This window comes from Chryseobacillus diguaensis (genome assembly GCF_049220665.1).
Lineage (GTDB): Bacteria > Bacillota > Bacilli > Bacillales > Bacillaceae > Metabacillus_B.
Genome location: NZ_JBMKNV010000001.1, coordinates 1 through 230,686, shown reverse-complemented (window position 1 = coordinate 230,686; position 230,686 = coordinate 1). Strand labels below are relative to the sequence as shown.

Annotated in this window: 225 protein-coding genes, 6 pseudogenes and 2 riboswitches (1 of these 233 cut by a window edge); of the genes and pseudogenes, 60 read left to right on the top strand and 171 right to left on the bottom strand. The window is 39.2% G+C overall.

What is annotated here, in order from left to right; all coding sequences use genetic code 11:
* Positions 1-41, bottom strand: the 5' end (the start) of a protein-coding gene (locus ACOT8F_RS01145; RefSeq protein ID WP_421649717.1) for an Fpa/YlaN family protein. The gene continues 241 nt to the left of window position 1, outside the view; the window shows 41 of its 282 coding nt (coding positions 1-41); its start codon is at positions 39-41; its stop codon lies beyond the left edge, outside the window.
* Positions 42-315: 274 nt separating this feature from the next.
* Between ACOT8F_RS01145 and ACOT8F_RS01140 the strand changes: the two genes are divergently transcribed.
* The gene (locus ACOT8F_RS01140; protein ID WP_421649716.1) at positions 316-813 is read left to right on the top strand and encodes a peptidyl-prolyl cis-trans isomerase; all 498 of its coding nucleotides are present in this window, start codon (positions 316-318) and stop codon (positions 811-813) included.
* Between the two features lie 146 nt (positions 814-959).
* On the opposite strand, the gene ACOT8F_RS01135 is transcribed toward ACOT8F_RS01140, so the two are convergent.
* Positions 960-2,288, bottom strand: coding sequence for a PhoH family protein (locus ACOT8F_RS01135; protein ID WP_421649715.1), 1,329 nt, complete (start codon positions 2,286-2,288; stop codon positions 960-962).
* A gap of 174 nt (positions 2,289-2,462) precedes the next feature.
* Here ACOT8F_RS01135 and ACOT8F_RS01130 point away from each other — a divergent pair, with 174 nt between their 5' ends.
* Entirely contained in the window at positions 2,463-3,077 is a 615-nt protein-coding gene (locus ACOT8F_RS01130; protein ID WP_421649714.1) for a YhcN/YlaJ family sporulation lipoprotein, read from the top strand.
* Between the two features lie 202 nt (positions 3,078-3,279).
* Here ACOT8F_RS01130 and ACOT8F_RS01125 read toward each other — a convergent pair whose 3' ends face one another.
* The gene (locus tag ACOT8F_RS01125) at positions 3,280-3,735 is read right to left on the bottom strand and encodes a pyridoxamine 5'-phosphate oxidase family protein (RefSeq protein ID WP_421649713.1); all 456 of its coding nucleotides are present in this window, start codon (positions 3,733-3,735) and stop codon (positions 3,280-3,282) included.
* A 102-nt stretch (positions 3,736-3,837) separates the two neighbouring features.
* On the opposite strand from ACOT8F_RS01125, the gene ACOT8F_RS01120 reads away from it, so the two are divergent.
* Positions 3,838-4,038 (top strand): YlaI family protein, encoded by a 201-nt coding sequence (locus ACOT8F_RS01120; protein ID WP_421649712.1) that lies wholly within the window; start codon positions 3,838-3,840, stop codon positions 4,036-4,038.
* Positions 4,039-4,446: 408 nt separating this feature from the next.
* On the opposite strand, the gene ACOT8F_RS01115 is transcribed toward ACOT8F_RS01120, so the two are convergent.
* The 4 genes and pseudogenes from ACOT8F_RS01115 to ACOT8F_RS01105 all read right to left on the bottom strand — a co-directional run bounded on the left by ACOT8F_RS01115 (position 4,447) and on the right by ACOT8F_RS01105 (position 5,850).
* Positions 4,447-4,731 carry a hypothetical protein gene (locus ACOT8F_RS01115; protein WP_421649711.1) on the bottom strand — a complete coding sequence of 95 codons (285 nt, stop codon included), beginning with the start codon at positions 4,729-4,731 and terminating at the stop codon, positions 4,447-4,449.
* Complete coding sequence (locus tag ACOT8F_RS01110) at positions 4,728-5,048, bottom strand: YlaH-like family protein (RefSeq protein WP_421649710.1); 321 nt, start codon at positions 5,046-5,048, stop codon at positions 4,728-4,730. The genes ACOT8F_RS01115 and ACOT8F_RS01110 overlap by 4 nt, the downstream gene beginning before the upstream one ends.
* A gap of 231 nt (positions 5,049-5,279) precedes the next feature.
* Positions 5,280-5,375 (bottom strand): annotated as a pseudogene (locus ACOT8F_RS20925) (aldo/keto reductase); the annotation flags it as partial.
* 259 nt (positions 5,376-5,634) lie between these two features.
* Entirely contained in the window at positions 5,635-5,850 is a 216-nt protein-coding gene (locus ACOT8F_RS01105) for a DUF2188 domain-containing protein (RefSeq protein ID WP_421649709.1), read from the bottom strand.
* A 550-nt stretch (positions 5,851-6,400) separates the two neighbouring features.
* Here ACOT8F_RS01105 and ACOT8F_RS01100 point away from each other — a divergent pair.
* Positions 6,401-7,159 (top strand): alpha/beta fold hydrolase, encoded by a 759-nt coding sequence (locus ACOT8F_RS01100; RefSeq protein ID WP_421649708.1) that lies wholly within the window; start codon positions 6,401-6,403, stop codon positions 7,157-7,159.
* 825 nt (positions 7,160-7,984) lie between these two features.
* Positions 7,985-8,434, top strand: a complete 450-nt coding sequence (locus ACOT8F_RS01095; protein ID WP_421649707.1) for a S1 domain-containing RNA-binding protein — start codon at positions 7,985-7,987, stop codon at positions 8,432-8,434.
* Between the two features lie 640 nt (positions 8,435-9,074).
* Here the strand turns inward: ACOT8F_RS01095 and ACOT8F_RS01090 are convergent.
* Positions 9,075-9,218: a helix-turn-helix domain-containing protein gene (locus tag ACOT8F_RS01090; RefSeq protein WP_421650018.1), complete on the bottom strand. Its 144-nt coding sequence runs from the start codon at positions 9,216-9,218 to the stop codon at positions 9,075-9,077.
* A 305-nt stretch (positions 9,219-9,523) separates the two neighbouring features.
* On the opposite strand from ACOT8F_RS01090, the gene ACOT8F_RS01085 reads away from it, so the two are divergent.
* Positions 9,524-9,913: a DUF3224 domain-containing protein gene (locus ACOT8F_RS01085; RefSeq protein WP_421649706.1), complete on the top strand. Its 390-nt coding sequence runs from the start codon at positions 9,524-9,526 to the stop codon at positions 9,911-9,913.
* 957 nt (positions 9,914-10,870) lie between these two features.
* Here the strand turns inward: ACOT8F_RS01085 and ACOT8F_RS01080 are convergent.
* The 4 genes from ACOT8F_RS01080 to ACOT8F_RS01070 all read right to left on the bottom strand — a co-directional run bounded on the left by ACOT8F_RS01080 (position 10,871) and on the right by ACOT8F_RS01070 (position 13,032).
* Entirely contained in the window at positions 10,871-11,113 is a 243-nt protein-coding gene (locus tag ACOT8F_RS01080; RefSeq protein WP_421649705.1) for a hypothetical protein, read from the bottom strand.
* Positions 11,114-11,202: 89 nt separating this feature from the next.
* Entirely contained in the window at positions 11,203-11,823 is a 621-nt protein-coding gene (locus ACOT8F_RS01075) for an HNH endonuclease family protein (protein WP_421649704.1), read from the bottom strand.
* A gap of 673 nt (positions 11,824-12,496) precedes the next feature.
* Positions 12,497-12,724 (bottom strand): hypothetical protein, encoded by a 228-nt coding sequence (locus tag ACOT8F_RS20920; protein WP_489672219.1) that lies wholly within the window; start codon positions 12,722-12,724, stop codon positions 12,497-12,499.
* 107 nt (positions 12,725-12,831) lie between these two features.
* Positions 12,832-13,032 carry a cold-shock protein gene (locus ACOT8F_RS01070; RefSeq protein WP_421649703.1) on the bottom strand — a complete coding sequence of 67 codons (201 nt, stop codon included), beginning with the start codon at positions 13,030-13,032 and terminating at the stop codon, positions 12,832-12,834.
* A 571-nt stretch (positions 13,033-13,603) separates the two neighbouring features.
* Here ACOT8F_RS01070 and ACOT8F_RS01065 point away from each other — a divergent pair.
* Complete coding sequence (locus ACOT8F_RS01065) at positions 13,604-14,197, top strand: hypothetical protein (protein ID WP_421649702.1); 594 nt, start codon at positions 13,604-13,606, stop codon at positions 14,195-14,197.
* Positions 14,198-14,529: 332 nt separating this feature from the next.
* Here the strand turns inward: ACOT8F_RS01065 and ACOT8F_RS01060 are convergent, their stop codons facing one another.
* The 15 genes and pseudogenes from ACOT8F_RS01060 to typA all read right to left on the bottom strand — a co-directional run bounded on the left by ACOT8F_RS01060 (position 14,530) and on the right by typA (position 32,008).
* Positions 14,530-14,871: a hypothetical protein gene (locus tag ACOT8F_RS01060; RefSeq protein ID WP_421649701.1), complete on the bottom strand. Its 342-nt coding sequence runs from the start codon at positions 14,869-14,871 to the stop codon at positions 14,530-14,532.
* 127 nt (positions 14,872-14,998) lie between these two features.
* Positions 14,999-15,220, bottom strand: coding sequence for a glycoside hydrolase family 38 N-terminal domain-containing protein (locus ACOT8F_RS01055; RefSeq protein ID WP_421650017.1), 222 nt, complete (start codon positions 15,218-15,220; stop codon positions 14,999-15,001).
* Positions 15,221-15,284: 64 nt separating this feature from the next.
* Complete coding sequence (locus tag ACOT8F_RS01050) at positions 15,285-15,518, bottom strand: glycoside hydrolase family 38 N-terminal domain-containing protein (RefSeq protein ID WP_421649700.1); 234 nt, start codon at positions 15,516-15,518, stop codon at positions 15,285-15,287.
* A gap of 394 nt (positions 15,519-15,912) precedes the next feature.
* Entirely contained in the window at positions 15,913-16,062 is a 150-nt protein-coding gene (locus tag ACOT8F_RS01045) for a hypothetical protein (protein ID WP_421650016.1), read from the bottom strand.
* A complete protein-coding gene (locus ACOT8F_RS01040; RefSeq protein ID WP_421649699.1) occupies positions 16,052-16,837 on the bottom strand; it encodes an AraC family transcriptional regulator in 786 nt (261 codons plus the stop codon). Before ACOT8F_RS01040 ends, ACOT8F_RS01045 begins: the two co-directional genes overlap by 11 nt.
* 389 nt (positions 16,838-17,226) lie before the next feature.
* Entirely contained in the window at positions 17,227-18,081 is an 855-nt protein-coding gene (locus ACOT8F_RS01035) for an SDR family oxidoreductase (RefSeq protein ID WP_421649698.1), read from the bottom strand.
* A gap of 26 nt (positions 18,082-18,107) precedes the next feature.
* Positions 18,108-19,157, bottom strand: a pseudogene (uxuA, locus tag ACOT8F_RS01030) (mannonate dehydratase).
* 556 nt (positions 19,158-19,713) lie between these two features.
* Positions 19,714-21,117 (bottom strand): glucuronate isomerase, encoded by a 1,404-nt coding sequence (gene uxaC / locus ACOT8F_RS01025; RefSeq protein WP_421649697.1) that lies wholly within the window; start codon positions 21,115-21,117, stop codon positions 19,714-19,716.
* Positions 21,118-21,145: 28 nt separating this feature from the next.
* The gene (locus tag ACOT8F_RS01020) at positions 21,146-22,003 is read right to left on the bottom strand and encodes a sugar phosphate isomerase/epimerase family protein (protein WP_421649696.1); all 858 of its coding nucleotides are present in this window, start codon (positions 22,001-22,003) and stop codon (positions 21,146-21,148) included.
* Positions 21,990-23,012, bottom strand: coding sequence for a Gfo/Idh/MocA family protein (locus ACOT8F_RS01015; RefSeq protein ID WP_421649695.1), 1,023 nt, complete (start codon positions 23,010-23,012; stop codon positions 21,990-21,992). The genes ACOT8F_RS01020 and ACOT8F_RS01015 overlap by 14 nt, the downstream gene beginning before the upstream one ends.
* Before the next feature lie 69 nt (positions 23,013-23,081).
* Positions 23,082-25,130, bottom strand: coding sequence for a Gfo/Idh/MocA family protein (locus ACOT8F_RS01010; protein WP_421649694.1), 2,049 nt, complete (start codon positions 25,128-25,130; stop codon positions 23,082-23,084).
* A gap of 1,032 nt (positions 25,131-26,162) precedes the next feature.
* Positions 26,163-27,518, bottom strand: a complete 1,356-nt coding sequence (locus ACOT8F_RS01005) for a glycoside-pentoside-hexuronide (GPH):cation symporter (protein ID WP_421649693.1) — start codon at positions 27,516-27,518, stop codon at positions 26,163-26,165.
* Positions 27,519-28,329: 811 nt separating this feature from the next.
* The gene (locus ACOT8F_RS01000; RefSeq protein ID WP_421649692.1) at positions 28,330-28,659 is read right to left on the bottom strand and encodes a sugar phosphate isomerase family; all 330 of its coding nucleotides are present in this window, start codon (positions 28,657-28,659) and stop codon (positions 28,330-28,332) included.
* 281 nt (positions 28,660-28,940) lie between these two features.
* A complete protein-coding gene (locus tag ACOT8F_RS00995; protein ID WP_421649691.1) occupies positions 28,941-29,510 on the bottom strand; it encodes a 1-phosphofructokinase family hexose kinase in 570 nt (189 codons plus the stop codon).
* Between the two features lie 662 nt (positions 29,511-30,172).
* Positions 30,173-32,008: a translational GTPase TypA gene (gene typA, locus ACOT8F_RS00990; protein ID WP_421649690.1), complete on the bottom strand. Its 1,836-nt coding sequence runs from the start codon at positions 32,006-32,008 to the stop codon at positions 30,173-30,175.
* A gap of 119 nt (positions 32,009-32,127) precedes the next feature.
* Between typA and ACOT8F_RS00985 the strand changes: the two genes are divergently transcribed.
* Positions 32,128-32,313, top strand: a complete 186-nt coding sequence (locus ACOT8F_RS00985) for a YlaF family protein (protein WP_421649689.1) — start codon at positions 32,128-32,130, stop codon at positions 32,311-32,313.
* A gap of 90 nt (positions 32,314-32,403) precedes the next feature.
* Here the strand turns inward: ACOT8F_RS00985 and ACOT8F_RS00980 are convergent, their stop codons facing one another.
* The 4 genes from ACOT8F_RS00980 to ACOT8F_RS00965 all read right to left on the bottom strand — a co-directional run bounded on the left by ACOT8F_RS00980 (position 32,404) and on the right by ACOT8F_RS00965 (position 34,608).
* Positions 32,404-32,856, bottom strand: coding sequence for a DUF4064 domain-containing protein (locus ACOT8F_RS00980; protein ID WP_421649688.1), 453 nt, complete (start codon positions 32,854-32,856; stop codon positions 32,404-32,406).
* Between the two features lie 163 nt (positions 32,857-33,019).
* Complete coding sequence (locus ACOT8F_RS00975; protein WP_421649687.1) at positions 33,020-33,433, bottom strand: GNAT family N-acetyltransferase; 414 nt, start codon at positions 33,431-33,433, stop codon at positions 33,020-33,022.
* Positions 33,434-33,482: 49 nt separating this feature from the next.
* The gene (locus tag ACOT8F_RS00970) at positions 33,483-34,274 is read right to left on the bottom strand and encodes an inositol monophosphatase family protein (protein WP_421649686.1); all 792 of its coding nucleotides are present in this window, start codon (positions 34,272-34,274) and stop codon (positions 33,483-33,485) included.
* A gap of 145 nt (positions 34,275-34,419) precedes the next feature.
* Positions 34,420-34,608, bottom strand: coding sequence for a hypothetical protein (locus tag ACOT8F_RS00965; RefSeq protein ID WP_421649685.1), 189 nt, complete (start codon positions 34,606-34,608; stop codon positions 34,420-34,422).
* A gap of 258 nt (positions 34,609-34,866) precedes the next feature.
* Between ACOT8F_RS00965 and ACOT8F_RS00960 the strand changes: the two genes are divergently transcribed.
* Complete coding sequence (locus ACOT8F_RS00960; protein ID WP_421649684.1) at positions 34,867-35,493, top strand: YktB family protein; 627 nt, start codon at positions 34,867-34,869, stop codon at positions 35,491-35,493.
* Positions 35,494-35,708: 215 nt separating this feature from the next.
* On the opposite strand, the gene ACOT8F_RS00955 is transcribed toward ACOT8F_RS00960, so the two are convergent.
* Together ACOT8F_RS00955 and ACOT8F_RS00950 are read right to left on the bottom strand one after the other, a co-directional pair.
* Entirely contained in the window at positions 35,709-35,981 is a 273-nt protein-coding gene (locus ACOT8F_RS00955) for a UPF0223 family protein (RefSeq protein WP_421649683.1), read from the bottom strand.
* Entirely contained in the window at positions 35,978-36,955 is a 978-nt protein-coding gene (locus tag ACOT8F_RS00950; protein WP_421649682.1) for an NAD(P)H-dependent flavin oxidoreductase, read from the bottom strand. The genes ACOT8F_RS00955 and ACOT8F_RS00950 overlap by 4 nt, the downstream gene beginning before the upstream one ends.
* A 370-nt stretch (positions 36,956-37,325) precedes the next feature.
* Between ACOT8F_RS00950 and ACOT8F_RS00945 the strand changes: the two genes are divergently transcribed.
* On the top strand, positions 37,326-38,798 hold the full coding sequence (locus ACOT8F_RS00945; protein WP_421649681.1) for an aminotransferase class I/II-fold pyridoxal phosphate-dependent enzyme: 1,473 nt from the start codon (positions 37,326-37,328) through the stop codon (positions 38,796-38,798).
* Positions 38,799-38,893: 95 nt separating this feature from the next.
* Here the strand turns inward: ACOT8F_RS00945 and ACOT8F_RS00940 are convergent, their stop codons facing one another.
* Positions 38,894-39,013, bottom strand: coding sequence for a GapA-binding peptide SR1P (locus ACOT8F_RS00940; RefSeq protein ID WP_421649680.1), 120 nt, complete (start codon positions 39,011-39,013; stop codon positions 38,894-38,896).
* A 225-nt stretch (positions 39,014-39,238) separates the two neighbouring features.
* Here ACOT8F_RS00940 and ACOT8F_RS00935 point away from each other — a divergent pair, with 225 nt between their 5' ends.
* Positions 39,239-39,634, top strand: a complete 396-nt coding sequence (locus ACOT8F_RS00935; protein ID WP_421649679.1) for a DUF1885 family protein — start codon at positions 39,239-39,241, stop codon at positions 39,632-39,634.
* A 73-nt stretch (positions 39,635-39,707) separates the two neighbouring features.
* Here ACOT8F_RS00935 and ACOT8F_RS00930 read toward each other — a convergent pair whose 3' ends face one another.
* Positions 39,708-40,325, bottom strand: coding sequence for an NUDIX hydrolase (locus ACOT8F_RS00930; protein ID WP_421649678.1), 618 nt, complete (start codon positions 40,323-40,325; stop codon positions 39,708-39,710).
* Positions 40,326-40,594: 269 nt separating this feature from the next.
* Positions 40,595-41,440: a polysaccharide deacetylase family protein gene (locus ACOT8F_RS00925; protein WP_421649677.1), complete on the bottom strand. Its 846-nt coding sequence runs from the start codon at positions 41,438-41,440 to the stop codon at positions 40,595-40,597.
* 466 nt (positions 41,441-41,906) lie between these two features.
* Between ACOT8F_RS00925 and ACOT8F_RS00920 the strand changes: the two genes are divergently transcribed.
* Positions 41,907-42,278 (top strand): hypothetical protein, encoded by a 372-nt coding sequence (locus ACOT8F_RS00920; protein ID WP_421649676.1) that lies wholly within the window; start codon positions 41,907-41,909, stop codon positions 42,276-42,278.
* 42 nt (positions 42,279-42,320) lie between these two features.
* Here ACOT8F_RS00920 and lpdA read toward each other — a convergent pair whose 3' ends face one another.
* The 5 genes from lpdA to ACOT8F_RS00895 form a co-directional block, all read right to left on the bottom strand.
* A complete protein-coding gene (gene lpdA / locus ACOT8F_RS00915; RefSeq protein WP_421649675.1) occupies positions 42,321-43,733 on the bottom strand; it encodes a dihydrolipoyl dehydrogenase in 1,413 nt (470 codons plus the stop codon).
* Between the two features lie 3 nt (positions 43,734-43,736).
* On the bottom strand, positions 43,737-45,083 hold the full coding sequence (locus ACOT8F_RS00910) for a dihydrolipoamide acetyltransferase family protein (RefSeq protein ID WP_421649674.1): 1,347 nt from the start codon (positions 45,081-45,083) through the stop codon (positions 43,737-43,739).
* An 89-nt stretch (positions 45,084-45,172) separates the two neighbouring features.
* Entirely contained in the window at positions 45,173-46,150 is a 978-nt protein-coding gene (locus ACOT8F_RS00905; protein WP_421649673.1) for an alpha-ketoacid dehydrogenase subunit beta, read from the bottom strand.
* Between the two features lie 3 nt (positions 46,151-46,153).
* Complete coding sequence (gene pdhA, locus ACOT8F_RS00900) at positions 46,154-47,269, bottom strand: pyruvate dehydrogenase (acetyl-transferring) E1 component subunit alpha (protein WP_421649672.1); 1,116 nt, start codon at positions 47,267-47,269, stop codon at positions 46,154-46,156.
* Positions 47,270-47,756: 487 nt separating this feature from the next.
* Positions 47,757-48,416, bottom strand: coding sequence for a YkyA family protein (locus ACOT8F_RS00895; protein WP_421649671.1), 660 nt, complete (start codon positions 48,414-48,416; stop codon positions 47,757-47,759).
* 310 nt (positions 48,417-48,726) lie between these two features.
* On the opposite strand from ACOT8F_RS00895, the pseudogene ACOT8F_RS00890 reads away from it, so the two are divergent.
* A pseudogene (locus ACOT8F_RS00890) lies at positions 48,727-48,822 on the top strand (YjcZ family sporulation protein); the annotation flags it as partial.
* 204 nt (positions 48,823-49,026) lie between these two features.
* Entirely contained in the window at positions 49,027-49,578 is a 552-nt protein-coding gene (gene def / locus ACOT8F_RS00885; protein ID WP_421649670.1) for a peptide deformylase, read from the top strand.
* Positions 49,579-49,815: 237 nt separating this feature from the next.
* Here def and ACOT8F_RS00880 read toward each other — a convergent pair whose 3' ends face one another.
* Entirely contained in the window at positions 49,816-50,607 is a 792-nt protein-coding gene (locus tag ACOT8F_RS00880; RefSeq protein WP_421649669.1) for a Cof-type HAD-IIB family hydrolase, read from the bottom strand.
* A 22-nt stretch (positions 50,608-50,629) separates the two neighbouring features.
* Positions 50,630-51,535 (bottom strand): DMT family transporter, encoded by a 906-nt coding sequence (locus ACOT8F_RS00875; RefSeq protein WP_421649668.1) that lies wholly within the window; start codon positions 51,533-51,535, stop codon positions 50,630-50,632.
* Positions 51,536-51,987: 452 nt separating this feature from the next.
* Between ACOT8F_RS00875 and ACOT8F_RS00870 the strand changes: the two genes are divergently transcribed.
* The gene (locus tag ACOT8F_RS00870) at positions 51,988-52,197 is read left to right on the top strand and encodes a DNA-dependent RNA polymerase subunit epsilon (protein ID WP_421649667.1); all 210 of its coding nucleotides are present in this window, start codon (positions 51,988-51,990) and stop codon (positions 52,195-52,197) included.
* Between the two features lie 3 nt (positions 52,198-52,200).
* The gene (gene rnjA / locus ACOT8F_RS00865) at positions 52,201-53,868 is read left to right on the top strand and encodes a ribonuclease J1 (protein ID WP_421649666.1); all 1,668 of its coding nucleotides are present in this window, start codon (positions 52,201-52,203) and stop codon (positions 53,866-53,868) included.
* Between the two features lie 55 nt (positions 53,869-53,923).
* Here rnjA and ACOT8F_RS00860 read toward each other — a convergent pair whose 3' ends face one another.
* The 8 genes from ACOT8F_RS00860 to ACOT8F_RS00825 form a co-directional block, all read right to left on the bottom strand.
* Complete coding sequence (locus tag ACOT8F_RS00860; protein ID WP_421649665.1) at positions 53,924-55,051, bottom strand: AbrB family transcriptional regulator; 1,128 nt, start codon at positions 55,049-55,051, stop codon at positions 53,924-53,926.
* Between the two features lie 323 nt (positions 55,052-55,374).
* Positions 55,375-57,105, bottom strand: coding sequence for an adenine deaminase (gene ade, locus ACOT8F_RS00855; RefSeq protein ID WP_421649664.1), 1,731 nt, complete (start codon positions 57,103-57,105; stop codon positions 55,375-55,377).
* Between the two features lie 300 nt (positions 57,106-57,405).
* The gene (locus tag ACOT8F_RS00850) at positions 57,406-57,489 is read right to left on the bottom strand and encodes a putative holin-like toxin (RefSeq protein ID WP_421650015.1); all 84 of its coding nucleotides are present in this window, start codon (positions 57,487-57,489) and stop codon (positions 57,406-57,408) included.
* Positions 57,490-57,998: 509 nt separating this feature from the next.
* On the bottom strand, positions 57,999-58,451 hold the full coding sequence (locus ACOT8F_RS00845; RefSeq protein ID WP_421649663.1) for a DUF6884 domain-containing protein: 453 nt from the start codon (positions 58,449-58,451) through the stop codon (positions 57,999-58,001).
* A gap of 203 nt (positions 58,452-58,654) precedes the next feature.
* The gene (locus ACOT8F_RS00840) at positions 58,655-59,119 is read right to left on the bottom strand and encodes a GNAT family N-acetyltransferase (RefSeq protein ID WP_421649662.1); all 465 of its coding nucleotides are present in this window, start codon (positions 59,117-59,119) and stop codon (positions 58,655-58,657) included.
* Positions 59,120-59,205: 86 nt separating this feature from the next.
* Positions 59,206-59,625, bottom strand: coding sequence for a hypothetical protein (locus tag ACOT8F_RS00835; protein WP_421649661.1), 420 nt, complete (start codon positions 59,623-59,625; stop codon positions 59,206-59,208).
* A gap of 384 nt (positions 59,626-60,009) precedes the next feature.
* Complete coding sequence (locus tag ACOT8F_RS00830) at positions 60,010-60,531, bottom strand: acyl-CoA thioesterase (protein WP_421649660.1); 522 nt, start codon at positions 60,529-60,531, stop codon at positions 60,010-60,012.
* A gap of 662 nt (positions 60,532-61,193) precedes the next feature.
* A complete protein-coding gene (locus ACOT8F_RS00825; protein ID WP_421649659.1) occupies positions 61,194-61,613 on the bottom strand; it encodes an Hsp20/alpha crystallin family protein in 420 nt (139 codons plus the stop codon).
* 166 nt (positions 61,614-61,779) lie between these two features.
* Here ACOT8F_RS00825 and ACOT8F_RS00820 point away from each other — a divergent pair, with 166 nt between their 5' ends.
* Positions 61,780-62,055 (top strand): YppG family protein, encoded by a 276-nt coding sequence (locus tag ACOT8F_RS00820; protein WP_421649658.1) that lies wholly within the window; start codon positions 61,780-61,782, stop codon positions 62,053-62,055.
* Here the strand turns inward: ACOT8F_RS00820 and shc are convergent.
* A complete protein-coding gene (gene shc, locus ACOT8F_RS00815; RefSeq protein WP_421649657.1) occupies positions 62,044-63,942 on the bottom strand; it encodes a squalene--hopene cyclase in 1,899 nt (632 codons plus the stop codon). The two genes, ACOT8F_RS00820 and shc, sit on opposite strands and share 12 nt — an antisense overlap.
* A 477-nt stretch (positions 63,943-64,419) precedes the next feature.
* The gene (locus ACOT8F_RS00810; RefSeq protein ID WP_421649656.1) at positions 64,420-64,950 is read right to left on the bottom strand and encodes a YtxH domain-containing protein; all 531 of its coding nucleotides are present in this window, start codon (positions 64,948-64,950) and stop codon (positions 64,420-64,422) included.
* 232 nt (positions 64,951-65,182) lie between these two features.
* Here ACOT8F_RS00810 and ACOT8F_RS00805 point away from each other — a divergent pair, with 232 nt between their 5' ends.
* The gene (locus ACOT8F_RS00805; RefSeq protein WP_421649655.1) at positions 65,183-66,142 is read left to right on the top strand and encodes an acetylxylan esterase; all 960 of its coding nucleotides are present in this window, start codon (positions 65,183-65,185) and stop codon (positions 66,140-66,142) included.
* Between the two features lie 54 nt (positions 66,143-66,196).
* On the opposite strand, the gene ACOT8F_RS00800 is transcribed toward ACOT8F_RS00805, so the two are convergent.
* The 14 genes from ACOT8F_RS00800 to ACOT8F_RS00735 all read right to left on the bottom strand — a co-directional run bounded on the left by ACOT8F_RS00800 (position 66,197) and on the right by ACOT8F_RS00735 (position 85,243).
* On the bottom strand, positions 66,197-66,649 hold the full coding sequence (locus ACOT8F_RS00800; protein WP_421649654.1) for a type VII secretion EssA family protein: 453 nt from the start codon (positions 66,647-66,649) through the stop codon (positions 66,197-66,199).
* Entirely contained in the window at positions 66,639-69,548 is a 2,910-nt protein-coding gene (gene esaA, locus ACOT8F_RS00795; RefSeq protein ID WP_421649653.1) for a type VII secretion protein EsaA, read from the bottom strand. The genes ACOT8F_RS00800 and esaA overlap by 11 nt, the downstream gene beginning before the upstream one ends.
* Complete coding sequence (gene essC, locus ACOT8F_RS00790) at positions 69,545-74,044, bottom strand: type VII secretion protein EssC (RefSeq protein ID WP_421649652.1); 4,500 nt, start codon at positions 74,042-74,044, stop codon at positions 69,545-69,547. The genes esaA and essC overlap by 4 nt, the downstream gene beginning before the upstream one ends.
* A gap of 22 nt (positions 74,045-74,066) precedes the next feature.
* Positions 74,067-75,413 (bottom strand): type VII secretion protein EssB, encoded by a 1,347-nt coding sequence (gene essB / locus ACOT8F_RS00785; protein ID WP_421649651.1) that lies wholly within the window; start codon positions 75,411-75,413, stop codon positions 74,067-74,069.
* Between the two features lie 13 nt (positions 75,414-75,426).
* Positions 75,427-75,666, bottom strand: coding sequence for an ESX secretion system protein YukD (gene yukD, locus ACOT8F_RS00780; protein WP_421649649.1), 240 nt, complete (start codon positions 75,664-75,666; stop codon positions 75,427-75,429).
* 83 nt (positions 75,667-75,749) lie between these two features.
* On the bottom strand, positions 75,750-76,043 hold the full coding sequence (locus ACOT8F_RS00775; RefSeq protein WP_421649648.1) for a WXG100 family type VII secretion target: 294 nt from the start codon (positions 76,041-76,043) through the stop codon (positions 75,750-75,752).
* Between the two features lie 653 nt (positions 76,044-76,696).
* On the bottom strand, positions 76,697-77,185 hold the full coding sequence (locus tag ACOT8F_RS00770) for a cupin domain-containing protein (protein ID WP_421649647.1): 489 nt from the start codon (positions 77,183-77,185) through the stop codon (positions 76,697-76,699).
* Positions 77,186-77,260: 75 nt separating this feature from the next.
* Positions 77,261-78,280 (bottom strand): AI-2E family transporter, encoded by a 1,020-nt coding sequence (locus ACOT8F_RS00765; RefSeq protein ID WP_421649646.1) that lies wholly within the window; start codon positions 78,278-78,280, stop codon positions 77,261-77,263.
* A 526-nt stretch (positions 78,281-78,806) separates the two neighbouring features.
* The gene (locus ACOT8F_RS00760) at positions 78,807-79,775 is read right to left on the bottom strand and encodes a sugar phosphate isomerase/epimerase family protein (RefSeq protein ID WP_421649645.1); all 969 of its coding nucleotides are present in this window, start codon (positions 79,773-79,775) and stop codon (positions 78,807-78,809) included.
* A gap of 181 nt (positions 79,776-79,956) precedes the next feature.
* Positions 79,957-80,991: a Gfo/Idh/MocA family protein gene (locus ACOT8F_RS00755; protein WP_421649644.1), complete on the bottom strand. Its 1,035-nt coding sequence runs from the start codon at positions 80,989-80,991 to the stop codon at positions 79,957-79,959.
* Positions 80,988-82,031 (bottom strand): Gfo/Idh/MocA family protein, encoded by a 1,044-nt coding sequence (locus ACOT8F_RS00750; RefSeq protein WP_421649643.1) that lies wholly within the window; start codon positions 82,029-82,031, stop codon positions 80,988-80,990. The genes ACOT8F_RS00755 and ACOT8F_RS00750 overlap by 4 nt, the downstream gene beginning before the upstream one ends.
* A 22-nt stretch (positions 82,032-82,053) precedes the next feature.
* Complete coding sequence (locus tag ACOT8F_RS00745) at positions 82,054-82,773, bottom strand: ThuA domain-containing protein (RefSeq protein ID WP_421650014.1); 720 nt, start codon at positions 82,771-82,773, stop codon at positions 82,054-82,056.
* A 54-nt stretch (positions 82,774-82,827) separates the two neighbouring features.
* Positions 82,828-83,865, bottom strand: coding sequence for a LacI family DNA-binding transcriptional regulator (locus ACOT8F_RS00740; protein ID WP_421649642.1), 1,038 nt, complete (start codon positions 83,863-83,865; stop codon positions 82,828-82,830).
* Positions 83,866-84,403: 538 nt separating this feature from the next.
* Complete coding sequence (locus ACOT8F_RS00735) at positions 84,404-85,243, bottom strand: STAS domain-containing protein (protein ID WP_421649641.1); 840 nt, start codon at positions 85,241-85,243, stop codon at positions 84,404-84,406.
* A gap of 311 nt (positions 85,244-85,554) precedes the next feature.
* On the opposite strand from ACOT8F_RS00735, the gene ACOT8F_RS00730 reads away from it, so the two are divergent.
* From ACOT8F_RS00730 to ACOT8F_RS00720, 3 genes are read left to right on the top strand one after another with little or no spacing between them, the layout of a single operon-like run.
* Positions 85,555-86,745, top strand: a complete 1,191-nt coding sequence (locus ACOT8F_RS00730; protein ID WP_421649640.1) for a M20 family metallopeptidase — start codon at positions 85,555-85,557, stop codon at positions 86,743-86,745.
* Positions 86,742-86,939, top strand: coding sequence for a DUF3311 domain-containing protein (locus tag ACOT8F_RS00725; RefSeq protein ID WP_421649639.1), 198 nt, complete (start codon positions 86,742-86,744; stop codon positions 86,937-86,939). The genes ACOT8F_RS00730 and ACOT8F_RS00725 overlap by 4 nt, the downstream gene beginning before the upstream one ends.
* Positions 86,936-88,417, top strand: a complete 1,482-nt coding sequence (locus tag ACOT8F_RS00720) for a sodium:solute symporter family protein (RefSeq protein WP_421649638.1) — start codon at positions 86,936-86,938, stop codon at positions 88,415-88,417. Before ACOT8F_RS00725 ends, ACOT8F_RS00720 begins: the two co-directional genes overlap by 4 nt.
* A 200-nt stretch (positions 88,418-88,617) precedes the next feature.
* Here ACOT8F_RS00720 and ACOT8F_RS00715 read toward each other — a convergent pair whose 3' ends face one another.
* The 5 genes from ACOT8F_RS00715 to ACOT8F_RS00695 form a co-directional block, all read right to left on the bottom strand.
* Positions 88,618-89,475 carry a gamma-glutamylcyclotransferase family protein gene (locus tag ACOT8F_RS00715; protein ID WP_421649637.1) on the bottom strand — a complete coding sequence of 286 codons (858 nt, stop codon included), beginning with the start codon at positions 89,473-89,475 and terminating at the stop codon, positions 88,618-88,620.
* 116 nt (positions 89,476-89,591) lie between these two features.
* Positions 89,592-90,476: an MFS transporter gene (locus ACOT8F_RS00710; RefSeq protein WP_421649636.1), complete on the bottom strand. Its 885-nt coding sequence runs from the start codon at positions 90,474-90,476 to the stop codon at positions 89,592-89,594.
* Positions 90,409-90,816, bottom strand: a complete 408-nt coding sequence (locus tag ACOT8F_RS00705) for an MFS transporter (RefSeq protein ID WP_421649635.1) — start codon at positions 90,814-90,816, stop codon at positions 90,409-90,411. Before ACOT8F_RS00705 ends, ACOT8F_RS00710 begins: the two co-directional genes overlap by 68 nt.
* Before the next feature lie 114 nt (positions 90,817-90,930).
* Positions 90,931-91,509, bottom strand: a complete 579-nt coding sequence (locus ACOT8F_RS00700; protein ID WP_421649634.1) for a DUF2087 domain-containing protein — start codon at positions 91,507-91,509, stop codon at positions 90,931-90,933.
* Between the two features lie 274 nt (positions 91,510-91,783).
* Complete coding sequence (locus tag ACOT8F_RS00695) at positions 91,784-93,208, bottom strand: NAD-dependent succinate-semialdehyde dehydrogenase (RefSeq protein ID WP_421649633.1); 1,425 nt, start codon at positions 93,206-93,208, stop codon at positions 91,784-91,786.
* Positions 93,209-93,375: 167 nt separating this feature from the next.
* On the opposite strand from ACOT8F_RS00695, the gene ACOT8F_RS00690 reads away from it, so the two are divergent.
* A complete protein-coding gene (locus ACOT8F_RS00690) occupies positions 93,376-93,504 on the top strand; it encodes a hypothetical protein (RefSeq protein ID WP_421649632.1) in 129 nt (42 codons plus the stop codon).
* Positions 93,505-93,612: 108 nt separating this feature from the next.
* On the opposite strand, the gene ACOT8F_RS00685 is transcribed toward ACOT8F_RS00690, so the two are convergent.
* The 4 genes from ACOT8F_RS00685 to ACOT8F_RS00670 all read right to left on the bottom strand — a co-directional run bounded on the left by ACOT8F_RS00685 (position 93,613) and on the right by ACOT8F_RS00670 (position 95,815).
* Positions 93,613-94,032, bottom strand: a complete 420-nt coding sequence (locus tag ACOT8F_RS00685; RefSeq protein WP_421649631.1) for a DUF4395 domain-containing protein — start codon at positions 94,030-94,032, stop codon at positions 93,613-93,615.
* Positions 94,033-94,112: 80 nt separating this feature from the next.
* Positions 94,113-94,955: an STAS domain-containing protein gene (locus ACOT8F_RS00680; protein WP_421649630.1), complete on the bottom strand. Its 843-nt coding sequence runs from the start codon at positions 94,953-94,955 to the stop codon at positions 94,113-94,115.
* Positions 94,956-95,371: 416 nt separating this feature from the next.
* Complete coding sequence (locus ACOT8F_RS00675; protein WP_421649629.1) at positions 95,372-95,542, bottom strand: hypothetical protein; 171 nt, start codon at positions 95,540-95,542, stop codon at positions 95,372-95,374.
* A gap of 156 nt (positions 95,543-95,698) precedes the next feature.
* On the bottom strand, positions 95,699-95,815 hold the full coding sequence (locus ACOT8F_RS00670; RefSeq protein ID WP_421649628.1) for a hypothetical protein: 117 nt from the start codon (positions 95,813-95,815) through the stop codon (positions 95,699-95,701).
* Between the two features lie 403 nt (positions 95,816-96,218).
* Here ACOT8F_RS00670 and ACOT8F_RS00665 point away from each other — a divergent pair, with 403 nt between their 5' ends.
* Together ACOT8F_RS00665 and ACOT8F_RS00660 are read left to right on the top strand one after the other, a co-directional pair.
* A complete protein-coding gene (locus ACOT8F_RS00665; RefSeq protein WP_421649627.1) occupies positions 96,219-97,169 on the top strand; it encodes an LCP family protein in 951 nt (316 codons plus the stop codon).
* A gap of 111 nt (positions 97,170-97,280) precedes the next feature.
* Positions 97,281-97,430, top strand: a complete 150-nt coding sequence (locus ACOT8F_RS00660; protein ID WP_421649626.1) for a hypothetical protein — start codon at positions 97,281-97,283, stop codon at positions 97,428-97,430.
* Between the two features lie 73 nt (positions 97,431-97,503).
* Here the strand turns inward: ACOT8F_RS00660 and sigH are convergent, their stop codons facing one another.
* Positions 97,504-98,133 carry an RNA polymerase sporulation sigma factor SigH gene (gene sigH, locus ACOT8F_RS00655; RefSeq protein ID WP_421650013.1) on the bottom strand — a complete coding sequence of 210 codons (630 nt, stop codon included), beginning with the start codon at positions 98,131-98,133 and terminating at the stop codon, positions 97,504-97,506.
* Positions 98,134-98,441: 308 nt separating this feature from the next.
* On the opposite strand from sigH, the gene ACOT8F_RS00650 reads away from it, so the two are divergent.
* Positions 98,442-99,419, top strand: coding sequence for an aldo/keto reductase (locus ACOT8F_RS00650; RefSeq protein WP_421649625.1), 978 nt, complete (start codon positions 98,442-98,444; stop codon positions 99,417-99,419).
* A gap of 380 nt (positions 99,420-99,799) precedes the next feature.
* Here the strand turns inward: ACOT8F_RS00650 and ACOT8F_RS00645 are convergent, their stop codons facing one another.
* Complete coding sequence (locus ACOT8F_RS00645) at positions 99,800-101,215, bottom strand: sigma-54 interaction domain-containing protein (RefSeq protein WP_421649624.1); 1,416 nt, start codon at positions 101,213-101,215, stop codon at positions 99,800-99,802.
* A 201-nt stretch (positions 101,216-101,416) separates the two neighbouring features.
* On the opposite strand from ACOT8F_RS00645, the gene ACOT8F_RS00640 reads away from it, so the two are divergent.
* Positions 101,417-103,309, top strand: coding sequence for a hypothetical protein (locus ACOT8F_RS00640; RefSeq protein ID WP_421649623.1), 1,893 nt, complete (start codon positions 101,417-101,419; stop codon positions 103,307-103,309).
* A gap of 179 nt (positions 103,310-103,488) precedes the next feature.
* Here the strand turns inward: ACOT8F_RS00640 and ACOT8F_RS00635 are convergent, their stop codons facing one another.
* The 5 genes from ACOT8F_RS00635 to ACOT8F_RS00615 form a co-directional block, all read right to left on the bottom strand.
* Positions 103,489-104,274, bottom strand: coding sequence for a 3-hydroxybutyrate dehydrogenase (locus tag ACOT8F_RS00635; RefSeq protein ID WP_421649622.1), 786 nt, complete (start codon positions 104,272-104,274; stop codon positions 103,489-103,491).
* A gap of 27 nt (positions 104,275-104,301) precedes the next feature.
* Positions 104,302-104,955 carry a 3-oxoacid CoA-transferase subunit B gene (locus ACOT8F_RS00630; protein WP_421649621.1) on the bottom strand — a complete coding sequence of 218 codons (654 nt, stop codon included), beginning with the start codon at positions 104,953-104,955 and terminating at the stop codon, positions 104,302-104,304.
* A gap of 13 nt (positions 104,956-104,968) precedes the next feature.
* On the bottom strand, positions 104,969-105,673 hold the full coding sequence (locus ACOT8F_RS00625) for a CoA transferase subunit A (RefSeq protein WP_421649620.1): 705 nt from the start codon (positions 105,671-105,673) through the stop codon (positions 104,969-104,971).
* Positions 105,674-105,758: 85 nt separating this feature from the next.
* Entirely contained in the window at positions 105,759-107,198 is a 1,440-nt protein-coding gene (locus ACOT8F_RS00620) for a GntP family permease (RefSeq protein ID WP_421649619.1), read from the bottom strand.
* Between the two features lie 335 nt (positions 107,199-107,533).
* The gene (locus ACOT8F_RS00615) at positions 107,534-107,827 is read right to left on the bottom strand and encodes a YueH family protein (protein WP_421649618.1); all 294 of its coding nucleotides are present in this window, start codon (positions 107,825-107,827) and stop codon (positions 107,534-107,536) included.
* A 192-nt stretch (positions 107,828-108,019) separates the two neighbouring features.
* Here ACOT8F_RS00615 and ACOT8F_RS00610 point away from each other — a divergent pair, with 192 nt between their 5' ends.
* Positions 108,020-108,385, top strand: coding sequence for a YidH family protein (locus tag ACOT8F_RS00610; protein WP_421649617.1), 366 nt, complete (start codon positions 108,020-108,022; stop codon positions 108,383-108,385).
* 215 nt (positions 108,386-108,600) lie between these two features.
* Here the strand turns inward: ACOT8F_RS00610 and ACOT8F_RS00605 are convergent, their stop codons facing one another.
* The 4 genes from ACOT8F_RS00605 to ACOT8F_RS00590 all read right to left on the bottom strand — a co-directional run bounded on the left by ACOT8F_RS00605 (position 108,601) and on the right by ACOT8F_RS00590 (position 111,229).
* The gene (locus ACOT8F_RS00605; protein WP_421649616.1) at positions 108,601-109,875 is read right to left on the bottom strand and encodes an ammonium transporter; all 1,275 of its coding nucleotides are present in this window, start codon (positions 109,873-109,875) and stop codon (positions 108,601-108,603) included.
* Complete coding sequence (locus ACOT8F_RS00600; protein WP_421649615.1) at positions 109,872-110,282, bottom strand: hypothetical protein; 411 nt, start codon at positions 110,280-110,282, stop codon at positions 109,872-109,874. Before ACOT8F_RS00600 ends, ACOT8F_RS00605 begins: the two co-directional genes overlap by 4 nt.
* A gap of 192 nt (positions 110,283-110,474) precedes the next feature.
* Positions 110,475-110,741, bottom strand: coding sequence for a YwqI/YxiC family protein (locus tag ACOT8F_RS00595; protein ID WP_421649614.1), 267 nt, complete (start codon positions 110,739-110,741; stop codon positions 110,475-110,477).
* The gene (locus tag ACOT8F_RS00590; protein ID WP_421649613.1) at positions 110,741-111,229 is read right to left on the bottom strand and encodes a DUF5082 domain-containing protein; all 489 of its coding nucleotides are present in this window, start codon (positions 111,227-111,229) and stop codon (positions 110,741-110,743) included. Before ACOT8F_RS00590 ends, ACOT8F_RS00595 begins: the two co-directional genes overlap by 1 nt.
* Positions 111,230-111,868: 639 nt before the next feature.
* Here ACOT8F_RS00590 and ACOT8F_RS00585 point away from each other — a divergent pair.
* Positions 111,869-113,914 (top strand): molybdopterin-dependent oxidoreductase, encoded by a 2,046-nt coding sequence (locus tag ACOT8F_RS00585; protein WP_421649612.1) that lies wholly within the window; start codon positions 111,869-111,871, stop codon positions 113,912-113,914.
* 345 nt (positions 113,915-114,259) lie between these two features.
* Here the strand turns inward: ACOT8F_RS00585 and ACOT8F_RS00580 are convergent, their stop codons facing one another.
* From ACOT8F_RS00580 to ACOT8F_RS00560, 5 genes are all read right to left on the bottom strand, one after another.
* Positions 114,260-115,468 (bottom strand): S1C family serine protease, encoded by a 1,209-nt coding sequence (locus tag ACOT8F_RS00580; protein WP_421649611.1) that lies wholly within the window; start codon positions 115,466-115,468, stop codon positions 114,260-114,262.
* Positions 115,469-115,981: 513 nt separating this feature from the next.
* Positions 115,982-116,698: a polysaccharide deacetylase family protein gene (locus ACOT8F_RS00575; protein ID WP_421650012.1), complete on the bottom strand. Its 717-nt coding sequence runs from the start codon at positions 116,696-116,698 to the stop codon at positions 115,982-115,984.
* Between the two features lie 164 nt (positions 116,699-116,862).
* Positions 116,863-118,035, bottom strand: a complete 1,173-nt coding sequence (gene chrA, locus ACOT8F_RS00570) for a chromate efflux transporter (protein WP_421649610.1) — start codon at positions 118,033-118,035, stop codon at positions 116,863-116,865.
* A 15-nt stretch (positions 118,036-118,050) separates the two neighbouring features.
* Positions 118,051-118,359, bottom strand: a complete 309-nt coding sequence (locus tag ACOT8F_RS00565; protein WP_421650011.1) for a PadR family transcriptional regulator — start codon at positions 118,357-118,359, stop codon at positions 118,051-118,053.
* 284 nt (positions 118,360-118,643) lie between these two features.
* On the bottom strand, positions 118,644-119,705 hold the full coding sequence (locus ACOT8F_RS00560; RefSeq protein WP_421649609.1) for an aldose epimerase family protein: 1,062 nt from the start codon (positions 119,703-119,705) through the stop codon (positions 118,644-118,646).
* 172 nt (positions 119,706-119,877) lie between these two features.
* Here ACOT8F_RS00560 and ACOT8F_RS00555 point away from each other — a divergent pair, with 172 nt between their 5' ends.
* Complete coding sequence (locus tag ACOT8F_RS00555) at positions 119,878-120,804, top strand: NAD(P)/FAD-dependent oxidoreductase (protein WP_421649608.1); 927 nt, start codon at positions 119,878-119,880, stop codon at positions 120,802-120,804.
* Between the two features lie 56 nt (positions 120,805-120,860).
* On the opposite strand, the gene ACOT8F_RS00550 is transcribed toward ACOT8F_RS00555, so the two are convergent.
* The 5 genes from ACOT8F_RS00550 to ACOT8F_RS00530 form a co-directional block, all read right to left on the bottom strand.
* Positions 120,861-121,886 (bottom strand): Gfo/Idh/MocA family protein, encoded by a 1,026-nt coding sequence (locus tag ACOT8F_RS00550; RefSeq protein WP_421649607.1) that lies wholly within the window; start codon positions 121,884-121,886, stop codon positions 120,861-120,863.
* Positions 121,887-122,030: 144 nt separating this feature from the next.
* Positions 122,031-122,804 (bottom strand): SDR family NAD(P)-dependent oxidoreductase, encoded by a 774-nt coding sequence (locus tag ACOT8F_RS00545; protein WP_421649606.1) that lies wholly within the window; start codon positions 122,802-122,804, stop codon positions 122,031-122,033.
* A 77-nt stretch (positions 122,805-122,881) separates the two neighbouring features.
* Entirely contained in the window at positions 122,882-123,184 is a 303-nt protein-coding gene (locus ACOT8F_RS00540) for a hypothetical protein (RefSeq protein WP_421649605.1), read from the bottom strand.
* Positions 123,185-123,464: 280 nt separating this feature from the next.
* Complete coding sequence (locus ACOT8F_RS00535) at positions 123,465-124,397, bottom strand: DUF3298 and DUF4163 domain-containing protein (protein ID WP_421649604.1); 933 nt, start codon at positions 124,395-124,397, stop codon at positions 123,465-123,467.
* A gap of 112 nt (positions 124,398-124,509) precedes the next feature.
* Complete coding sequence (locus ACOT8F_RS00530) at positions 124,510-125,706, bottom strand: macrolide family glycosyltransferase (RefSeq protein WP_421649603.1); 1,197 nt, start codon at positions 125,704-125,706, stop codon at positions 124,510-124,512.
* 374 nt (positions 125,707-126,080) lie between these two features.
* On the opposite strand from ACOT8F_RS00530, the gene mreBH reads away from it, so the two are divergent.
* Together mreBH and ACOT8F_RS00520 are read left to right on the top strand one after the other, a co-directional pair.
* Positions 126,081-127,088, top strand: a complete 1,008-nt coding sequence (gene mreBH / locus ACOT8F_RS00525) for a rod-share determining protein MreBH (RefSeq protein WP_421650010.1) — start codon at positions 126,081-126,083, stop codon at positions 127,086-127,088.
* A gap of 194 nt (positions 127,089-127,282) precedes the next feature.
* On the top strand, positions 127,283-127,537 hold the full coding sequence (locus ACOT8F_RS00520; protein ID WP_421649602.1) for an STAS domain-containing protein: 255 nt from the start codon (positions 127,283-127,285) through the stop codon (positions 127,535-127,537).
* Positions 127,538-127,558: 21 nt separating this feature from the next.
* Here the strand turns inward: ACOT8F_RS00520 and ACOT8F_RS00515 are convergent, their stop codons facing one another.
* From ACOT8F_RS00515 to kduD, 10 genes are all read right to left on the bottom strand, one after another.
* Positions 127,559-131,113 (bottom strand): heparinase II/III domain-containing protein, encoded by a 3,555-nt coding sequence (locus ACOT8F_RS00515; protein ID WP_421649601.1) that lies wholly within the window; start codon positions 131,111-131,113, stop codon positions 127,559-127,561.
* 27 nt (positions 131,114-131,140) lie between these two features.
* Positions 131,141-131,935 (bottom strand): sugar phosphate isomerase/epimerase family protein, encoded by a 795-nt coding sequence (locus ACOT8F_RS00510; protein ID WP_421649600.1) that lies wholly within the window; start codon positions 131,933-131,935, stop codon positions 131,141-131,143.
* Positions 131,936-132,895, bottom strand: coding sequence for a Gfo/Idh/MocA family protein (locus ACOT8F_RS00505; RefSeq protein ID WP_421649599.1), 960 nt, complete (start codon positions 132,893-132,895; stop codon positions 131,936-131,938).
* Positions 132,896-133,031: 136 nt separating this feature from the next.
* Entirely contained in the window at positions 133,032-133,853 is an 822-nt protein-coding gene (locus tag ACOT8F_RS00500; protein WP_421649598.1) for a carbohydrate ABC transporter permease, read from the bottom strand.
* A gap of 66 nt (positions 133,854-133,919) precedes the next feature.
* Positions 133,920-134,879: a carbohydrate ABC transporter permease gene (locus tag ACOT8F_RS00495; protein ID WP_421649597.1), complete on the bottom strand. Its 960-nt coding sequence runs from the start codon at positions 134,877-134,879 to the stop codon at positions 133,920-133,922.
* A gap of 124 nt (positions 134,880-135,003) precedes the next feature.
* Positions 135,004-136,335, bottom strand: coding sequence for an ABC transporter substrate-binding protein (locus tag ACOT8F_RS00490; RefSeq protein ID WP_421649596.1), 1,332 nt, complete (start codon positions 136,333-136,335; stop codon positions 135,004-135,006).
* Positions 136,336-136,362: 27 nt separating this feature from the next.
* On the bottom strand, positions 136,363-137,034 hold the full coding sequence (locus tag ACOT8F_RS00485; RefSeq protein WP_421649595.1) for a bifunctional 4-hydroxy-2-oxoglutarate aldolase/2-dehydro-3-deoxy-phosphogluconate aldolase: 672 nt from the start codon (positions 137,032-137,034) through the stop codon (positions 136,363-136,365).
* A 41-nt stretch (positions 137,035-137,075) separates the two neighbouring features.
* Positions 137,076-138,287 (bottom strand): glycoside hydrolase family 88 protein, encoded by a 1,212-nt coding sequence (locus ACOT8F_RS00480; protein ID WP_421649594.1) that lies wholly within the window; start codon positions 138,285-138,287, stop codon positions 137,076-137,078.
* Positions 138,288-138,314: 27 nt separating this feature from the next.
* A complete protein-coding gene (kduI, locus tag ACOT8F_RS00475; RefSeq protein WP_421649592.1) occupies positions 138,315-139,142 on the bottom strand; it encodes a 5-dehydro-4-deoxy-D-glucuronate isomerase in 828 nt (275 codons plus the stop codon).
* Between the two features lie 29 nt (positions 139,143-139,171).
* A complete protein-coding gene (kduD, locus tag ACOT8F_RS00470; protein WP_421649590.1) occupies positions 139,172-139,918 on the bottom strand; it encodes a 2-dehydro-3-deoxy-D-gluconate 5-dehydrogenase KduD in 747 nt (248 codons plus the stop codon).
* Positions 139,919-140,352: 434 nt separating this feature from the next.
* Between kduD and ACOT8F_RS00465 the strand changes: the two genes are divergently transcribed.
* Positions 140,353-141,147 (top strand): SurA N-terminal domain-containing protein, encoded by a 795-nt coding sequence (locus ACOT8F_RS00465; RefSeq protein ID WP_421649589.1) that lies wholly within the window; start codon positions 140,353-140,355, stop codon positions 141,145-141,147.
* Between the two features lie 130 nt (positions 141,148-141,277).
* Here the strand turns inward: ACOT8F_RS00465 and ACOT8F_RS00460 are convergent, their stop codons facing one another.
* The gene (locus tag ACOT8F_RS00460; RefSeq protein WP_421649588.1) at positions 141,278-142,036 is read right to left on the bottom strand and encodes a DeoR/GlpR family DNA-binding transcription regulator; all 759 of its coding nucleotides are present in this window, start codon (positions 142,034-142,036) and stop codon (positions 141,278-141,280) included.
* 154 nt (positions 142,037-142,190) lie between these two features.
* Here ACOT8F_RS00460 and ACOT8F_RS00455 point away from each other — a divergent pair, with 154 nt between their 5' ends.
* Positions 142,191-142,979, top strand: a complete 789-nt coding sequence (locus ACOT8F_RS00455) for a type II toxin-antitoxin system SpoIISA family toxin (protein WP_421649587.1) — start codon at positions 142,191-142,193, stop codon at positions 142,977-142,979.
* Positions 142,980-143,185: 206 nt separating this feature from the next.
* Here the strand turns inward: ACOT8F_RS00455 and ACOT8F_RS00450 are convergent, their stop codons facing one another.
* From ACOT8F_RS00450 to ACOT8F_RS00400, 11 genes are all read right to left on the bottom strand, one after another.
* A complete protein-coding gene (locus ACOT8F_RS00450) occupies positions 143,186-143,896 on the bottom strand; it encodes a hypothetical protein (RefSeq protein ID WP_421649586.1) in 711 nt (236 codons plus the stop codon).
* A gap of 4 nt (positions 143,897-143,900) precedes the next feature.
* Positions 143,901-144,329, bottom strand: a complete 429-nt coding sequence (locus ACOT8F_RS00445; RefSeq protein WP_421649585.1) for a hypothetical protein — start codon at positions 144,327-144,329, stop codon at positions 143,901-143,903.
* A complete protein-coding gene (locus ACOT8F_RS00440; RefSeq protein ID WP_421649583.1) occupies positions 144,281-144,898 on the bottom strand; it encodes a histidine phosphatase family protein in 618 nt (205 codons plus the stop codon). Before ACOT8F_RS00440 ends, ACOT8F_RS00445 begins: the two co-directional genes overlap by 49 nt.
* Positions 144,856-145,638 (bottom strand): adenosylcobinamide-GDP ribazoletransferase, encoded by a 783-nt coding sequence (gene cobS / locus ACOT8F_RS00435; protein WP_421649582.1) that lies wholly within the window; start codon positions 145,636-145,638, stop codon positions 144,856-144,858. The genes ACOT8F_RS00440 and cobS overlap by 43 nt, the downstream gene beginning before the upstream one ends.
* Positions 145,635-146,198: a bifunctional adenosylcobinamide kinase/adenosylcobinamide-phosphate guanylyltransferase gene (locus tag ACOT8F_RS00430; protein ID WP_421649580.1), complete on the bottom strand. Its 564-nt coding sequence runs from the start codon at positions 146,196-146,198 to the stop codon at positions 145,635-145,637. Before ACOT8F_RS00430 ends, cobS begins: the two co-directional genes overlap by 4 nt.
* Positions 146,192-147,520 carry a heme ABC transporter ATP-binding protein gene (locus tag ACOT8F_RS00425; RefSeq protein WP_421649579.1) on the bottom strand — a complete coding sequence of 443 codons (1,329 nt, stop codon included), beginning with the start codon at positions 147,518-147,520 and terminating at the stop codon, positions 146,192-146,194. The genes ACOT8F_RS00430 and ACOT8F_RS00425 overlap by 7 nt, the downstream gene beginning before the upstream one ends.
* Positions 147,521-147,533: 13 nt before the next feature.
* A complete protein-coding gene (locus ACOT8F_RS00420; protein ID WP_421649578.1) occupies positions 147,534-148,568 on the bottom strand; it encodes a FecCD family ABC transporter permease in 1,035 nt (344 codons plus the stop codon).
* Positions 148,531-149,511 (bottom strand): ABC transporter substrate-binding protein, encoded by a 981-nt coding sequence (locus ACOT8F_RS00415; protein WP_421649577.1) that lies wholly within the window; start codon positions 149,509-149,511, stop codon positions 148,531-148,533. The genes ACOT8F_RS00420 and ACOT8F_RS00415 overlap by 38 nt, the downstream gene beginning before the upstream one ends.
* A gap of 12 nt (positions 149,512-149,523) precedes the next feature.
* Positions 149,524-149,712 (bottom strand): hypothetical protein, encoded by a 189-nt coding sequence (locus ACOT8F_RS00410; RefSeq protein WP_421649576.1) that lies wholly within the window; start codon positions 149,710-149,712, stop codon positions 149,524-149,526.
* A riboswitch (cobalamin riboswitch) is annotated at positions 149,677-149,862 on the bottom strand. Its footprint overlaps the gene before it by 36 nt.
* A 126-nt stretch (positions 149,863-149,988) precedes the next feature.
* Positions 149,989-150,369 carry a hypothetical protein gene (locus tag ACOT8F_RS00405; RefSeq protein WP_421649575.1) on the bottom strand — a complete coding sequence of 127 codons (381 nt, stop codon included), beginning with the start codon at positions 150,367-150,369 and terminating at the stop codon, positions 149,989-149,991.
* Between the two features lie 81 nt (positions 150,370-150,450).
* Positions 150,451-150,594, bottom strand: coding sequence for an FbpB family small basic protein (locus ACOT8F_RS00400; RefSeq protein ID WP_421650009.1), 144 nt, complete (start codon positions 150,592-150,594; stop codon positions 150,451-150,453).
* A gap of 146 nt (positions 150,595-150,740) precedes the next feature.
* A riboswitch (yybP-ykoY riboswitch) is annotated at positions 150,741-150,823 on the bottom strand.
* Positions 150,824-151,325: 502 nt separating this feature from the next.
* Between ACOT8F_RS00400 and ACOT8F_RS00395 the strand changes: the two genes are divergently transcribed.
* On the top strand, positions 151,326-152,066 hold the full coding sequence (locus ACOT8F_RS00395; protein WP_421649573.1) for an MBL fold metallo-hydrolase: 741 nt from the start codon (positions 151,326-151,328) through the stop codon (positions 152,064-152,066).
* A 293-nt stretch (positions 152,067-152,359) separates the two neighbouring features.
* Here the strand turns inward: ACOT8F_RS00395 and ACOT8F_RS00390 are convergent, their stop codons facing one another.
* Entirely contained in the window at positions 152,360-153,187 is an 828-nt protein-coding gene (locus tag ACOT8F_RS00390) for an STAS domain-containing protein (protein ID WP_421649572.1), read from the bottom strand.
* 370 nt (positions 153,188-153,557) lie between these two features.
* Between ACOT8F_RS00390 and ACOT8F_RS00385 the strand changes: the two genes are divergently transcribed.
* Entirely contained in the window at positions 153,558-153,677 is a 120-nt protein-coding gene (locus ACOT8F_RS00385; RefSeq protein ID WP_421649571.1) for a protein YkpC, read from the top strand.
* A 289-nt stretch (positions 153,678-153,966) separates the two neighbouring features.
* Here ACOT8F_RS00385 and abc-f read toward each other — a convergent pair whose 3' ends face one another.
* Positions 153,967-155,715 carry a ribosomal protection-like ABC-F family protein gene (abc-f, locus tag ACOT8F_RS00380; protein WP_421649570.1) on the bottom strand — a complete coding sequence of 583 codons (1,749 nt, stop codon included), beginning with the start codon at positions 155,713-155,715 and terminating at the stop codon, positions 153,967-153,969.
* A 435-nt stretch (positions 155,716-156,150) separates the two neighbouring features.
* Between abc-f and ACOT8F_RS00375 the strand changes: the two genes are divergently transcribed.
* Complete coding sequence (locus ACOT8F_RS00375; RefSeq protein WP_421649569.1) at positions 156,151-156,621, top strand: divergent PAP2 family protein; 471 nt, start codon at positions 156,151-156,153, stop codon at positions 156,619-156,621.
* A gap of 249 nt (positions 156,622-156,870) precedes the next feature.
* Positions 156,871-157,512, top strand: coding sequence for a YczE/YyaS/YitT family protein (locus ACOT8F_RS00370; RefSeq protein WP_421649568.1), 642 nt, complete (start codon positions 156,871-156,873; stop codon positions 157,510-157,512).
* A gap of 41 nt (positions 157,513-157,553) precedes the next feature.
* Here the strand turns inward: ACOT8F_RS00370 and ACOT8F_RS00365 are convergent, their stop codons facing one another.
* Positions 157,554-158,717: an acyl-CoA dehydrogenase family protein gene (locus ACOT8F_RS00365; protein ID WP_421649567.1), complete on the bottom strand. Its 1,164-nt coding sequence runs from the start codon at positions 158,715-158,717 to the stop codon at positions 157,554-157,556.
* Positions 158,718-159,031: 314 nt separating this feature from the next.
* On the opposite strand from ACOT8F_RS00365, the gene ACOT8F_RS00360 reads away from it, so the two are divergent.
* The gene (locus ACOT8F_RS00360; protein WP_421649566.1) at positions 159,032-160,264 is read left to right on the top strand and encodes an aminopeptidase; all 1,233 of its coding nucleotides are present in this window, start codon (positions 159,032-159,034) and stop codon (positions 160,262-160,264) included.
* A gap of 65 nt (positions 160,265-160,329) precedes the next feature.
* Here the strand turns inward: ACOT8F_RS00360 and ACOT8F_RS00355 are convergent, their stop codons facing one another.
* Both ACOT8F_RS00355 and ACOT8F_RS00350 read right to left on the bottom strand, forming a co-directional pair.
* Positions 160,330-161,169, bottom strand: coding sequence for an ABC transporter permease (locus ACOT8F_RS00355; protein ID WP_421649565.1), 840 nt, complete (start codon positions 161,167-161,169; stop codon positions 160,330-160,332).
* Complete coding sequence (locus tag ACOT8F_RS00350; protein WP_421649564.1) at positions 161,166-162,359, bottom strand: quaternary amine ABC transporter ATP-binding protein; 1,194 nt, start codon at positions 162,357-162,359, stop codon at positions 161,166-161,168. The genes ACOT8F_RS00355 and ACOT8F_RS00350 overlap by 4 nt, the downstream gene beginning before the upstream one ends.
* 225 nt (positions 162,360-162,584) lie before the next feature.
* Here ACOT8F_RS00350 and ACOT8F_RS00345 point away from each other — a divergent pair, with 225 nt between their 5' ends.
* Complete coding sequence (locus ACOT8F_RS00345; RefSeq protein WP_421649563.1) at positions 162,585-163,463, top strand: glycine betaine ABC transporter substrate-binding protein; 879 nt, start codon at positions 162,585-162,587, stop codon at positions 163,461-163,463.
* A gap of 32 nt (positions 163,464-163,495) precedes the next feature.
* Here the strand turns inward: ACOT8F_RS00345 and ACOT8F_RS00340 are convergent.
* The 4 genes and pseudogenes from ACOT8F_RS00340 to lepB all read right to left on the bottom strand — a co-directional run bounded on the left by ACOT8F_RS00340 (position 163,496) and on the right by lepB (position 167,918).
* Positions 163,496-164,513, bottom strand: a pseudogene (locus ACOT8F_RS00340) (zinc-binding alcohol dehydrogenase family protein).
* Positions 164,514-164,552: 39 nt separating this feature from the next.
* Entirely contained in the window at positions 164,553-166,172 is a 1,620-nt protein-coding gene (locus tag ACOT8F_RS00335) for an ABC-F family ATP-binding cassette domain-containing protein (protein WP_421649562.1), read from the bottom strand.
* 133 nt (positions 166,173-166,305) lie between these two features.
* Positions 166,306-167,229 (bottom strand): DUF4349 domain-containing protein, encoded by a 924-nt coding sequence (locus ACOT8F_RS00330; protein WP_421649561.1) that lies wholly within the window; start codon positions 167,227-167,229, stop codon positions 166,306-166,308.
* A gap of 128 nt (positions 167,230-167,357) precedes the next feature.
* A complete protein-coding gene (lepB, locus tag ACOT8F_RS00325; protein ID WP_421649560.1) occupies positions 167,358-167,918 on the bottom strand; it encodes a signal peptidase I in 561 nt (186 codons plus the stop codon).
* 300 nt (positions 167,919-168,218) lie between these two features.
* Here lepB and ACOT8F_RS00320 point away from each other — a divergent pair, with 300 nt between their 5' ends.
* From ACOT8F_RS00320 to ACOT8F_RS00310, 3 genes are all read left to right on the top strand, one after another.
* Positions 168,219-168,989, top strand: coding sequence for an alpha/beta fold hydrolase (locus ACOT8F_RS00320; protein WP_421649558.1), 771 nt, complete (start codon positions 168,219-168,221; stop codon positions 168,987-168,989).
* 588 nt (positions 168,990-169,577) lie between these two features.
* Positions 169,578-170,756 (top strand): FtsW/RodA/SpoVE family cell cycle protein, encoded by a 1,179-nt coding sequence (locus ACOT8F_RS00315; RefSeq protein WP_421649555.1) that lies wholly within the window; start codon positions 169,578-169,580, stop codon positions 170,754-170,756.
* Between the two features lie 150 nt (positions 170,757-170,906).
* Positions 170,907-171,890 (top strand): alpha/beta fold hydrolase, encoded by a 984-nt coding sequence (locus tag ACOT8F_RS00310; protein WP_421649554.1) that lies wholly within the window; start codon positions 170,907-170,909, stop codon positions 171,888-171,890.
* Between the two features lie 27 nt (positions 171,891-171,917).
* On the opposite strand, the gene ACOT8F_RS00305 is transcribed toward ACOT8F_RS00310, so the two are convergent.
* The 4 genes from ACOT8F_RS00305 to ACOT8F_RS00290 form a co-directional block, all read right to left on the bottom strand.
* Complete coding sequence (locus ACOT8F_RS00305) at positions 171,918-172,457, bottom strand: flavodoxin family protein (RefSeq protein ID WP_421649553.1); 540 nt, start codon at positions 172,455-172,457, stop codon at positions 171,918-171,920.
* 24 nt (positions 172,458-172,481) lie between these two features.
* Positions 172,482-173,963 carry a glycoside hydrolase family 32 protein gene (locus ACOT8F_RS00300; protein ID WP_421649552.1) on the bottom strand — a complete coding sequence of 494 codons (1,482 nt, stop codon included), beginning with the start codon at positions 173,961-173,963 and terminating at the stop codon, positions 172,482-172,484.
* 35 nt (positions 173,964-173,998) lie between these two features.
* Positions 173,999-174,520, bottom strand: coding sequence for a molybdenum cofactor biosynthesis protein MoaE (locus ACOT8F_RS00295; protein WP_421649551.1), 522 nt, complete (start codon positions 174,518-174,520; stop codon positions 173,999-174,001).
* A gap of 118 nt (positions 174,521-174,638) precedes the next feature.
* Entirely contained in the window at positions 174,639-174,839 is a 201-nt protein-coding gene (locus tag ACOT8F_RS00290) for a cold-shock protein (RefSeq protein ID WP_421649550.1), read from the bottom strand.
* A 387-nt stretch (positions 174,840-175,226) separates the two neighbouring features.
* Here ACOT8F_RS00290 and ACOT8F_RS00285 point away from each other — a divergent pair, with 387 nt between their 5' ends.
* Together ACOT8F_RS00285 and ACOT8F_RS00280 are read left to right on the top strand one after the other, a co-directional pair.
* Positions 175,227-176,480, top strand: a complete 1,254-nt coding sequence (locus ACOT8F_RS00285) for a DUF445 domain-containing protein (protein WP_421649549.1) — start codon at positions 175,227-175,229, stop codon at positions 176,478-176,480.
* Between the two features lie 101 nt (positions 176,481-176,581).
* Entirely contained in the window at positions 176,582-176,761 is a 180-nt protein-coding gene (locus ACOT8F_RS00280) for an H-type small acid-soluble spore protein (RefSeq protein ID WP_421649547.1), read from the top strand.
* A 30-nt stretch (positions 176,762-176,791) separates the two neighbouring features.
* Here the strand turns inward: ACOT8F_RS00280 and ACOT8F_RS00275 are convergent, their stop codons facing one another.
* Together ACOT8F_RS00275 and ahpA are read right to left on the bottom strand one after the other, a co-directional pair.
* Positions 176,792-177,247: a TlpA family protein disulfide reductase gene (locus ACOT8F_RS00275; protein ID WP_421650008.1), complete on the bottom strand. Its 456-nt coding sequence runs from the start codon at positions 177,245-177,247 to the stop codon at positions 176,792-176,794.
* A 121-nt stretch (positions 177,248-177,368) separates the two neighbouring features.
* Complete coding sequence (gene ahpA, locus ACOT8F_RS00270) at positions 177,369-177,911, bottom strand: biofilm-specific peroxidase AhpA (RefSeq protein WP_421649546.1); 543 nt, start codon at positions 177,909-177,911, stop codon at positions 177,369-177,371.
* A gap of 344 nt (positions 177,912-178,255) precedes the next feature.
* Here ahpA and ACOT8F_RS00265 point away from each other — a divergent pair, with 344 nt between their 5' ends.
* Positions 178,256-179,101, top strand: coding sequence for a mechanosensitive ion channel family protein (locus ACOT8F_RS00265; RefSeq protein WP_421649545.1), 846 nt, complete (start codon positions 178,256-178,258; stop codon positions 179,099-179,101).
* A gap of 298 nt (positions 179,102-179,399) precedes the next feature.
* Here the strand turns inward: ACOT8F_RS00265 and ACOT8F_RS00260 are convergent, their stop codons facing one another.
* The 4 genes from ACOT8F_RS00260 to ccpC form a co-directional block, all read right to left on the bottom strand.
* Positions 179,400-179,648: a YkuS family protein gene (locus ACOT8F_RS00260; protein ID WP_421649544.1), complete on the bottom strand. Its 249-nt coding sequence runs from the start codon at positions 179,646-179,648 to the stop codon at positions 179,400-179,402.
* Positions 179,649-179,704: 56 nt separating this feature from the next.
* The gene (locus ACOT8F_RS00255) at positions 179,705-180,835 is read right to left on the bottom strand and encodes an N-acetyldiaminopimelate deacetylase (protein ID WP_421649543.1); all 1,131 of its coding nucleotides are present in this window, start codon (positions 180,833-180,835) and stop codon (positions 179,705-179,707) included.
* Positions 180,836-181,066: 231 nt separating this feature from the next.
* Positions 181,067-181,777 (bottom strand): 2,3,4,5-tetrahydropyridine-2,6-dicarboxylate N-acetyltransferase, encoded by a 711-nt coding sequence (gene dapD, locus ACOT8F_RS00250; RefSeq protein ID WP_421649542.1) that lies wholly within the window; start codon positions 181,775-181,777, stop codon positions 181,067-181,069.
* Between the two features lie 84 nt (positions 181,778-181,861).
* The gene (gene ccpC / locus ACOT8F_RS00245) at positions 181,862-182,734 is read right to left on the bottom strand and encodes a transcriptional regulator CcpC (RefSeq protein WP_421649541.1); all 873 of its coding nucleotides are present in this window, start codon (positions 182,732-182,734) and stop codon (positions 181,862-181,864) included.
* 114 nt (positions 182,735-182,848) lie between these two features.
* On the opposite strand from ccpC, the gene ACOT8F_RS00240 reads away from it, so the two are divergent.
* Together ACOT8F_RS00240 and ACOT8F_RS00235 are read left to right on the top strand one after the other, a co-directional pair.
* Positions 182,849-183,586, top strand: coding sequence for a sulfite exporter TauE/SafE family protein (locus ACOT8F_RS00240; protein WP_421650007.1), 738 nt, complete (start codon positions 182,849-182,851; stop codon positions 183,584-183,586).
* Positions 183,587-183,647: 61 nt separating this feature from the next.
* On the top strand, positions 183,648-184,022 hold the full coding sequence (locus ACOT8F_RS00235) for a VOC family protein (RefSeq protein ID WP_421649540.1): 375 nt from the start codon (positions 183,648-183,650) through the stop codon (positions 184,020-184,022).
* 143 nt (positions 184,023-184,165) lie between these two features.
* On the opposite strand, the gene cbpB is transcribed toward ACOT8F_RS00235, so the two are convergent.
* From cbpB to ACOT8F_RS00210, 5 genes are all read right to left on the bottom strand, one after another.
* Positions 184,166-184,609, bottom strand: coding sequence for a cyclic-di-AMP-binding protein CbpB (gene cbpB / locus ACOT8F_RS00230; RefSeq protein ID WP_421649538.1), 444 nt, complete (start codon positions 184,607-184,609; stop codon positions 184,166-184,168).
* A 523-nt stretch (positions 184,610-185,132) separates the two neighbouring features.
* On the bottom strand, positions 185,133-185,324 hold the full coding sequence (abbA, locus tag ACOT8F_RS00225; RefSeq protein WP_421649537.1) for an antirepressor AbbA: 192 nt from the start codon (positions 185,322-185,324) through the stop codon (positions 185,133-185,135).
* Positions 185,325-185,410: 86 nt separating this feature from the next.
* Positions 185,411-185,929: a ribonuclease H-like YkuK family protein gene (locus ACOT8F_RS00220; protein WP_421649536.1), complete on the bottom strand. Its 519-nt coding sequence runs from the start codon at positions 185,927-185,929 to the stop codon at positions 185,411-185,413.
* Between the two features lie 73 nt (positions 185,930-186,002).
* On the bottom strand, positions 186,003-186,149 hold the full coding sequence (locus ACOT8F_RS00215) for a hypothetical protein (protein WP_421649535.1): 147 nt from the start codon (positions 186,147-186,149) through the stop codon (positions 186,003-186,005).
* 10 nt (positions 186,150-186,159) lie between these two features.
* Positions 186,160-186,399: a YkuJ family protein gene (locus ACOT8F_RS00210; RefSeq protein ID WP_421649534.1), complete on the bottom strand. Its 240-nt coding sequence runs from the start codon at positions 186,397-186,399 to the stop codon at positions 186,160-186,162.
* A gap of 253 nt (positions 186,400-186,652) precedes the next feature.
* Here ACOT8F_RS00210 and ACOT8F_RS00205 point away from each other — a divergent pair, with 253 nt between their 5' ends.
* Both ACOT8F_RS00205 and ACOT8F_RS00200 read left to right on the top strand, forming a co-directional pair.
* Positions 186,653-187,612: an MBL fold metallo-hydrolase gene (locus ACOT8F_RS00205; RefSeq protein ID WP_421649533.1), complete on the top strand. Its 960-nt coding sequence runs from the start codon at positions 186,653-186,655 to the stop codon at positions 187,610-187,612.
* Positions 187,608-187,847, top strand: a complete 240-nt coding sequence (locus ACOT8F_RS00200) for a glutaredoxin domain-containing protein (protein WP_421650006.1) — start codon at positions 187,608-187,610, stop codon at positions 187,845-187,847. Before ACOT8F_RS00205 ends, ACOT8F_RS00200 begins: the two co-directional genes overlap by 5 nt.
* A gap of 163 nt (positions 187,848-188,010) precedes the next feature.
* Here ACOT8F_RS00200 and ACOT8F_RS00195 read toward each other — a convergent pair whose 3' ends face one another.
* The 4 genes from ACOT8F_RS00195 to fadH form a co-directional block, all read right to left on the bottom strand.
* The gene (locus ACOT8F_RS00195; RefSeq protein ID WP_421649532.1) at positions 188,011-188,220 is read right to left on the bottom strand and encodes a hypothetical protein; all 210 of its coding nucleotides are present in this window, start codon (positions 188,218-188,220) and stop codon (positions 188,011-188,013) included.
* Between the two features lie 158 nt (positions 188,221-188,378).
* Positions 188,379-188,873: a DUF3993 domain-containing protein gene (locus ACOT8F_RS00190; protein WP_421649531.1), complete on the bottom strand. Its 495-nt coding sequence runs from the start codon at positions 188,871-188,873 to the stop codon at positions 188,379-188,381.
* Positions 188,874-189,027: 154 nt separating this feature from the next.
* Positions 189,028-190,245 carry an EAL-associated domain-containing protein gene (locus ACOT8F_RS00185; protein WP_421649530.1) on the bottom strand — a complete coding sequence of 406 codons (1,218 nt, stop codon included), beginning with the start codon at positions 190,243-190,245 and terminating at the stop codon, positions 189,028-189,030.
* 76 nt (positions 190,246-190,321) lie between these two features.
* The gene (fadH, locus tag ACOT8F_RS00180) at positions 190,322-191,086 is read right to left on the bottom strand and encodes a 2,4-dienoyl-CoA reductase (RefSeq protein WP_421649529.1); all 765 of its coding nucleotides are present in this window, start codon (positions 191,084-191,086) and stop codon (positions 190,322-190,324) included.
* Positions 191,087-191,206: 120 nt separating this feature from the next.
* Between fadH and ACOT8F_RS00175 the strand changes: the two genes are divergently transcribed.
* Positions 191,207-192,034, top strand: a complete 828-nt coding sequence (locus tag ACOT8F_RS00175) for a metallophosphoesterase (protein ID WP_421649528.1) — start codon at positions 191,207-191,209, stop codon at positions 192,032-192,034.
* Between the two features lie 112 nt (positions 192,035-192,146).
* Here the strand turns inward: ACOT8F_RS00175 and ACOT8F_RS00170 are convergent, their stop codons facing one another.
* Both ACOT8F_RS00170 and ppx read right to left on the bottom strand, forming a co-directional pair.
* The gene (locus ACOT8F_RS00170) at positions 192,147-194,267 is read right to left on the bottom strand and encodes an RNA degradosome polyphosphate kinase (RefSeq protein WP_421649526.1); all 2,121 of its coding nucleotides are present in this window, start codon (positions 194,265-194,267) and stop codon (positions 192,147-192,149) included.
* 321 nt (positions 194,268-194,588) lie between these two features.
* Positions 194,589-196,115 (bottom strand): exopolyphosphatase, encoded by a 1,527-nt coding sequence (gene ppx / locus ACOT8F_RS00165; protein WP_421649525.1) that lies wholly within the window; start codon positions 196,113-196,115, stop codon positions 194,589-194,591.
* Between the two features lie 246 nt (positions 196,116-196,361).
* On the opposite strand from ppx, the gene ACOT8F_RS00160 reads away from it, so the two are divergent.
* The 4 genes and pseudogenes from ACOT8F_RS00160 to ACOT8F_RS00145 all read left to right on the top strand — a co-directional run bounded on the left by ACOT8F_RS00160 (position 196,362) and on the right by ACOT8F_RS00145 (position 199,455).
* Positions 196,362-196,736, top strand: a complete 375-nt coding sequence (locus ACOT8F_RS00160; RefSeq protein WP_421650005.1) for a L,D-transpeptidase — start codon at positions 196,362-196,364, stop codon at positions 196,734-196,736.
* Positions 196,737-196,827: 91 nt separating this feature from the next.
* Positions 196,828-196,911: pseudogene (locus ACOT8F_RS00155) on the top strand (hypothetical protein); the annotation flags it as partial.
* Between the two features lie 358 nt (positions 196,912-197,269).
* Complete coding sequence (locus ACOT8F_RS00150; RefSeq protein WP_421649524.1) at positions 197,270-198,778, top strand: HD-GYP domain-containing protein; 1,509 nt, start codon at positions 197,270-197,272, stop codon at positions 198,776-198,778.
* A 197-nt stretch (positions 198,779-198,975) separates the two neighbouring features.
* Entirely contained in the window at positions 198,976-199,455 is a 480-nt protein-coding gene (locus ACOT8F_RS00145) for a YkyB family protein (RefSeq protein ID WP_421649523.1), read from the top strand.
* Between the two features lie 85 nt (positions 199,456-199,540).
* On the opposite strand, the gene ACOT8F_RS00140 is transcribed toward ACOT8F_RS00145, so the two are convergent.
* The 4 genes from ACOT8F_RS00140 to ACOT8F_RS00125 all read right to left on the bottom strand — a co-directional run bounded on the left by ACOT8F_RS00140 (position 199,541) and on the right by ACOT8F_RS00125 (position 203,204).
* Complete coding sequence (locus tag ACOT8F_RS00140) at positions 199,541-200,098, bottom strand: HD domain-containing protein (RefSeq protein ID WP_421650004.1); 558 nt, start codon at positions 200,096-200,098, stop codon at positions 199,541-199,543.
* 27 nt (positions 200,099-200,125) lie between these two features.
* Positions 200,126-201,031: a chemotaxis protein gene (locus ACOT8F_RS00135; RefSeq protein WP_421649522.1), complete on the bottom strand. Its 906-nt coding sequence runs from the start codon at positions 201,029-201,031 to the stop codon at positions 200,126-200,128.
* Between the two features lie 128 nt (positions 201,032-201,159).
* Entirely contained in the window at positions 201,160-201,810 is a 651-nt protein-coding gene (locus tag ACOT8F_RS00130; protein ID WP_421649521.1) for a glycoside hydrolase domain-containing protein, read from the bottom strand.
* A gap of 74 nt (positions 201,811-201,884) precedes the next feature.
* Positions 201,885-203,204, bottom strand: a complete 1,320-nt coding sequence (locus ACOT8F_RS00125; protein ID WP_421649520.1) for an MFS transporter — start codon at positions 203,202-203,204, stop codon at positions 201,885-201,887.
* Positions 203,205-203,492: 288 nt separating this feature from the next.
* Here ACOT8F_RS00125 and ACOT8F_RS00120 point away from each other — a divergent pair, with 288 nt between their 5' ends.
* From ACOT8F_RS00120 to ACOT8F_RS00105, 4 genes are all read left to right on the top strand, one after another.
* A complete protein-coding gene (locus ACOT8F_RS00120) occupies positions 203,493-204,779 on the top strand; it encodes an NCS2 family permease (protein WP_421649519.1) in 1,287 nt (428 codons plus the stop codon).
* A 297-nt stretch (positions 204,780-205,076) separates the two neighbouring features.
* Positions 205,077-206,615: an MDR family MFS transporter gene (locus ACOT8F_RS00115; RefSeq protein WP_421649518.1), complete on the top strand. Its 1,539-nt coding sequence runs from the start codon at positions 205,077-205,079 to the stop codon at positions 206,613-206,615.
* Between the two features lie 206 nt (positions 206,616-206,821).
* Positions 206,822-207,790, top strand: a complete 969-nt coding sequence (locus ACOT8F_RS00110; RefSeq protein WP_421649517.1) for a GGDEF domain-containing protein — start codon at positions 206,822-206,824, stop codon at positions 207,788-207,790.
* 115 nt (positions 207,791-207,905) lie between these two features.
* Positions 207,906-208,289: a transporter gene (locus tag ACOT8F_RS00105; protein WP_421649516.1), complete on the top strand. Its 384-nt coding sequence runs from the start codon at positions 207,906-207,908 to the stop codon at positions 208,287-208,289.
* Between the two features lie 420 nt (positions 208,290-208,709).
* Here the strand turns inward: ACOT8F_RS00105 and ACOT8F_RS00100 are convergent, their stop codons facing one another.
* The gene (locus tag ACOT8F_RS00100) at positions 208,710-208,922 is read right to left on the bottom strand and encodes a hypothetical protein (RefSeq protein ID WP_421649515.1); all 213 of its coding nucleotides are present in this window, start codon (positions 208,920-208,922) and stop codon (positions 208,710-208,712) included.
* Between the two features lie 72 nt (positions 208,923-208,994).
* Positions 208,995-209,963: a magnesium/cobalt transporter CorA gene (corA, locus tag ACOT8F_RS00095; protein WP_421649513.1), complete on the bottom strand. Its 969-nt coding sequence runs from the start codon at positions 209,961-209,963 to the stop codon at positions 208,995-208,997.
* A gap of 145 nt (positions 209,964-210,108) precedes the next feature.
* Here corA and ACOT8F_RS00090 point away from each other — a divergent pair, with 145 nt between their 5' ends.
* Positions 210,109-211,263 carry an aminotransferase A gene (locus tag ACOT8F_RS00090; protein WP_421649511.1) on the top strand — a complete coding sequence of 385 codons (1,155 nt, stop codon included), beginning with the start codon at positions 210,109-210,111 and terminating at the stop codon, positions 211,261-211,263.
* Between the two features lie 27 nt (positions 211,264-211,290).
* Here ACOT8F_RS00090 and ACOT8F_RS00085 read toward each other — a convergent pair whose 3' ends face one another.
* The 4 genes from ACOT8F_RS00085 to ACOT8F_RS00070 all read right to left on the bottom strand — a co-directional run bounded on the left by ACOT8F_RS00085 (position 211,291) and on the right by ACOT8F_RS00070 (position 216,320).
* Positions 211,291-213,123: a PAS domain S-box protein gene (locus ACOT8F_RS00085; RefSeq protein WP_421649510.1), complete on the bottom strand. Its 1,833-nt coding sequence runs from the start codon at positions 213,121-213,123 to the stop codon at positions 211,291-211,293.
* 176 nt (positions 213,124-213,299) lie between these two features.
* Positions 213,300-213,479 (bottom strand): hypothetical protein, encoded by a 180-nt coding sequence (locus ACOT8F_RS00080; RefSeq protein WP_421650046.1) that lies wholly within the window; start codon positions 213,477-213,479, stop codon positions 213,300-213,302.
* A 53-nt stretch (positions 213,480-213,532) separates the two neighbouring features.
* Entirely contained in the window at positions 213,533-214,183 is a 651-nt protein-coding gene (locus tag ACOT8F_RS00075; protein ID WP_421649509.1) for a carboxymuconolactone decarboxylase family protein, read from the bottom strand.
* 85 nt (positions 214,184-214,268) lie between these two features.
* Positions 214,269-216,320 carry a peptidoglycan D,D-transpeptidase FtsI family protein gene (locus tag ACOT8F_RS00070; RefSeq protein WP_421650003.1) on the bottom strand — a complete coding sequence of 684 codons (2,052 nt, stop codon included), beginning with the start codon at positions 216,318-216,320 and terminating at the stop codon, positions 214,269-214,271.
* A 424-nt stretch (positions 216,321-216,744) separates the two neighbouring features.
* Between ACOT8F_RS00070 and ACOT8F_RS00065 the strand changes: the two genes are divergently transcribed.
* A complete protein-coding gene (locus ACOT8F_RS00065) occupies positions 216,745-217,599 on the top strand; it encodes a CAP domain-containing protein (protein WP_421650002.1) in 855 nt (284 codons plus the stop codon).
* A gap of 223 nt (positions 217,600-217,822) precedes the next feature.
* Here the strand turns inward: ACOT8F_RS00065 and ACOT8F_RS00060 are convergent, their stop codons facing one another.
* From ACOT8F_RS00060 to ACOT8F_RS00005, 12 genes and pseudogenes are all read right to left on the bottom strand, one after another.
* Positions 217,823-218,686, bottom strand: a complete 864-nt coding sequence (locus ACOT8F_RS00060; protein ID WP_421649508.1) for an NAD(P)-dependent oxidoreductase — start codon at positions 218,684-218,686, stop codon at positions 217,823-217,825.
* Positions 218,687-218,875: 189 nt separating this feature from the next.
* Positions 218,876-219,661, bottom strand: a complete 786-nt coding sequence (locus tag ACOT8F_RS00055; RefSeq protein ID WP_421649507.1) for an SDR family oxidoreductase — start codon at positions 219,659-219,661, stop codon at positions 218,876-218,878.
* A 756-nt stretch (positions 219,662-220,417) separates the two neighbouring features.
* Positions 220,418-221,446 (bottom strand): spore photoproduct lyase, encoded by a 1,029-nt coding sequence (gene splB, locus ACOT8F_RS00050; protein ID WP_421649506.1) that lies wholly within the window; start codon positions 221,444-221,446, stop codon positions 220,418-220,420.
* Positions 221,447-221,580: 134 nt separating this feature from the next.
* Complete coding sequence (locus ACOT8F_RS00045) at positions 221,581-221,829, bottom strand: transcriptional regulator SplA domain-containing protein (protein WP_421649505.1); 249 nt, start codon at positions 221,827-221,829, stop codon at positions 221,581-221,583.
* 14 nt (positions 221,830-221,843) lie between these two features.
* Positions 221,844-222,080 carry an ATP-binding protein gene (locus tag ACOT8F_RS00040; protein ID WP_421649504.1) on the bottom strand — a complete coding sequence of 79 codons (237 nt, stop codon included), beginning with the start codon at positions 222,078-222,080 and terminating at the stop codon, positions 221,844-221,846.
* 273 nt (positions 222,081-222,353) lie between these two features.
* Positions 222,354-224,069 carry a phosphoenolpyruvate--protein phosphotransferase gene (gene ptsP, locus ACOT8F_RS00035; protein ID WP_421649503.1) on the bottom strand — a complete coding sequence of 572 codons (1,716 nt, stop codon included), beginning with the start codon at positions 224,067-224,069 and terminating at the stop codon, positions 222,354-222,356.
* On the bottom strand, positions 224,069-224,335 hold the full coding sequence (locus ACOT8F_RS00030; protein WP_421649502.1) for a phosphocarrier protein HPr: 267 nt from the start codon (positions 224,333-224,335) through the stop codon (positions 224,069-224,071). The genes ptsP and ACOT8F_RS00030 overlap by 1 nt, the downstream gene beginning before the upstream one ends.
* 95 nt (positions 224,336-224,430) lie before the next feature.
* Complete coding sequence (gene ptsG / locus ACOT8F_RS00025) at positions 224,431-226,533, bottom strand: glucose-specific PTS transporter subunit IIBC (protein WP_421649500.1); 2,103 nt, start codon at positions 226,531-226,533, stop codon at positions 224,431-224,433.
* A gap of 237 nt (positions 226,534-226,770) precedes the next feature.
* Positions 226,771-227,616 carry a glucose PTS transporter transcription antiterminator GlcT gene (gene glcT, locus ACOT8F_RS00020; RefSeq protein WP_421650001.1) on the bottom strand — a complete coding sequence of 282 codons (846 nt, stop codon included), beginning with the start codon at positions 227,614-227,616 and terminating at the stop codon, positions 226,771-226,773.
* A gap of 361 nt (positions 227,617-227,977) precedes the next feature.
* Positions 227,978-228,480 (bottom strand): annotated as a pseudogene (locus ACOT8F_RS00015) (DinB family protein).
* A 422-nt stretch (positions 228,481-228,902) separates the two neighbouring features.
* Positions 228,903-229,943: an oxidoreductase gene (locus ACOT8F_RS00010; RefSeq protein WP_421649499.1), complete on the bottom strand. Its 1,041-nt coding sequence runs from the start codon at positions 229,941-229,943 to the stop codon at positions 228,903-228,905.
* Positions 229,944-230,236: 293 nt separating this feature from the next.
* Positions 230,237-230,338 carry a putative holin-like toxin gene (locus ACOT8F_RS00005; protein WP_421649498.1) on the bottom strand — a complete coding sequence of 34 codons (102 nt, stop codon included), beginning with the start codon at positions 230,336-230,338 and terminating at the stop codon, positions 230,237-230,239.
* Positions 230,339-230,686: the final 348 nt, after the last annotated feature.

Genomic DNA, 230,686 nt, shown 5'->3' with positions numbered 1-230,686 from the left:
TGTGCTTTTTCCCGATGATCAATCGCAATCTCAGAAGCCAAATGAATCCCTCCGTTTCCGAGCGATTACCTTTATTCTATCTATTAATATTAAAGGTAAAAATCCAAAAAAGCAAGGATTATATGATTGCTTAAGCCTTGTTTTATCAGCCAAAAACTGGTGTTTTCAAACAGCTTACGACATTTTAAAAAGTGATTTCTCTTCCATTTGCTGGTTCTATTTTTTTCTGCTGCAGTTTATCTGATTGACTCAGGCGCCATCCCCCATGACAAACAGTCAAAAAGGCCTTATACTAGTCTTGTAAGGAGTGGTTGCATGAAAGATATTCTATTCATAAAAGGGAATGTGAAATATCCAATTACCCTTGACCCGGGAGTATGGATTTTTGATGACAGAAAAGTTGATTTAACAGCTTACTTTAAAAAAGAGCACAAAGAAGCTGATCATCTGGAAGCCTATAAAAAAGCCATTTCATCTCAATGGGACAGGGAAATAAGGGAAGGTGCTATTTTCCCGCCAACATTAAAGACAGAGAAGAAATTTGAGAAAGAAAAAATACTTAACGGAACCTTTGGTATACAGCTGAAACCTTTTCTGGAAAATGCAGAAATTGGTGATGATGCAACAAATGTTGCTTTTTTAACAGCAGATGGAGTAACGACACTAACACTGGAAGAAGCCAATGAAGCAATACTTGCTTTTAGCCACAATGGCAAACCTCTAAAGGAAGACGGCCCCGTTCATCTTTACTTTGGAAATGGAAGGAATCAAAGCAACCCCATAAAATATGTACTGGAAATTCACGTTATGTAAGAAAACCGCTGACAATCATCTGTCAGCGGTTTTTATTTGTTCATTTTCCTTATTACTTAGTTACACAGCCCATTATCACTAAAGAAAAGCTGCCTGAAAGCAAATCGTTCAGTGCGGCAAAAAGCCTTTGTGAATACAAGCTTACTTTAAAGCAGATCAGCAGCCAATTGAGCAAGTCCTGATCTTTCTCCTTTAACAAGTCTTACATGGCCTGCAATTTGCTGTTCTTTAAACTTTTCAACTACATAAGTCAGGCCGTTATTGTATTCATCCAGATAAGGATGATCGATTTGCTCCGGATCTCCCATTAAGACAATCTTGCTTCGGTCCCCGACCCTCGTTAAAATCGTTTTGACTTCATGCTTCGTTAAATTTTGTGCTTCATCTATGATAATAAACTGATCCGGGATGCTTCTTCCGCGAATATATGTGAGAGCCTCAACCTCAATGGACCCCATACCAGCCAAAATCGCATCCAGCTCTCCAGGCTTTTTCGTATTAAATAAGTATTCAAGATTATCGTATATAGGCTGCATCCAAGGTCTTAGCTTCTCTTCTTTTTCTCCAGGAAGGTAGCCGATGTCTTTCCCTACTGGAACGATTGGACGGGCTACAAGAAGCTTTTTATAAGAACCCAAATCTTCCGTTTGGTAAAGCCCTGAAGCGAGAGCAAGCAAAGTTTTCCCTGTGCCTGCCTTTCCAACCAGTGTGACAAGAGGGATATCTGATCTCAGCAAAATCTCCATGGCCATTGACTGCTGGACATTTCTTGGTTTAATGCCCCAAACATGATCCTGATTAAAAACCAGCCTTTTTACTTTTTTTCCGGTTTTATCGACAATTCCGATTGCCGAAGCAGAACCGCCTAATGCATCCTTCATGACAATAAACTGGTTCGGATAAAATGGATGGTTTGTTATTTCAGATAATAAAAGCTCACTCTTTTCATAAAAGCGGTTTAAATTGTCGCTATTTATGTATAAATCGAGAAAACCTGAATAAATGTGATCAATTTCCACTACTCTGTCGCTTAAAAAATCCTCTGCCTGCAGGCCAATCGCATCTGCTTTCACTCTTAACAGTGTATCCTTGCTGACAAGGATTACGGGCCGTCCGGCTTCTTTTGCAGCTTCTTCAATTGAAAGATTTTTAGCCACTGCCAATATTCTATTATCATTTGTTTTTTCTACAAATATATCCTGCAAATCATGGAAAGAACGATGATTAAGCTCTATCCTGATAGAACCGCCATTTTCAAGCGGAATTTTTTCATGAAGGCTGCCGATTTCCCTTAAGCTGTCTATTAGCTTTGATACTTGTCTCGCATTGCGGCCCACTTCATCCATATATCTTTTCTTTGAATCCACCTCTTCCAGTACAACAGCTGGAATTACAACTTCATTATCCTGAAAAGAGTAAATGGAATTCGGATCCTGCAACAGCACGTTTGTATCTAAGACATAAATCTTACTCAATATTCTGCCTCCTACTGTGAATGTATTGGGCGGAGCATTAGATTGGAATGAACGGACTTCATTCCCTGTCCCATGTTGCAAGTGAAGCGTTGCTAAAATATATGAAACCGTGAATAAAGATAGAAGGTTCTTAAGACAATAAAGTTAAAAGTCAGCCACTAAAGGAGTGATGAAATGTATCGTTATTTAGGTTTTCTTATATTGGCCGTTTCATGTGCACTTTCTGCGTGTTCAAATAACAATGATAAAAACCTGGGCGAATCGGCAAATGAAAGCAAAACGCAGCCGATTACTGTTAAAAATACTGCCAGCCTTCCTCCCGCAAGCAAACAGACAGGGCAATCAGCAGCCAAACGCCTGGCATCCCTTGCTGCACGTGTTCCTAATGTAAAAGATGCCACTGCTGTTGTGCTTGGAAGATATGCTGTTGTTGGAATAGATGTAAACAGCAAGCTTGAAAGAAGCAAAGTTCAATCCATTAAGTATGCTGTAGCTGAAAGTATAAAAAACGATCCTTATGGAGCTAATGCTGTTGTCGTGGCAGACCCTGATACAACCCAGCGTATCCGGGATATCGGCAAACAGATTCAGCAGGGACGTCCAGTTATAGGAATACTTGATGAACTGGCTGCCATAGTAGGCCGAGTTATGCCGGATGTTCCTTCTGACACATTGAATAATCCAAAAAAGCAGCCTACACAAAGTGATAAAGACCAGCTTCCAAGGAAAGATCAAAAAGATTTGGACAAACAGCAGGAAAAACAGTCCAATCAAGAACTAAAACGGTAAATCCATATTATTTTTTATGAAGCAGTCAATATGAAAGTGACACCACCTCCTCAAAGGTTCTGTATCATTCATTTTTTGAGAAAGGCTGTTTTTGAAATTTGCTTCTCAGCATTTTTTCTTAAAATATCCCAGTTCTGAAAATCATTCTACTTTTTCAGCCAGCTGCTGTCTGAAAAACAGCAAAAAGCTTAGTCAGGCATGACTAAGCTTTTTTCATTGCATCAAAAACCTGCTGATCGAGTTTCGCAGCAGCTTTTTCATCATAGGTTTTTTCGTAAGCGGGTTCCACTTTTATCCTTGAACCATAAAACATCACATCACGGACTTCAGATATTTTAAGCTCAATTAAAGAAAGTTTAAGCGGGATTCCATTAAGAGCTTCCATTTTTATGTATGTATGACCAATTACAGAGTAGGCTGATTCGTTGACAAAAACATTTATTACAGCCGCTGGATGTTTTTTTATATTTTCCACTATTCTTGAACGTGAGTCCAGCGCTGCATAAAGATGCTCATGGTCTGGTGCATATACCCATGAGATCACAGTTACATGAGGAGCCCCTGTTTCATGATCGATCGTTGAGATTGTAACGATCCGCTCCTTTTGAAAAGCATTGAATAATGGTTCAATAAGCTTTGTTTCCACTTTGTTCGCCATTCCAATACCTCCAGTGCCGTAGTATAATTCTATCATACCCGTTTTTGTATCAGGTTCCAACTATCTTAACAAGTATTTTTAGTGAATAAATGAGGTGTCAAAATGAGAGTTAAATGTGTCCTTTGTGATCAAATAGAAAATATCAATGATGAAACGCTAATTGCAAAAAGGCTTAGAAACAGACCCATTCATACATATATGTGCCCTAAGTGCCATGACCGGATTGATGCAAGAACGAAAGTCCGGCTTTCAACAGGCAACTTTCGATTGTACCGCGATAAAAAAACTGAGGATCAATGGTAGTTGCTGTAAAGGGCTTCCTTTCTGGACTTATTGGTGCTTATTCAAAACATTACCTTTTTAAAAGTGTATATTCTGCTGTTAAACATTGATTTTATTTACCCCTGCCCTTTGCCCGAATGGATTGAATTTGCCATCCATCTCTTCGTCGGCTGCGGAATTGGGATTCTGTTCAGTTTGGTATTGAAGTTCTTACAGGCAAAAAATTTTAAAAAGTATCTGCTTATTTCATTACTATTGACGATTCCTGGGGCACTGCTTTATTTTCCGCTGAGCATGCCCTCTATAAAAGAGGCTCCTTCAATAACAGACTTCAGCGCCTTCCTCTTCTGGCCAATCGGGCATCTTTTATTTGTGATAATAGTTCAATTTATTTTTAAAAATGACCGCCCTATATGAAGGCGGTCATTTTTATGGATAATTTTTAAATTTTTCGGGCTCCTCTTTTATTTGGTTGATCATCACCTCAATGAGCTCTTCTGGAAACTTGCATGTAAAAGGCTCCTCGTCTCTTCGGCCATTTATGATGTATTCGTACCCTTCCTTTGAATAAGATAGCTCTGATATTTGAAACTCTTCTCGTAATACCGCCTCAAATAAATCGGCTGTTTCTTTTGCAGCAGCATCATCAGGTCTATGATCAGAAACGACGATAATAGTCATCCAGTTGTACAATGCGTCCTGAAATGACTTCATGCCGCTTTGCTGCCTTTTTTCGCTTGGTGAAGCCTGATCTTATATATTCCAAGAACGATAACAGCTATAAAAAGGCCTTCTGCAATCGGGAGGAAATAACCTAAAAATGTTAAAACCGAACATCCAAGAAATAGGATGAAATAAATCAGCAATGATTTTAAAATTGGCAGCTTTTTTGCAAAACCAAGCTTATAAACAATAACAGCCAGTGCAAATATGACACAAAATAATATATTGGCTCCTGTTTGCAGATCTGTTGAAGAAAAAATAGCTCTCGCTATCCACCACATATGATCCCTTACGTCTCCTTCTCCCACATAGATCCCCCTTCTCGATTGTTCTCATGACCATGGCAGAACTTGATCACAATGGATAATTCCTTGTTAACATTTTCGATGCACAGGAGCAGCTTTCCTTCTTTTAAGGGGGACTTAAAAATAATCAATTTATAAGAAGGAGGTGGAGAACATGGCTGAATAACTCATAAAACAGGCGAAAAAGCACCAGAAAGTGATAAATACAAGGTGCGATTGATAAAGGAGAGCAATTCCCCCCTTCTCTTTCAATCGGTCAATTCGTTTTGTGCCGGGAATCGGCACAACCAAATCGGCCTGGGCGAGCAGCCACGCCAATGCCAACTGGGCCGTGGCTTATCTATTTCTTTATCATTAACTAAAATAACTTCTTCAATTTAATGGCCCTTTAATGGATTAACATGACTGCTGTTTTTAACAACTTTATTTGTAATGAAATATCTTAATTGTATTCAACAAAAAAACTGGATAGCCCTTTTGACTATCCAGCCTCGCTTATTTTTCTTCCGGAAAAATACTAAAGACAAATGGGAAGATACGACTGAATTGATAAGAACGCTTTAATAAACATCCCTCATTTCATTAGCCTTTAGGTGGATATGGATCCATTTCCATAGCTTTCTTTTTGACGGATTTTTCCATCTGCGCCATGAATGACAACTCCAGTTCCTTGATTCTTAGCAATTGTTTTAGCAGCTGTAATTGCATCATTTTGAGTATCGTGAATTGAAGAAGCTTTCTCGTTACCTTCACCTTTTACTTGCCAACCACCATTTTTATGCTTAGAAACGTGTTGATTACTCATATCACCATCTCCTTTTTAATACATAATTTAACAAAAACACTAAAATCTTTCTGTCCCTTTACTATATCCGTTTCTGCGTCAGCTGAAACGCAGTTTATGGGGGTTCAAAGCCCCCACCTAAGCTGAATATCTTTCCTTTATAGTGATGAAAAAAAGAGAAAGGAAGAGGCTTAATCTTCCTCTCCCTTATGGTTACTTACGCTTGCGACGGCGTGTTTGTTTTTGTTTTTTCTTGTTTTTTTCAGACTTGCTTTTTTTAATTTCAATTAGTGTCTGGAAGATGGTTAAGCTGGGCGAAGCATCCCTATGAACAAATGATTAAAATTAGGAGAACAAAGAAGGATCCCTCTTGCGTTCGGAGCTTCTTTTTCCGGTGCAAGAGGATTCAGCTAGGGATCGCACCGGATTGAAATTGTCCGGCTCGATGCCGGTTAATTTTAAAAGAAGCCCCTCTATTCGCTGCTGCAGCGCAGCAGACATATAGGGGCTTTCCAATTAATAATGTTTATAGGTCTTGATCAATGGGGGATATAATAGAGAGGTGTTGATCATGTTATCATATAACGATCTAGGTACAGGGAATCCCGTTGTTCTCATCCACGGACTTGGCAGTAAAAAGGAAGCTTGGCTGCCACAACATGATTTAGCAAATAGGTATAGGTTAATTATCCCAGACATGAGAGGTCATGGGGAAACAGTAATCAATGAAGATCTTACTGTTAAGAACTTCGCATTGGACATTATAAATCTATTGGAATACCTAAATATTCCATCAGCTTTCATTTGTGGATTGTCATTGGGTGGAATTGTAGCTCAGGAACTATACAAGCAGCGTCCTGATATGGTAAAAGGGTTAATTTTGTCTAACACAACCTCGTATATACCATCTATATTAGGCAATAGTATTATCAATAATATATATAGGCTTCTTCAGAAAGGCAACCAAGAGCTGATAGAACAAATTGTGACGACAGGTTTATATGATAAAGTTTATAAAGAGGAAGCAAGAAATGCATTTTATATTCGAGACACATACATTGAAGCAGCGAAAGCTCCAATTGGGCTCAATTATTTTTCTGTGCTTCCTGCTATAAGAAAACCTGTTCTTCTTATCGGAAGCACACATGACAAAGTAACGCCTTCCTCTAACATATATCTTATGAAATCTTTTATTAGGCACTCACAAACCGTCCTTTTGGAAAACACTGGACACTTAAGTAACATCGAGAAGAAGGATCTTTTCAACCAACATGTTTCGGATTTTATAGCGACCTGTGCATCTTCCTGTTATGAACAGACCGTGGGATAAAGAGATCATGAAAAGCAATTAAACGTCGGAAAATCAGCTTAGAGAAAAATAAAAGGAGGGGCAGATCCAGTTGCAACTGGTTGCGAAGGCTCGATACCTGAAGCTAACCGCCTAGATGTAAAAACCTCACTTTTTCTTGTCACAAACCTTTGATAGGTAAATGAAGGGACACGTAACAAAAAGGCAAATAAAAAAGCAGGATATTTCTCAGAAGATATCACTGCCTTTTTATTTTTCTTTTAAAGGGCTCGATAAAATTTGTTATTTATTTATGGTTCATGCATGGTGACCCATTTTTTGTCAAAACCGTAAAAGATCATCATATGCATGCCATGTGTATCGTACGGCCAATATGGAAATGAACGGGCCATATCCCCGGATTATTTGCGGTCAGCAATAGATCATACCCTTCACTTGAAAACTATGAATCTCAGAACCGGCATTAATTAACCTAATTAAATACGTTTCCACTTTTTTTACACAGATGGCAGGTATTTCAGGATCTATTTTTCCATTTATTGTATAGTATTTTGCCCCACCATCAAAGATATATTAGTTCTTGATCTACATATTTAAAGTTCTTATTAATGAAGAAAACGTGCCGCCTTAAGGCAGCCAGATTTTATAAACATGGAATTGGCTTGATGAACATTTTAAAAATTTTCTAGAAATGAAATGAACCAAGTAAAATTTTTAACCAAACATAGTCAATGACTGGCCATTTACCCAACATTCAAAAATGAATTTCGCCAGTTGATATTATTTTCATCGAAAATTTGTTATAATGAAGTGTTTTTAACATAATTGAGGGGGAACATTATTTTTATGTCAGTTGAAGTCGGCAGCAAGGTACAAGGTAAAGTAACAGGCATCACTAATTTTGGAGCATTCGTAGAATTACCGGATGGATCAACAGGTTTAGTGCATATCAGTGAAGTTGCGGATAGCTATGTAAAAGATGTAAATGACCATCTGAAGATAGGCGATCTGGTTGAAGTAAAAGTGATAAGTATGAAAGAAGGAAAAACTTCTTTGTCCATCAAAAAAGCGATAGATAGACCTGAAGGACAAACTTCTTCTTATTCACAACGCCCACCACGCCCGGGAAGATCAGATTACCGATCCAAAGAATTTCGTCCCAAAGGTAATTTCAAACCAAAGGAAAGTTTTGAAGATAAAATGGCCCGTTTTTTAAAGGCTAGTGAAGAGAATTTGTCCACCCTCAAACGTAACACTGTATCAAAACAGGGCGGCAGAGGCGGAAGACGAGCATAACTTGTAGCGTTTTTTAATGCTTCATTATAGATAAAGGCAAGCCTGTAATTAGCTTGCCTTCTTTAAGGTAACATAAACCAATTAACAAAGAACTTACAAAGTTATCAGGCGCTTACAAATGTAAAATAAATTAAGATGTTTAAGCTAAAATAAAATAGCGGGCAATGTCCCTCTTTTTTATTGGATCAAGGGAAGATTTCCCTTGCAAGTTTAGACAGAGTCTATAGTGCAAAATAACGTCTAAAGTGACAAACTAGCATTATACCAGTATTTCAAATTTGTTAGACTGAACGGTAAAAACCGATCAGCCCATAAATAATTAGCTTACTCCAGAAAACTTTGTGGAAGATTATATCTACATCAATATGTTAGAAATTACAGACTCCTCCTTGTATAAAAGCATCAGATAGTTCATATGGGTGAAACATTGTTCCCATTTTTCAAATGCCTTTGTTAGGAAGGATATAAAATAGTTTCACTTCAGGAACTCAATTTTGGTAACAATGTAAGTAAAAGAGTTGTAGAAAGTATTTTATCCTGCTTTATTTCGATCATTTTCTGTTATTTTAATGCGAACCATAGATTTGGAAATTTCAATTTGAGTATTTAATCCGGAATTCGAAAAAAATGCATGGCTTTATTACTGGTGAACACTTTTTGTACCAGAATCTTCGAGACAGCAACTTTTTTCGTTTAAAAGGTAACGAAGTTTTCTCATCGTAATTTGCAATCTTTTTGCTGCTTCTTTTCGATTTCCAAGCGTATCTTTTAATGTTTGTAAAATAAATGCTTTCCCAACTTGTAACTCTAATTGTTTAACTTGTGCAAGAACCTCTTCTAAATTGATTTCATCTTTTTGTTCGAAGGCTTTAAGAATTTCATTGATCGCGCCCTATTGTGGAAGATAAAGATAATTATTAGGGTTGCTACTTTAGCTTTTTGAACTATCGCGCGCGTTACATTAAGTGTAATATTTCACAAAAGTAGAAGGAAAATAAATAAAAACACTCCTATCTCATTATTGATAATGGTACTTTTTGGATATTATACTGGAGGTGAATTACTATTATAATGAAGGGAGATTTACGCATGGAGGTAACATTTACAGTAAGCAAATGGGATGAAAAACCAGTAGATGACACTAGAAAAAAATTCCCTATTAATATTGCCCATGTCGAATATGATATTGAGGGTGAATTAACAGGAAAAGCTTTTGTTGAATATTTATTATTTTATATAGACTCTACTATAGATGATGGTCACTTGGCCACTTCTAAAATTTCCGGATTTCTGCATTTCGAAGGAACTTACAAGGGAAAACGGGGAACATTTACAGCTATAGAGCAAGGAATATATGATAATGGAAATCTAGATTCTCCAGCAACAATCATCAAAGCTACCGGTGACTTAGAAAGCTTGAAAGGGTCTTATAATTATAAGTTTACAGTTGAAACAAGTAAGATGATTCTAAACTTTTAAATTCTAACTAAACAGTAATAAAGGACATCCCTGTACTACCGGGAATGTCCTTTTCTTCGAACGAACTTCCTCACTATCCTGCTATTAAACTGATTAAAGACCAAAATAATAGACTGTTGAAACAATCCATCGTTGTTCAATTCTTGAGCCCTTTTCTTGAATAAGCAAAAAATAAACTTCCTAATTTTAATAAATCCTATAGTATTATACATTAAACTTAATGATTCCCCTGAACACTTCCCTTGCATCAATAATCTGTTATATTACCTAACTTATCCACTAATGCAAACCAAACTTTCCCATTATTATCACAAGTGATACCATATGGCTCAGCTTGTGTGTAGGGATCATATATTCTGTAATCTGTTCATCAGCAATGGAAAAACGTCCTATCTTTATTTGCTCCCCACCCAGTAAACCATAATGTACCGTCTATCCCAGCCGTTATTGCATGAGGGCGAGGCATTTACAATGGATCACTTCGGATATATAAACATGTCCTTTCGGTTCGAATAGAGATCTCACGGGGCCGTCGCCCTTCCCTTCCAGACATACCCAGTACCATCACTTGATAAGCTGTCTTTATCCGGCTGATTCAATGGATAGAGACCCTCTTTTACCGAGAGGCTTCTTTCGCATGGTCGCCAACTTACCCTGCCGCTGTGCTTCACAATTATGCATTTGGGTCTGCCTGTCCGACTGCGGGTCTCTCGATTGTCCGCATCTCCATCAGACTTCGCCTCACGACACCGCCATAGATTAGTCTTCGTCAGTTGTATTAGCACTCTGACGGGAGGACTTTCACCTCCGTGGAAATGAGTCTTCCATGATTCGGGAGCCGTTTTTACCTCAGTAATGTACTCCTTTAACAACTTACTTTAGTACGGATGGTTTCCGTACCAGGCGCGACTGCCCGTCGCACAAAAAAGATGCCTTTTTAAGGCATCTGGTACAAGTTCATGAGCGCTCAAGCACGGTGGCGAGCATTCGGTGGATGACCTCATGGTCACGAGGATCGTGCAGGCGGTAGTCTTCACCCGGCAGCGTGTACCACTCTGCGGCGCCGACATACGTGATTGCTAGCGTGAGGGCGCCGTCGTCATCGCAAGTGGTGCGCAGTTCGAGCTCCCCGCTGATCACGCCGACCTCAGTAGTCATTACACCGTGGGTTGCTGTAAAGATTGACGACAACTTTTCCATACGATTGACTCCCTTCTGGGGTTGGATGGTAGCGCTGCAAGTGTACTGCCAACGGACGGTTGGCAGTACTTGCAGACTCTCTGACGGACTCAGTAGGAGCAGGTGTTGACCATGCTCTGCAATGCGGACTTCTCCGACGACTGCAGGCTTAGGCCCCAACGGTATTTGGTGTTGATCCACCACTTCGCGTACCCACAGCGGGCGCCGGAACGCGGTGGTTGCCACGTCGACGGATCCTGGTCGCCCTTAGACCGGTTGACGCTAGCGTTCACCGCGATCAGCTGCGTGCCACTGAGGTCGTTGGCAAAGTTCTGGCGCTTTTCCGTGGTCCAGCTGCTGGCACCTGAACGCCACGCCTCGGCCAATGGGACTATGTGATCGATGTCGATATCAGACGGCGAGTACAAGGTGACGCCGTCGTAGTAGCTGTACCACTTTCCGGAAGTGACGGGGCAGTTTCCGCTGTAGTAGTCGGCGTCACGCTGAAGTACCACCTGACGGGTGTCGCAGCCACCGCTTTGGGTAATCCAGTGAGGGAACAAGTCGCGCGAGTAGCCTGTCAGGGAGCCTTCAGACTTAACGGTAAGCGAGTTCAGCTGAGATTGGGCGGTTGACAAGGACGGTGTTCCGGGCGGAATTGCCAAGGCCGTCTGAAAAACAGTAAACGACAGAACCAACGTAAAAACAAAAAACATCGATTTCTTCAACATAGAAATACCTCCTATATGCAATTTTTTATATTAACATCTATCTTCATCGTTAGTGAATAAGATGTTAATTCTATACCAAGATAATATTGCAAACCCAAGTGAAAGGAGGCGCGACATCGAATAATTATTATTATGGCCTCTTTGCGAAAGGAGACATAGCATTAGAAATCTGTTCATTTTTAAGTAGTTTTTCCATGAGAAGAGGCATTAAATTGAACACGCCTCTACTTGCAATACTATTACATGAATTATTTTCCTTACAAGTTAAATATTTGTAAATAATCTTTCTATTGTAAAGAAAAACATAGTTTACTTCTTCCCTAGCACACCAAAAGGCCTATCTTGATATAATAATGATAAGGTCTGCCAATACTTTATTCTCATCAAGGGAAATTTACATGTATGTATTCCGCTCTACTGCCAAATAGTTTAATTGCATCTGTGAGTCTTTCAGGCTACAAGTCTATTTACCAGTTTATTAATAATAAGTGAGTACAAACCCTATAAAATCAAAAATCTGACAAAAGTTAGTATTGTCAGATTCGAAGATTATGAATTTGTTTTCCAAAAACGAAACAGAGCTTCACAATAGAAAATGCAATTCTACATGGTAGGGAAAAATCGATTAGCCCTAAAATATAAAAGGCATGAGAATTTCCCATGCCTTTCTGAGCTATTTCTTTAAATGATAAGGTACTGTTGTAGTCACCACATCTTTATGTCTATATAACCATAATCGAAGTAACAAAGCTGTTTGATTATGAAGTAAGTTATGCCACCACTTCTTAGGAATAAATTGAGGTATAACAATCTGGATTCGTGATTTAAATTCTTCTTTTTCTTCAATCATTTCAATTAACCTTGAAAATGGCTCTAAAACGGACCTATAGTGGCTCTTCAAAGTTACCAGCCTGTTATGGATTTCCCCATTCCTCCCATTTACTGTTTGTATGTCTCCAATAAAAAGGCAGACTCTAAAACAAGAGTCTGCCTTTTTTGTTTGTATAATTAAGCTTTACGAACGTTTGCAGCTTGTGGTCCACGGTTACCTTGCTCAACGTCAAAAGTCACTGCTTGACCTTCTTCTAAAGTTTTGTAACCTTCGCCTTGAATCGCTGAGAAATGAACGAATACGTCTTCTCCACCTTCACGCTCGATGAATCCGAATCCTTTTTCGCCGTTAAACCATTTTACTTTGCCGTTTTCCATTTTTGATGCCTCCTGGTGTGTTAATACACACATCTCGTATTACTATCCTTGCTCTCAGTGATTATCAAGACGAAAAGTTTGTACTTATACTATCCTTTGCACCGAACAAAAATAATTCTTTTTTAGGATAACATATTATGTAAGTATCTGCAAGGGTACAACCCGTTAGTCGAGTATCCATTATATTTCCAAAGTGAAAAGCTGCCATTAGTTTTTGGCAGCTTGATCCATAATTAGTGGAAGAGCCAAAACAAGCCGTTGAATTGTGGATATTAGGCGTGAAAACCGAAGTTCTATATTATAGGTCTTGGTTGTACCATAACCACTCCCTCTTTTCCGACTTTTAACTGTACCTCACTTTTTTACTCGTCTATCAAAGCAATCATGATGCTTTTCCCTAAAATTGTATATCATTATCAAGTTAGTTCCAATAAATGAAGACAAAAAAAGAGTGCAGCTCAGTTACAACAACAGCAACAAACTAAATGGAAATACACTACCCGCCGTGACGACTCCAATAAATGGAAATATATTGTAATATCTACTGGTAGAAGGCGAGGGGACGTCTGTCATGTGCCCGATGAATGAAGAAGAGACATACAGAAATCAAATTCAGGAAATCAGCCAGAAGCAGCAAAACGATCAAAGTACGATCTTAACGGCTGATCAAATTAGCTCCATTCACGCTTGGATTGCCCAAATGGGACAACATTGGCTTAATCATGAAAAGTATCAGGTTTCTAAACAAGTATTGCAGTTTGAATACCCTTCTTTGGATTATGGAACTAACCGCAATGTTTATGATTTAAATAATGGGACAGTCCTTAAAGTGGCGCTTTCAGAGTTGGGTTATAAAAGCAACGAAACAGAAGCGCAAATATATAGAAGCTGCAACGAGGATGTGAAAGCGCATCTTTGTCCAATTATTGAATCAGGCCATGGCTGGATTATCATGAAAAAAATGAGCCGACCAGTGCCGCAGTCTCTTTCGTATGTATGGAAACTGGTTGAGCTGCAAATGAAATTTCTAATGAAGGGAATTATCCCGATTGATTTGACGATCGATAATGCAGCTTTATCAGAAAACGATGATATTGTCGTTGTAGATTATGGTTTGTTTATTAGCGGACTGGACAGTCCACATTTTAAAGATCTTGCTCAATGAAAAATGCGAAACTTATCCGACTCCGTGACCTGGCCAATAACAATATTAATAATAATGAGGTTCTTACGGGAATCCTGGTTCTCATATGCCCTCGATATGATTAATATTGCAACAGATTTTGCTTCCACCTTGCAAGAGGGGGAATTTCTTCCCCCCGCTCACCATTCCTGTTTAAGAATATCCATTGAAAAATTTTCTCCGGTCCGTGTTTTAACTGCAAAGTATGTTTCCTTTGTAAAAAGAACCGCTTTTTGATTGCCCCATAAAAGGAATTGGGAAGCAAATGAAACAATACGAAAATATTATTTTTGCCCAGCTTCCTGCTTATGGCCTCAGTCATCTGCTTTTTCAATTGGTTCAGAGAGCCATCGGCCAGCCTTATCACTTTCATCAGCCTGTTGATAAATTTTCCTGATTGGTACATCCGAATTGCGCCCTCCGATGCTGTCGTGGGCGTGAACATCGAACAACATTTTCCACATTTCATCGAGCCAGGCTTGAGGGTAGCGAAAACCGAGAGTGCTTGCGATGGCAGCCAATGGTTTAAGCGAGCCAATCATCTTTTCTTCCGCTATTGCATGCAGCTTTTTAATGTCATATCTTTGGGAACGGATGGTATTATGAATCCTGGACTTTTGAGTGGCGATAAAGTTCTCTTTCAATTTCATTTGCAAACAGATCTGAATCAGCGACTCATTTCGGCCATTTTTTCTAATATCGGGAGCAGGTTCTCCTGCATATATTCATCATCAGCAGACAGGAATTTCCCCGGGCGGTATCCGAAATAGATATTATTGGCTTTTACGCTCTCGCCATCAGGAGATGAGATTTCCACGTAAAGTTTAAGTCTTCTTTCAGCTGGTCTGTGTAAATTCCGCATTGCAAGATACTAAAGTCGATTTCAAACCCTTTAAAGATGGAAGGCAAGTACGTTTTCTGGCCAAAGATATCGGGCAGATAGCCGACCTTCATGCTGTGCCCCATTTTTACTGCAATCCGTGTTCCATATAATAGGTTTCGGATGAGCGATTCTTTGTTTACTAGAAGCGAATCGGCCTGGGTATACCACGGGCCTGCATAAATACGCTTATTTTATTAAGGCTGCTAGCCGTTCTTTTTGCTCCGGACGGATTTTTAAATATTCATCCAGGATTGACGCCTGGGCATCAAAGACGTAGCCCTTGTACTCTGGATCGTGCTCCATCACTTCTATTAGGTGGTCCATATTTTCAACAAGAAGAAGATTGGAATCCTCAATCGTAAAATACCATTCTCTGTCCCAATGCGAATGCTGTACAACATATACTTTTTTCTTTTTCATGCTATTCCCTCCGATGCAGTTTGTCCCTTTAAATGAAAGAGGGGACATCCCTTTCAAAATGCACCTCTTATTTACCACTGCGCATACGCCTGCTCCTAACGTAATCAAAATAGCCGTACCAATTAATTCCCCCAAAATGCTGTCATAATTGACCTCCTAAAAAAATGGCGAAGGTAACAGTAAAAACGTAAAGGAGACCACAAAATATCCCTCTAAAGGGGGAATTTTATCAGTCTCCCTGTTATTCTTCACATATTATCAAATTATCTAAAGTATTAAGTATGTTTGTAGACGTTGCAATTGATTCATAGAATATTTTTTATCAACTAACTATTATAAAAATGGCTCTTTGAAAATTATTTATCCCAATACCAGCCTAGTTAAGATGACAGTTTTAGATATCTTCTAAATTATTATCATTTGTACCGCTGAAATCATAAAATAGATTTTCGGCAGTATTAAACTTTTTTCTGTACATTTGAGGAGAAATATTTACATATTGTTTAAATAATCTACTAAAATGAACCGCACTATTAAAGCCCAGCTCCTCCGAAAATCATTCCAATCGAATCATTTGAAGTTACTAAGAGGTTTTTCGCTTCTTCGATTCTCCGGTTGGCTAAATATTTATTAATCGTAAAACCCGTAACCTCTTTAAAGCAATGGCATATATAATGCTTGTTTACATGTAAAACATTAGCTATTTGATCGAGATTTAAATTTTCTCTGAAATGATTATTGATAAAATTAAGAATATGACGCACATGTCTTTCCTTCTGTGAGTATTGTATTTCTCGACTAGAATAAATGGCTTCTTTAGATTTTCTATAAATTTTTATAAGAAGCTGCATTAAATATGCTTCAGTCAATTGTAAATAACCAACAGCTTCCTTTTCATATTCACGAACCATTTCATTCATGAGCCTCTCAATTTCCTCCCGCTCTTTACCTTCCCAATGAATAAGTTGTCCACACGGCGAATTAAACATTCCAATAATCTTCTTTAAAATATCTTCAGGTAAAGAGTTGTCTAAAAGTGAAGGGAAAAAGTTAATAAAGGTCCTCACATAAGTTTCTTTATCAGAAGGATTCACTTGATGAAGGATTTTGCCATTAAAAATAAGCATATCACCAGGCGTTAACTGGTAAATTCCTTCTCCAATAATATAGTTGGCTACTCCCTTGAAAAAATAAAAGATTTCAAATCCATTATGCGAATGAAGTTTCCATTTATGCTGATGATCCCCTTCTCGATGACGCATATAAAAGCAATGCTTATCTAACTCTTGATTTGTATGAAAATCTATATAATCAGTCATTTCAAATCAGACCATATATAGCAAAAATAGTTAAACAAAGGAAAAAGCCCCTTTCTTTGAAATCTTAATAATGCTAAAAAATGGTTAAGATTTTTAAAAAAAACCTTATTTAGTAGACCCATTCTCAGTTATTATAAACAAATTTAACTATTTTAACTTTACTATTCTTGTTTGTTATTTAACGTATATTGCGTTTTCTATGTGCTGATAAAAAACCCATCTGGTTGGCTTAGGCAGTAAACAAATCCGAAGAGAAAGCTAATTTGTATAGAGCCGCTTGAGTGCTTACAAATTACCCATTTGCATTTGAATTATATTCATTACTTAAAATAGTTAATTAAAAAACTGCTAATTCTTTTAAAAGAACTAGCAGTACATTTTTTACTTATTTATACACCTGCATAAGAAGAGAATCCGCCGTCAATCGGAAGCACAACACCAGTTACAAAGCCTGATGCTTGTTCGCTGGCCAGGAATAATAAACCGCCAATTAGTTCTTCCGGCTCACCGAATCTTTCCATTGGTGTGCTGCCAAGAATTTTACCTGTCCTAGCGGTTGGTTTTCCATCTTCATTGAACAATAGTTTTTCATTTTGTTTTGTTACTAAAAATCCAGGTGCGATTGCATTTACACGAATGCCAGCTTTAGCAAAATAAACGGCAAGCCATTGCGTAAAGTTGCTGATTGCAGCTTTAGCTCCGCTGTACGCTGGAATTTTGGTTAATGGTGTGTAAGCATTCATTGATGATACATTGATAATGACGCTGCCTTTTTTCTTAGTCATACCCTTTGCAAATACTTTAGAAGGAAGTAAGGTTCCTAAGAAGTTTAAGTCAAATACATATCTAACACCTTCAGGGTCAAGGTCAAAGAACGTTTTAAGATCTGGATTGCTTTTTACTGCTCCTGCATCATAGAATTCATCATCGGTTGTACCGCGTGGGTTATTACCGCCAGCACCATTAAGAAGAATATCACATGTACCGAGCTCTTTTTCAACGATTTCTCTTGCTTGCTCAAGTGCTTCTGGATCGAGTACGTTTGCTGCCACACCGATTGCTTGTCCACCAGCTGCTTTAATTTCGTCTGCAACCTTATCAGCAGACTTTTTGTGACGATTAAGTATCGCAACTTTAGCTCCGCATTCTGCCAAAGCTTTAGCAAAATATGATCCTAATACACCGCCACCGCCAGTTACGACTGCAACTTTGTTTGTTAAATCCACTTTAAATGGAACCGTCATTTCATATTTCCCCTCTTGTGCGTTTGTTAACGCTTTCTGTTTTTTTGTTCTGCTTCCCATAATCCATTAAGATAAGTGGCACCTAATGCCCGGTCATATAAACCGTAGCCAGGTTTTCCCGTTTCGCCCCAAATCATCCGGCCATGGTCAGGACGGATTGGTCCAGTATAATCAAAATCTGCCATTGCCCGAATCACTTCATACATATCAATGGATCCCTCTGCTGATAAATGGCCGGATTCCTGGAAGGATCTAGGTCCTGTATGTTTTACATTGCGGGCATGGACAAAGTTTACGCGGCCTTTCTTTCCAAAATATCGAAGCATTTCAGGGAAATCGTTATTTGGATCTGAGCCAAGCGAACCGCTGCACATCGTTAATCCATTATATGGGCTGTCGTAAATGTTTATTAATCTTTCCAGATTTTCTTTATTGGTAATAATCCGTGGCAGACCAAAGATATCCCATGGTGGATCATCCGGATGGATCGCCATTTTGACATCAGCTTCCTCCGCAACAGGAATGATTTCTTTTAAGAAATATTCCAAGTTACCCCATAGTTTTTCATGATCTACATTTTTATAGTAATCAAATAACGTTTGAAGTTCTTCTATTTTATAGCTCGTATCCCACCCTGGTAGTGATAATTCCCCTGTTAACGGATCCATTTTGGCAACAACATCTTCTTCAAAAATTAACGCAGTTGAGCCATCAGGTAAACGGTAATCTAACTGAGAACGAGTTCAGTCAAAGATTGGCATAAAGTTATAGCAAATTACCGGAATGCCTGCTTTACCCAGATTGCGTATTGTTTCTTTGTAGTTTTCAATGTATTGATCACGGGTTGGAAGACCAATTTTGATATCCTCATGTACGGGTACACTTTCAATAACTGAGATGTTTAACCCAGCTTCTTCCACTGTATTTTTTAATTCATTAATTTTGTCTAATAGCCAAGGCTTACCAACAGCGATATCATAAATAGCTGTAACTATCCCTTTCTTCCCTGGAATTTGACCGATATATTCCAATGGGATGGAATCAGTTGGTCCGTACCAACGAAAACCCATTTCCATATCGTTATTCCTCCTTATTCATTAACGTCATTTTGTCGCTTGCTGGGCGAATGACCATAATGCACTTCTGTAGTTAAGGTCGCAGCTCGTTGTTAAGCCTTATTCTTTGCTGAGACTAGATGCTTTTTTGGTTTGAAGAAATAGTTCTTCATTTAAAGCAGGTTTAATACCAGTAATACCGCAAATATGGAATCAATCCGCATCAGAAAAGATTTTACTACTTTTGATAAAGCAAAGGGAGAGTATTTTCGATCATAGTAGACTTTTGGGTCTAATAGAATATAACCTTTTACTAAAAAATAAATTCCGAGCCCATCTCTGCCACGCTGAACATCATTAGTCATAACGCCAAACCGGTTTATTACTGGTATCAAGCGCGTTACCAGTTAATTTTGTTATGAAGGAGATTTGGAGACCAAATTGTGCTAAGGATACAGCTACATTTGCTTCTCCACTGCCTAGACTGCAATCAAATGATTGAGCTTGTACAATCTTTTATTGTATTTACATAATGTCTTCTCTAAAAATCTAATAATTTAATAATCTAAAAATCTCATTATCGTTCTAAGAAAAATTTTTCAGAATTTTTATAACTAATATTCCTTACCATTTGCTCAAGAAGATTCAGGTCATTAGGAGCTTTTCCCTCTTCAACCCAATTGCCGAGAATATTGCATAAAATGCGGCGAAAATATTCGTGACGCACATAAGATAGAAAGCTGCGCGAATCGGTCAGCATTCCAATAAAGTGACCTAGCAGTCCTACATTAGCAAGATCTTTCATTTGTTTTTCCATTCCATCAATATGGTCATTAAACCACCAGCCGGAACCAAATTGAATTTTCCCAGGTACACCTTCTTCATTGAAGTTTCCCATCATACCAGCTAAGACCGCATTATCTTTTGAATTTGAGTTATACAGAACCGTTCTTGGTAATACATTTTCTTGGTCCAGCGTATCAAGGAAACGTGATAATCCTTCCGCCAAATTGGTTTCTCCTACTGAATCAAATCCCGTATCTGTACCAAGACGTTCCTTCATCCTTGTGTTGTTGTTTCTCATTGCTCCCATATGAAGCTGCATAACCCACTTTTTTTCGGCATACATTTTTCCAAGTTCCTTTAACAAAAATGAATGGTAGGCATCTAATTCACACACTGAGAGCACTTTACCATTTATCCGTTTACGAAAAATCGAGTCTGCTTCTTGTTTTGATGTTTCCACATAGAACATCTTTTGAATATCATGATCTGATGCTCGCCCGCCCTTTTCATGAAAATAGTTGACCCGCTTCTTAAGAGCACTCATCAAACTGTCAATGGAGTCAACGTTTATACCGGATATTTCTCCCAATTTGTCAAGCCAGCTTTGAAACGAAGGACGTTCAATGAAGAGTGCTCCATTCGGGCGGAAGGTCGGAGCAATAATTGGTTTAAAAGATTCATCATCATTCAATAATTGATGGTATTCAAGTGTAGAAGCAGGGTCATCAGTGGTACCAATAAACAGTACATTCGATTTTTCTATAAATGATCTCGGTCTAAAATCAGGAGTTTTCAACTTTTCATTGCATTCATCATAAATTTCACGGGCCGTTTCCGGACTTAGTATTTTTTCAATACCAAAAAAAGTTTTCAATTCCATGTGTGTCCAGTGATACAAAGGGTTGCCGATTAAATGCGGCAGTGTTTCGGCCCAAGCCGCAAATTTCTCCCAATCACTCGCGTCACCTGTAATAAATCTCTCCCCAGTACCATGGATGCGTATCGCCCGCCATTTATAATGATCCCCACAAAGCATTAATTGAGTAATGCTTTCATACGGCTTATTTTCCCAAACCTCTTGCGGACTTAGGTGACAGTGAAAATCAAAAATAGGCAATTGTTCCGCTACATTTTCATAAAGCTTCACAGCAGTAGCTGTATCTAATAAAAAATCTTTATCTAAAAAGTTCTTCATAAAATTCCCTTCTTTTCATTCATTATTTTTAAAACCAATCTCCATAACCTAGCTTTCTTAAATAGTCGCTGGAATCTTTGAGGCATTCAAATGGGTCCCGTCCATATGTATCATCCTGTTCAATTAAGAAATGCCGGGCACCGCTTTTAAGACCTGCTTCAATAATCGCCTTTATATCCAGAGAACCTTGACCAAGTTCGGCAAATTGAATTAAATTTGCAAATTTCTGACTAAACTTAGAATGGTCTTGGAGATCCTCCTCCGTTAGGATCATCTGGCCAACTCGATAGTCTTTCAAGTGTAATAGTGAAACCCTGCCTTCGAAACGATTAATAACATTGACAGGATTTTCACCACCTCTATGAATCCAGTGTACGTCAAGCTCAAAACCTAGTTTAGAAGTATTTTTTCTCATGATATCCAGCAAAAATTCCCCATCATATTTTTCAAATTCAATATGATGATTATGATAATATAATTCGATTCCATGTTCAGCTAAGCGCTCCGCCATTACTTCGGCGTTTTTAATGTACTCCATTACTTTATCCTTTTGGCCCATTAAAGTAACCGGCATCATGCCAATTCTGATAAAGCTGCAATCTAGAGTTTTGCAGTCATTGACAATTTTTTTAAAATGAGTTGTCAATGATTCACCGCTTGAACCCGGCATTGTATCTAACGGAGCTGAAATGGCGGCAATTTTAATATTAAAGTCTTTACTTGCCCTTCTTAGTTCGGATACATTTTCTTCCGTCATAGGAATCTGGGTAACCTCAACACTGCTGAATCCAAGTTCATGAATGTTTTTTAGTGTCTCATAGGCACCCAGCTCTTCAACTTTGCTTTTAAGGTTAAACATCTGAACGCCAATTTTACCTTTTTGCATACTCTAATCTCCCCATTTTTATTTCTTTTTGCAGCTTTGACGACTGGCAAATAGCATCAATCATTTGAATCGATGTCAAAGCATCCCCAACATGAACATAATTGGTATCGTTATGGATGATACAAGAATAGAATTGGTTAATTAATTTAGCATGGCTTGCGCCATAATAGAATTTGGGACCGGGAAGCATTTCATCCTCGATGATTTCTTCCTTCTTGCCGGTTTCATTCAGTCTGGTTAAAATGCTGTCTTTGATCGTAAATTTTCCATTCTCGAAGAGAACCTGAAGCTCTACGCTCGAATTGCCGGAGTTGGCAACGGTTGCAAAAAATAACCCCGAAGCCCCGTTTTCAAACTGGATGTGGGCAGAAGCTGTATCTTCCACTTCAATGTCATAGTTTAATAAATTACTTATAGACCCTTTGATTGCCTTGATTTCACCGCCAAGAAGCTGCATTAAGTCAAGTGTATGAATCGACTGATTCATCATTACACCGCCGCCGGCATACTTCATTTGAGCCCGCCATGGCTTAGCTTCATAGTAATCGTTTGAACGAAACCACGTTACTAACCCTTTAATGCCAGTTACTTGGCCATATTCTCCACTCTTTACAATCTCTTGCAGCTTTTCAAAGGTTTCATTAAACCGATTTTGAAAACATACACAGATTTTCACATCCTTGTTGTCTGCCTCAAGCCTTGCCAAGGCCAATCCCTCTTCCGGGTTTAACGCTATAGGCTTTTCTTGAAAGACATGAACCTCTTTTTCAACACAATCCTTCGTAACAGGATAATGAAGATAGTGTGGCAAACAGATATGAACGCAATCTAATGCTTCTTTTTCCAGCATAACCAGATAATCGGTATAAAAATGAACATCAGGTATAGTATTCTTTAATGATTCGTTAACATCGCATACTGCCGTCAACTTGGCATTAGGGTTCGCCTGTATGGCTTGCAGATGAATTTTAGATATATCACCAAGCCCAATTATCGCTACTTTTAACATCAGCTCATCCTCTTTAAAAGCGAACTCATTGATGAAGCAGAAATGAGTTCGCTTTTTTTTTGATCTATATTATTTAGTAACAGGAATCTTTTTTTCTTCTTCAATTTTTTTGTTTAATTCTGCCACATATAATTCTTCATCAAATGGAATCTCTATTTCCCGGCCTAACCAGCTTGATAGATGCATAGCATTTGCCAATGTCACACCATTAATGCCATCGCTTCCAGGGGCTAATAAAGGTGTGCCGTCAACGATATTTGCTGCAAAGTTTTCCAAGACAGCGATGTGCTGTGCACCCCATACACTTTCAAACTCAACTACTTCTTCACTATAGACATCATCATGATTTGGTCCGCTGAAAAGATTTTGAGCTTCTGCCCAGCTGACAGTATCACTCATTTCGGACTCAGGCCGAACAAGACGTTTAATGGTCACTTTCCTGCTGTCATCAACAATGATTTTTCCCTTATCCCCTAAAATTTCGAAACGGTCTGTTCCCAAAACATCATGTGTACAAGTAATAAATACGCCTGTTGCACCATTACCGTAGTCAAGCAAAGCCGTTACTTCATCTTCAACAGTGATGTTTCTCTGATAGCCGTATTTTAAATTGGAATAAACTTTTTTAGGCATTCCGCAAATCCACTGGAGCAGGTCGATTTGATGCGGAGCTTGGTTAACAAGGACACCGCCGCCTTCACCACTCCAAGTTGCCCGCCAAGCACCTTGATCATAGTAACCTTGAGGACGCCACCAAGTAGTGATAATCCAATTTGTACGGCGGATTTTACCAATTTCGCCATTATCAATAACTTCTTTTACTTTTTGATAGAGTGGGTTTGTCCTTTGGTTAAACATAATTCCAAATGTTAATTCTGGTTTTGTAGCAGCGAATTCATTTAATTCACGAACCTGTTTCGTATAAACACCAGCTGGCTTTTCTCCTAATGTATGAATATTTCTCTTTAATGCATTTATGGCCATTTCAGGGTGCAGGTAATGGGGAACACACGTAACAATGGCGTCGACATTGTCGCTTTCAATCATCTCAATATAGTTATCGTAGAAAGGAACATCCGGATACTTTTCTTCAACCATTTCCTTTTTAGACGGATCAATATCACAGATTGCTCCTAAAACCATGTTTTTTACTTTTCCTTCTGTTATAAATCGTGCATAGGTACCGCCTTGTGCACCAATCCCAATAATACCTAATCTAACTTCTGCCATCCTATTTTCCCTGCTTTGTATTTTTCCAAGTATATTCAACAATGAATCATATTGATGTTTATAGGCGCTTGCACCATCAAGCGATTTGCTAGCTTTAACAAATTGTTCTGCTCCCTCTACCTCTAAATCTTTTAATGATTCAAATCGTACAAGGTGCGGCTCAAGTGTGAGGAATCCTTTAAAGCCATTGTGGATGGCCTGAGATAAAATCTCTCGGATTTTTCCGTCCCCAGTGCCGCATGGAACGTTTTGGCCATATGATAGAACAGCGTCTTTTATGTGTATATATTCAATTTCATCTTTTAAAAGATCGTAACATTCCTGCGGATCCTCACCACATTGAACAAAGTTAGCAAAATCAAAAATACCCTTAAAATGAGCAGAACCGACTTCTTTTAAAATCTCTTTGCATCGTCTGCCAATGTCTCCGTAGATGTCCTTCTCGTTTTCATGCAATAAGATAATATTGTAGTTTTTAGCAATCTCAGCAAATGCTATTAATTTACTAATCACTTCATTTCTATAATTATCTGAATTTTCACCTTTTGGAATAAAAAAGCTAAAAATGCGGATATATTTACAATTTAATAACTCAGCGATCTTACAAAGACGATCTAACATTCCCTTTTGGTTTTCAAAGCTTGCCTCATCGTTGATAAAAATCTTTCCAAGTGGTGATCCAATCGATGAAACACCAATACCAGCCTTTAGAAGTCGTGGTAAAATATTTTCTTTTGCTTCTTCTACGGTAAAGTCACCGATGTTTTTTCCGTCAATACCGCGCAAGCAAACATATTTCATACCAAGCTCTGAAACCACTCTAAGCTGAGTATTGAAATTGGACGAGATTTCATCTGAGAATCCTGAAATTAATAAGTCTTTATTCATTAATGGTTGTTCCTCCTTTTTAGTGAACGCTTACGTTCTCTCGTTAATTCTTGTAAGAAATCGTTAATAAAATGTAAACAATTTATGTATGAACGGATTTAAGCTCATGCCGTTTTAATAGCCTATCTTAAGGCAAGTGAGCTCCCTTCAAGCCTTTCTGCAAAGGTTTTTTTCAAAAAATACCTCCTCTATGATTTTTTTCTCTCTTTCTCGAGGTTGCAATATTCGGCAAATATAACATTACAACCACGATAACTTGTATTTGTATGCGTTTTCATGTGTTCATTATAACAACCTTTTATCCATTTTACTTTCCGTTTATTGTGGGGTTTTTAACATATATTGCCCATTTCTGAATTTGGGAGCTTTCGCTAGATAGTACATGGTAGTGGGAACAAATGAATTTATGCCCTTGTGACTCTACTTTCTTATGCAAGATTACGGATCACCTCTTAACCTTAAAATGAATGATTTTAAGGTTACTTCTCGTGAGTTTCTTGTGACGAATGGGCAATGCAACAAATCAAAACTTAGTAAAAGAAGCTCTCCAATCCTATTTAAAAGAACGAAATGGAAGGGATTAAAAACAGTTATGTCTTTGTAAATAATCGCAATAAACGGTTGAATAGAACAACAGTTAATAAGCTCTTTAAAGAATACGATGAAAAAGCATAAAAAAAGATTACCCTCATGATCTTCGGCATCTCTATTGTCCTCACGCATTAGTAAAGGAATGAGCGTACAGGAAGTGGCTAACCAAGCAAGGCATTCCAATATTCATACAACTTTGCTTTATACGAAACCAAGCAAAGACGATTTAATCAATAAAATGAATCTTTTATAGGAGGGACAAAGCTTGAAGTTTGAAACAATGAAAATAATCGCTTTTGATATTAAGGGGCCTTTTAAAGAATTAAGTGTAAAAAAAACAAGGCTGTCTCAAAAGGTCATTTGCTTTGACTTTTAAGACAGCTTTGCTTATTATTTATCAGGATTGATAAAAGTTGGCTTTTAATGATGTTAACTGCTGAATCAGGCTACAGTGGATTTGTTGCCTCTTTTATAATTCAGTTCACCAAGAATTTCATTGTAACGTTTATCAGAAAGATTATAAATAAATAGTAGTACAAGAATGGTGATACCTGTACCCATGGCTGGGTATAAGAACATTAGCTGTCTGATTCCTGCTAAAGTACCAGCGCTTTGAGTGGCATTTGGAACATAGCCGATTGCTGCTAAAACAATACCAGGAATGAACCCTGCTAAAGCTTGAGATACTTTTCGGGCAAAGCTACATGTTGAGTAAATAATTCCTTCAGTCCGTTCTCCGGTCTTCCATTCATTGTACTCAATACAATCGGAGATCATGGCCCAAGAAACTGCTCCGCCTAGAGAAAGCCCAAAGGTACCTATACACCAAAGAATATCAAAATTTATAATACTTGTCGGAAGAAAATAGTTTAATAAATCAGCTCCTGCTGAAATAAAAAGACCAAGGATATATACGTTTTTCTTACCCATTTTTTTAGTTAAACCTGGTGCACTTAAAATAGCGAGTAATTGGAAAATAAAGACGATAAATACCAATTGTGAAATCAATTTAATATCTCCAAGGTTATATTGTAGATAATAGATTTGTACTGCTTGTTTTAAGAATTGCGTTCCAATCGAAAAAATAAAGACTAATAATACCCCAATTAGCGGGCGATTGGTTAAAAGAGATTTGAATACCTTAGCAAAAGGTACTTTTTCTCCTGGTTTCCTTGGAACAACAATATGTTCTTTAACATTTTTATAACAGATGTAGTGGCAGATCATTCCGCATACGCCCATAATTCCGATCGCAACTGGATAACCAACACTAGGATTGGAAAACATTAAAACAATTGGAATTGTTGACATACCGGTAACTAAACCGCCAAGATAGGAACCAGCCATCCGGAAAGACGACAAAGAAGTTCTTTGTACCGAATCTTGTGTCATCGCAGCCGCTAACGATCCATATGGGATGTTCACAACAGAATAAGCTGCATTAAATATGATATAGGTTGCAAATGCCCAAACCACTTTGCCATTACCAGCAAGATGCGGGGATAAGAAGGTACATATTGTTAATAGAAAAAGGGGTACGGTACCAAATAGAATAAACGGTCTGAACTTTCCTCTTTTTCCTATTTTTGTTCTTGAATCCAAGTAGGTTCCTACAGAGGTGTCAACAAAAGCATCCGCTATTTTGGAAACTAAGAAGACAAGCCCTCCAATTGCCGGATTGATCCCCAAAACATCAGTATAAAATTTAAGTAGATATAATTGCCCTAAGTCAAACATAAAGTTATTTCCCAAATCTCCAAACCCATAGCCCATCTTTTCTCTAAAACTTAATTTCATAAAAAGCAGCCTCCTTAATTTTTTTGTCTAAATGAACTAATTAAAAAAGTTTAAATTGTAATCGCTTACTATTAATGTATAAAAGAGCAATTTACTACCTCCCAAACGACATTAAGAATCTGTTTAAATTTTTCGAATTGAGAGTACAGTTCAAATAACAGTAGAAAACGCTTACATTCTCTCGTAAATTCTTGTGGGAAATCGTAAATACAATGTAAACAATTTATGTATGGCCAGTTTTTAAGCTCATGCCGTTCAAATAGTTAACTTGATTCAAGAGAGCTCTCTTCAAGCCTTTCTGTAACGGTTTATTTCATAAAATACCCTCCTCCATGATTTTTTTCTCACTTCATCGAAGTTGCAATATTCGTCAATCATTACAACCATGATAGCTTTTAGTGTATACGCTTTCAAGAGTTCATTATAACAACCTTTTATCTATTTTACTTTCCGTTTATTGTGGGGTTTTTAACATATATTGTCCATTTAAATTCAGCTTCCTGCTGGCTTGGGTGGGCAATTAACAGTACCTTTTCGCCTTTTATTGGCAGGGCAAAAGGAAAAAATCACAAATAAAAAACAGCCGGCAGGCTGCTTTCCGCTTGATCTTTATTCTTTTGTTTAAACCTGCTTTGGATCTGAACAATGTAGCGGATTTGCCTCCTAGTCAATATAGACGTGGCAGTTCTGGTGTAGGTTTAAGGCTGTTACTGGATATTTCTCATCCACTTCCCCTTTTAAAAGAGCAGACATGGCATCCTTTTTTTCAGCCTTAGCAATAACAATCACTGTTTTTGCTTCAAGTATTTGTTTAATGCCAATCGTAATGCCTTTTTCCGGCTGGTTGAAATTTTTTGACCCACTCTCTTTGTTGTTTTATCAGTTCGATTACATGGGAATTTAAGTCAAAACTTACATACGGTTCATTTAATCCAAGATGTCCGTTGACGCCAACCCCATGAAGCAATACATCAATTTCCCCATGCTTTCTTATGAACTCGTCGGTTTTTTTATATTCATGCTTAAGGTCACTGCTGCTTGCATTAAAGAAATGAAAATGATCAAACGGGAGTGAAAAAGTTTTCATTGATATAGCGGCAACAGCTTCCCTCGTCCTCCCAAGACAGTCCGACAAATTCATCCAAACCTACAAAATAGCATTGAGAGAAATCTACCTTCTTTTTTTCAGCTGCCTCTACTAAGTACCTTAGTGTTCCTGTAGGAGTACTGCCTGAAGCCAAGCATACCAAGTGAATTCGGCTTTTTATTCACCTGCTTGATATCTTCTCGGCTGCTTTAAGAGACATTTCCTCATAATCTTTTAATACACTAAAATATATATTATGGATTTTTCTCAAAAGAAACTCTTCCTCTTTAGTTCAGCCTTGTGATAGCGATTTCATTTTCAAAAGTGGAAATTAGCTATGTATTGACATAGCCTGTCTGGGATTCAAGCGCGTTCAGCAATCCCATCACTATACTGTATTTAAACAGCTGCTCATCCTTCAGCCCTTGATACAATCCTGCAGCATACCCGGCTACTACTGCATCCCCTGAACCGACTGGATTCACAGCTTTCACTTTAGAAATCGAAACACGATATACCTTGCCATAATGCTTTACAATTGCTCCTTTTTCCCCAAGGCTGACCATAATGACAGGTATCGGGTACGGGAACTTTTCTAAAATACTTACAAGATCATGTTCTGTTTTCACTTCTGCACCCATCAATTTCTCAAACTCTATGAGATTGGGCTTGATAAACACCAGTCCAGCCTCCAAGGCCTTTTTGAGAGGTTCTCCGCTTGTATCTAACATAAAAGGTTTCTCATAACGACGTGCAAGCTCAATTAGCTCTTTATAAAAAGTATCAGGCAGACCCTTTGGCAAACTGCCGGATGCTACAATCATGCTTGCTTTCTGAAACGCTGTATCAATCTCCTTTAAGAAAAGGTAGTCGCTCTTTATCTGACACCACCGGTCCTTCTTCAAGGATTTCTGTCTGATAAAAATCATGAATAATAGCTATACAATTTCTGGTGTCTCCCTCAATTGATAAAAATTGATGGGGAATCCTTTTATTGCTTAGCTCTTTTTGTATGAACAACCCGTTTGTTTCGCCAAGGAAGCCTGTTGCTTTTACAGACACCCCAAGACTTTAATGTAATTATCTGAATGATACCAGCCTTTATAATCATAAAGCACTTAATATCTTGAGCTATTAATCTCTTTGCTTGGATTACTTTCTCGACGTTCAAAAAGAAAAGTCGTTATCTATTAGATTTAAACCTGTCAATCGAAAAATACAAGTAATAAAACTTCAAAATCCTACCCCTTTATTTAAAGATAAAGAAATACAGATAATATACAGCGCCTTGCATACCGCACAATATAACTAATACTGTAAAGACATGTTCTGGAAAGATTTCTGCCATATCTGCCAGAAAAACCTCCGCACGCAGGTCAAATTTTAAAAATGGAAAGGTTGAGATTGTGCATGAAAGTTATATTTTATAAATTGTTCCGCGATACCAGGAGCTCATTCTCCTGCATGCACTTATCTTGCCAATATCAACAAAACAGCTCAATGAAAAAAAGCCGCATGATTCCTTCTGTAGGGAATCATGCGGCTTTTACACTACATTGCCGATCGATTAAATGCCAGCCAATTTCTTTTTCTTAGCCGCTTTTTCACGTTCGTTTTTGTCTAGGATTTTCTTTCTTAGACGAATGGATTCAGGTGTTACTTCACAATACTCATCATCCCCCAAGTATTCCAAAGATTCTTCAAGAGAAAGAATACGGGGTTTCTTGATTGTTGCTGTTTGATCCTTTGTTGCAGAGCGCACATTTGTTTGCTGTTTCATTCTGCAAATGTTAACAACAAGGTCGTTTTCACGGTTGTGTTCTCCAACAACCATGCCTTCATAGACCTCTGTGCCCGGCTCTACAAACACAATACCACGGTCTTCAATTCCCATAATTCCGTAAGTAGTTGATTTACCGTTTTCCATAGAAACGAGTACACCTTGACGGCGTCCTCCTACATGTCCAGTTTGCATTGGCTGGTAGCTGTCATAAGTGTGGTTAATAATACCATATCCGCGAGTCAATGAAAGGAATTCTGTTGAATATCCGATTAAGCCTCTGGAAGGCACTGTAAAGATTAATCGTACTTGACCATTCCCATTGTTAATCATATCAAGCATTTCGCCTTTACGGGCACCGATTGATTCCATTACAGAACCAGTGTATTCTTCAGGAACATCAATTTGAACGCGTTCTACCGGCTCACAGCGGACGCCGTCAATTTCACGCACAATAACTTCAGGCTTGGAAACCTGCAGCTCGTATCCTTCACGGCGCATATTCTCAATCAAGATAGAAAGATGAAGTTCCCCGCGTCCTGAAACAATCCACGCATCAGGGGATTCCGTATTTTCTACACGCAGGCTTACATCTGTTTGGAGCTGCTGCATTAAACGTTCTTCAATTTTCCGAGAAGTAACAAATTTCCCTTCACGTCCTGCAAACGGACTGTTGTTAACAAGGAATGTCATTTGCAGAGTAGGTTCATCAATACGAAGTACAGGAAGAGCTTCCTGACTTTCTACCGGACATACTGTTTCACCTACGTTGATATCTTCCATACCTGAAACAGCTACAAGGTCTCCTGCTTTTGCCTCTTGTATTTCTAACCGTTTTAAGCCTTGGAAGCCAAGAATTTTGGTTACGCGGAAGTTTTTCACAGATCCATCAAGCTTCATAAGAGCTACTTGCTGGCCTACATTCATTGTTCCTCTGAAAACACGTCCAATTCCGATACGTCCTACATAATCGTTATAGTCAAGAAGGGCTACCTGGAATTGAAGAGCTTCATCGCTGTTATCAACTGGTGCTGGAATATGTTTGATAATAGACTCGTAAACACATTCCATGTTTTCATCCTGCTTGCTTGCATCCATGCTTGCCGTACCATTTACAGCTGAAGCATAGATAACAGGGAAGTCAAGCTGATCCTCTGTAGCATCAAGCTCGATGAACAAATCAACTACTTCATCAACAACTTCTTCAGGACGGGCAGAATCTTTGTCAATCTTGTTGACAACGACGATCGGTGTCAGCTTTTGTTCAAGTGCTTTTTTCAATACGAAGCGGGTTTGAGGCATACAGCCCTCATAGGCGTCTACAACCAAAAGAACGCCATCAACCATCTTCATGATCCTCTCAACCTCTCCGCCAAAATCGGCATGGCCTGGAGTATCCAAAATGTTGATGCGAGTGTCTTTATATTGAATGGCTGTATTCTTAGCCAGAATGGTAATTCCCCGCTCACGTTCTAAATCATTTGAGTCCATTGCACGCTCAGCTACATGTTCATTTGCGCGAAACGTACCCGCTTGGTGAAGCAGCTTGTCGACAAGCGTTGTTTTACCATGGTCAACGTGGGCAATAATCGCAATATTGCGAATGTCATTTCTTAAATTCACATTTTCATCTCCTATATTTTCAAATACCTTCGATATTATACCACACAAGCTGGAAAAGCCGAAGGAATTTAGATAAACTGTTTATATGGTACATTTTTAACAACAGGGGGATGTAGAAATTGAAGCTAGGAAAATGGATATTTGCCGTTCTTGCCATATTGGCAGTTGTATTTATGATGCTGATCGCAGTCTCTATTGGCATGCAAAACGCCCTAGGAGTAATTGGTTCTATCATAGGCCTATTTGCCGTAATGGGTTGTGGTTTCGCCTTGAAGAAAAGAATGCGTGAAAAAGGACTACTATAAGAAAAGCCTGGGAAGTTTCCCAGGCTTTTTTCACTTAAGCTCTATTTTAGTATGTAAAAATTTCAACAAACTTAATAATATTTTTACAAATTAAAACGTTTCTTTTCCTGCATATTCCTCTGTAAGGGAGACTTTCGGCTTTCTGACTAGAGCAATTATTCCAGCAATCAGATAAGCTACCCCGCCAAAAAATGAAAATCCAATCGAACCAACCGTTGTGACAACTCCACCGGCAATAAGAAGGATGCCTGCAGCTTTTGGTTTTTTGTTTCCTTTAAGGAAAATAATTGCAAGAATTCCTAAAACGAGTCCTATAAAGGCAGAAATGGCAACAAAAGTCGAGAAGGTTTGTACAATTTTGCTGATGCTTTCAAATGTAACATTAGCGTCTGACAAAGCCGGATCCTTTTTAATTGCCTCGTTAACCCCTTGCTCAAAGCTAGGAGAGTTTTTAAGGCCAAGCATGAGAATACTTAATACAAATGTAATTAGGTACAAAACAGCTCCGATAATTGCAAAGATAATTTCTGCCGTACGTTTCACAAACATTTCCCCTTTCCATTGCAGCTGCCAGCAAGATTGCTTTCAGCCAATTCGTTATAATTTTACATATTTCCATGTTAGCAAATAAACAATGGTAATGCCCAGTAATTTTACAATTCGGATGAAAAATAGCTAAAATTAAAAACTGCTCATAGAGCAGTTTTTAAACAGGCCTGATCAAAATGATATATTTCTTCCCATCCTGGCTATTTTCTATTTTTAGCTGTTCAAATCCTGAATGGCATATAAAGTGAACCCAATTCATCCGGTCTGCTGGACACGCTGCGAAAACCACTTTATGGCCTTTTGCTTTTAAAGAGTTAACAATAGAATCAATTATTTTTTTTCCGTATCCTTTTTTTCGGTAACCGGCTTCAACAAGAATGGTACCTAGCCAAGCTTTTTCATTGGAAGGGGCCCATTCCATATGATAGCTGATCCCAATAGGCTGATCTTCTTTATGCCAAACAAGCCATTCCCCATCATACATATCGTAAGCCTTCAAATAACTTTCAACTGATTTTGCGCCTATTTCTTCCTGCTCCCATTCTTGACTGGAAGAAATTAATTTATTCAAATATGTGAGTTCTTCTCTCATCAGAGGACGGGCCACTAGCCGGCTCATTTTATTTTAATATATAGCCATTCAAAATTTCTTCATGCAAACCTTCTTTTGCGATAAGGAAGCTGCTTTTTTCAATAATATTGATTGGCTCCCCTTTTAAAGTTGTCGCTACACCGCCTACTTCTTCAAGAAGAATCAGCCCCGCAGCGTAATCCCATGGAGCAAGACGCATCGTTATATAGGCATCCAGTCTTCCAGCAGCCACATAAGCAAGCTCAATAGCCGCGGTACCATAGGAACGCGTGCCTCTGGAATCTCTAACTAAAGGACCTAACACTTTAGGGTCTATCGCTCTGTTTTCTGCTACCCAGGTGGCATTTAACGCAATGATGGCTTCTTTAACGGATACTTTCTCAAGTTTTGGGAGAGGAATTTCGTTCATGAAAGCTCCTTCCCCTTTTACGGCATGGTAAAGCTCATTATGTACAACATCATAGATAAGGCCTATTTTGCCGATTCCATCTTCATATATCCCAATAGATATGGCAAAATTGCGCTGCTGATGGACAAAATTCATCGTACCGTCAATAGGGTCTATAATCCAGATAACCCCCTCCGGTGATTCAATTTTATGCCCGTACCCTTCTTCACCTAAAATTCGGTGCTCTGGATAGTGTTCTTTAATTTTCTGAATAAAAAACTGTTCTGTTTCCTTGTCCATATTAGTTACAAGGTCATTTGGATTGGATTTGGTCTGGATTGAGAGAGTAGTGTTGAAGGATTCACGAATTCGCTGCCCTCCTTCATTTACCCATTCTTTGGCTTTTTTATCTATCTCTTTCCAATTGGTCATATGTAAGCCCTCACTTTGTCTAAATAGGTACCTTGCTTTTATAAGGATACTTGAACAGATTTATCAAAACAAGTTTTGCTTTGGGGATTTTGCACAGATAAAAACGAACCTGCATAACGGTTCGTTTAACCTCATTAGCTTTAGGCTAAGCCTGAAGTTTTATCCATTCTTTTCTGAGTTTTTCCAGTCTGCGCTTACAATCGTTCTTTTTTTCTTCGTTATTTTCCTGCATCGCTTCAAATAAAGTGGACAGCTCATAATCCAGTTCCATTTTAATGACTCCAATACGATTAACAACTTCTCTGGGCTGACCTGTTTTGATCACTTGTTTCATATTTACCGCCCCTTTCAGCAAATAATATAGTTAGATCCAAACACCGTCCGCTGTAACAGCAATTTGATATATGATTTTTTATATATTATGTGAGTTTGAAACGACGGGAACATAGGAATAAAAATTGTGTTTTCACCTATTTCGTTCTTATATTTCTATATTTACCACAACTCAAATAACCTGAAACGTGCATCATCTTTTGATGGGAAGAACAGATGTGCTAAAATATGCTTACTGAAATGATAATGGAGGATGAACATGAAATTTGAAGGATTTAATGAAGCAGACTTCGCAGTATTTGATGTAGATGGACTAGAGAACAGAATGAATGCCATTATCAAAAAGGTTCGTCCAAAACTTGAAACGCTTGGTGAACATTTCTCCACTAGTCTCTCTGTTTGGACAGGAGAAGAGATGATTGCGCATGTGGCCAAACATGCCAGACGTTCTGTCAATCCGCCTGATGATACATGGGTTGCCTTTGCAAACAGCAAAAGAGGCTATAAAAAACTGCCTCATTTCCAAATCGGCCTTTGGAAAACGCATTTATTTATTTGGTTTGCCGTTATTTATGAATCACCTATTAAAGAAGAGTTCGGAAGGAAACTTGAAAAAAATTACTCAAAAATAGTGAAAAACATACCTGATACATATATGTGGTCAGATGATCATACCAAACCTGATTCAATGGAACAAAACAAGTTAAAGAAAAGGGATTTCACTCGAATGTTCACCCGACTGAAGGAAATCAAAAAAGCAGAAATTCTTTGCGGCGTTCATCTTTCCCGGGAAGAAGTTTTGTCTTTATCAGGGGATGATCAGCTTAAGAAAATGGAAGAAACGCTTCAAAACCTTCTTCCCCTTTATCAGCTTGCTCAAAAATAAATTTTAAAAAAGTCTGTTTTGCAAAGATTGCTGCTATTCGTTCGTATTTTCTTAGAACACGCAAGATAAGCTTTTTAGCATCATTTCTTAAAAATTGCAAGTGTATCCATACTCTATAATCCTTAAATGGATGAAAAAACACCAAAGTTTAAGAATAGAGTCTTAAAAAAGAGACTGGCTTTATATAACGCCAGTCTCTTTTTATAGGCTGCGATCTAGTGCATCTTGATTTTTTCGCCTTCGACCCCGTCTTTAGCTTTTTGAATTGTTCGGTAAGAAGAATACCCGCTTGATTCTTCAAATTCACCGCAGATCTTTTTTTCTTCCGATTTGCTTGGTACGACAAGTTTAAAGCTCTTATACGCATTCATTAGCTCACTTTTTTCGATTCCGCCTTCATAGGCTTTTTCAATGCATTCAAAGAACCTGACGATGTCAATTATTTCGTCTGTGCTCCATTCATATGATATTGGATATTGATAGCTCATGTTGTCACCTCTTTTTCTTTTCCCCATTTATTTCGAATTTCATCTGCTTCACTCATTATTCGTTGAATAAGCTCTTCTGCCGAAGGGATGTCCTTGATCAGTCCTGTAACCTGGCCTGCCCAGCCGAAACCATTCTCAGCTTGTCCTTCGTAAATGTATTTTTTGTTAGCTTCTCCGCTGATATAATCCTTTAACCCTTCATAACCGGCATTTTCTGATTCCAGCTTCAAAATTTTTTCCGTCCAAGCAGAAGCAAGTGCTCTTGCTGGAGCTCCAATACTTCTTTTAATAACAGCTGTGTCATTTTCAGTTCCGTTTAAGAGGGCTTTTTTATACAAAGGATGGGCATGGACACATTCCTTTACAGCGATGAATCTTGTCCCCATTTCAATTCCCTCAGCACCAAGGGATAATGCAGCCATCAGCCCTCTGCCGTCGCCAATGCCCCCTGATGCAATTACAGGGATATGTATAGAATCTGCGACCTGCGGTACAAGAACAAAGGTGCCGGTATCATTTCTTCCTAAATGCCCTCCGCCTTCCTGGCCAACAACCATGACAGCATCGGCACCAAGCTCCTCCGCTTTTTCTGCTTGTCTTCTTGCAGCTGTGAGGACCAGTTTTTTTACGTTAGCACCCGAAAGCCTGGCAAAAAAAGGAGCAGGATTCCCGCCAGTCATGGAGATAACGCTAACTTCTTCTTCAAGTGCTGCTTCGAGCATTTCCTCATATGGCCTTCCATGCTGGCCAATTGCAAAATTAACACCAAATGGCTTATCAGTCAAAGCTTTTACTTTTTGAATCTCCTTTTTTAACGCTTCAGGCCCATCAAGAGTCATGGCCGTTATTTGTCCAAGCCCGCCTGCATTGGAAACTGCCGCTGCCAGCTCTGCATAAGCCAGATATGCCAGTCCCCCTTGTACTATTGGGTATTTAATGCCAAGAAGCTCTGTTACACGTGTCTTCCATTTCATGATTATTCCCCCCTCTCTATAAACTTCTTCCCTTATCCTCTAATTCCTTTTCAAACTTCTTTTCACGATTTTCAGATTATCTTTTCAAAGAGTTCAGATAGTGTTATAATTCAGTTTGTTTTATCGGAATAACTCATAAATTTAAAACCGCTTTTTAAAAGAAGACTGATCTGTTCAATTAAGAATGATAAAGCAGCAAAACGATAAAAAGAGCCTTATGAAAGGCTGTTTTCTAGAAAGATAGCTGCTGTTCGTATGTGTTCAGAACACGTTTGAAGATTGTGCGTAATTCATTTATTAAGATGAAAATGCAGCAAAGTTTTAGAAAAAAGCCATATGAAAAAAGCATTAAAAGAAGGTGGATAAAAAATTGTCGCAATATGATACTCCCTTATACACAGGATTATTAAAGCATATTGAAAAAAACCCTATTCAATTTCACATTCCAGGCCATAAAAAAGGAGCAGGCATGGATCCTGAATTCAGGAATTTCATTGGTGAAAATGCTCTGAAAATGGACCTGATAAATATTGGACCTCTTGATGATCTTCATTCTCCAAGAGGGATTATAAAAGAAGCCCAGGAGCTTGCAGCTGAAGCTTTCAATGCAGATTATACCTTTTTTTCAGTTCAAGGCACAAGCGGCGCTATCATGACGATGGTTATGGCTGTTTGCGGACCTGGAGATAAAATTATCGTTCCTAGAAATGTGCATAAATCTGTTATGACAGCCATCGTTTTTTCAGGTGCTGTTCCTGTTTTTATTCACCCGGACATTGATAAAGAATTAGGAATCTCCCATGGAATTACGACAGAAGCTGTTCAAAGTGCACTCGAACAGCATCCTGATGCAAAAGGTCTGCTTGTCATTAACCCAACTTATTTTGGCATTTCTGCCGACCTTGAACAGATTGTTGAAATAGCCCATTCCTTCCATGTTCCGGTTCTTGTAGATGAGGCACATGGGGTTCACATTCATTTCCATGAGGATCTTCCTATGTCAGCCATGCAGGCTGGTGCTGATATGGCTGCTACAAGTGTTCATAAACTTGGCGGCTCCCTTACACAAAGCTCTATTTTAAATGTAAGAGAAGGTCTTGTATCTGCCCAAAGGGTTCAATCCATCCTGAGCATGATGACAACAACCTCCACCTCTTACCTGCTGCTTGCCTCTCTTGATGTAGCCAGAAAAAGGCTTGCAACAGAAGGAAGAGCATTAATTGATACGAGCATAAAGCTTGCAAATGAAACGAGAAGAAAAATTAACGAAATTGATCATCTGCATTGTGTCGGGGAAGAAATACTCGGAACGAAAGCAACGTTCAGTTATGATCCTACAAAACTGACTATATCTGTTAAGGAGCTCGGTGTAACAGGCTATGCAGTTGAAAAGTGGCTGAGAGAAAACGAGCAAATTGAGGTTGAGCTATCTGATTTGTACAACATTCTTTGCATCATAACTCCTGGAGATACAGAATACGAGACAGGCAGGCTTGTTCAAGCCTTAAAGAAAATTTCAGACCATTTTAAGCATTATAGCAAAGAATCTGTCGTACCTACTGTTCTTCTCCCAGATATTCCTGTTCTTGCATTAACACCAAGAGATGCGTTTTATGCAGATACCGAAATCGTTCCATTTGAAGAATCTGCCGGCCGGATCATTGCTGAATTTATTATGGTTTATCCGCCGGGAATTCCAATTTTTATACCAGGCGAAATCATTACAGCTGAAAATCTTGATTATATAGGTGAAAATCTTGATGCAGGACTCCCTGTCCAAGGTCCAGAAGATCCCACTTTGCGTTATTTAAGGGTAATTAAAGAACGGAAGGCCATTCGATAACAGCTCGTGATTGGTCATTCTGACATCAAAAAAGCATGCAGAAATACCTGCATGCTTTTTTGGATCCCTTTATTTATTTAACCCCTTAATTGTATTTATCTTCTATCCTTCTTTTCTTCATCGCAATCGCTGCATTTACCGTAAAGAGTTGATACTTTCTCATCATCGAAATGGCTGATTGTACTATTGCATTCTTTACATACGATCGTTCCCATCTTCCCATCCCCTTTTTAAAAGAATCACAAACTCTCAAACTGCAAACATTGAAAGCGTTTTAATTAATTGATTAATTACATATTAATATGGCACATTCTGTTCGTCAAGCCCAAATAGTATGTCATATTAAAAATTTAATGATTTTTTTCTACTTTTTTATTGCATTATTACTTGAACAGGTGAATAGTAAAGTTATCAGAACAATCAGAAATGGGGATGCTAAAGTGGATACAAGAGCAACCATTAAACTGCTTTCTTCGTCTGAGAAAAGCAGAATAACACTTAAGGAAACCATTGATTACCTTACTTACTATAAAGAAATTACTAGCAAGACGGGCGATCAGCTTGACTGGAATTATGGTGCAGCTGCCTTTCCCTATAGTATTGAAAGCCATGAGGGGTATGCTGAGCTGAAATCTTCTGAACGTGGCTACAACAGGTTTATTATCGCTGTTGGTGAAGATCAGGAAACTCAATGTTCTTTTATTCAGATTATCCTTCCCCAGAGCTCTACATATGCAGATAAATCGAAGGCGAATGAATTATGCAAATTCCTTGCCAGAAAATTAAAAGCTGAGCTTCATTTATTCAGCGGGAAAATCATTCATCAATATGCCTAGAAAATAAAACTCACCGTACTCCTTGAGAGAAATACGGTGAGTTTTATTCTTAATAGCTTTTCGAAAACAGGTGCTAATCAAAAACCGTTTCCTTCTCAGGATGATGATAAAATTGAAACATAAGTTTTATTTGTTCTTCCGTAATCCTGCCGGTCGACAATGGCGGCAGCTCATTCTCAGAGAAGAAGCGCACATCTTCTGTTTCAATTCCTGTAGCTGCTTGGCCTCCGGTAATGCTGCATAGTATAAACAGTTTATAAATATGATATGGGGACGGAGGGTGATTATAATTTTTTTTGTCCAAAACAGCAAGCAGCCTTACGGTTTCTGCCTCAAAGCCAGTTTCCTCCCTGACTTCTTTCACCGCTACTTCAGCAGGTGACAGTCCAATGTCCCCAAATCCTCCCGGCAGCGACCATAGACCGTCTGTTGCCTCCTTCACCATGAGAATCTGGCTATTTTTAAAAATGACACCTCTGACGTCTACTTTCGGTGTTTGATATCCTGTTTCATTTGCAAATAATTCTTTCACAGTTTCAAATGTTGTATCTGTGTATTCTGTCATAATTTCCATACTGATTCTTCTCAGGAGCTCAAACCTTTCTAAATCGTAAACATCCTTTGAATAAGCAAGACCAGCTTGTGACAACGACTGTATTTGTTTCGCCCATTCAAGCCATTTATGGCTCATACTCTGCGCCTCCTGCATATCTTTGAATATTGGTTGCTTTTTGATTTCTATAAAGGCTGTTTTCGCCAAAATTGCTGCAATTCCTATGCGTTTAGAACATGCATCAAGATAAGCTTTGTGTCATCTTTTTAAAATTATCAGGTGTATCGTTGTTCAAAATTCATTTATTTAGGGGAAAAGCAATAAAGTTTTAGAAAAGAGCCTCTATAAATATGTATGAAAAAAGAGGATAAGCGTTCTAGTGATTCACACTATATCCTCTTTTTTTATCAGTCCGTTTTAATTGTATGGGGATCAGCAATTTCAAAACCTTTTGCTTTTAGATTCAAAACAATATCTTTCAAAGCTTCACTTGTCCATTTTCTGTCATGCATCAATATAATAGAGCCATTTGCCAAATACGGTGTATCTTTCATAATTTTTGTCAATGCCTCTTTATTTTGATATTCTTTGTTCCAGTCATAGCCAAACGTCCAGTTCATTAATTTCATCTTTTCATCTGCAACGAGTTTTCTGCTGACATCTGTATTAATGCCAAACGGCGCTCTGAAAAATTTCGGCTTTTCCCCGATAATTTTTTCTACAGCTTCATTTAATTTTAAAATTTCCTCTTTTTGCTTTCCAGCAGGCAATCCTTTTAATTCCAAATGATGATAAGTATGGTTTCCAATGACAAAACCCATATCATGGATTTCCTTCAAAACCTGTTTTTCTTTTTCTTCATCAATAAAATGTCCGTTTACAAAAAAGATTGCTTTTACATTTAATGCTTTTAATGTTTTGGCCATTTCAAGAGCATGTTTGTCTGGGGCGTCATCAATCGTTAATAGCGCGACTTTTTTATTTGTTTTTTTATCTAGAGGTTTAATGGTCCAATTGACCGGTGACACTTCATATTTTGGAGGTTTTTGGGTAATAATTTTTTTAGGTGCTCTAGCTTCATTCTTGACGTCAGTTTTATGTGTGTCCTTTTTTTCTAATTGAGCTGGCTTATTGCTTTTTTCATCACTTTGCTTGTCTGCGGCCGTACCTAAAGATATGTGCGGCTGGCAGCCTGCTGCAAAAAAGCATAGCATTGCAGCTAAAGGTATAGCCATGTAATGAGTTTTCTTCATGATAATCCCCCAGAAAGTAATTTACCTCTATCTATATAATAAGCCTTCTCCATTCCAAATTGAAATAGGGCATGTTTCACTCGAAAAAATTTTTTTTTACTTAAGGCTGTTTTCGCAAAGATTATTTCTATTCGTATGGGCTTAAAACACGTATAAAGATTTATCCTCGTGGCATTTGTTCTTAAAATTCGCAGAGGTATACCGGATCAGAATTCATTAAATTAGATGAAAAAGCAACAAAGTTTAAGAAAAGAGCCTTCAAAAAAAGAAACAAATTACATTTCTAGTCAAATAGGTATTTTTCAATTTTGTAACAAATAGGTAACAGTAAATAGATTGCTGAAAAACTGTGATAAAATGGGACTAATTTAGAGGGATACCTATATTTCGAATGTTTTTTGAAATAAAATCCAAGATAACCGCGGAAGGTTATTAGTTAAATGGAAATATTAAAGAGGTGGGCTATTTGGCACGTTTTGCACTCATTACTATTATAATGCCGGTCCTTTTTCTAACATCTTGCTCTGCTTATGATTTCGCTTCCCCGTCAAATGGCAGAATTAAGGCAAAAGATAAACAGATTTTCTTTTTTTCAGATGAGGAAAATATTGATAAAGAAACAAAATATTATGATGCTCTTTTGGACATTAAACAAAAGTATCCGAAGGAAGTTCGTCAAATGAAGGTCTATCAGACAGAACAAAAGAATCCCCTCCAAAATCATACGTTTCCTTCACTTGTGGTCATTGACAACAATCAGGTCATTGTTAAAATTAATGGATTTGTTAAATCAAAGGAAGAAATCGTCAGGCCAATTACGAAAGCTCTCTCTAATTAAAAAAGGAAACCCCCGGCTATTAGGCCGGGGGTTTCTCTTTTATTACTTAATGATATGAATCGGGCTTCCAAGAGCTACTTCTGCAGCTTCCATTGTGATTTCTCCCAATGTTGGATGCGCGTGGATTGTCATAGCAATATCTTCAGCAGTCATACCTGCTTCGATAGCAAGACCAAGCTCAGAGATCATGTCAGATGCATTTGCACCTGCAATTTGAGCACCTACAACGATTCCTGTGTCTTTTTCTGTTATAAGCTTAAGGAAACCATCTGTTTCGTTAAGAGAGAGAGCACGTCCATTTGCAGCAAATGGGAATTTAGCTCCTTTAACTTCAAGACCTTCTTCTTTAGCGCTTGCTTCAGTATATCCTACAGAAGCGAGTTCCGGTTCTGAGAATACTACAGCGGGAATACCAAGGTAATCTATTTCAGACGGTTCTCCAGCAATAGCTTCAGCAGCAATTTTACCTTCGTAAGAAGCTTTATGTGCAAGAGGCGGTCCTTCAACGATATCACCAATTGCAAAGATGTTTGAGACATTTGTGCGTGCTTGTTTGTCGATTTTAATCAAGCCGCGTTCAGTTGTTTCAATTCCAACTTGCTCAAGTCCAAGCTCATCTGTGTTCGGACGGCGACCAACAGTTACAAGCAAGTAGTCAGCTTCAACAGTCTGCTCTTCACCATTCGCTTCATAAGTCACTTTAACGCCGTTTTCTGTTTCTTCAACAGATTTTGCTTTCGCTTTTGTGAAAATTTCAACGTTGCCTTTTTTCTTCAAGTTGCGTTTAACAAGAGAGCTCATTTGTTTTTCAAAGCCCATTAGCATGTCGTCCATAGCTTCAATGAAAACAACTTCTGTGCCAAAGTTAGCATAAGCTGTTCCTAGCTCAGTACCGATATAACCAGCACCGATAACGACGATTTTGTTAGGTACTTCCTGAAGGTTTAATGCTCCAGTAGAGTCAAGAACCCGTTTAGAGAACTTAAATCCAGGAATTTCGATCGGACGGGATCCCGTCGCAATAATTGCATTTTTAAATTTGTACGTTTGGGAAGAATTATCATCCATTACTTTAAGGGACTCATTATCAATGAAATAAGCTTCACCGCGGACGATGTCTACTTTATTGCCTTTTAGCAATCCTTCAACACCGCCGACTAATTTTTTTACAACACCTGATTTGAATTCTTGGACTTTAGAAAAGTCGACTGTAACATTCTCAGCTTTAATACCCATATCTTCTGAGTGCTTCGCATTTTCAAATCGATGCCCAGCAGAGATTAAAGCTTTAGACGGGATACATCCAACATTCAAGCATACACCGCCAAGATTGCCTTTTTCTACAATTGTTACTTTTTGTCCAAGCTGTGCAGCACGGATGGCAGCTACATAGCCGCCAGGACCTGCACCGATGACGAGAGTGTCTGTTTCAATAGGGAAATCTCCTACTACCATCGATTACGCCTCCATTAAAATTAGTTGTGGATCATTCAGTAAACGCTTGATGTGGTTAAGAGCATTCTGTGCTGTAGCACCGTCAATGATGCGGTGATCAAAGCTTAAAGATAATGCAAGTACCGGTGCAGCAACGATTTCTCCATCACGTACAATTGCTTTCTCAGCAATGCGTCCAATTCCAAGGATTGCAACTTCTGGATGATTGATAACTGGAGTAAACCATTGTCCGCCAGCTGAACCAATGTTTGTGATTGTGCAAGAAGCACCTTTCATTTCGTTAGAAGCCAATTTGCCTTCGCGTGCTTTAGAAGCAAGGCTGTTGATTTCATCAGAAATTTCAAATACAGATTTGCGTTCTGCATTTTTAACAACCGGTACAAGCAGACCTTTTTCAGTGTCAGCCGCGATTCCGATGTTGTAATAATGTTTTTGTACGATTTCTTCTGTTTTATCATCGATAGATGTATTAAGAACAGGGAATTTCTTAAGTGCAGAAGTAAGTGCTTTCACTACGTACGGTAAATATGTTAACTTAATTCCCTGCTCGGCTGCAACACCTTTGAATTGCTTTCTGTGAGAAACAAGGTTTGTCACATCTACTTCATCCATTAGAGTTACGTGAGGAGCAGTATGTTTGGAATTAACCATAGCTTTAGCAATCGCTTTTCGGATTCCAGACATTTTTTCTCTTGTTTCAGGCATTTCACCTTCTGGAATGCTCACTGCTGCTGGTTTGCTTGCAGTGTCTTCCTGTTTGCTTTCTTGCTGTACAGGAGCTTCTGCTTGTTTGCTGCCGCCTTCAAGGAAAGCATCAATATCTTCTTTTGATACTCGGCCATTTGTTCCAGAACCATTTACCTGACGGATATTTACGCCTTTTTCACGTGCATATTTACGCACTGAAGGCATTGCAACAACACGTTTGTTTGGATCAGCATCTGCCTGGTCCTGCGCACCTGCACCTGTTGGAGCATCTGTTTCCGCTTTAGGAGTTTCTTCTTTTTTCACATCCTGGCCTGCTTCACCAGTTGATTGAACTTGAGCTTCTGTCTTTTCTTCTTTTTTAGGCTCATCTCCATGATCACCTTTAAATTGCAGGTCCTCATATCCAGGAGCATCAAAAGAAATAAGAGTTTGTCCAACAGTCGCTACTGTACCCTCTTCAACTTTTACTTCTATGACTTTCCCTTTTACTGGAGATGGGATTTCAACTACGGCTTTATCGTTTTGCACTTCAGCCAGCACATCATCTTCATTTACTTCATCGCCAGCTTTAACAAACCACTTTACGATTTCACCCTCATGGATTCCTTCACCGATATCCGGCATTTTAAATTCGAATGACACGGGCAGTCAACCTCCTGTTTTATGTGAATAAGGATAGATAAGGAACCAGCCTGCTGATCCCTTATCTGTTTTTCTTTTATAAGTATCTATTAAAATTCAAGAACTTTTTTTGCTGTTTCCAAAACATCTTTGTAATTTGGAAGCCATACGCCTTCAGCTTGGGAGAAAGGGAATACTGTGTCAGGAGCAGCTACACGAAGCACTGGAGCTTCAAGGCTTAAAATCGCACGGTCGTTGATTTCTGCAACAACATTTGCAGCAATTCCCGCTTGCTTCTGTGCTTCCTGAACCACAATTGCTCTGCCTGTTTTTTCAACAGAAGCAATAATAGTTTCAATGTCTAAAGGCTGTATAGTTCTAAGGTCAATAACTTCAGCTGATACACCGTCTTTTTCAAGCTCTTCTGCAGCTTTAAGAGATTCGTGGACCATCGCACCATAAGTAATAATTGAAAGATCTGTTCCTTCTCTTTTCACTTCTGCTTTACCAAGCTCAATTGTGTACTCTTCTTCAGGAACTTCCTGGCGGAAAGAACGATAAAGCTTCATATGCTCAAGGAAAATAACAGGGTCATTATCGCGAATAGAAGCTATTAAAAGACCTTTTGCATCGTATGGTGTAGATGGAATAACAACCTTAACGCCTGGACTCTGCGCCATCAGACCTTCAAGGCTGTCAGCATGCATTTCAGGTGTATGTACACCGCCGCCAAATGGTGAACGGATTGTAACAGGTGAAGTCCATCTCCCGCCAGAACGGTAGCGCATGCGCGCCATTTGGCCGGCAATAGAATCCATTACTTCAAAAAGGAAACCAAAGAATTGAATCTCAGCAACCGGACGATAGCCTTGTAAACCCAGGCCAAGTGCAAGTCCGCCGATTCCGGATTCAGCAAGCGGTGTATCAAACACGCGATCTTCGCCAAATTCTTTTTGCAATCCTTCTGTTGCACGGAATACGCCGCCATTGACGCCAACGTCTTCTCCAAAAACGAGAACATTTTCGTCATTTTTTAACTCTGTGCGTAACGCATCAGTGATTGCCTGAATCATTGTCATTTGCGCCATGGCTTACTTCGACTCCTTCTCTTTATAAATTTCATATTGCTCTTTCAGATTTAGAGGCCATTCTTCATACATGATCTCCATCAAGTCAGTTACCTTCTGTTTAGGATAAGCATCTGCTTTTTTGATTGCTTCTTTAATTTCTTCTTTTGCTTGTTCGATCACTTTATTTTCTTCTTCTTCATTCCAAATTCCCTTATTTTCAAGGAATTTACGGAAACGGACAAGCGGATCTTTTTCTTCCCACTCGTTTTCGATATCTTTTGTGCGGTAACGGGTTGGATCATCGCCGGCCATTGTATGAGGTCCATAACGGAACGTAAGAGTTTCAATCAAAGTCGGGCCTTCACCGTTTACTGCGCGCTCGCGTGCTTCCGCTACAGCTGCGTAAACTGCAAGTGCATCCATGCCGTCAACCTGGATTCCTGCAATACCAGCTGCTACTGCTTTTTGTGCAATTGTGCCTGCAGCAGATTGTTTTTCAACAGGAGTTGAAATAGCGTAACGGTTATTTTGGACAATGAAAATCGCCGGAGCTTTAAAAGCACCTGCAAAGTTAATACCTTCGTAGAAATCACCTTGTGAAGCACCGCCATCACCTGTGTATGTAATAGCAACTGCTTTTTTGCCGCGTTTTTTCAGTCCAAGAGCTACACCGGCAGTCTGAATATACTGGGCACCGATAATGATTTGCGGTGATAGCGCATTCAGATCGTCCGGCATCTGATTACCATGGAAATGACCGCGGGAGAACAAGAATGCTTGATATAAAGGAAGGCCATGCCAGATAATTTGAGGGACATCACGGTATCCAGGCAGAATGAAATCCTCTTTTTCCAGAGCAAACTGGGATGCTAGCTGAGATGCTTCCTGTCCTGCAGTTGGTGCATAGAAACCAAGGCGTCCCTGGCGGTTCAAAGAAATGGAACGCTGATCAAGAATACGTGTATAAACCATGCGGCTCATTAATTCTTTTAATTGGTCGTCACTTAAATCAGGCATTGCAGCTTCATTAACGACCTCGCCCTTTTCGTTAAGAATTTGGAACGTTTCGAACTGCTTTGCAATTGCTTCGTACTGCTTTTTGCTGTCAATGACAGATTTTTTTGTTTTTTCAGCCATCTAATAAGTCACCTCTTCCTTTCTTTTAAACAGTGAATAACAAGATGATTTTGGCATATACAGTTTAGGTTACCCCGATTAACATTTGATGACACAACTTTTTATACTTTCCACAGCCTAATTGCCCCTGTGTCAAGAATGAACCATCTTCTATGTAAGGATCATCTGTCAATCTGCAAACTGTATTCATATAACAATAAGGTTAATTAATACAACTTGCTTACGCACAGTCATAGTTTACACCTCTCAAAACTTTTCGTCAATTGCTTTAAACATGTATAATATATGTATTTCAGATTAGATATGAATCATAAATAATAATCTGTATTAATACAATTCAGAGATCTGTACTACAATAATGTCACCCATTTTGTCATGGTTAAGTTCTCCTAAAAAACACAAAAAAAGAGCAGTTCTTTTGCTGCTCTTTTTTTCGTTTATTTCATTATTCAAAGGATGGTCGAAATTTGGTAAAACGAACATCCAGCTATTTAGCGTCGGTTTTAAGTCCTGCTGCTTTGTAAAATTCTTTCTTCTGCTCATTATATTGTTTTGTGTATTCATTAAATTGTTTATTTTCTTCAATGACTTTCTGATAGCTTTGGTTGATTTTGTTAATGTAATCCTCGAGTTCAGCTAATTTCAAATCTTTTTTCTGAAATAACGTATAGAGAGTTTTGTCCAAAGAGGCTGCCTCTTTATAGGAAGTATAAAGCTTTTCATAAGAATTGTAGCGCTCGTTCATCAGCTGCTTTATTTCTTCAGCTTTTTTCTTAGGGTCAGCTTTATCCAAATTCTTCATTTCAGCTTCAGCTTTTTTGAATTCAGCGTGGGAATTCTTCATGCTGTCATGTTCTTTCTCAATTCTCTTCTCTCTGTCATCGACTAATACAAGAGCTTGCTTCGACAAGGTAACAATTTGACTGTAATCCTTCATTCCAAGCGCAACAATTTTGTTATACAGCTGATTTTCCTTTTGCTCGCTATCCATAAGAGGCTTCTGCTGCTCTTTGAAAGGATTTTCAAGCGTTACAACCTTTTCCAGACTCTCATAAATTTTATCAGCAGGCGAGTTTCCTGAGCAAGCAGATAAAATTAAAGCCGTCAGTATGAATAAAGAGCATACCCCAAACAACTTTCTTTTCATAAACACCAACATTTCCCCCTAACTATTGACAATACTACTATAAAAGGTTAATTCCATTATGACAATACATGCAGGAAAACATTTTCGAAACAGACCATTTGTCCCACGTTCATAATTATGAGCCTGTCCCAGTGATTAGACCCCTGTCCCAGGATAAAGTTCGGAAATCTGGGCATATGACTATACACATTCAACCCGGAAACATATGTTATATCAGACGCTCGAAGCAAGAGCGTAATGACAAGGGAGGTCGAATTATATGTACGGTTACGGAGGATATGGCTGTTATCCTGCATGCGGCGGTTATGGTTCTGGTGGGTATGGTTATGGACGTACATTTGCCTTGATCGTTGTATTGTTTATCCTTTTAATCATTGTTGGAGCAGCATATCTAGGCGGCTGCTAACAAAAACTTCGGCAGTTTACAAGGTAAGCTGCCGTGTTTTTTGCTTTTTATGGCTTCCCATGTTCGTTGTAATTGGTCTCTTCGTTTGTGGTGTAAATTTTTTTGACCACTACATAAAAGCAGAAATTAGAGGATTCTTTTCGTTTTGAAAACAATCCATTATAATGATAAGTACTGTTAACGCCCTGAAAGGAAGTGGTCGTCTTGTTGACAATGGAAGACATCATAAGAGAAGGTCATCCAACTTTAAGAGAAAGAGCTGAAAAGGTCCCTCTCCCTCCTTCAAAAGAAGATATAGAGACTTTAAAAAAAATGCATGAATTTTTGGTGAACAGCCAGGATCCTGAAATGGCAGAGAAATACAATTTGCGTCCAGGTGTGGGACTTGCTGCCCCGCAAATAAATGTACCTAAGCGAATGATCGCCATTCATGCTGAAGATAACGGCAAATGGTATAGCTTTGGATTATTCAACCCTAAAATTGTCAGTCACTCTGTTCAAAAAAGCTATTTAACAAGCGGAGAAGGCTGCCTATCAGTGGATCGGCCAGTACCCGGTTATGTTCCAAGGTATGCAAAAATCAGAGTGAAAGCTACCACCCTTGAAGGTGAGGAAATTGATCTTCGTCTAAAAGGATTTCCTGCTATTGTATTTCAGCATGAAATCGACCATCTTAACGGAATCATGTTCTATGACCATATGAATGAAGAAGATCCCTTCATATCACCTGAAGGCAGCGTGCCGATAGAGCGTTGAAGGTATTTCATGCTAATGTTTTATTTAAAATGCTGTTTTCGCAAAGATTGTTGCAATTCATAGGTTTAAAACACACTTAAAGATTAGCTTCGTGGCATCTTTTCTTAAAATTTCTAATGTACTATTGCTCTAATTTCACTTAAATGAAAGAAATAACAACCAAGTTTAAGAAAAGAGCCTATTTAAAAAACCGCATTCCCTTACAAAAAGGAAATGCGGTTTTTTATGGAATCCATTTCATGATTGGGCAGGTTCCTGCTTTAGCAGACCAAGCTTTTCGACTGCATAAGCAATCCCGTCTTCATCAACTGGTTTAGTAATGAAATCAGCAAGTTCCTTCAGCTTTTCTTCAGCATTGCCCATCGCAACCCCAGTACCGACAAATTTGATCATTTCAAGGTCATTTAATCCATCGCCAAACGCATATACATCTTCTTTTTCAAATTTCAGGCGGCTAATGAGCTTTTTAATTCCTTCCGCTTTTGAACCTCCCATTGGAAGGATATCTGTTGCTAAATGATGCCAGCGGATAAAATTCAAATCTTCATATTTTTTGTATTTTTCTTCTTCACCAATATCACAGAACAGCAACGTTTGGTATATTTCATGGTTTTTGAAGAAATCAGGATCAAATTTCGGATGCCCAAACTTCAAAGTACCCATGCTTTCATGAATATAAGGATGATCTTCAACAGTAGCCATCATAGTTTCATTGTTCATAAATACGAGCGGATTCCCAGACTCACTGGAAAACTCGAGCACGTTTTCAAGCGTTTTGCTGCTTAGAGGATTTTTGTAAATTACATTCCCCTCAAAAACGACATACTGGCCGTTAAATGAAACGAAGGAATTAATCTGCAGTTCCTCAAGCAGATCAGCAAACATAAATGGCGCTCTTCCTGTTGCAATAGCTACATGATGTCCTGCATTTTTTAAATCCTGAACGGCTTTTTTTGTGGATTCAGGAATTTTTTTATCAAAATCAAGCAAGGTCCCGTCAATATCAAAGAATATCACTTTTTCTTTCATCAGCATCTTCTCCCTTTCCTTTTCATGCTGTCTTTTTTTCCTGTATCTTCTGTTGTCCCGATTTAAATGTGATAAGGTAAATGCCAGAGAATACGAGCAATAAACCTGCTATCATATTGGCAGTTATTTTTTCTCCGAGAAGGAAAAACCCCCAAATAATCGCTGAAACCGGGACAATATATGTAACTAGGGATGCAAATTCTGCTCCTCCCTCTTTCACCATATAATAATATAACAAATAGGCAATACCAGAGCCAAAAACACCGAGCCCAATGAGTGAAAAAAATATTTTCCATTCAAACAGCTGAGATAGGACGGATTGATCTGTGAAGAGGATGAAAACAAATGAAAAGATTGCTGAAACAAACAGTGTGCTGAACGATGTCATCATGACTGATATTCCATTCAGATACCGTTTTGCCATATGTGCTCCTATTCCATAGCAAAGTGTGGCACCAAGCATTGTACCTGCCCCCAGCAAGTTTTCTTTCAAAAATTGCTCTACATTTAAATTAAGAATAACCAAAATTCCTATAAAGCCGGTAAAAATTCCGCCCCACTGCCAGAATTTCAGACGGGAAGCAAAAAACAGGCTTCCAACAATAACTGTAAAGATTGGAGTGGAAGCATTAATGACAGAAGCAAGACTGCTAGTAATTTTGGTTTCACTGTAGGCTATTAGAAGCCAAGGGACAGCATTGTTAAAAAGCGAAACCAGCACAATGGGAAGCCAAGGCATTTTTTTCAGCTGCATAAGCTCTCTTGCCTTGAAAAGCACCATAATAAGCAATAAAGCAAAAGCTCCGAAAAGACATCTGCCAAATACAGTGCCAAGCGGCCCAAGGGTGGGCACTAAAAGTTTAATAAATAAAAAAGAAGTTCCCCAAATGAGACTTAAACCTAATAAAGAAGCATACAGTTTTTTCATTCATAACGCCCTCTCGAAACGAAGTCTATTTTAAACCTATAAGATCAAGAAATTTTTGTCAATCAGATGATTGGAGCTTTCTTGGTTAAAAATTTAGAAAACAGTTTTTTCAATCACAAAAGAAGTTCAAAATAATTCTGTAAAAGAATAAATTTCCACTAATACCCATGAAAGATGAAGGTTTTTTTTCATATAATAGAGATAAGAGAGATAAATTGAAACGGAAGCGATTCTTCTCGGGACAAGTCATGAAAAAGGAGTGATAACCCTTGCTGCGAAGGCTTCGGAAGAAAATTAGATATCAGTGGAAACATCTTTTAAAAAGAAAATCCATAGCCTAGGGGTCAGGTACTCACCTTCGGATGAGGCCGACCCCCTTTTCTTACGGATGAGAATCTAATATAATAGAACAAGTTAGTCTAACAAACGGTAGCTAAGGAGAGATTTGGCAAATGATTTACAAGGTTTATTACCAAGAAAGTGCATCGGAAGTTCCTGTTAGGGAAAAAACAAAAACACTTTATGTGAAAGCTGACTATGAACGCGAGGTTCGCTTCCACCTTAAAGACCGTCTTTATAATATTGAATATGTTGAAGCACTAAAAGGTGCCTATCTTCAATATGAAGAAAAAAGCGAAAACTATAAAGTATTGGAGCTATGATAGATGAAATTTGTAAAAAATGATCAAGTTGGCGTTTTCGCTCTCGGAGGATTGGGCGAAATCGGCAAAAATACGTACGGAGTACAATTTCAAGATGAAATTATCCTCATTGATGCCGGCATTAAATTCCCAGAAGAGGAATTGCTTGGAATTGACTATGTAATCCCGGATTATTCCTACCTCGTAAAAAATGAGGACAAAATCAAGGGATTGTTTGTAACACATGGTCACGAAGACCACATTGGCGGTATTCCTTATCTATTAAGACAAGTGAATATTCCAATCTACGGCGGAAAATTGGCTCTCGGCCTTATTAAAAACAAGCTTGAAGAACATGGTCTTCTTCGTTCAGCAAAGCTGATTGAAATTCAGGAAGAGGACATTATTAAATTCCGTAAAACAGCGGTTACATTTTTCCGTACGACTCATAGTATTCCGGATTCATATGGTATTGTTGTTAAGACACCTCCTGGAAACATTGTACATACGGGTGATTTCAAATTCGATTTTACACCAGTTGGAGAACCAGCCAACTTGACTAAAATGGCTGAAATCGGAAAAGAGGGAGTGCTTTGTCTTCTTTCTGACAGTACGAATAGTGAAATACCTAATTTCACTATGTCAGAACGAAAGGTTGGAGAAAGCATTCACGAAGTTTTCAGAAAAGTAGATGGCAGAATTATTTTTGCTACATTTGCTTCCAATATTCATCGTCTTCAGCAAGTTGTTGAGGCAGCTGTAACAATGAACAGGAAAATTGCCGTATTTGGGCGCAGCATGGAAGCAGCGATTGAAATAGGCCGTGAACTGGGCTACATCCGCTGTCCTAAGGACACATTCGTTGAACCGAATGAAATCAATAGAATGCCTGCAAACAAGGTAACGATTCTCTGTACAGGAAGCCAAGGAGAGCCGATGGCTGCCCTTTCCCGTATTGCAAACGGAACACACCGGCAAATTCAAATCATTCCTGGAGATACGGTTGTTTTCTCTTCTTCACCAATTCCAGGAAATACAATAAGTGTAAGCAGAACCATTAATCAGCTTTTCCGTGCCGGAGCGGAAGTCATTCATGGGCCTTTGAGCGATATTCATACATCAGGACATGGCGGACAAGAAGAGCAAAAGCTGATGCTTCGCCTTATCAAGCCTAAATACTTCATGCCAATCCACGGTGAGTACAGAATGCAGAAGATGCATACAAAGCTTGCTGTAGATTGCCAGGTACCAGAAGAAAACTGCTTTATCATGGACAATGGTGAAGTTTTAGCGCTTGGGGATAAAGAAGCTGGTGTAACAGGCAAAATTCCTTCCGGGTCCGTTTATATTGACGGAAGCGGTATTGGAGATATCGGAAATATTGTATTGCGCGACCGCCGCATACTTTCTGAAGAAGGATTGGTTATTGTTGTTGTCAGCATCAATATGAAAGAATTCCGAATTTCAGCTGGACCGGATTTGATCTCCCGCGGCTTCGTCTACATGCGTGAATCCGGTGATTTAATCAATGATGCTCAAGACCTTATTACAAAACATTTAAATAAGGTTATGGAGCGCAAAACGAGCCAATGGTCAGAAATTAAAAACGAGATTACTGACACTCTTGCACCATTCCTATATGAAAAGACAAAACGCCGTCCAATGATTTTACCGATCATTATGGAGGTTTAATAAATGTAAAAAGAGTCTTGAACGTTATCGTTCAAGACTCTTTCTTTCGTAATGCTTAATAATCTTGTTTAGGTGCGGATTTATTCTCTATTTTAATTAAAACCCGGAATAAAGGCGGCAGCAGCAGAAAGATAAGGACAAGTCTCAAGGTCTGAACTGCTACTACAAAGGCAGAGTCAGCTTTATAGGCTACAGAAGCCGTTGCCATCTCTGCTACACCTCCAGGAGCAAATGCAAGTATAGAAGTAACAAGTGAAAGATGAGTCAGGGCTGAAACGCCGAATGAGCAAACAGCCATCGCACCCACAAGGCAGATTGATGTAATCAACCCCACGATCACTACCTCCCTTGCACCTTTAAACATCTCTTTATGAAGCCTTGATCCAATGCTTGCTCCTATTAAAACCTGTGCAATTATTATTAGCCAATGAGGCCACCATACAGCCATGGATGGTCCAATGACAGAAGAGCATAAGATATGCATAGCCCCCGCACCAAGCATGCCCCCCACAAGCCATGGAGCGGGAAGCTTTATTTTCTTTCCGATCCTGTGGCCTGCAAACGAACCGATTATCAGCAAAAAAGCGATCAATACTGGCAAGGGTCCAGTACCAGGCACACCTGCTGCAGTATTCCCTGCATCGTTATGTGCAGGAGCTGAAGGCTCAAAGTAAAAAGCAACCAACGGCACAGCGCTAACTACAAGAAAAATACGAATTAATTGAACAATGCTTACAGTTATCGTATTAGCTCCTGCTTCTTCTGCAATAGTCGGCATGGCGGACACTCCGCCTGGAGTGGTGCCGAGAAGACTTGTCATTAAATCTGATTTTGTCAATCTCCATAGGAAGAAGCCTGATAATAAAGCAAATCCTATTGATAACAGCAGCATAATGGTTATGGTCATCCAATGGCTTGTAAATGTACTAGCAATCGACGGATTAATTTGCTGGCCCAGCTGAATTCCTATAATAGCCTGGCCGGCATACCTCCAGTTTGGGTTGATTCCTTTACTAAAATAATTTCCATTCATCCAGGCTGGTTTCCAAAATGAAATCAAACCTGAAACAATCAAAGTACCAATCATCCATCCAATTGCCATTCCGGTCAGTGAAAGAAGATAGCCTCCAATGCTTGAAATCAGGATAAATAAACTGTTTTGGCAAATCAATTTTGTGTCCATAGCTGTAACTTTTCCTGCTCCCTTCTCCAAATGCAAGATTGAATGTGGAATTGGACCATTCAAGAACTCATTATAGATACCGATTATAAAGACAGCATTAAAATAGACTAAGTTTTTATCTCATAATGATTACTCTTTCGTATCATGCATTAAATCTTAAACACCTTTATCAACTTATGGCAAATGAATTATTAGCTCATAAAAAACTCTTTTAAGATAACATGATTAGCTTATTATTTCCAGGCATTGTGAAAATAACATATATGAAAAACAGTTAAAGCCGGTCAAATATGATTGACCGGCTTTTATTATCATGAAAAGTATTAAATTGAAATATGTTTGAAAGCTAATACGTCAAATAATCCTTCAACTGTCAGCTTTATCTCCGGGATAACCGGCAGACCAAGAAAAGATAGGGTTAGAAACAGGTCAATTTCTTCCCCGGCGCCAAGCGTCAATAGCTCATTTTGAACAAGTTCAAGTTTCCTGCTTACGGTTTCTGCATTCTCATTTGAGATAAGACCTGCAATTGGAAGAGCAAGAGAAGCGAGAATTTTTCCATCAAGTGATACTGCTAGCCCTCCCTGCTGACACCGAAGATGATTCAAAGCTAAGGCAATATCCTCATCGTGACAGCCTGCAGCAATTAAATTGTGTGAATCATGAGAAACGGAAGCTGCAATGGCTCCCTTTTTCAGACCCAATCCCTTCACAATTCCTAGACCGATTATACCGGTGTTGTGATGTCTTTCAGCCAGCACCAGCTTTAGTTGATCTCTTATGGGATCTTGAATAAAATGGCCTTCTTTTATAAGTACATTCTCCACTATTTTCTTTGTTACAAGCTGGTTCGGCTCAATCTCAATTATGGTTGCGGAAGGCTTGTCAGGCAAAGGTATTTTTAACTCAGAGACGCTAATTTCATTGCAATGAATTGTACTTGTCAATTTCTTCTCGTTTATATCCCTTGTCTTTTTTTCCCGAACCAGATAAGTGCCATTTTTGGAAACACACACTCCTTTTTTGTAAACCTCCTGAATGGAAATGTTCTCAAGATCATTAAATAAAATGAAATCTGCATCGTATCCAGGAGCTATGCCGCCTTTATTTCTTAGACCATAACATTCGGCAGCATTAAGCGAAGCTATTTGAATAGCAATAATCGGATCAATTCCAAGCTCAATTGAAAGACGGACATTATGGTCCACACTGCCCTCTTGAATCAAGTCATTTAAATGCTTATCATCTGTGCAAAAAAGAAATCTTCTTGCATTATTCTTGTTTACAGCATGGATTATTTTGGGAAGATCTTTCGCAGCTGAACCATGACGGATCTGAACGTACATTCCTCTTCTAATCCGTTCATGCACTTCTTCGATACGAGATACTTCGTGATCTGTCCTGATTCCGGCAGATCCGTAAATATCAAGCATTTCAGGAGAAAACCCTGCCATATGTCCATCAACCATTGCTTTTTTCTTACGGGCTTGAACCAATTTCTCCATCATATCAGCCTTCTCATCCCTGACTGAAGGAAAATCCATCACTTCTGCAAGACCCAGCACTCTAGGGTGCTGATAAAAAGGCTCTAGATCAAAAGCCTTTAATTCGGCACCGTTATATTCAAAGCTGGCAGCAGGAACACTGGACGGAAGCATAACATATACTTCAAGCTCTAATCCTTCTGATTCATCCAGCATATATTGAATGCCCTCAGCCCCTGATACATTAGCAATCTCGTGAGGGTCTGTTACAACAGTGGTAACACCATGGGTTAAAACCACTTTGGCAAACTCACTTGGTTTAACCATAGAAGATTCGATGTGCACATGGGAATCAATAAAAGAGGGAGCTAAATAAGCGCCTTTTGCATCTACTATGTGCGATGCTTCAAATTCACCAAAACCTGCAAATGTTCCTTCAGCAACTGCTACATGGCCTTCAAAAATTTCTCTGTTAAAAACATCAATAATTTTAGCATTTTTTATGAGCAAATCTGCTTTTTGTCTTTTGGCAGATACGTAAATTTTGCTGCCTAAACTCCTATTATCCATAAAATCCTCCCTGCTGATGACACGCTCTATTTGTTTGTTGATTATCATACTTGATAGAAATTCTTGGGTCAATCTAAAAAACAGATAATGACCAGGAGGATTATATGAGTATTCGAAAACCAAAAAAACCATCCATTGATTGATGCACGGTCTTCATTCTAAAATATGTTATAGTAGTAGAAACTGATTCATTCGGAAGTACCGCAGGTGTGTGGGCACCTGCGGCTAGCAAATCTTCATTCAATGAATCAGCCATTACGTTCTAAATAGATCTCTTTTCCGTTTCTTCGGCAAGGGGATCTATTTTTTTGTATGAAATGTCAGTACTGCCACGATAAAACGCCCAAACGAGATAAGGACACTTAAAAGCTCGTAAACTGACATAGCAGCAACACCTCCCTTCCTTGGAAAAGTAAGGTTCGTTCTGCCAATTATATGAATGAAGTTTGCTTTTAAAAAGTATAGCATAATTCACAATAAGAACAAGCGTTCCTATTTAAAAACAGGAAAATTAGCATATTACCAGTTAGAATAAAATAAAAAAGCACCGCTAAGGTACTTTTAATAGGACAATAAAGGATGCTATACGTCAAGCACCTTTTTTTCAAATTGCTCAATATCTTTTTCAGATCCGATAACAGCCATTATATCTTTTATCTTTAATAGTTCATTTGCAAAGGAGAGATGATCACTCTTCCTCCACGTTTCATAGACTCTTGCTTCTCACTGAGAACACGGCAAATACTGCCTCCTAATCGTCCCAACCCAATAACTGCAAATTCCTTTTCATTCTCTTCTTCCACCTGAAAATAGTATAAATTTTTAGTGATCATCCTTGACATTACAAAAGAGGATGAATTATTTCCTTGGAAATATTTTCAGAATATTCAATTTTATATTTCGTTTCTTTGTTCTATAGCCTGCTTCAATCTTTTTTGCATATACCCTATTCCCTGTATTTCCTTTAAAGGATAATGGTAAACAGGTCCTTTTCCGAAGCTTTCTTCGACAATGGGTTTAAACTTTTTGCCGCCAAGAATAACGATTTCATCATAGCCAGATAAGTTTTTGTCCAAAATTTGCTTTTTTAGTCTGGCTAGTGAAATGATATCCTCCTTTTTCATGCTAAATGAAAGGTCATAATTCTCCGCCACCTCATCATCCGGAAGCAAAAAACCGTGCTTAGCGGACAAAATCGTCCAATCGGTAAAAAACAGATTTGCGTATTGCTGGCAGAGCCGATGAAATATCCCGGTATAAGCATTTTTTGCAAGAGCGGGACCTTCATAATCACCTTTGTCCCAAATTTTTCTTTTTCCGCAAGGGATTACACATAACCTGTTCAAATGGTTATCCCTCCTGCTTGAGTCTTAAGAAACCTTTCCGTTTCAGCTTTTGAAGGCATGGCCGAATTGGTGGCTGCGTGTTTTTTATTTTCAGGAATTATTTCTCAACCCCTACAAATATTATAGAGACTTTTTTTCTGCTCATTTATCTTCTCATTACCAGCTAAAGAAATACTGCTGATTTTCAGACTTCCAGAACCCTTCTAATTTTCAGTCTCAAAAGGCAAATTATAGGCATCATAAATTGCTTTCATATCACGCGGCCTTTCCATTTTCCTCGCTGGATCTTCAAGCTCCTTAAATCCGAATTGTTCATAAAGCGAATGGGCATCTTTAGTGGCTAAATTAAAAGATGTTCCTTTTAAATAAGGGTGAGAGACGATAATGGAAATCAGCCACTTTCCAAGCCCGACTTCTCTAAACTCCGGAAGGATAAAAACATCACCAAGATAGGAAAAACGGACAAAATCTGTTACTACTCTGGCAAATCCAACTTGATCTATTACCTCTTTCTCTGGATTCACCTTATGTAAGCCATAACAAAGCTGTGAATTTTCAATGGAGGCAATCACCAAATCCTTTGCCAGTCCATTTGCCCAATAAGTATGCTCTGAAAGAAAAGAATGAATAAGATCCGTGTTTAACAAGGTTTTATCAGTGGAGATCATGAAGCCATCTTTTCTTTTCCAGCTTTGCGGTTCTGATAACTGGTTATCATAATCACTTCCCCGGCCATTATCCTTTCATATTTTTATTATTCTGTTTTAACTTTTTCAAGACCAAATACTTCAAAATAAGTATGATATTTATTTTCTATTTCAATTAATCTCTCGAATCTTTGCTCAGGACTGTAGTTAGAAATATTTTCCTCTCTCATCAAGTCCCTTCTTGCAAGCAAAGCACACAGCTTATCCCAAAAAACCTCTTCTTCATAGTCTGCAATGACATCCTCAAGCTCTTCGTCCAGCTGACGGGAAGCATAGTATTCATCATCAAGGGAATCGTAATCTGCATATTGCTCCATTCCAAATTCTTTGGAAAAAGAGAGAATATAGTTTTCCAACTCAAAAAATTCTTCCGATTCTTCGTGTTCTTCTCTTGCCCCTACCCATGTTGACAAATAAATCATTTTTAATAGTGTATGGTATTGTTTCTTTGTAAAATTGATTTTCATGGATGGACATCCCCCTCTACCAAAATGCATCTCCTTCCATTAAATCATATTCACAAGTTAAAAAGAAGACAGTCGTGACTTAAAAAATAAAGACACTTTATGAAATCCAGTCATTGTTTCAAAAACCCTGTGTTTCTTTTAAACTTAGGCTCTGTTAAACTTGGCTGTTGATTGCAGCAAGCAGGCACTCAAGCTTTAGCGGGCTTACCTTAGAGCCTCCTCGTCGCTTTGCTCCTGGGGAGTCTCCCTTGACACGCTTTTCTAAGCAGGAGTCTAAAGCACCCGCTCCAATCAACAAGGTGTAAAAATCAACAATAAGCTTGCTTTGAGCACTTAAAATAAAAAAGCTCATGCTGCCTGTATAGGCGCATGAGCTATATTGCTTTATTTTCTTACCCAAGGAAGTTCAGTTCCGAAGATCTGGGCCATATTTTGAAATTCCTGTTTTCTTCTTTTTCTGGCATTGGAACGTTCCTTGCCTGTTTCATATAACTCCTTTTCCATCTCTGTTTCTGGAAGAACAGGCGGAACAGGAGTCGGTTTATTGTTTGCATCTACAGCAACCATCGTCAGAAAGGAAAGAGCACAAATATTTCTTTCTCCTGTCAGCATATTCTCTGAAATAACTTTAACAAAGACTTCCATAGAAGTTCGGCCTGTATAGGTTACGAAAGCCTCCAGGCAAACGGACCATCCGACGTGAATAGGATGAAGAAAATCAACAGAATCGGTTGAAGCGGTTACAATCTCACTTCTTGAATGCCTCATAGCGGAAATAGCAGCTACATCATCTATATAAGCCATTAGCTTTCCGCCGAACATTGTACCATGATTATTCGTATCAGGAGGCAGGACAATACTGGTTTTTACTACAAAGGATTCGCGGCAGGGTTTGGCATTTAACATGAATAATTCTCCTTTAAGGTCATCTTTTTTACTCTAATTTTATTATATCATGAGGAAAAAATTCAAACTCCTTTTTGAAAGTTCAGAATTACTAGCTTTTTTCTACTTACGAAGAAGATTTTATCTATACAATTTCTCTTTTAGCAGTTTTCAACAAAAGCTCTGTTTAGTAAGATAAAATCAATACAAATAAAATTTATTGACATTTATGCTTATCATTATTGAAAAAAAGAGGTATTCAATGAAAAAAGTTCCTATTATCATTTTTCTTAATCTAGTTATGTATGCATTGATCATCAGCTTTCTTTATTTTTTTATCAAATTGACTGCAGGGCATTATTCTAATACCCTTTTTTTTGCAGGTGTGCTCTTTGCCAGCACTGCTTATTTTCTAGTGCTCAAAAGGTTTCTGTTTCATTTAGATACCTTTAGAAAAATTTATTTAATGACTAGTTTATTTACTTTTATAGGACTGGGAATACTTTTTTTCTTTCTTTTTTAGCCTCGAAACTCAAAACACCCTTAACGAAAGCAGGCTATTTCAGATGAAATGGCCTGCTTTTATTAAGGGCTGTTTCCGCGGAAGATTGCTGCTATTTGTAAAGGTTTAGAATACGCATGAAGATTAGCTTCGCGGCATCAGCCTTAAGAAAAGAACCTTATTAATCAATTTCAATTTTCCGGCCTTTTTTCTTAGAAAAATAAACCTTTAATATACCATCTTGGTGGACAGCCTTCATATCTTTCAACTGCATTTCAAGAGGCAGCTCCACTGTTCTTTGGACACCGTCCCATTTCTCTGGATCTCCAACTATAACATCTGTTTTTTCTTTTCTTCTCTTCACCTTGATTCGAAGCACGTTTCCAAGCAAATCAACATGAATTTCTTCCTTCTGAATACCCGGCAATTCTGCCTTGACAATAAAATGTTTTTCACTCTCAATGGTTTCAACAAAAAAAGATTTTTTTGAAGGATGCTGAAACAAGTCATCCATTGTGTGAAGCAACGTTTTATCTGGTCTTTGCTGAAAAAAATCATTGATCAGCTTCATGGGGTTATTATCCCTATTATTTGCGGCCATCTCGCCTGCTCCCTTCTTTCCATACTCCATATCCCAATTTATGCATCGACCCATAAAAAGGTTATATGAAAAGGTTAAAAAACCCAGTAAAAATATAGGAGTTTACCTATCCATACAGCATTCAGGCAACATAGAATAAACTGAATAAATAAAGGAGATGATGCAGATGAGCATGTATTTTCATGGATACCAGCCGCCTATTTACCATGGACATTATTCTTATCCTATCCATCAACCTGGGCATCATGGATATCCTCATCACCCATTTATGCCGCCTTATTCAAATCAAGGCATGAAGCAAAAAACCTTTTTTGATGCTTATAAAACACCCCATGGAACCATTGATTATAATCAGGTTTCCTTAACAATGGGAAAGATGAATTATGCGGTGAATCAGTTTAATCCTATAGTTAAGCAATTAATGTCTTTCCTAAAGAAGTGACGAAAGAAATTTTTTTCTATAGTGGCTAAGTGCCAATAAGGGAAAGATGAGGTCATAGCTATGGTAATGGATATAAAAGTTTCCTGCCATTCCCTGGCCTTTTGGATAATTGCCAGTCCACCCCACCGGCCGTCCTGCATGCTGGATCAGGTACTGTATGCCCCTTTCAATTTCTGCTGACGATTTTTCAGAAATGCTGATTAAAGCGTCAACAGCCCATCCTGTCTGTGTTACCGTACTTCTCCCAAGCGGGACGTATTTTTTTTGCATATCGCTTTTGCAGGATTCTCCCCAGCCTCCGTCCTCATTTTGTATACTTTTCAGCCAGCGTGCCCCTTTTTGAACAGCTGCTTCCTCAATTCTTTGACATGAAGCAAGACCTGTTAATGCTGCCCAAGTTCCGTAAATATAGCATATACCCCACCTGCCATACCATGACCCATCCTTTTTCTGATCAGCGATCAGCCATCGAATCCCTTTTTTGATCACCTCGTCCTGTTTTGATAAGTTTGTGCCGCTCCCTAAAAACTCTAGCGTTCTGCCAGTTAAATCAGCAGAGGAAGCATCTGAGAGAATATACTCTGCTCCATCTATCGGCAATAGATGAACTAGCCCGGAATCAACATTTTTCTCAAACGCTGGCCATCCTCCATCATCATTTTGCATGGAAAGTGTCCATCGCGTCCCCCGCTTCCATGCTGATGCATATACAGGACTTCCTGCCAGCTGAACGGAAATGGCTCTTAAAGAGGCCGTTGTGTCATCAACATCAGGATTGATTGTGTTGATATTTGAAAAACCCCATCCGCCGGGTTCTGAATCCTGATTATGCACCCTCCAATCGCCGTATTTAACATGCTGCTTTGTAAGCAGAAAGTTATTGGCTCTTTGTATGACTTCTGAATTCTCTGTTAGTCCTGATTCCTGAAGGGCATAGCTGATGAGAGACGTATTCCAGACGTGAGCAGTCGTATACTGCATATGGATTTTCCCGTCTATGGAACAAGCCATTGATTTTAAACCCCTCACCGCATGATCAATGAACGGATGATCCTTTGAATATCCCATGGACAATAAAGCATATATCATAAGGAACGTAGCACTGAAATAGCTGTAAAACGTTCCATCTGGCTCAATTCTTTGCAGCATATATTGTTCTGCCTTATGGTAGGCTATAGCCTTGAGCTGAGATGGAATACCAATAAGCGATTTTACTCCATGAGAGATCGTGGAAAATATGCCTCTCCATTCTTCTGATCTGTAGAGTCCATCTGGGTCCCACAAGGTGGAACGATCACCCGCAAGCAGTTCAGATAAATTTGGAGCGTCTGCATTTTTCATTTGAAATTTCTTATTTCCAAGAATCAATATAGGAACCATATTGGCTCTTCCATAAATGGAAAAGTTATAGAAATTTACTGGAAAATGAGAAGGAAGCAAAATGGCTTCTATAGGCAAAGGAAATAGAGCAGGCCATTGATATTGTCCAGTAATTGCAAGAAGAATTTTAGTGAAGAGACCAGCTTTGTTTATTCCTCCCCTCTCTAAAATAAATATTCGTGCTGCTTCCATTCTCGGATGGTTTTTTTTATAAAACCCTGCATATAAAAGGGCATAATAGGCTTCAATCGTTGCAGAAAGATCTCCGTCATCCTGATCTTCAAAAAGCTTCCATGATCCATTTTGTGTTTGTTTAGAGACGATTCTTTCAGAAACGGAACGAATAAGCTTTTCATCTTTCATATTGAGGTTTGAAAGCAAAACAATCATAAAAGCATCCGTTTTAATCCCTGTTTCAAAAGCATAGTCCCATGAACCATCAGCACTCTGGTCCTTTTTAAAAATCGAAACAATTCGGCTGATTTCTTTTTCGGCTTCCTGCATCATTTTGTTTCCCCCGTTCAAAAGAAGCTTCCATTTATCATATTCAAAGAAATAAAAGAATAACCCTCTCTAAACCCCTTTCCCTTCCATCATCCTGATCTATCTCAACCTCAGCCTAATAGCCATCAGTCACAAAATAAGAAAATTTCTGTACTCATTTGGAAATTCTGTTTCTATATATTTATGCTATTTTTTACTATTTTGCAATATAAAGACTTTTGATTTAAAAAGGTGAAATTTATGAGATGAAAATTTCTCAAAATTTAAATATAATGAGGACTATATAGAAAGCGATGAAGGAATGGCTGCCAACATGGCTCCAGAAGTAAATATTCAGTTGTTTAAATCTTTTTTTGATTTTTCTTCAAAAGCATTATTTATTTTAGAACTAGCGCAAATGATTCGTAAGCGCTAGAAAGGGAACAAATCCTAATGGACCTGCTCCCTTTCAATAAACTTTTACATCACTTCAGCAAATCATTAATTATTTGCGCCCTGATTTTTTGTTTCATTGTTTTCAGATTCAGTATGATAGCCTTCATTATGGCCAATTGCCGAAGTACTCCCGCCTTTAACTTCTGATCCTGCATCTTTCACTTTAGAGCCGATTTTTCCCAATTCGCTTTTTGCACTTTTTGCGATGGATAAGGTTTGCGTAGAAATTTTAACAACATCGTTTACCTTGCCAACTACTTTGTTTACACGCTCATAAAGATGCTGCGCATCTTCGATTGCAGATTTCAGAGTAGAGGTAGCCCCTTTTACCTGATCGATAAGCTGATCTTTAACCTCAGAAGGATTTTCTCTTACTTGATTGTAGACATCAACTGAAGAGTCCTTAAGACCAACTGCTCCCTTTTTCACTTTATTTCTTGTGGTAGAATCAATCATTGCGATAACACCGCCTGCAATAGCTCCAATAAGAACCCCTGTCAGCAATTTGTTTTTCTTTTCTTTATCCGCACGAACGTCATTTTGAACTTCTGTCAGATTTTCATTTTCTTGTGTCAATTTTTCTTCCTCCTTTAGCGTAATATGGTTTGCTCGTTTACTAGTTAGGCTTTTTCCCCATAGAGAATAGAGATAAACTATGATCAAATAAACAGCTTTATAGACTTTTGTACAGCTTGCAGCAAAGAAAACCTTATGAGAGAAAGGATTACTCTTTCTATTTATCGAAGAAATAGGAAGAATCCTGCTTGAAAACATGTAAAAAAATATTTCTTTCCTTTGAGGTGAAGAGTTGAAAAATGTCATTTCCGAAAGAATAAAAGCACTTGAAAACTATTCCCCTGAAGACACAATAGATTCAAAGAATCTGGATGAATTTTGGACATTAAATATAAACCGATTTAAAAACAAACCGCTGAATCTTAAAATACTGGAAACAAACACCCCTTTTTCGCTGATTGAAGCTTTCCATTGCATGTTTGAAGGATTTGATGAAACACCTCTTTTCGGCTGGTTTCTTATTCCGAAATTCCCGGTTCAGGAAAGGTATCCATGCGCTGTGATCTTCCATGGCTATTCGGGGAGCAAAGGATTGCCTGAAAAACATGCTGCGCTCCTCATGATGGGCATAGCTGTTTTCGCGGTTGATATACGCGGACAAGGAGGCGAAACAGGAAACCATTTGAAAAGTCCTCATGGAATGACAGCTGGATGGGTGACCCAGGGAATTCTCGAAAAAGAATCTTCTTATTTTAATGCCATCTCTATTGATGCTTTGAAAGCGGTAGAAGCATCTGTTACAATGGCTAAGATTAACAAGGATGAAATATTTGTTATGGGAGACAGCCAAGGTGGCGGATTAGCTCTTTTAACGGCTGCCTTATGCGAAATTCCGAGATTCGCCATAGCTAATATCCCAAATATGTGCCATATGGATTACGGACTTATGGAGTCTAAGGGATCTCTTAAAGAAATTGCTTCCTTTCTTAACAAATTTCCAAATCAGACTGATAGGGTTGTGGAAACATTAAGTTATTTCGACGTTATGAATATGGCAGACAGAATTACTATCCCTATTTTATTATCAGCAGGATTAAAGGATGAGATCTGTTTACCTGAAACGGTTTATGCGGCTTATAACAAAATACATTCCGAGAAAAAAATAAACTGTTTTCCTTTTAGCGGACATGAAGTCAGTGATTATCAGAAAAGAGAAGGTCTATTATTTATTAAAAAAGAATTAGGTAAATGATAAAAAGCATACAAAGAGGGGACCATTCAACATGGTCCCCTTCTTTTATTCATACTATTTTCTTACCCTCAATCTTGAAACCAAAATAACAAAAAGCAGCAAAATGCTTATGACAATGAGGCCCCCGAATACAGCAGGCAAGAGGGAACGAGTACTTCCCTGAGCCTGTTTATCTGTATAATTGCCTGGCTGATTGGAAAAGAGTTTTAAGTCAGCAGCTACCTTACCAAACGATTCACTGTTTGAATTCGGACTGTGAAAAATATCTTTTAATACGGCATTTTTTGGCGGTATGCTATTTTTGCTAAAGTCTAGTCCTTTCAATTCTTCAGGCACTTCTTTTTTCATGGTTCCGTCAATTTGCATTTCCGTGCCAGAATCTAGTTTTTGATTCTGATAAACGTTTGGCTCTGGAATGGAAGGACCCGCCTTTACAGTGCTTGCTGGGATGCAGCTTAAAAGAATCAGCAGAAATATTGTTAAGCGGAAACTGCTTTTATGCTTCATGAGCCGTCTCATTTTGCTGCTTTAGGCTTCTTCTTTTAATGGCATTTGCTGCAAAAGGAATAGCTCCGAGGACAATAGTAATTGCCAGCAATATGAGTGTTGCTTCTGTAAATTGGTTTTCTGGATCAATCTGAATAGATAGGTATACAGCTGAAATCGGATCACTATAGTTAAAGTTTGGCAGGGCCATTCCAAGAAGCGGTGAAATAAAGAACAAGATGAGCCCCATGCTTGCAATCCACCCAGTAAAGGATCCTAAAATGAACGCGGTTCTGACTAGAGTTGAAGCTGCTAGGAGAAGTACAATTGTAAATACCGTCCATTGAATGGCTCTGTCATCTGACAGGGTATAAATATTCAGTCCGAACAGTCCAATCATTAATCCGACAATCAAGTTCAGCAGCCCGAAAAGTGAGCCTTTAATCAGCATTGGCGCGTTCATAAAATATTGGCTGAAATAACCGATCATTAAGCTGCTGATCAGTATGATGACTAAAATAACAACTGGAGGCACCGCTTTAGTCTTTTGAGCTGGAATATCTGCATTTGCAGTAAGCGGATCGGCAAGATAGCTGTATACATAATCATTTGGCTGACCATCTACCATTGTATTCCCTAGAAGAGATTGAGTGGCATTTTTCATTTTTTTCGTTGCTAATACGTTTGCGGCCCATTTGTTATTAAGGGTATCAGCTTCCTGCTGAACTGAACCTACTTTTTTCTGGAGTTCATCCGTGTGTCCTATTACATTAGACTGCCTGTCTGAAAGAGAGGCTACAAGCTGGTCCATGTTTTGAAGCTCCTGGCCGACCTGTTGATTCATTGATAGAACACTGACACCATCTGTTGAACCATCCGGTGTGCTGCCTATAGTAATTTCCTCAGGCTGCATCAGCTGATCTGATAGTTTGGAAGCATGGTCCTGAATCGCATTCAATTCCGTATTAATATATTGCTGCTGGTCTTGCACGTTCCCTTGGTAGTCATCCATAAACGTTTTCAAGGATCTATTAAAGGCTTTCATATCATTCGAAGTAGAATCCAGCTCTCCCTGAAGCTCATCCCACATTTGCTTTTCTTCAGTATTAACAGCAAGAACACTTGTTAACTGCTCACTCAGATACGGATTATTCAGGACAGATTCCTTTACCGGATCTTCACTCTTTTTCATCCCCTCAAGAATGGCTGTATAACGGGTGATGTAAGAGTAGTATTGAAGCAGATCATTCAGATTATTGCTTAGTATCTCTGAATGAAATGAAGGCTCCAAATTCTTTTTCCGTTCTTCTGATATCAAAGTTGATTCCAAAATCCCTTTTTCCTCAGCTTTAATTTTCTCAATCATTGAACTCAAATCCCCAGAGGGAAATTGGATCTTATTTTGCAGTTCCATGTTTTTCTTTATTAATTCCTTATTTTGTGTAATCAAATTTTTATTTTCAGCGAAAACTTTCTCGTATTCAGCAGCAAGCTTGTCATATTCCTCTTTCCAATTCTTATCATCTTCAGCATTTCCATCTAATGATTGGGCAGCAGACTGAACCTTTTTTGACAAATCTGTGAGACCTTCAATCAGATTTTGGGCCTCAGAAGAATTGGCTTCAGGAATGGTTCCTGCAAGATCTTTCAGCCCGTTTATCTGATCATTAATGGCAGAAAGATCCTTCTTTTGATTGTCAGTATCAGCAGCTGAATTTTTTGCTTCAGGCTTTAAGAAAGCCGGGTCCGCTGGAGCTCCAGAATCTGTATTATCTTCACCAGGCACTGTAATTACTGGCGGTTCAGATGGAGTTTTCAATTTTTCCCTTAACGGAATCAGCTGTTTTTCAAGGTCATCAATGGAAGCTTCTTCTGATTTAATTTTATATTCATCAATCACTGAACTTTGTATGGCCATGATGCTTTTTTGCTGGCGATCCACTTGGTCTTGCCGTACTGAGGTCAGATCCCCCATTGTCTGGCTGTTCTGCTTCAGCATTTCCTGCACTCCATTGATTCCAGTAAGCAAATCATTTGCCTTTCCATTTATTTGCGCTTGAGTTAAGTCCTGCACCTGGGATATTTTCAGCATACCGTCTTGAATTGCTGTTTGGCTTGCTTCCTGTATTTGCATTAATGTAGCTTTTTGCTCCTGCTGATAGGCTTTGTATTTTTCAACAGCACTTACAAAAGAAGCAAGGTTTTGTCCAATTTGCTTGATTTGTTTGCTTCTTTCCGGAGAATTGGCATTTGCTTCATTCATCGTGCTTTGCAGCTCAGCAAGCATTTTTTTCTGCTCGTTCAGCTCTCCGGCCAGATCCTTCGATCCTGGCTGATAAAATGTATACATTGTATCTTTAAATTTGATTTCTTTATCAAGGATTTGCTTAAAATTATTGCGTACTTTATCGACTTTTTGAGAAACAAAGCTCCAATACAGCGTGGAGACAGTATTGTTCATTTTCTTATTTGCTTCTTCTATTTTTCTTAATACCTTTTCGCGGTTTACAGCATTCAGATTGTCCTGAATATGATACTCAATTTCTGCCTGCTCAGGCTGTGTATCCTTATACGTAAACACTCTGCTTGAAAATTGGGATGGGATAACGATGTATGCATCATATTTATCGTTTTTCAGACCTCGGACAGCCTCTCCCCTGCCTACGGTATCCCAATTATAGTCATTATGATCCTCTTTAATGGCTTTTAGTGCTACTCCTCCCATATCTCCGTCGCCGGTAAAATCAACTTCCTTGTCCTTATAGCCATCATCTTCATTTACAAGAGCAATGGTTTTTGCTGTATTTCCTTTCACTTTTAACGGTTCATCTCCTATGTACTGAAAGAACATGGAGGGCAGTGCAAGGATGAGGATCACAGCTAGAATGATTTTAAGAATATGCAACCGCTGTTGTGTCATATTAAGATCTTCCTTTCAATTACGCATAACGGGATTTGAATTTTCGTTTCTCTTTCGTTTTCTATTTGATAGCCAAACCCAGGTATGATTTCTGGCTCTTTCCTGTCAAAAGCCAAATTTAATAGACTTTGATCCGATTTTTTCATTAGAACGATTGCCTGGCGAACCTGTTTTAATTCATTTGTAAAAGAATCGTACCCTTTTGTAAACTCAGTATGGTTTCCGGCTACAATTACGTTAAAGCCTAGGTGGGCATAATTTTTCATGAATTTTGAGAGTCTTTCCTCGATCATACTGTCACCTGTTTGCAAAAAGCGGCTCAGTCCATCGATGATCAAAAGTATTGGAGAAAACTGAAGATGGTTAAGAGCTCCCTGTCCTATCGCAGCAAGGTATGACCGTTCCCTTTCGAATAAGGCGTTTTCTGCTGAATCAAGCCACGCTGTGATGTCATCCTTACCGCTCATATAATGAATGTTTTCTTCACTGGCATATTGGGAAAGACCTCTGCTAATATCATCAAAGATACCAATATCTCTCGATTGCTGAAGGAGCACAGTGTTCAAAATAACCTTCAGGACGTTCGTTTTTCCCTTTTGAGTCTGTCCAAGAATTAAGCAATGCCTGCTGCTGGACAGATTAATATAAACCGGACTAACCGATTCTTCATCAAGTCCCACTGGGATGAAACCTTCTTCCCGCTTGACTCTTATATCTTGAGCAAAATTAACCATTGTCAGATTAGCAGGCAGCATAGGTACCGGTTCAGGTGAAGTGAAAACAGCATATTTTTCTTTCAATGCCTGAACATCAAGCTTTATTTGGTCAAGAATCGCAAAATCATCTTCTCCATCTGATGGAAGCAGCATTTGTGCAAAAAAGGCATCATCCTTTTTAATAATAGCCCTGCCGGGTATTGGCTCTAGCGCATAAGGAACCCTCCCCAGTACAGAATAAGATTCCGTACTATCCATCAGATAATGGACAATTTTTGTTTTAAGGTTATTAATTAATGACTGTCTCATAGCGTTAATCCTAGTTGCTGTATAAATCATATAAATGCCAAGCGACTGTCCATCCCTTACAAACTGGGTAAACTGTGCTTCCAAGTCCTGAAGCTCTTCTTTTACCAGATCATAATTATCGATGGTAATAAAAATGAGCGGCAGCTTCTGATCGCTTAAAGCATTGTACATTTTGACAGATGACACTTCTTTAGATTGAAGCATATTCTTTCTTCTGCTCATTTCTTCCTTCATGAGCCTCATGAACTTCTCAATCTTTCTCTCCTGATCAGCCATAAAATAGTCAGCTGTGTGCGGAAGCTGTCTAAGAGGAAGCAAGCTTCCATTCCCAAAATCAAAAATATAGTAATGAATTTCTTCAGGATTGTAAGACTTGGCAAATTGCAGAAGCAAGTTCATTACAGTATAAGATTTCCCATAACCAGAGGATCCAAATATTCCTATGTTTCCATCATCCATCAGCTGATAACGATAAGGTGTCTGGCTCTGTTTTTCCGGTTCATCGATCATGGCAATTTCGAACTCGGAAGCTTCAGCAACTTCAGCAGCTGCAGCAGATTGGATGAAAATTCTTTCTTCAAGCGGCGGCAGCCAAGGACTCGGCAGCTTGTTAATGTGAAGCTCTTTCTGCACTTGTTCAATTTTGTCCACAATGGCCTCAATCTGTGACTGCCCTTCCTTTTTAGCGTGTTTTTCAGATGAGCTGACATCGGTCAATGGGATTAGGCCAAGGTCTGATACAATCGCTATTTCATCCTCTAGTCCAAATGTATCGTTCTCATACGGGGCACCGCTCCAGGCTGACTGAAAGAGATCATAGACTTCATTGTTGCCGACCTGAAGGTATCCTCTTCCGGTCACAGTAATAGCAGCAGCGTCACTATTTTTCAGTATCTCTCTGCTGTCATTGGCATCCTGAACCTTCAGTGCCACTTTAAATCGGGAGTTACTCCATATTTGGTCATCGATTACACCGCCTGGTTTTTGTGTAGCCAGTATAAGATGCACTCCTAGACTTCGCCCGATACGCGCAGCACTCACAAGTTCCCTGATAAAATCAGGCTCTTCACTTTTCAGCTCTGCGAACTCATCTGCTATTAAAAACAGGTGAGGCAGAGGATCTTTTGCTTTTTTCTTTTTATAAAGTGTTGTGTAATCGTTAATATGATTGACCTGATATTGATCAAACAGCCTTTGCCTTCTTTTTAGCTCACTTCTAATCGAAGCGAGGGCACGTGCGCTGAAATTCTTGCTGCCCTCGATATTGGTTATTGTTCCTAGCAGATGAGGCATGTTTTTGAATGGCTGTGCCATCCCCCCGCCCTTGTAATCAATTAATAGAAAGGCTACTTCATGAGGATGAAAGTTAACAGCAAGAGATAAAATATACGTCTGAAGAAATTCACTCTTCCCCGACCCTGTTGTTCCGGCAAGAAGTCCATGCGGCCCATGGGCTTTTTCATGAAGGTTTAATTCAACCAGATCATCCTTTCCCTTCAGACCAATTGGAACAGCCAGAGATTTGGATGACTCTCTCGTCAGCCACTTTTGGTCAATTTGCAAACCATCCGCATCTTTTGCATGGAACATTTCTAAAAATGAAACACTGGATGGAATTGAATTTGTCATTCCAATCTGATGATCAAGCGTTTTTAATGTTCTGGCATACGTTTCATTGTTTTCGTGCTCGTGCTGATCAAGTCTGAATGTTATCTGTGCGGCTTTTTTATCCTTTATGAGGATATCGCCTTCCTCTTCGTTTATGTAACGAATCAATGTATGAATATTTTCGCTTAAGCTCTCTTTTGTTTCTGCAGCGAATAGAACTGAGAACCCAAGATCCGGATGTTCCCCTTCCAAATATTCCAATATGACATGCTCTGAAATAAGCTGCTGATTGGTAACGACGAAAACAAAATGAGGAGAAAATCGCAGCTTTTCTTTATCTTCTTCAAGATCCCTTTCCCGCAGAACCTCATATAACGATGAAAGGAGCTGATCTCTTGTTTGTTCGTTATAGATCATTCCTTTGGCAAACGTATTAGGCAGCTGAAAATGCGGAAGCCATTTCATCCATTCCCACTGCTTGTATTCCTTTTCATTAAAGATAAAAACAAATCTTAAATCATGATAACTATGAAAAAATGAAAGCTGACCTATCAGCTGATGGAGCTCATTTTTCACAACGGATTCTTTCCCGACTAGCCCCATTGCTCCATGAGAAAGATTAACAGGTATTGGCAGATGCCTTAGTTCCTTATATACCTTCTCCATAATCTGTGACTGTTCCATAAGGTCATCTACTTCTCTTGATGACATATCACCGCTGTTAACAGAAAGCTTAAATGAGGCGGGGACCGTACCTGTACCAATTCTGAAATCCATGAAATCCTTGCTCTCAGGAGTTCTTTCCCAAATCCTGTCTGAGATCTCTTCTGCCATATATTTCATGCGCTCAAAGGAAGGATAATGAAATGTTAAAACATGCTTTTGTTCTTCTGCTCTTTCATGAAGCTCTTCTCTTTTGCTTTCAAGGTATTGGGTGTATACTCTGCGCCTCTTCTCTTCTCTGGACTTAAAACGCTTTCTGTCTTTGAAATACTGTGCAGAAGATGTTATAAGAGTCATACCAAACATGGCTATAGAGACGAGCATAAAAAGCCCTCTCGGCTGGAACAAAGCTACCATACCCATTATGATCAGCATCACAAGCGGAGGCAGTATAATCAGCATCAGTCCCCTGTTTGTATCCTCAGATTCCTGGGAAGGAAACGCAAGCTGCACATCTTCCTTGGGCAATTCATATATCATTCGCGGCGTCCTTCTGTATAGAGGATATTTCTTTTTCATTTCAGAAACAGGTATGACCGTCCTTGGCAGGTTCGTCTCTACTTCATCAAAAGCTGCTATTTCTAATACATCCTCTTCTAAAAAGCGAAGAACCAGAAACGGCCAGAAGATTTCATCCCCAAGCTTCAATTCTGTTCTGCCATGGAACTTTTCCCCATTAATATATAAGTCATCTCTTTCTGTATCTAGTATCCATTTGTCCTTCAGCTTTCTGAATGAAAAATCCTGATTTTTTTGAAGAGATAAGACCTTTCCTTTTTTGAATACATCTGCATTTCCCTTTGCTTCAGAAGAAAAAATAAGTTCTGTTTTATCTCCGACATAAAAATTGGACCTTATAGGCTTATTGGCTGAATAGCATATAGAAAGAGTACGTCCTTTTTCTGAAAGATGGATAAAATCCTGACCTGACAGCTGTCCAATATGCTGTCCATTATGAAAAACTCCAAAATCTTCTGGGGCTGCTTTCCTTTCTACTGAAACGCCGCCGAATTCAAATGGAAATGTCTTAATTGTTACAGTGTCATCTATTTCATTTCCTGCTGTGATAACACCTGTAAATTCCTCTTTAACTTCTAATCTTTGGCAATACTGATCTTGAAAAAACCATAGAAAACCCATTTACTCACCTCCTATGATGTTTTTATTTATTCGTTCCGCCTTGATTTTGAGGAGCATTCCGCTGCTGTTTATCAGCAGGTTTGGTGTTTGGCGGTGCTGGTTTGCTATTAGCAGGTACAGGCGCTTTTTCAGCTGCAGCATTCCCTCCATTTTGTGGTGGAACTGCAGCAGAAGCAGCATCTTCATCAGCTTGCTGGCTGTTTTCAGCGGCCTTTTGATTTTGCTCATCTTTATCTTTTTTCAACTGTGCCAACCTTTGTTCAGTTTCATCAATTTTTTGTTTTTGATCACTTGCAGACATCGATTTGTCGGCTTTTAGCTGGGCGTCGTAATGTTTGTCTATATCCTCAGTATGCAGATTCGCATATTCTAACGCTTTTTCACCGTCACCTCTGCCGATGTTAATCCAGTAATCAAGCAATTCTGTATCTGTGTCAGGTGCAATGGACTGATGAATATTTTCTCTTTGCTCTCTTCCCAGATCCTTTAACGACTGTATCGAAGAATCTGCCAGCTCATATTTCACAACACCCGAATTGATATCTTCCACTTTATATTTTGCTAACACACTTTTCACACCGCTATAATCTTTACTGATGTAGTGTTCATTCGCTGCAAGGAAAGCCTGTTGCTTAGGAATATCAAAAAACATGGATTTACCAGTATAAATTAGTGCTGGAATCAGTAATAGAAGAAGTAATAGAGATGCATAAAGAAGGGTTTTCCACTTTTTTTGCGGAATATGTACCAGGTATTTGTCCTCTTTTGCCAACCGTTCCAAATGTGTTTGAATCAACTTTAACAGGCTATTGGAATTTTCTGCCTGCATGATTTCCTTCGCTTCTTGAGAAAGGGGCAGCGTTTCTGAGTGGTTCAGGTATTCACTGTAAGTATGTTTCCAGTCTATTGCCTGAGCGACTGTTGCTTTTAATTCTTTTAGCTCGATGTCCTTATCTCTTTCATAAGGAGGAAGGCTCTCTTTAACCCCGTAATGCATGAAATAAGGGGTGAAGGTTTGATCTATTAAAATATTTTCAGGGCAAATGACCAAATTCAGCCTTGTTAAATGATGTTCATCTCTTGCTTTAACAAGCTGATAGGCAAATAGCCACTTTGATCGTTCGTCATAATTTTTAAGAGAAAGAAAGGGTGAAAGAGCAGGATCTGCTTCTGTTCTTATGATAATTTCATCTTCATTTTGTTCTATTTCTCTCATTATTAGCGGGTTAAGGGATTTCAGCATTTCAATTTCAAGCTGGCTGTCCAGATTGATTTTTTCATTTTGAAATTGAAAGGTGCAGTCTTTATCATTTTTTGTTATATGGGCCTGAATCCTTTTTTCTAAGTATGTTTGCTTGTTTTCTGTCATCCCTCTTACTCCTTCAAAGAATTTCTACACAATCTCCTGAGGTAATTCCGCAATCATTAAGCGTATCATTTCCTGTTAGGACAACCTTTTTATTTGGAATGCGAATCCAATAGCCCTCTCTTGGAGGCTCCTGTAAATTCCTTGCCTGCCAAACCACATCAATGAGTTTTTTGACAGAATAGTAGTTGGATAGCCTGAGATCGAATCGTTCCCCATTGTAGTGCTTTAAATCAATAGTAATTTCCACATACATGCTGCTCACCTCAAAAATGAGAGAAGCGCCATTTCCTCTGAATCGAATTGGCGCTTCTCTTTCTCGTAAATTTTCAGATGGAATTAACCGTTAATTTGGTTTGCAATGTCTTGGTCAGCTTGCTCAAGAGAACTTGCCGTTTTGCTAAGCTGTACTTTGATTTCATCCAAAAGCTGCTGCATTTGTTTGAAAGAAGGCTTCAGTCTGTCGTATTGGGAAGCAAATGCTTGGCTTGATTGACCTTCCCAGCTTCCTTGCAGCTGCTGGATCATTTTATCAAGATCACCAATAATGTTTTCAACTTCACCTGATTTTTGGCCATAACGATTAGACATTTCCTGAAGTTCTGCAGGTGTAACGCGAATTCTACCTGACATTTTTCCCTCTCCTTTTACATGAATTTACTATTTAATTCTAAGAAACTTCTTGCCGGCAGGTCAATTGAATCTTGCGATAATTGCCAAAAATAAGAAATTCTATCTACATATACCTTATTTTAGGAAATGATAAACCTTTAAATTAAGGAATTTTTGCACATTTTTTTTGAAGCGTGTAATTATATAGTCCCGCATAATAAAACAGCCTGATATAAAAGGAAAATGTTCAGTTAAATTTGTTGAAAAAAGTATATATGGAAAGAAAAATTTATATTAATATAAAATTTTTTGTCATCGCAGTAATCTATTAATTGATAAACTAGCGATTTCTTCTTTCGACAAAGCCCCTTTTCTTAGACTTTGTTGTTATATCTTCAAGGCTGTTTTCTAAGAGATTGTTCCTATTTAATAAAAAGCTCTTTTCTAAAGGCTCTATTCTTAAACTTTGTTGCTCATGACCCTATATATAGTCCTCGAAACCTTTGGGACGGCAAAAACTTTAAGAAGAGATGCCCCAATGCTAGTCTAAATGCGTGATAAGAGCAAGTACGAAAAACAACAATCTATGCGAAAACAGCCTTTATTAAACAATTCTAAGCAGCTCAACACAATAGTAAGCTGGCATCATTTCATCCAGCCAGCAAGAGGTTTTTTCATTTCCAAAATTCGAATAAAGGACCGCTCTCTCCATAAACCGGATCCGTTTCCGGGAGAGGTACATTATTAATCTTTTCTATTTCCAGCTGCAGGTCATTTTCTAAGGATTTTTTCAAATCTGCTGACATGCCATTTGGGTAGGCACCTGCAACTTGAAAATCATAGCTTGCATCCAATCGTTTATGTCCTGTTCCAGCCGGGAGCAAGAGAACATCTCCGGCAGAAACCTCCGCTTCTTGGCCTTCTTCCCCTCCAAGCATCAAAAGTGCTTTCCCTCTCTGGACAGCAAGTACTTCATGTGTATTGCTGTGATAATGGTGAAAATCAAAAACGCCGTTTACCCAGCTGTTCAGCCACTTATTTCGATTAAAATTCGCTTCGGATTCCAAAGGATCCTCTTTCCATACTCCTTGATAGAGGATGACAGGGAGTTCCGGATTATTTGGAATACCTGCACCTGATTTTAAATAAATTGTTTTTATCAATGTAAATTCTCCTTCCATGCTTTTAAATGAAATTCCCATTTTTTCACTACAAAAAACCAAAAAGCCTGTTTTATGCTACAGGCTTTTTGGTTTCATATCAGTATTGGTTACATCTAACACATCGAGAAGGAAAACAAATACAGGTATTCCAATAATTAATCCCCATACGCCGAAAAAGTGCTCAGACACGATTAACACAATAAACGTATAAAAGACTGGAAGATCTGTTTTGGCAGACATCAGCTTTGGATTTAGTATATATGCTTCAATAACATGAATGACAATAATCAGTATCACGATATACACAATCCCAAGCAATCCATTAATTGTGTATGCAATGATACATAACGGCACAAGTGAAATAATGACGCCCGCAACTGGGATTAACCCAAGAAATAGCACCATCATGGAAATGCCAAAAAGCTGCGGGAATCCCATAATCCATAATGCAATCGTCGTTAGCACGCAGTTTATCAAAGCAATGACAAATTGAGCTTCAAGGACTTTTCCGAAAGTCCTGACAAATTTAGCTGAAAAGAATTCGATTTCTTTGTAGAAAGGTGCCACCTTACTCGTCTTGAATTTTCTTGTAAAGTCCACAAGCCTTGGCTTATCAAGCAGAAAAAACAAGCTGAGAATAAGAGAAAGAAACACCTGCAATCCTACTTTCCCTATATCCTGAAAGGATTTAAAGATAAAATCAAAGCCCTGGCCGGCATATTTGGCAATCTGATTTTTTTCAAGCGTATTTGCCAAATAATTAATAATTGGATTATTTTGCGGCTTTTGATAAAATTCGGTCAGTTGTCTAATGAGCTGAGTAATTTCCTTGGAGATAATCGGAAGATACGTGGTAACTGCAACTGCAAGCAGCCCGATTACCAAAGCATAAAGAACGATAACGGTTACCTTCCTATTGATGGGAAATTTACGGGAAACCGCTGTCTGCAGGCGGTCCATTAAAAAGCTGAAGATGAAAGTGAGAAGAATGAGATTGATCATACTTCTGAAGCTGTAAAGCAATAGTGCCAGCAACAGAAAAATGATAAAGCGCTTAAAGCCCGGCTTTTGAAAAATTTTTATTAATGCTTCCATGGACTACCATTTACCTTTCACATCTGGTTCAATATCATTAAAAGACAAACGCTAATTATAATGATATTTCATCCAAAAATACAGAAATTTTTATCTCTTTAATTATCTATCAAATTACTAGAAAATTTCAAGTAGATTGTGAAAAATTAGTGGACAATTTCCCTGCCTGCTTGTATCAATTTCCGACAAAGACAATAATTACATACAGATCAAAAAAGATCGGCCATTAAAAAAAGCGCAAGGCTCCCGGAGCTAGATTCAGTGCGCTAACTAGGTAAGAAATGAAATAAATTCTGAAATTATAAGAAAACGCAAGCGCCTTGAACAGCCCCGACAGGCATAAGACGGTCTGCCAGAGAAAGGCGGTCTTGCTTTCTTTGGCTGACCGGCTTATGACCTAAGATCGGGCTAGGCGCTGGAGCTGGACAAATCTACTTTATACAAGCTGGGATTTTTCAATAAAAATTTATACTTTCTTACCATTCAAAAAAAGCAAAACCCTGCTAAATAGCAGGGTTTGCCCTCTTTAAGCCCACCACATTTCTCCGGCAGACTGTTCAATTAAGACAGACTTAAGATTTGTGACAGCCCGCTGAAAACCTTCCTCAATGGACATAATCGGATCTTCATGTTCAATACTTACAACATAATCATAGCCATAGATTCTTAAATAGCTCATCATTTGGGACCATTCTTCAATACTGTGCCCGCAGCCTACAGAGCGGAAATTCCAAGCTCTTGATTGAATGTTTCCATATGGCTGCATATCTGTAAGGCCATACATGTTCACATTATCCTGATCAATAAATGTATCCTTGGCATGAAAATGATGAATAGCATTCGCCTTGCCCAAAATTTTTATGGCTGCGACAGGATCTATGCCCTGCCACCAAAGATGGCTCGGATCTAAATTCGCCCCGATTGCCTCGCAGGTTTCTTCGCGCAGCTTTAATAGAGTATAGGGTGTATGAACCAAGAATCCGCCGTGCAGCTCCAAGCCTATTTTAACCCCGTGATCTTCAGCAAACTTTCCTGCTTTTTTCCAATAAGGAATCAGCTTTTCTTCCCATTGCCACTTTAGAACATCACCGTATTCATTTGGCCATGGGGCAACTGGCCAGTTTGGATACTTTGCCCCTTCATGATCTCCTGCTGTACCTGAGAAGCAGTTCACAACAGGTACTTCGAGGAGTGAAGCGAGTTTGATTGTTTTCATTAAGGTATCATCTGATTCTTTTGCAAAAGCCTCACCTGGGGAAATCGGATTTCCGTGACAGCTGAAGGCACTAATTACGAGATTTCGTTCATGCACTTTTCCTATGTACTCTTTTCTTGCCTCTTCACTTTCAAGAAGCTCGTCCAGATTACAATGAGCACCGCCCGGATAACCCCCAGTTCCGATTTCCACTGCGTGCAGACCGGAATCCTTCACATAATCAAGCATTTCCTCAAAGCTTTTATCTGCAAACAGAACCGTAAATACACCTAGCTTCAATTTCTCCCATCTCCTTTATGAAAGGCTCTTTTCTTAAACTTTGTTGTTCTTTCACTCTTTTCAGTGCTGAACAGAATACATCTGAGAATTTTAAGAAAAGATGCCGCGATATTAACATTTTTGCATGTTCTAAGACCATTACGAATAGCAACAATCGTTGCGAAAACAGCCCTTTGTAAAATTATTCTCTCACCATTACCTTGTCACTGCTTTGATAAATGGCATCGATAATTTCTGAAACCTGCAGAGCACCTTCAGGCTGAACAATCAGTTCTTCTTCATTCAGACAGGCTGCTATGAAGTTTTTTGCCTGAAGAAGACCGGGGTCTTCCTCGCCGGGAATCCAATTCGGCTCTGAATTGAAAAGCATGTTAAATTTCGTGGTATACAGTTCAAACGGGAAAACATTTATGCCCCCATTTACCCCTGAAATGCTTAAATGCTCCTCATCATCTCTGATATTTGTTGCCCATGACGTTTCAAACAGCAGAGATGCCCCGTTCTCGAATTTAATATAAGCTGTTACATGATCATCCACATTAAAGGTTTGGTAATCATAATCCCCCCATAGATTGACCTGATTGGGAATTTTGCTTAGGGCATTGTAAGTGCTCCCTGACACATCGATGTGTTTAGGGTTACCAATCAGCCATAAGGCAAGGTCAAGCAAGTGGCAGCCATAATCAATCAAACTGCCGCCCCCCTGAAGTTCCTTGTTCGTAAATACTCCCCATCCCGGTACTTTCCTTCTCCTTAAGCCTTTAACACGGACTACAAGTGGAGTACCTATTTCGTCTGTCAGCATAACTTTTTTAGCTGCCTGGGACTCCTTCATAAATCGGTAATGATACCCGATCGCCAGTTTCCTCCCGCTTTCTTTTTGAGCCTCAAGCATTTTTTGGCATTCTAGCGAAGACAATGCCATTGGTTTTTCACATAATACATGAAGTCCCGCTTCAAGTGCTGCTATGGAAATTTCCGCATGGAATTTATTTGGTGTACAAATAATAACCGCATCAACTTGATCAAAAAGTTTTGTATAATCATCACAAAAAAACGGGATTTCAAATTGCTTGGCAACATCCTCAGCACGATGAATATTAATGTCGCTTACGGCTGTAATTTCGGCTTGATCTGAAAATTGAAGAAAAGCAGGGATATGTCTTCCTGTAGCGATACCTCCAACTCCGATTATGCCGATTCGGAGCTTTATCATACTTGAACACCCAAATTGGTTGTGACAAATTGCCGGGTTTCATTTGACCGGAGCGCAGCAAGAATAACTTCAAGAGATTTTAAGCCTTCTTCTCCCGTAATAAGCGGATCTTTATCACTTAAAATAGATTCAATGAAATGTTCTACCACAAAAGAATTGGCTTGGCCGCCTTCTTCATTGGACTGGATTTTGCCTAGAGAGTATTTAACAACTTCTCCATTTGCATATTGAGCCACTAGTGAATATTCAGGATCTTCTTCCAATCTTAAAATCCCTTTTTCTCCATATATAACTGTAGAGTTGTCTTCCTTACCAGTATAGGCCCAGCTTGCTGCAAGCGTGCCAATTATTCCGCTTTCTGTTTTCATGACACATACTGCATTATCATCCACATTTGCAAAATCTTTTGCACTTGTTTCAACAAAAGCCCCTACTTCAGCAATTTCCTCTCCAAGTACATAGCGAAGCAAATCTGTTTTATGTACTCCAAGGTCACCCATAGCGCCAATGAATGCTTTATCCTTTTGAAAGAACCAGCTGTCTTTGCCGTCAACGCTCCATCTTTCCGGTCCAGCGTGGCCGAAAGCTGTCCGAAAGCTGTATACTTTGCCAATATCTCCATTTTTGATCAGCTGTCTTGCTTTTTGATGGGATGGTACAAGCCTCTGATTATGGCCGATCATAAGCTTTTTATTTGCCTTTTTCGCAGCATCTATCATCTCTTTGGCTTCTTCCCTGCTTGTTGCCATTGGTTTTTCGCAAAGTACATGAAGGCCTGCATTTAGAGCAGCAATAGAAATTGGAGCATGCAAGTAGTTCGGCGTACATATACTGACTGCTTCTACTAGCCCGCTTTCAAATAGTTCCTCATAGTGTTTAAAAGCCTTGATTTCATATTTTCTGGCAATTTCGTTGGCTCTTTGTTCATTAATGTCACATACAGCAACAAGCTCAGCTTGTGCGTTCATTAAATACTCAGGAATATGGCGATGCTGGGCAATACTTCCGCAGCCAATTACAGCAACTTTTAATTTAGTCATTTTACTTCCCCCAGTTTATCGTTTAGTTAGATCCAATAGCTTCAAGCGGTTTTGCATTCCCATAAACCGGACGTGCACGGTTTACTGGAGCGGCCCATTGAACAGCATTCCTGATCACTTTTTGAATCTCCTTGTTATGGTATGTCGGATAGGTTTCGTGTCCAGGCCTGAAGTAAAATACTTTTCCATTTCCTCTTTTATATGTGCAGCCGCTGCGGAAGACTTCTCCCCCTTCGAACCAGCTCAAAAAGACCAATTCGTCTGGTGCAGGAATATCAAAATGCTCCCCATACATTTCTTCTTTCTCAAGCTCAATGTATTCTCCAATGTCTTTTGTAATCGGATGGCTTGGATCCACTACCCATAAGCGTTCCTTTTCATCTGCTTCCCTCCACTTAAGGTCGCAGCCCGTTCCCATTAGTGTTTTGAAGATTTTTGAAAAATGCCCGGAGTGAAGAACAATCAATCCCATTCCATCAAGAACCCGATTTTTAACCTTTTCTACGATATGGTCACTTACTTCCTCATGCGCGACATGACCCCACCAAATCAAAACATCAGTAGAATTCAGCAATTCATCAGACAGACCGTGATCTTCCTGATCAAGAGTAGCTGTTTGAACTGAGTGGTTTTCTTTCAAAAAATTTGAAAGAGCACCATGGATGCCTTCTGGATAAACAGCTTGTACCTCGGGATTCGTTTTTTCGTGTCTGTTTTCATTCCATACTGTCACATTCATTATTAGCACATCCTTTTATTTTCTATGTATCAATCTGTCTGCCCGTCTCCTAATCTATTACTTTGTTTGACGTGCGACAGAAGATTCTCTAATGATCAATTCTACAGGAAGAGTTTCTTTAAGCGGTTCTGAATTACCTTGTTCCATGGCTTTAAAAATCATAGTAGCGGTTAACTGCCCTTTTTTAAAAATATCCTGGCGGACAGTACTCAGGCTTGGTGTTAAATACTGGCTTACACTTAAGTCATCGAATCCAACGATTGAAAAATCTTCAGGTATTTTCATACCATTAGATGAGAGCGTTCTCATAATTCCCAAGCTGAGTGTATCAGATGTAGAAAACACTGCGGTAATGTTTTGCTTAGACCTCAATATATCGTTTCCTGCCTCTAAACTTGATTGAAAAAAATTGCTGACACTATCAAAAACAAGACTTTCGCGGAATGGAACTCCAAATTCTTTAAGAGCTCTTTTGTAGCCAAGAAACCTTTGATGATCAACAGGACTTTTGGAAATATTAGTGAGTGCCATGGCAATACAGGTATGCCCGAGCTCCAATAAATGCTTGGTAGCCAGGTACCCTCCCTCTTCATCCGCTATGTTCATCGTATGAAAATTACCTGAGACACCTTCATAATAATCTACTAAAACAATCGGTATATCAGCAGTTTCGGCAAGGTTTTGCACGACGGATGGAAACGAGCCCATCAGAACCAAACCATCCAGGTTCCTTTTATGCACCCATTCTTCACTTTCTTCAGCATTTTCAATTCCTGTCAAAAGAATATCATAGCCATGGGTACGGGTTACCGATTCAATACCGCTGATAAATTCGTTGTAGTAGGGATTGCTTTGAAGTACCGGCAATAAGGAATCTTCATTCCAAATTTTCATGATTCCAATAAGCTTAGATTTCTTACTGGATAAACTGACAGCAGTAAAGTCAGGCCGGTAATTCAACTCTTGTATTGCTTTTAAAATTTTTTGTTTTGTTTCAGCAGAAACCTTTTTCTTGCCATTCACAGCATAAGAAACAGAAGCTGGAGAAACGCCGGCATGTTTGGCAACATCTCTGATGGTTATTTTTCTCTTCATAACCCCTCCTGGTTAACCGGTTAACTTCACCTAAATTTTATTCTATTACATGAAAAAAAACAATAGCTTTTTTCCATGTTTTCAATTTATTCAGAAGACCGTTAAAATTTTAAATGTTGGCTCTGTTAAACTTGGCTGCTGATTGCAGCTAGCAGGCACTCAAGCTTTAGCAGGCTTACCTTAGAGACTCCTTGTCGCTTTGCTCCTGCGGGGTCTCCCTTGACACGCTTTTCTAAGCAGGAGTCTCAGCACCCCCTCCAATCAACAAGGTGTAAAAATCAGCCTTAAGCTTTTCTGAGCCTAAATGATAAAGCCCTTCCATGTGCCTGCTTGAACATTCCGTTTATTTATTTTCCAGGCTCTTTTCTTAAACCTTGTTGTTTTTTCATGCATTATAGTGAAATAGAGCAAGAATACACCTGCGAATTTTAAGAAAAGATGCCATAAAGCTAATCTTTATGCGTGTTCGTACGAATAGCAACAATCTTGGTGAAAACAGCCTTTCGTAAAAAGGCGCAAAAAAAGAAGACTGACATGATCAGTCTTCACTTCCTTTATTCTCTTCACGCTGAATGCTTTTTATCGCCTGGTGCAAACTTGAAAAAGAATCAGCCTGCTTAAAGTTCAAGCCTAACTGAGTCATTGTAATGGCGAGTTCAGGCCTTACACCGCTTATTTTGCTTGTAATACCGGTGATGCGAAGCCCTTCAAGAACTTCAAAGATCTGCTGCGCTACCATAGTGTCCATAACTGGAACTCCTGACAAGTCCAAAATCAAGTATTCTAATTCAAGTTCAACACTCTTATTCAATGCCGTATTCATTAACAGCTCCGCTCTTCTTGTATCAATATCTCCAACAATCGGAAGAATTCCAACTCCCTCTTCTATCTTAACAACAGGGATCGCCAGCTCATCAACGGCATCCTGAGCTGTTTGCATTTGGTTTTTATAGGCTCTCATATAGGAGATGCTTACAAGCTGGATAGCGAGATCAACTGTCCTATCAAAAGAAGAGATAAGTTTGTAAAAATCATCCATCGTCAAGGATTGTTGCTTGGCTTCTTGTTTAATCAGCTCACCAATGCTTTTTCTTGTAAATCGAACTTCATGTATAGCAGCATCAAGCGGAAGGTCCATTTCTACTAATCTGCCTGCAAACTCCTCTCCCCATTCCTTCATTTTATCAATTGAGGCTTCAGGCTTGAGGGTTAGCGTTTCAGCATAAATTTTGGTCAAAGTAAGCCGCCATGGCGTTAAATCTTCAGAATAGCGTTTCCCGGAAACATTATTATTAAAGGCTTCTTTTTCAAGAAGCTGCAATTCTTTTAAGATCACTTCCGTAAAGCGTTCGTAATTAATTTTAGTTGTATCATCCATGAAATGGCCTCCTTGCTACCAAATTCCTTTTTCTATTTTAACGCTTCTTAATAAAAGAACCAACATATCAAGCAAAAATTCCTGTTTTTACCAGAAAAGGAGGAAGGATATTGCACTATTAATTTCTTTAAACAGGAAATATGCTAGGATGCACTTGCGAATTTTAAGAAAAGATGCCACGAAGCTGTGTTCGGGATTATACGAATAGCAGCAATCTTTGCGAAAACAACCAAAAATAAATCAAAAAACTTTCCAAATAATCTAAATTTTAATATAATTGCAAACAAACCAAAAGGATGGGGGAAACTAAAGTGAGTTTAACATCTAATGTCAAGGTAAGAGAAAGTTTAAAAGATCAGGTGATTGATTGGCGGAGACATTTTCATCAGCATCCTGAATTATCCTTTCAAGAGGAAAAAACGTCTCTATATATTTATGAGACCCTTTTATCATTTGGAAATCTGGAAGTTTCCCGTCCAACTAAAACAAGTGTCATGGCTCGGCTGATTGGGAATAAAAAAGGAAAAGTACTGGCGATCCGTGCTGATATGGATGCTCTTCCAATTGAGGAGGAAAATGACTTTGAATTTGTCTCAGTGAATCCGGGAGTTATGCATGCATGCGGACATGATGGCCACACGGCAATGCTCCTTGGAGCTGCAAAACTGCTGTCCGAGCACAAAGGTGATATCAGCGGGGAAGTCCGCTTCCTCTTCCAGCATGCAGAAGAATTGTTTCCGGGAGGAGCAGAACAAATGATTGAGGCAGGTGTAATGGATGGGGTTGATGTCATCATCGGTACTCACCTTTGGTCACCTCTTGAAGTTGGAAAAATTGGCATCATTTATGGTCCAATGATGGCTTCTCCTGACACATTTTATATCACAATTAAAGGAAAAGGCGGACATGCAGGACTGCCTCATGATTCAACAGATAATATAGCCATTGCAGCTCAAGTTATTACCAATCTGCAGCATATTGTTTCGAGAAATACAGATGCGACTGAACAGCTGGTTGTATCCGTATCGCAAATTAACGGTGGAAGTGCTCATAATATTCTGCCTGAGGAAGTTAAAATGGTAGGAACTGTTCGAAGCTTTAATCAAAATTTAAGAGAAACGATACAAGATAGGATGGAAGGAATTGTAAAAGGGATCACCCTGGCTCATGGGGCTGATTATCGCTTTGAATATGAGTACGGTTATCGTCCAGTCATTAATGAAGAAAAAGTTACCCGCTTTCTGCATGAAACAGCTGAAGAACTTTACGGTAAAGAAGGTGTAGAACTAATGAAGCCAAGTATGGTAGGCGAAGATTTTTCTGCTTTTCTCCAAAAGGCGGACGGCTGCTTCTTTTTTACTGGAGCGGGCAACAAAGACAAAAACATTATCTATCCTCATCATCATGCCAAGTTTACAATTGATGAAGATGGACTGGAAATGGGTGTACAAATGTTTGTCACTGCTGCATTGAAAATGCTGAAGAGTGAAGTTAAGGTATGAAAAAAACCTGCTGGCTGGCCCTTCTCCCCTTTATCGGATTTTTTGGAGGAATGACATTTGCTAATAGAGTAGACCCTTATGTACTTGGCATGCCCTTTTTAATTTTCTGGATTATTCTTTGGGTCATCCTGACTTCTGCGATTATGGCTGTTATTTACAGTTTGGATCCATCAAATAAGGAGGAAACGGAATGATTGCATCTCTGGTTATCCTGCTCTTTTTCCTTCTTGTTTCCTTGTATTTAGGTGTCAGGGCAAAACGAGGGAAGGATATGGACCTTGAGCAATGGTCTGTGGGCGGAAGAGGATTCGGCACATTGTTTGTCTTTTTGTTAATGGCGGGTGAAATTTATACGACCTTTACATTTCTCGGAGGCAGCGGATGGGCATACGGGAAAGGCGGCCCTTCCCTTTACATCCTTGTTTATGGCACCCTAGCTTATGTGCTTTCTTACTGGCTGCTTCCTCCCATCTGGCGCTTTGCAAAGGAAAACAGGCTAATTTCTCAGCCGGATTTTTTCACAAAAAAATATAACAGTCCGGCTCTCGGTATTTTAGTTTCGGTAGTTGGAGTGGTTGCCTTAATTCCTTATTTGGTCCTTCAGCTGAAGGGGCTCGGAATCATTGTTTCAGAAGCATCCTATGGAGCTATATCCCCTGCAGTGGCTGTATGGATTGGCCTCTTTACCATTACATTGTACGTTATGATTTCAGGAATTCATGGTTCAGCATGGAATGCTGTGCTAAAAGATTTTCTCATTCTTTTTGTTGTCGTATTTTTGGGAATCTATCTCCCGATTCATTATTTTGGCGGAATTCAGCCTATGTTTGAAGCTGTTCAGGCTGCAAAACCGAATTTTTTAATTCTTCCTGATAAAGGAATGAGCATTAGCTGGTTTATTTCTACTATTGTGCTGACTGTATTTGGCTATTACATGTGGCCTCATACTTTTGCTTCTACCTATACAGCAAAAAATACAAAAGTGTTTCGTAAAAATGCCGTATTCATGCCTCTTTATTCCATCGTACTTGTGCTCGTCCTTTTTATTGGATTTACAGCAATTACAAAAGTACCTGAACTTAACGGAACAGATGCAGATCTCTCTCTTTTCAAGCTTTCAATTCAAACATTTGATCCATGGGCAGTTGGGTTAATTGGTGCCGCAGGGCTATTAACTGCACTCGTTCCAGGTTCAATGATGCTAATGGCTTCTGCAACGTTATTGGCTAAAAATGTTTATAATGTCATTGTTCCTGGGGCAACAGACAAACAAATTGCTTCTATTGCAAAATACATGGTGCCTGTCATTGCATTGATCGCTGTCTTTTTCACTTTTAATGGAGGAAATACGATTGCTGCCCTTTTATTGATGGGGTACAGCCTTGTTACTCAGCTCTTCCCTTCTTTATTGTTCAGCTTAGGGAAAAGACCGCTTGTCACAAAGCAAGGAGCTTTTGCAGGTATTGTTGCAGGAGTTGGTTTTGTGGCCTATACCACTTTTTCAGGAGCAACAATAGGAAAATTGTTTCCAGCACTTCCGCAGGCTTTAAAAGATTTAAACATCGGGATTATTGCTTTAGGTCTTAATGTTATCGTTTTGTTTGCTGTTAATACTTTCACAAAAACTCCAACAATAAATGAAAGCCATGAAAAAAGCGTTTTATCTAAATAAATACAACGGGACCTGATGGGAATACCATCAGGTTCTCTTATCATTTACTAATTTGAATCACCATTCTAAGGTATAAAAATTTAAAAATGAAAAAGATAAAGCTGCTCTGTATTAAAACTGCACCTCCTATTGTTGGTTGTTTTTAAACTATAAAGGTACAGTTCATATAAGCAAGCGGCAGCCTTCTTATGGCATCATCTTTATTGATCCGCTGGATGATAAGGCAGTTCCATCAGCCGGATTAAATATTCTTCACTCACACAGCCAGTGGCGCCGCATATAATTTCATCCAAATAACTTTGAGGAGGTGTAATTTCATTTTCTTTATGGATGACAAGGAAAGTAAGAACATCCTTCAATTCTTCCCCATTGATCTCAATGTCAACAAATGCAGGCCTGTAAACCCATCCAAAAACCCCTTCCCTTTTATAGAGGTACTTCAATGCGTCCTGGCTGATTTGATAAACCTTCCCTTCAACAAGTCCACCAGTTTCTACCATATCTGCTCGGCCTCCGTCTGGGGCACGGCGTGTAAATGCCAAGTCATATCCGTCTGCAGCTCCTCTTCCAAGGACATCTTTAAAAAAGTGATCGACACTGTGCTCAATGAATCGCTTTTCATCCATGCAGGAACCATAAGCAAAATAATAAAGGACCGGCTTTTCTAAATACAAGTGACATTTCCAGTCATTGTATGTAACAGGATCCATCCCTTGTGCTTTATCTTCATCAAAAACATAAGTTTGTGCTTCCTTTTCTCCAAGATCTGTATGAACCACAATGGACATGCGTTCGTAATCATTTGTTTTTCCTTTTCCAGCATAACCCTCCAGTTCATCGATGCGCTCAAGTTCCTCCTTTGAAACCTGAATCAGTTCACCATATGCTCTATTTCCCCCGCCAGGAACAAGTACTGGATAGCCATTACCGGTATCAAATAAATCACCTTCCACAAAGCATTGTCTTGAAAGTGTTTTTGCATTTTTTACAAAATTCTCATTCTCCATTTGGCTTCTTAATGTTCCATAAACAAAAAGGTTTTGTAACTCCTCATTCATTTAATTCAACTCCTAATTGAAAGAAAAATCTTTTAGATTTAGATAATATTTTATTATAGGAACGCACGTCTCCCGTTATTCCAAAGATTTTACTTGCAGCCTCTCGATAAGTACATTCAGCCCGTTTTCCTTATGCTACTTCCTCCATCAGTTCGGATTTTCCAATAATATACACCTATTAGTACGAATCCAATGAATACAAACGCCGCTCCACCTAAAAGGCCCACAAATCTATTCTCCATGATTTCAAGCAGGGCTCCTGTTCCGAACATCGAAAGTCCAAGTAAGGTATTGGAAATTGTTGCTAACAATCCGAATATTTTTCCTTGATGTTCGACTGGTGTTTCTTTCATGACAACAGTATCAAAACATGTATTGCCTATTCCTGACAAAAAAGCAATATTGATGTAGATCAAGAAGGCCGCCTGATAGAAGTAAACCTGACTAAGCAGCATTAACAGCAGACCTTCTATAGCAAGCGCCAGTAAACCGACTAACACAAGGTTTTTTTTCAATCTGTCTGAAAAAGCAAAACTAAGCACCAATCCTATCCCCAGCGAGCCATAAAAAAGCCCCACTCCTAAATCTCCTAGTTTAAATTCCTCGACTGCATAGATACTGATCAGCACATTATCTATTCCATTGAATAAGGGGATCAGGCATTCTAATAGAATAACAATCAGCAAAGAACTTGAAGCAAGGAGCATTTTTCTTAAGGGTAAAGAGGATTGCACCCGTTTCCCTCTAAAGCTCTCACCGTTTTCTTTACGTTCCTTTCTTGGAAGAAAATATAATATACTGGCTGCTATACCAAAAGAAAAGCCATTGATCACAAAAGTCAAATTAGGTCCAAAAAAATAAGTCAAGATGCCCCCTGAAAAGGATCCAGCGATGAGGACAATGCCGAGCTGTACTTGTTCCAAGCTATTGATTTTAACAAGATTTCTTTTCTTCGTCAGGGAGGGGATCAGTGATTTTCTCGAAGGAGCGTAGACATCCAAGTGCTAGCATAAATGAGCTTGCATAGATAATCCAAACATCTGAAGAGCTTTTTACAAATATAAATGAAATGGCAAAAAAGATTCTGATCATATCAGTCACGACCATAATGGTTCTTTTCGGCAGTCTGTCAGCTAAATAACCGCCAACAGGTCCAAAAAATAAAAATGGAACAAGTCTTATTGCCATCGCCAGGCCAACTGTCATACCTGATCCTGTTATTTTTAATAGAAGAGCAAGCATAGCCACCTGGCTGAACCGGTCTCCTATACCGTTGACAACCCCTGATAAAAAGAGCTTTCGATAATCTTTTTCCTCTTTTAATAATTGGATGATCCCCATATTACACCCCATTCAATTAGATGTTTATCTAATTAGTTAGTCAAAAAAATGCATGGTCTGCGGCTCTCTGCTGCTGAGAACAAACAGAAGAGAACCTTTCCTTAAAACAAACCATTAGTCAATCATCCAAAGCTCAGGAGGATTCATTTCATATTTGTTATTTTGACGATACATAAATTGATTCATGACAAGCTCTCTCCTAAGTGTTGCAAAATCTTCATGATAACCTTTAAGAAATTCATTGATTTCTTTTTCTTCATATACAACACCTTGCTTTAATCCTTTAACCATATGAGTCATCACAATAATTTTCTTTTTCCTCTGGGCAGGAATTTGTTTAAGTCTTCCATCAGGCGTAAAGAAATTTTTTATCACCTGGTGATGGTCTGTTTGTTTCATCGTTTCACTCTCCTTCTCCGAAATTTCAGAAACCATTCTGAGTATGGCTGTTGCACTGAATTCCAGTTTCTTTTGATTAAGAGAAAAATAAATGGTATTTTTCTCTCTCCGCTCAATGATTAATCCGATCTCTCTCAGCTTCGCCATGTGGTGTGTGATCGTAGGCGGTCTTAATCCAAGCTTTCCTGCAATGGCCTGCCCATGCAAAGGGCCGTTTTGAAGGAGCGCCAGAATTCTGATCCTTGTTGGATCGCCTAATGTTTTATGGAAATTAACCAATCGATCTAATTGCAAAAGTTACACTCCCTTTCATCTAATTAGATAATAATCTAATTAGATGAAATCATCAATCCCTTTTCTAAACTTTTACATTTTTTGCTCATTCAAGGAATTTCAAAAATAGTGACTTCTAAAAAAAACCCTCTTTTATATGCAAAAAAAAACGTTTGGAAAAAATCCAAACGTTTTTTTATTCAACTTTTTCTTACCCATTACTGCACATGAACAAACAGCCTTCTATTCAATCATTAAGCTATCTTCAAAAAACCTTCACCGCAAAAATTCAGATTTAGAGACCTAAAGAAACATATTTCACTTCGAGGTATTCCTCAATCCCCTGTTTTCCGCCTTCACGGCCCAGCCCGCTTTCTTTCATTCCTCCAAATGGTGCTTGTGCTGTAGATGGAAGTCCATCATTTAGTCCTACAATTCCATATTGAAGCCCTTCAACAATTTTGACACCCTTTGAAATGTTTTCAGTAAAAACATAGGCAGCAAGCCCGAACGGGGAATTGTTTGCCCTCTCAATAGCTTCTTCCGCAGACGAAACTTTTGTCAGCGGCGCGACAGGTCCAAACGTTTCCTCATTCATGCAAAGCATGTCATCATTTGCTTCACTAATGATAACGGGTTCAATAAAATACCCTTTTGAATCAGGAGCCATTTGTGGACCTTCTATAATCTTTCCGCCTTTTTCTTTTGCATCATCTATGTGCCTTTGCACCTTTTCCATTGTATCCTGATCAATCAACGGTCCAATCGTTGTTCCATCATCAAGCCCGTTGCCCACTTTCAGTTTGGCTACTGCTGATTGGAACTTGCCGACAAACTCATCGTATACCTTTTCATGTATGTAGGCTCTGTTCATGCAAATACATGTCTGCCCTGAATTACGGAACTTGGATGCTACCATTGCTTCAGCTGCTTTTTCTAAATTTGCGTCATCCATCACAATAAATGGAGCATGTCCTCCAAGCTCAAGGGAGATTTTTTTCATTGTATCTGCAGAACCTTTCATCAAGGTTTTGCCCACTTCTGTAGAGCCTGTGAAAGAAAGTTTTTTTACACGACCATCTTTCATCCATGCTTCACTGATCTCTTTTGAAGAACCAGTGACCACATTTAAAACTCCTTTTGGTATTCCTGCCTCATGTGCCAGTTCAGCTAGTTTAAGAGCTGTTAAAGGAGTAGCAGAAGCTGGTTTAACTACTGCTGTACATCCTGCTGCAAGGGCTGGCCCTACCTTTCTAGTAATCATCGCAGCAGGGAAATTCCATGGTGTAATAGCAGCTATAACTCCAACTGGCTGTTTGATAACAAAAAGGCGTTTGTTACCAGCCGAAGCTGGAATCGTTTCGCCATATACGCGTTTCCCTTCTTCTGCAAACCACTTTATAAAACTGCTTGCATAATCTACTTCACCAATTGCTTCTTTTACCGGCTTTCCTTGTTCCTGTGTCATTAAATGGCCAATTTTTTCTCTGTTTTCTTTAATTAAAGATACCCACTTTTCCAGGTACTCTGCCCTTTCATAGGCAGTAAGAGCAGACCAGCCTTCTAGTGCAGCATGCGCAGCGTCTACCGCAGCTTCAGCCTCTTTGCTCCCGCCTTTAGGAACAGTGGCAAAAATCTCCCGGGTAGCTGGATTTTCTACCTTAATTGTCTCATTTGAATTAACCCATTTACCATTCACATAATTTGACCACGATTTCATGAAAAGAACCTCCTTCAATTTAATCTCCCTTTAAAGAGTATGTTCCACTTTCCATGCTTTTGCTAAACATTTAGAAGAATACTAGCCAATAAACCTTGTCAAATGGTTTATAACTTTTCACATAGGGAAAATTATAATAGACTGTCTTCTAATAGGAGTTGTTTGATATGTACGGCAAAAAAACATTATGGTTCGTGGCTGGAATCGGCCTTTTTGGTGCTCTGGCTGCAGCTGAGTTCGTTAAATTCAAGAATGCTGTTAAGAAAACGCATGAAGAAGACGAAAAGTATTGGTAACTGCTCCATAAACATTCTGTTTTTGCTGCTAAAATTCCTTTTTTGGCAGCTTTTCTTCATTAAATATAATTGCATAAATAAAAGAAAGAACCCGAAAATTCGGGTTCTTTAAGCCTGCTTGGAACGTTTTCGATAACGGTATTGCTGCCATTGGAACCGAATGAAACAGCCAATGCAGAAGCCGAGGATCGCAATAAACGCTGCAAGCGCGACCAGTGCAGTAAAAATATAGGCAAGGATCATCCAGTTCATCATGTATCCTATTAAGCTGAGAATTAAACAGCTGACAGCGATCAATTGGTTGAATTGCTGCTGTTCAAAGTCTTCCTGTCTATATTCTGAAGGAGGCCTGCGCAAAAACCATTTAGCGGTTTTCATGACTGGATTGAATTTAAAAAGGAGCCCCATTAGCCCGGCAAGCAGCGGAATTAGGAGGAGCATTCCCCATCCAGTTACCCATACTGCTAAAACTGATAAGACAATGAACCATTGATTCGTTAATACAAGCGGTTTCGGGATGGTATTCACTATATCCCACCTATCTGATTGGAATATGTGTATTTTACTCTTTATTAAACGATTTGTGAAGCAAGCAGCTCTTTTGAAAACTATCTTGTTAAAGTGATGTGATTTAATGCTTGTTCGAGATTTGCTTTCACTTTAAATTGATCCATTTTTACACCAAGATTAACCATTGTTTGAGCTACCTCAGGACGAATGCCTGTTATAATTGTTTCAACACCTATAAGCAGAAGTGCGTCGATTACTTGAAATATTTGCTGGGCTACCATTGTGTCCACGATATAAACTCCGGAAAAATCGAATATTAAATGAGTAAAATTGTGTTTCGATGAATGCTTTAATGTCTCTTCCATTAGAAATTGTGCTCTAGCAGTATCTATATTACCAACTAAAGGCAATATTCCAACACCTCTTGTTAATGGAACCACAGGTACGGATAATTCTAAAAATGCGTTTCTCGCATTCTCCAGTGCTTTTTGGTGAAATTGGACATACGTCAAGCTAAACCAATAAACAGCTTTATCCAGAAGAGGATCAATAATAGAGATGATTTTAAAAATGATAGATGGAGAAAGCTTCAGTGCATCTGCTTCTTCTTCAATAGCTTTCCAGATATAATCCCTGTAATAACCAGTATCTTTTAAAGCTTCATCTAGTGGTACGCCCAAATGAAAAAAGTATTCACCTTGTTTTTTGCCCCACATAAAGACTTTCTCAGTCGATATTTTACGATCTGCATGTTCAATTAGAGCTTCTCCAAATAAATGAATGAAACTCGCTCTAATCTCCATAATGTGGGGTTCAAGCTGCATAAAATCCCTTTTTTGCTCTTCAGTTAATATGACTCCTGCCATTCTATCGTCATGGACATGTCTGGCAATGTTTTGTTTCTTTCGTAAAATCATTTCCCCGATACGCTGCAGTTCCATCGTTATTCCCTCTCCCAAAAAACAATTGTAGGATCACATTCAATATTTTTAGCAAAAAATACAGATGAAAATATCCTTACTTCCCAACAAGCATATACCAAAGCTTAATCTGCTATTATACATAATTCATTAAAAATAGGCTCTGTTATACTTGACTGTCGATTGCAGCTAGCAGGCACTCAAGCTTTAGCGGGCTTACCTTAGAGCCTCCTCGTCGCTTTGCTCCTGCGGGGTTCTCCCTTGACATGCTTTTCTAAGCAGGAGTCTCAGCACCCGCTCCAATCAACAAGGTGTAAAAATCAACATCATGCTTTAACTGAGCCAAAAAATAAATAATTATTTTCCTATTTATTTTACTAACTTGCACAATTTCTTTCAATCTATTGTTCAATGTGGTTTCAGCCGTATTTTTATACTTAAGCCATTTTAAATTTAGTAATTAAATTTTGAAGTTCTTCTGCCATTTTGGCCAGCATGATCGCAGAAGAGGATATTTCTTCTGTAATAGCAAGTTGTTCCTGGGAGCTTGCTGCAGTTGTGTGGGCACCAGATGATACAATTTTGGCTTCTTCTGAAATAATTTGCATGACTTAGTCACTTGATTAGTACTTTCGATTATATATTTCATGGCATTGATTGTGATGTCAATTTCTTTTGAGACAACGTTAGTTGAGTTAATTATATCATTAAACGAAGTTCCTGCATTTACAATAATGCTCCCTGACGCAACCTCGTTCGTTGCTTTATCCATTTTGAACTGCATTAACGGCGGACTGCTGAATAACAGAAACCAAAGAAGAAATTTGTTTAGCTGAATTAGCGGATTGTTCTGCCAGTTTACGAACTTCATCAGCAACCACTGAAAATCCTTTTCCCTGCTTGAGGCAAGCAGGTTGGAAGCCATATTAACCTCATGAATTTAAAGAGCTTATTTTCATTTTATTTTCCTCCACAATGGACTCTGTCGAATATAGCACATAGAATTTAGTTATAAAATACTATTAGAGGGAAAATATGAAATAAATGTCGAATCATTCAATATATTAAGCAAATAATGATTTCAGATTTTTGATTACGCTTCTTTATAATAGAAACTACTCCATTTATTTAATAAAAGGCTTTGTCAATTTCATTTAATAAATAGTTAACTCTCAAATTACAAATCTTCCCAAGTATGATTTTGTAAATATAGATTGAAAAACTTGCAGAAAAATGATATTTTGGAGTATGGCTAAGTAACCCACTTTTCAGGAGGTATTTTACTTGAATGCAAGGTCTGAAAGATATAAAAAGAAAAAGAAGGTAAGATGGGGAAGAGTTATTTTCACCCTATTCCTAATGATGCTCCTTGTTGGAGGAATATATGCTTACGCGCAATACAATAAAGGAATTGCAGAAGCGAAAAATGAAGCTCCAGTCAAAGACATTGCGGCTGCGAAAGCTTTTAAAGGCAAACAGCCTGAAAAAGGCAAGATAAATATTCTTTTGCTCGGAAGTGATTCAAGAGGCGAAAAACATGCGCGATCCGATTCAATTTTGATTGCCCAATATGATCAAAACACTCATGATTCAAAGCTAGTTTCCATTATGAGAGACAGTTATGTAAATGTACCAGGTCATGGAAAACAAAAAATTAATGCTGCTATAGCTTTTGGCGGACCAGAGCTGCTTCGCCAGACTATAAAAGAAAATTTTGATGTGGATATCAACTATTATGCAATCCTCGACTTTAAAGGTTTCCCTAAAATAGTCGATACAATTGCACCGGATGGAATTGAAGTAGATGTTCCGCATACAATGTCCAAAAATATTGGGGTAACAATACCGAAGGGAATTCAGAAGCTTCATGGCAAAGAGCTGCTTGGATATGTCCGTTATCGTCATGACAGCCAGAGTGACTTTGGGCGTGTAGGAAGACAGCAGGAAGTTATGACAAAGCTGAAGAATGAAGCAACAAGTTTAAACGGGTTTTTAAAAATACCTGAACTGCTTGGTCTTACGATTCCTTATATAGATACAAACCTTGACCAAAATATGATGGTTTCGTTAGGAACAGATGTTATAACCGGGCAGTCGAAGGATATACAAAAATTCCGCATACCTGAAGATGGCACCTTTGAAAACCGTCAATATGCCGGTAAGGGTGATGTTCTCCAAATAGATATTGATAAAAATAAAGAAGCTCTGAAAAATTTCCTGGATGGAAATTCCTAAATTGTACAAAAAGAATGCCTGATGGCATTCTTTTTTTATATCCATATCCATAAAATGGTTAATTATAGTAAAATAGAAGTGTTGTTAACTATGCCAATAGGAGGTATTTGAATGGAGCCCAATTTTCAATTTTACGACGGAAGTGTGCTGCCGCAATCTGTTGAGGATGCAAAAAATGAGCTTTCTTCTTTAACAATCACAGATGAAATGAGAAAACAGATTTCAGGCAATCCTTATTCAGGCTATCAAAAAGAAACATAAGCGTAAAAAGCCGACCCGTAAGTACAAGGAACTTACGGGCCGGCTCTTCTATCTTCAGCTTTTTTCTGAAGCGTCATCCTATTGTCGAAACTCTCTCCATCTTTCTCTTCACACGCTGAAGCGCATTATCAATGGTTTTTACAGGACTTTTCAAATCTTCTGATATTTCCACATAAGATTTCCCTTCCATGTAAAGAGCCAAAACACTTTTTTCCAGGTCACTCAGCAATTCTGCTATTTTTTGATCAAGGTCTGCGGTTTTTTCCTGATTAATCAGACATGCTTCAGGATCCATCATTTGTGCGCCGGATATTACATCAAGCAGCGTGTAATCTGATTCTTCCCCATAAATAGGCTTGTACAATGAGACATAGGAATTAAGAGGAGCATGCTTTTGGCGGGTCGCCGTTTTGATTGCAGTAATAATTTGCCTTGTTATGCAAAGCTCTGCAAATCCTTTAAAAGAAGTCAGTTTATCTGATTTGTAATCACGGATCGCTTTAAATAATCCGATCATCCCTTCCTGTACAATATCTTCCTGATCTCCGCCAATTAAGAAATATTTGCTCGATTTTGCACGGACAAAATTTCTATATTTATCAATTAAATATTCTAATGGATCTATTTCCCCTCGATGAACCAGTGCCACTAACCTATCGTCATCCATAAACATATAGCTTTCCTGCACATAAACTTCACTCATTTTTGTCAGCATTAATATCCCTCCGCATAACCCAGTTGAATAACAATCTCCCTACCCGAGTTGGCATTTGCCATCCTTCTACTAGTTTAATAGTAACCGAAGTGAGCCTTGAAAGATATTTGCAAATTCAGACTAATACCTTCAACATACACGAAAAATCGATAAAATTCTACCTATTCTAAAAAACCTCTTCACTATCCCTGTCCCAATCTCAAACAAGATGTCGATGAAAAAATTGCATGTAAAAGCTTTCACACCTACAATGAATAAGAGGAAGAGAAATTAAATCATGAAGTGAGGTTTTATTAGTGGGGACTATGCCAATTGAAAAAAGAAAGATTACAAGCAGCCGGCTTATATTGGGCTGCATGGGATTTGGCGGGAACTGGGATTACAGCCAGCTTACAGATGAAGACGTGGCAAAAACAGAAAAAGGCATTGATGCGGCGCTTTCTTCAGGAATAAGTATGTTCGACCATGCCGATATTTACAGAATGGGAAAAGCCGAGGAAGCTTTTGGGAGGGTTTTGAAAAAAAGTCCCGACCTTAGAAGCAAAATGATCATTCAAAGTAAATGCGGCATACGTTTTGAAGACGATCATGCCCCTGGAAGATATGATTTTTCAATAGAACATATCGAAAGCTCCGTTGATAAAACGCTAAAAAGGCTTTCCGTTGATTATCTTGATATCCTGCTTTTACATAGACCCGACCCTTTAATGGAGCCAGAGGAAGTTTCTGAAGTTCTTCTTCAGCTAAAACAGTCAGGAAAGGTTCGTTATTTTGGTGTGTCTAATATGAATAAAAGCCAAATGGAATTACTTGAAGATCATTTAGGAGAACCGTTAATCGTCAATCAGCTTGAAATGAGCCTTAATAAACTGGACTGGATTGATCATGGAGTTCATGTGAACCAAAAAGCCGGAGCACAAACCCAATTTTCAGATGGCTTGCTTGAATATTGCATGCTCAACCAAATTCAAATTCAGGCATGGGCATCTTTAGCAAATGGAATGTTCTCAGGAAATGAAAAAGAGAACTTAACTGAGGCTGAAAGAAATACAAAACAGCTAGTTGCTAAAATGGCTGCTGAAAAAGAAACTTCCAGAGAAGCGATTGTTCTTGGCTGGTTAATGCGCCATCCTGCGAAAATTCAGCCGGTTATTGGGACAACAAACCCTGAGAGAATTCGCAGCTGTGCAGATGCGATTCGCATTTCAAAACTAATGACACGTGAAGAATGGTATTCTCTTTATGTTGCTTCAAGAGGAATCTCTTTACCTTGATATTATGGTTTTTTACATTTAATCTAACTGAGTTCTTGTGAAATAGCTTAACCCCTCCTCTTTTGAAGGGGTTTTTCATTTGTCTAAAATAATGGATTCAAATCCTTTTTAATTCCCTGTTCAAATTCATTCCTGATCCAATTTGATAAAAGCCTGGTTTAATGGATAGAGCTATCAATTTCATGAAGCAGTTCAATGAAAATACATTTCTTTGTTTGTTATACTATTGAAGAAGCTACAATTCAGTATGTTCATTAACATTCATTAACATTAAGAATTATAGTTAAAATATTATAGGCTCCAATATATAACAATACAATTTATTTTTCTACTATTTTAATTTAAAAAATAATTTCGATAAAATTTTTGAAATATAGTATTTATATTTTGTGCAGCTTACATTTATCATATAAACTTGTTTTCCCAATGCCTAATAGCTTGGCAGCTTCTGCCTTATTGCCATCAGAAGAAAACAATGCTTGAAGAATAGCATTTTTTTCAGCCTCGGCTACTGTTTCTTTTAATGAGCGGAAAGGCTGATTGTGTAATGGAGCAGAATGATGAACAGAAATACTGTCAAAACTTCTATTTTCTGTTTCTTTATCTTGCTGAAGATACAGCGGAAGATGTTCAGGCAAAATGGCTGTTCCATCAAGAATATTCACTGCCCTTTCGAGAACATTCTCAAGTTCTCTAATATTACCGGGCCAAGAATGGCGCTGCAGATTGAAAATAACTTTTTCTGATAACTGCAGGTTTTTCCTATGAAATTTTTTTTCTAGTTTTCTAAGGAGCATGTTTGAAATGGGCACGATATCTTCTTTTCTGTTTTTTAGAGCAGGGATATCAATTTTTATTACGTTTAGTCGGTAGTATAGATCCTGTCTGAAAAGGCCTTCTTGCACCATATCCTCTAAATTTCTATGAGTAGCAGCAATCACTCTGACATCAATAGGAATAGGAGATCTTCCGCCCACTCGCTCAATTTCTTTTTCCTGCAGTACCCGAAGCAGCTTAATTTGCATTTGAAGCGGCAGGTCCCCAATTTCATCAAGGAAAATGGTTCCTCCATTAGCAAGTTCGAACTTTCCCTTTTTCCCACCTTTTTTAGCCCCTGTAAAACTTCCTTCCTCGTAGCCGAATATTTCAGATTCAAACAAGTGCTCAGGAATTGATCCGCAATTTACCCTCATAAAAGGGGCATATCTTCTGCTGCTCGTTTGATGAATAGAGTGGGCAAATAATTCTTTGCCTGTTCCAGAGTCACCCAATAAAAGAACTGCCGAATGGCTGTCTGACACTCTTTCAGCGAGCCTCTTTGCAGCGAGAAATCCAGGACTCTCCCCAATCAGATCACCAAAATGATACTTGCTGTATAGTTCTTTTTCAAATTTTGTCTTATAGTAGTTCAGCTCTTCCAAAATCGGCTGAATTTTTCTTGAATAGTCAACCCACTCCTGCGGGTTGCGGAACATAACAGTCCCAACTGCACCAACAGTCTCCCCATTAACAACAAGAGGATATCTGTTGGCGATCATTTCACTCCCGTTAATTGGATGAATCGAAGCCACTTCGGCCTTGCCCGTTTTGACCACAATATGCATCCTTGTATTTTCAATAACATCCTGTACAGGCTGTCCGATTGCATTTTCTGCAGTCACCCGTAAAAACTCACAATAAGCTGCATTAAGGTAAAGAATTTTCCCTTCACGATCGATCACTACCATGCACTCAGCAGCAAGGTTAATAATTTCCTCCAGCCATTCAGATGGAATATTATTTAGCTTTCCTTTCATAGGTCGCTTCACCCCTCTTTTGTTGCCGTTTACATTTATATGATTATCTTAAGATACTTCTCTTTGTTTTATCAATAGCTGCAAATTTTTCTTTTTTTCTATTATTTATATAACACACCTAAACATTTGGATGCTATACTTAATTGAATTTGGAACTTGTTCCATTCATTTACTTTTAAAGAAAAGGATGAAAATACGTCATTGAAAATGCTTAAGATTATTCTTGCTTCAGCGATTACAGCTGGCGGAACACTTACAACAATGCCCGCACTTGCATCAAGTCCACCAAAGTCAGTGTTGACTCAAGGCGAACAACTAAGAAAGCACACAACTCAATATAATCAAGTTATCCTTACTGGAAATTTGGTTAAACTGAATGATCTTTATGATGGTTTCACAGGTCTCCTTATAAAAACTGAAGCTATGATAGGAAAAACTCCTGGTAAAAGTAATCGTCAAAAATTGAATGAACAATATATAAGGGCAGCTAAAATAGCAAAAGAAAGAACGATTTACGAAGTTTCAGAATATCGGCTGATGAATTATATTGAAGGAAAATTGAATCAAGCAAATATAGAAACAGCTCAAAATGACTTCTCAAAACTTAAACGATTGCATCAAAGAAGTGTTAGTATTAAGAATTCAGGAAGATATACCTTACTTCCTCGAAGTATACAGCAATCTCTTGATAATAGAGAAATTTTGCTAAACATGAAATACAAACAGCTAATAGATTCTCTTGATCCAAATAACCCGGACTATCTATTTCCAAAATTGACAGAGTTGAAAAACCACTGGCACATTCTTAATGAAACTGAAAAAAAAGACATCGTTCAAAAAGACGCTTGGACTCTTGTCGGAGATACAAAATATCTTGGCTATTTACCTAAGCATCTGGCGTTTTTATATCATTTGTCTGGTGACTCCGATTATAAAGAAATGGTCAAAGACATCATTACGCTTTATTCAAAATTTTATCTGAAAAATAACCGCCTCCAATCTAAGGATTATCAAAAAACGGGCTGGTGGTACCGTGATCAGTTTGCAAGAGACAATAATGGATTATTCGAGGCCTATAAATATACTGGTCTTACGGAAGTATTGAATTTCGTAGATAACCAAGCGACTTTATGGGTAAATCAAGTTCAGCGCGGAGAGAATAACGGCTATATAGTGTTTCCTTACGGCATTTCAGATGAAGGAAAGATGGGGCCGCTCGAGATCAACCCAAATCAGAATCTTCAAGTAGCATCCCTTTTTTCCGAATTATACTGGGAGCCTAAGTCCAAGTTTTATCGCAGCCAAACAGCTATGGATATCGTTATGAACGAAACGGGAGCTGTTCTCTCTTTACAAAAGCCGAACGGTTCTCTTCCTCTAACTCAAAACTTGCCATTAGTTGAAGATACAAACTATGGAGGCTATTCAGGGAATATGCTATATCAGCTGGCACAAGTGTGGGGAAATCTCGCATGGGTCAAAGCTTCTGCGGATATTGGCCACTGGCTGTACAAAGAGTATACGATGGATCACCCATGGAATATGCCTGCTGATGCACCAAATTACGCCATTGATCGAGTCGGCAGCTTTAACCTGATCAGCAGAACACTTCAATTTTATGCAGCAGGCATTCCGGATCCTTACGTTAAAAATTGGATTAAATTTGCAGAAAAACGATTCCCTGATGAAAAGCTGTATCTATTGGATCGATGGTACTTTTTTCAATCTATTCCTCGAGACTATCTTGATGAGCGAATTATTCGAAAAAATCAGCTTCCTCCCCGAATTTTTAGTGATGCTACTGCAGCAGAGGCTTCTGTAAGAATCATTGCAGAAGAACTTAAAGAAACAAACATTAAAATTATTAACATTGAAAATAATGAAGTGGCAGAATCACTTTCAATACCAGAAGATATCCGCCAACCGATATCTTTAAAAAGGGGAACCTATGAGCTTCAGACAGAAAGCCGAGAGGAAAACGGCAAAATAACAAAAAATTCTTTAAGGATTATTATTTCTGAAGACAATACTCTATTCCAGTTGAATGTTATGCTATTCGATCGAAATCATCGGTTTTATCAGAAACTTAAATAGTTTCATTAACTAAATTTAAACCAATATTAAAAAAACTGACTCCTTTGTGTATGTGGAGTCAGTTTTTTTATTAAGCTCTCTTCTAATATCACAAAAAAAATGCATTTGAGAAGTTTAAAGATGCATGTTTTCTTGTTTCTTCCATTCCCTTGCAAATAACAATTATCTTGGAGAATAGATTACTGTACTGTATAGCCGCCGTCAAGGACGACAGCCTGCCCTGTAACCCCTTTTGCTTTGTCGCTTGATAGAAAAACCGCATAGTCTGCAATTTCCTGAACGGACAAAAGCCTTTTTTGAGGGACCAATGGGTAGATCACCTCTTCGAGGGCTCTTTCAAACGGTACATTTCTTGTTTTTGCAAGATCGGCCAGCTGATTTTGAACAAGGGGAGTATCGACATATCCTGGACATAGGGCATTTACTGTAATACCATATTCCGCTCCTTCAAGTGCAGCCACTTTTGTTAATCCAATTACTCCATGTTTTGCACTGTTATATGCTGCTTTCCCTGCAAAACCGATAAGGCCATTGATCGATGCCATATTAATAATTCTGCCGAATCGTTGTTTCTTCATTAAAGGAAATGCATGTTTAATGGCGATAAACGGAGCCGTGAGCATGACTTTTATAAGAAACTCAAATTTGGCAGTGGGAAATTCCTCTATCGGAGAGACATGCTGCAAACCGGCATTATTCACTAAAATATCTAATTTGCCATGCTCTGCTGAAATTTTTTGAAATAATTTCAGCATTTGCTCTTCCTCTGTGACATCACAATGGATAAAACTCGCCTGAAAACCGCTTTCTTTTAATTTCTCAGCTGCCTCTTGCCCTGCTTCCGCATTCACATCTGAAATAATGACTGCGGCCCCTTCTTTTGCAAATTCCTTAGCCGTTTCAAAGCCAATTCCGCTGGCTGCTCCTGTAATAAGTGCTGTTTTGTTCATCAGTAGCTGATTCATATAGGGTATCCTTTCTGCCTTTTTACCTTATTTCGCTATTTCAAGGTCCTGACCTAAAGTAAATGCTGCTTTTGTTTTTTCATATACTTCCTCCATAGTAGCGCCTTCCTGAAGCTCAACAAGTATCATCTTTCCATCTGAGAAATCAAAAACAGCAAGATCCGTTATTAGTCTGTGTACGACCTGCTTTCCTGTGAGCGGAAGGGAGCAAGCTTTTTTCACTTTAGATTCTCCGTATTTATTTACGTGTTCCATGATAACCACTATTCTTTTTGCTCCATTAACAAGATCCATTGCCCCGCCCATACCTTTAACCATTTTTCCCGGAATCATCCAGTTAGCAAGATCCCCTTCTTCTGAAACCTCCATCCCTCCGAGGATAGCAAGATCGATATGCCCTCCCCGAATCATGGCAAAGGATTCCGCGCTGTCAAAATAAGATGCTCCAGAAATGCTTGTTACTGTCTCTTTTCCAGCATTAATTAAATCAGGATCTACCTGGCTTTCTGCTGGATAAGGGCCAATACCAAGCAGTCCATTTTCCGACTGGAGTAGCACTTGAAAACCCGCAGGTATTTCATTTGCCACAAGTGTGGGCATGCCGATTCCAAGATTCACGTTCATTCCATCTTTAATTTCCTTTACTGCACGCTGTACCATTTTTTGCCTGTTATCTTTCATTTTCGTGCCTCCTTTACTTAACCTCAAGCACCGTACGCCGCTCAATTCTTTTTTCATAGCCGCTTCCTTGAATAACATGCTGCACATAAATACCAGGGGTATGAATTTCATCAGGATCAAGTTCTCCAATCCCGACAACCTCTTCCACCTCTGCTATGGTTATTTTTCCAGCCATCGCTGCAGCAGGGTTAAAGTTACGAGATGTTTTGCGATACACCAGGTTTCCTAGCGGATCGGCTTTCCATGCCTTAACAAGGGCAAAATCGGCCGTTATTCCTCTTTCAAGAATATACATTCTTCCATCAAATTCCTTGTGCTCTTTTCCTTCTGCAACAAGTGTTCCTACGCCTGTAGCTGTGTAAAATCCAGGAATTCCTGCTCCTCCTGCTCTCAGCCGTTCAGCAAGTGTTCCTTGAGGAATTAATTCAACTTCCAGTTCTCCGCTTAAATATTGTCTTTCAAATATCTTGTTTTCTCCAACGTAAGACGAAATCATTTTTTTAATCTGCTTATTGGCTAGCAGAAGTCCAAGTCCCCAATCATCAACACCGCAGTTATTGCTAATAACAGTCAGATCTTTGACTCCTTTTTCTTCAAGGGCCAGAATCAGTTTTTCAGGAATTCCGCAAAGTCCAAACCCTCCGACCGCAAGCATTGCCCCGTCTTTAATCTCTGCTGCCGCTTCATCAAATGAATGCATCACCTTACCCTGTGACATTATTCCACTCTCCTTTACCAACCATAATTCTTAAATTGTTACAATCTCTTACTAGTTTAACGTCCACGGATACTCCCGCTAAGTTTTATTTCAATCCAGTTAAAGAATAGATTCCAATAATCACAAATACAGCAAGCGTTTTCAAAATGGTAATGGCAAAAATATCACGATAGGACTGGCGATGAGTGAGTCCGGTTACAGCTAGGAGCGTGATGACTGCTCCGTTATGCGGCAGTGTATCCATGCCGCCTGAAGCCATGGAAATGACCCTATGCATTACTTCTGGGGGAATTCCGAATTTTTGAATGGCTTCCAAGTACTTTTCAGACATTGCACTTAATGCAATTCCCATCCCTCCTGAGGCTGAACCAGTAATCCCAGCAAGAGTTGTCGTTGTAACTGCTCCATTAACAAGAGGGTCTGTAAACGTATTTGAAATTCCGCTGCTGACCACTTTAAATCCAGGCAAAGACGAAATAACACCGCCAAACCCATATTCTGCTCCTGTGTTCATTGCAGCGAGCAGCGCACCGCTGATTCCGATATTAATGCCCTGCTGGAAATTAGTTGTCACACCTTTCCAGTTGTAGGCCATCGTTGCAAAAATCCCGATAAGAAGAGCTAACTCAACGGACCAGATTGCTACTACTGATGAAAGCTCTACTTTACCGAAAGCATCAAGATGTATTGAAGCAAAGTCAAAACCATTCGGATACCATTTTGGAAAAAGAATGGTAAATACCTTATTCATGACACCTACAAGAACAAGCGGCACAAATGCCAGTATTTGACGTCCTACACTTGTTTCTGAATTTAAATTAATAGGTGCATTTTTTTCAGCAGCCAGATCATTTTCTGCACCTGCTGCTATTTCGCCTTCAAATCCATAGTACCCTTCTCCTGCTTTTGCTGCTTTTTTACGTCTGTTCTCCAAATACAGCATACCTAGAATAAATACAAATAATGCCCCAATAATACCTAGCCAAGGTGCAGCATAAATGTCTGTTTTGAAGAATGTAGTGGGAATGACATTTTGAATCTGCGGAGTTCCAGGAAGGGCATCCATCGTAAACGTGAAAGCTCCCAAGGCAATCGTACCCGGAATGAGCCGTTTTGGAATATTGGCTTCTTGAAACATATTTTTGGCAAATGGGTAGACCGCAAAAACGACAACAAACAGGCTGACTCCGCTGTAAGTTAAAATGGCTCCCATGAGAACAATAGCGAGGATGGCCCGTTTTGCTCCCACTAGCTTAACGATCGTTTTAGCAATCGATTCTGCAAGCCCGGACATTTCGACCACTTTTCCGAAGATTGCCCCTAATAGAAAGACCGGGAAATATAATTTAATAAACCCAACCATTTTCTCCATAAAAACATTAGAGAAAAACGGCAATACAAATCCTGGATCTGTCAGCAATACGGCAAACAGCGCACAAATCGGAGCAAACAGAATAACCGAAAATCCCCTGTACGCGACAAACATTAAAAGTCCCAAAGCTAAAAGAATAATAATGATTTCCAAACAAAATCCCCCCTTATTGTTTATTATATTTTTTAAGCAGATAAACAGTAATCGTTTTCAGTTATTAAACAGCTTTTTTCTGCTTATCATTTATATAAGCAAGAAGCGTGCCAACAATTCGAATTTTTATAAATATTCAAATAACCTTGTTATCTAGAGCTTATATATACATATTAGATACTCAATATTCACATTCTATTCCGAAAAACCGGAAAAATAAGAGGTGTATTTTCCGTATTTACGGAATTTTCCGGATTTACGGAAAATGAATCAACAATTCCCCAACTTAAAAAAGGACTTTCCTCAGAGGTCAGCCCATTTTCGGTTTAAATGTTTTACCTATTATTTTCTGCCAGTTTGATCACTCTTTGACCATCCGGCAGTCTTAGCTGCTCAACTGTTTTCAGGATGAGATGAACAGCATTATCTGTATCTCCATCAAACAATTGAAAATTTAATGAGCTCTGTATATGCTTAAAGTGAGTATCATATTCTTCTTCAGCATTTATTTGGGCTGACCAGTGAATTTTCGGAATGGATATAATATATCGGCCATCAGTTGTCCGGTGCACAAATAGTTCCGCAGTGATGGTTTTGGATAATTCTATGTTTTCGGCTATGTCAATCACTATTGATCCTCCGATCTAATGATTCGATTGCTATCGTCGTACCGTAATTGATATAAAATACATTATTAGTATGAGATGTCCACCATTAAACATCTATCATCTTATATCAAACTTAATAATACTATTATAAACTGCTTCCATTTAAATTTTGAAAAATCCGGCTCGCAGTCAGATGACCAGAGGAGTAATAATGTGGAAAAAGAAAAAACAATCAGTTCTAAGTATATTCAGCAGCATCTTGCCAATGAACGGACATATCTTGCATGGATTAGAACCGCAATAGCTATTGTGGGAATCGGCTTTTTGATTACCAATCTCCATTTCAACTTTATGTCGAAGGCGTCAACTGAAGACAATACCCTAACCATTATTATCGGACTCTTTTCTATCACCTGCGGATTTTCTCTTATCCTGTTCTCTACGTTTGATTATATACGAAAAACAAAACAAATAGATGAGCAGACATTTCTTCCCTCAAAACATATAGTGATATGGCTTTCCGCATTGCTTGCTGTCATAGTCCTTATTTTCTCCCTGTATTTCTTTCTGATCCTTTGATTTTTCAGTGAAGCAGGACGAGTAAAAGCATCTAATAACAGGAAATATTAAAATAATTCCCCTATCTAGACTAGCCAAAATAAATAAGACAAAATAAAACACCTACAAAAGGATACACTTATTTGATACCCTAATAAAAAGGAAAACAGCTGATCCTTATATTAGTAACGCTGATTAAACAAAAGGAACTCCTGATCATTAGGAGTTCCTTTTGTTTAATCCAATTTGTCTTTGCTGCTGTAATCTGCTTCATATTCTATAAAGTCCGGACCTCTATTACCGGCCATAATTCCATGATAGCTAATATCAAGTCCGATTTCTTCTTCCTCTTCACTTGCGCGAAGCGGCACAGCAAACCGGATAGCTTTAAGAAATAGCCATGTGGCTAAAAATCCCCAAGCCGATAGAACGATGAGGCCAATCAACTGTACACCAAGAAGGTGCCAGCCGCCTCCTGTAAAAAGGCCGCCATCCATTGAAAATAATCCTAAAGCAAGCGTACCCCACATACCGGACACTGCATGTACCGGAAAAGCGCCAACAGGATCATCAATTTTCTTCGCATCCAGCCAAGCGGTTGCACCCATCATGAGCAGACCTGATACAGCACCAATCAATATAGCAGCATGGTCACTGACAAACGCACAGCCTGCTGTAATGCCAACAAGGCCAGCAAGAGATCCATTAATAACAGAAGGAGCATCAGATCGATTGTACCGAAATAATGTATAAAGAAGTGTTACTGCCCCTCCAGAGGCTGCAGATATCATCGTAACAACTGCGATATGCCCTATTCGTCCATCTGTTGCACTCAATGTACTGCCTGCATTAAATCCGAACCAGCCAAACCATAAAAGAAAGGCTCCAACCGAGGCAAGAGGCAAGTTACTAGGTAAAGCAATTGAGCTTGTCCCTGAGGCAGTATATTTTCCTTTTCGCGGACCAATCATAATTGCTGCAGCCAAAGCAGAGAAACCTCCAAGAGAATGGATAACAGCTGACCCTGCGAAATCAAGCATACCTAATTTACCGAGCCATCCTCCACCCCACACCCAATGCCCTGCAATTGGATAAATAACAGCTGTCATTGCAATGACATATAACAAGTAAGCTCTAAAATTAATTCTTTCTGCAACGGCTCCAGAAACAATAGATATAACAGCAATAGTAAATGCTGTTTGGAAAAGCCAATATGTGTCTATAGAAACGGGAACTTTTAAGTGGGATAAATCTCCGCTTATCAAAAATCCGCTGGAGCCGATTACTCCCAAAAAGTCTTTTCCATACATAAGTCCAAATCCAAGCAGGTAATAACAAAGCGTACCAAGCGTAATGTCTGCAAACACCTTCATAATAATATTGACATTGTTTTTATACCGGACAAATCCTGCTTCAAGAAGAGCAAATCCCCCCTCCATAAGAAGGATCATTGCAGCAGTCAAAACAACCCAGGTAGTGTTCAGGCCAGAACCAAGTTCATGGACGCTCAAATAGAAGCCCTCCCCTCTTTAAGCAGCTGAATTTCCTCTATTAATGCAGGAGAAAGAACAGCATCATCTCTTCCCGAATTTTCTTTCAATTCATCCAATACTTGATCAATGTCTCCCATGCTTCTTTTGATCATTTCTATTTTTTTAAAACGGTCTTTAACATAAACCATATACTCAACAGCTTGATGGTGAATCGGAGGCCTCCCGGTAAAAAATTTTCGGATAGATGATAATGATTGATACATTGCTTCTTCCGCTCTTCTCTTCTGCTCATACTTATCAATTTTCTGTTTAATATCTTCTATTTCCCTGCTTTTCATTGATTTCAGTTTTTCTAAAAAATCCTTAAATTCAACTTCCGTGACTTGGAACACAACACGACCATACAAATCGTCGATCACATTCATGTTAGATCTCCTCACATATCATGTTAAGTTATATTATATGAATCCATTAAGTCTGAGTCAATCTTAAAGAATATATCATTTGCAATAAAGGAATATTTATTTAGTTAGAAATGGAGTGAAATGAAGGAAAAAGAAAATAAAGCTGAACATAAAAATGCTCAGCTTTATTTCTGGGGAGTTGACTAAATGAAATTATCCAGTAGTAATAACTTCATCCTGTTTCTTTAGCGAATCGATATTGGATTGGGTGTCATCAACATTCTTTTGAACTGCTGTAATATACATTTCAAGAAGTTTATGAATCTGTTCTTCTCTTTCAAGCCATTTATCTGTGAAGTCAAGCATGTTTTGGCCAAGTGATCCTGCAGAGGGACTCGGGAGTTCCAGAGCCTGTAAAGCGCTTTTTACATTGTTTAGCTGTGCGGTTACATGGGCATGATTGAGTTTAATTTCTGCCATTATAACCACCTCTTCTTCAAGGCATTCAGCTCATTCCCAATATCATCAGCCAGGTGCTCGCCCATTGCCGCAATGCCACTTATCTTACTGGCTGCCTGTGCTGCAAAATCTGCTGAAGCTTTTTCCATCTTCAGGAGGGCAATTTTATTTCCGATTGAAGCTTTATAGCCATCATAATCATTGTTTAATATAGATGACATTGTGTTATAAGCTGCCTCCCGGTCCTGCTGAAAATAATTAGCTCTTGAGCCGGTCCAAAGCTTTCCAAGATCAGGCTGTTTTATTTTTTTTATTTCACCTAATCCTGCATTTTGTTCATGCTCAATCTTATTTTCAGCTCTCTCAAGCCTTTGGATTTGCTCTTCAATATATGCTGAAGCACTTGAAATATTGGAACTGATTGACTTTAAAACATCTGAAGCATCCACGTTCGTCACCTCTGTTTTTTCTTTTGTCGAATAAAAGACTCTTTTAGAAAATTTTATCATTTATTCCCAATACGACCAATCTGCAGAAAGTCCTCCGTTTATAATTTGAATAAAAATTAAGTATGAAAAATTTACTATTTAATACCCTTCTTAGCGAGAGCTATAACCCTCTTAAATGTAAAAAACACCCTTTTTATCTCCTTTATTTTGGAACGATAAACTTATTCTGTGACCTCTTATTCTATTTTTCTCCATATGTACATAATGCGGTATATGAACTTAGAGAAGCAAGAGTTATCAGTTGCCATTTTGCTGTTTATTTAAGGCTCTTTTCTTAAACTTTGCTGCTCATCACCCTATTTTTAGTTCAACAAACCATCGATTAGGCAAGAACTTTAAGAAAAGATGCCCCGAAGCCAGACTAAATGCGTGATAAGAGCTTATACGAAAAGCAACAAACTCTGCGAAAACAGCCTTAGAAAAGATGCCACAAGCATTTCTTCATCCGTGTACTAAACCTATACGAATAGAAGCAATCTATGCGATAACAGCTTATTTAAAGTTCCTCATTTACTCTCCCTTTTCCTAAATGATTACATTTTTATAAGATTCCCACCTAAAGTTTTCTATGATTCTTGCTGTGACTGGTTAGATAATTTAAGATGAATGAAAGAAAGATTTTGTGGAGGTATCCCTAAAATGGAGTCCTATGCGACACAGAATGATGGCATTTTCAAATCTGTTTGTCCGCTTGATTGCCCTGATCAGTGCGGACTTTTGATTCATAAAGAAAATGGAAAAGTGATTAAAGTCCAGGGAGATCCGGATCATCCTGTTACAAAGGGGAGTATTTGCAACAAAGTTCGTCATATGACCGATCGGATTTACGCTCCAGACAGGCTCAAATATCCCCTTAAAAGGATTGGCCCCAAGGGTGAAAAAAAATTCGAGCGAATCACTTGGGACGAAGCCATTAGAACCATTGCAGACAAGTGGAAAAAATTAATAAAAGAATATGGTCCAGAAAGTATCCTTCCTTATAGTTTTTATGGAAACATGGGAATTCTGTCAGCAGAAGGACTTGATCGCCGTTTTTTTCATTATTTGGGGGCAAGCAAGCTTGATCGCACGATTTGCAATTCAGCTGGCTCAGCAGGGTATCGTTATACGATGGGCGGAAGCTTTGGGATGGATCCAGAAAATACGATTCATTCTAAACTCATCATTTTTTGGGGGATTAATGCGGTCAGCACCAATATGCATCAAGTAGCCCTTGCACAGCAGGCTAGAAAAAATGGTGCGAAAATTGTCGTAATTGACGTTCATAAAAATCAGACCGGCCGGATGGCAGACTGGTTTATCCCGATTTTACCAGGAACAGACAGTGCACTAGCACTTGGGATGATGCATATTCTTTTTAAAGAAAATCTTGCTGATGAATCGTTTATGGAACAGTATACAGTTGGACAACAAGAACTTAAGGAACATGTGAAACAATATGATCCCAATACAGTCTCGGTCATTACCGGTGTGTCTGTTGAAGATCTTTTAAAACTTTCCAGGATGTATGGTGAAATATCACCTTCCTTTATCCGCATCGGGAACGGCCTCCAGCATCACGACAATGGAGGCATGAACGTTCGCACGATTGCCTGCTTGCCTGCTCTAACTGGGCAATGGTTGGTGAAAGGCGGCGGTGCTCTTAAAGGAAACTCCGGTTTTTTATCTTTTAACGGTACAGCTCTTGAAAGGCCAGATCTGCTTCTTAATAAAAAGACCCGCACAGTGAACATGAATCAGCTAGGCCAGGCACTTCTTGAACTTGATCCTTCCGTCTTATCCCTTTTTGTTTACAACAGCAATCCTGCCATTGTAGCACCTGAAGCGAATAAGGTGAAACAGGGTTTAATGAGAGAGGATCTATTTACTGTAGTGCATGATTTATTTCTAACTGAGACAGCAGCCTATGCCGATCTCATTTTGCCCGCTTCTGCTTCTTTTGAAAATATGGACTTTTATACGTCATACTGGCATCACTACATGCAGCTTCAGCAGCCAGTTTTGGAAAAGTACGGTGAATCCAAATCAAATGTTGAAGTGTTTCGTCTGTTAGCAGATGAAATGAATTTTCCAGAAGAACTCTTTGCTTTGTCAGAAGCAGACTTGATTCGAGAGGCTCTGGATCATTCAGATAACCTTTATTTAAAAGGGCAAGGATACGATGATTTAAAAATCAAACATTATATTAAGGCAGAAAGAGGAACTCTCTTCCCTGGAAAACTTAATACACCAAGCGGTAAAATCGAGCTTTACTCAGAAAGAATGGAAAAAGACGGGTATCCCCCGCTTCCAACATACTCTCTTCTTTTGGAGGAAAGTGATCTGCCTTTCTTATTTGTACCAGGCCCAAATCATAATTTCTTGAATTCGACGTTTGCCAATAACAGAAAACATCAAGAACTTGAGAAATCTCCAAAACTTCATATAAATATAAAAGATGCCATCGATTATGGCATTCATAATGGAGATACCGTTAGAATTTCGAATCATCGCGGTGAATGTGAACTCATTGCTGCTACTGGAGAAAAAGTGCTTCAAGGAGTACTTGTCAGTCAAGGCCTATGGACATCACAGCCTGGATCCAAACAGTTAGTAAACACTTTAACACCTGACAGACTCTCTGATATGGGAGGAGGAGCCGTCTTTTTTTCTGGACGCGTGAAGATGGAAAAAATCAAAAAATAAGGCTTTTTTCTTAAACTTTATTGCTTCTCACTCTAAATTTCAGCTGCAGGATGCTTGATTTGGCAGGAACTTTAAGTAAAGATGCCCCGAATCAAGTTAAAATGCGTGATAAAAGCTTTTACGAACAGCAGCAATCTCTGCAAAAACAGCCAAAAATAAATCGGCTTATGCTGCCGGTTCATTTTTTCAATGCTCTTTTCACTCTTATTATTATAAACAAGAGCCTAAGACCCATCAGGCAGCGTTTCTTCAAACCATAGTTAAAAAAGTTTTAGAGCAAAAAATTAAAACCGCTTCTCTAAAATGAGAAGCGGCACTATGTGAAAACTCTTATGGAGTTGAGTTTTAGCTGTTTTTAGTTAAAGTAACCGTAATTTGCTGTTTTTTTCCATCCCTGTAAACTGTCATAGTCACTTTATCACCTAGTTTTTTCGTGTATAGAGCTTTTTTAAGTTCAGTGGAATCCTGAATATTTTTACCGTCTATCGCTGTTATAAAATCCTGTTTAGCAAGACCTGCTTTGTCAGCAGGAGAATTGTATTGAACCTGTTCAACCATTACGCCATTTGAGACATTTGCAGGAAGTCCAAGCGTTTGACTCATGAATTGCTGAGGTATTTGAGAAGCGTCAATAAGCGAAACTCCAAGGAATGGACGCTCAACCTTGCCATCTTTTAACAGCTGATCTGCAATTGGCATTACATCCTTGCTTGGAATGGCAAATCCAAGTCCTTCAACACCGCTTTCGCTGATTTTCAAACTGTTGATGCCGACAACTTCACCATTCATATTAATCAGCGGTCCGCCGCTGTTTCCCGGGTTAATCGCAGCATCTGTCTGCAGTACATTCAGCTGCCAATCTCCTGCAGAAGTTGTAACACTAACACTTCTGTCTTTTCCGCTTATAATTCCTTCCGTCACCGTTCGTGAAAATTCAAGACCAAGAGGATTACCGATCGCAATAACCCTTTCTCCAGTTCGCAGATTAGCCGAATTGCCGAAAGGAGCTACAGCTTTGACATCCTTGCTGCTGATTTTCAGTACAGCCAAGTCAGATAAAGTATCTGCCCCAACAAGCTCAGCATCTGCTTTTTTTCCATCTGAAAGCGTGATTTGAAGAGATTGTGCTCCTTCAACTACGTGGTTATTCGTAATAATAAAGGCTGAGTTTCCGCTCTTTTTAAAAATGACTCCTGATCCGCTGCCTTTTTCCTGTGTTGATTGGTTACCTGTATCATCAAAACCCTGCTGCTGATTCGATACCCCGACAATTGCCGGAGAAAGGCGGTCCACAATGTCTGCTACATCGTTTGAATTAGAGGTTTGCGAAACTGGCTGGGCCTTCTTTGTGAAATTTGAAGAAGCATTAGAGGTTTCTGTTGTTTGCGGTGCTGAAACTTGTGAAGCAGGCTGGTCCTGATGCTCCACATACGGATAAACCCCAAGAACAATCGCTCCTCCTACTACTCCGCTGATTACTGAGGAAGTTACCGACTTCCAAGGAAAGGTTTTTCTTCTGCGTGCAGTTTGTTCTGAATTGTCATAATATCCCATTTTAATGCCCCCTACTTTAATTTATTAATTTAAAAATACTAGGAAACTTTGGAATAATAATCAAAAGAATGTGGGAAATTATGAAACTGGTAGGTATATAGACTTTTTTTTAAATCTGTAAATTTGAAAATTTTCACATTTATTTGCTAGGTTGCTATGATAACATATTTTTTTACCTTGTAACATAAACGTTTAACCTGCTTTTAGGGAGGATCATTTTATGTTTTTTCAAGTATTTCAGAGACAATTCAGCACAGTTTACAACCTGGCTTTCTCCTTTTCCTCATGGCGCTTGCCCCAACGGTCATGGCTGAAAGGCACAAGCATGCTTCGAATTCATTTGCAAAATGACTGCACCCTGAATATTTTTCATAACAGTGTTCTTTTTGAGGGCTGGGATTTGTTTGGAGATAATAGATTCATTTTCGTTTATATCCCTTCCTGGGGAAGATTATGATTTTTCAATGTAATGTCTATAGAAAAAACCATCACTTTTTTTGCAGTGATGGTTTTCTATAGGATTTTAATCAGCTCAGAGACTTTTACAAACCGATACCCTTTTTCCTTAAGAGCAGGAATAATTTGTTTAAGGGCTTTAACTGTTTGCTTCCGGTTTCCTCCCCCATCATGCAGAAGAATGATATCTCCATTTTGAACGTTCTTTATTACACGTGAAGCGATCACACCACTTCCTGGCATGGACCAATCCTCCGGATCCTGATTCCAGGACCACATAATGATTTGATAGCCTTCATCTGCTATAACCTTAAAGGCAGGCCAATCCAGTATTCCCCCAGGGGGTCTGAAAAGCTTCGGCCCGAACGGCTGTAAAGCTCGAATTTCCTCTTCAGAGCGATTAATTTCGTTTAAAATGTTTTCTTTTTTTGTTCTATACAAATAAACATGATTCATTGTATGATTACCGATTTCATGACCTTCCAGTTCAATTCTTTCTGCAATATCAGGATAATTTTGCAATTTATCTCCAATAGCAAAAAAGGTAGCTTTTATATTATTTTCTTTCAAAATGCTTAAAATTTGCTTTGTATATTTAGGATGAGGACCATCATCAAAAGTTAAAGAGATAACCTTTCCGCTTGATCGATTATCCCAGTAAACCCGCCCTGTTTTCTCTAAGTCTTCTCTTTTAAGGATTGTACCTTGGGCAGAAGGAGGAATAAAGCAAAAAAAGAAAAAGAGAAGCACCATGACTTTTTTTAATTTGCTCATCATTTACCCGCCCTTCCTTCAAGTTTTTTATCGTAAAGATTTAGGTTCAAGTAGTATTTAACAATCCATTCATTTCTACACCCTTTTAGAGAAAAAGGCTTATATATGGCAAATGAAAAAGACAGAGGATTGAAGGCTCTGTCTTCTTCATTTTACTTCAACAATTAGAAAAGAATTGTACCGCCTATTATACCTATTAATACAATGACCCATGGTGGCAATTTCCAAAAGGCGAGCAGACTGAACAGGATTGAGGCAAAAGCAAAATCCGCTGGTGAGAAAATCGAACTCGTCCAGATCGGCTGGTAAAAGGCAGCAATCAAAATACCCACCACAGCTGCATTAATTCCCTGCAAAGCCCCATTCATATTTGGATTTTTCCTAAAATCGTTCCAAAAGGGAAGAGCTCCGATAATTAGAAGAAATGCCGGCAAAAAAATAGCAGCCGTCGCAAGGAGTCCTCCCTGCCATCCTCCAATGACGGTGCCTATGTAAGCGGCAAAGGTGAAAAGCGGACCGGGTACTGCCTGGGTTGCTCCATACCCTGCTAAAAATTGTTCTTTTGTAAGAAGCCCTTGAGGCACAAATTCTCTCTCAAGAAGAGGCAGGACAACATGTCCTCCGCCAAATACAAGCGAACCGGAACGGTAAAAACCGTCTATCATTTCAATCCATATGTTCGAAAAAGCATAGCTTAAAACAGGCAAGCCAGCCAATAGGGCGATAAAAATAATAAAACAAATCATTCCTATTTTTTTAGAGACAGGAAAGTGCAGACTCTCAAACACTTCTTGCTGATCTTCTTTTTTAAAGAAAACATATCCAATCAAACCCGCAAAAACGATGATGCCTATTTGTGCAAAAGAATATGGAAGAAGCAGGGTAAGAACAATAGCACTGAGAGCAATTCCTTTTCTCGGTAAGTCAGAAGCCAAATTTTTACCCATTCCAAGAACAGCGTGGGCTACTACTGCTGCGGCTACAAGCTTTAGGCCATGTATCCAGCCGGCGCTTCCAATATTTGCACCATTCAGAATAAGTGCAAATAGTATTAAAGCAGCTGCTGAAGGAAGTGTAAAACCTAGAAAAGCAGCAATTCCACCTCCTATGCCACCCCTCAAAACACCGATGCCAATTCCCGCTTGGCTGCTGGCAGGACCTGGAAGAAACTGGCACAGAGCTACTAGATCACCGTAGCTCTTCTCATCCAGCCATTTTCTTTTCTTTACATATTCCTCATGAAAATACCCTAAATGGGCGATGGGACCTCCAAAGGAAGTGAGCCCAAGCTTTAATGAAACCAGCAGGATTTCAAAAAAAGATTTAAACTTGTTCATCCACTAATAATCCTTTCATTCCTTTATTTCCTTGAATAGCTCATATGCTCTTTCTCTCGCCTCTTCAAGAACGGAAGCCCCTTTTTCCGTGGTTCGATAATACTTTCTGACCTTCCCATCTACCTGCTGCTCTTTTTTTAACAGCAGACCGGTTTTTTCTAAATTGTGAAGGATAGGATATAATGTCCCAGCGCTAAGTTCATAGCCGTGGTTTTTCAGTTCTTCCAGCATCCACATTCCATAAATCCCTTCCTCTTTGGCATGATGCAAAATATGAATATTGATAAACCCCAAAAACAGCTTTCTGAGCACCTTGTCTTCCAGATGTCATTCTCCTTTCAGTAATATCGGGAGCCAATATCGAATATCGATAATGCAAGTATACTATAAACAGCCACCTTGATTCTTGAGAAAATCGCATTCGTCAGATACACTTTTATTAAAGCGTTACAAAAAGGACGGCGATTCCGATCGATATACTAAAAATTTTCTTTTTCGCTGGCATATTCTTTTTTCTTTTCTTTCTTGTCATGATCAAAACGATTCTTGATACTCAGCGGAAAAGAAAGAAATAAGAGGCCAAATTCAGCCTCTTCTCCAGTTTCTCTTTAATTTAAACGAATTGTATCAAAACTCCATTTTGTCATAGCCTCATACCTTTCATTTTCATCGACAATGATTGAAGGAAAGTGCTCGTGATGAATGGCATCTGGATGCTTTTGTGTTTCAAGGCAAACGCCTAAGTACTTTTGAACTTGCACACCATCCTGTAGTGTGACACTATCTGTCAGTTTATTGCTCGTATATAGAATAACGCAAGGCTGATCTGTATTGACTTTCAGCACCCGGCCGCTTTCTTCATCTGTCAATATGATCTCTGGTCCATCTAAATTTTTGTCCAGAACAAAAGGGTGATCATATCCATTGCCTGCAAGAATGGTTTGGGGATGGTTCGACTCTTTGCCTGTTTTCAGCTTCTGTTCCTTCCTGAAATCAAATGGAGTTTCATCTACTTCAACAAGTTTTCCTGTTGGGATGCTTTCCTCATCTAATTCTAGAAAAGTACTGCTGTTCATAAATAGTTTATGATCTAAAATGGTGCGGTCCAAACTGCCGCTTAAATTGAAATACGTATGGTTGGTCATATTCATTAAAGTAGGCTCATCTGTTTCTCCTCGATAACGAATAATCAATTCATTTTGATTGGTCAGCGTGTAAGTAACGGATACATCAGCCTGACCAGGGTAGCCTTCCTCCCCTGCTCTGCTGCTGTATGTAAAACGAATAGAAGCCTCATCTTCCCCTTTATTCGTTTCAGCTGACCAAATTTTCAAGCTGAATCCTTCATCCCCGCCATGCAGATGGTTATTTCCGTCATTCTTATCCAGTTGATATTCCTTACCATCAAGAGTGAATTCGCCCCTTTTAATACGTCCCGCAACCCTGCCTACTGCAGCCCCAAAATAGGGCGAATGATTTAGATACCCATCTAGATGCTCAAACCCAAGTACAATATTTTCAGCTTTTCCATTCTGATTAGGAACAAGAAGCTTTGTAATGACACAACCATATTCAATGCAAGTCATTTCTATCCCATGATCGTTTTTAAGTGTATACGCACTGATATTTCTGTCATTCAACATCCCGAATAATCTTTTTTCAATTTCCACTTTATTCCCACCCCTAGTTTATTTGATCTTTCTACTACTTTACCCGTACATGATTATAGCAAATCATTACAGAAAAATGAGGAGCCATCCTCAATGTACCATTAGACTGATTTTAATCGAATGAAATGGGTAATGATTAAGGTTAGGTATTGTATGGAACGGAGGGATAGAAATGGAAAGCCATCAGGTAGATGTTTTGATTGCTGGAGGAGGCCCGGCTGGTCTTAGTGCTGCCCTTGTGCTTGGCCGCGCAAGAAGAAAAGTCATGGTAATTGACGATGAAAAGCCCAGAAACGCCGTCGTCAAGCATTCACATGGTTTTTTAACAAGGGATGGAATTGAGCCAATGAAGCTAAGGTCATTAGCGAAGGAAGAGATATCCAAGTATAAGCAAGTAGAAATGGCTAAAGATTATGTAGAAAAGATCGAAAAGAAGGGAGATCTTTTTCTCTCTCATACAAAAGACGGAAAAATGATCTACAGCAGGAGAGTCATCATAGCTACTGGGATGAAGGATCATTTGCCTCAAATTCCCGGCCTTCAAGAGACATATGGTAAATCGGTCTTTACATGTCCTTATTGCGATGGCTGGGAGCATCAGGAAATGCCGCTTGCAGTTTTTGGACACGGGAAACATCTCATTCAATTTACAGCCATCATCTGGAACTTAAGCAAGGATCTTATTGTTTTTACAAACGGAGAAGGTGAACTTTCAGACAAACAGAGGATAGACCTCGAAACACGAGGAATCAAGCTTTTTGAAAGTCCTGTTTCAATGCTTGTATCCAAAGACGGGATGCTTGAAAAAGTAGTTTTGAAAACCGGTGAAGAAATACCGCGGAAATTTGGCTTTGTTCAAGATTCCGGACAGCGCCAAGCTAGCAATATCCCTGATGATTTAGGCATTCACTTGACACATAAAGGAGGGTACGAAACGATTGCCCATGGACTAACTCACATGGAAGGCCTTTTTGTTATTGGAGATGCCAAAAACGCTTTTACATCTCTCATAGGCGCTGCAGGAGAAGGCTATGAAGCCGGCGTTGCTATTGACCATGATATGATTAAAGAAGATTGGGAAAGGGCTTTGCATACTTAGCTAAAATGATAAACGCTTAGGAGCAGTTCCTAAGCGTCATTTGCTGCTGAAGAAATTTAGAACGATTTTAACCTTTGTTTTTCGATTTCTTCTATACTGACTCTTCGGCCAATCTCTGCAGACAAAGCTGCAGCTTCATTTATCAATGTTAAATTTCTAAAATCCTCATTGCTCATAGATGGCATTTCTTCCCCGTTTATTGACCTTACCCATTGTTCCATCGGCATCGGCAATCTGGCAGGCAAGTTGTCAGGAATGAACCATTCTTCTGCTGATAAATGAAGACTTTTTAGCCGTATTTGGTCATCTTCTATCAGAAGTGTGCCTTCTGTTCCGTTAATCTCAAGCATAAAAGGACTGCCGTATGAAACAAAACCTGTTTCGATCAAGCCCACAGCTCCGGATTGATACTCTACCAGGACTGAAGCATTATCTTCCACTTCGTGTCCATATGTATATTGAAAGTGAGCCATCACTGATTTAGCCTCACCCCCAAGCCTGTTCGTTAAATAAATTGGATGAGCGCCAAGATCGATAAGAGCTCCCCCTCCGCATTGTTCTTTTTTATAAAAATGTGCGGGAAGCCAGCCATTAGGATTGGCATCACTTGGCACTGCCCCATTATGTGCAACCCTGCAGCGGATCCTTGTAATTTTCCCGAGCAATCCTTGATCTGCAGTGTTTTGAGCATATAAGTAATAAGGGAACGTTAATCTTGGCAAAGAGACCATAAGATTCACGCCATTCTCTTCAACAGCTTTCAAAATTTCATCACACTCTTCTACCGTAAGCGCTAACACTTTTTCTGTAAAAATATGTTTTTTACTTTTGGCAGCTGCTAAAATGATGTCTTTATGCATTATTGTTGGAGTGTTCACAATAACTGCCTCAATTTCAGAATTGGAAAACACCTCGGCCAGCTCTTTTACAAAAGGCACACCCAGTTCTTGTGCCCATTTCTTGCCTCTCTCTTCGTCTTCGTCCCATACAAGCTTGATCTGAAGCAATTCATTTTCTTCTGCCATTAGGGCATATTCTACTGCATGAACGTGCCATTTACTGAATAAAGCTGTTTGAATCATTCTTTTTCATCTCCTTTGTATATCTGTTTCGCTTTAATCAGGGTTTAATGAAAACCAGCTAATGTTTTTAGACTATTCTATTAAATAGTATGCTTTAAGAGAAAGCCTGACAAGTGAAGACCTTTCGGGTTTTACAATATGCACTTAAAATCCGTTAATGGTCATTCCTCCGTCTACAAAAACGGTTTGACCGGATATATAGCTGGATGCGTCAGATGCCAAAAATACAGCAGGTCCTACTAGTTCAGGAAGCTGTCCAATTCTTTTCAAAGGAGTTACAGAAAGAATATCATTTACATACTCCTTATTTTGCAGGAGTGCTTCAGTTAATGGCGTTTCAAAATACCATGGTCCGATTGCATTGACGTTAATATTGTATTTTCCCCATTCAAATGCCAAAACCTTTGTCATTTGAATTAAGGCTGCTTTAGTGGCACCATAAGCAATTCCGGTTCTTAAAGCCATAAGCCCTGCAACTGAAGAGATATTGATAATGCGGCCGCCAGAGCCTTGCTCCTTCATTGACGCACCGACCTCTTGAGATACCATAAAAGCAGATTTCAAATTGGTATTCATGATTTGGTCCCATTCTTCATCGGATACATCCAGAGCCGGGGTCCTAATATTCATACCGGCATTGTTCACTAGGATATCAATATTTCCTGCATCACCTTTGGCGCGCTTAACAGCATTTGCAACATCTTCTCTGATTGTTACATCGGTTTGGTAAATCCATGCTTTGCGGCCAAATTCTTCTATTTTCCCTTTCACTTCTTCCAGGTCATTCAACGTACGGGATAAAAGAATTACATCAGCTCCAGCTTCGGCAAACCCGATGGCAATGGCACGGCCAATTCCTCTGCCGCCTCCTGTGATAAGGGCTTTTTTCCCTTCAAGCTTGAAAGATGGCAAAAACATTTTATCATCCCTTTCTATGTATCTTTCCCATTCATTCTAGCATTTCGAATATCGATGCCGAATTTTTTTGCCTAAGGCTAAGAGGACTTTTTCATTCTATGGATTTCTTTATCCAGCACCTTAATAAGCATATTACGTTTCTTTTTCTCAAAAATCATGCCTTCCACTGTCACTCTGTCTTCGATGTATTTTCTAACCCTGCTATTGCTAATGAATTGATCGTAATAAACAGGATTTTCATATAGTTTAAGAAACCAGCCATCGCCAAAAAGGTGCTTCTCGACTAGTTCATCGTTCACTTTTTTTCTCTTTCTTATTCCAAATATAATTTCTACAATAGGTTCCGCTACATCAAGCAGTGTTCCAAATACATTAAACATTTTGTTCCTCCGCTTAAGCCATTTTTATCGTTTATGAGGGCAATTGAACTCTTAATTATAAAATTTCTCGCTTTATGCGCTAGTTTAAAAGATTTATGCACAGCTTTTTGGCCTTTATGCACAGCTTCTTGGCATTTATGCACAGCTTTTTGGTTTTTATGCACAGGTTATAAGCGGTTCCAAAGGTTTATGCGCGGCCTCAAGCAGTTATGCACGGAATACTAGGTTTATGCGCTAATACAAAAAAGCGCTGACTATTTTCAGCGCTTTTCCTGGAAAATTATTGATAAACCGACATCGGAACAATGCTTACTGGCATTCCTGCCGCATATGGAGCAACTTCATATTCTCCAAAAATGATTTTAATTCCTTTTCGGTCAAAAGTCCAAGTGGAATTGTTTGTGATTCTGACAGTTTTTAGTGCTGAAAGCTCAATGCCATTTTGCTTTTTGTCATGCTGATTTTTTAAATCCGTCACAACATATTGCTGAACAGTTTTAAATTTATTATGAATTACGTCAGATAATTGAAACTGACTTCCATTTAGGGTATTAAAGTTCAATGCATTGGCAGCTGTCATACCATGAGCTCCGCCCATATACTGATAGCTGTAATTAACGACACTCAGCAAATGGTTTTGATTGAAATGGATCTCAAACGTTCCTTCGTATTCGTAAGGGCGCCATTCATAAGGCTTCCCGTCTTTTTCCCATTGCTTTTTATCCTGTTCTTCTGTTTGTTTAAACTTAAGATAAAATGCATAATCTTTTTCAGCTTCTTTATAAAGGAATGCATTGATTTTTTTCTCTGCTTCAGGGTTTGCAGCACCTGTTACCTGTGCGTACGTAATAGGAGCATCTTTAAACTGATGTTTAACAACCTTTACTCCATTCAATGCCTCATAACGGGACTTAGAAGGGGTTTCATATTTGACAGCTGAACTGCTTTTAACAAATTTGCCTCCGCCAAGACCGTAAAAGCCATCCCGGTTTGTGTAAACTCGTGACACCTGACCTTTTTTCATTTTATAGACTTGAGACCATGAACTTCCTGATTTCGTATAAATCGCTGCATCTGCTAACGCGGTCACTTTTCCAATTTGTCCTTTTTTCAGTTCACCACTTCCCCATGTGGAAGAAGCCAGCACCGTTTGATGCGGAGCTGCCCCAAAAACCACACCTGCTGCCAATAAAACTGCCATTGTTTTTTTCATTGTTCCATCCCCTAATATTGATTTTGAAAATAGAAAATAGGGTTTTTTTAGCCTATTTATATGATTTGACGAAAGAGGCATCAAAATAGTTGCAAATTTTTACATATTTTGATTATTTTTCTTTCATTTCCATAAAATCATCGATGGCCTGAATAGCTTTTTTCGGCCCGCCTGATTCTTTAAAAGTAGCGGAAATTTCTTTTGCATTTTTTTTAAATTCCGGATCAGATAATACTTTTTCAACTGCTTCGCTTAATTTTTCAGCAGATAAGTCATCAGGCATAATCTTCATTCCTGCTTTCATTTCTTCTACTCTTGCTGCCACCATCGGCTGATCTGCCATATGCGGTATCACGACAAGCGGGACTTCAAAATATAGCCCTTCATTCGTACTGTTCATTCCTCCATGTGTAATAAAGACATCTGCACAGCTCAAAATTTCAAGCTGAGGAACATAATGATGTACAATAAAATGATCCGGCATATCCCCTAGATCTTCAATGTTGGTTGATCTTCCTGCAGCAATGACAACAATCCCTTGAAAATTCCTGAAAGCTTCCATACACAATTGGAAGAATTCAATACTTCCCTGAACAACCGTTCCCATTGAGATGTACAAAACTTTTTTGTTTTCAAGCTTCTCTAAAGGAAAATTATGTGGCGTTTTGCGGGGATTAACGGAAGGGCCTATAAAAACAAATGATTCGTCAAATGCTTTTCCATTCGGCTGAAAATACTTACTGGTATACACAATGTTTAAATCTGATACGTTTGCCATAAACTGAAACGGATCTTCTGCTACTACTCCAAATTCTTTTTCAATAGCACCCATTATACGGCCGTTTTCTTCAAGTATCTCCGGGATTGGTTCCACTAACATTGGCCCGCTGCCAGCCTGCACCATTTTTTTAAAAGCTTCTGCTGTCTTTGCAAAAGAGCTGTGAGATGCAATAAACGGAATGTTAAGGTAATCTCTGACAAGCAGTCCCGCCCCGAAAGTATCTGCAAAAAGATAATCAAATGTAATTTCTCCTGCTAGATCCCGCACAACACTTAAAATGTCATAAGCCATTCTCATATGAAGCTGAAGAAATTGGTGAACGTTCCGGTTTTTCTCCATAGGATTCATTTCTTTTAAAAGATTTTTATGAGGGACGACTTTAGCCCCCACACTTTCTGCTTTCTGCCGGTAATCTTCCGGTGTAATGTAATACACCACATCACCGCGGCTGGTCATCTCATTCACGACCGGAAGCGTTGGGTTAATATGGCCTTCAGCAGGAAAATTCACTATCAAAATGCTGGACATTTTTTTGCCTCCCTTAATCTTTTTACCTAACTTAAACATAGCTATTTAAGAAATTTTTAAAAAGAGCCGATAGGAGGAGGCTGGGTGAAAACAGCTAATGTTCATCAAATGTTCATCATTATGGCTTTAATAGAATTATTAAAATATTTTAGAGACTTTTAGAATAGATTTTTAGTAGTCTATTTTACCTAAAACATGTGAGAAATCCCTGATAAATATGAGAAAGTCTCATTCAAATGAACCGGAACCTTTGAATCATTTTTCATGTAAGCCCTCTTTCCCATTCTATACCATTGCAACATACCCCCAAAAATCGACATAATAAGGAGAACGATTATATGAGACTCGAACTCTATAAAGAATGGGTGAAGTATATGTTTTCTAATAGTGAAATCGGAATTGACCTTGGGACTGCCAATACGCTTGTATATAGCAAAAATAAGGGAATTGTTTTAAATGAACCATCTGTTGTAGCCATTGATACTGAAACGAAAACCGTCCTTGCAGTTGGGGCAGAAGCAAAAAACATGATTGGTAAAACTCCAGGAAAAATCGTTGCGATCCGTCCATTAAAAGATGGAGTTATCGCTGACTATGATATTACAACTGAAATGCTGAAACAGATTATGAAAAAAGCGGGTAAAAGTCTTGGATTTTCCATTCGCAAACCAAGTGTTGTTGTTTGTACGCCTAGCGGCTCAACATCGGTTGAACGAAGAGCAATCCACGATGCAGTAAAAAATTGCGGAGCCAAGATTGTTCATCTTATTGAAGAACCTGTAGCAGCTGCCATCGGAGCAGACCTGCCAGTAGAAGAGCCTGTAGCAAACGTAGTTGTTGATATCGGCGGCGGTACTACAGAGGTTGCCATCATTTCGTTTGGAGGCGTTGTTTCTTGCCATAGCATCCGTATCGGCGGAGATCAGCTGGACGAGGATATTGTTACATACGTTCGAAAAAAGTATAATCTCTTAATTGGCGAACGTACTGCTGAACAAATTAAGATTGAAATTGGCTATGCTCTATGCGATCATGATGAGCTTTCCATGGAGGTTCGAGGACGTGACCTCGTCACAGGTTTGCCAAAGACCATTGAACTTCATTCCACTGAAATTCAGCAGGCGATGAAAGAATCTTTGCTTCATATCCTTGAAGCCATTCGTGCTACACTTGAAGACTGCCCTCCAGAACTAAGCGGTGATATTGTTGACCGCGGAGTTATTTTAACAGGCGGCGGTGCGCTATTGAATGGCATACAAGATTGGCTCAGCGAGGAAATTGTCGTTCCTGTTCATTTGGCTCCTAGCCCTCTTGAATCCGTAGCGATCGGAACTGGGCGATCTCTATCCGTTATTCACAAGCTGCAAAAAGCAGCAAGATAATTTTTGTAAAGGAAAAAGCGGTCTGCACTGGCCGCTTTTTTTAAATACTATTCGACAAAACTGATCATTTTTAGACGGTCTTTTATTATTAGATTATGAAATTGCAAAAATGGTTTTTCCAGCATGCTTTTCTATATAATTGTGCAGCGGAATTTCGTCTTGTTTATAAGGTAATGTTTCAGGAAGACCTCATTGTGGATTTAACAGGTCTGTATCGTGTAGAGCAGGATGAAGTTGTGATCCTTCTTAAGTTATTTCAAGTGCTTTCTTTAATGGGTACTGAGCTGATTTTAACTGGCGTTTCATCTGAACTGATCCTATCCACTTCCTCTGAACTTGTCAGCGGATTTTCAAATATAAGGAACTTTATGGCTGTGATTGCAAACAAAAGAAGAAGCGGGACAACAAGAAAGAGGCTGAAAAACCAGGGGTTTATCAGCCTCTTTTAAACAATGATTTTCAAACTTCCTTTATTCGCTGCCGTATTCAGGCGAGTCAGTTGCATCGAGTATAGTATATTCACCTTGGCTCGATACTCGGGTTTTCACACCTTCAATCTCTGCCTGAACATGGCCTTTTAGAAGAAAACTTGTTCCAGGGAGAACTTCTTTTGATTTAAGCCTGATTAGAATTGTTCCTCCATCTGCTGACAAAGACTTTAATTTGCCAAAGGGATTCGGCTTATTTTTAAACACAGAAGCTTTAGCAGCAAGAATCTGTCCATCCACGGCATCAGGATTATAAAAAATATAGTCCGTGATCATGCCGTGTGTAATTTTATAGGTGCTGTCATCTACTTTCACAGCTTGAAGCGGGTCAATGCCTGCATAAAAAACATTCTCAAATAATCCCTTTTCGCCATTTTGACGCTGCAGAAGTACCGAAGAACGTTTTTCAGGCTCACTTGAAGGTCCAGGGCCTTTCGCAACAATGGCCTCTTCAATTCCGTTTTGAATAGCTGCCATTTGCAGCTTTTTCCCATTCAGTTCCCATTCTGCATGGAAACCATTTTGAGTATATGCGCTTTTCGGTTCAGAAAAATATTGATAGCCGTTCTTTTCCCCGATAGCAGAATGGCGATCTGTCAAATCAAGATTCGCTTGAAAGTCCCCAAGTCCATGGAAAATCCAGTCATATTGATGAATTGTCCCGGTATCTTCTGTTTTAAATACGTCAAGCAATAGCTGATCCCACATTAAAATGGCCCTGCTGTATTTGACACCTGGATAGGCTTCATCCGCACTCGCCTTCATTACTTGAAGGTTCGTGCCTCCTATAAATTGTTCCAGGTTTCCTGATACTTCTTTTTGAGAAGCTCCATCAACCGTTACCGTGTTATGACTGGCTGTTTGCTTATACCAGCCGGTATAAAGAACATGCCCGTAGCTTGGGGTTCCAAAATCTGGAGCAAACGCTTCATTGTCTGCAAATAAATCAAGATGAAGCTTATCGGGATGACCATGAGATCCTCCATATGGCCCGTAATCCATTAGGGCAAAAAGGCTTTCGTTTCTTAGTTCGCTCTGTCCAGCTCCTTCAAAGTTCCTGCTCATCCATTCATACGATCCATTGGTATTGATACTGTCATCGCCTTTTAACAAAGCATACTCTCCCGCTCTTGGTGTTTGTTTATATTTTTCAGTCAGCAGCCAGGCAAATTTCGGATCATGATAAGCAAGATAGGCCCCTTCATAATCAAAATTCCCTTTTTGAGTTACCGGATCAAGGAGCGAGCTCCCGTACGTTCCGCCATCATTGTTAAAAGGGAGACCGAAATTCGGGTAAGCATAATCCAAAGGCAGATCATACATTTTCTTTAAGGAAGGATCTGAATAAAGATCAATCCCCCACGTATGAGCTGCGTCTGCAAGATTTTGAAGTGCTCTTAAGGCATACATATGGTAGGCAATGGACCCTTCCCACCAGAACCCATCAGAGAGAACGCTCTCCTTCATCAAATAATGAAAGCCATGTACACCGTCAATAGCAAAATCAATGAGATTTTGATCAGAAAGAGTAAAGCCTATAACGCCGATTGCTGTATCATGCCATGCCTGCCAATTGGAGCGTCCCATATCATATTCACTGATCGTTTGAGCTGAAGGTCTAAGCAGATTCATTTCTATATTGACTTTATCTGCATTTGACAAAACAGGGCTATCATAAAGCTGATCATATGTGTAAGCAAGATCAATCATGCTGACAGCTTCATCAAGTGTTTGCCAATAAAGTCTGCCGCCTCTTGCCTGCTTTGAAAAATTAGGATAGCGATCAGCATAGCCTTTTAGAATAGCAGCAGCTTTTTCGGCATATTTCTTTTCACCGCTAATGGCATATGCGACTGCAAGAGACCTTGCTGCTTTAATGATTTCATTATGCCTGTAGTACCGCCAACCGGCGTCATAGGAATCACCCTCATAATATTTTTTTTCTGATGGGCAATAGTGGCGATGCGGGCTGTTCGGGTCATACTGAAGCTTGGAACTGTCTTCACATAAAAACCACATTCCGTGCCCGCCTGGCTGGTTCAGAACGGAAGTATCCGCGTTAAGCCATTTATCCGCTTCCTCCCGAAGACCATTCCAATTATCTTCTGCCCACTTATAAGAACTGATCCTCACTTTTGCCCGCTCCAGCTCTTGTTTGGAAATAAGTGATTTAGGCCTCTCATATTCAGAAGGAACAAAGGCAGCTGTTTTGCTCGAAAGCTTCACTTGAAAGCTGGCCCCAAGCTTAAGCCTGGAAAGAAAGGATATCGTCATGTTTTCTTCATCCCCTGCAATTGCGTTTTCAGGTACGCGATAGGTTAAAACCAGGTTTTTTTCTTCTCCCGGCTTTAAATCCCCCTCCGGAAAATCTGCGGTCAGCCTGTCTTTTAACTCATCAGGAATGTTCACAGAATAATGATCGGTTTCATTTGCCTTATTTGTAATGGTTAAGTCATAAGCGACTTCTGAACCTGCAGCTGCAAGCTTATGAATTTCCTGAGGAAAAATTTGAAACGATTCCTTCACAAGCCGCAAATCATCCAGATAGACCACTGTTGCTGGATCTGGTTTTTGATCACTGTACCATTGTGAGTGAAAGGTTAGTTTTTTTATATTTTGAAAGCCAAGCGGTTTTCTCGAGGGAGTAAATTGATCCTTCCCTAGTGTAACATGCTTCCAGCCGGTCCAATCGGCTTTTATGGCGGCAAGATAATAATCAAGCCCTTCTGTCTCTGGATTATCCGAATCCAGAATAACGTATAGTGGCGTGCCTGTTACTTTTTCTGAATACATCCAAAGGTCCATTTTGTCATAATTGGACCAATCATGCGGAATAGCTGTCGAAACCACTGTTTTTTTGGAATCGATTCCTTGCCATTTCCCGCTGAACAGGCCTTCTTTCACATGAGTTGAATCTTCTGTAATAGAAGTCCATTTTCTCGCATCCTCAAAGCCATCAATAGGAAGTTCATCTGATGCTTGACTGTATCCTGCTGTTATTTGATCAAAAACAAGCTTTGTATTTGGGTTTGGTGTTTCTCCGTACCAGGAGGTGTGAAAACGCAGCTGATCGATTTTGGCAAAACCTTTAGGAGAATATCCTTCCTTGAAGGAGAAAAATGGGATGCTGACTTTTTTCCATCCTTGCCAGGTTACATTGAAGGAGCTGATGTAATAATCAAGCTGAGGCGTTTGCTCGTTATCAGAATACAGGACAACATAAGTACGGCTGTTTGTCGGAGATTCTGAGTAAATCCACATATCAAGTGTTTCATAACCGCTCCAATCGTGTGGAATGTCTGTTAAGTCAACAGCTTTCGTGCAATTAGTTCCCGAAGAACAAATATTCCACCTTGCAGCCTGTATTCCCTGATGGACAACTGAATTCTCTTGTACAAGACCTTTGCCAAAGGTCATATTTTCAAAATCCTGAATAAGCAAAGTGTCTTCTTCCCCATCTTTTGCTAATGTTATTGGGGTGAAAAAGATGACCCAAAAAGCAAAAAACATCATCACAAGGCAAACCAATTTTGCCATTTGTATTCCCAGCCCTTTTTAGCCCACTCACAGGTTTTTCTCTTTATATTGTTGGACCAGAAGCGCTGATTCATGTATGAGTCGAACTTTATTTTCTCCGAAATATTCCATTGAATAAAAACCGCAGTACTTTTTTTCTAGAAGCCGCGAAAACACAGCTTTTTGATCAAGGTCCCCGCTAAAGAGCACAGTTTCCTCACTTTTATTCCAATCTGAATGGTTCCAAAAAAAATTTTTCATATGAACATGTTTGATTTTTGAATAGCAAGAATCAAGAACAGCAAAAGGATTCTCTTTGGCAACGAGGAAATTAAATGGATCATAAATCAGGCATAAGCTTTGATGATTCACCTCCTTTAAGAGTTTTTGAATAGCCGGGTCACAGTCAGCAAAAGTGTTGTTATGTGTTTCAACTGCAATGAGCACATTTTTTGCGAGACCCGCTATACAAACTTCTTTCAGTGCTTGAACGGCTAGCTCCCATTCGGTGGAGGAGGCTTCAGAGCTTGATACATGGCCAGCAAACACACGAACCATAGGAGCTTCTAAAAAAGCTGCAAGCTCTATTGCACTCTTAAGCCGCAGGACATCTTGTTCGCATGCGGATGTTCCTGCAGAAAAATTGGCGTATTCACTTACTGCAGGAGTTAAGAGATGATGTTTTTTCATAAGGGTTTTTACTTCCTGAATATTGCAGCTTTTTAGGTGCCCGCTCCACCATTCAACACCATCCAGATTCAAATCTCCTGCTGTTTGAATAACGTCATTAAATGAAACTGATTTAAATCCTGTTGAACAAAGACTTATAGATAACGCTTTCATTTATAACAAGACCCTCTCTCCTGATAGTGCTGATTGATAGGCTTTTTCTATAAGACTGACAATTTTTCTTGCCTGCAATCCTTGAAGAGAGCTTTTATTAGAAGAAAGCACCTCATAAATTTCGTTGTATAAAGAATGAAAAGGATGACTGTCAGAATACAAAATCTCCTGATAACCTTCACTATTTGATACCGATACCTTTTTCTGAATTTCAATTTTGATCGATCCGCCTGTAAAAAGAAGCTCGGTCTCTTCCAAATAGAAATCTGAATAGCCATTTAATACAACAAATACCGGTACACCGCTGACTGTTTCCATTTGGAGGGAGGCTGCCGATTCTATCTCTTTTCCGGCTGGTGAAAAAAAGGCTTTCAGGCACCTGAATTCTTCCCCTGTAAGGAAAAGGAGCCGCTCAAGACTGTGTCCTCCCAGGTTCATTAAAATACCGCCGCCTGATTTTTCCGGATCCATGAACCATTTTGGTCTATCGGGACGGTAATAGGAAAGGTACCGGCGGTCAGCAATTCCAATAAGGCTTCCCAGTCTACCTTCCTCCATAATCTTTTTTGCCGCTTGAATTTCCGGTTTATATTTTTGGGTATGCGCGACAAAAATTCTAACTCCTTTTTTCTCTGCAAGTTCAATTAGACTATCACATTCAGCTGTATTCATAGCCATCGGTTTCTCAAGCAAAACGTGGCACCCTGCCCTGATGCATACTTCTGCAGCAGGCTTATGCAAGTAATGCGGCAGGCAAATGACAGCTAAATCAGGTTTTTCCTTTATTAACATCTCAGCATAATCACTGTAAAACGGTATTCCTCTCTTGCGAAAAATCTCTCTTATGCTTATGTTTTGATCACAGACAGCCGATAAGGTATAGCTGCCCTGTTTTGTTAATCCTTCTTCATGAAAAGGATAGATGGCGCCTGTTCCAATAATGGCCGTTTTAATCTTCACAAGTACCATCACTCCTCTAGTAAAGGCTGTTTTTGAAGAGATTACTGCTATTGTATCGGTTTAGAACATGCATAAAGATAAGCTTCACGGCGTCTTTTCTTAAAAGAATGCGATTTTTCTTTCAAGTAAAGGACCTTTATTTAATACCTGAGGAATTTGCTCCTCTGACAAAATACTTTTCCGCAAACAGAAACACGATAAGAATCGGCAAAAGACTCATCAGGGCTGCAGCTATCATGTATTGCTCATTCCCATACCATTGGCCTCCAAGTGAAAGGACTCCAAGAGGCAAGGTGAAATTTTCTTTTGATGTAAGAAAAATCGAAGGTCCAAGAATTTCATTCCATTTGGACATAAATGTAAAGATAGCAAGAGTGGCAAGATGGGGTTTCGCCATAGGAATAAATATTTTCCAAAACGTTTGAAAAGGATTGCACCCATCTAGCTTTGCAGCCTCTTCATAATCCTTCGGGATGTTCATAAAGGCTTGCCTCATGAGGAAAATTCCAAAAGGCTGGCCGACCCACTCTAATATCCATAACGGCGTCAGAGTATCCAGCATTCCAAGCTGCTTAAAAATAATAAACTGCGGAATAATGGTGACAACTGGGGGGATCATCATCGTACCGAGAACGATGACAAATAAAGAATTTCTGAATGGAAATTGCAATCTTGCAAAAGCATAGGCGATCATGGAGCTCGACAAAATTGCACCGATGATGGACAAAATCGATACAATTATACTGTTTAGGGTAAACTGCCCGAAGTTAGACAACTGAAGAACGTCAGGGTAATTACTCCATTTCACAGGGTTTGGCAGCCAATCAGGAGGAACCTTTGTGTATTGCTGAAATGATTTAAGTGAATTAAATACGGCAGTTAAAAAAGGCAGGATCATAATTAATGAGCTGATCGTGACTAAAATGTAGCTAAATAATTTTTTTGTTTTTTTCATCATTTTCTTCTCCTTTCTTTGTGTTTCATTGTTCGTAAAATTGCGATTTGCTTCACTCAAATGTCCAGCTTATTTGTCGTAAAAAACCCATTTTTTTTGTACAAGCATCTGGACCCCTGTCAGAACAAGCAGGATGATGAATAAAGACCATGCAATGGCAGAAGCGTAGCCCATATTCAAAAATGAAAAGCCCTCTCTGTACAAATAAAGCATCAGCACCATACTGGCATTGTTTGGACCTCCCATTTGGCTGATATCATAGGTTCCGCCGGTCATAACATAAATTTGCTCAAATGCCTGAAAAGTTGATATGGTCGATAGAATAAGCACTAGAAAGGTGGTTCCCGAAATAAGAGGCATGGTGATCTTCGTAAACTTTCTGAACGTCCCTGCTCCATCAATGTCAGCTGCTTCATACAATTCATTGGAAATGTTCTGCAATCCTGCAAGGAAGATGACCATCATATAGCCTACACCCTTCCAGACAGCAACTGCCACCAAAAGCGGGATAACCATTTTTTCATCGTTCAGCCATTTTTGAGCAGGCAGACCGAGCTGAACGAGAAAATTATTTGCCAGCCCAAATTTCGGATTAAAAATAGCATCTGCCACATAATTGATGACGGCCCATGATGAAATAACAGGAAGGAAATGAGCCATCCGAAACAGCTTTATACCCTTCAGCTGCTGATTTAGGGCTGAGGCAAGGATGAGTGCCAGTATCGTCTGACATGGTACAAATAACAAAGAGAAATAAATAGTGTTCCAAAATGCTTTCCAAAACAATGGCTCATGGATCATCTTTTCATAGTTTTCAGTACCTGCAAATTCAGGCGGATTCAATAAATCGTAATGGGTAAAGCTGAAGTACAATGACGCTGCAAACGTGATGGCAATAAAGATAAAATGAAGCAAATATGGAGAGACCATAAGCAGTCCCCACTTCCCTTCATTTCCAAAAAGCTTTCTTTTTTTCCTTTTGGAAATGGAAGGAAGGACATATGCTTGTTTTTTCACTTGATGCTCCATAAAAATCACTCTTTTCTGATTGCTGATTTAGTATTTTCTTGCAGGAATAATAGTAATTAGAAGCAGGGCTCTTCCCCTTCTTGAAGGAAAAGAGCCTGTCAGCAAAGACTTGATCACTCAAGACTTATTTCTTTTTATAAAAATCATCCAGCACCTTTTGAATTTCACTATCAGCTTTGACTAATGCCTGATCAACGGTTGTTTCATTTCTGAAAGCAGGGTAAACCGTATCGGTGAACTTCTGGTTCCATTCTGTCCAAACTGCATTTGTATCAAGTGTTCCTGCATAGTTGAAGGCATCAAGGAAAACCTGCTTGTTTTCAGGTTTTGTTCCTGACTTTAAGAACTTATCAGATGCCGCAACGGATTTTTTGACAGGCACAGCCTCGCCTAAAGCGGCCCACTTTGCCTGAACCTCATCATTTGTAGCCCAGTTCTTAATCCATTTCCATGCTGCATCTTCTTTCTTTGCATCCGTTTTGCTGCTGATCACCCAGGAATTAGCGATAACAGGTGAAAAACGCTTGCCGTCAGGCCCTTTAGGCAGCGGAGCAACATCATAGTTCAGCTTTGCTTCATTGGCAGCGAGTGTTCTTACATAAATTCCGGTTACCATTGCAGCACTTCCGCTCGGAAACGGCGTGAATGGACTTTGGAAGCTCTCAAGATCAGAAGGATCAATAATAACGCCTTTTTTCATTCCATCGACAATCCAATCAATCGCTTTTTTGTTTTCCGGTGAATTAACAACTGATTTTTCAAGTGCTGGATCAAGCACACTGCCTCCAAATGCTTTCAGGATCGGGAACCATCCTTCTGTGATGTTAAAGAAGGAATAGCCATACTGTTTAATTGCATCTTTTTTGAAGCCAGGATTTTCGGCTGTTTTGCCGCTGGAGTCAATTGTAAGCTTTGTGGCCGCAGTCTTTAAGTCATCCCAGGTCCAATCCTTTGTAGGATAAGGAACCTTAGCTTTATCAAACATATCTTTGTTGTAAAAGAGTGCCCCAATCTGGATACCAGACGGAACGCCCCAGTATTTTCCGCTATTGTCTTTATCAAAATCCAAACCGTAATAATCTTCTTTTTTCAGATCTTTATCAATATGCTTTGTTAAATCTTTGATCGCGCCGCGCTCTGAGAACTTAGAGACTAGCACTCCATCAGAAAGCCAGAGATCTGGCTGTTTGCCCCCTGCAATTTGCGTATCAAGCTTTTGGAAAAACTGGCCATAAGGAGCCGTTACTGTTTTTATCTTGATCGAAGGATTGTCTTTTTCAAATTTGGAAATGATTTCATTCATCGTGGCATCTACAGAACCTGAAGAATAGTAGCCAAGAGTTAATTCCACTTTATCGTTTTTGCCTGAAGTGGATGAAGAGCTGCAGCCTCCAAGGAATACACTTGCTGCAAGCATCGAGGAGAGTGCAATTCCTGCCCATTTTTTTATTTTCATGAGTGGTTCCCCCGTTTTTTTAAATTTTCAGTTATTTAAAACTGTATAGATTTTCCCTTTTTCCTGATTATTCCTAAATTGCTGAATGAGCTGCCTTGCATTAAAGGCAATTTTATCAAACTCATTATTTGCTAAGAGATTTACTGTATAAAGACTGCTGCCAAATCCTAAAGCATTTGCCCCAGCTTCCAAAAAGTCTCCCATATTTTTCGAATGAATCCCGCCAGTTGCTAAAATCGGAATGTGCGGCAGCGGGGTTCTAATTTGGCGGATGTACTCAGCCCCTGCATATCCTGCAGGAAACAGCTTAATATAATCAGCACCTGCCTGATAAGCCTCCATCATCTCAGAAGGAGTAAAGGCTCCTGGAATGGAAAGCATACCTTCTTTCTTCACTGCAGAAATGATTTTTTCATCACTGTGCGGTGAGACAATAAACTCTGCTCCGCTATGGATTGCCGCTTTAGCTGAATCGGCGTCAAGCACCGTCCCTGCCCCTATCATGGCCTTTCGGCTGTACTTTTCCGCGAGTAATTGAATAAGACCAAAAGCGCCGTTTGTATCTAAGGTCAATTCAATAAGCTGAATGCCTCCCGCGATAAGCGCATCTGTGAGTTTGAAAAGTTCCTCCCCAGTCACCCCGCGGATAATAGCTACAACCCCTCTTTCGGCGAAGCTTTCAGCCTTGCATTCTATCACTTCACCACCTCCTTTCCACAAGCTTTCGTTTTAACTCCCTATCACCAATAAGGCTGCCATTCTGTTTTCAGTCTTACGAGACCTTCCAGGTAGTAATAGTCTCCCCACAGATTTGCTTCATCTACTCCGAGATTCTCAGGCTTTGCGTAGACACCATGCAACAGAAGAGCATTAGAATCAGACGAATCTTTAGTAGAATACTGTTCGTAAAGAGCCTTTAAAATGACAACTGCTGCATGGTAACAATACCTGCGTCCTTCATCTTCCGATTGCCACTTCGCCATTTCAAGCAAGCCGCAAGCTGCAATAGCAGAAGCTGAGCTGTCCTTTTCCTCCCCGCTTCCGTCATTGAATAGAAGATCCCAGTAGGCAACTCCGTCCTTAGGAGTTCGATTAAGGAAATAATTCGCCAGTTTTTCTGCCATTTCCATAAATGCCGGATCCTTCGTATAAGCATAACTGAGCGGAAACCCATAGACTCCCCACGCCTGCCCCCTCGCCCAGCATGAATCATCTCCAAATCCCTGGTGGGTTTTTCCGTATTTAGGCGTTCCTGTTTCTGGATCAAAGTAGTACGTATGGAAGGTTGAAGCATCTTCCCTGACAATACATTTGAGAGCATTATTGGCATGAGCAATAGCGGCATCCCTGTATTTGGAATGACCCGTAACTTCTGTCGCCCAATATAACAGCGGCAGGTTCATCAGGCAGTCGATAATAATTCTTCCGCGCTGGGCAGGATCGTTCAGATCACCCCAAGCTTGAATAATCCCTGCTTTCTCAAAATATCGTGTCATCAGATAGTCCGCAGCCCGCAGCGCTGCATCCTTGGCTTCTTCATTTCCTGTGAGCTTATAAGCCGATACACAAGAAAGGGTGTATAAAAATCCAAGATCATGGTGCTCACAATCCACTTTCTCTATGATTCTCTTTTTAAAGCTTTCTACATGCACTTCTGCCGCTTTCCTGTATTCATCATCTTCCGTCAATTCATAGGACAGCCAGAGAATTCCTGTCCAAAAGCTTGTTGTCCAGCCAAAATTCCCTCCTTCCTCCTGATCCTGAAGAAAAGGCTTTCTCCTTTTATAAACTCCATCAACTGTTGTATCATCCGGAAATGCATGGGTAAACTGCCCGAGATTGAGCCTGACTTTTTGAAGCGCGTGATCAATCGCTTCATCTAAAAATGATAGATCTGTCTTATCTGCAGTAAGAAGTGCTGTATTTCGGCCTTCATTGTTTACCTTTTTCACTTTAGCGCCTCCTAGCATTTGATCTCTCTATTTTAAATCCTTCATTTCAACTTGGTCCATGTCATCAAACGTATAATTTTCGCCGGCCATTGCCCAAATAAATGTATAGTTGCTCGTTCCGATCCCAGAATGAATCGACCAGCTCGGAGAAATGGCTACTTGTTCATTTTTCATGACCAAATGCCTTGTTTCGCCTGGTTCTCCCATGAAATGAAACACACGTGTATCTTCTTCCATATCAAAATACAGATAAATTTCCGATCTTCTGTCATGAATATGAGCAGGCATTGTATTCCACATGTTGTTCGGAGCGAGGAGCGTCATTCCCATCATAAGCTGGCAGCTGTTTATTCCATCGGCATGAATATATTTATAAATGGTCCGTTTGTTAGAATTTTTATCATCCCCAAGATTTACTGGAGCAGCTTCCTTAATCCCTATTTTAATTGTTGGATACTCCTTATGCGCCAGTGTGGACATAATATAAAAACGTGCAGGATTATTTGAATCGTCACTTTCAAGCACAACCTGCTTTTTCCCAAGACCTATGTAGAGACCGTCTTTTTTATCCAAAGAATATTCATCGCCATCCACTTTAATAGTTCCGCGCCCGCCGATATTGATAATTCCAGCCTCTCTTCTTTCCAGAAAATAAGCGGTTTTCAAATTTTCTTCTTCAAGCTGAATGCCGCTTTCTAAAGGAACCGCTCCCCCGATGAGCATCCGGTCTTCATGTGTATAGATGAGTTTCAGCTCACCTTTGGAAAACAATGATTCTACCAGAAAGGCTTCTCTTAATTCATCCGTAGTATACCGCTTCATTTCTTCCCTGCTCGTACAATGTCTCGTTTCCATGTGATCTCCTCCTTAGATAAATGAAAAGATTAATAGTTAAGCCAACCGCCATCAACCGCTAAAATGTGTCCGCTTACATAATTTGATGCGTCTGAAGCGAGGAAGATTGCCGGACCTGCTAAATCCTCTGGCAGTCCCCATCTGCCGATTGGAATTCTCGACTCAATAAACTGACTTCTTTCTTCGTCATTCCTTAAAGCTTCCGTATTATCAGTTGCCATGTACCCAGGCGCTATCGCATTTACACACACGCCTTTACTTGACCACTCATTTGCCAATGCTTTTGTGAGACCTGCAACAGCATGCTTGCTCGCTGTATAGGCAGGCACTTTTATTCCTCCTTGAAAAGAAAGCATCGAGGCGATATTAATAATTTTCCCGGATCCTCTGGCAATCATATGTTTTCCTGCTGCTGTACTCAGCTGAAAAACAGCATCAATATTTAAATCAAGGACATCTCTCCAGTCCCGGAGAGAATATTCCTCAGCAGGAGAGCGGCGGATTATTCCGGAGTTGTTTACTAAAACATCAATTTTACAAGTTAAGGCAAGTGCCTGTTCGATAAGATGAGTTCTTTTTGTTTCATCAGATAAATCCATTTTAATAGGATAAAATGACTGTCCTGTTTGCTCGACTTCCTGCTGAGTTTCTGTCATATCACTAATTCCCGCTCCAATAATATCTGCACCCGCCTGAGCCATTCCTACAGCCATTCCTTTTCCCAGACCTCTGCTAGCGCCAGTGATCAAAACCGTTTTTCCTTTAAGAGAGAACATTTCCGTACCAATTGATCCGATAGCGAGCGCCTCCTTATTTCCTATTTTTGTCTTATTAAAGGTTCTTTTGTGTATGTTTATGTTCTTTTTGGTTAGTTTATCACAGACAAACAATAAATACTAGATAATTTTGGAAAATTCTATTTTTCCTCGCATATAAAAAACTTGTCTATTTTTTATTTCAATTCTGTTACATTTTGGATAAGTAGGTGTACATGGTTTCTTTTTCTCTCAGTTTTCGATACAATGCCCACTAGATGACTTTTTTGAAAGGCTCTTTTCTTAAACTTTGTTGCTTCTCATCCCACTGCTTCGGCATGAACAAAAGATACGACGAAGCATTGCTAAATGCGTGACAAAGACATTTACGAAAAGCAACAATCTATTGAGAAAACAGCCTTTTGAAAATTCCCCATTACGAAAGGAGATTGATCATGAAAAGATTTCTGTACCCTCTCGTTATAGGCTTAATGGCCGTAGCATTAACTGCATGTGGTGCAAATGATAATAGCAAGAAAGCAGCTAGTGAGGATAAGACCAAATCTGCTCAAACCGATCAAAAAGCTCAGCAAGCACAGCCGAGCCAGGCTGAACAGCAAAAACAAATGGCTGAAATGCAAAAAAAGATGGAACAGCAAAAGGTTGACGAAAAGCAGACTGTTGCTATTGTAAACGGCAAAAAAATATTAGGCAGCGACTATAATACCGCTTTATCCTCCACCCAAATGCAAATGCAGCAAATGGGACAGGACCCAACATCCAAAGAAGCGGCTAAGCAGGTGAAAGCCCAGTCCATCGACAGTCTTGTTGGACAAACCCTGCTGCTTCAGGAAGCAGATAAAAAAGGCTACAAAGCTTCAAGTGCTGAGGTAAACAAACAGCTGGATCAAATTAAACAGCAATATAAAGGCGAAAAAAATCTTCAAGCAGCCATGAAACAGCAAGGTATCGACATGAACAAACTCACTTCACAAATCAGCGATAATATTAAATTCACTAAATATATGGATAAAGAAGTTCCTGTCGAAAAGGTGACAGATAAAGAAATCAAAGCTTATTATGATCAATATGCAAAACAAGGCGGAGCACAAGGTCAAAAGCTTCCTAAACTGGAAGAAGTGAAACCGCAAATCCAGCAGCAGCTTGAACAGCAAAAGAAACAGGAAAAGCTGGCTCAGATCGTAGAAGGATTGAAAAAAGGCGCTAAAATTGATATTAAATTAACCTGATTTTCAAACATAAAAGCACACCCTTCATCTAGGGTGTGCTTTTTTACGGATTCTTGAAGCGGACGCGGTTTTTATCCCTTATCATTCATCCAATAAAAATGCCGCTCCCTTTTTGAGAATGGCATCGCTTTCATTCAGAATAGACGACAGGCAGCTGAAGTTCATTTAATCTTTTTTTATACCGATCATTCAATTCATCATTTGTAATGATTTCATCGATGTCCTGCAAATCGGCAAATCGTATTAAAGCTGTTTGGCCAAATTTCGTATGGTCTGTTAAGAGGGTAATGTGATCAGCCACTTCGATAATATTTTTTTTGTAATCTGCATGAAAACTGTTGAAGACAGTAAGCCCATGCTGAAGATCAATGCCTGTTGTTCCGAGAAAAAGCCGATTAACCCTAAGTCTTTCTAGCGCATTTTTGGCCAAGGGGCCATATAGGGTCGTTGAGGACGGAATTCTGAGTCCCCCTAGCATTAAAAGCTGAATTTTCTCTTGATTCATCAGTAGATTGCCGATTTTTATATCATTTGTAATAACAGTTATTGGGAAATCGCCTAGAAGTTTGGCAAGCTCCATGATCGTGCTGCCGCCGTCAAGCAGGATGGTGTCCTCTTCTTTTATAGTTGAAAGAGCGGCTTTGGCAATGCTTTTCTTTTCTGTTCCATATTTCTGCTGTCTGACAGCAATGGGCAGAATATTGCCATTGTCAGTTAACACAGCCCCTCCATATATTCTTTTTAAAAGACCTCTTTTCTCAAGAGCAATCAGGTCCTGCCGGATTGTTTTCTCAGTGACCTGAAAAGCATCACTCAGATCAATGACCTTGACCATTTTTTCCTGCTCCAGTCTTTTCAATATTTCCTCATGTCTTTCTACAAAATGCATACTTTCTCCCTCTCTTTACTGGAGTTCATCCCTTATCTTTCTATAAAACGAACCAAAATCCTTTTTGGATCACAAAAACAGCGTTTTCCAAAATTCATATTGTTCATGCCTATTCAATAGGATAGTAGCAGGAGGATATCAAGAGGGGGTGCCTATGTTTTTTCAGGTCTTTTTCATCACTGTCCTTGTATTCATTATTGTGAGCCTCTATTTTTATATACGCCATCAAGTATTATACTCTCTTCACTTAGGGTTGTTCCGCAAAAGCCTCTACTCACTGTTTATTGCTGGAATGATTATCGGCTTTGTTACTTATTCAATTTCTTTGACAGACTGGCGGCTTCTTATTCAGATTGCAGGATTTATTATTTTTATAGATTTAGGTATATTTCAAACACCCAATATTCAAAAAATCGGATCAGCTGAATTTCAGCATACTGATTTAATTGAAAAAACGATTACTCAAAATGAAAAGACCATTGCATTTATGAGAAGAAAATCCAATGTGTTTTCGTATTTAGTACAAGATGGAGAATGGGTTTCGAATACTGCGGATCCCATTAGAAATTTTAGTGACTATGAGCGGCAGTTATCTCTGCTGGTCCAGCAGTACACAGATCAATTTGATTTCTCTTTTCGGATCTATGAACTTGCTGATACGGAAGAACATTCATTTGATGAGGCAGTAGAGAACATTCTTGATAGTACAGAAAATATTTACAATGTGGATATTCACAATAAAGAGGATGTTGTTGAAAATTTGGCTCATGCACAGGTTTATTCATTTAATGAGGACAAAATCGTGATTATACCTATATACAGCTATTTTGCTTATCTGATTGTTCTATCTGCCAATAAAAGTCCAATTATGGAGATTGACGCCATCCACATCGTTAATCTTGTCAGCATTTTCGATTGGAAAATGCCGACAGCTTTCGACTAATAATAGGCTTCATAAAAGCACATGTGCCGGTGTTGCTTTTCTCTTTTTTATCATATAAATAGAAGAGCAGATTTTTACGAGGAGCGATCAGGGGATGAGTAAGGATAATAAGTACGAACCAAAAAAGCCAAAAAAGGTAACGACCTCTAATATGGGGTATAAGGTGTCTGAGGAAAATCAAAAGCTGTTAAAGCTTCTAAAAAATCTTAAGAAGGCATAACCCTCTCTATTGGCCAAAAATGAGAACCAGCAGTCCGTTTTATTTCTTCCTCCTTGGATGGATGAAAAGTGATCAGGAAACAGGCAGACGGACCAGCTGGTTTGTTAAGATCCAGCTTGCAGCTGACATTCCCATTCCAACCTGTCAACTGTCTGTATTCATAGAGAATTCCTTTTGATCCGGCAGGAAGAATTTCATAAACATCCGGATGTGTGAGCAGCTCCTGGAACAAAGACAGCGGTGCCATTAAATCTTTTTGTTCCAGAACCTCACTCCCGAGTAGCGGTTTCCCAATCACCGCTGCAAGCGCATCATCAGGAGTTCTGTTTATTTTACTGTCTTTTTTATTTAGCTTGCCAATAACTGTGACACTAAGAGCTGATTGCAGCATTGAAAAATTCGTCTCAGAGCTTCCCGTAATAGGGACGTTCCAGCCGCCTTCTTCCAGTGCAGAATGGCAGCCCTTCAATAATTCTGTCCATGCATTGCCTCCGCAAAAATTATGGATCACAATTGAGAGAGGAAATGCGCCTGTTGAAAGGCATTCCATCATCGCTACCCGCAAAGTTGAAGCAGCAAGGATTTTGTAGTCTGCTTTTACAGCATCCAGCTCTTTGATGCCGATACTGCCGGCATTATCTGCTGCAATAATAAGCTGCTCCTCATCATTTAAATCAATCATTTCAACGTCTCTCATTGGGTCATTCTCCCTTTAGCCTTTCTGCAATTCCATACCAGATAACGTCGGTACATTCTGACAAAAGAACGATATCCTGATAGATCCATCCTGTCACATCTCTCCAAAGACGATTTCCCTGCTCCATTGGGACAAGCCCTTTCGAAATATCGCAGCCAATGAGGACTAAGTGTCTATGTTCTTCAGCTTGTTCCCATTTCATCCACTCATCCAGCTTTTCTTTCCAATGCTTTTTCGCATGCTCTCCGTGTATTTTAACAGATTCATTTATATAATGTTCCACCCCTTCAATCACCGTTACTGTTTGAAATGTTTTTTTCAAACTATCTCCGCGGTAAGCAGAAATCCAAGCTTGATCATTCTTTGCAACCCCGTAGGCTTCCCTTACCCATTTGCTTTTGCCGTTATAGGCTCCACCTGTAATGAAGTGCATGTTTCATTCCTCCCAAAGGTTTCTCTATCAAAAATGAGCTCATACCCTGAAGCGGGAGGAAGCTCCCATTCCCAGAAAGCTTTCTTTTCTATCGATAGCATTGAGAGCAGCTGGCGAATTGGTCCTCCATGCGTTATAATCACGATTCTTTGATTCTCTGGCAAAACTGCTTTTTTGATCAAACTCCATGCATGCTTTACCCGCAGTGAAAATTCCACCATGCTTTCTCCGTTCGGCGGTTTAGCTGCAGCCGGATCGTCAAGCCATTTAAGGTAGGTCAAATCTTCCTTTAGCTCCTCATAAGTCCTTCCTTCCCAATCCCCAAAGTTCATTTCCCTAAATTCCGGAATAAACGTCAGATGATAACCCGGAAAAAGAATAGCTGCAGTTTCCTCACAGCGCTTTAAATCGCTTGAAAAAAGCAGGTCTGGTTCAAAAAGGGAAGTACTTTTTAATGCGTCAATTCCCTCTTTTGAAAGCGAAATGTCTCCCCACCCGGAATAAGCGTGCTGCTTATTCCTTTCTGTCAGGCCATGGCGGAATAATGCAACAGCCACAGTATCAGCCATAAAACCGTCTCTCCCCCTTCAAGCGATCCTCCAAGTGTATCACCAGTCATGCCTCCAAATTCCTTATAAATAAACCGTTTTACTAAAAAATAATATAGTGCAGTTCCTGCTAGGAAGTAAAGGAACGAGTGAATAAAAAAGCTGAGAATCAGGAAAAAAAGGATCCAAATAGCAATCAGCCATTTTTGATTACTTCCCTCTAGATTTTGATAAAAATAATAAGCGAGCCCTTCATTCCTTGCAGGGACCATTTTTGCAAGCAGCCTGCTTATTAATACCCTTGACAGGACCGGAATGATGAGAATGGAAAGCAAAACCTCAAAATTGAAAGCAGATGTTGTTTCATATATGAACAAAAATCGGGCACTTAATAAAACAATGACAGAAAGAACTCCAAAAGCCCCTGTTCTCGGATCCTTCATAATTTCAAGCCGCTTATCCTTATCACGATAAGAAAAATAAGCATCACTTGTATCTATCCAGCCATCAAGATGGAGTCCGCCAGTGAGCAGGATAGGAAGAATCCATAAAATAAAAGCGCAAGCTGCAGGTGAAAGTGGTGTATAGCCCTTTAAAAAAAGCAGCAATAAAACAGAGACAATCCCGATTGCTAAACCTGCAAAAGGCAAGCTCTGAATCATATAGTAAATACGCTTTTTGCTCATCCCAATTGTTCTTTTGACAGGTAGAGCTGTGAAAAATTGAAATGCTAATAGGACGCCTGCCAGCAGATTTTTCATAAAAGTCTCTCACCTTTCTTTCCAGGCCCCTTCTTCCGTATTGGAACACCATTTTCAACAAGATAGGCCTCATCCGCTATCTTAACGAGCTCCTGGTGCAGCTTTCCGAGCAGTGAGACATATGTATTAACCAGTGTTCCTTTACTATCCTGAGCCTCATGGAACACTTCATTTGAAACAATAATCAGTGTGCCGCATGCCTTTTTAATGGATGACAGACCATGTAAAATGTGTTTCATTACTTCTTTATTCGAACGCTCGATATTTTCGCGGAACAGTTCATTGCTAAGAAGAATCGTAAGGCAATCCAGCAAAACGGTATCCTTCTTAGAAAAACAACAAGAGACTTTTTCTGTATCATATGGCTGTTCATAAGTGATCCAATTTCTATCCTGCACCTGCCTCATTTGCTGATGCCTTTTAATTCTTCTCTTCATTTCGAGATCCGTTTCCAGGCTTGTTGCGACATAATTTAGAACACCGTTCCCTGTTGATCCTGCGAGCATTTCTGCAAATGTGCTTTTTCCGCTTCTTACCCCCCCTGTTATAAAAATCAGCATATCCTTTTCCCCTTTACAGGAAGACATGCTGACAAGCCCTTTTCCATTTCTTCCAGCAGCTCATTTGCCGATCTCAGTTCATCTCCTATTTGTGTTGAGGCAATGAGGATTAAAGGGTCACTATGAAATTCATGATTCATCTTTGTTAACGTTTCGGTCACTTTCATAAGAGCTTTCAAAAAAACACCCTCGGATAAATTTCCATGAATGAAAGTCCAGATGCTGATGGCTTGGGATGCTTTTGTAACAACCGTCTGAATCATAAAATTTTCTTTGTGCGTTTTGTGCTGATCCATCTTTTGTTCCCCAGCCGGAAGTGCTGCTAGAATGGTTTCATGTTTGAGCCAGCCCCTTTCTTCTAAAATAGTTTCCCGTCCTTTTTCATCTTTGTATTTTTGAACAGGTAAATTTGCAAAGCATTTATACCAGCCAAAGCCAGGTTTATCAGGACCTGTGAAAAGCGTTTTTAGCGGTCTGTTTGATTGAAATGAAGTCATGTTTTCTATTGCAGATAATTTCCCTGTAAATTCTATGAAATTTTTTTCAGGTACTGCTTTTAAAAGAACTTGCGGCCTGCTGCTCTTAGGATGATAGTGCCTTTCCAGGGCTGTCCCGTAAACCCTTTCCAGGATTTCTCTTTCAAGCACTTCATATGCACTCCCCTCTGCTTCGACCTGGCCATGATTCATCAATAGCAGCCTGTCGCAATAAAAACTTGCCAGATTCAAATCATGAAAAATAGAAAGGATGGTAAGCTTATTTCTTCCTGCGGCAGCTTTTAAGGCAGAAAGAAGCTCCTGCTGATAGCTTAAGTCCAGATGGTTTGTCGGCTCGTCCAAAAGAAGAACATCCGGCTCCTGTGCAAGTGCCTGAGCAAGAAAAACACGCTGCTGCTCCCCGCCGCTTAAAGAATGGATGGACTGCCCTGAAAATGGCAAAATTCCGGTCTCCTCCATTACTCTTTGAACAATTTCTTCATCATGTTCATTCCACCTTGGCAATATTCCTGCCTGATGGGGATATCTTCCCATTGAAACAACTTCTTTAACAGAGAGATCAAAGGAAAGATGATTCAGCTGCGGCAAAACGGCCAGCACTCGCGCCCGTTCTTTTGATGAATAGTCTGATGATCTTTTTCCTTTAATAAGGATATCTCCCTTTTCTGAGTTCAAGAGACCAGAGATCATCTTCATCAAAGTAGTTTTTCCGCTCCCATTCGGACCAAGTATTCCGAAAAATTCACCTTCACCAACTTGAAAAGAAATGTTATGCAGAACTTCTTTTTTTTCATATCCGCCTGACACATCTTTTAGAAGTATCATTTTATCTCCTCCCTTACTTTCGATTTGCGAAAAGAATGGCCGCAAATACCGGGGCACCTATTATGGCTGTAATAACGCCAATCGGCAGCTCTCCAGGTGAGATAATGGTTCTTGCTAGCAAATCCGAGAGCATTAAAAATCCGGCACCTGTTAGCATGGAGAGCGGCAGCAAATGGCGATGGTCAGTACCGTATAAAAATCGGATAATATGAGGAATAACGAGTCCTACAAATCCTATGGCTCCTGAAACAGCGACTGCAGACCCTGTCAAAACGGAAGCCGCTATAATAATCATAATCTGTTTATTCTTCACCTTCACCCCAATATAATGAGCTCTTTCCTCACCAAAGGCGAATGCATTCAATTCTCTTGCCTGCATAAGCAGCACAATGCTTCCAGAAATAAGAAACGGCAAAATCATTTTCACATAGGGCCAGCCTCTCATCGAAACACTCCCTAAGAGCCAGTTCATGACTTCTCTTATTTCATCTCCTGTTAATGCAATGATGAGTGATATAATAGCCCCTAAAAAAGAATTTGCAATAACTCCTGCTAAAATCAGCGTCTCCATTGAAGTTCGCTTTTGAGCAGCATAGGAAATGAAAAGGACACAGCCCATTGTTAATGCACCCGCAGCAATACTGAAAACAGGCAGTGTATAGATACCAAATATATTAATTCCAAAGTATATAGCTGAAACAGCTCCAACGGAAGCACCTGAAGAAACTCCCAATGTATAAGGATCAGCTAATGGATTTCTGAGAAGACCTTGAAAGGCCCCTCCTGCTAAAGCAAGAGAAGCTCCTACAAAGCCTGCCAATAGAACGCGCGGAAGGCGTATTTCCATTAAAATGCTCACAGTAGATGGATCTACACCGTTAAGGGGTCTCCCTTGTTTACTGATCATCTTAACGATATCCATAAAGGGAATGGATACTGCACCCGCTGATATACCAGCAAACAGTGCGAGTAAAAGGAAAGCCAGTACTGCTGTATATTGAAAAATGCGGTTATTTCTTATAAATGTCCGGATAGATGACCTTTGCAAGCTCTTCTACTCCTTCCGCTAGCCGCGGACCTGGTCTTGTAACCTGATCAGAGTTAACATCAACAATATCTTTATTTTTAACTGCGCTGACATTTTCCCAGCCTTTTCTGCCTGAAACCTGCTTAATAGGATCCTTTATATAATAGCCATATGTCGTTATAATGCTGTCAGGATTGAGCTTAACGGCAGCTTCTTCTGATATTTTTGCCCAGCCTTTCAGGTCCGCTGCTGCATTTTTTGCTCCAATATCTGTTAGAATTTCATCAATAAACGTTCCCTTTCCGGCAGTGTATATATCCGGAGAAGGCGAGATTTCAACATATACTCTTTTCTGCTTATCTTGAGGAATGCTTTTTGCTTTTTCTTTTACGGAAGAAATCTTTTCCTTCATCTTTGCGATAATGTCTTTAGCTTCTTTCGATTTCCCAGTTGCTTTCCCTACCATTTCTATTGATTGGTAGACAGCACTAAATGTTTCAGCATCATTTACTACAACGACTGAAATACCTGCATTCTTTAGCTGATCCAGGCTGTCTCCCGATGAATTCAGGCTTGATTCATGCGCCAGTACAAGGTCCGGTTTCAGACCAATTATTTTTTCCACATTTACCTTTTGGGCATCTCCCACTTTTTCTTTTTTGCTAACATCCGCTGGATAATTATCAAAATTAGAAACCCCTACAATTTCCTTGCCAAGATTGAGATCATACGCAACCTCTGTATTGCTTGGAATTAAGGAAACAATGCGCTTTGGCTCCTGCTTAATTGTTACTTCCTTGCCTGTGGCATCCTTTATTTTCAAAGGAAATGCCGCTTGGTTCCCTTCTTTTGTTTCCGCAGAAGGATTTTCATTTGTTTTTTTCTGGTTTTCAGCTGTATTGCATGCCGTAAGAAGACCTGCTGATAAAGAGAGTGTTAATAGAGCAGAAAATATTTTTTTCATCATTTGCCTCCATTATGCTATAGTCGTTTTCACTTTGAATTGCCTTATAAAAACAAAAAACACCTCCCTGACTGCGGGAAGTGTTGCCAGCATGAATGGACACAAGATTGCAAAAGCAAATACATTGGTTTCAAGTAGTGGCACCTTCCTATCCTCGTAGGGTTTAAGGTGAGATGAAAGCAGGCAGGTCTCCTGGCTCATGATCATTGCATCCTGCACCTTCCCATGCATATGCACAGTGGTTTATCCAGGAATACTCCCATTTACAGTGGCGGGACCGCGTTGGAATTAAACCAACTTCCCTATTATGCCAAGCTTATCAAGATTGGCACCTGTTCCAAATCGTTATTTAATTAGAGCAAATCTATTATACTCTATTTATTAGGAATCTTGCACTTAAAAAATAAAGCGCAAGCGCTTTGGTTAGCACTGTCTAATAAAGAAAGGGACTTTTCAAAAAAAAGTCCCTTACCTTTATTATCTTCTTGCAAACAAGCGAAAAGCTTTTCGCACGATATAAAACAAGATCACAATTCCGATCAGATTCACTAAAAGTCCGGCAATGGAACCAAAAGCTCCCATGTGGCCGAACATACTGCCAAATAACAGTCCAGCTAATCCGCCGTAAAAAATCCCTTTCATAAATGAATTCCCTTTAGCCCTTGAAGCAGGAGCTTTTTTATAGGAATTGTAATTATTGTAGCTTTTCTTTTGTTTAAACATGGAAGGCGATTTAAATCCTCCTCCAGAACGAAATCCTTTTGCACTTGCAACATTATCCTGACTGTGGCTGATAAAATTGCCAACAGGTGAAAGAAGCAAAGCAAAAACTAAAAATGCTGATAATAATTTTTTCATCTTTTATAATCCCCTTTTTTAAATATATTTTCCGTAAATATAAATGTTTAAACTGCTGTTATTACTCTTCCCAGTAATGGTTTATGTTTTAAAAATCAATTTTTTAATGGAACTCTTTTTGTTATCAGACTTTGCATGTTTCTTCTCGACTTTCTCTTCAATGAAGTCCAGAGTTTTCGAGTCCTTCATCATTTCTTGTTTGTTGCTTCTGATTAATTCATCCATGTTATGAAATACGCTTCTTCTCATCTTTTCATTCCTTTCTTTATTCGTTCGTATCCTCTTAAAAACAGCAAAGGCGCTTTTACCAAGTTGGTAAAAGCGCCTAAATAAAAAATGCCTTTACCAATTATTTTGGCAAAGGTCTCGCTAGCAACATATGTTGCCAATAAAGCCGGGGAATTCACCCGTAATGACGACTTTATTCGAACAGCTACTCCCCTTTGAGAGGATAAACGAACTATTAATATACTAAGAGTTTACACCATTTCATTTCTTTTGTCAATGATAGTCAGACGAGTATTTAACTATCATTTTCCCTCTTTTAACTGTCCGATCTTTTATATGAAAAAGCTGTCGTGTGACCCGCAGATATATAACGTTTGCTGTGTTACGGCTCTGTCCACTTTTGTCCTCCCTGATTGACATACTGCCTTTCATCTTTGCAAATGAGGCACTACTGGTTCATTAACTGTCCTGTCATATTGCACACCGCATGTAACACAAATAAAATGGCCCATTCGAAACACGCCTTATACATTTAGTTATTTCTCTGAATATTTTAACAAAGGATAATTTCTCCTGCACGCTTCATTTTGATTATGTATGAAAAATAGGACATGACACATGAACAGCAAATCATTCGCCTTTTCTTCTTCACCAATTCTATAATGGTCAAGAAGGATACTTTTATAGGGAAGTGGCCAAAGTTTTCTGCATGAAAGCTTTGGGTATACATGAAAATTTCTGAAGGACTTGAAATGCTTGAATTGACAATGGAATTTATGGGAAATAAGCGTACCATCCATCCTGCTTTAGTATGGGATGAAGACAATGCAGTTCTTATTGATACTGGTGTCCCTGGGCAGTTAAAGGAATTTGAAAAAAGTTTTAAAGCAGCCGGAATTTCTTTTTCAAGCCTGAATAAAATCATTTTAACCCATCAGGATATCGATCATATTGGAAGCCTTCCGGAAATCTTGAGCAATACTGAAAAAGAAATTGAAGTGCTTGCCCATAAAGAAGACAAGCCTTATATTGAAGGTGATAAACCGATAATTAAAATGAATCCTGAAAGAATGAAGCAGATGACTGAAACCCTTCCTGAGGACAAGCAGGCAAGTATTGTCGCTATAATGCAGAAACCTCCTCACGCAAAAGTGGATACAACGATTGAAGATGAACAAGTACTTCCGATCTGCGGCGGTATTACAGTTATTTTCACTCCTGGACATACACCGGGCCATATCAGTCTTTACCTTCATAAATACAAAACCCTTATAGCGGGTGATGCACTAGTCGGCAATGACGGGCAAATTTATGGACCAAGTGAAAGAGTTACACCTGACATGAAACAGGCGATGGAATCGATTAAAAAATTTACAAAATATGATATCGAAAAAGTTATTTGTTATCATGGGGGCTTTTTTGATGACAGTACAGGCGAACGTTTAAAAGAACTTGCTGGAGAAAATTAGTACTGAAAGGACCAGTTAAGTTTACAAGTAAGCCTTTCCCGCTTGAGGTACCGTAATAGGAAAAAGAAGATATACACCACTATAAAAGCAGTGTGTTTCCCATAGGAAATCACACTGCTTTTATAATTTTTAGATAGAATAGACTTCTTCAACTACCGTGCCAAAGCTTCAAAGCAAAAAAGGAGTTATTTTCGATTTTAACAAAGTCTGTTAATGTCCAGATAATGCAGTTTGTGAAGAACCGGTTTTCGATGCTGAATTAATGGCTGCATTTAGAACACTTCGTGAATTTTTTAGTTATTAAGATATTTCTTTAATGTTTCTTGCAGTGTGCCTCTTGTTTCAGCATCTTTATCAAAACGGATTCCTGCTTGGACCATTTTTCTAACAAGGTCAGGTCTGAGTCCAGTAAGTATGGCTTTACTACCCATCATGGAAACCCCAGCTAATACTTTTTCCAAATGATCAATGACATCCATTTCCATCATGGCTATACCCGAAAGGTCTATAACCAGCTTCTCGATTCTTGATTCAGCAATATCGGTCAAGACTTTTTCCTCTATTATTTTAATCCTGTAAGAGTCAATTGTGCCAATCAAAGGCAAAACGGAAACAGTTTCACTTAAAGGAATAATGGGAACTGACAAATGTTCCACCATTTCTCTTTGTTTAAGGAGCATTTCATCCTTACAATTTGAATAACTAAGGAAAAAACTGTTAAGGAATTGATCGATCCTGTCATTTATTAGTTTTTCAAGTTCATAATATTCCAAGCGTTCCATTATTATACCCTTTGATTCATCAATTGAACCAATAATCTGCCACAAAGTTCTTCTGATAGCTTGTACCCATTCTAATTTTAATGCAAGTGTTAATGAATGAGTCGCCCAGGCAATTCCCTCCTGCTCTGCAAAAGAGACTAATTCTGAATCTTTTTGATCAACTACATAAAAAATCAATCTTCTGGCATTTTTTAATAAATCAATGTTTCCCTTATTTAAAATGTCTTTAATTTTCCCCGAGACGTTTATTGCTTCAGACAGCAGCTTACCCTTGAATATTTCTCCGTTTTCGTTTATGTAAGTTTTTATCTCTTCACTTAAGATAACTTTTGATTCCATTTTGCTGCTAACCCCCTATTAAACTCCATCTTATATATATATAGTAACAATTTTATATACCTTTTTGAAGATAAAAATTTTAAATTAAGTTTACTCCCAAGCTAACTGACTAGGTTTATTTAAGACGAATACTTGGAAAAGGTAACAATTTAGAATTTGTCTTATTTTGGATTCCAGAAAAAAATTCATCCTTTTTCCCTATTTTTAAAAATTGGATTTTTTCTATCTTCCCAATTAGCTTGTCCTCCATTTATAGTAGTAAAGGATTAGAACAGGACGATATCTGCATCATGCAAATCTGCAGGATCAGCAAGCAGACTGATTCATACCCAATAGGACCAATATACAAATGAATGATGGAGGGTGAAAAATGAAGGATTTGAGCAGACGGTTAATCATCAGTCTTCTGCTGACAGGCATTATTTGCGGAGGTATCAGCATTTCAATGGCAAACCTGCCTGAACCTGCCGTACATACAACGGGAAAATGAAAAAAGCGCAAGGCGATTGCCTTAGGCGACAAGCACATGGAAAGCTTGGCTTATAGGTTGTTCTTTCACCTTCTAGACAGATGGGCTTTTCACCTCGAACCTATGGCGCCTGAAGCTATATTCAGTGCGTAAACTAAGTTAAGAAATGTTATCAATTCTGTTAAGCTAAAAAGAAAGCCTCTTATCCAGTCTATTTCTGAAATGGATGAGAGGCTCATATGAGAAGAATATCGCAATAATGGACCAATGAAATTTGCGGCTGCTCTATTTGTCAGTTGTTTTTGGGTTATCAGCCGTTTTTCATTTCCTTAAGCAATATTTTTTTAGCTGAAGTTAATTCTGCAAATTGTTTATCAAGTTCTTTATATTTTGGATCACCAGCAAGCAGCATGCTTAATTCACCCAGAACAGCAGAAATTTTCGTTTCCAGAACAAGCAGCTCTTCCTTGTGCGTTTGCTTGCTATTTTCATTTTTGTTTACTTCCTTTTTCGATTCGTAACTTTTTAATCCGTGCTCATAACGCCTGATTGTGCCTTCTTCAAAAACAAGAAGGCGGTCAGCTAATTTATTCATAAAATAATAATCATGGGAAACGATTAAAATTGAACCGGTGAAGTCTTTTAGCGTTTCCTCAAGCTTCTCTCTGCTAGGAAGATCAAGATGATTTGTCGGCTCATCCAAAATAAGCACATCAGCTTTTTTTAACAGCATACCGGCAAGCTTCATTCTTGTTCTCTGCCCAAGGCTAAGTTCACCGATTTTCTTATTAAGAGTGTCAGCCTTCATTCCAAGGCCGGCACATATGGTTTTAAGCTTAAGAATGTCATCGCGCTCTTCCAGCTTCAAAGCCTCGATTGGTGTTTCATTCTCTTTAAGGTCGGTAACATCCTGGCTTAAATAACCAATTTTCAACGAATCACTTTTCCAAAAAGTGCCTTCCGTTAAATTTTCATTACCAAGCAGCACTTTGACCAGCGTCGTTTTCCCACAGCCATTTGGTCCGAAGATCCCCACTCTCTCACCGTATTTTACATAAAAATGACTTTCCTGAAAAAGCCAGCGATGTCCGGCTTTTTTTCCCGCTCCGGCCATCTCATAAATCCGCTTTCCTCTTTTTCCGCCATTTTCAAATTCAAATAATAACTTTACGTCATCTTCTGGTTTTTCAATTTTATTTTTTTCCAGTTCAGCAGTAAGGCGAGTCATTTTCGAACGAATTTGGATGTCCATTTTCTTTGCCTTGGCCCTGTGAAATTCTTTAAATCCAATTTGTCTGCGTTCAGAAGGAGACCCCTTTTTGGTTGAATCCCTATGGGCTTTTTCAGACCAATTTTTCAAATTTTCCATTTGAGATTCGATTTTCTGCTTATTTTTCTGCTGGTTTTCATACTTTTGCTGCTGCAGTTCCTGCCTTCTTTTTTTCTCTTCTCTGTAAGCTGTATAGTTACCAGTATATGATTCAAGCTTTCCTTCTGAAAGCTCTTCTATTCTGTTTACTGTTTCATCAAGAAAATACCGGTCATGGGAAATAATGATGACAGTACCCTCATATTGTTCAAGCTCATGGATCAGCCAGCGTACTCCCTGCAGATCCAGATGGTTAGTCGGCTCATCCAAAAGCAGCAATTGAGGCTTTGAGGCCCATACCTTTGAAAGAATAAGCTTCAGTTTTTCACCGCCGCTTAAATGACTCAATCTTTCTGCTTCCCAATTCTGCGCCTTTTCCAATCCCAGCTTGCTGGTTGTTTCCAGTATTCCGCTTGTATGATCCTCACGAATGATGGATTGAAAATCCATCAATTTATATTCAATCGATTGCTCCAAATATCCTACGGATATATGACGTCCAAATGTATCGATATTCCCGCTGTCAGCCTTAAGCTTACCAGCTAAAATATTCATTAAGGTTGTTTTTCCGGTTCCGTTATAACCGACAAGACCAATTCGGTCACCCGATTGTATTTCAAGCATCAAATTATTTAAGATAGAATGTTCACCGTAGCTTTTCTGAAGATCACTTATTTTCATTATGTTCATACAAGGCCACTCCTTTTTTGTCTAAATCAAAAAACCTCTCCACAAAGTACCCGGAGAGGTTTCATAGAAATGCCAAAAAAGCAAACAGAACCTGCACAGCTTCAAATAAGCTTGAAAGCTATACGGCAACAGAATGATTAAATGGGCAGACTAATCCTACTTCTCCAGGTTTTGCGTATTCAGCAAACGTAAGAAAAATAAGATTAGAATTTCATCGGCCCAATTTCATCCTTTCCGCACATAGAATTATTTCCAGTATATGAAAGTAACATGTTTATTGTCAATATATTTTATCTAATTTCCCATGATAGAAAAGCTCATCATAAATAACATCTCATTTTTTCTTTTCCTATTATGGGGTATATAGTTAATAGGAAAAGGTATAGTTCCTTCTTTTTTTCGGAAATCTATTGAAAACTAGAGGTGAAGCAAAAGATGAAAAAAATGAATACAGGCATTGTCACAGCATTGTCAGCGATCGGGATTGCCCAAGGATTGAAGGTATTTACTTACAAAAAAGTGACAGGAAAATGGGATTGGAGACCGCTATTGCAAACTGGCGGAATGCCGAGCTCTCACTCTGCGGGTGTTGCTTCACTTGCTTCATATGTTGCTGCAAAAAGAGGGACTAGTTCCATTGAAACAGCTCTTGCCGTTGTTTTCGGAGCGATCGTTATGTACGACGCTCAAGGCATCAGAAGACATACAGGAGAAATTGCAAAGCTTGTGAATGATATTGATGCAGATATTGAGGTACTATCAGGTCATTTCCCAGGTCTTGGACATGTTAAGCAGGAAGAAGAACTTAATGAATTACTTGGTCATCAGCCTGCAGAAGTCGCTGGAGGTGCAGCACTCGGAATTGTCATTGGTTTGATTAGTGCCTGGATCGAAGACTCGAAATAAAAGGCTGAGAGGTATAAAAGCAGCCCGGATGATGAGATCCTGGCTGCTTTTCTATGATAAAGAACGTGATGATTATCAGCAAGCCCTGCAAGGATCATGAAATAGATAAAGTCCCCTTTTCTTTAACCCCTTCAGTTAAAAGCATTAGAAAAGAATATGGGTTCAAAGTGTCCCCATCACTTTCTCTTGTACTTTTTTAAATATATCCATAATATATAGATAATCAGTGATCAGAAAAGCGGTGTCAAAATGAACGTAAGGTTTTTTCGATATGTATTATTCTTCATTGGATTGATTTTTTACGGATTAGGTAACGCTCTTGCCATCAAGGTGAAATTTCTTGGGATCCATCCATGGGAAGTATTGAATGTAGCTCTTTTTCAGCATTTTGGTATTACAATTGGAACATGGGGCGTTTTGTGCGGGCTTTTTTTGGTCATCATTTCATTATTTATGGATCGAAAATATATTAATATCGGCACATTTCTGAATGCTATTATGATCGGACCTATCATGGACTTGTTTCTGCATTTGAACATTCTGCCTGATGCCACACCATATTTGGCTGTTAACCTTCTCATATTGTTTGCAGGTATTGCGATAACTGGGATTGGAGGCGGAATGTATGTTGCTGCGGGCATAGGCGCAGGGCCGCGAGATGGCTTTATGCTGTCTATATCAGATAAGACAGGATTATCTGTGAGCAAATCTAGAATACTCGTGGAAAGCATCGTCCTTCTAATCGGTTTCTTTCTTGGCGGACCTGTTTTCATCATGACATTTCTCTATACATTTTTTCAAAGTCCTGTATTCCAAAAGTCTCTTCATATTTTTCAACTTTTTATCAAAGCAATAGAGAATAAAAGAAAAAGCCATACTGCATCCATGTAAAAAGCCAGCAGAATTTGCCGGCCTTTTACTTAGAGGGGGATTTATTCTTCAAACGCCTTGTCCGCCATCAGCTTCAAGGCAATATCATCAGAAGGGGGATTGTGAAGGCCTGCCCTGACGTCTCTGTAAAACCGTTCAAGCGGCTTTGATTGAAAGAGGCTTTGCCCTCCTACTATTCTCATGGCTAGATCAACTACTTCAATAGCTGCATTGGTTGCAATATATTTCACAGCAGCGAGTTCAGTGCTGAGTCCTTCCCGTTTATCCTTCTCATCATCCCATTTTTTTGCGGCTGAATACATGACCTGCCGTGCTGTAAAGAGCTTCATGTCCATTTCAGCCACCTTTCTGCGAACTTCCGGAACTTCTTTAATTGGATGCGGAAGACTATTAGGATGATAATTTTTTGCAAAATCAACTGCATAGTTTCTAGCCGCAATGGCAACTCCAAGGTAGCAGGCAGGAATATGCAGAAGCCATCCTTGGGCCATTGCTTTTTTGTTTCGATTGCCATTGACAAGTGCTTCTTTAGGAACTGCCACATTATCAAGAATAAGATCATCACTTCTTGTACCGCGCATCCCCATCGTATTCCAAGTTTCTTCTATAGATACACCCTTTGTTTCTCTTGGGATCAGAAACTCCCCTACTTCACCTGATTCTTCAACTGTTGCGGTTATAATAAAGTAATCCAGAATCGGGGCTAGCGAAGTAAAGATTTTTCTTCCATTAATGAGCCAGTCTTCCCCTTGTTTCACAGCAGTTGTTTCCGGCTTGCCGCCGCGTGCTGGACTTCCGGTACCCGCTTCTGTCGCCGCACTGTTTATTAATTTTTGTGATTGTGTTACTTCTTTTGCCATCTTCTCGAATGTTGTTTTTTCCCATTTCATTGATTCACGCAAATTGATAAACAAACCTAAATGCCAGCCGATCGAAAGGGCTGTTGGGGCATCTCCCTGAGCTATCTTTTCTTGAATAAGCAAAAAAGTATACAGATCGATTTCATGCCCTCCAAGGCTTTTGGGAATAGTAAGCGAGTAAAAGCCTTCATTTTTTAAATCAGCAAAATTATCAAATGGAAAAGAAGCTTCTCTGTCATGTCTTTCAGCACGTTCATAAAAAAGTCCGGACAGCACACTAGCCTTCTTTAACCATTGCTCTTGCTCAGCTGTTTTTACAAATTGTTCATCAAGCATCGTCATCATATCCACCTGCTTATTTTCTTTATAAAGTGTTTCAGTTCAGAAGAAAATTTTCACCTTCAAAGCCAAGGAAAAGGAAAACATATCGTTCATATCTTATCGACTAATTACTTGAGTGAAAGCAACTATGCTTTATTTTATCGTTTTTGCTCATAAAAAATAAAGTAATAGATATTTTCACGATTCAGACAAATCTGATATGATACTTTGGAAAGGCTTTTTCTCCATTATGCTCCCAATAACTCTCAGTTAGAACATAATGTAAGAAAGCTCTGATCAAAATAGCATAAAGAATCCATTAAAAGGGGGTTTTATCCTTGTCTCATTTTAAGGAAAAACTGGAAAAGTATGCGGACCTTGCTGTTAAAGTAGGCGTTAATATTCAAAAAGATCAAACCCTGGTCATCAATGCGTCAATTGAAGCAGCTGAATTTGTCAGAATTGTAGCTAAAAAAGCTTATGAAGAAGGCGCTAAAAATGTTCAGGTAGATTGGCACGACGAAATCGTTGCCCGCACGAAATACGATCTCGCTCCTGATGAAGCGTTTCAAGAATATCCATCATGGCTTGCAAAAGGAAAAGAAGAGCTGGCTGAAAGCAATGCAGCTTTTATGTCTATCGTTTCCGCTAATCCCGATCTCTTAAAAGGGGTAGACTCCAAAAGAATTGCTGCTGCTAATAAAGCTGCCGGCCAAGCATTGGATAAATACCGCACATACATACAATCTGATAAAGTGAGCTGGACTGTCATTGCTGCGGCATCGAAGGACTGGGCTAAAAAGGTGTTCCCTGATGTAAATGATGAAGAAGCTGTTGAAAAGCTCTGGGAAGCCATTTTCAAAGCAACTAGAGCTGATCTGGAAGATCCTGTGCAGGCTTGGAAGGATCATGATCGTTCCCTTCACAGCAAGGTGGATTACTTAAATAGCAAGAAATACAAAACCCTGCATTATAAAGCAAAAGGAACAGACTTAAAAATTGATCTGCATGAAAAACATCTCTGGGTTGGCGCTGGGAGCACAAACGTGAATGATGTTGAATTTATGGCAAACATGCCTACTGAAGAAGTTTTCACTGTTCCGCTTAAAGAAGGCGTTAACGGTACTGTGTCAAGCACCAAGCCTTTAAGCTATGGCGGCAACTTAATTGACAATTTCACTCTTACTTTTGAAAACGGGAAGATTGTAGATGTAAAGGCAGAAGCCGGTGAGGAAATCCTCAAGCACCTTGTGGAAACAGATGAAGGGTCACATTATTTAGGAGAAGTTGCTCTTGTGCCATATGATTCACCGATCTCCAATTCAGGTGTGCTTTTCTACAACACCCTATTTGATGAAAATGCATCCAATCACTTGGCTATTGGAAGCGGGTATGCTTTTAACATCGAAGGCGGCAAAAAAATGTCCCGTGAAGAGTTAGCGAAACATGGAGTTAATTCAAGCATTACACATGTAGATTTTATGATCGGTTCAGATGAAATGTCCATTGATGGCATTAAAGAAGATGGAACAAGCGAACCAATCTTCCGTAACGGAAATTGGGCGATTTGATTCCGCCTTTAAATGATAAAAGGTCTGTGAGAAACCTGGGCTTCCAAGTATCTCCAGACCTTTTTTTATTTCCGTTTGGCAGGATTCAAGCTTTGCGTGATCCGGTCCAGAATAATGGCTAAAATTACGATGGCAATCCCTGCTTCAAATCCAAGACCAACCTGAATCCTTTGTACAGCACGGTATACCTCCACCCCAAGACCAGGCGCTCCAACAAGAGAAGCTATAACAACCATCGATAGAGCAAGCATGATACTTTGGTTGATTCCTGCCATTATAGTTCCAGTAGCCAGAGGAAGCTGCACTTTGAAAAGCTTCTGTGAAGTTGTTGATCCAAATGCATTCGCTGCTTCAACAAGATCCTCAGGAACTTGGCGGATTCCAAGATTTGTGAGGCGGATTGTCGGTGGCATGGCAAAAATAACAGAAGCGATAATACCAGGGGTTACTCCAATTCCGAAAAAGAGAATGGCTGGAATCAAGTACACGAAAGCCGGCATCGTTTGCATGAAGTCCAATATCGGACTTAATATACTTGATACTCTATCACTTTGTGAACACCAAATTCCAAGAGGTATCCCGATAATTATGGAAATAATAACAGAAGTAAGAACCAGTGCAACAGAATCAAGCGTTTGATCCCAAAATCCCAAATTAATAATGAGAAAAAGACCCAGAAGTGTAAAAATCGTCAATCCCCATCTTCTGCTCGCCCAATAAGCAAGTCCAGCAATGATAATAGCAAGCAGAATCGGCGGCACTGCTCCCATTAGGCCAACCAGCAAGTCATTAAAGGTTTCAATTATACTTCCAATTACATTGAATAAGCCAAGAAGCCTGTCATTTAAAAACTCTACAAAATGGTCTACATATTTTCCGAGCGGCAATTTCGGAATATTGTTCATGGCTGAATCACCTCTTTACCAGCAAGTGCCTGAATGACGCTGCTTCGTTTGACAACCCCTCTCAGACGGTTGTTTTCATCAACAACTGGCAATGGATATCTTGTGCCAGCCATTCTTTCATACATTTCCTCGAGCACTGTATCAAGCGTTACTGTAGGAACATCTGTATGGATAATGTCTCTTATATTCCCATTTTCCGCTACAGCCCTTGCCACATCGTCCGCTGTAACAAGGCCTATGTACTTCTGGGCTTTATCAACTGCATATATGCTTGTCATTCCAGCCTGCCTTAAAATTTGAAGGGCTACCCTTGGTCCCCTGTCAACCAGAATGGTTTCGGCTCTGCTCATAACACTTTCAGCAGTTAAAACCTTGCCGAGGTTGACATCTTCAACGAACCGTTCTACATATTCGTTTGCAGGATTAGTCATAATATCTTCCGGCGTGCCGATCTGAACAATTTCTCCATCTTTCATTAATGCAATTCTGTCCCCTATTCTGAGGGCTTCATCCAAATCATGCGTTATAAAGATGATAGTCTTTTGCATTTGATCCTGAAGTTCAATCAATTCATTTTGCATATCTTTCCGAATAAGCGGATCAAGTGCACTGAATGCTTCGTCCATTAAAAGAACATCCGGATCATTCGCAAGCGCTCTTGCAAGTCCTACCCGTTGCTGCATACCTCCGCTTAGTTCTCCTGGATAGCTGTTTTCATAACCTTTTAAACCAACCAATTCAAGAGATTCTTGTGCTTTCGCTTCTCGTTCATTTTTTGAAATTCCTTGGACCTCAAGTCCATAGGCTGCATTTTCGAGAATATTTCTGTGAGGAAATAGAGCGAAGCGCTGAAACACCATACTCATTTTTTTACGGCGGACTTCTTTTAACTCATCAGATTTCATCTTAACGAGGTCTTTTCCTCCAACGATGATTGAGCCGGATGTTGGTTCAATCAGTCTGTTTAAAAGTCTGACCAGAGTTGATTTTCCGCTTCCTGAAAGTCCCATTATGACAAAGATTTCTCCGCTATGTACTTCAAAACTGGCTTGTTTAACACCGACTGTCATGCCAGTCTCTTTTAGAATTTCCTGTTTTGTTTTCCCGCTTTTTAGTAACTCAATGCCTTTAGAAGGATTTTTGCCGAAAACTTTGCTGACGTTTTCAACTTTAATAATGATATTTTCCATAGCTCCACCTCTTTCTTTCATCTATTATTTGTCAATAATGGGTGTTAGATTCACTCAGGATGAGAAGATGCAGCTGATCGCACACTCGGGGGACTATTTATATCTACCCTGCTCGAAGAATTGATAAACTTATTTAAATATTATTTTTTTAAAATAGGTTTTGTTTTAACAAGTGCAGGGAATGTTTATATTGGGATACACCAACGGTTGAAAGGAGCACACAGCTTGAAAAAACTGAAAATATTTGCCTCAATTATGATTTTACTTACATTTTTCCTCACTTCCTGCAGCAACCCCCTTGCAGAAAGCCAAAAGAAAGTGAAACTGGGATTGGTTAACTGGGTGGACAGCATTTCTGTTGCATACCTTTGGAAAGCTATCCTTGAGAAAAAAGGCTACAAAGTACAGATGATGGAACTGGATAAAGGTGCCCTGTGGACTGGTGTTGCCAGGGGAGATGTTGATCTCACGGGCTATGTTTGGCTTCCACAAACAGATAAGCCTTATTATGACAAGTATAAAGAAGATGTTGAAATAGGAGGCTCCTGGTACAAAGGAGCAAAACTAGGTCTAGTGGTCCCCTCTTATATGAAGGATGTTAATTCCATAGAAGACCTAAATAAACATAAAGATGAGCTCGGCGGGAAAATATACGGTATAGACCCCGGATCAAGCCTCATGCAGCTATCCCAGCAAGTGAAACAAAAATACAATTTGAATCTTGACCTTATTGATTCCTCAGAAGCAGCCATGTTGACAGAGCTGAACAAAGCATATGAGAAAAAGAAACCGATAGTCGTTACCCTTTGGAATCCGCATTGGATCTTTTCTACAGAAAAATTAAAGTATTTGAAGGATCCTAAAAAAGTATATGGAAGCACTGACAATATACATTATATGACACGCAAGGGATATCATAAGGAGCATCCTGAGATAATTAAAATGTATGAAAAATGGGACATGACGGACGAACAGCTGTCCAAGCTCATTAAATATGTTAATGAGACTACATCTGGTGATGAAGGATATAATCCGCAAAAAGGTGTAAAGAAATGGATGGATGAAAACCCCGATTTAGTTAAGAAATGGATGAATGCAAAATAAAAACCTCCTTCACAGGGGGTTTTTTATTACGGCTATCCAAATGATTCAAGCGTTACTTTCCCTATCATTTTCCCGCTTTCAACCATCCTGTGTGCTTCTCGTAAATTTGCTGCGTTAATATGCGTCAGCGTCTCCGTTCTTGATGTTTTGATCGTTCCTGTTTCTATTAAACCCTTCAATTCTGTTAATAACTTATACTGTTCTATCATATCCTCTGTTTCAAATAAAGACCTTGTAAACATAAATTCCCATACAAACGCAGCACTCTTCTGCTGCAATAGAGATAAGTCGATCTTTTGATCTGTTTCAACGATTGAACAGATTTTTCCTTTCGGAGCGATCATTTTGACCATTTGCTCCCAATGTTCAGCTGTACTATTTAAACAGAAGATAGCATAAACAGTTGAAAAGCCGAGTTTTTCAATTTGGGAATCCATTTCTTTGCGATGGTTGATTATATACTCTGCACCATGCTCTCTTGCCCAATTTTCCGTTTCAGATCTCGAGGCACTGCCAATGACAATTAATCCAGTTCAGCTTGCCAGCTGAGTTGCAATTGATCCAACCCCTCCGGCAGCTCCAATAATTAAAATTGTTTTCCCCTTATTTTTCTCTTTTTCCAAGCTGAATCCCAGACGGTCAAACAATGCCTCCAATGCAGTTAAACTAGTAAGGCATAGCTGCAGCTTCTGCAAAATTCACGCTTGCCGGTTTCTTTGCCACAACCCTTTCATCTACAAGCTGATATTCGCTGCAGCTTCCTTGCCGGACAATGGAACCTGCGTAATATACTTCATCACCAGGTTTAAAAAGACTAGCTGACTCTCCAGTTTCCACCACCACACCGGCTGCGTCCCAGCCTGAATTTTTTGGTTCTTTCTCTTCTTTATCTTTATATGCACAAACTTTCGTATCGACAGGATTTACTGAAATAGCTTTCACCTCAACAAGCAAATCCCTGCCATGTGTTGCCGGTTTATCCACTTTCAAATCCAATAAGCTCTCCTCATTTTCAATTGGGATTTTATAATTCCCTAAACGATAAAAAATCCTTGACCATGTTGGTCAAGGATTTAAGAAATAATTTTGTTATGCGTACATTGTTTGAAGCTGCTTTTGAACATCTGCGTTATCAAGATACTCATCATAAGAAAGCTGCTTATCCATCACACCGTTTGGTGTAATTTCGATAATGCGGTTAGCAATCGTTTGGACAAATTGATGGTCATGTGATGTGAACAGCATGGAGCCTTTAAAGTTAATCAGACCATTATTCAATGCTGTAATAGATTCAAGATCCAAGTGGTTTGTAGGATCATCCAAAATCAGAACATTTGAACCGCTGAGCATCATTTTGGAAAGCATGCAGCGAACCTTTTCTCCTCCTGAAAGAACAGTTGCTTTTTTCTGAACTTCTTCTCCAGAGAAAAGCATTCTTCCAAGGAATCCGCGCAGGAAGCTTTCACTTTGATCATTCGGTGAATATTGACGCAGCCAATCAACAAGGCTCATATCGTTTTTCTCAAAATATTCACTATTGTCTCTTGGGAAGTAAGCTTGAGAAGTTGTAATGCCCCATTTGAATTTCCCGCTGTCAGGCTCCATTTCACCTGTCAGGATTTTAAATAGAGTTGTATTAGCAATTTCGTTTCCGCCGACAAGCGCAATTTTGTCACCTTTGTTCATAATGAAACTCACATTATCGAGTACTTTGACTCCGTCTATCGATTTAGAAATGCCTTCAACCTTTAAAAGATCATTTCCGATCTCTCTTTCAGGTGTGAAATTCACATAAGGATATTTTCTTGAAGAAGGCTGAATGTCGTCAAGTGAGATCTTATCCAGCAATTTCTTACGGGATGTTGCTTGCTTCGACTTTGAAGCATTGGCGCTGAATCGTGCAATAAACTCCTGCAATTCTTGAATTTTTTCTTCTTTTTTCTTATTGGCTTCTTGAGTAAGCTTTGCTGCAAGCTGGCTTGATTCATACCAGAAATCATAGTTTCCGACATAGATTTTAATCTTTGCAAAATCAAGATCCGCGATGTGTGTACAAACCTTATTAAGGAAGTGACGGTCATGGGATACAACAACAACGGTGTTTTCAAAATTAATCAGGAACTCTTCCAGCCATTGAATAGCTTTCATATCAAGATTGTTCGTAGGCTCATCAAGTAAAAGGACATCCGGTTTGCCGAATAGCGCCTGTGCAAGCAGGACTTTCACCTTGTCTCCGCCTGTCAGTTCTGCCATTTTCCTATCATGCAGTTCTTCGCCAATTCCAAGACCTTTTAATAAAATAGCTGCTTCACTTTCAGCTTCCCAGCCGTTAAGTTCGGCAAATTCACCTTCAAGCTCTGCTGCACGCATGCCATCTTCATCTGAGAAATCAGCTTTCATATAGATCGCATCTTTCTCGTTCATGACTTCATAGAGACGGGCATGCCCCATGATGACGACCTTTAAAACTTCATGTTCTTCATATTCAAACTGGTTCTGTTTTAATACGGCTAACCTTTCTCCGGGACCCATATGCACATCACCTGATTGGGCTTCGATTTCACCGGACAGGATTTTTAGAAAAGTAGATTTGCCTGCTCCATTCGCTCCGATCAGACCATAGCAGTTTCCAGGTGTGAATTTTATATTGACATCTTCAAATAGTTTGCGGTCACCATAGCGCAAACCGACATTGCTTACTGTTATCATTAATTAAATCCTCCATCATGTATCGCTTATAAATTTTATGCTATTGCTATTATAAAGGATGATACTTGCTTAACACAATGGAATCGTATCCCTTAAAGTAATTGCATGCTGTAAGGCAGAACTTTTTTCCCAATTAAATATCTGGTGAAGCTGGAGGATTTTCGTCTTTTTTTCTTTTTCTTCTATAAATATAGTAAGCAATCACTGCAAGAAACCCTAAAATAATCCATATCGGCAAGTTTCCAATTAGGAAAATAAAGACAGCAGAGAAGAAGTTAATGATCACATTAATACTTGAAATGAATTGTTTTTGCGTTTTCTGCCATGTGTTTAATTCATCTTCCTGTATGGATGGCACATTGATTTTTGTTTCGCTAAAAGCAATGGTAACGGTGGAATACGCTGATTGATTTTCTAAAAAGGTTTTTCTCCCCATCATTTGTTCAATTTCTGCCTGTACATTTCCAAGGTCCTCTGAAATTTTAAGCAAGTCCTCTGTTTTAGATGCTTTTTTCATAAATTGAAGCAAACGGTCTTCAACCGCTTTTTTCGCTTTTAAGCGGGATTCAATGTCGACATATTCCTCTGTGACATCCTGTCCTCTCACATTTTTTTGCAAAACCTTTATACTGCCGTTTTCAACCGCTGATAGAAAATTGTCAAAATTTTGCTGTGGGACCCTTGCCGTCAAAGTGCCTGACATAGGTCCCTTTCCTTCGGGTGTTTTTGTTTCGGACTGGACAATATATCCTCCAGCATCCTCTGTATCCTGCTGGATTTTTTGCTGTGCCTTCTGGTAATCCTTTACTCGAAGTTTCATATCAGCTGTATAGACAAGAAGCCTTTTTTCGCCAGATGTTTGAGGCGATTTTGATTCTTTCTGAGGATTAGGTCCAGATTTGTCTTGTACTCCTTCCACGCCTGTATTTAGAGATCTTTTAGCTACAGAAGCAGAAGAAGCTGACCCTTTCTCGCTGCTGCTCTGCTTTTCACCGCTAGAGCATCCAGTATTTAAGAAAAAGCTGCAGAGAATAAGAATGGCTAGTATTTTCTTCATAAGACCTCCACCTAATTGGTATTTTATGTAATTAGACGAAAGGAAAAATAATTTGTTACAAAATTATTACAAATAAAGGAAAAAAATGAAAAATTTTAGCAATAAAAAAACACAGCATTCACTGTGTTTTACTTCGTTTGTTTCATTTCATTAAAGGGAAAGAAAATAAATTCAGATTTCCCTACTATTCTGTTTTGCTTGATCAAACCCAGTCCGTTCCGGCTGTCCATACTGTTTAACCGGTTATCTCCCATAACAAAGTACATTCCCTCAGGGACTTTCTTAGGTCCAAAATCAGCCGTCAAATGCAAACCAAGCTGCATGGCTTCTGATTCGTTATGTTTAAGGTAAGGTTCTGGCAAGACCTTTCCATTAACCATAACTTTGTCGTCCTTAGCTTCAATCGTATCTCCAGGCAATCCGATAACTCTTTTCACATAATGCAGATTTTCTTTTTCACCATCGATTATGACAATATTTCCGCGCTGCACTTTTCCTATGTAATGCACAGTTTTATTAACAAATAGCTTTTCGCCATCCTTAAGGGTTGGAAACATAGATGATCCCTCAACCATATATGGCTCAAATAAAAACCAGCGAATAATGGCCGCCAATACAACAGCTATAATGATCGCCTTGGCCCAATCGAGGTATGAATTTTTTTTCGGCTTGGATGTCTTTTCCGACACTCTTTTGTTCCTCCTTAAGAAGCTGATCATCAATCAACTTTGACTTTAGGTAAATAATTGCTGGCTCACTTGATTATTTTACCACAGTCTTCGTTTACCGCGAAAAAAATTTAGAGTTCTTTCATTAGCTTATCCAACTGTTCATTTTCTAGGCTTTTAAACCTTTGTGAATTTCATTAAATGAAGAATGTTTTAACCGAAGATTGTTGTTTTTCACGAGGGTTTAGCAGCTTTATTCAAAATAAGGACTAATCTTGGTCAAATCGCAAACAATAAGCAAAAAAGAATGGAAGAGAAAAAATGCCTTTTCTGACACTTCACAACAAGTTAAGATGCTGTTACACATTACAAGGAACAGGTGATCCTATCGTATTCATTCATCCAACAGGGATGGGAACCGTTACTTTTCATTATCAGCAGGAGCTTGCAGAACACTTTTCGATCTTAACCTATGATATGCGGGGCAATGGTTTCAGCCAGGCAGATAATGAAAGAATTTCAATATCTCTTCTAGCCCGTGATCTTAAGCAGCTTCTTGATGAATTAGGAATTTCCTCTGCTGTCATCTGCGGCTATTCAAACGGAGGAGCCATTGCTCAGGAATTTGTATTGCACTACCCTGAAATGGCAAAAGGTTTAATCCTTGTTGGGGGATTTTCGGAAGTCTGTACTGAATGGCTGCAGGCAGAATTTTTGGCCGGTATTTATTTAACAGGTTTCGGAGGCCTCCCTCTTCTGGCTAGAGGAATATCCGGAGCCCATGCACCTGAAAGAAATTACCGGGTTCAGCTGGAAAATTCCATTCTCCGAGCTGATCCATATATACTCTATCAAATGTACAGAACCACTTTTCATTACCACTCAACAGATCGCCTGGATCAAATCTCTTGCCCGCTTCTTTTAATTTATGGCGAGAAGGATACATACATTCACTCCTATGAATACTTGTTCAGAAAATATATACCATTTGCTAAAACGGTCTATATCTCAGATGCTAAACATCAGATTCCGACAAAATTCCCGTATGAACTAAATAGCATCATCAAGCAGTTTACGAAAACGCTTACTTAAAAAATAACCTTCAATTCGGGACTTTCCGGGGTTTATTCAATGGTTGTTATCAAGTTATAATACCAATGCAAAAGTCCTCTTAATAGTGAAACTTTTTAAACGTGATTTACGTCAAAATGAATAGATTATTTTTTCAATAGGCTCTTTTCTTAAACTTTGTTGTTTTTTCATGCAATTAAGTGAATATTTTGCATAAATACACCTGCGTATTTTAAGAAAAGATGCCACGAAGCTAATCTTTATACGTGTTCAAGACAATACGATTAGCAACAATCTTTGCGAAAACAGCCTTTCAATAAAATTGGGGCTATAACTATGTGCCTTATTTATCAGCAAAGTAAAAGAAAATAGCCTTATAGTGAACTGACAATCGTTTTAACGTATGAAAGTTTGTTTTTCTCACCTTTTCTGCACTAGTTATGTTAGCATGTAAGATAGTTAAAAAAAGCGGCAGCAGTATTTCTTCTCAATCTGCGCCGAATGAAATGCAAATAACGAATCAAATCTAATCAAATCTAATCAAATCATGTACATATATAAATAATAATCGGCTAAAGAAAACTCTTGTAAGTTGGTGAGTTGAAATTTATGGAAAAAGAAAAAAATCTGATGAATTACCGATTTGATTATCAATTGGCTTTTTTGGTGTTTTTATTTTTCTGTGTCAGCTGTATTTCAATATACGGTGCACTGTTAACATCCGGACAGTACGGAACAGGCCTAGGGTTTGTTTACAAGCAAATACTCTATTATTTTGTTGGATGCGGGATCATTGCGGGGGTTATGTTTTTTGATTCAGAGCAGATTCAGCGGCTGACCTGGTACCTTTATGGCTTCGGCTTACTCTTACTCGGCCTGTTAATTATTGCGCCTGCAAGCATTGCACATCCCGTAAATGGAGCGAAAAGCTGGTTTAATCCGTCAGCGAGCCTTACCTTTCAGCCTTCTGAATTTGTCAAAACCTTTGTTATCATTGCGATCAGCCATGTTATTGTAAAACATAATACAAAATATCAGGAAAAAACGGTACAATCTGACCTTTTCCTTTTATGCAAAATTGGATTAACCGCACTTGTTCCAATCGGTTTTATTATGAAGCAGCCCGATTTGGGTACTTCCATGGTGATTATTGCAATAACTACAGGGTTAATTTTGGTATCGGGTATTTCCTGGAAAATTATCACAACGATCTTTCTTTCTATTACGTTTATCGTTACGATCATCTTTTACCTTGTCATGAAAGCACCAGCTTTGCTTGAAAAATTAGGTTTTCAGCTTTATCAGTTCGGAAGGATTACTTCTTGGCTGAATCCTGAAGCATATAGCAGCGGTGAGGGATATCATTTATTGAACTCAATGAAAGCAATTGGGTCCGGACAGATTTATGGCAAAGGATTAGGAAAAAGCCAGGTTTATATCCCCGAAAACCATACAGATTTTATCTTCAGTGTGATTGGAGAGCAGTTTGGGTTTCTCGGCACGAGCGTGGTTCTCAGCTTATTTTTTCTTTTGATTTACCATATTATAAAAGTAGCAATGGAAACAACTGAGCCTTTCAACAGCTATTTATGCGCAGGGGTTATCAGTATGATTGTATTCCACGTCTTTCAGAATGCCGGAATGACAATCGGCCTTTTACCAATCACAGGAATTCCCCTACCTTTTATCAGTTATGGAGGAAGCGCCATTATGGGAAGCATGCTTGGAATCGGGCTTATTTTCGGTATTAGATATCACCATCGAACTTATATGTTTTCTGAAAAATAAAAGCGCAAAGCCGTTATTGGCCTTGCGTTTTCCTTTTATATGCTAGAGATTTTCCATTTCCTTACGAAATTGATATGATAGATTACGTCTGAAACAAGTCCTTTTTCAATTTTTATTCCAACCGGCTATGGTTAAAAAGAGGGAGATTCTATGTTAAAGAGAAAAGCTAGCATCATAAAATACCCATCCTCCATTTCTGAACTTCTCTCTCTTACGGTTGGAGGCATAACACAATGGATTTATGTCAGAGGAGAAGATCGCCATAATCCTATCCTGCTTATTCTCCACGGCGGCCCTGGAACAGGACAAATCGGATACGCCAGGCGCTGGCAAAAAGAATTGGAAAAGCATTTTGTCGTTGTTAACTGGGATCAAAGAGGGACAGGATTATCCTTTTCCCGAAAACTATCTTCTGATTCTATGACTATTTCTCAATTCGTAAACGACACAATATCAGTTACCGACTATCTCTGCTCGGTATTCCAAAAAGATAAAATCTACCTTGCTGGCCATTCCTGGGGCAGTATACCTGGTATTCTTGCTGCTCAAAAAGCTCCAGAAAGATATTTTAGATATTTTGGTATCTCCCAGCTCATCGATTATACCGTAAATGACCTTCTTTCTTATAAAAAGTTACTTGAAAAAGCAAAGGAGGGAAAAAACAAAAAAGCAGTAAAAGCTTTAGAAAATATCGGCCCTCCTACGTGGAAAAATCAACATGATGAGCACGTCTATCAGAAGTTTCTTCAGGAACTAGGAGGCGGGGTTTCACATGATGGTAAGCTTATTGGCTCTTTTTTAAAGCAGATGATCATAGGAGGAGAGTATACATTCTCCGACATGGTGAACTATTTAAAAGGCCAGCATTTTAGCAGAGCTGCCACAAAAGAAGAGCTGTTAAAGTTAAATTTAAACACTAGAGTACAGAGTTTGAAAATTCCGATTTATTTTTGCATGGGAAAATATGATTTGACCATTCCTTATGAGCCTGCTGAAGCATTCTTAAACCATCTATCCTCCCCTGAAAAACATTGGGTCTGGTTTGATAGTTCAGCACACTCCCCTCATTTTGAAGAAAGAGAAAAGTTTGCCAAATTGTTACACTCTGAATCTAAAAAAGATCTAAAAAAATAGCATCGCAGCAGATGCTATTTTTCAATACTAATTTTTCCATTTTTCATTCCAAATCCTTGCTTCAGAAAGAGCCTGTTTGTCTTTTAAAATATCTTCCGGTTTATTGCCTTCTCCGATTACATAACCTTCAAAGCTCATGCCCATAAAATCAAAAATATAGTGAAACTGCTGAATGAGAGGCAAACCTTTTATTCGCGGCTGATCTCCGCCTGTAATGATGGTAAAGCCAAGTTTTCCTTTTGCATTTTCTTTAAAAGAGAAACGTTCGTCTCTGAGTGTCTGAGACCATCTGTCTACGAAGTCCTTCATATGTCCTGACATGCCATACCAATAAACAGGGGTAACAAAAATGACTCTTTCGTGAGACATGAATTGCTGAATAAGATGGTCATAATCATCTTTAATTGCCTCAAATCCATTTTCCTCATGTCTTTGATCCTTTACAGGCAGAATGGAATAATCCTTTAGCCAAACTTCTGTATGCTCAACTCCGTCTAGCGCTTTTTTCGCAAGCGTATGAGAATTTCCTTCTGTTCTGGAACTTCCATAAATAACCAAAGTATTCATTTCCTGAATCTCCTTCAGCTTCTTTTACTTTTCTGCCCATATATCTTCTAAATTCCATATACGGAGCGAATTTACTTTTACCTTCCCGCCAGTGGCAAAAACCTTCACTCCCTGACTCTCAATACCAGGGTAAATTCTTGATGTCATAACCGTTTCCCCTCCATTGGCGAAAACTTCAATGGAGGATCGATCCAAATAAATATGAAGAACAAGCTTATCATCAACTGTTTTCACTGCTGCACTCCGCACTTCTTTAGGTCCGGCTCCGGATTTTTCACGATCTAACACCAGCTTTCTGGAGAGCTTGTTATAGATGATCACTGTCTCTTCTGTTTCTCCGCAGCGCATCTTCAGCCCAAATTCTTCTGCAGAAGTTTCAGTTAAAGAAAATTCCGCCTTCATTTCAAGCATTTCTCCAAATGCAAGTGTATTTTCACCTTCTACAAAAATTTCTTCAAGTACAGCAGCTTGATCCATACGCAGCTTCTCTAATTCTTTCACAGGCTTCATGATCAGCTTTCCGTCAGCCCGAAGTTCAAGCTCCCTAGGGAGTGTTAATGCTCCTGCCCATCCGTCTTTTTTTGTTGGCATTTCCTGCTCCCACATATCCATCCATCCAAAAAGAAGCCTTCTTCCCTGTTCATCCTCAAATGTTTGAACGGCATAAAAATCATGTCCTTTATCCAGCTCCTGAAAGTGACCATGCCTATAACCAGAATCATTGAATTCACCAACAAAGTAGCCTGATTGCTTTAAATTCCGATAGTTTTCCCCTTCAGCTTCCATTCCTTCAGGGGAAATAAGCAGCACATGCTTGCCGTCAAGCTTAAAAAAATCCGGGCATTCCCACATAAAACCTAAGTTTTCACCCTTATTTTCTGCAAGAATCCCTATGTAATCCCATTGCATTAGATCTGATGATTGATAGAGAAGCACTTTGCCCTTTTCGCTCTCTTTATTCCCGAGAACCATGTACCATTTATCATTTTCTTTCCAAACCTTTGGATCGCGAAAATGATTGGAAGCCCCTATTGGAAGCTCTTTTAGGACCGGGTTTGCTTTATCTTTTTCAAAATGAATGCCATCCTTGCTTCTCGCTATACACTGAACTTGAATAAGCTCATTAGGGTCGTTCTTAAGCCACACATTTCCTGTATATATGAGTACCAGCTCACCCTTTTCCTCAACAGCACTTCCGGAAAAACAGCCATCTTTGTCATAATCCTCAAAAGGGGCAAGAGCAACAGGAAGGTGTTTCCAATGAACGAGATCAGAACTCTTCACATGACCCCAATACATAGGACCCCACTCTTCGATAAAGGGATGATATTGATAGAACACATGATATTCCCCTTTATACTGGATCAGGCCATTTGGGTCATTTATCCAGTTAGCAGGTGGCGTAATATGAAATCCGAGCCGATGAGGGGTATGCTTGATCCTTTCATACTTTTCAGCAGCAAATTTCTCTGCTTCTTCAAGTTTTTGCAAATAATCCGGATTCATTGCCATTCTCCCTCTTATTCATAATTGCGTTTCTCTTAATCTTCTATTTTCTTCTTCAGTTCTGCGAGAGGGGTTTTCTCAAGCTGATCTCCTATCCAGCTCTCTCCATCCTCCCATTGTTCTTTCTTCCAGATTGGAACGATTTCCTTTATTCTTTCGATTGCATAACGGCTGGCTTCAAAAGCGTCATTCCGATGAGGTGTTGATACAGCGATCACGACTGCTATATCTGAGATCTCAAGTTTTCCAATTCTATGGGTAATCGCCACAATCGCATCTGGCCATTTCGTTTTGATTTCTTCACCAATTTGTCTGAGCTGTTTAACAGCCATCGGCTTATAAGCCTGATATTCTAAAAAAAGTGTTCTCTTTCCTTTTGTCATTTCTCTCACAGTACCAATGAAGGTTGAAATGGCACCTGCATTTGGGTGTGTCACTTTTTGTATTAATTCTTCTGGAGATATAGCGGACTCTGTTATTTCAAACAAAACTTCTCCCCCTTCATTGCTGTAAAAAGCCGTATAATAACTGATTTTACATTGTTTTATTAAGAACATCCAGATGTGCTGATGAAAGTCTTTATTTCATGGATGCAATGTGAGGAATTTATCGTTTTAATGGCAAAATAAAAACAGCCTTTCCCCGCTTGGCGGGAAAAGGCTGTTTTTATTAAAATTATAGTTTTACAACGTTTTCAGCTTGTGGTCCGCGTTGGCCTTCAACAACGTTGAATTCAACTTTTTGGCCTTCTTCAAGAGTTTTGAAGCCGTCGCCTTGGATCGCGCTGAAATGAACGAATACGTCATTTCCTTCTTCTAATTGAATAAATCCAAAACCTTTTTCTGAGTTAAACCATTTTACTGTACCTGTTTGCATGCTGGTACCTCCATAATAATTAAAATTTATGCAACTTCAAATTTACCTTTGTAAATAAAAATTCACATACAATAAGAAGCAGCATCACAAAGTATCACTCTACCTTGGAGATGCATTCCTTTTGTATGTGAACTTTAAAATATACTTTGTAAATTTTCAGCTATCATTTTTTCTATCCCCATTATACCTTACCTGTTTCTTTAAAACAAGCTGTTAAACATTAGATTAAAGGTTAATTTTTATTGTTCTGAAAGATGATAATTTCATGGTACACTTATTCTAGCCAGTTTTCAAGAACCTGCTTCCTTTTGGGAACAAGATAATATTTCCAATTGCAAGGGGTATGCTTGATTAAAAGGATTTTTCAGAGATTGGAGTTCACTTAACATGACTAAAAACAAATCAAAATATATAGCAAATGTCAGTCTTGGCATTATGGCAGCAGGTTTTGCTGTCACCTTGCCATTTGATCCGCTTCCTATCAAGCTCTTGCAGGGGGGATTTGAAGCAGGGCTTGTCGGCGGACTTGCAGACTGGTTTGCCGTAACTGCTCTCTTCAGGCATCCATTAAACATCCCTATTCCTCATACTGCTCTTCTTCCAAAAAACCGAAAGAAAATTACTCAATCTATTTTAACCATTGTTGAAAGAGATTGGCTTAATAAAGAAAGCATAGCCAATAAAATAAATGGCCTCTCTTTTTCGAGTTTACTTTTTGGGAAAATCGAGGGATACCTTGAAAGCAAGCAAGCAGAAATACAGATTAAGAATGCTCTCGATACATTGTATTCCTACATTGAAAGAGAAAAAGTGAAACAATGGATTAAAAAAACAGCTGCAAATGAGATCACAAAGCTTGATAAGCAAAAAATGCTGCATTCATTGATAGACCTGGCTCTTACACATCATTATCACGATAAAATTTTCACCGTTGTTCTAGAGCTTGCTGAAAAAAAATTAACAACACGGGAAACGAAAGAAAAAATAACAGATTATGTCTTAAAAGTAATAGAGAAAAAGGCTGAAAACAGCTTTTTTAAATTCGCTTTAACCCCTCTTTTAACGGCTGGCAAAGAAAAAATTCAAGCAGCCTTTGATAAAGCACTGGATGATTTGCTGACAGATTTAAAAGATAAAAACAGTGAAAACCGAAAAAATATCCTGGACTACATTGAATATGAAATGAACGTGCTGAAGCAAAGTGAAGATGTAAAAAGAAAATTGGGCAGCAAAACGGCGGAATTTCTCGAGAGCGCTACTTATGATGACATGATCTCAAACTTTGTTGATTTAATATTTGATAGAATCAGTGCTATGCTTGAAGACGCTGCATTTCCAAGAGACACGGTTATTCCGCAGCTAAAAAGCCTAACCAGCAAAATCAAAAATGACAAAGGTGCAGTCAGTCAGCTTGAGAGCACTTCCCAAACGATTATTCTTCAGCTCATCGAACAAAATCATGCTAAAATCGGGGGGCTTGTGAAAGAAAACCTGGACAAGCTGAATACGGAAGAACTAATTGATTTAATGGAAAATAAAATAGGAAAAGAGCTTTCCTGGATCAGGGTAAATGGATCCATATGCGGATTTATTATTGGGATCCTTTTATCTCTCATTAAAGTTTCAACTGGTGCATTTTAATGGTAGATGGTATAGCACATGGCATTTAATCATCAATTTGTATGTATAATTGAAGACAGATGACAAAGCCTAATACTATCTGCTAAATAAGGAGAGTTAGGATGAATTCAGAAAGAGCTCGTGAAATATCTGTGCAAAGCGAAATGGCGAATGTCACTTATAATGGAAAAGCAGTCTACATCCAGCACGTAGATGAAGGCGGCGGAAATGCGCGTATCTATCCGCTTGGAGAACCAGAAAATGAAAAAACAGTATCAGTAAGTGAATTAATTGAAGACTAAAAAAAGCGCCGGAATGCATCCGGCGCTTTTTTACTCTGCTGATTCTGTTTCATTTAATACACGATTTACACGCTTTTCAAGCATTTTCATACCGCTTCCGCCAGCTTGGAAATGACGAAGATTTCCGTCTTTGTCGAAAACATAGTATGCGGGAACATATTGATTCTCAAATGAGTCAGTCAATTGATGCTTGCTGTCTACAAAGATTGGCTGTGTGATGCCATGTTCAGAAGCGGCCTTTTTAATATCTTCTATATCCAAATCGTCCTCAGATCTTGGCATATGAACTGCAACAACATTCAGCTTATCTTTATAATCATCTCTGAACTGGTTAACCTGGGGCATAGCTTCTTTGCACAAATGGCAGCTGACAGACCAAAAATGAATAAGAGTCGGCTTTTCTCCAATCAAATCATTTTTTGATACTTCCCCATTTAACCACTCAACAGCACCAGTTAATTCAGGCATAGGTTCACGAAGTTTCATCATTATCCCTCCAATATAGAGTCTTTTTTATTGTTTCCCTTAAAAGAAAACATCAAGCAATCTATTCAAAAAAGGCCTAACGAATTGTTAGACCTTTCGCAGATTTGATCAATCAGCCAAATTAAAGCGTTTTTTGACCTGGTTTCCAGTTAGCCGGGCAAAGTCCGCCTGTTTGAAGGGCTTGAAGCACACGCAATGTTTCATCTACGTCACGGCCGATATTGTTATGGAAAACAGTTTGGTATTGCACTTCACCTTCTGGATTAATAATGAATAATCCGCGAAGAGCAACACCTTCTTCTTCAATTAGAACGCCATAATCACGTGAAAGCATATGATTCGTATCTGCAGCTAGAGAATACTTAAGCTCTCCAAGGCCATTTTCTTTACGGTCAGTGTTAATCCAAGCTAAGTGAGTGTGGATCGTGTCAGTAGATACACCGATTACTTCTGCATCCAGATCTTCAAACTCGTCATAACGGTCAGACATTGCAGTGATTTCAGTCGGGCAAACGAAAGTGAAATCCATTGGATAAAAGAAAAGAACTGTCCACTTGTCGTTTTTCATGTTCTCTTCCAAGCTTACTTTTCCAAATTCCTTATTTGCCAGTACTGCGTCCAATTCAAAGCGCGGTGCTTGTGTTCCTACCATACGTTCTGCCATATGTATCCCTCCAAAAAAATATATTGACTGCTTTAAAAGCAATCTTTAATTGAGAAAAAACAACTGTTTTTCTCAACTAATTTAATAACCACATTGACCATTATAATAATAAATCTATTTTTAGTCAATATTAGATGATAATAAATTTAAATAAGGTGTACTTTTTGTGAAATTGAATGAATCTCACTGTTCTATTTTGCCTAAGAAGCCTGCTTCTGATTCTTCTATTTTTTGTTTTTTCTTACTGTGTTACATTTTTAAGTACAAACTAAGTTTAACACGCAGTTATAAGGGTATCCAAATGATTAGCCTGACCGATGAAGCAGACAGAGAGGAAGATATGAATGGATATTATCAGCAAAATTAACTGGGTAGGCCTTGCAACTAATGCGGGCATTATCTTCATTAAACTTCTTGGAATTTTTATTGCCTACTTTATCGTCCGATTTCTCGGCAATGCTTTAATTACAAAGGCTTTTAACCGGGTTCAAAGGAGAGACGATATTTCCGTGGGACGGGCCAAAACATTAGAGAGCCTTGCCTTGAACGTATATGGATACATTTTGATTTTTGTCTTCATTGTTATGGTTTTCCAAGTATTTCATTATGATGCGACAGCGATCCTTGCAGGGGCAGGAGTTGTAGGACTTGCTGTAGGTTTTGGCGCCCAAGGCCTTGTGAGTGATGTCGTTACAGGCTTTTTCTTATTATTAGAAAAACAGCTTGATGTTGGAGATTATGTCACAACAGGAAGCTTCTCAGGCGTCGTCGAACAGGTCGGCTTGCGTACAACTCATTTGAGAGGATTTGACGGTACGCTTCATTATATTCCAAACAGGGAAATCACTAACTTGAGCAATCATTCCAGAGGCAATATGAGAGCCCTAGTCGATATAGGCATCTCCTATGATGATGACATAGATGAAGCCATACGGGTGCTGCAGGAAACCTGCGACCAAGTAGCAAAAGAAAATCCTGTTATTATTGACGGGCCTAATGTAATTGGCGTGCATGCTTTAGGAGCATCAGATGTTGTTATTCGAGTCATTGCCAAAACACTTAACGGTGAACAATACGGAATGGAAACAAAGCTCAGAAAAGCGATGAAAGAAGCATTGGATGCACATGGAATTGATATTCCCTTCCCTCATCAAGTAATAATAGAAAAAAAGGAAAAACAAACATCTTAATGAACAGCAGGACAAAGGCCATCCCTTTTGTTAGGGTTTGGTCTTTTTTGCTGGCTGTTTTCGCAGAGATTGTTGCTGTTTATCACGCATTTTAACTTGCCTCGGGGCATCTTTTCTAGTTTCTGCCAAATCAAGGGTCCTGCTGAAATTTAGAGTGAGAAGCAACAAAGTTTAAGAAAAGAGCCTTAAGAAAAGAGCCTTTTTGTTCTATTCTTATAGCGTCTGTGGGCAAAGTAAAAGAAGCTAATTTAAGAAAAAAGGCATTCTTTAAAACAAAAAAAACCAGACATAGGATCACCTATGCCTGGCTCATTTTGTTTTGAATATGCTGGCAGATTTCTTCTGCTGAGTATCCGCTTGCGTCAATAACTGCACCTTCTGAGACTGTGTCTGAAACACCCATCATATTTTCGTCAAGTCCTGTTACAACACAATAGTCGCAGCCCTGCATGTCAGCCTCGCTCTTGATCTCAACAACTTCGTATCCTATCTCCCGCAAAGCTTCTTGTACATTTGTCAAAGATTCTTCAACACCAATTTTCGCCATGAAAAAACACCTCCTGTTGTTAATGTGCCATTTTAGGAGGGCGTTTATTCCATTTTCTATCGGCTTCCTTTAAAGCTTATATATTGGCTCATTGCTTTAATAGCCGTTTCCATAGCACTTTCATCTGGCTGTAATTTGCTGTGGTGAAGTCCATAAGGAGAATTAACCCCAAGCCAAAACATAAAACCTGGAATATCAGCAAGAAAATATCCAAAATCCTCGCCGGTCATAGCTTCCTTGCTTTCCATCACGAGAAATTCTCCGCTGTTTTTTAGGAACGACAAAAACTCCTGTGTAAGTGCTTCTTCATTATATACTTGATGATACATTGCCCCGTAGTCAATTGTTGCTTTACATTCATATCCTGCTTCAATTCCCTTGACCAAAGCTTCAATCCGGTGCTTCACTTTTTTCATTGATTCCACTGAAAGGGTGCGGATGGTGCCTTCAAGCCTGGCGTGTTCTGCAATAATATTTTGTACAGTCCCTCCAGTTATTTTCCCGATGGTAATTACTGCACTGTCCAGCGGATCGACGTTTCTTGAAACAACAGACTGAAGCTGAGTAACAAGCATACAGGAAGCGACAACCATATCCCTTGTGTTATGAGGATATGCTGCATGTCCTCCCTTTCCTTTCAAATCAATAAAAAGTTCAGAGGTATTGGCGAATAAAAGCCCGGGCTTAGTGGAGATTGTCCCTGAAGGGAGTTCTGGTGCTATGTGGAGAGCGAATATAAGATCTGGTTTCCATTCCTTAAACTCTTTGCTTGCCATCATAGGCAGAGCGCCGCCAGGTCCCTCCTCAGCAGGCTGAAAAATAAATAGAAGATCATCATCGATCGGATGATCCGCAAAATAAGCGGCTAAACCTAGTGCAATCGTCATGTGAAAATCATGCCCGCATGCATGCATCATTCCTTCATGCTTTGAGGCAAAGGAATAGCCAGTTTCTTCTGTTATCGACAAGCCATCAATATCTGTCCTATATCCGATTGTTTTTACTGGATTTATGCCTCTAATTTTTAAGAAAAAGCCTGTTCTCCACATTTTCATTTCCATTCGGTCGTTCTTAATCCCAGCAAGGAATTTTAAAAGATATTCCTGGGTTTTTGTTTCTTGAAAACCGATTTCCGGTATTTGGTGCAGCTCACGCCTGATACGGGACAGCTCTTCTAAAGGAAGCATCTCGTTCTTTCCTCCTCACAAAAATTCCATTATAAATAAGAGCGTGAATGCACTGCATCCACGCACTTTCTTAAAGACTCTTTTCTTAAACTTTGTTGTTTTCATCTAAATAAATGAAATCTGAACAAGTATACAACTGCAAATTTTAAGAAAAGATCCCACTAAGCTAATCTTGAAGCGTGTTTTCAGCAAATACGAAAAACAGCCATTTTGCGAAAACAGCCTAAAACATTAAAGCTGACGAAGCTCTTGTTTAATTTCAATTTTTGATTTAGTTTTTTCATCAATGTCTTTGATTTTTTTAGCAGGCGTACCAGCTACAACTGTATATGGTGCAACATCATCGATAACAATGGCCCCGGCTGCAACAACTGCACCTTTTCCAACAGTGACACCTTCAAGGATGACAGCATTGGCACCAATTAAAACATCGTCCTCCACAACAACAGGTTTTGCAGAAGGCGGCTCAATAACACCGGCAAGAACTGAACCTGCTCCAATGTGGCAGTTTTTCCCTACTGTCGCACGGCCTCCAAGAACCACGTTCATATCAATCATGGTACCTTCTCCGATAACAGAGCCGATGTTGATAGAAGCTCCCATCATGATAACGGCATTATCGCCGATTTCCACTTGATCACGAATGATAGCACCAGGTTCAATACGCGCTTTAATGCCTTTCATATCAAGCAATGGAATTGCTGAGTTGCGGCGGTCATTTTCCACAACATAGTCTTTAATTTTGGAAGCATTTTGATCAATCGCTTCCTTAATTTCATTCCATTCCCCGAAGACAGTACCTGTTTGTCCGGAAATAAACGTTTTGGATGAAGAACCAAAATCAATTCCTTCAAGTTCTCCTTTTATGTATACCTTCACTGGTGTAGATTTTGTGCTGTTTTGTATAAATGAAATAATTTCATTTGCATCCATCTGTTTCATCGATAGTCCTCCTTTAAATCTATATGTATGTATTACGTCATTTAATGTATCAAAGGATACAGGGATTATCAAGCGATTATCCTGCTATTCCCCTGTTTCCTCTCTCACAAGCTCAAGGAATGCCTGAACCTGCCTAAGCTTGAATGAGGCTTCATATCCAAGAAGCCATGTATCTCTCACAAGCGGTTTATCATTTTCATCGCGCAGCGGGATTTTGTAAACTTCAGTATCGCAGTCATCCAGTGTCACAGCAGGCAATATAGCATAACCAATTCCGTTCAAAGCCATTTGTTTGCACGTCTCAATCTGATCCACCACAATCGTTCTTTTGGGCGAGGTTTGAAACCGTCTAAGCCACCAGTCCTGTATTTCTTGATAATATGTTGAATCGCTTTTAAATTGAATAAAAGGACGCTCTGTCGAAAGAACATCATCTACGTTACTGATTTCCTTATCAACCAGATAAAGCGAATCCGTCAGCAGGTGCCGTTTGATTCCTTTCCATTCCGGGTTTCCTCTAATAATACCCAAATGAATGTTATCCTCATATAAACTTTTTAAAATCTCACTGCTCCAGCCAGTAATAAGAGATATTTTTGCATGCGGAAATCTGTTTACATATTTCTTAAGAATTTTTGGGAGCCAGTGCTGGCCGATTATCGAAGCAACTGCGAGTCTGAGTGTCCCGCTGACCTCACTTTCCAGTTCAGAAAGCTCTTCTCGAACCTTTTCTTCTTTAAAAACCATTTCCTTTGCATATTCAATAATCCTCTCACCAGCAGGAGTCGTTGTAAGCCCCCTTTGTGAACGGAGAAAAATTTTAAACCCCCATGCTTTTTCGATCGATTGAAGCCTTTGAGACAGAGCAGGCTGTGAAACGAATAAGCGTTCAGAGGCTTTGCGCATATTCATTTCTTCAGCCAGGACTGTCAGCATACTAAGTTCGGAAATCTGCATCTTGCACCCCCTTCATCATTTATAAGTTTTTCTTATATTATGCACTAAGTTTTCTGTCATTTCATTATTAACTTTTACATCATAAAATAAAGAAAGAAGAATTTGGAAAGCTTGGTGATTAGAATGATATGCCCGCTTTTTATTATCGGATTTTTCACATCGCTTGCCGGAACACTTGCTGGAGGAGGAGGATTGATTGGAATGCCTGCCATGATGCTTTATGGCATCCCTGTTCATACTATTATTGCAGCCAATAAGTTTTCCAATACCATCAGCTCCTTCTCAAGTTTTTTCGTTCTGCTGAAAGGAAAGAACATTCATCTGAAAGATGCTCTTCTCATTATCCCATTTGCGATTTCAGGCGGAATGACCGGTGCCCTTTTTGCCAGTATGATTAATGAAAGACTTATGACTGTAATTGCGGTAATCCTTCTCTTATGCGCACTCGGATTGCAATTTCTTAAAAAACCGTCTCTTGGCAAAAATGAGGCAAACCAGATTCCGAAAAAGGTTTACCCCCTTTTGTTTGGAATTGGGGTATATGATGGAATGTTTGGTCCTGGCCAAGCCACTTTAAACATGCAAGTTTATTTTCATCAAGGATTTTCCTATTTGAAAACCATTGCTTTTACCCGTTTCCAAACCTTTCTCAGCTGCTTTGGAGCTTTTGTCATGTACCTTGGAAGCGGACTTGTTAACTGGCATATTGCCTTAAGTCTTGCTTGCGGTTCCATACTCGGTGCCCAAATGTCCATCCGTATTGCCAAAAAAATAAAAGCTTCTCAGGCAATCTGGATCGTTCGAGGCATAACCATATTGATTATAGGGCAATTAATTTATTCTCTTCTGTAACAGCATTTATGACAGCTAGGACTGCAAGTATTAGAAGAACTTATGAAATGGGGGAAAAATCATGAATATTAACTATGTAAAATTGGACCATATTCAAATTTGTATTCCTATTGGAAAAGAAACGGAGGCTAAGACATTTTACTTGGACTTACTTGGATTTAAAGAAATAGAGAAGCCTGATTCGTTAAAAGCTAATGGAGGTTTTTGGACTAGAGCAGGCGGCACGGAAATTCATTTCGGAGTAGAAAAGATGGATCATGAAAAAAGCAAACGGCATCCTGCCTTTGAAGTTACAGGAGTAAATAAGCTGAAGGAACAATTCCTTTCAGCAGGTATTAAAGTGCAGGAGGAAAAACCGATCCCAGGAGTAAACAGATTTTCATTTTTTGATCCGTTTAACAATAGAATTGAGTTTTTAGAGAAGGAAAAAATGTAAAGAACGAAAAAAAGGCAGTTTTCGCAGAAATTGTTGCAATCCATATAGACTTAGAAAATAAGTTTCATGCCGTCTTTTCTTAAAATTCGCAGAAATTTATTAGGAAAAAGCCATAAAAAAAGACTGAAGAATGCATCTTCAGTCTATTTGTTCAAACTTCTTATATGCCGGTTTAGCTGTTTCAGAATAGCTCTTCGTGTGAAGATGCCTTCGAAGTATCCTTCTTCATTTTCTACACAGATGAAGGGATGATCAACAACAAGATTCAATCCCTTTGAAAGGGGATCGCTCAGGCGAAGCCGCGGAATATCTGCATTCATGACAGCTTCCACTTTAAGCTCTTCCAATTTTTCAAATTCAATTCTTTCTAATCCGAGAATGGCGTCCATTATCATGTTTGTTCCAATCAATCCAAACAACCTGAATGTCGGATCGAGTACAGGAATGGCTGTATAGCCTGTCCGTGTTAAAACAAGCAAAGCATGCTCCAGATTATTTGCCAATTGTACATGTGCTACTTTATCTGCAGGAATCATCATATCGTTAATTGTAGCTTCCAGCAGTTCTTCAGAACGAAGACTAATCATCGCTGTTCTTCCTTTCTTTAAAACTTACCAATACTATAGTTACCCAGTTTCAAAAGGAATCAAACGTACGCTCTCATCATACCATACTTTTTGCATTCATGTGATTTCATATTCTATGCAATCTCAAATAACTTTCGCCAATTTTTTGGCATAACGAAGTGAATAAAAAAATTTCAGGGCTTTTTTCTTACCCTTCTCAAAAAAGACTTTAAGAAAACGGCCAGGAAAAAGTCCTTAAGTCATAACTGTTTGTGCCACGTAAGAGTGCTGAATTTTTTATAACCAAGGCTGTTTACGCAAAAGGCTGCCATTCGTATGTTTTTAGAACACGCAAAGATTGATGCTATTCGGATAAGTTTAGAACATGCATAAAGATTAGCTTCGTGGCATCTTTTCTTAAAAATTGCGGATGTACTCTTACTTTAAAATTTATTTTTTTAGATGAAAAAACAACAAAATTTAAGAAAAGAGCCGTAATAAAAAACGATACCCCTTCCAAAAATAGGCATCGTTCTTTATCTAATCATTTGCTGAACCGAAGTAAGTCATACAATGCCAGCAATCTGTTATATTCTTCTTCACAGGCCGCCTTATCGCCGCACTCAATATCATTTATCTCACTGCTGACCAATTCCAATGCGTATTGTTGTTTTAATAGGATATTAACCAAAAGCTTCTGATCGTCTCCCGAAATTTGTTCTACTGCCAAACCCATTTTTTATTGCCCCCTTTTTATTTCTCAAAACAAGCATAATAAAAAGGCAAAAGGTTCGTCAAACGCAAGTTTCGACAAGAATTGGTCTATTTTGTATACCTGTTGGCATACCCGAAAGCGGTATAGGAATCAGGTTTTATTTTGGCATCAATTCCCATCGCCTGGATTCTCCCGGTCATTTCCTGAATAAGATCCTTCGTTAAGCCTTTTCTTCCAATATCGAGATGAATTTCAAAAGTTAAGTCGGCTCCTTCGTCGGAAAACGGAATGAGAATATCTGACAGCTCGGCCAGATATTTACTGGTAAAAATATACGCTAATTCCTGACTTAACGCGGTTTCCGTCGAAATTTTTTCGTGAAGACTTTGGATAGCTCTTGGAATAATCATATTCTTCAAACATCCCCACGCACCCTTGCCAATTCGGTGTAAATGAATAGCAGTGATGAATTTTGTTTCTTTATGATGAACATGAGAATCGGTCCCTATTGAAAGGACATACTCTGAACGGGGATCTGCCTGAATGAAAGCTTTTAATCGAGTCATTACTCTCTGAAATGACATGTTTCCTTCAGAGATATTATAAAACAATAAAGTTTCGGTCATCATGCATCTCCTTAATAGGTTCTCATGTTAAACATATACGAAAACAAAAAAGGATATGTCACTGGAATATCAATTAGCCTTTGCTGGTTTGAATGTTCTTAACTATGTATCCGCAGGCTGAACATGTATAAATCACATTCTGATTGGCCTGTGCAGTCAAAACGCCAGATAATTCTTTTTGATCCAAACAGTTCGGGCAAATGGCTTTTGGCGGCTTCATAAAGTTCCTCCTATGCTTGCAGAAGATCAAATATTTCGATAGCTATAATATCGATATTGTCAAATTGGAAGGATTGAGGCTTTTCCCCTTTTTCATATACTTCCAACTCATATGTACCGCTTTTATCAAAATATTTTACGCTGCATTTTTTTTCTCCTTCAACCTCGAAAAAGCGCTGTGACGGTTCGCTCCCCGTTGCAGTTTCCTGCAGGCTTTGCAATCTTTGAATAATACCTAATAGCTGAGACATTATATTGTTTCTCCTTTCGAAGAACGCATCCAGTTCGACTTATTACTAATCTGAACAATCCAATAGGATTTTATCCATGCTTATACTGGTGTTTCTTCAAGTTTCTTTACTAGAAAGTGTAACACAATTACAATGGAGATTGAATGACAGAAGCTTTCCATATCGCACAATTTGACGTTTTTTATTTAATAAATGGTCTTGACAAACAAAAAAACGGAAGAGTTTGTACAATTATTTACTAGGGGGTAATAAAATGGGAGGAAAATTTCTTTTAAACGATTCAATCCATATTATTGACAGCCATGATTTAAACAGAGAGGGGCGCACAAGCTCTTACCTCATTCAGGATGAAAAAACCGTTCTGCTTGAGCCCTCAGCAAGTCCTTCCGTTCCTTATCTGTTAAGTGGCCTTAAACAGCTGAACGTTTCACCTGAAGCAATTGATTATATTATTGTGACGCATATCCATCTGGATCATGCAGGCGGAACGGGACTTTTGCTAAAAAGCTGTCCTAACGCTAAAGTAATTGTTCACCCAAAAGGTGCAAGGCATTTGGCCAATCCTAAAAGACTTATTGAAGGAGCAAGGGCTGTTTACGGTTCCAAGTTCGACGAACTGTTCAGCCCTATCCTGCCAATTCCTGAAAGCCGAATACTAGTAAAAGAAGATGGAGAAACGCTTGAAATAGGCAAAAACAGAACGCTTGAATTTATAGATTCTCCCGGGCACGCGAACCATCATTTCAGTATTCTGGACTCCTTATCCAGAGGAATATTTACAGGCGATACCATCGGGATCTTTTATCAGGAACTGCTGGATCAGGGGCTAGAGTTTTATTTGCCTTCCACATCCCCCAATCAATTTGATCCCAAAAAGATGATGGCTTCAGCAGAAAAAATTAGCAAGTATAACCCTGAAGTCATTTACTTCAGTCATTACGGAGCCAGTTTTTCTCCTGAAAAGGCCTTTTCCTCACTTGAAAAATGGCTGCCTGTTTTTTTAGAAGCGGCTGAAACTTCGCTGCTTGCTTCAAACAATGATGGCGGCACTGCTGCGATAAAAGAATTGCTCTTCAAAAAAGTTCAGACCTATTTAAGAAGCGAAGGCATCCCAGACACTCACCGGGTCTACGAAATTTTGGAGCTGGATTTATCAGTCTGCGCCATGGGATTAGCGGATTATTTTAAAAAAGGAGACCATCCGATTGATTAAAAAAGTAACCGTTTATACACAAAACGAATGTCCCCCCTGCAAAATTGTAAAACAATTTTTAGACCATCACCAAATTGCATTTGAGGAAATAAACATAACGGAGAACAGCAAAGCCAGAGATTTTTTGATAAATCAGCTAAAATCATACAGTACTCCTACTGTTGCAGTTGATAATGCGATCGTAAAAGGGTTTGATATAAAAACACTGGAACAGCTGCTTGGCATACAAAACTAGGCAATGATTGAAAAGTACAATCCAGCAAAGTCCTGTTCTTACTTTGCTGGATTTTCTGAAGCAGCCTAAAGCCTCGGGCAGGATGCAGTTGGTGCTGGACAAATCATCTTAGCAATGTATCCATCTAAACGATTTAAAAAAGCTGTCCATTCGGACAGCATTTTTAAATCCCGGCTGACCGCTGCAGCCTTCTTGCAATTTCCATGAAGTCTTCTTCCGAGATGCCTATAAAAAGGGGTAAATTTCTTTTCTGCAATGTTGACATCTCTCCGAATTTTTCTTCCAAGCCAATCCTGCACAGCTGATGCAGCATTGGCATCTGGAGCTTTGGAGCCGGCAATTCAATCAGCAGCTTGTTAATCCTTGTAAACATAAGTGAACCTCCTCTAAGCAGGTATGGCCCTTATCAATGTCCCCGCTGCCATTACCCTATGAAATGCTTGCTTTGTCTCATTCAAGCACTTTCACAATATAAAGAAGCTGATCTTATAAGATCAGCTCCTATTGTTCTGCTTTTTATTTTTTGCTCCACTAGTCTCGCAGCTGTTTTGTATAGTCCTCAATAGAATCAGCTTTCCATTTTCCATTTATCTTAACTAATTTTACCGATTCATAATGATCATCAGAATTTACAGCGGCTTTATTTTCTGAGTTGAAGTGCTGGTAGACTAGGACACTATCCTTGTTTTCTTCTACTTTCGTTCTGTTATTGTAGTCGAAGAAAGGAACAGTTAAAACAGGGTAATCTGTCCCGTAAACGATCCATTCCTTCTCACCCTTCACTGCATTTGCTTTCATGTATTGTTTAACGAGCTTTGGGGTCATGTATTGTGATAAGATTTGTTCCATTTCCGCTTTAGACCGTTCTTTTTCGGTCAGAGAAACCTGGGCATTAAAGGTTTTTTTCAAAAAAGAAAATGCTTCTTTCTGATTGACTGTTTCCTTTGATGCTGCGTGCCCTGTCATCGGCATACAGATTGAAAAAGAAAGAAAGCCGGCTGTTAATAAGTATGTGAATTTTTTCAATTTTTCCAACCTCCAGTTATTTGCTGATATGTTATAGTAAGCTTTTCCACAACAGGACATGCACAAAACATTTTCATAAGAAAAATGCAAGCGCCTTGAACGGTTTAAACTTTGACAAAAGGCTGTCCGGATTAGCGGACAGCCTTATAGATAGTTAGAGCATTCCTTCCTGTTCATACAAATAAGTGTAAGGAAGATCAATAAAAAGATATAAATGCTCATCGATTGGAAATGAAAAAGTTCTGATTGTTTCCCCTGTTTCTATGTCTCTATACAAATCACTGAAATACCCTTTTTTATTGGTTCTCATTCTTATGATATTTTCCAAAAAATATGGACGCCAGCTCCAATTTTTCATATAGTATTCAGGCTGGGTAACCCAGCCGTTCTCAAGTTTAAAGATATTTCCCGTTTGCTGAAAACCATCCTCATTGCAAATATATATACGGAAACTGCAATCCGAAAGATCCTCTGCCAGTTCTTTAATTAAATTGTCGTATTGCCCTGAAAGTTTTTTGTTTTTAGCCATAAGGCTTTGAATTCGCTGAGAGAAGTCTGCTGCAGCACGCTGAAAGGTTTCAATCTTTCTTTTTTCGCGCTGAATAAAGTGGTGGAATTCTGCCGCAAGTTTTTCCTTCAAGACGTTTTGTTCCAAAAATTCTGGATTAGGCCTGCTCAGGTAAAAGCCCTGGAAGTACCGCCCTCCTGTTTTCCACGCATATTGCAGCTGAAAGTCCACCTCAATATCCTCATAGAGGATAGTAGCTCCAATTTTTCTTGCCAGAAGGGAAATAGAATGAAGAACATTATGGTAAGCCTGATCAGGAGAAGTGGTGATGAGAGGCTGAAGGCCAATTTTTAATATTTCTGGAGACAGTTTGCCGATCCGATCTAGATTACTGCTTTCCTGCCCAGCATTCTCAATCGATAATTTAATGCCATATGTACGTAAATAAGTAAGCATGTGCTGAAGTCTTGTAAAATCCCCTTTAAAAGTATGTTCTGTCATTTCTAGAACAACCCTGTTAAGCTTAAGTCCTTTTCCCTGAAATTCCTTTAAAAGACTGAGAAAGCTTTCGCCTTGATCAATCATTAGTAAATCTGCGTCTCTATTTACAAAAAGAAGCACATTTTCTTGATTCTCCAAAACTTTTTCCAGCGCTTTTTTTAGAACGAGGTCGTCCATTTCAATTTTATATTCTTCCGGAACAGAATCATCCAAAAAAAATGGGCCCATGGATTCCACTTTTTGATCCACTTTAATTCTCCCCAAAATTTCATACCCAATAACCGTTTGTTCATCAGCGCTGTATACAGCCTGAAAATACGGAATAATGTGCTCTGCGTTAGTCAGAATGTCCAGTGAATCCATGCAAAAAACCCCCTTGCCTCTCTCTTGTTTCGTATGATTATATCATAGAACAAGCAAGGGGTTTACAGGCTTTATTTTAGAATGGATGAGGATTTAGCCACTGGCCTCCGTCCATCGTAATGCATTCGCCATTAATATATCCTGCATCATCTGAAATCAGAAAGGCAGCGAGTGAAGCAATTTCCTCTGGTGTCCCAAGTCTTCCCAATGGAACGCTGTCAAGTGTTCTTGCAGCAGCTGCTTCCGATTCCCATAGTTTATCCGCCCCGCCGGTTCGGTCAATAGGCCCCGGAGCAATAGCATTAACTCGAATCCCATAGCGTTTCCCCCATTCAACAGCCAGCGTCCTTGTCATCGATAACACACCTGCTTTAGCTGCAGCTGAGTGAATGACTCCCGCCCCTGCATTCCAAGCATAGGTTGCAACCATATTAATAATAGACCCTTGTTTTTGATTTTCAATCCAGTAATTCCCTGCTGCTGAACTGCAGTAAAAAGTACCATTCAGCACAATATTGATAACAGAATTCCAGCCATTTACGGAGAGTTTTTCAGCTGGACATATAAAATTCCCTGCAGCATTATTAATGAGAACATCCAGAGTCCCAAAATGGCTTATTGTGAAGTCAATCATTTCTTTTGCTTTATCAGGCTCCCGGACATCCATTTGAAAGGTCAGGACCTGTTCCCCATTTTCAGTCAGTTCTTTTTTTGCCTCTTCAAGCCTTTCAGGATTTCTTCCGGTAATCACAACCTTGGCCTTCTTTTCAGCAAACCGCTTAGCCATTGCCTTTCCCATTCCGTTTGAACCGCCTGTGACAATCACTACCTTACCTTCCAAATCCCCATCCCCTTACCTATTAAATATGAATGAATAACCATTCATATTTTATCATATATTGTTCTTCTATCCTAACGATAATCATAAATTAGTAGAAAAAAGGCAGGGCTGATATGACAAATGAAAAAAATTCCCTGGAAAATGAAAGTTCTTGTTCTTTTTTTTCTGTTTGGATTATCTCTTTTTTTTTACAGCCGATTTGTAGAGCCAAAATTAATAGAAGTAAACCGGCTTACCTTAAAATTTGCCAATTTGCCAAAAAGCGTTAATGGAGTAAAAATACTTCAGTTCAGTGATTTGCATTTAGGCAAAGATTTCAGCCTTGCAAAGTTGAAAAAAGTTGTTGCCAAAATAAATGAACTTAAGCCAGATCTCATTTTATTTACAGGCGACTTAATGGATGAACCAAACAAATATAAAGAGATTCACTTAATTGCTGACATATTAAAACAAGCAAAGGCCCCCCTTGGCAAGTTTGCCGTTTATGGCAATCACGATCATGGAGGCTACGGAACAGAAAACTACCAAAAGATTATGAGTCTGGCAAATTTCCATGTTCTTCAAAACTGCTCCATCCAAATTAACTCTCACCATATATCCCGCTTAACTATTGCTGGAATAGATGATCTTATGCTCGGTCAGCCAGATTACCATAAAACATTAAATGGATTAAGAAAAAACGATTTTACGATTCTTTTATCCCACGAGCCAGATGCTATTGAGAAAGCGGCCGGTTATAAGGTTGATTTTCAAGTATCTGGTCATAGCCACGGAGGACAAATCCGGCTGCCCTTCTATGGCTCAATAAATAAGCCAGCTTTGTATACCCAGGGACTATATGAAAAAAAAGGAACCAAACTCTATGTAAATCGGGGTCTTGGAACGACTCGTCTTCCTTTCCGCTTCTTTTCTTTGCCGGAAATAACGCTGTTTACATTAGCAAAATAGTCTCTTCTAACTAAAAAAAGACTGCCCCCAAAACTTGTTTCCAGATAGCTGCATCCAAACTAGGCATAGTTCGAATTTGCAGACAATCAAGACCCATTTTGGGAGCAGTCCTTTATTCTTCGTCTTCCATTAAGTGGTAAGCATGATCAAAAAGAACTAGCTGACTGTCCACTTCCTCTTCATTGGCATCTAATTTTACATATTGGTATACACCATCACTATTTTGTTCTCTTGCCTTCGTATTATCTGAAAGTAAAATTTCTAAAATTCTGTTTATCCTTTTTTTAATGTTTCCTTCATAGATTGGAAAAAGGATCTCGACCCTTTTCTCCATGTTCCTTGTCATAAGGTCAGCCGAAGACAGATAAGTTTTCTCTTCCCCATTATGGTGGAAAAAGTAAATGCGGCTGTGTTCAAGAAATCGGCCTACAATGCTTCTGACACGGATATTGTCACTGACACCTTTAATTCCAGGTTTTAAACAGCATATTCCCCTAACGATAAGATCAATTTTCACACCAGCATTGGAAGCTTCATATAACTTCATAATAATGTCTTTGTCTGTAAGGGAGTTCATTTTTGCGATAATTCGCCCATTCCCGTACTTTTTCTGATAATGAATTTCCTGATCGATAAGCCTGATAAAATCGCGGCGGATATCAAATGGAGCTACAGATAAATGATGGAACTCCGGTTTTTCAGTATAACCGCTTAGATAGTTAAAAAAGTTTGTCGCATCAATCCCAAACTTCCTCTTTGAAGTAAACAAGCCCATATCCGTATAAAGGTCTGCGGTTTTATCATTGTAGTTTCCTGTACCTAAATGAACGTACCGTTCGATGCGATTGTATCTTCTTCTAACAACCAGGGTTATTTTACTGTGCGTTTTTAAATACGTCATTCCATAGATCACATGGCAGCCGGCTTTTTCAAGTTCCTTCGCCCAATGAACATTATTTTCTTCATCAAAACGGGCCTTTAATTCAACCAGAACGGTTACCTGCTTCCCTTTTTCAGCTGCGCGTTTCAAAGCTTCAATAATAGGTGATCCACCGCTTACTCTGTAAAGAGTTTGCTTAATTGCTAATACGTCCGGATCATCTGCTGCCTCCGATACGAAATCAATAACCGGCTCAAATGACTCGTACGGATGATGCAAAAAGATATCCTTATCAGAAATTTGTTCAAATAGGTCCTTCATTTCCAAAGCAGCAAGATCACGAGGAGGCTGAGGTACCAGATGCTGATAAATAAGGTGTTCATTGTTCCATGACAGCACTTTATAAAAGCTGAAAAGAAAGGTTAAATCAAGAGGACCATCAATTTCGTATACATCTTTTTCATGAATTTCAAGCTCACTTCTTAAATAAGAAAGCATATTGGAGTCAAAAGCGTTTTTTCTTACTTCAAGGCGAACTTCCGCTCCCCACTTGCGCCTTTTTAATTCTTTTTCGATTTCTTTCAGAAGATCCCTTGCTCCCTCTTCATGAATAGTCATGTCAGCATTTCGGGTAATTCTGAACGTTGAAACGGATATAACCTGATATCCTTTGAAAAGTTTATAAATAAAGTGGCTCAAAAGCTCTTCAAGAAGAACAAATTGCTGTCCGCAACCTTCACTTTCAATTTTGACAAACCGCTCAAGCATGGATGGCACTTGTACAATAGCAGTTTTCATCTTGTTCTCTTCGGACTCATCCTCGTCTTCAATTATGACGGCAAGATTAAGACTTTTATTCAGAAGCATTGGGAATGGCCGATAGGCATCAACAGCCATAGGAGTTAATACTGGGAAAACCTGCTCTTCAAAATATTCTTCCAGCCTGCTGAGCTGCCGTTTGTCTAAATTATTCATTGAAAGGAATTCAATACTCTCCTCTTTTAGCTTTGGAAGAAGTAATTCATTTAACGTTCTATATTGTCTTTCCACTAAATCGTGATTTTTTGATGCAATGTATGCTAGCTGCTGCTTCGGTGTCAGTCCTGCTTTATTTTCCGGTTTATTAAAGCCTGCTTTCACTTGATCTTTCAGCCCTGCGACACGAACCATAAAAAATTCGTCGAGATTAGAACTGAAGATGGCCAGAAACTTCAATCTTTCTAATAAGGGGTTTCGATCATCGATTGCCTCTTCAAGAACTCTTTCATTAAAAGCAAGCCAGCTTAACTCACGATTGTTATAGTACATTGGACTTTTTAGTTGAATGTGGGTCTTTAATGTAGATGTATTCATGTTTTTCGTCACCTTCTAAATTGACATAAATAATGATTATTTATTATTTTCTCTTATTTCTTACAAAGTAATCCATTGGGTTTCGTTATGTAAATAGCTCTAATATGCTTGCATTCATGAAGATGGATCACTCTCTTCTTTCTGTTCTAGACACTTATGAATGCTCATTTGTTTAATGCGCAATACCCCCTTTTAAACCGGAAATCCTTTACATGGTTAATGAGGAAAGACCGAGGCTATGTAAATTGTTATATGGGAAAAAGAATAGAAGTCCCAAAAAGACTTCTATCCTCGTATCCATGTGATAAATCAGCTTTTTAGTTAAGTTTGTGTAAAGATGACTTCTATATTCGTCTTCAGAAGTTTTTCCAGGTGTTTTTTTTGTTTCTCCACCTGATATTCCTCAGGCTTCCAGTCCTGACGGCAGTAGATGGTAAAGACAAGCCCTTTTTTATCCCTTTTCAGTTCAATGTTTTCGACAACATTTCGTCTTGTAGCATTTAAGCTGTAAGAGAATTTCAAAATAGCTCCAAGAAGGCGCATGTTCTGCTGCTCTTCCTTTGAAAACCAGCTGAAGAAAGGCTCGATGTACTGTTTGAATGATGCTTTGCTTTTAAAAGATGCTATAAGAGCAATTTTCAATCGTTCTTTATGCAGCAGACCGTCAATTGTACGATTCGCCAGGAGATAAAAGGTGTGCTGGCTGCTCGATTCCGAGTCAATATATTGGCCCAAATTGTAAACAAAGGCACTTCTTTTCAAATCAAGAAAATCCGCTTCACTGAAACTCACATAACCTTCCCTCTGAATGAGCCTTGAAAGGTTACCCGCAAGGTTTGTAACGTGAAAAACATGTCCCAAATCAATATCATAATCTACAGCGAGATCATGAAAGCTTTCTTCTACGACATTGGGAAATTTATCGACGCCAAACCCTTTTGTTAATTCTTCATAAAAAACCCCATCCCTAAGGCCTTTTCTGCTTAATATGAAACCTGTGGAATCTGTTATATTATACAGCATTTTAAACACTTCTATTGCTGGAATAATGATATCTGCCCTGTCTTTTGACAAGCCTTCTACCCTTTGCAGTTCCTGAAATGAAAGTGAAGTCAAATAGTTTTGAATCATTTCTATATCTGGCTTCTTCATTTCATACTGGTGAACTCCAGCAAGGGGATAACCTCTCATAGCTTGCTCAACCTGCACCAGATTCCTCGCACTTCCTCCAATTCCTATAATGGAAAGGCGCTGATTTATCAGCCACGGAAGAGATAGAAACTGCGCTTTGAGAAATTGCTGCAGTTTTTTTAATTCTTGCTGGGACGGAATATTATTTTTTACAAATTGTTTTTTTAAAGATAGTGCTCCAAAAGGAAAACTGTGGAATTCTTTCATTTCCCGATTCTTGAATAGGGTGACCTCAGTGCTTCCGCCTCCGATATCAATCGTAACTCCATCTTTAATAGCAGTAGAATTGACTACTGCTAAAAAACCATAATAAGCCTCTTCAAATTCAGAGAGAACCCGAATGCTAAAATCCGTCTTTTCCTCTACTGCCCGGAGAATTTCTTTTTGATTAACAGCTTGGCGAATCGTAGCGGTTGCCACACATTTTATATCCTTCAGGCCATGATGCCTTGTGACTTCCTCGAAACTTATCAAGGTTTCAAGCAGCACTTGAATTCCTTTCTCTGTCAGCACACTTTCTTCTGTTAAGTAGTTGCGCAGCCTTGCAACAGACTTAACATTCTCTACTTCTCTCAGCCTCTGGCTTTTATCGCGTTCGTATATAACTAATCTCATTGTATTGGAACCAATATCAATAATCGCACTTTTTTCTTTCATAATAAAAACACCCTATCCCCTAAAAGATCGACCTAATTATACCATATTGAATTTCAGCCCACGAAAATTTTCTCACTGCGTCTGCAAATGGGCTGCTCACTTGCATAAAATCTTTAAAGAACACTGCTGCTTTAATGTGTAATTAATTGTATAAGGAGTGTCCTGATGAAATATGAACAGCAATTCTTTAAAAAGGCAATCAGCCAAGCTCTTGAATATAATCGTTTTGTTCATTTGCCCCAAGATATGCCATTGTATGGCCCTGCCTTTAAAAATTCAAGAATTAACCCCTATTCCATTATTGTATCTCTTTCAAAAAAGAGGCTTTTCCTTTTAAAAGCTGGCAGAATTGTTAAGAATTATCCTGTGGGGATTGGAAAAATGCTTACGCGAACGCCAGTCGGCAAATATTTTATCGTGAACAGAGAGCCTAATCCCGGCGAGCCATACGGCGAAAAGTGGCTTGGTTTATCGAAACCGCATTATGGCATTCATGGTACCGATAATCCCGCAACAATTGGAAAAACTGTTTCGCACGGCTGTATTAGAATGTATAATAAAGATGTTTTAGAGCTTGCTTCCCTGGTTCCTAATGGGACTGCAGTTAAAATCCAGCGATAAATTTTTCCTCATCATAAGCAGACTAACATCATCTGTCTTTCTTATTTAATCATCTTCGATTGCAAAGAGCCTTATTATTAGGAGCGTTGAGATGGAAATATTCAAAAACCCAAATTTTGCAAAACTTTTTTCAGCAGCTCTTTCCTCACAAATGGGGACAACCATCGGAAATATTAGGAAGGGTAAGCGGCTGGATTGATCCGCTGATGATGCTACGCAGACTTTAGCGCTTGCGCTTATTGCTCTTCTCTTCCCAAATGTAATAGGAAAGTTAGACTACATATAGTTTGGAATGGCTTCTATCATATTATGTGTTTTTTATCAATACGCATCTGTTCTTCCAAAATTGAGCGAACGAGCAGCAGCTATTGACTATACAAGACCTGCCGCAAAAAATAAATCTAAAAATAGTATCCGTTCAGCACTTTAAAGTCAGTATTTCGGCTGTCTATTTTTATTTCAAGCCTTTATCATTCGACAAAATTTAGTATAATAGGAATAGAATGTTAATGTTACTAAAGGTTGTGTCTATTTTGAACATTTATCGGACTTTTTCCCGAACTGCGTTAAGAAATTATTTTATAGGATCCATTGCAGCTGTTTTTGGTATTGGGGCTATTTTTGTGTTTTCTACATTGCAAATGACTGTTTGGGAAACATGCATTCTTGGAGGAATTATTTTTGTATCTTTTCTTATTATGGTGACACTTGAATATTTGTTTTTCCAATTACACCTCAAACCTATCCGGCTGGCCATGCTTGCTGACTCTCCGCCTCTTGAAGTTCTCGCTATTGCTTATAAAAAAGCACATCAGTTTCCAATGTATACCGTATATCGAATTTATGGCCCCCATCTTTTTGGTTTTTCTGTTCCCGGTATTTCTCTCACTTTGCTTGCTATGCATGATAAACTGCTATCCTTTCCAATACACTATGTGATGCTCGCAATGCTTGGAGCAATCTTATTTGCTGGAATGCACTCTGTTATAGAATTTTTTCTGTCCTCTCAGTCCATTTTGCCTATTTTGGCAAATTTAAAGGAAAAAACGCACCGTGTTCACAAAATCGATCTAGCTCAAGAGTCTCATGTTTTTATTTCGATCCGCACCAAAATTATGTACAGTGCTATTTATATTGGCGTCTTCCCGCTTATTCTTTTCAGTCTTGCTACTCAAGTACATATCACTGAAGCATCTCTCCCTTTACTGACTGATTATTGGCGCTGGGCGGGAGTCGTTCTGGTCATGTCAGTTGTTTTTGCCGTTTTGGGAGCTTACCTGCTGTTTCATAATATAGTTGACCCGATCAGCAGTCTTCAGCAGGGAATCCAGCAGGTTGAACGGGGAGATCTTGCGTATAGAGATGAGATATATTCTGATGAATTCTCAAAACTGATTACAGGCTATAATCAGATGATTGACGGGCTGAAGGAACGGGACCCAATTAACAGCCAGCTGCTGGAAAGCTTATTCAGAACCCTTGCTGTTACCCTTGACGCAAAAGATATTTATACTGCAGGGCATTCTGTCAGAGTATCCGAATATGCTGTGATGATAGGCCAAAAAGCAATGCTGCCTCCAGAAGAACTCGACCTTTTGAAAAAGTCTGCCCTTCTTCATGATATTGGAAAGATCGGAATAAGGGATGAAATCCTATTGAAGGAAGGCAGATTAACAAACGAGGAATTTGAGGAAATCAAAAAGCACCCAGTTATCGGAGCCAATATACTTTCCAACGTACAGCCAATGGAAGAAATGGCTTCTTTAATCCCAGGCGTTCGCTATCACCATGAAAGATTTGACGGTTTAGGTTATCCGGAAGGAAAAAAGGGGAATGATATACCTGTATTCGGAAGAATACTTGCTGTAGCTGATGCTTTCGATGCAATGACATCAGATAGGCCTTATCGAAAAGGTATGCCATTAAACAAAGCCCTTCAGATTATTGAACAAGGAAAAGACACCCAGTGGGACCCTTATTATGCTGATTTATTTTTGAAAATCATGCAAAATGATCAAATGGGAAAAGCTGCTAACGGATAAATACCTACAGTCTAATGATCATTCCTCTCTCAATTGGTCAGATATTCCCAAGCCCTTCAAAAGAAAGGTAATCTGCTTATGGTTGCAAATTACCTTTTTCAGAAAGTATAATGAGAGTTAATAAGAAATTTGGGAGCATTAAGCTGGACCGGATTCCGCTTACCAAAAGAGAGAAATTACAAAAAAGGAGAGAAAGAATGGAAGATAGAAATTGTTCCTTCTCATATGAACCCACAATTGAAAATTTATCTAAAGCAATATTTGTTGTAAATAAGCATGCAAAAACAGCATCTAACCCTAAGTTTCTTTATTTGCTTAAAAAGAAGGCCCTCTTAAAATTGGTTTCTGAAGGAAAAGCTCAGAAAAAAGGACTGCATTTTTCACAAAATCCCAAATACAGCCAACAGCAATCTGACGTGCTGGTTTGTGCAGGAAAATATTATTTTCATATGCCCCCATCAAAGGAAGACTTCGAACAATTGCCACATCTGGGAACCCTGAATTCAACCTACCGAAACCCAAAAACCCACCTGTCTCTCACAAAAGCAAAAACGCTCTTGCAGTCATATGTCGGCATAAAAGAAAACCAAAACCAAGAAAAAAAACAAACAGCTCCTAAAAAGCAGCACGCTTATTCTAAACCTGTCTTCAAACGCCTTGGAGAAAGTTATTTTTAAGTAAGATTTTTTATTGTTATTATAGATATGAAAAAAGCATGCCGATGTCATGGCATGCTTTTTATTTGCAAATTTTTATATTTGATCACTCAGTAAACAATTCATCTGCATACCGTTTAAGAGAGAAAAAAAAAGTTGGCACACTTTTAGCTTCAAGGTTCTCAAACAATTTTTCTGTAACACCTTTATAGTACCATCCTTGCTTGTCCTTTCCCCTTTTAAAATGACCCCAAATTTCTTCCCCGCTTTTTTGAAATGCATCATACATGCTTTTTATATTGTCCAGCTTATCCGCTGCAAGCAAACACTTTTCCTTTAGACTTGCATCTGCAGCACAATAGATTGTATGGCGTTTGCGTTCTTCCCATGACAGAGACTTATCTTCTGTATTAGAAGCCACAAGACGTGCAATATCGGATCCGAACATTTCTTCAATTTCATCTATCGTCACTGAGGTGTCTTCCACAATATCATGTAAATAACCAGCTGCAATCAATTCTTCACTGCAGCCAGCTTTCAGAAGGATGCTTGCGACATTTTCCACATGAGTAAAGTAGGGCTTTCCTGTTAATTTTCTCACCTGTCCCTGATGCATTTGCTCAGCAAACCGTTTAGCCTGATCAACTTTTTTCAGAAGAAGCACCTCCAAATAATCAATCTATAGCTTCAACTATAAAATATACTGATCAATCTTGGCAACCAGTTCCCCTATTTCAGGTTTGGAGACCTGCGCATTCGCCCCTACCATTTGACCTTTATGAAGAAGATCATTTGTAATTAAGGAGGAGAATATGACAACTGGAAGCTTCTCAAGATTTGCTGTTTCTTTAATGCGCTTAGTAAGATGATGTCCATCCATTTGGGCCATCTCGATGTCCGTAATGACAAGCTGAATTTCGTCTTCAATGGCTTTTCCCTCCTGAATCAGGGAAAGCAGAAAGTTCAAAGCATCTTGTCCATTTTCAAAAAACTCCAGGTTTATAAATCCGGCTTCATTCAGTGTTTCCTGAAGCAGTTTTCGGAGCAATGGAGAATCCTCTGCTACAACAAGTTTTTTCTCAGATCGTTCCCGTTCTCCAAGCTTTTTTACTTTTTCAACGCTAACTCCATACTCCGGACTGATATCTACAACAATTTTTTCAAAATCAAGAAGAAGAATCATATCTCCGTTCAGCTTAATCACGCCAGTTATATGACTTTCCAGTCCTTGATACATATGAGATGGCTTTTCAATCTCATTCCATGAAATCCTGTGAATTTGAGTGACGGAATCCACGTGAAACACCATTTTTTGTTTATTAAATTCCGTCACAATAAATTTACTCGCTCTCGTTTGAGGCATCGGTTCACTATTCAAAGCCCTCGCAACGTTCACGACAGGCAGTATTTCTCCCCGCAATTCAATGATCCCTTCAACATGCGGATGAGAATGCGGGACCAGTGTGACGTCTACTGGCTGAATGATTTCTTTAACCTTTATCACGTTGATTCCGAATTTATTTGTTCCAACTCCGAACTCAACCAATTCAAGTTCGTTCGTTCCAGATTCCAATAATATCCCTTTTTGCTGGTTCATTCTTTTCGTCCTTCCATCACACGCATATTTGGTACCTCTTCTTTTATTTATATCGGCATGAACCCCTGGTTCATTTAGTATTGGTGACGAAATATGAACAGATGTCTGAAGCTTGACACTCATATTATCTAATAAAGAAATTTCATCACGCGTTCATCTGCCAAATTCGTATTAATTGAGCATGATTCCGCTTCACGGCCATACTGCCAAATCCACACATTTCCTCTGCATTTAGGCACTGCCGGCTGAAAATTTGGCGCTTTCCGTTCGGTACTGACACCCGTCTCGGGCTCTGCGCTCCAAAGAATGCTTTGCATTGCAATTTGCGGGTTCTTTTTAACTGCTGAGCAATAAGCTTCTGGGAAGCTTCCTCTTATAGGATCATGGTAAAATCCGGCTTTGTATCCTGATGTAACCATGGTTTCTGTCCAGCCCGCGAGCCATTCATCATCAACTGAAATAAAACTTTCAACATTTGCAAAAATGGCTGTGTCCTGCGGTATACCCAGCCTCCTGGCATGAAAAACGGCATTCCGCACTGCTGTGATCCCCTTTTCCCGCCCGATCGCCTGGTCAAATACATTGTAGATTGGAAGTACTTTAATATTATGGCTTTTAAGAAAACTGATTTCCATTTTGGTCATTCCTCTGGAAACATTTGAAATGTCCGTTAAATACCTGCCCCAGAACTTCGGTGTCCCAAAGTTTTGCAGGACACAGCTAAGCAGTACCTGATCTACCTTTCTGGCAGAATCAACTCCCCAAACTTTTCGGGCCAAGGGAACCCACACCCTTTCACATCATATCTGTTTCTATATATATGATAAGGCGGGCTTTTGGTGCCCCGTAAGCTTTACTCTAGTGTTTCGTGTGTTACTCTACTGTGAATCAAGAGTCCAATAAGCACGAGAAGCATCAATGAACCGAGAGCCATCCTGCTTGCAAGATTTCCATAGTCTCTAAAAAGGAATGTAATTGTTCCATAAAGAAGAGGACCTGCTATGGCAGAAATTTTACCTGAGAACGCAAAGAGTCCGAAGAATTGTCCTCTCTTTTCATCCGGTGTCAAATAAACGATAAACGTTCTTGAAGCGACCCACATGCTTCCAAGTGCGACACCGAATAAGCTGCCTGCAATCCAGAACATCCACTGTGCATTCGCAAAAACTGCCAGCATCAAGGCAATTAAGAGGAGAATACCAACAATGAAAATAGCCTTCTTTGGACCGGCAGATCTTGTCACATATCCGAATATAAATGAACCGATAATACTTGATAAAGTGGAAACAAGATACAAGATAATAAACTGCCCTGTTGAAAAGCCTATAATGGCTTTTGCATAAACCGCCATCATGGCTATAGCCGTCGAAAGGGCATCACTAATAAAGAAAAAAGCAATCATAAATAAAAAAATGCTTCTAAACTGTTTCATTTCCAAAAAAGTCTGATATATTTCCTTGTAGCCGCTGATAAACGGCTTTTTTTCAGCAGTAGAAACCTGCTTTTTATCTTTAATAAAAATCATAAGCGGCAAAGAAAAAATGAGGAGCAGTATGGCAGTTGGAATAAACGCCCTGTGAAAACCAGAATCCCCAATAAACGGATAAACACCTAGACCTGCAAGCGTTCCAATATAGCCAACGGCAACGCCAAAACCTGATATTAAAGGAATGTTCCTTTTGTGGGTTAGGTCTGAAATCATTGAATCATAGAATACTAAACTTGAAGAATAAAAGAACTGCCCAAAGATGAAGCACAAAATAACAAGAAATAGCGACAAAGGTATTCCCATAAAGCTGCTGATCCAATTCAAGGAGCCAAAAACCCCCATCAATATAGTAAAAACTACCGTAATCAAAATAAAAGGAATAATATATTGTTTCTTTTTACCCGTCCTGTCAATCAAAACACCAAATAAGGGGGAGAAGAGAACAAGGAAAAGACTGGCAACAGAGTTGGCATATGATATAAACGTGCTTGCGACTTGGTTAAGCTTTTCACTCTGGCCAATTGTTTCCTGAAGATAAAATGGAAAAAAGATTGTAATAACGTTGGAGGAAAAGATCGTATTAGCAAAATCAAATAAGGCCCAAGATAAAATTGGAATAGATAGATAGAGCTTCCATACATTATGTTTCTTAACTGACGCAGTTTCCGTCTCTAATTGAGGCATGTTCTACACCCTTTTCCATTAAAATAGGTTCCAGCCTATATACTTCTGTGAGATTTAGCCTATTCCCTTTATTATGAATTGCGGTTTTTTTACTCTAAGGTGCTGCAGACTGCTGAAGCGAGAATTCGTATTTGTTGAATGAATAAAATAATTTTTCCAGCGTAACAGTCTGGTTTATCATATTACAGAGATGCATCTTTTCCATTCTGCTGGTATAATGCTTTATGTGAATCGGCTTTTTCGATTTCATGGGTTGGGTTGAGGGTCGTTTATTAAAGGAAGGTTCCTTTGAATAAATTTTTTCAAATTAAGGAGAATGATACAACAGTAAAAAGAGAATTGCTAGCAGGTGCAGTTTCCTTTTTTACCATCGTTTATATTGTCGTTGTTAATGCATCGATTCTTTCAGATGCAGGCATTCCGCTTGAAGCAGGTATAATTGCAACCATTTTTTCCTCTGTAGCAGGATGCCTCATTATGGGCTTTTTGGGAAATGCACCAATCATTTTAGTGCCTGGCATGGGTGTAAATGCCTTGTTTACGTATACCATATGCCAATCGATGGGACTTGGATGGAAAGAAGGCTTGGCAGCTGTTGCCGTTTCAGGTCTCTTATTCACCGTCATTGCTTTTTCAAGGTTGACAGACATCCTTTCAAAAGCTATTCCTTCATCCATCAAAGAAGCCATAACAGTCGGAATCGGTATATTTCTTACATTTATCGGGCTTCAAAAAGGAAAACTCGTTGTCTCAAGCGACACCACTTTTGTCAAAATGGGCAATTTAAGTGATCCTCATGTCATTGTGACAATCATCACACTGCTTGTAACAGTGATATTGTTTGCAAGAGGAGTAAAAGGTGAATTTCTGATCAGTATTCTGTTTGGATCAATGCTTGCAGCAAGCTTTGGATTAATTGATCCATCAGCTTCTAAAGGCTCTGGGTCCCCTTTTTCAGATTACTTCCATGTGTTTGGAGCTCTCTCCTTTCACAGCCTTTTGCAATTTGGTTTCTGGGCAGCTGTCTTTTCCCTGACAATGGTTATAGTATTTGAAAATGTAGGATTGGTCCATGGACATGTGGGTATGATTAACCGGCCTGATAAGTTTAAAAAAGCCCTTCAGGCAAATGCCCTGTCTGCCTTTTTATCAGGAGTTGCAGGAACAAGTCCGACAGTCAGCACAGTCGAATCAGCGGCAGGAATTGCTTCTGGCGGAAGAACAGGTTTAACTGCAATTACAACAGGACTTTTCTTTCTCTTATCTCTTTTCTTTCTGCCTTTTGTTAAACTTGTTCCTGACAGTGCCATTGCTCCCATTCTTATTCTAATCGGCGGCTTGATGATTCAAAGCATCCAAAAGATTGATCTGCAGGATTTTACAGAAAGCTTTCCGGCATTTTTAATCATTGCTTTGATCCCGCTGACTTACAGTATTGTTGATGGCATGGCCTTCGGATTTATTGCGTATCCCATTTTAAAAATGGCAATGAAACGCGGAAAAGAAGTAACGTTACCCCTTTATGTCATTGCCTTCCTGTTTCTTGTTAACTTTTTGTTTCAATCTCTTCATTAGATAACAGGTGATGCTGGCTCAGGTAGACTATTTACTGGTCTGCCTGAGCCTGTTTTTTTGCTTGCTTGGTCTCTGTCCCCTATACGATAATCCCTTTTTCACTGCTGAAACAATTTGTCCTTTATGCTACATATCAAACTCGATAAATTGGCATCCCTCTCTTTTTTAAAATTCTTGATAGCAGCTAAAAAGCCTATATGGAAATTCTATAATTTTTTAATTTTAGAAAAGATTGCTAACCAGTGAAAATACACTATATAATGCCTTTATAATGGGTTCTTAGAACGAGAGGAGAAAATGATGGCTAATAAAGCAAGTAAAAAAGGATTTGTCGTGGCAGGGCTTCTTTTAGGCATCCTTATGGCTGCAATGGATAATACCATTGTGGCAACAGCCATGGGGACAATCGTTGGTGATCTTGGAGGCCTTGATCAGTTTATTTGGGTAACCTCTGCCTACATGATCGCAAGTGTAGCCGGCATGCCGATATTCGGAAAGCTGTCGGATATGTATGGAAGAAAACGTTTTTTCATGGCGGGACTGCTTATTTTTATTGTCGGTTCCATTCTTTGCGGAACAGCGCATGATATGGTTCAGCTCAGCATTTACCGTGCCATCCAAGGGCTTGGAGGCGGGGCGCTGATGCCAATTGCCTTTACAATCATGTTCGATAGTTTTCCTCCTGAGAAGCGCGGAAAAATGTCCGGATTATTCGGAGCAGTATTTGGGATCTCAAGTGTTTTTGGCCCGCTCCTTGGCGCATATTTGACAGATTATCTCGATTGGCGCTGGGTTTTCTATGTGAACATCCCCCTTGGACTTGCTGCTCTGTTTTTTGTATTTCGATTCTATTTTGAATCGATGGAAAGAAGAGAGCAAAAAATCGATTGGGCAGGTGCCATTCTCCTTGTATCCTCTGTTTTATGTCTTATGTTTGCACTTGAACTTGGCGGAAAAGAAATTGATTGGACCTCCCCTCTCATGTTCTTATTATTTGGCGGATTTGCAGTATTTTTAGCCTTCTTTATTTATGTCGAAAAGAAAGCTTCTGATCCTATCATTTCATTCAGTCTTTTCAAAAACAGACTGTTTGCTGCAAGCCAGGGAGCAGGATTCTTTTATGGATCAGCGTTTATTCTCGGCACAATCTTTATTCCCATATTTGTACAAGGAGTTTATGGCGGCTCTGCGACCAATGCAGGTCTCATTCTTACTCCAATGATGCTGGGAAGTGTAGCTGGAAGCCAGATCGGAGGCGGCTTTGCTGCAAAAACGTCCTACAGAAATCTAATGATCATCTCAGCCCTTTTCTTTATTACGGGGATCTACCTCCTCAGCACACTTACTGCTGAAACACCTAGAATTCTTGTTACGGTATTTATGGCGATCATGGGACTTGGCGTTGGATTCTCCTTTCCATTGCTCAGTATGGCCTCGATCCACGGAATTTCTATGAGACAAAGGGGAACAGCGAACTCAACAAACGCCTTTTTCCGTTCCATCGGAATGACTCTTGGCATTACCATTTTTGGTACAATTCAAAATAACCTTTTTATTGATAAGCTGACAAAAGCGTTTCCTGACTTTTCCAAGTTCAGTCCTACAGGCGATACGAGAGCACTTTTATCTGCCAGTGCGAGAGCTAATATTCCTAAAGATGTGCTTGCACAAATTTCTAAATCGATGGCTGAATCCATTTCATCTATGTTTGGCTGGTCTTTAATTGCGGCAGTTCTGGCTCTGGTCTTTGTCCTTTTGATGCCTAACAACAGACTTGAAACAAGCCAAAAACCTTCTGCTGCTCATGCTATGAAAAAGCCTGGAATGGCTGAATGAATAAGTGCGGATAATTAATTCCTTCAATGAGAACAGCTGATAAAGCTGTTCTTTTTTCGAAATAATGATTGCCGCAGGTAATAGGTTAGTGAAAAAAATAGGTCTAAAGACCTTTACAATAATTTAACATTCAGAAAAATTTCCAAATCCGTTTTTTATAGTAAAATAGTAGTAATAAGCAAGGGATAAACAAGGAGACGGTAGTTATGATAAAGATTGGAGATATAATTGATCAGGTCCCTTCAGTCCATATACACACCAAGAGCAGCGAAGTTAACGGGCTGTTTGAAGACCAGCATGACCTTGAGGGAATTGTTGTTACCCAATCGGATGCACCGATTGGACTTGTGATGAAGTCTCATTTTTATCAGAAACTGTCCTCTAAATACGGTTATGATCTGTTTATGGGAAGGTCCATTGAACTTGTCATGGACAAACAACCTCTTATCGTAGATTATTTCGAATCATTAACAAAAGTCAGCTCTCTTGCAATGGAGCGCCTTCAGGAACATTTATACGATTATGTAATCGTTACCTTAAATAATCGTCTTGCAGGTGTGGTCAGCATTAAAACCTTACTGATTAAGTTTGCAGAGGTCCAGGTTAATATTGCGACCTACACAAATCCTCTTTCGGGGCTGCCTGGCAATGTGCTGATAGAAAATCAGCTAACGGAAATAATCGCTAAAAATGAACCTTTTACTTTTTTATATACTGATTTAGACCATTTTAAAACCTACAATGATACTTACGGTTTTAATAAAGGCGATCTTTTAATAAAGGAAACCGCAAGTATACTGAATAAATACATTTTGTTGAATGGAACAGAAAATGCTTTTGTCGGTCATATCGGCGGTGATGATTTCGTAGCGATTCTGCCTCATTATGAATTTGAGTCAGTGTGTGAATCCATCATTAAAGAGTATTCTATAAGGCTGAAACAATTTTATGACCCGTCTGATTGGGAGAGAGGTTCTATTTATACAGTTACACGTGACAACCGCTTTTTAGATATCCCGCTTGTTGCCCTTTCTATTGCAGTTGTCACTAACGAAGACAGGCAATTCAAAACGGTTGAAGAATTAAGCGGTATTGCGGCCAAAACTAAGAAACAATGCAAAACCAACCCCACCAGCTGTTTTGTCCGCTACATTGATGCACAAACAACAGTCTAATTAAAAAAGGACTTATTCATAATTGCCAAGCGCTTATGAATAAGTCCTTTTTTAACATCGCCTACCCATTCTTCATATTCTAATTGAGCAGACAATATGACTGGGAGGCAATGAAGTGGACAATTATAATCGTATGTTTCCAGGAGCTCCTCCTTTAGGTCCCGGCCAGGGCCAAGGTTTTCCAACTGGGGGACAGCCCCCTTTTCAGCCAGGATTTCCCGAAGGAGGATCAGGAAGACAGAGCCAGCCTGCTTTAGGTACTCCTCCAAGTGTCATTCCTCCTGAAGGGGTTTCTCTTTACGCTGTGGATCCTGGTTCCATTAGAGGTTGCTTATTCCGATACACATATATTCGGCTAAAGAGCGGAAGATCCTTTTGGTTTTATCCTGTTTACGCTGGAAGAACCTCTGTGGCAGGATATCAGTATAACCCGTATCAATATAGATGGTTTTACTCAGGCTATGATGTATCCCAAATCAGGTCTTTCTACTGTACCTGAATTAAAAAACAAGGACTGATTCATTAAAAAGTGCGTCACACTTTTTGAGTCATGTCCTTTTTTATTTTTTTGGAATTTAAGGGAATGAGGACAGCGATGGAGCTTCCTCTCCATCTCAATGTGAATGTGAATGACTTCTCCTGCTTCTTCCATTCTTGTAACTACAGCTTCCTTAAATCCTGGCAAATTCGATAAAATCCATACATACGCGGACCCAATCTTTTTACTTGTTTCTCGAAAATTCAATTATAAAGAGAATTGGTGGCTGCGCGTTTTTTTATGTCGAATTTGTTTCTCAACCCAACAAATATTATAGAGCCAGAAAAAATGCTAAAAATTCTATCCGAGAACTTAATTATGCCCATATAAAAGTGCCGGCCCTTTTCAGGCCAGCACTTGATTATGCTATTCATTTTATCTTTAAATGAAAGACTGTCTCATTAGCTTCCCTTTTTTTCTTGTTTTCATCGTTTCCATAAACTCTTCCCGTCTCACGGCCTGCGCATAAATTTTATCAATTTCCTGTTTGTAAAATTTCATATGTTCCAGTGTAAGTGCATTAAACATTTCATTTTTAAGCTTTTGAACAATGACAACTTCTTCAGCAGTCAACAACGTTTCATCTTTTTGCATATCGCGCATCCTCTTTCCATGAGGTAGTATATTTCATTATTCGTCAAGCCTCATTCGTATAAGGGGGTCGATTTATAATTTTGAAGATTTATTATATCGGAAGTATCCTTTTTTCCAAAAGAAGATAATCATTCCTCCTCCAATAACGGCCATCACCCCTAAGGCAATGAAGTAACCGTATTTCCATTTAAGCTCAGGCATGTTTTCAAAATTCATTCCATACAAACCTGCTATAAAAGTCAGAGGCAAGAAAATGGAAGAAATGACAGTGAGCGTCATCATAATCCGATTCATTTTCTCCGAACTGATCGATAAATAGCTGTCACGAATATCGGCAGTCAATTCCCGATTGGCATCAACCATTTCCACAAGTTTAAGCAAATGATCATAAACATCCTGTAGATAAATTTCTTTTTCCTTTAATTTGCTTAGTCTGGTTGATGATATCATCCGATACAGCAGATCACGCATAGGTATAATTGTTCTTCTAAGTTTATAAAGATCAGAACGAATCGAGAAGACTTGGTCCATTAGAACACTGACTGTCTGCCCTTTTGTGTTTTCTTCAATTTCATTCAGAAGATCTTCCATTTTATAAACCGGAGGAAAATAATCATCAACTAAACTATCCAGTATTTGATACATAATCTGCATCGGACCTGTCTGTAAATGAGGTTCCTTTTTCACTTTCAGAAAAAGATTATTCAAATCCCGTACAGAGCTTTTATGGTAGGAAACAATATATTGTTCACTCACAAATAAATCGACTTCTTCAGCTGCAAGGTTTTTATGGTTAATAGAATGAAGGACTAAAAAATAATAATCATCATAAAAATCTAACTTAGGGCGCTGTACAAATTCTACACAGTCCTCAATGGCAAGGGGGTGAAAGCGGAAAAATCGGGAAAGAATTGTTATTTCCTGCTCTGTTGGGGCTTGAAAGTCAACCCAAAACCATTTTATTTCTTTATTTTTTAATGATCTGAGGGGCAGATCGTAAAGTACTTCTCCTGTTGTATTGATAGCTAAGGTTCGGATCATTAAATTTCCAACTTTCTCTGTACAATTGCTTACTAAAGGGTATACCCCCGTAAAAACATTTTAAACCATCAACAGTAAAAACAAGCAACAATTTAAAAGTAATGTTAAAATAATGTCAAAGATTGTTCAGAAAAAAGGTGATTATATGGAACATTTAATTCAGCCCAGAGTAAAAAACATTGAAATATCAGGAATCCGAAAATTCTTTAACCTCGTAGCTGATTATGAGGATGTTGTCTCTCTTACAATTGGACAGCCGGATTTTTTCACTCCGCATCATGTTAAAACGGCTGCTAAAGAAGCTATTGATGCGAACTTCACTTCTTATACTCAAAATGCCGGTATAATTGAGCTTAGAAAAGCAGCCTGTCATTTTGTTCAGGAGAAATACCAGCTTCACTTTCAGCCTGAAGATGAAGTTATCGTGACATCAGGTGCCAGCCAGGCTATAGATGTAGCACTCAGAACCATATTGGAGGAAGGGACGGAAGTAATTCTTCCAGGACCTGTTTATCCGGGATACGAGCCGATTATCCGCCTATGCGGTGCTACCCCGGTTATTATAGATACTTCTCTTCACGGATTTAAATTGAAAGCTGATTTGATTGCATCACGTCTCACAGAGAAGACCCGGTGCGTTATTCTTCCCTACCCTTCCAATCCGACAGGAGTCATAATGGATGAGCAGGAACTCAAAGATATTGCGGCACTTCTTAAAGGAAAAGATATCTTTGTTCTTTCAGACGAGATCTACAGCGAGCTGGTCTTCAGGGGACGGCATGTCTCAATCGGCACCATGCTTCCGGAACAAACAATTGTCATTAACGGCCTTTCCAAATCACATAGTATGACAGGCTGGAGAATTGGATTTCTATTTGCAAGAAAAAACATCATTAAGCATATGCTGAAGGTTCATCAATATGGGGTATCTTGTGCTTCCTCCATTTCGCAAAAAGCTGCTTATGAAGCTTTAACAAACGGCATGGACGACGCAATTGTGATGCGAGAACAATACAGCAGACGCATGAGGTATGTTTATGAAAGGCTGCTTGAAATGGGAATAGAAGCAGAAATGCCAAGCGGGGCATTCTACCTGTTTCCTTCTATTCATCGATTTGGTCTTTCCTCCTTTGACTTTGCTATGTCGCTTGTCAGCGACGGCGGTGTGGCACTTGTTCCAGGCAGCGCCTTTTCTCATTACGGCGAAGGGTATGTCCGACTCTCCTATGCATACTCCATGGAAAAACTGGAAGAGGCAATGAATAGGATGGAAAAATTTCTGGCGAATGTAGCCAGATAATCTTTTTAAGAAGGCTTACCCAGCGGTTCATTCATTAGATGAACCGCTTTTATTTATGGGAAGAGTTATGGTAAAGCACGTCCCTTTCCCAATTTGGCTTTCCACATGAGTTGTTCCATTATGGTTTTCAATAATTTTATAAGTAATCATGAGGCCAAGCCCTGTACCTTTTTCTTTCGTTGTATAAAAAGGCTCTCCCATACGTTTTAAAACATCTTGAGGTATTCCTTTTCCCGTATCCTTAACGAGAATAATCAGGCCGCTTTGTTCTACTTTCGTCTCAATAATAATTTTTCCGCCTTGAGGCATTGCATCAATGCCGTTTTTGATTAAGTTTATAAATACCTGCTTTAATTGGTTTTGATCGCATTTAATATGCAGGTCTTTTATCTCATGATGCTGCTCAATAGCAACATTATTCAGATTCGCTTGGGTTTCTAGCAGGGTGGATATTTCCTGCAGCAAGGTGCGTACGTGAGTGGATTTAAATACACTTTCTTGAGGCTTGGCAAGTAAGAGAAGTTCGCTTAATATCAATTCAATGCGGTTTAATTCAGAAAATACGATGTCATAGTAAGTATCTGTTCCGTCTGAAGGCTTCATTAGCTGCAAAAAGCCTTTTATTGCTGTCAGCGGATTACGGATCTCATGAGCAATCCCTGCAGCCAGCTGGCCTGCGACAGACAATTTTTCTGATCTTAACATAAGTTCTTCTGTTTTCTTTCTGTCAGATATGTCCCTCATGATAACCTGAACAGCAGGCTCGCCAAAAAAAGTAGTTGGAATGCAAACAGCCTCTGTATAGATAATAGAACCTGAAAATGTTATCCAGGACTGCTTAATGACTTCAACCTCACTGTCCCCATTTAGAATTCTTTCAAGAGAATCCTTTGTATGCTGCTGTTCCTCTTTTAGCATGTACAGAAAAATACTTCGTCCAAGGACATCAGGGTAGTCACTCGCTTTAAAAAGATTGACGCCCGACTCATTCATAAATACCCAATTAAAATGGTGGATAACTGCAATCGTATCTATGGAATTTTGAATGAGTTTTTGGTAGCGCTCCCTGCTTTTCTGAAGTATTTTCTGAAATTTTTTTCTAGAAGAAATATCAATTAATACAACAAGCTCTGCATTTTCCCCATTAAAGTTAGCCGAGTTGGATTTGAGCTCCACATCAACATGTTTTCCATCAAGACGCTTCCATGTTTGTTCGATTAATCCTACAAATGATTGATTTTGAATTCTGTTTATATAGGTTTTTGTAATTTCATGATAATCTTCATGGATAAATTCAAAAGAACTTCTGCCAATCAGCTCTTTTGAAGACTCTGCCCCCAATAAAGCAACCATTGATTTGTTCACATACCGAATATGTCCATGAACAGATATAAACACAGGAGAAGGCAGCAATTCAAGCATTTTTAATTCATCTTCCTTGAGAGGCATTTCCTTATTCATTTCAGTAAATCTTTCTTTCGGAATCATTAAAAAAGAAGGCCAATATGGAATGCTGTCACACATTTTCATTTTGATGATAATTTCCCGGTCATCAGTCCCGATTTTGTTTTGAATAAAATCAACTGTGGTTTCTACCCAAACATAGTCGAGAGTTTTTTTGCGAAATCGGAACGCACAAGGATAAAGATGATGATCATTATAAAAATAGCTTTCCACTAAAAAATTGTCTTCTGAATGAATCATATCTTTCATATATCTCCCAATCAGCTCATCCTGCATATATCCAAAATGCTCAAATGAGTTGGATGAAACGAACAGAATTTTGCCGCTTGGAGAAACAACAGCGTACAAATCCACCTGCTCTACAACAGCTGTATGATTAACCAGCCTTTGACTCATAACCCATTCCCCCTTCATTAACGGAAAAAGCACTTTACTGAGTCCAATATAGCTTCTATATCAAGTTAATTAATATCCATGTATTACCAAACCTATTCGGTAGGCAGCTTGAAATTCCTTCATTAAAAACGAATTATTTAAAATCGAAAAATGCTGCCATAATGGCAGCATTCCTTTTAATGCATTCCTTTATATTCACCTTGATTTTTAGCAGCTTTTTCTTTTTTTGCCTTTTCATGATGCATTTCATTTGTATCATGGCTGCCATCTTCATGGCTGAATTCAGAATCGATCACACTTGAATCAAATCCTTGCTTACTCTTTTGATCAGGATTTGTTTTTCGTTTTGGCATCATTTAGCCCCCTTCTTCATTTCTCATTATTATGTAAAAAGAAGGCTTGCATTATTCTATTCCTGAAAAGCCTTCATCATATTGGAGGCATGTGAAACAGCACCGCCAGAGCGAAGAAGTGAAGCTACCATGATGGCTTCTGCAAGCTCTTCTTTTGAATTGCCCTCTTTTTTAGCATATTGAGTATGCATGTCAATGCAATAAGGGCATTCTGTTGTATGGGCGATCGCTACAGCAATCAATTCTTTAAGCTTTGCGCTTAAGCTTCCTGATTTAGTTGCAGCTCCGAAAAACGCTTTTGCAGATTGCTGAATTTCAGGTAAGAGATCTCCTTTTTGAAACACATCTTGAAGATCCGCTTTATTATAGTAGGTTTCTGATTTTTTACCGTCGTAGCTATTGTGCATTTGAAGCCTGTGCGTAAAAGCTCCCCCAGCTTCTAAAGCTGCTGTTACCATCACACCTTCAAAAAGCTCTTCAAGGGTGGCACCCGCCTTTTTGGCACTCTTTGTATGGCTGTCAATGCAATAAGGGCACTCAGTAGCATGAGCCACCGCAACCGCAATAATTTCTTTTTCTTTTTTACTCAAATGTCCTTCACTCATCACAGCTTGGCTGAAGGCTTGATATGCTTTGTATGCTTCAGGTGCAAGCTCAGGGAATTTCTCCATCAGTTTGTAATTTTCCTTACTATAGAAATCGCTCATATTCGTTCAGCTCCTTTTTCAATGTCACTATATATTTCACCTATTAAGGATCCGTTAAACAAAAAAGAAGAGCATTTCTGCTCTTCTACTGACCTGTTTTACTATCTTTATAAACAACATCCTTTGGATCCTTTGCCTGGGCATATTGTTTTTGAAGGGAAATATAAGCTCTTACTACTCTGTCTGCGATTTTCAAGTTTGCTCCAGAGCTCATACCATATGGAACAACTACGCTAAAGGAAATTTCAGGGTTGTTTGATGGGTAGTAGCCGATAAAATTGACGTTTTCAGAGTAAACACCATTTTTTCTTGTTTGGGCAGTACCCGTTTTTCCTGAAACATCTAAACCTTGGAAAACAGAATGTGCTGTACCTTGCGAACCTTTCGTAACCATATGAAAACCTTGCTTAACCCGGTCAATATCTCCTTGAGGACTGTCAATTCTGTTTAAAAAATTTGTATTTTGCTGTTTAATTACCGGACCGATTGTATCCTTATCAGATGGCTGATGTACGGAAGAAAGGATATGCGGCTGAATGCGATAACCATTATTCGCAATGGTTGATACATATTGGGCCAGCTGCAGCGGGGTATATGTATCAAATTGTCCGATTGCAAAGTCCAATAGCTGTCCATAGGTGGCTGGAGGGGCCTGAAACCCTTTGGATTCATTCGGCAGATCAATTCCAGTCTTTACTCCAAGACCAAACTGGCTGAAGTGATTGCGGACATATTGTAAGTCTTCGGCATTTCCTGGGAATTTCATATTTCTCTTATATGGAGGTGCTCCAATAATTTTAAGCATCGTTTTCCACATATATACGTTAGAGCTTCGTTCAAGAGCTGTAATATCATTAATGTTCCCCATTGGGGCACCATGAGATTTTTTTAAACTTGTACCTGCTAACTTTATTGGTTCATCTCTAAATACAGTGCCGTGCTGCAAACCTTTGCTGTAACCAGTTAAAAGAGTAGCTCCTTTTACAACTGAACCCATTGGATATTGGGTAGTAAAGGTTCCAGGTGAATATTCCTGAACACCTTTAGAAGTGATTTGCTTTCCTGCAAGACTCAGCACTTCACCTGTATGCGGGTCCATTACTGTTACAAATGCACTATTTAAAAATTGCGGAGTTACTGCGCTTTTCTTACCATTATACAATTCTTCTGTGATTATCTTTTCTACTTGTTTTTGCAATTCCATATCAATCGAAAGCTGCAGGTCATAGCCTCTGCTTCCTGGATCAACGACTTTTTCAGTTACAGGATTGCCTTTACTGTCTGTTACATATTCAACTTGTGACTTCTTCGGTTTTAAATATTGCTCATATTCTGATTCAAGATACCCTTTTCCTACCCTGTCGTTTTTGGCATAGCCCATTGATTCAAAATAATCCTTCCGTTCAAGCGGGATCCCTTGCTCTGGAGTGGTAACACCGCTTAACAGGCTACGCATTACCTTGTCATAGGGATAGACGCGATCCCAATCAGTAATCACATTTACACCTGGGAGGCTTTCCAGATTTTCAGCCACTTTCGACATTTCTGTTTCTGATAAAACATCAACTGAGTTCTTTTTAGCAGGAACGTTGTTTGATTTAACTAGCTGAGGCTCGTAAGCATAGCCGGAAGAAAATTTCTTGTAGATGACAGCGACATTCTTTTCATGGTTATCATTTTTCATTCTGTCAATCTCTGCCTGAGGAACTCTTGCCAGCTGAATCTGATAGGTTTCTTTCGGAGTCTTTTTTAGTTCTGCTTTCGTTAAAAGCTTCCCAGCTTCATCAGGATGTGATGCAAGCCAGTAATCACGGTAATCACGATCCTTCAGTTTACTTGCAGCAATTGGCATTGAAATCATTGTGGCAAGCTTCTTTGCTGTAGCTACTTTATCTTCAGCTTTGGTTTTGCTTTCAACTGTATAAGTAATCTCTTCTACACTTTTGTTATCTACGATGACACGTCCATACCTGTCATACATTTTGCCGCGCGGAGCAGGATAAGAGGCGATATTTGCATCGGTTTTGGTAACTACCTTTGTGTACTCTTCCCCTTTGACAATTTGGATTACGCCCAAACGAAGGACTAAAGCGACAAAGAGCAGAAATACGACGAAGAAAAAGACATTGATTCGCATCTGTCTTGATTTTTTCGACTTCCGATGCTCAGTGGTTCGTGCGTTTTGTTGTTCAGTCAATCCTCACGTTCTCCCTTCTATATGTAAAAATAGCCATTATTCGACTGTGTTCATCATAATACTTCCCTATTGTAACACTTGCTTAACAGTTGTCACATACCTAAAGACCTAAATTTGCTGTCAAGGGTCTATTTTATGAAATCAATACTAGTGAAGGAAAATTATTGAAAAAAAAATCGAGAGGACTCACAGGTGTTTTTTTAAAAAACCTTTATTTATCAAGCTTTTGGAAGATAGGATATCAAAATAATTCTCAAGTTATTTGTCAATGGAAAACTGTGGTTCTAATATTACAGAAACCTCATGTTATGATGTTTTTGGCAAGAGAAAACAACAAACTTATAGGAGGCTACAACATATGAATATTAAGAAATCTTTCGTTCTATCAGTTGCAGCTGCAGCTACTCTATTTACTTTCCAAGGTGCAAATGGAGCAAACGCACAGGAACTATCCCAGCAGAACGTTCAGCAAAAAATTGCTGAAGTGGGAAATGTAAGTCCAGAACAAGTTAACAATCTACTAAAAGGGCAAATTGACCCTCAACAAATACAAGAACTACTAAAACAGCAGCAAGGAGCAAACGGCCAGCAAGGTCAAGATCAGCAAGGCCAACAAGCTCAGCAGGGCGAGCAGGCTCAAGGACAACAAGGTCAGCCTTGCCCTTACCAAGCTCAAGCTCAGCAAGGCCAAGATCAGCAGCAGCCTGAACAAGCTCAAGCGCCTCAAGGTCAGCAAACTGAACAAAAAGCTCAAGCACCAGTTCAAGGACAATCAACTGCGCAGCCAGAAAAGCAAGCAGCTGACAAGTCTTCTCAAAAATCAGATTCACAGGCTAAGAGCTTAAGTGAATTCGAGAAAAAAGTAGTAGAATTAACAAACGCAGAACGTGAAAAACAAGGTTTGAAACCTTTGCAAGCAGATGAAAAACTAAGCCAGGTGGCACGTGCTAAATCTGAAGATATGCAGAAAAACAACTACTTCGATCACCAAAGCCCGACTTACGGTTCTCCATTTGACATGATGAAAAAATTCGGAGTAACTTATCAGTCTGCCGGCGAGAACATCGCAATGGGACAACAAACTCCTGAAGAAGTAGTAAAAGCTTGGATGAATAGTGAAGGTCACCGTAAAAACATTCTTAACCCTGACTTCACTAACATTGGAGTAGGCTATGCGAAAGACGGCAACTACTGGACTCAAGAGTTCATCGGTAAGTAATTCATAGCTTCATTGAATAAGAGATAGCGGGTTTTCCTGCTATCTCTTTTTTATAGGCTGTTTTCGCAATGCTTGATGATATTCGTAAAGGATTAGAACATGATGAAGAAAAGCTGCGTGGCATCTTTTCTTAAAATTCACAGACGCATAGTGATTCAGAAACAGCTTAATTAGAAGTAAAAAAGCAACCAAGTTTAACCTTTTTATATTTCCTACACAATATTTAATTTTTCCAAAGCTTGTACAAAGCATGTGTTCCACTATTTTCCTCTCCTGCATCCTTAAGTTCCTCATACAATTTTTTTGCTAATTCAAGGCCAGGTAACTTTAACTGAATAGCCTCTGCTTCTTCCAGCGCTATTCCCATATCCTTAATAAAATGCTTTACATAAAAGCCCGGCTCAAAATTTTCATCTAATATACGAGGGGCAAGATTGCTAAGTGACCAGCTTCCTGCTGCACCTGCAGAAATGCTTTTCAGTACCGTTTCAGGATTAAGACCAGATGCCTCTGCGTAAGCAATGGCTTCACATACGCCAACCATATTCGAGGCAATCGTGATTTGGTTGCACATTTTTGTATGCTGGCCAGCACCGGCTTCTCCTTGATAAACCACATTTGAACCCATTCGTTCGAAAACGGAAAGTGCTTTATCAAATGCTTCTTTGTCGCCCCCAACCATAATAGCAAGCCGTGCTTCTCTTGCTCCGATATCACCTCCTGAAACTGGTGCATCTAGAGAATAAATCCTTTTCTCACTCGCTGCTTTATGAATTTCTCTCGCTAAAGAGGGACTTGAGGTTGTCATATCAATCACAATGGTATCAGGTCTTGCATGATCTAAAATTCCATTTTCCTCTAAATAAACTTCTTTGACATCCTGTGGATAGCCAATCATCGTAATAACTACATCAGCAAATGAAGCGGCCTCTCCAAGCGTTTCTGCCCATTTAGCCCCTTCATTTATTAAAGGCACCGCCTTTTCTTTCGTCCGTGTATAAACCACAACCTCATGACCTGCCTTAAGCAGATGAAGAGCCATATTCTTTCCCATAACTCCTGTACCGATAAATGCGATTTTTTCCAAAATTCATCTCTCCTCAAATCCTTATTCTTAACTGTTTTCGCGAAGATTTTTGCAATCTCTACAAATGTACAGCATGTTTTTAAGTCTCAGCTTCGTTGCATCTTTTCTTAAAGTTTGACCCAGTATCATTGGCTGGCTTGATTGAAAGATAATGAAAAAGCCGCAAAGTTTAAGAAAAGAGCCTTTTTATTAAATGGATTTGACTAATCCGCCATCAACTAACAGAGTCTGTCCTGTTACGTATGAATTAGCATCAGATAGCAAAAATGCTACATAGTTTGCAAATTCTTCTGGTTTTCCGTAGCGTCCTAAAGGAATTTTAGCAAGCTGCTGACGTTCCATCTCTTCCTTGGAGATGCCGAGTTTTTCAGCCCCGATTCCGTCCAGATATGTAATACGGTCTGTAGCAATTCTGCCGGGAGCCACTGTATTCACAAGGATATTGTAGTCAGCGAATTCCTGAGCAAGCGTCTTTGTTAAACCAGCTATTCCTAAACGGAATGTATTGGACAATAGCAAGTTTGGAAGCGGTTCTTTAATAGATGAGGATGCAATATTCACAATTTTCCCGCCGTCCTCTCTCATATAAGGAAGAACTTCCCTGATAATACGTATGTAACTTAGCAAATTTAATTCAAATGCTGATTGCCAGACTTCATCCGAAAGTTCTTCAAATGTTCCTGCAGGAGGACCGCCGGCATTATTGACAAGCAAATCGATGGAACCAAACTCTTCTGCAGCTGTTTTTACAAGCTGTTCAATATCCTCTTTTATTGTAATATCGCATCTGGAATGAATAATGCGACCTGAACCAATGTAGGATAGCTCTTTTTGAAGAACCTTTAGTTTTTCCTCATTCCTTCCTGTCAGGATTACATTAGCACCTTCCATTGCAAGTTTCTCAGCAACAGCTAATCCAAGTCCCTGACTTGATGCGATAACTAAAGCAGTTTTATGGGCAAGACCTAATTCCATGATAAGCACCTCTCCTTTTATCTTAATACCTTTTATTTTACCAATAGAGTACTGAAAAGCGCCAATAGGAAGAACAGGACCACCTGAAAATAATGATTCACCATAAAAAGACGGTGAAAACGGATGATTTATCGATGGAGGATTAGATTTATGAGCGCTGAGCCGAATTTTAGAGCGCTCATCTGATATTTCGAGCGGATACGACGTTTTATGAGCGCTCAGCTGAATTTCAGAGCAGACACTGAAATTTATATGCGCTCAGCCGAATTTCTGAGGGACACTGGAATTTATGAGCGCTCAGCCAAATTTCTGAACGGACACTGAAATTTATGAGCGCTCAGCCAAATTTCTGAGCGGACACTGAAATTTATGAGCGCTTAGCCGAATTTCTGAGCGGACACTGAAATTTATGAGCGCTCAGCCGAATTTCTGAGCGGACACTGGAATTTATGAGCGCTCAGCCGAATTTCTGAGCGGACACTGAAATTTATGTGCGCTCAGCCGAATTTCTGAGCAGACACTGAAATTTATGAGCGCTCAGCCAAATTTCTGAACGGACACTGAAATTTATGTGCGCTCAGCCAAATTTCTGAGCGGACACTGAAATTTATGAGCGCTCAGCCGAATTTCTGAGCGGACACTGAAATTTATGTGCGCTCAGCCGAATTTCTGAGCGGACACTGAAATTTATGAGCGCTCAGCCGAATTTCTGAGCGGACACTGTATAGAGCTAAAAAAGAACGGGCAGCAGCCCGTTCAGGTAAAATATTCGATTTTTGCATTAGGAAAGTAATGATCCACATAGGATTCTAATGTTTCCCGCAAATCCTGTTCCTCGTCTTTTTGATAAATATATTTTCCGATCCCATATCTTCCCCATTTATATCTTCTTTCTTCTTCATCCATTTCAAGCTTGGTTTTTGGATAGTTTTTTTCAATGACCCTTTTAGCAGGCTTTGTAAAACGATGCTGGATCATTTCAAAAGTAACATCTTGCTGGAGATCTTTCGGTATGGCATCGTGGAGCTTGTTAAACAGCTCTTTGTAACCTTCCTGCCATCCTTCATGGATGTAGATCGGAGCCACAATAAAGCCAAGCGGATAACCGGCTTTTGCAATCTTTACTGCCGCTTCAATTCTTTTTTCCAGCGGAGAAGTTCCAGGTTCGAAATTTTTAATAACATAGTCAGCATTTATACTAAAACGAAATCTGGTTTTTCCATTATGCTCGGCATCCAGCAAATGATCGACATGATGAAATTTCGTAACAAATCTGAGCCTTCCCATATCCGTTTTGCCAAAGTATTCAATGGCTTTTTTCAAGGAGTGGGTTAAGTGGTCAACACCGACAATATCTGAAGTACAGGATGCTTCAAACCGCGTCATCTGTGGTGCGCGCTCTTCCATGTATTCCCTTGCTCTGTCAAAGATTTCGTCAATGTTGACATACGTTCTGATATAGGGTTTGCTCCCCATCGTCGTTTGGAGGTAGCAATAGTGGCAATGCCCCATACAGCCTGTGGCAAGAGGAATGGCATATTCCGCAGATGGCTTTGAGCTGTCAAAATTTAATGTTTTTCTAACCCCAATTACTAGGGTGGATTTAGCATTACGGTATTGCTGCAAGTGATTTTTCCCAGGGATATCTCTTACTTGATTATGTGAGGTCGTATTACGGATTTCCAGACCCAAATCCTCAAATTTTTTCTTTAATTCAACTCCAAGCGGATATTCCAGAGCTCTTGGCTCTATATAAACCAGCTGAGGCATAAACGGTTTAATCATATTTTCCCATCCTCTACTTTACAAGCATTAATAATGTTATTTTTGCTGTTAGAGGACGAAATATCCTTTTCAACTTTTGGCAATAGGGTGACCTGGAAGTGTGCTGCAGCAGAAGCTAATATGCTGCAGGCTCCTTAGTCAAATTGCCGGTAATCAAACAGCTCATTATATAGTTCCTCAGCTTCCTCATATGAAGAAAAAATGGCATCTTCTTCTGTCAGAGGGTGATAGGAATTATGTACAAAGAGGGCAACATCCTCTTCATTTCTCGGATGGGGAACAATTTCAGCTTTTTCTATATTTGCTACATTGGCAGCATGGGGGTTTCTGTAGATCACAAATACTTTATCACCATTTTTCAGATTGCGTTTTTCAAGCACCATATTCACCCTTTTCTCTATAAGCTATTTCTTATTTTGCCAAGAGGAAGGTATTTTATGATCTGAGAATATTCATTCTTTGTGCTGGTTAAGTATGTTGATGACATTGTACCTTTTCCTTCTTTGCTCTCAATTTCTATAATTCCATTATGCTGATTAATGATCTTTTCGGTGATTTCGATTCGAAGACCTGTGCCTTTTTCTTTTGTTGTAAAAAATGGAGACCTGCTTTTCTGTAATGTTTTCTCACTCATTCCAGCACCGTATCTGCAATCGTAATGACAATTTTATATGATAATTTTTGTCTAGCGCTTATGTATATGGATCCCTTGTCTAATATGGCATCACATGAGTTCTAAAATAAATTTGTTTAATACCTGCTTTATCTGGCTGCGTTCTCCGTAAATCGTCATTTCTTCTTCGCTGGAATAACCAAAGGAAGGATTTGTCTTTCTTATCTGCAGAAACTTAAGTGTTTTTTTATTATTTCACAAAAAAAGAGAGACTCGAGAGTCTCTCTTTTTTCATTACACATTAAATGTTTCTTTTACAAAAGACACAACTTCTTCTGTCGTTGACATACCAATAACTTTTTCTTTGAAGGAAGCTGCTTCCTCTTTGGAAAGGTTCTTAATTTGAGAGCGGGCAGGAAGAATAGAAGTTGCACTCATTGAAAACTCATCAAGACCAAGTCCTAAAAGCAATGGAATAGCAATTGGATCTCCAGCCATTTCACCGCACATGCCAACCCATTTTCCTTCTTTGTGTGCCGCTTCAATGACAAGCGTTACAAGACGAAGGATCGCTGGATTGTATGGCTGGTACAGGTAAGAAACTCTTTCGTTCATACGGTCCGCTGCCATTGTATATTGTACAAGGTCATTCGTACCGATACTGAAGAAATCAACTTCTTTTGCGAAGGCATCAGCCATTACAGCTGTTGAAGGAATTTCTACCATCATGCCAATTTCAATGTTACCTGAAATTTCTATATTTTTCGCTTCAAGCATTTGCTTTTCTTCAAGCAAAATCGTTTTAGCCTGTCTAAACTCATCAACAGTGGCAATCATTGGGAACATGATTCTCAAATTGCCGTATATGCTTGCACGAAGCAATGCACGAAGCTGTGTTCTGAAAATATCCTGTTCTTCGAGACAAAGGCGAATCGCACGGAAGCCAAGGAATGGATTCATTTCTTTCGGCAAATGAAGATAAGGAAGTTCTTTATCTCCTCCGATATCCAGAGTACGGACAACGACAGGCTTGCCTTTCATATTTTCAAGAACAGATTTGTAAGCTTCGAATTGCTCATCTTCCGTAGGAAGCTGATCTCTGCCCATGTAAAGGAATTCAGTACGGTAAAGTCCGACAGCTTCTCCGCCGTTCTCAAGAACCCCTTTAACATCCTTAGGTGTACCGATGTTTGCAGCAAGCTCAACATGCTGGTTATCTTTCGTTACAGTCGGCTCGTTAACAAGCTTGGCCCATTCTGCTTTTTGAAGATCATATTTTTCCTTTTTTGAAACGTATGCTGCAAGCATTTCATCTGAAGGATCAATAATAACTTCACCATCAAGACCGTCTACTATCACAAGTGTACCGTTTTTGATTTGAGAAGTAGCTTCCTTTGTACCGACAACAGCAGGAATTTCCATTGAACGGGCCATAATGGCTGAATGGGAAGTTCTGCCGCCGATATTTGTTGTAAACCCTTTAACAAATTGGCGGTTCAGCTGTGCTGTATCAGAAGGAGTCAAATCTTCTGCAATAATGATAACTTCTTCAGAAATCATGCTGGGGTTTGGAATTTCCACTCCAAGAAGGTGAGCAACAACACGTTTTGTTACGTCGCGAATGTCTGCTGCACGCTCCTTCATATATTCATTGTCCATTGATTCAAACATGCTGACAAACATATCAGCTGTTTCTTTCAATGCAAATTCCGCATTGACTTTTTCATTCTGAATTTTATCTTTTACAGGATTTAAAAGCTCTGGATCGCTCATTACAAGCAAGTGTGCAGCAAAAATATCTGCTTTATCCTTGCCAAGCTCTCTCATGGCATGTTCCTTAATCTTTTCAAGCTCGTTTTTTGATTTAATAATAGCCTCATCAAACCGTGTTACTTCAGAAGCAGTATTTTCAATTGCTTTTTTATCCACAGTTAATACCGGCTCTTCCAAGCGGTAAGCTTTCGCTACCGCAATACCGGCAGAGGCTCCGATACCCTTAAGATGCAGCATTATTCTCCTAACCCCTCGTTTTTCATTGTTTCTTCAATTGCAGCAACTGCTTCAGCTTCATCAGAACCATTAGCTGTAATTTTAATTTCAGCATCTTTAGCGATTCCAAGGGACATAACACCCATAATGGATTTCAAGTTTACAGTTTTACCGTTGTATTCAAGGTTTACATCTGCGTCGAATCTTGAAGCGGTTTGAACAAGAACGGTTGCCGGACGTGCGTGTATTCCAGTTTCTGCAGTTACTTTAAATGTTTTTTCAGCCATGATTAATCAAACTCCTTTTTATTCCTATTTACTTGTACAATAAATAATCATATCAGCCGCACATGCCATCTGACAAGCGCGGCGCAATGATGACATTATTTTTCAATTTTGATGATGTTTTTCTGTTCAGCCTTAATGCTGCCATTAGCCTCAATTTTAATACTTTCGCCTTCTTTAAGGTTAGTAAAAACAATCGGGGTCATAATGGACGGTGCTTTTTCTTTTACAAGTTCAAGGTTAACTTCCAAAAGCTTTTGACCTTGTTTTACGATGTCGCCTTCAGAGATAAATGATTCAAAGCCTTCCCCTTTTAGGGTAACTGTATCAATACCCACATGAATTAATATTTCTCTGCCGTTATCAGCAAGAATTCCAATAGCATGCTTTGTAGGGAAGATATTCAGAATTTTTCCATCCACAGGAGATACGATTATTCCTTCAGCAGGAAGAATTGCAAAACCGTCACCCATCATTTTGCCGGCAAATACTTGATCCGGAACATCTGTGATCGGATGAATTTCACCAGTAATCGGTGAAACAAAGTTATCTTCTTTGATTTCATTTTGAAGTGCGCCTGGAATCACTTCTTCTACCTGCTGCTGTACATCTTCCTTTGGATCGTGAACCGGTACAGGGCGAGGCGTTTTCCCTGACATAACGTCTTGAATCTGGGTTTTCAGATTATCTGACTTAGGTCCAAAGATTGCTTGGATGTTGTTTCCTACTTCCAGAACCCCAGAAGCTCCAAGTCTTTTTAACCGGTCTTTGTTAACATCCTTCACATCGTTAACAGAGACGCGAAGACGAGTGATACATGCATCGAGATGCTTAATATTCTCTGATCCGCCTAGTGCTTCAAGGACATTGTAAGGAAGATCTCCTGCTGAAGCTGGAGCATTGTTTTTGTTTTCTTCTGATTCTACAACAGCATCTTCTCGGCCGGGAGTTTTCAAATTAAACTTGCGGATTGCAAAACGGAAACCGAAATAGTAAATCACTGCAAGAACAAGACCTACTGGAATAACCAGCCACCATGCTGTTCTGTTTGGCAAAATACCGAACAGGATGTAGTCAATAACACCGCCTGAGAAAGTCATACCAATTTTTACATTCAACAGCTGCATCACCATGAAAGAAAGTCCTGCGAATACAGCATGGATACCGAATAATACTGGTGCGACGAAAAGGAAACTGAATTCAAGAGGTTCTGTAATCCCTGTCAGGAATGATGTCAAAGCAGCAGAACCCATAATACCTGCTACATATTTTTTATTTTCAGGACGAGCTTCGTGATAAATCGCAAGTGCCGCTGCAGGAAGTCCAAACATCATGAACGGGAATTTACCAGTCATGAATGTTCCAGCAGTCAATGGCACTCCGTCTTTAACCTGCGCCATGAAGATATGCTGGTCACCGCGGATCAATTCGCCGGCTTTATCTGTATACTGTCCAAATTCAAACCAGAATGGAGCGTAGAAAATATGGTGCAATCCAAATGGAATCAAGGAACGCTCAATTATACCAAAGATCAAGGCTGCAAGAGTCGGGTTGGAAGCCAGAAGCCCGTTTGAGAACGCATTCAAAGCACCCTGAATCGGAGGCCACACAACAAGCATAATCAGACCTAAAATCAGAGCAGAAATCGCTGTTATGATTGGTACGAAGCGTTTTCCTGCAAAGAACCCAAGATATTGCGGAAGTTCAATTTTAAAGAATCTGTTGTACATATAGGAAGCAAGAACTCCAATAATAATACCCCCGAATACCCCTGTTGCAAGAGTTGGTATTCCAAGCATCTTAATATATTCCGGGTGTCCGGCTTTGAAAAATTCAGCCTGCTGCATAGCATCTGCCGGAATTTTTCCTGTAGTCGTTAAAACAGCACTCATTGTTACGTTCATAATAAGATATCCAATGATGGCAGCAATACCAGCTACACCATCTCCAGCGAGCCCAATCGCTACCCCTACTGCAAATAAAAGAGGGAGATTAGAGAATACGATATCCCCTGAAGACTCCATTACTTTAGCAATCATCGTGAAAGTGCCATTTGTTAATGCAGGAATCTTACTTGTCAGCTGCGGGTTTTGCAATGCATTACCAAAAGCTAAAAGGATACCTGCTGCCGGCAAAATTGCAACCGGAAGCATTAATGCGCGTCCAATTTTCTGCAGAACGCCGAAAGCGTTTTTAAACATCCCGATAACCTCCTTGAGAATATTTTGTGCATACAGCTGGAAAAAAAACCAAAGTATTTTTGAACCATTCCCTAAAATACAAGCGTTTACATTTTGCTCGTAAAACACAAAAAAGGCATGGTGAATCAAGGCTGCAATAGTTAATTGATTAAAGATGGATACCTTTAAACAAACTATCGCCCACAAACCTTGTACACTCATGCCTGATCGAATCAGTAACACGTTTACGGCTGTAAACTAAGATATTTTATTGGATAAACGGTATAAATGCATTGTTAAATATACTGCTTCTGCTTCATAAACTGGTTTTTTTAACACTTGCTGCATCACTTTAACGAGTTTCCAAGCAGTATTATAGCATAGCGGATATTCCTTTTTCAACAAATTTGTAATCTTTTCTGGTTCCATCAATTTTTCTCCTGCATTCACCCTGTCAATCGTGTAGCGAATGTGCCGAACAAGCCTCATGTAATCAACGCTTTCTGTGTCGATATCGATCTTCATTGATTCCTCAATGACATTCGTCAGCTTTGAAATAAGCTGAGAATACTGATTGATTTCTGATAGAGGCTTATTCGTTGCTGCTCCGTGAATGTGCAATGCGATAAAACCTACCTCCCCTTGCGGAAGCTTAATTAACAGCTTGTCCTCAATCATTTCAACTACTTTTTCAGCAATAAGAAATTCTCTCGGATACAGCGAGCGCGTCTCGTTTAAAAAAGGGTTCTTCACGTCTATGCCTTGCTGAAGTCTTTTTAACGCAAAAGCAATATGATCTGTAAGGCCGATATGGATATGCTCATTGAGCGGCAGGTTCATTTCAGAGGTTATATAATGAATCACGTCATTCATGATTGCAATGATTTCCTCATCGATATGCGGCAAAAGCTTTATATATTGTTCTTGTTCTTTTTCACTTTTTAGAACAAACATTTTTTCATAGGTTTCCTTATTAAGCTGATCACCCTTTGCTTTGCCAAAACCAATCCCTTTGCCTATTAAAACAACCTCGCCAAGCTGTTCATGATCCGCAATCAGGACATTGTTGTTTAACGTTTTTTTTACAATAAAGTGCTCTTCCACTTCCACGAATCTCCCCAGCTCCTTTATAAGCTTCGACCCTACAAATAGTACAAATGTTTTACGCAATCGTCAACATACAGCAATTTTATTTCCTTACCTATTATCCTAGGAGGGTATTAACGCGTCAAAAAAAAGAAATGTACAAGTCCTGTACATTTCCTACATTGTGGTGAGCCAGAAAGACTATTAGCATGTGTTTTAAATCAGGCAAAAGAATATATTTTTTCACGCATTTGGACTAGCATCGGGGCATCTTTTCCTAAAGTTTTGACATCCCAATGGTTTAGAAGGCTAAATATAGGGTCATGAGCAACAAAGTTTAAGAAAAGAGCCAAAAAAATTGATTGAAACCGGCAAAAATTTACTTAGGAGCCTCCATACCTGCAAGAGCCCACTCTTCTTTTGCAGGACCATACACTCCAGGTACATTCAAACCGGCTTGGCGCATCAAGACAGTCATTTGCCCTCTGTGGTGGGATTGATGCTGAATCATGAAAAACAAATGCATGCCGACCGGTAAAACTCTATCAAAAAAAGGCCGTTCTTCCAGTAAAATTTCGTCTGTCCACTGGTCTTTGACTGCTTCTGCCAGATTTTTTGTTTCGGTTTGATATTCATTTGCAATGATGCTGGCAGAGCCAGGCACCTCATAATCTGCCTTCAGCCCTTCTACTTGAAGGCCAGCGCGGGAAGCAAGATTTTTTGGCGCAACAGCAATATGCCATGCAATCCGTCCAAGTGTCCAGTTTTCCGATGTAATCAAAGCTGCTGCAGTGATTCATCTGTTAGCCGATTCATTACCTTCTGTGTTCTTTCTGCCTCGAACTCCCATGTTTTCAAAAATCCGCTGACTGTTTGAAACATCTTCGTCCCCTCCTTATTAATTTTCACTTCATCCTTTACTACATCAACTGTTAATTTCCTTCATTTACCATAAAATAATTTTGGCTGAATGCACTAAGCATTACTGCGATAACGAAGACGCTCTTATAAAACCTTTCTTGTTTGCGGAAACAACAGCCTGGAACACTCAGCCCAAAGTGACTTTAGGGAAAATGCGATAAAAAATAAAAATGGAGCTGACCCAAAAAGTCTTTTGACTGATAGGGCAGCTCTTTTTTAATAGCTTTTTTCTTAAAACATAGTTGTATTTTATCTAATTAAGTGAATTGATTTTAATAAAAGGGACAACGAAACTAATCTTGATCGGTCTTTGTCCATGAGAATAATAGAAGCAATCTTTGCCAAAAGTCTATTTTTAACTTAAGAAGCCTCTCGGGCTGTTTTTAAATTTCGATTGTTCTGCCGTCAAGAGAGCTTTGGCGTGCAAGCTCAATGAGCTTAATGGTCTGCGCGGCCTGTTCAGCCGTTACAGCTGGGTCTCTGCTATCTTTAATAGCCTGGCAAATATTTTCATAAAAAGATTGATAGCTGCCTTTAAGGGTTTGGACTTTTCCTCTGTATTGAAGGCGGCCAACTTCGCTGTTTAACAAGCCCCAATTGCCCTCTGAATCTTCGCCAAATCCCGGATCGGAAGGAAGTGATCCAGCACGGAGCGCATTCTCCTGAGGATCCATTCCATACTTAATAAAGGAGCCTTTCGTTCCATGTATTTGGAAATGCGGACCCTGTTCTTTAACAAGCATGCTCGCCTTCAATGTTGCAGTCAGCTGATCATAGTGCAGCCTGATATCAAAAGCATCGTCAGTGTTCGTAACTTTCCTCTCGTTTCTGATCTCCGCTGTAATCGCCTTTGGCATTCCAAACAATACAACAGCCTGATCGATTAAATGGGAACCAAGATCATATAGAATACCCGATCCCGGCCTGTCCTGTTCACGCCAATTTTCCTTTGCAAAATTGCGGAATCTGTCAAAGTGAGCTTCGTAAGACACTACATCACCGATGGCACCCGACTGAATCAATTCTTGAATTGTTAGAAAGTCGCCATCCCATCTTCTATTCTGATACACACTTAAGACAAGGTTTTTCTTCTTTGCTAGTCTTGCAAGTTCATGCCCTTCTTCTGAGTGCACAGTAAAAGGTTTTTCAGCCACTGCATGTTTTCCTGCTTCAAGCACCTGTTTTATCATAGGAAAATGCTGCTCGTTTGGTGTTGTTATAACGACAAGTTCAATGCTTTCATCCGAAAGAAGCTCGTCCAGTGAACGGACGGATTCAACATACGGATATCTTTCTTCCGCTTTTTTTGAATGTCTTTCTACTACTTTCACAAAATCAATCTGAGAAGAAGAATGCAGAAATGGTGCATGAAATGCTTGTCCTGATAAACCATATCCAACAAGCCCTGCCCGGATTTTTTCCATCAGAATCACCTCTAAAATCAGCATAGCAGAATCATGGTGAAAACGGTAATGAAAACATATTTTAAGAATGAGAATTTGATTATAGAGTAATCAGCTGATAAAACACTTTAAGTTGTGCTATACTGAAAAAAATGCGGTTGCTTTCTTAAACTTATCTGGAGATTAAAAAAACTGCCGTAAAGCAAAAAAATGAAGGCTGCCTAGATGCTGCAACATCTAAACAAGCCTACAAGTGCAGTCAATATCCTAAAAAAGCAATAGCTAACGTCCTTTCCTTCCAGGTTTTTGGAAGGCTATTTTTTTTTCTGAAAAGTAAGGATTGCGATAACCAATGAACCAAAGGTCATCATCACAACCAGGCTTTCAAAAACGGACACGGAAACACCCCCTTTCATTCAAGGGAATCCATAAACAATCAGGATAGATGGCTGCATGTCCATTTTAACATAAATTTCATAAAACAGAACATACGTTTGTTTTATTTATTATCTTCATGTGTGTTGTAACCATATACGAATAGCAACAATCTTTACGAAAAACAGCCAAAAAAAAAGAACACTTTTAAGTGTTCACAGACTGTCGACAAACTCCTCGATTTTGAGGAGGATGTTGGCAGTTTTTTTGTATAATGAAAGAAGTAACTAGTGAGGTGATTGAAATGCTGTCTAAAAATAATCAAATGAATCGTGATCAAATGGAGATGATTACCCTCGAACAGTTGGTTCCAGAGGAACATCTTGTTC

What these genes read in the sequence shown, in the direction of transcription:
- ACOT8F_RS01140 (WP_421649716.1), top strand. Translation starts at nt 316, where the DNA reads ATGAAAGATATTCTATTCATAAAAGGGAATGTGAAATATCCAATTACC.
- ACOT8F_RS01130 (WP_421649714.1), top strand. Translation starts at nt 2,463, where the DNA reads ATGTATCGTTATTTAGGTTTTCTTATATTGGCCGTTTCATGTGCACTT.
- ACOT8F_RS01125 (WP_421649713.1), bottom strand. Translation starts at nt 3,735, where the DNA reads ATGGCGAACAAAGTGGAAACAAAGCTTATTGAACCATTATTCAATGCT.
- ACOT8F_RS01120 (WP_421649712.1), top strand. Translation starts at nt 3,838, where the DNA reads ATGAGAGTTAAATGTGTCCTTTGTGATCAAATAGAAAATATCAATGAT.
- ACOT8F_RS01115 (WP_421649711.1), bottom strand. Translation starts at nt 4,731, where the DNA reads ATGAAGTCATTTCAGGACGCATTGTACAACTGGATGACTATTATCGTC.
- ACOT8F_RS01105 (WP_421649709.1), bottom strand. Translation starts at nt 5,850, where the DNA reads ATGAGTAATCAACACGTTTCTAAGCATAAAAATGGTGGTTGGCAAGTA.
- ACOT8F_RS01100 (WP_421649708.1), top strand. Translation starts at nt 6,401, where the DNA reads ATGTTATCATATAACGATCTAGGTACAGGGAATCCCGTTGTTCTCATC.
- ACOT8F_RS01095 (WP_421649707.1), top strand. Translation starts at nt 7,985, where the DNA reads ATGTCAGTTGAAGTCGGCAGCAAGGTACAAGGTAAAGTAACAGGCATC.
- ACOT8F_RS01085 (WP_421649706.1), top strand. Translation starts at nt 9,524, where the DNA reads ATGGAGGTAACATTTACAGTAAGCAAATGGGATGAAAAACCAGTAGAT.
- ACOT8F_RS01080 (WP_421649705.1), bottom strand. Translation starts at nt 11,113, where the DNA reads ATGGAAAAGTTGTCGTCAATCTTTACAGCAACCCACGGTGTAATGACT.
- ACOT8F_RS01075 (WP_421649704.1), bottom strand. Translation starts at nt 11,823, where the DNA reads ATGTTGAAGAAATCGATGTTTTTTGTTTTTACGTTGGTTCTGTCGTTT.
- ACOT8F_RS01070 (WP_421649703.1), bottom strand. Translation starts at nt 13,032, where the DNA reads ATGGAAAACGGCAAAGTAAAATGGTTTAACGGCGAAAAAGGATTCGGA.
- ACOT8F_RS01065 (WP_421649702.1), top strand. Translation starts at nt 13,604, where the DNA reads ATGTGCCCGATGAATGAAGAAGAGACATACAGAAATCAAATTCAGGAA.
- ACOT8F_RS01050 (WP_421649700.1), bottom strand. Translation starts at nt 15,518, where the DNA reads ATGAAAAAGAAAAAAGTATATGTTGTACAGCATTCGCATTGGGACAGA.
- ACOT8F_RS01040 (WP_421649699.1), bottom strand. Translation starts at nt 16,837, where the DNA reads ATGACTGATTATATAGATTTTCATACAAATCAAGAGTTAGATAAGCAT.
- ACOT8F_RS01035 (WP_421649698.1), bottom strand. Translation starts at nt 18,081, where the DNA reads ATGACGGTTCCATTTAAAGTGGATTTAACAAACAAAGTTGCAGTCGTA.
- uxaC (WP_421649697.1), bottom strand. Translation starts at nt 21,117, where the DNA reads ATGAAGAACTTTTTAGATAAAGATTTTTTATTAGATACAGCTACTGCT.
- ACOT8F_RS01020 (WP_421649696.1), bottom strand. Translation starts at nt 22,003, where the DNA reads ATGCAAAAAGGTAAAATTGGCGTTCAGATGTTTAACCTTAAAAGCAAA.
- ACOT8F_RS01015 (WP_421649695.1), bottom strand. Translation starts at nt 23,012, where the DNA reads ATGTTAAAAGTAGCGATAATTGGGCTTGGTGATATATCTAAAATTCAT.
- ACOT8F_RS01010 (WP_421649694.1), bottom strand. Translation starts at nt 25,130, where the DNA reads ATGAATAAAGACTTATTAATTTCAGGATTCTCAGATGAAATCTCGTCC.
- ACOT8F_RS01005 (WP_421649693.1), bottom strand. Translation starts at nt 27,518, where the DNA reads ATGAAATTAAGTTTTAGAGAAAAGATGGGCTATGGGTTTGGAGATTTG.
- ACOT8F_RS01000 (WP_421649692.1), bottom strand. Translation starts at nt 28,659, where the DNA reads ATGAATTTGTCGGACTGTCTTGGGAGGACGAGGGAAGCTGTTGCCGCT.
- ACOT8F_RS00970 (WP_421649686.1), bottom strand. Translation starts at nt 34,274, where the DNA reads ATGACCAATTGGAAAGAGATAGATAAAAAAGCCAAAGAATGGGTAAAT.
- ACOT8F_RS00965 (WP_421649685.1), bottom strand. Translation starts at nt 34,608, where the DNA reads ATGAAACAAGTGATCAAAACAGGTCAGCCCAGAGAAGTTGTTAATCGT.
- ACOT8F_RS00960 (WP_421649684.1), top strand. Translation starts at nt 34,867, where the DNA reads ATGAAATTTGAAGGATTTAATGAAGCAGACTTCGCAGTATTTGATGTA.
- ACOT8F_RS00955 (WP_421649683.1), bottom strand. Translation starts at nt 35,981, where the DNA reads ATGAGCTATCAATATCCAATATCATATGAATGGAGCACAGACGAAATA.
- ACOT8F_RS00950 (WP_421649682.1), bottom strand. Translation starts at nt 36,955, where the DNA reads ATGAAATGGAAGACACGTGTAACAGAGCTTCTTGGCATTAAATACCCA.
- ACOT8F_RS00940 (WP_421649680.1), bottom strand. Translation starts at nt 39,013, where the DNA reads ATGGGAACGATCGTATGTAAAGAATGCAATAGTACAATCAGCCATTTC.
- ACOT8F_RS00930 (WP_421649678.1), bottom strand. Translation starts at nt 40,325, where the DNA reads ATGAGCCATAAATGGCTTGAATGGGCGAAACAAATACAGTCGTTGTCA.
- ACOT8F_RS00925 (WP_421649677.1), bottom strand. Translation starts at nt 41,440, where the DNA reads ATGAAGAAAACTCATTACATGGCTATACCTTTAGCTGCAATGCTATGC.
- lpdA (WP_421649675.1), bottom strand. Translation starts at nt 43,733, where the DNA reads ATGGTAGTAGGAGATTTCCCTATTGAAACAGACACTCTCGTCATCGGT.
- ACOT8F_RS00905 (WP_421649673.1), bottom strand. Translation starts at nt 46,150, where the DNA reads ATGGCGCAAATGACAATGATTCAGGCAATCACTGATGCGTTACGCACA.
- pdhA (WP_421649672.1), bottom strand. Translation starts at nt 47,269, where the DNA reads ATGGCTGAAAAAACAAAAAAATCTGTCATTGACAGCAAAAAGCAGTAC.
- ACOT8F_RS00895 (WP_421649671.1), bottom strand. Translation starts at nt 48,416, where the DNA reads ATGAAAAGAAAGTTGTTTGGGGTATGCTCTTTATTCATACTGACGGCT.
- ACOT8F_RS00880 (WP_421649669.1), bottom strand. Translation starts at nt 50,607, where the DNA reads ATGAAAGAAAAAGTGATATTCTTTGATATTGACGGGACCTTGCTTGAT.
- ACOT8F_RS00875 (WP_421649668.1), bottom strand. Translation starts at nt 51,535, where the DNA reads ATGAAAAAACTGTATGCTTCTTTATTAGGTTTAAGTCTCATTTGGGGA.
- ACOT8F_RS00870 (WP_421649667.1), top strand. Translation starts at nt 51,988, where the DNA reads ATGATTTACAAGGTTTATTACCAAGAAAGTGCATCGGAAGTTCCTGTT.
- rnjA (WP_421649666.1), top strand. Translation starts at nt 52,201, where the DNA reads ATGAAATTTGTAAAAAATGATCAAGTTGGCGTTTTCGCTCTCGGAGGA.
- ACOT8F_RS00860 (WP_421649665.1), bottom strand. Translation starts at nt 55,051, where the DNA reads ATGGACACAAAATTGATTTGCCAAAACAGTTTATTTATCCTGATTTCA.
- ade (WP_421649664.1), bottom strand. Translation starts at nt 57,105, where the DNA reads ATGGATAATAGGAGTTTAGGCAGCAAAATTTACGTATCTGCCAAAAGA.
- ACOT8F_RS00850 (WP_421650015.1), bottom strand. Translation starts at nt 57,489, where the DNA reads ATGTCAGTTTACGAGCTTTTAAGTGTCCTTATCTCGTTTGGGCGTTTT.
- ACOT8F_RS00840 (WP_421649662.1), bottom strand. Translation starts at nt 59,119, where the DNA reads ATGATCTCCACTGATAAAACCTTGTTAAACACGGATCTTATTCATTCT.
- ACOT8F_RS00835 (WP_421649661.1), bottom strand. Translation starts at nt 59,625, where the DNA reads ATGAAAATCAATTTTACAAAGAAACAATACCATACACTATTAAAAATG.
- ACOT8F_RS00830 (WP_421649660.1), bottom strand. Translation starts at nt 60,531, where the DNA reads ATGTTAAATGCCAAACCCTGCCGCGAATCCTTTGTAGTAAAAACCAGT.
- ACOT8F_RS00825 (WP_421649659.1), bottom strand. Translation starts at nt 61,613, where the DNA reads ATGGCCGCAAATAATAGGGATAATAACCCCATGAAGCTGATCAATGAT.
- ACOT8F_RS00820 (WP_421649658.1), top strand. Translation starts at nt 61,780, where the DNA reads ATGAGCATGTATTTTCATGGATACCAGCCGCCTATTTACCATGGACAT.
- shc (WP_421649657.1), bottom strand. Translation starts at nt 63,942, where the DNA reads ATGATGCAGGAAGCCGAAAAAGAAATCAGCCGAATTGTTTCGATTTTT.
- ACOT8F_RS00800 (WP_421649654.1), bottom strand. Translation starts at nt 66,649, where the DNA reads ATGAAGCATAAAAGCAGTTTCCGCTTAACAATATTTCTGCTGATTCTT.
- esaA (WP_421649653.1), bottom strand. Translation starts at nt 69,548, where the DNA reads ATGACACAACAGCGGTTGCATATTCTTAAAATCATTCTAGCTGTGATC.
- essC (WP_421649652.1), bottom strand. Translation starts at nt 74,044, where the DNA reads ATGGGTTTTCTATGGTTTTTTCAAGATCAGTATTGCCAAAGATTAGAA.
- essB (WP_421649651.1), bottom strand. Translation starts at nt 75,413, where the DNA reads ATGACAGAAAACAAGCAAACATACTTAGAAAAAAGGATTCAGGCCCAT.
- yukD (WP_421649649.1), bottom strand. Translation starts at nt 75,666, where the DNA reads ATGTATGTGGAAATTACTATTGATTTAAAGCACTACAATGGGGAACGA.
- ACOT8F_RS00775 (WP_421649648.1), bottom strand. Translation starts at nt 76,043, where the DNA reads ATGTCAGGTAGAATTCGCGTTACACCTGCAGAACTTCAGGAAATGTCT.
- ACOT8F_RS00765 (WP_421649646.1), bottom strand. Translation starts at nt 78,280, where the DNA reads ATGGAAGCATTAATAAAAATTTTTCAAAAGCCGGGCTTTAAGCGCTTT.
- ACOT8F_RS00755 (WP_421649644.1), bottom strand. Translation starts at nt 80,991, where the DNA reads ATGATAAAGCTCCGAATCGGCATAATCGGAGTTGGAGGTATCGCTACA.
- ACOT8F_RS00750 (WP_421649643.1), bottom strand. Translation starts at nt 82,031, where the DNA reads ATGACTAAATTAAAAGTTGCTGTAATTGGCTGCGGAAGTATTGCCCAG.
- ACOT8F_RS00740 (WP_421649642.1), bottom strand. Translation starts at nt 83,865, where the DNA reads ATGAAGAGAAAAATAACCATCAGAGATGTTGCCAAACATGCCGGCGTT.
- ACOT8F_RS00735 (WP_421649641.1), bottom strand. Translation starts at nt 85,243, where the DNA reads ATGGATGATACAACTAAAATTAATTACGAACGCTTTACGGAAGTGATC.
- ACOT8F_RS00725 (WP_421649639.1), top strand. Translation starts at nt 86,742, where the DNA reads ATGAAAAAAACCTGCTGGCTGGCCCTTCTCCCCTTTATCGGATTTTTT.
- ACOT8F_RS00720 (WP_421649638.1), top strand. Translation starts at nt 86,936, where the DNA reads ATGATTGCATCTCTGGTTATCCTGCTCTTTTTCCTTCTTGTTTCCTTG.
- ACOT8F_RS00715 (WP_421649637.1), bottom strand. Translation starts at nt 89,475, where the DNA reads ATGAATGAGGAGTTACAAAACCTTTTTGTTTATGGAACATTAAGAAGC.
- ACOT8F_RS00705 (WP_421649635.1), bottom strand. Translation starts at nt 90,816, where the DNA reads ATGGGGATCATCCAATTATTAAAAGAGGAAAAAGATTATCGAAAGCTC.
- ACOT8F_RS00695 (WP_421649633.1), bottom strand. Translation starts at nt 93,208, where the DNA reads ATGAAATCGTGGTCAAATTATGTGAATGGTAAATGGGTTAATTCAAAT.
- ACOT8F_RS00690 (WP_421649632.1), top strand. Translation starts at nt 93,376, where the DNA reads ATGTACGGCAAAAAAACATTATGGTTCGTGGCTGGAATCGGCCTTTTT.
- ACOT8F_RS00680 (WP_421649630.1), bottom strand. Translation starts at nt 94,955, where the DNA reads ATGGAACTGCAGCGTATCGGGGAAATGATTTTACGAAAGAAACAAAAC.
- ACOT8F_RS00675 (WP_421649629.1), bottom strand. Translation starts at nt 95,542, where the DNA reads ATGCAAATTATTTCAGAAGAAGCCAAAATTGTATCATCTGGTGCCCAC.
- ACOT8F_RS00660 (WP_421649626.1), top strand. Translation starts at nt 97,281, where the DNA reads ATGGAGCCCAATTTTCAATTTTACGACGGAAGTGTGCTGCCGCAATCT.
- sigH (WP_421650013.1), bottom strand. Translation starts at nt 98,133, where the DNA reads ATGAGTGAAGTTTATGTGCAGGAAAGCTATATGTTTATGGATGACGAT.
- ACOT8F_RS00645 (WP_421649624.1), bottom strand. Translation starts at nt 101,215, where the DNA reads ATGAAAGGAAAGCTAAATAATATTCCATCTGAATGGCTGGAGGAAATT.
- ACOT8F_RS00635 (WP_421649622.1), bottom strand. Translation starts at nt 104,274, where the DNA reads ATGAATCAGCTACTGATGAACAAAACAGCACTTATTACAGGAGCAGCC.
- ACOT8F_RS00630 (WP_421649621.1), bottom strand. Translation starts at nt 104,955, where the DNA reads ATGAAAGATAACAGGCAAAAAATGGTACAGCGTGCAGTAAAGGAAATT.
- ACOT8F_RS00625 (WP_421649620.1), bottom strand. Translation starts at nt 105,673, where the DNA reads ATGTCACAGGGTAAGGTGATGCATTCATTTGATGAAGCGGCAGCAGAG.
- ACOT8F_RS00600 (WP_421649615.1), bottom strand. Translation starts at nt 110,282, where the DNA reads ATGAATGTGATCGACGATTTGTATGGTCGTGTTGTGTTCCAAGTCACG.
- ACOT8F_RS00595 (WP_421649614.1), bottom strand. Translation starts at nt 110,741, where the DNA reads ATGGCAGAAATTAAACTCAATCATGCCCATGTAACCGCACAGCTAAAC.
- ACOT8F_RS00590 (WP_421649613.1), bottom strand. Translation starts at nt 111,229, where the DNA reads ATGATAAAATTTTCTAAAAGAGTCTTTTATTCGACAAAAGAAAAAACA.
- ACOT8F_RS00585 (WP_421649612.1), top strand. Translation starts at nt 111,869, where the DNA reads ATGGAGTCCTATGCGACACAGAATGATGGCATTTTCAAATCTGTTTGT.
- ACOT8F_RS00580 (WP_421649611.1), bottom strand. Translation starts at nt 115,468, where the DNA reads ATGGGATATTATGACAATTCAGAACAAACTGCACGCAGAAGAAAAACC.
- ACOT8F_RS00575 (WP_421650012.1), bottom strand. Translation starts at nt 116,698, where the DNA reads ATGAGCAAATTAAAAAAAGTCATGGTGCTTCTCTTTTTCTTTTTTTGC.
- chrA (WP_421649610.1), bottom strand. Translation starts at nt 118,035, where the DNA reads ATGAACAAGTTTAAATCTTTTTTTGAAATCCTGCTGGTTTCATTAAAG.
- ACOT8F_RS00555 (WP_421649608.1), top strand. Translation starts at nt 119,878, where the DNA reads ATGGAAAGCCATCAGGTAGATGTTTTGATTGCTGGAGGAGGCCCGGCT.
- ACOT8F_RS00550 (WP_421649607.1), bottom strand. Translation starts at nt 121,886, where the DNA reads ATGATTCAAACAGCTTTATTCAGTAAATGGCACGTTCATGCAGTAGAA.
- ACOT8F_RS00545 (WP_421649606.1), bottom strand. Translation starts at nt 122,804, where the DNA reads ATGTTTTTGCCATCTTTCAAGCTTGAAGGGAAAAAAGCCCTTATCACA.
- ACOT8F_RS00540 (WP_421649605.1), bottom strand. Translation starts at nt 123,184, where the DNA reads ATGTTTAATGTATTTGGAACACTGCTTGATGTAGCGGAACCTATTGTA.
- ACOT8F_RS00535 (WP_421649604.1), bottom strand. Translation starts at nt 124,397, where the DNA reads ATGAAAAAAACAATGGCAGTTTTATTGGCAGCAGGTGTGGTTTTTGGG.
- ACOT8F_RS00530 (WP_421649603.1), bottom strand. Translation starts at nt 125,706, where the DNA reads ATGTCCAGCATTTTGATAGTGAATTTTCCTGCTGAAGGCCATATTAAC.
- mreBH (WP_421650010.1), top strand. Translation starts at nt 126,081, where the DNA reads ATGTTTTCTAATAGTGAAATCGGAATTGACCTTGGGACTGCCAATACG.
- ACOT8F_RS00515 (WP_421649601.1), bottom strand. Translation starts at nt 131,113, where the DNA reads ATGGCAAAATTGGTTTGCCTTGTGATGATGTTTTTTGCTTTTTGGGTC.
- ACOT8F_RS00510 (WP_421649600.1), bottom strand. Translation starts at nt 131,935, where the DNA reads ATGAAAGCGTTATCTATAAGTCTTTGTTCAACAGGATTTAAATCAGTT.
- ACOT8F_RS00500 (WP_421649598.1), bottom strand. Translation starts at nt 133,853, where the DNA reads ATGATGAAAAAAACAAAAAAATTATTTAGCTACATTTTAGTCACGATC.
- ACOT8F_RS00495 (WP_421649597.1), bottom strand. Translation starts at nt 134,879, where the DNA reads ATGGAGCATCAAGTGAAAAAACAAGCATATGTCCTTCCTTCCATTTCC.
- ACOT8F_RS00490 (WP_421649596.1), bottom strand. Translation starts at nt 136,335, where the DNA reads ATGAAAATAAAAAAATGGGCAGGAATTGCACTCTCCTCGATGCTTGCA.
- kduI (WP_421649592.1), bottom strand. Translation starts at nt 139,142, where the DNA reads ATGGAAACGAGACATTGTACGAGCAGGGAAGAAATGAAGCGGTATACT.
- kduD (WP_421649590.1), bottom strand. Translation starts at nt 139,918, where the DNA reads ATGTTCTCTCTTAAAGGAAAAACGGTTTTGATCACTGGCGCTAGCAGA.
- ACOT8F_RS00465 (WP_421649589.1), top strand. Translation starts at nt 140,353, where the DNA reads ATGAAAAGATTTCTGTACCCTCTCGTTATAGGCTTAATGGCCGTAGCA.
- ACOT8F_RS00460 (WP_421649588.1), bottom strand. Translation starts at nt 142,036, where the DNA reads ATGCATTTTGTAGAAAGACATGAGGAAATATTGAAAAGACTGGAGCAG.
- ACOT8F_RS00455 (WP_421649587.1), top strand. Translation starts at nt 142,191, where the DNA reads ATGTTTTTTCAGGTCTTTTTCATCACTGTCCTTGTATTCATTATTGTG.
- ACOT8F_RS00450 (WP_421649586.1), bottom strand. Translation starts at nt 143,896, where the DNA reads ATGAGAGACGTTGAAATGATTGATTTAAATGATGAGGAGCAGCTTATT.
- ACOT8F_RS00445 (WP_421649585.1), bottom strand. Translation starts at nt 144,329, where the DNA reads ATGCACTTCATTACAGGTGGAGCCTATAACGGCAAAAGCAAATGGGTA.
- ACOT8F_RS00440 (WP_421649583.1), bottom strand. Translation starts at nt 144,898, where the DNA reads ATGGCTGATACTGTGGCTGTTGCATTATTCCGCCATGGCCTGACAGAA.
- cobS (WP_421649582.1), bottom strand. Translation starts at nt 145,638, where the DNA reads ATGAAAAATCTGCTGGCAGGCGTCCTATTAGCATTTCAATTTTTCACA.
- ACOT8F_RS00430 (WP_421649580.1), bottom strand. Translation starts at nt 146,198, where the DNA reads ATGCTGATTTTTATAACAGGGGGGGTAAGAAGCGGAAAAAGCACATTT.
- ACOT8F_RS00425 (WP_421649579.1), bottom strand. Translation starts at nt 147,520, where the DNA reads ATGATACTTCTAAAAGATGTGTCAGGCGGATATGAAAAAAAAGAAGTT.
- ACOT8F_RS00415 (WP_421649577.1), bottom strand. Translation starts at nt 149,511, where the DNA reads ATGAAAAAAATATTTTCTGCTCTATTAACACTCTCTTTATCAGCAGGT.
- ACOT8F_RS00410 (WP_421649576.1), bottom strand. Translation starts at nt 149,712, where the DNA reads ATGAGCCAGGAGACCTGCCTGCTTTCATCTCACCTTAAACCCTACGAG.
- ACOT8F_RS00405 (WP_421649575.1), bottom strand. Translation starts at nt 150,369, where the DNA reads ATGAAAAAATTATTATCAGCATTTTTAGTTTTTGCTTTGCTTCTTTCA.
- ACOT8F_RS00400 (WP_421650009.1), bottom strand. Translation starts at nt 150,594, where the DNA reads ATGGATGAATTAATCAGAAGCAACAAACAAGAAATGATGAAGGACTCG.
- ACOT8F_RS00395 (WP_421649573.1), top strand. Translation starts at nt 151,326, where the DNA reads ATGAAAATTTCTGAAGGACTTGAAATGCTTGAATTGACAATGGAATTT.
- ACOT8F_RS00390 (WP_421649572.1), bottom strand. Translation starts at nt 153,187, where the DNA reads ATGGAATCAAAAGTTATCTTAAGTGAAGAGATAAAAACTTACATAAAC.
- ACOT8F_RS00385 (WP_421649571.1), top strand. Translation starts at nt 153,558, where the DNA reads ATGAAGGATTTGAGCAGACGGTTAATCATCAGTCTTCTGCTGACAGGC.
- abc-f (WP_421649570.1), bottom strand. Translation starts at nt 155,715, where the DNA reads ATGAACATAATGAAAATAAGTGATCTTCAGAAAAGCTACGGTGAACAT.
- ACOT8F_RS00375 (WP_421649569.1), top strand. Translation starts at nt 156,151, where the DNA reads ATGAAAAAAATGAATACAGGCATTGTCACAGCATTGTCAGCGATCGGG.
- ACOT8F_RS00370 (WP_421649568.1), top strand. Translation starts at nt 156,871, where the DNA reads ATGAACGTAAGGTTTTTTCGATATGTATTATTCTTCATTGGATTGATT.
- ACOT8F_RS00365 (WP_421649567.1), bottom strand. Translation starts at nt 158,717, where the DNA reads ATGATGACGATGCTTGATGAACAATTTGTAAAAACAGCTGAGCAAGAG.
- ACOT8F_RS00355 (WP_421649565.1), bottom strand. Translation starts at nt 161,169, where the DNA reads ATGAACAATATTCCGAAATTGCCGCTCGGAAAATATGTAGACCATTTT.
- ACOT8F_RS00350 (WP_421649564.1), bottom strand. Translation starts at nt 162,359, where the DNA reads ATGGAAAATATCATTATTAAAGTTGAAAACGTCAGCAAAGTTTTCGGC.
- ACOT8F_RS00335 (WP_421649562.1), bottom strand. Translation starts at nt 166,172, where the DNA reads ATGATAACAGTAAGCAATGTCGGTTTGCGCTATGGTGACCGCAAACTA.
- ACOT8F_RS00330 (WP_421649561.1), bottom strand. Translation starts at nt 167,229, where the DNA reads ATGAAGAAAATACTAGCCATTCTTATTCTCTGCAGCTTTTTCTTAAAT.
- ACOT8F_RS00320 (WP_421649558.1), top strand. Translation starts at nt 168,219, where the DNA reads ATGCCTTTTCTGACACTTCACAACAAGTTAAGATGCTGTTACACATTA.
- ACOT8F_RS00315 (WP_421649555.1), top strand. Translation starts at nt 169,578, where the DNA reads ATGGAAAAAGAAAAAAATCTGATGAATTACCGATTTGATTATCAATTG.
- ACOT8F_RS00310 (WP_421649554.1), top strand. Translation starts at nt 170,907, where the DNA reads ATGTTAAAGAGAAAAGCTAGCATCATAAAATACCCATCCTCCATTTCT.
- ACOT8F_RS00305 (WP_421649553.1), bottom strand. Translation starts at nt 172,457, where the DNA reads ATGAATACTTTGGTTATTTATGGAAGTTCCAGAACAGAAGGAAATTCT.
- ACOT8F_RS00300 (WP_421649552.1), bottom strand. Translation starts at nt 173,963, where the DNA reads ATGAATCCGGATTATTTGCAAAAACTTGAAGAAGCAGAGAAATTTGCT.
- ACOT8F_RS00295 (WP_421649551.1), bottom strand. Translation starts at nt 174,520, where the DNA reads ATGTTCTTAATAAAACAATGTAAAATCAGTTATTATACGGCTTTTTAC.
- ACOT8F_RS00290 (WP_421649550.1), bottom strand. Translation starts at nt 174,839, where the DNA reads ATGCAAACAGGTACAGTAAAATGGTTTAACTCAGAAAAAGGTTTTGGA.
- ACOT8F_RS00285 (WP_421649549.1), top strand. Translation starts at nt 175,227, where the DNA reads ATGACTAAAAACAAATCAAAATATATAGCAAATGTCAGTCTTGGCATT.
- ACOT8F_RS00280 (WP_421649547.1), top strand. Translation starts at nt 176,582, where the DNA reads ATGAATTCAGAAAGAGCTCGTGAAATATCTGTGCAAAGCGAAATGGCG.
- ACOT8F_RS00275 (WP_421650008.1), bottom strand. Translation starts at nt 177,247, where the DNA reads ATGAAACTTCGTGAACCTATGCCTGAATTAACTGGTGCTGTTGAGTGG.
- ahpA (WP_421649546.1), bottom strand. Translation starts at nt 177,911, where the DNA reads ATGGCAGAACGTATGGTAGGAACACAAGCACCGCGCTTTGAATTGGAC.
- ACOT8F_RS00265 (WP_421649545.1), top strand. Translation starts at nt 178,256, where the DNA reads ATGGATATTATCAGCAAAATTAACTGGGTAGGCCTTGCAACTAATGCG.
- ACOT8F_RS00260 (WP_421649544.1), bottom strand. Translation starts at nt 179,648, where the DNA reads ATGGCGAAAATTGGTGTTGAAGAATCTTTGACAAATGTACAAGAAGCT.
- ACOT8F_RS00255 (WP_421649543.1), bottom strand. Translation starts at nt 180,835, where the DNA reads ATGCTTCCTTTAGAAGAGCTGTCCCGTATCAGGCGTGAGCTGCACCAA.
- dapD (WP_421649542.1), bottom strand. Translation starts at nt 181,777, where the DNA reads ATGAAACAGATGGATGCAAATGAAATTATTTCATTTATACAAAACAGC.
- ccpC (WP_421649541.1), bottom strand. Translation starts at nt 182,734, where the DNA reads ATGCAGATTTCCGAACTTAGTATGCTGACAGTCCTGGCTGAAGAAATG.
- ACOT8F_RS00235 (WP_421649540.1), top strand. Translation starts at nt 183,648, where the DNA reads ATGAATATTAACTATGTAAAATTGGACCATATTCAAATTTGTATTCCT.
- cbpB (WP_421649538.1), bottom strand. Translation starts at nt 184,609, where the DNA reads ATGATTAGTCTTCGTTCTGAAGAACTGCTGGAAGCTACAATTAACGAT.
- abbA (WP_421649537.1), bottom strand. Translation starts at nt 185,324, where the DNA reads ATGGGTTTGGCAGTAGAACAAATTTCGGGAGACGATCAGAAGCTTTTG.
- ACOT8F_RS00220 (WP_421649536.1), bottom strand. Translation starts at nt 185,929, where the DNA reads ATGACCGAAACTTTATTGTTTTATAATATCTCTGAAGGAAACATGTCA.
- ACOT8F_RS00215 (WP_421649535.1), bottom strand. Translation starts at nt 186,149, where the DNA reads ATGAAGCCGCCAAAAGCCATTTGCCCGAACTGTTTGGATCAAAAAGAA.
- ACOT8F_RS00210 (WP_421649534.1), bottom strand. Translation starts at nt 186,399, where the DNA reads ATGTCTCAGCTATTAGGTATTATTCAAAGATTGCAAAGCCTGCAGGAA.
- ACOT8F_RS00205 (WP_421649533.1), top strand. Translation starts at nt 186,653, where the DNA reads ATGGGAGGAAAATTTCTTTTAAACGATTCAATCCATATTATTGACAGC.
- ACOT8F_RS00195 (WP_421649532.1), bottom strand. Translation starts at nt 188,220, where the DNA reads ATGTTTACAAGGATTAACAAGCTGCTGATTGAATTGCCGGCTCCAAAG.
- ACOT8F_RS00185 (WP_421649530.1), bottom strand. Translation starts at nt 190,245, where the DNA reads ATGGATTCACTGGACATTCTGACTAACGCAGAGCACATTATTCCGTAT.
- ACOT8F_RS00175 (WP_421649528.1), top strand. Translation starts at nt 191,207, where the DNA reads ATGAAAAAAATTCCCTGGAAAATGAAAGTTCTTGTTCTTTTTTTTCTG.
- ACOT8F_RS00170 (WP_421649526.1), bottom strand. Translation starts at nt 194,267, where the DNA reads ATGAATACATCTACATTAAAGACCCACATTCAACTAAAAAGTCCAATG.
- ppx (WP_421649525.1), bottom strand. Translation starts at nt 196,115, where the DNA reads ATGAAAGAAAAAAGTGCGATTATTGATATTGGTTCCAATACAATGAGA.
- ACOT8F_RS00160 (WP_421650005.1), top strand. Translation starts at nt 196,362, where the DNA reads ATGCCATTGTATGGCCCTGCCTTTAAAAATTCAAGAATTAACCCCTAT.
- ACOT8F_RS00145 (WP_421649523.1), top strand. Translation starts at nt 198,976, where the DNA reads ATGGAAGATAGAAATTGTTCCTTCTCATATGAACCCACAATTGAAAAT.
- ACOT8F_RS00135 (WP_421649522.1), bottom strand. Translation starts at nt 201,031, where the DNA reads ATGAACCAGCAAAAAGGGATATTATTGGAATCTGGAACGAACGAACTT.
- ACOT8F_RS00125 (WP_421649520.1), bottom strand. Translation starts at nt 203,204, where the DNA reads ATGCCTCAATTAGAGACGGAAACTGCGTCAGTTAAGAAACATAATGTA.
- ACOT8F_RS00115 (WP_421649518.1), top strand. Translation starts at nt 205,077, where the DNA reads ATGATGGCTAATAAAGCAAGTAAAAAAGGATTTGTCGTGGCAGGGCTT.
- ACOT8F_RS00110 (WP_421649517.1), top strand. Translation starts at nt 206,822, where the DNA reads ATGATAAAGATTGGAGATATAATTGATCAGGTCCCTTCAGTCCATATA.
- ACOT8F_RS00100 (WP_421649515.1), bottom strand. Translation starts at nt 208,922, where the DNA reads ATGCAAAAAGATGAAACGTTGTTGACTGCTGAAGAAGTTGTCATTGTT.
- corA (WP_421649513.1), bottom strand. Translation starts at nt 209,963, where the DNA reads ATGATCCGAACCTTAGCTATCAATACAACAGGAGAAGTACTTTACGAT.
- ACOT8F_RS00090 (WP_421649511.1), top strand. Translation starts at nt 210,109, where the DNA reads ATGGAACATTTAATTCAGCCCAGAGTAAAAAACATTGAAATATCAGGA.
- ACOT8F_RS00085 (WP_421649510.1), bottom strand. Translation starts at nt 213,123, where the DNA reads ATGAGTCAAAGGCTGGTTAATCATACAGCTGTTGTAGAGCAGGTGGAT.
- ACOT8F_RS00080 (WP_421650046.1), bottom strand. Translation starts at nt 213,479, where the DNA reads ATGATGCCAAAACGAAAAACAAATCCTGATCAAAAGAGTAAGCAAGGA.
- ACOT8F_RS00075 (WP_421649509.1), bottom strand. Translation starts at nt 214,183, where the DNA reads ATGAGCGATTTCTATAGTAAGGAAAATTACAAACTGATGGAGAAATTC.
- ACOT8F_RS00070 (WP_421650003.1), bottom strand. Translation starts at nt 216,320, where the DNA reads ATGCGAATCAATGTCTTTTTCTTCGTCGTATTTCTGCTCTTTGTCGCT.
- ACOT8F_RS00055 (WP_421649507.1), bottom strand. Translation starts at nt 219,661, where the DNA reads ATGGAATTAGGTCTTGCCCATAAAACTGCTTTAGTTATCGCATCAAGT.
- splB (WP_421649506.1), bottom strand. Translation starts at nt 221,446, where the DNA reads ATGATTAAACCGTTTATGCCTCAGCTGGTTTATATAGAGCCAAGAGCT.
- ACOT8F_RS00045 (WP_421649505.1), bottom strand. Translation starts at nt 221,829, where the DNA reads ATGGTGCTTGAAAAACGCAATCTGAAAAATGGTGATAAAGTATTTGTG.
- ACOT8F_RS00040 (WP_421649504.1), bottom strand. Translation starts at nt 222,080, where the DNA reads ATGAGTGAGAAAACATTACAGAAAAGCAGGTCTCCATTTTTTACAACA.
- ptsP (WP_421649503.1), bottom strand. Translation starts at nt 224,069, where the DNA reads ATGCTGCATCTTAAGGGTATCGGAGCCTCTGCCGGTATTGCGGTAGCG.
- ACOT8F_RS00030 (WP_421649502.1), bottom strand. Translation starts at nt 224,335, where the DNA reads ATGGCTGAAAAAACATTTAAAGTAACTGCAGAAACTGGAATACACGCA.
- ptsG (WP_421649500.1), bottom strand. Translation starts at nt 226,533, where the DNA reads ATGTTTAAAAACGCTTTCGGCGTTCTGCAGAAAATTGGACGCGCATTA.
- ACOT8F_RS00010 (WP_421649499.1), bottom strand. Translation starts at nt 229,943, where the DNA reads ATGGAAAAAATCCGGGCAGGGCTTGTTGGATATGGTTTATCAGGACAA.
- ACOT8F_RS00005 (WP_421649498.1), bottom strand. Translation starts at nt 230,338, where the DNA reads ATGAAAGGGGGTGTTTCCGTGTCCGTTTTTGAAAGCCTGGTTGTGATG.